The 230,686-nt window shown below is 42.6% G+C and carries 230 protein-coding genes, 1 other RNA gene, 4 pseudogenes, 2 riboswitches and 1 other annotated feature (1 of these 238 cut by a window edge); of the genes and pseudogenes, 198 read left to right on the top strand and 37 right to left on the bottom strand.

Annotation, left to right across the window (positions count from 1 at the left end):
* Window positions 1-530: polyadenylate binding domain-containing protein (locus CUU64_RS21845; protein WP_219621858.1), on the top strand; the 530-nt coding region annotated here is incomplete at its 5' end.
* Window positions 511-1,500: an aminoglycoside phosphotransferase family protein gene (locus CUU64_RS03925; protein ID WP_101631981.1), complete on the top strand. Its 990-nt coding sequence runs from the start codon at window positions 511-513 to the stop codon at window positions 1,498-1,500. The genes CUU64_RS21845 and CUU64_RS03925, both read left to right, overlap by 20 nt.
* A gap of 490 nt (window positions 1,501-1,990) precedes the next feature.
* On the opposite strand, the gene CUU64_RS03930 is transcribed toward CUU64_RS03925, so the two are convergent.
* Window positions 1,991-2,200 (bottom strand): hypothetical protein, encoded by a 210-nt coding sequence (locus CUU64_RS03930; RefSeq protein WP_101631982.1) that lies wholly within the window; start codon window positions 2,198-2,200, stop codon window positions 1,991-1,993.
* A gap of 149 nt (window positions 2,201-2,349) precedes the next feature.
* On the opposite strand from CUU64_RS03930, the gene CUU64_RS03935 reads away from it, so the two are divergent.
* The 7 genes from CUU64_RS03935 (at window position 2,350) to yajC (ending at window position 7,402) form a co-directional block, all read left to right on the top strand.
* Entirely contained in the window at window positions 2,350-2,877 is a 528-nt protein-coding gene (locus tag CUU64_RS03935) for an intercompartmental signaling factor BofC (RefSeq protein ID WP_257985415.1), read from the top strand.
* Between the two features lie 155 nt (window positions 2,878-3,032).
* Complete coding sequence (gene ruvA, locus CUU64_RS03940) at window positions 3,033-3,644, top strand: Holliday junction branch migration protein RuvA (RefSeq protein ID WP_101631984.1); 612 nt, start codon at window positions 3,033-3,035, stop codon at window positions 3,642-3,644.
* Between the two features lie 10 nt (window positions 3,645-3,654).
* Complete coding sequence (gene ruvB, locus CUU64_RS03945) at window positions 3,655-4,656, top strand: Holliday junction branch migration DNA helicase RuvB (RefSeq protein WP_101631985.1); 1,002 nt, start codon at window positions 3,655-3,657, stop codon at window positions 4,654-4,656.
* A complete protein-coding gene (locus CUU64_RS03950; RefSeq protein ID WP_101631986.1) occupies window positions 4,653-4,859 on the top strand; it encodes a DUF2905 domain-containing protein in 207 nt (68 codons plus the stop codon). The genes ruvB and CUU64_RS03950 overlap by 4 nt, the downstream gene beginning before the upstream one ends.
* 26 nt (window positions 4,860-4,885) lie before the next feature.
* Window positions 4,886-5,914: a tRNA preQ1(34) S-adenosylmethionine ribosyltransferase-isomerase QueA gene (gene queA, locus CUU64_RS03955; RefSeq protein WP_101631987.1), complete on the top strand. Its 1,029-nt coding sequence runs from the start codon at window positions 4,886-4,888 to the stop codon at window positions 5,912-5,914.
* Window positions 5,915-5,956: 42 nt separating this feature from the next.
* A complete protein-coding gene (gene tgt / locus CUU64_RS03960; RefSeq protein ID WP_101631988.1) occupies window positions 5,957-7,096 on the top strand; it encodes a tRNA guanosine(34) transglycosylase Tgt in 1,140 nt (379 codons plus the stop codon).
* Window positions 7,097-7,123: 27 nt separating this feature from the next.
* Window positions 7,124-7,402 carry a preprotein translocase subunit YajC gene (yajC, locus tag CUU64_RS03965; RefSeq protein ID WP_101631989.1) on the top strand — a complete coding sequence of 93 codons (279 nt, stop codon included), beginning with the start codon at window positions 7,124-7,126 and terminating at the stop codon, window positions 7,400-7,402.
* Between the two features lie 62 nt (window positions 7,403-7,464).
* Here the strand turns inward: yajC and CUU64_RS03970 are convergent, their stop codons facing one another.
* Window positions 7,465-7,857, bottom strand: a complete 393-nt coding sequence (locus CUU64_RS03970) for a TIGR04086 family membrane protein (protein ID WP_308302329.1) — start codon at window positions 7,855-7,857, stop codon at window positions 7,465-7,467.
* Window positions 7,858-8,025: 168 nt separating this feature from the next.
* Here CUU64_RS03970 and CUU64_RS03975 point away from each other — a divergent pair, with 168 nt between their 5' ends.
* Entirely contained in the window at window positions 8,026-8,679 is a 654-nt protein-coding gene (locus tag CUU64_RS03975; RefSeq protein ID WP_257985416.1) for a DUF421 domain-containing protein, read from the top strand.
* Window positions 8,680-8,717: 38 nt separating this feature from the next.
* Here CUU64_RS03975 and spoVB read toward each other — a convergent pair whose 3' ends face one another.
* The gene (gene spoVB / locus CUU64_RS03980) at window positions 8,718-10,265 is read right to left on the bottom strand and encodes a stage V sporulation protein B (protein WP_101632909.1); all 1,548 of its coding nucleotides are present in this window, start codon (window positions 10,263-10,265) and stop codon (window positions 8,718-8,720) included.
* A 160-nt stretch (window positions 10,266-10,425) separates the two neighbouring features.
* Between spoVB and CUU64_RS03985 the strand changes: the two genes are divergently transcribed.
* From CUU64_RS03985 to dtd, 6 genes are all read left to right on the top strand, one after another.
* Entirely contained in the window at window positions 10,426-10,725 is a 300-nt protein-coding gene (locus CUU64_RS03985; protein WP_101631990.1) for a post-transcriptional regulator, read from the top strand.
* A gap of 190 nt (window positions 10,726-10,915) precedes the next feature.
* Window positions 10,916-13,171: a protein translocase subunit SecDF gene (gene secDF / locus CUU64_RS03990; RefSeq protein ID WP_101631991.1), complete on the top strand. Its 2,256-nt coding sequence runs from the start codon at window positions 10,916-10,918 to the stop codon at window positions 13,169-13,171.
* A gap of 107 nt (window positions 13,172-13,278) precedes the next feature.
* Window positions 13,279-15,648, top strand: a complete 2,370-nt coding sequence (gene recJ, locus CUU64_RS03995) for a single-stranded-DNA-specific exonuclease RecJ (RefSeq protein ID WP_101631992.1) — start codon at window positions 13,279-13,281, stop codon at window positions 15,646-15,648.
* Window positions 15,639-16,151, top strand: a complete 513-nt coding sequence (locus CUU64_RS04000) for an adenine phosphoribosyltransferase (RefSeq protein WP_101631993.1) — start codon at window positions 15,639-15,641, stop codon at window positions 16,149-16,151. Before recJ ends, CUU64_RS04000 begins: the two co-directional genes overlap by 10 nt.
* A 256-nt stretch (window positions 16,152-16,407) precedes the next feature.
* Complete coding sequence (locus CUU64_RS04005) at window positions 16,408-18,603, top strand: RelA/SpoT family protein (protein WP_101631994.1); 2,196 nt, start codon at window positions 16,408-16,410, stop codon at window positions 18,601-18,603.
* Window positions 18,604-18,614: 11 nt separating this feature from the next.
* Window positions 18,615-19,064 (top strand): D-aminoacyl-tRNA deacylase, encoded by a 450-nt coding sequence (dtd, locus tag CUU64_RS04010; RefSeq protein WP_101631995.1) that lies wholly within the window; start codon window positions 18,615-18,617, stop codon window positions 19,062-19,064.
* 66 nt (window positions 19,065-19,130) lie between these two features.
* On the opposite strand, the gene CUU64_RS04015 is transcribed toward dtd, so the two are convergent.
* On the bottom strand, window positions 19,131-20,501 hold the full coding sequence (locus CUU64_RS04015; protein ID WP_101631996.1) for an N-acetylmuramoyl-L-alanine amidase family protein: 1,371 nt from the start codon (window positions 20,499-20,501) through the stop codon (window positions 19,131-19,133).
* A gap of 175 nt (window positions 20,502-20,676) precedes the next feature.
* Here CUU64_RS04015 and CUU64_RS21850 point away from each other — a divergent pair, with 175 nt between their 5' ends.
* From CUU64_RS21850 to ssrS, 4 genes are all read left to right on the top strand, one after another.
* Window positions 20,677-20,853: a hypothetical protein gene (locus tag CUU64_RS21850; RefSeq protein WP_180954457.1), complete on the top strand. Its 177-nt coding sequence runs from the start codon at window positions 20,677-20,679 to the stop codon at window positions 20,851-20,853.
* 96 nt (window positions 20,854-20,949) lie between these two features.
* Window positions 20,950-21,187 (top strand) — a binding site (T-box leader).
* 167 nt (window positions 21,188-21,354) lie between these two features.
* Entirely contained in the window at window positions 21,355-22,626 is a 1,272-nt protein-coding gene (gene hisS / locus CUU64_RS04020) for a histidine--tRNA ligase (RefSeq protein ID WP_101631997.1), read from the top strand.
* Between the two features lie 12 nt (window positions 22,627-22,638).
* On the top strand, window positions 22,639-24,435 hold the full coding sequence (aspS, locus tag CUU64_RS04025; protein ID WP_101631998.1) for an aspartate--tRNA ligase: 1,797 nt from the start codon (window positions 22,639-22,641) through the stop codon (window positions 24,433-24,435).
* Window positions 24,436-24,517: 82 nt separating this feature from the next.
* Window positions 24,518-24,702: non-coding RNA, 6S RNA (gene ssrS / locus CUU64_RS04030), on the top strand.
* 117 nt (window positions 24,703-24,819) lie between these two features.
* Here the strand turns inward: ssrS and CUU64_RS04035 are convergent.
* Together CUU64_RS04035 and CUU64_RS04040 are read right to left on the bottom strand one after the other, a co-directional pair.
* Window positions 24,820-26,142, bottom strand: coding sequence for a M14 family zinc carboxypeptidase (locus CUU64_RS04035; protein WP_101631999.1), 1,323 nt, complete (start codon window positions 26,140-26,142; stop codon window positions 24,820-24,822).
* A gap of 63 nt (window positions 26,143-26,205) precedes the next feature.
* The gene (locus CUU64_RS04040; protein ID WP_374702705.1) at window positions 26,206-27,216 is read right to left on the bottom strand and encodes a M14 family zinc carboxypeptidase; all 1,011 of its coding nucleotides are present in this window, start codon (window positions 27,214-27,216) and stop codon (window positions 26,206-26,208) included.
* Between the two features lie 298 nt (window positions 27,217-27,514).
* Here CUU64_RS04040 and CUU64_RS04045 point away from each other — a divergent pair, with 298 nt between their 5' ends.
* The 6 genes from CUU64_RS04045 (at window position 27,515) to CUU64_RS04070 (ending at window position 33,275) form a co-directional block, all read left to right on the top strand.
* Window positions 27,515-28,282 carry a tRNA threonylcarbamoyladenosine dehydratase gene (locus CUU64_RS04045; protein WP_101632000.1) on the top strand — a complete coding sequence of 256 codons (768 nt, stop codon included), beginning with the start codon at window positions 27,515-27,517 and terminating at the stop codon, window positions 28,280-28,282.
* Window positions 28,283-28,626: 344 nt separating this feature from the next.
* Complete coding sequence (locus CUU64_RS04050) at window positions 28,627-29,811, top strand: ABC transporter substrate-binding protein (RefSeq protein ID WP_101632001.1); 1,185 nt, start codon at window positions 28,627-28,629, stop codon at window positions 29,809-29,811.
* A 136-nt stretch (window positions 29,812-29,947) separates the two neighbouring features.
* Window positions 29,948-30,826, top strand: a complete 879-nt coding sequence (locus CUU64_RS04055; protein WP_101632002.1) for a branched-chain amino acid ABC transporter permease — start codon at window positions 29,948-29,950, stop codon at window positions 30,824-30,826.
* A gap of 13 nt (window positions 30,827-30,839) precedes the next feature.
* Complete coding sequence (locus CUU64_RS04060) at window positions 30,840-31,814, top strand: branched-chain amino acid ABC transporter permease (protein ID WP_101632003.1); 975 nt, start codon at window positions 30,840-30,842, stop codon at window positions 31,812-31,814.
* Window positions 31,789-32,568, top strand: coding sequence for an ABC transporter ATP-binding protein (locus CUU64_RS04065; protein WP_101632004.1), 780 nt, complete (start codon window positions 31,789-31,791; stop codon window positions 32,566-32,568). Before CUU64_RS04060 ends, CUU64_RS04065 begins: the two co-directional genes overlap by 26 nt.
* Window positions 32,568-33,275: an ABC transporter ATP-binding protein gene (locus tag CUU64_RS04070; RefSeq protein WP_101632005.1), complete on the top strand. Its 708-nt coding sequence runs from the start codon at window positions 32,568-32,570 to the stop codon at window positions 33,273-33,275. Before CUU64_RS04065 ends, CUU64_RS04070 begins: the two co-directional genes overlap by 1 nt.
* A 42-nt stretch (window positions 33,276-33,317) precedes the next feature.
* Here the strand turns inward: CUU64_RS04070 and CUU64_RS04075 are convergent, their stop codons facing one another.
* On the bottom strand, window positions 33,318-34,508 hold the full coding sequence (locus CUU64_RS04075; protein WP_101632006.1) for an MFS transporter: 1,191 nt from the start codon (window positions 34,506-34,508) through the stop codon (window positions 33,318-33,320).
* A gap of 187 nt (window positions 34,509-34,695) precedes the next feature.
* On the opposite strand from CUU64_RS04075, the gene CUU64_RS04080 reads away from it, so the two are divergent.
* Entirely contained in the window at window positions 34,696-36,213 is a 1,518-nt protein-coding gene (locus tag CUU64_RS04080) for a LysM peptidoglycan-binding domain-containing protein (RefSeq protein WP_257985418.1), read from the top strand.
* Between the two features lie 1,201 nt (window positions 36,214-37,414).
* On the opposite strand, the gene CUU64_RS04090 is transcribed toward CUU64_RS04080, so the two are convergent.
* Window positions 37,415-38,698: a replication-associated recombination protein A gene (locus CUU64_RS04090; RefSeq protein WP_180954502.1), complete on the bottom strand. Its 1,284-nt coding sequence runs from the start codon at window positions 38,696-38,698 to the stop codon at window positions 37,415-37,417.
* Window positions 38,699-38,889: 191 nt separating this feature from the next.
* On the opposite strand from CUU64_RS04090, the gene cymR reads away from it, so the two are divergent.
* The 20 genes from cymR (at window position 38,890) to CUU64_RS04190 (ending at window position 60,267) form a co-directional block, all read left to right on the top strand.
* A complete protein-coding gene (cymR, locus tag CUU64_RS04095) occupies window positions 38,890-39,309 on the top strand; it encodes a cysteine metabolism transcriptional regulator CymR (protein ID WP_101632009.1) in 420 nt (139 codons plus the stop codon).
* A gap of 320 nt (window positions 39,310-39,629) precedes the next feature.
* Window positions 39,630-40,775 (top strand): cysteine desulfurase family protein, encoded by a 1,146-nt coding sequence (locus CUU64_RS04100; protein WP_101632010.1) that lies wholly within the window; start codon window positions 39,630-39,632, stop codon window positions 40,773-40,775.
* A 43-nt stretch (window positions 40,776-40,818) separates the two neighbouring features.
* Window positions 40,819-41,934, top strand: coding sequence for a tRNA 2-thiouridine(34) synthase MnmA (gene mnmA / locus CUU64_RS04105; RefSeq protein WP_101632011.1), 1,116 nt, complete (start codon window positions 40,819-40,821; stop codon window positions 41,932-41,934).
* A gap of 104 nt (window positions 41,935-42,038) precedes the next feature.
* A complete protein-coding gene (locus CUU64_RS04110) occupies window positions 42,039-42,704 on the top strand; it encodes a tetratricopeptide repeat protein (RefSeq protein ID WP_101632012.1) in 666 nt (221 codons plus the stop codon).
* A 167-nt stretch (window positions 42,705-42,871) separates the two neighbouring features.
* Window positions 42,872-45,280, top strand: coding sequence for an SF1B family DNA helicase RecD2 (gene recD2, locus CUU64_RS04115; RefSeq protein ID WP_101632013.1), 2,409 nt, complete (start codon window positions 42,872-42,874; stop codon window positions 45,278-45,280).
* 170 nt (window positions 45,281-45,450) lie between these two features.
* Window positions 45,451-45,927, top strand: a complete 477-nt coding sequence (locus tag CUU64_RS04120; protein ID WP_180954458.1) for a PRC-barrel domain-containing protein — start codon at window positions 45,451-45,453, stop codon at window positions 45,925-45,927.
* Between the two features lie 18 nt (window positions 45,928-45,945).
* Window positions 45,946-46,134, top strand: a complete 189-nt coding sequence (locus CUU64_RS04125; RefSeq protein WP_101632912.1) for a hypothetical protein — start codon at window positions 45,946-45,948, stop codon at window positions 46,132-46,134.
* A gap of 127 nt (window positions 46,135-46,261) precedes the next feature.
* On the top strand, window positions 46,262-47,338 hold the full coding sequence (locus tag CUU64_RS04130) for an AI-2E family transporter (RefSeq protein WP_101632015.1): 1,077 nt from the start codon (window positions 46,262-46,264) through the stop codon (window positions 47,336-47,338).
* Window positions 47,339-47,681: 343 nt separating this feature from the next.
* Window positions 47,682-50,318 (top strand): alanine--tRNA ligase, encoded by a 2,637-nt coding sequence (alaS, locus tag CUU64_RS04135; RefSeq protein WP_101632016.1) that lies wholly within the window; start codon window positions 47,682-47,684, stop codon window positions 50,316-50,318.
* A gap of 151 nt (window positions 50,319-50,469) precedes the next feature.
* The gene (locus tag CUU64_RS04140) at window positions 50,470-50,739 is read left to right on the top strand and encodes an IreB family regulatory phosphoprotein (RefSeq protein WP_101632017.1); all 270 of its coding nucleotides are present in this window, start codon (window positions 50,470-50,472) and stop codon (window positions 50,737-50,739) included.
* The gene (ruvX, locus tag CUU64_RS04145; protein ID WP_180954459.1) at window positions 50,739-51,161 is read left to right on the top strand and encodes a Holliday junction resolvase RuvX; all 423 of its coding nucleotides are present in this window, start codon (window positions 50,739-50,741) and stop codon (window positions 51,159-51,161) included. The genes CUU64_RS04140 and ruvX overlap by 1 nt, the downstream gene beginning before the upstream one ends.
* 13 nt (window positions 51,162-51,174) lie before the next feature.
* Window positions 51,175-51,462: a DUF1292 domain-containing protein gene (locus tag CUU64_RS04150; protein WP_101632018.1), complete on the top strand. Its 288-nt coding sequence runs from the start codon at window positions 51,175-51,177 to the stop codon at window positions 51,460-51,462.
* Window positions 51,463-51,726: 264 nt separating this feature from the next.
* Window positions 51,727-52,815, top strand: coding sequence for an endolytic transglycosylase MltG (mltG, locus tag CUU64_RS04155; protein WP_257985452.1), 1,089 nt, complete (start codon window positions 51,727-51,729; stop codon window positions 52,813-52,815).
* 161 nt (window positions 52,816-52,976) lie between these two features.
* Window positions 52,977-53,630, top strand: coding sequence for an O-methyltransferase (locus tag CUU64_RS04160; protein ID WP_374702700.1), 654 nt, complete (start codon window positions 52,977-52,979; stop codon window positions 53,628-53,630).
* Complete coding sequence (locus tag CUU64_RS04165; RefSeq protein WP_101632020.1) at window positions 53,627-54,556, top strand: peptidase U32 family protein; 930 nt, start codon at window positions 53,627-53,629, stop codon at window positions 54,554-54,556. Before CUU64_RS04160 ends, CUU64_RS04165 begins: the two co-directional genes overlap by 4 nt.
* A 200-nt stretch (window positions 54,557-54,756) precedes the next feature.
* Window positions 54,757-56,025 (top strand): peptidase U32 family protein, encoded by a 1,269-nt coding sequence (locus tag CUU64_RS04170; RefSeq protein ID WP_101632021.1) that lies wholly within the window; start codon window positions 54,757-54,759, stop codon window positions 56,023-56,025.
* A gap of 3 nt (window positions 56,026-56,028) precedes the next feature.
* Window positions 56,029-56,664: a uridine kinase gene (gene udk / locus CUU64_RS04175; protein ID WP_101632022.1), complete on the top strand. Its 636-nt coding sequence runs from the start codon at window positions 56,029-56,031 to the stop codon at window positions 56,662-56,664.
* Window positions 56,665-57,144: 480 nt separating this feature from the next.
* Window positions 57,145-57,621 carry a transcription elongation factor GreA gene (greA, locus tag CUU64_RS04180; RefSeq protein WP_101632023.1) on the top strand — a complete coding sequence of 159 codons (477 nt, stop codon included), beginning with the start codon at window positions 57,145-57,147 and terminating at the stop codon, window positions 57,619-57,621.
* A 159-nt stretch (window positions 57,622-57,780) separates the two neighbouring features.
* Entirely contained in the window at window positions 57,781-59,547 is a 1,767-nt protein-coding gene (locus CUU64_RS04185) for a peptidoglycan D,D-transpeptidase FtsI family protein (protein WP_308302330.1), read from the top strand.
* Window positions 59,548-59,649: 102 nt separating this feature from the next.
* The gene (locus tag CUU64_RS04190; RefSeq protein WP_101632025.1) at window positions 59,650-60,267 is read left to right on the top strand and encodes a YrrS family protein; all 618 of its coding nucleotides are present in this window, start codon (window positions 59,650-59,652) and stop codon (window positions 60,265-60,267) included.
* Window positions 60,268-60,318: 51 nt separating this feature from the next.
* Here the strand turns inward: CUU64_RS04190 and CUU64_RS04195 are convergent, their stop codons facing one another.
* Window positions 60,319-60,522 carry a DUF2536 family protein gene (locus CUU64_RS04195; protein WP_101632026.1) on the bottom strand — a complete coding sequence of 68 codons (204 nt, stop codon included), beginning with the start codon at window positions 60,520-60,522 and terminating at the stop codon, window positions 60,319-60,321.
* 201 nt (window positions 60,523-60,723) lie between these two features.
* On the opposite strand from CUU64_RS04195, the gene mtnN reads away from it, so the two are divergent.
* The 5 genes from mtnN to sigK all read left to right on the top strand — a co-directional run bounded on the left by mtnN (window position 60,724) and on the right by sigK (window position 63,781).
* On the top strand, window positions 60,724-61,419 hold the full coding sequence (gene mtnN / locus CUU64_RS04200; RefSeq protein ID WP_101632027.1) for a 5'-methylthioadenosine/S-adenosylhomocysteine nucleosidase: 696 nt from the start codon (window positions 60,724-60,726) through the stop codon (window positions 61,417-61,419).
* A gap of 139 nt (window positions 61,420-61,558) precedes the next feature.
* Window positions 61,559-61,810, top strand: a complete 252-nt coding sequence (locus CUU64_RS04205) for a YrhC family protein (RefSeq protein WP_257985420.1) — start codon at window positions 61,559-61,561, stop codon at window positions 61,808-61,810.
* Between the two features lie 455 nt (window positions 61,811-62,265).
* On the top strand, window positions 62,266-62,403 hold the full coding sequence (locus CUU64_RS04210) for a YrzI family small protein (protein WP_101632028.1): 138 nt from the start codon (window positions 62,266-62,268) through the stop codon (window positions 62,401-62,403).
* Window positions 62,404-62,422: 19 nt separating this feature from the next.
* Window positions 62,423-62,560 (top strand): YrzI family small protein, encoded by a 138-nt coding sequence (locus CUU64_RS04215; protein WP_101632029.1) that lies wholly within the window; start codon window positions 62,423-62,425, stop codon window positions 62,558-62,560.
* Between the two features lie 507 nt (window positions 62,561-63,067).
* A complete protein-coding gene (gene sigK, locus CUU64_RS04220) occupies window positions 63,068-63,781 on the top strand; it encodes an RNA polymerase sporulation sigma factor SigK (RefSeq protein WP_101632030.1) in 714 nt (237 codons plus the stop codon).
* A gap of 334 nt (window positions 63,782-64,115) precedes the next feature.
* Here the strand turns inward: sigK and pssA are convergent, their stop codons facing one another.
* Window positions 64,116-64,652 (bottom strand): CDP-diacylglycerol--serine O-phosphatidyltransferase, encoded by a 537-nt coding sequence (gene pssA, locus CUU64_RS04225; protein WP_101632916.1) that lies wholly within the window; start codon window positions 64,650-64,652, stop codon window positions 64,116-64,118.
* Window positions 64,653-64,786: 134 nt separating this feature from the next.
* Here pssA and CUU64_RS04230 point away from each other — a divergent pair, with 134 nt between their 5' ends.
* Window positions 64,787-65,572: a phosphatidylserine decarboxylase gene (locus CUU64_RS04230; RefSeq protein WP_101632031.1), complete on the top strand. Its 786-nt coding sequence runs from the start codon at window positions 64,787-64,789 to the stop codon at window positions 65,570-65,572.
* A gap of 40 nt (window positions 65,573-65,612) precedes the next feature.
* Here the strand turns inward: CUU64_RS04230 and CUU64_RS04235 are convergent, their stop codons facing one another.
* On the bottom strand, window positions 65,613-65,753 hold the full coding sequence (locus tag CUU64_RS04235; protein WP_101632032.1) for a sporulation histidine kinase inhibitor Sda: 141 nt from the start codon (window positions 65,751-65,753) through the stop codon (window positions 65,613-65,615).
* A 404-nt stretch (window positions 65,754-66,157) separates the two neighbouring features.
* Here CUU64_RS04235 and CUU64_RS04245 point away from each other — a divergent pair, with 404 nt between their 5' ends.
* The 8 genes and pseudogenes from CUU64_RS04245 to CUU64_RS04280 all read left to right on the top strand — a co-directional run bounded on the left by CUU64_RS04245 (window position 66,158) and on the right by CUU64_RS04280 (window position 71,171).
* Window positions 66,158-66,682, top strand: coding sequence for a YqeG family HAD IIIA-type phosphatase (locus CUU64_RS04245; RefSeq protein ID WP_101632034.1), 525 nt, complete (start codon window positions 66,158-66,160; stop codon window positions 66,680-66,682).
* Window positions 66,679-67,785 (top strand): ribosome biogenesis GTPase YqeH, encoded by a 1,107-nt coding sequence (gene yqeH, locus CUU64_RS04250; protein ID WP_101632035.1) that lies wholly within the window; start codon window positions 66,679-66,681, stop codon window positions 67,783-67,785. Before CUU64_RS04245 ends, yqeH begins: the two co-directional genes overlap by 4 nt.
* 15 nt (window positions 67,786-67,800) lie before the next feature.
* Window positions 67,801-68,643: a shikimate dehydrogenase gene (gene aroE / locus CUU64_RS04255; RefSeq protein WP_101632036.1), complete on the top strand. Its 843-nt coding sequence runs from the start codon at window positions 67,801-67,803 to the stop codon at window positions 68,641-68,643.
* Window positions 68,637-68,927 carry a ribosome assembly RNA-binding protein YhbY gene (yhbY, locus tag CUU64_RS04260; RefSeq protein WP_101632037.1) on the top strand — a complete coding sequence of 97 codons (291 nt, stop codon included), beginning with the start codon at window positions 68,637-68,639 and terminating at the stop codon, window positions 68,925-68,927. Before aroE ends, yhbY begins: the two co-directional genes overlap by 7 nt.
* Before the next feature lie 13 nt (window positions 68,928-68,940).
* On the top strand, window positions 68,941-69,510 hold the full coding sequence (locus CUU64_RS04265) for a nicotinate-nucleotide adenylyltransferase (RefSeq protein ID WP_101632038.1): 570 nt from the start codon (window positions 68,941-68,943) through the stop codon (window positions 69,508-69,510).
* Window positions 69,500-70,072, top strand: a pseudogene (gene yqeK, locus CUU64_RS04270) (bis(5'-nucleosyl)-tetraphosphatase (symmetrical) YqeK). The gene CUU64_RS04265 and the pseudogene yqeK overlap by 11 nt, the downstream one beginning before the upstream one ends.
* Window positions 70,072-70,428: a ribosome silencing factor gene (gene rsfS / locus CUU64_RS04275; protein ID WP_101632040.1), complete on the top strand. Its 357-nt coding sequence runs from the start codon at window positions 70,072-70,074 to the stop codon at window positions 70,426-70,428. Before yqeK ends, rsfS begins: the two are co-directional and overlap by 1 nt.
* Window positions 70,425-71,171 (top strand): class I SAM-dependent DNA methyltransferase, encoded by a 747-nt coding sequence (locus CUU64_RS04280; protein WP_101632041.1) that lies wholly within the window; start codon window positions 70,425-70,427, stop codon window positions 71,169-71,171. The genes rsfS and CUU64_RS04280 overlap by 4 nt, the downstream gene beginning before the upstream one ends.
* A gap of 122 nt (window positions 71,172-71,293) precedes the next feature.
* Here CUU64_RS04280 and comER read toward each other — a convergent pair whose 3' ends face one another.
* Window positions 71,294-72,142, bottom strand: a complete 849-nt coding sequence (comER, locus tag CUU64_RS04285; RefSeq protein WP_101632042.1) for a late competence protein ComER — start codon at window positions 72,140-72,142, stop codon at window positions 71,294-71,296.
* Between the two features lie 103 nt (window positions 72,143-72,245).
* Between comER and CUU64_RS04290 the strand changes: the two genes are divergently transcribed.
* From CUU64_RS04290 to CUU64_RS04300, 3 genes are all read left to right on the top strand, one after another.
* Window positions 72,246-72,902 carry a helix-hairpin-helix domain-containing protein gene (locus CUU64_RS04290; protein ID WP_101632043.1) on the top strand — a complete coding sequence of 219 codons (657 nt, stop codon included), beginning with the start codon at window positions 72,246-72,248 and terminating at the stop codon, window positions 72,900-72,902.
* An 85-nt stretch (window positions 72,903-72,987) separates the two neighbouring features.
* Window positions 72,988-73,560, top strand: a complete 573-nt coding sequence (locus tag CUU64_RS04295) for a ComE operon protein 2 (protein ID WP_101632044.1) — start codon at window positions 72,988-72,990, stop codon at window positions 73,558-73,560.
* Between the two features lie 12 nt (window positions 73,561-73,572).
* Window positions 73,573-75,870 carry a DNA internalization-related competence protein ComEC/Rec2 gene (locus tag CUU64_RS04300; protein WP_101632045.1) on the top strand — a complete coding sequence of 766 codons (2,298 nt, stop codon included), beginning with the start codon at window positions 73,573-73,575 and terminating at the stop codon, window positions 75,868-75,870.
* 243 nt (window positions 75,871-76,113) lie between these two features.
* On the opposite strand, the gene CUU64_RS04305 is transcribed toward CUU64_RS04300, so the two are convergent.
* Window positions 76,114-76,248: a YqzM family protein gene (locus tag CUU64_RS04305; protein ID WP_101632046.1), complete on the bottom strand. Its 135-nt coding sequence runs from the start codon at window positions 76,246-76,248 to the stop codon at window positions 76,114-76,116.
* Between the two features lie 690 nt (window positions 76,249-76,938).
* Between CUU64_RS04305 and holA the strand changes: the two genes are divergently transcribed.
* The gene (gene holA, locus CUU64_RS04310) at window positions 76,939-77,952 is read left to right on the top strand and encodes a DNA polymerase III subunit delta (RefSeq protein WP_101632047.1); all 1,014 of its coding nucleotides are present in this window, start codon (window positions 76,939-76,941) and stop codon (window positions 77,950-77,952) included.
* Window positions 77,953-78,040: 88 nt separating this feature from the next.
* Here holA and rpsT read toward each other — a convergent pair whose 3' ends face one another.
* Window positions 78,041-78,307, bottom strand: a complete 267-nt coding sequence (rpsT, locus tag CUU64_RS04315; RefSeq protein WP_101632048.1) for a 30S ribosomal protein S20 — start codon at window positions 78,305-78,307, stop codon at window positions 78,041-78,043.
* 279 nt (window positions 78,308-78,586) lie between these two features.
* Between rpsT and gpr the strand changes: the two genes are divergently transcribed.
* The 13 genes from gpr (at window position 78,587) to deoC (ending at window position 93,904) form a co-directional block, all read left to right on the top strand.
* Complete coding sequence (gene gpr, locus CUU64_RS04320; RefSeq protein WP_101632049.1) at window positions 78,587-79,705, top strand: GPR endopeptidase; 1,119 nt, start codon at window positions 78,587-78,589, stop codon at window positions 79,703-79,705.
* 96 nt (window positions 79,706-79,801) lie between these two features.
* Complete coding sequence (spoIIP, locus tag CUU64_RS04325) at window positions 79,802-81,001, top strand: stage II sporulation protein P (protein ID WP_101632050.1); 1,200 nt, start codon at window positions 79,802-79,804, stop codon at window positions 80,999-81,001.
* Window positions 81,002-81,025: 24 nt separating this feature from the next.
* Window positions 81,026-81,352, top strand: coding sequence for a YqxA family protein (locus CUU64_RS04330; RefSeq protein WP_101632051.1), 327 nt, complete (start codon window positions 81,026-81,028; stop codon window positions 81,350-81,352).
* 138 nt (window positions 81,353-81,490) lie between these two features.
* Window positions 81,491-83,326, top strand: coding sequence for a translation elongation factor 4 (gene lepA / locus CUU64_RS04335; RefSeq protein ID WP_101632052.1), 1,836 nt, complete (start codon window positions 81,491-81,493; stop codon window positions 83,324-83,326).
* 83 nt (window positions 83,327-83,409) lie between these two features.
* Window positions 83,410-84,549: a radical SAM family heme chaperone HemW gene (gene hemW / locus CUU64_RS04340; protein WP_101632053.1), complete on the top strand. Its 1,140-nt coding sequence runs from the start codon at window positions 83,410-83,412 to the stop codon at window positions 84,547-84,549.
* A gap of 85 nt (window positions 84,550-84,634) precedes the next feature.
* Entirely contained in the window at window positions 84,635-85,666 is a 1,032-nt protein-coding gene (hrcA, locus tag CUU64_RS04345) for a heat-inducible transcriptional repressor HrcA (RefSeq protein WP_101632054.1), read from the top strand.
* 281 nt (window positions 85,667-85,947) lie between these two features.
* Window positions 85,948-86,541 (top strand): nucleotide exchange factor GrpE, encoded by a 594-nt coding sequence (gene grpE / locus CUU64_RS04350; RefSeq protein WP_101632055.1) that lies wholly within the window; start codon window positions 85,948-85,950, stop codon window positions 86,539-86,541.
* A 33-nt stretch (window positions 86,542-86,574) separates the two neighbouring features.
* Complete coding sequence (gene dnaK, locus CUU64_RS04355; protein ID WP_101632056.1) at window positions 86,575-88,404, top strand: molecular chaperone DnaK; 1,830 nt, start codon at window positions 86,575-86,577, stop codon at window positions 88,402-88,404.
* A gap of 372 nt (window positions 88,405-88,776) precedes the next feature.
* A complete protein-coding gene (dnaJ, locus tag CUU64_RS04360) occupies window positions 88,777-89,895 on the top strand; it encodes a molecular chaperone DnaJ (RefSeq protein ID WP_101632057.1) in 1,119 nt (372 codons plus the stop codon).
* Window positions 89,896-89,915: 20 nt separating this feature from the next.
* Window positions 89,916-90,857 carry a 50S ribosomal protein L11 methyltransferase gene (gene prmA, locus CUU64_RS04365; protein WP_101632058.1) on the top strand — a complete coding sequence of 314 codons (942 nt, stop codon included), beginning with the start codon at window positions 89,916-89,918 and terminating at the stop codon, window positions 90,855-90,857.
* Between the two features lie 78 nt (window positions 90,858-90,935).
* Window positions 90,936-91,688: a 16S rRNA (uracil(1498)-N(3))-methyltransferase gene (locus tag CUU64_RS04370; protein WP_101632059.1), complete on the top strand. Its 753-nt coding sequence runs from the start codon at window positions 90,936-90,938 to the stop codon at window positions 91,686-91,688.
* A 6-nt stretch (window positions 91,689-91,694) separates the two neighbouring features.
* The gene (mtaB, locus tag CUU64_RS04375) at window positions 91,695-93,050 is read left to right on the top strand and encodes a tRNA (N(6)-L-threonylcarbamoyladenosine(37)-C(2))-methylthiotransferase MtaB (RefSeq protein WP_101632060.1); all 1,356 of its coding nucleotides are present in this window, start codon (window positions 91,695-91,697) and stop codon (window positions 93,048-93,050) included.
* A gap of 182 nt (window positions 93,051-93,232) precedes the next feature.
* Window positions 93,233-93,904, top strand: coding sequence for a deoxyribose-phosphate aldolase (gene deoC / locus CUU64_RS04380; RefSeq protein WP_101632061.1), 672 nt, complete (start codon window positions 93,233-93,235; stop codon window positions 93,902-93,904).
* A 3-nt stretch (window positions 93,905-93,907) separates the two neighbouring features.
* Here the strand turns inward: deoC and CUU64_RS04385 are convergent, their stop codons facing one another.
* Complete coding sequence (locus CUU64_RS04385) at window positions 93,908-94,846, bottom strand: Na/Pi symporter (protein ID WP_101632062.1); 939 nt, start codon at window positions 94,844-94,846, stop codon at window positions 93,908-93,910.
* Window positions 94,847-95,038: 192 nt separating this feature from the next.
* Between CUU64_RS04385 and rpsU the strand changes: the two genes are divergently transcribed.
* From rpsU to CUU64_RS04525, 26 genes are all read left to right on the top strand, one after another.
* Window positions 95,039-95,212 carry a 30S ribosomal protein S21 gene (rpsU, locus tag CUU64_RS04390; RefSeq protein WP_101632063.1) on the top strand — a complete coding sequence of 58 codons (174 nt, stop codon included), beginning with the start codon at window positions 95,039-95,041 and terminating at the stop codon, window positions 95,210-95,212.
* 14 nt (window positions 95,213-95,226) lie between these two features.
* Window positions 95,227-95,673: a GatB/YqeY domain-containing protein gene (locus CUU64_RS04395; protein WP_101632064.1), complete on the top strand. Its 447-nt coding sequence runs from the start codon at window positions 95,227-95,229 to the stop codon at window positions 95,671-95,673.
* A gap of 168 nt (window positions 95,674-95,841) precedes the next feature.
* Window positions 95,842-97,149: an NfeD family protein gene (locus CUU64_RS04400; protein ID WP_101632917.1), complete on the top strand. Its 1,308-nt coding sequence runs from the start codon at window positions 95,842-95,844 to the stop codon at window positions 97,147-97,149.
* Window positions 97,150-97,151: 2 nt separating this feature from the next.
* Window positions 97,152-98,144 (top strand): flotillin-like protein FloA, encoded by a 993-nt coding sequence (gene floA, locus CUU64_RS04405; protein WP_101632065.1) that lies wholly within the window; start codon window positions 97,152-97,154, stop codon window positions 98,142-98,144.
* Window positions 98,145-98,178: 34 nt separating this feature from the next.
* On the top strand, window positions 98,179-98,646 hold the full coding sequence (locus CUU64_RS04410; protein WP_101632066.1) for a hypothetical protein: 468 nt from the start codon (window positions 98,179-98,181) through the stop codon (window positions 98,644-98,646).
* An 83-nt stretch (window positions 98,647-98,729) separates the two neighbouring features.
* The gene (gene yqfC / locus CUU64_RS04415; protein ID WP_101632067.1) at window positions 98,730-99,014 is read left to right on the top strand and encodes a sporulation protein YqfC; all 285 of its coding nucleotides are present in this window, start codon (window positions 98,730-98,732) and stop codon (window positions 99,012-99,014) included.
* A gap of 16 nt (window positions 99,015-99,030) precedes the next feature.
* Window positions 99,031-100,218 carry a sporulation protein YqfD gene (yqfD, locus tag CUU64_RS04420; RefSeq protein WP_101632068.1) on the top strand — a complete coding sequence of 396 codons (1,188 nt, stop codon included), beginning with the start codon at window positions 99,031-99,033 and terminating at the stop codon, window positions 100,216-100,218.
* Window positions 100,219-100,221: 3 nt separating this feature from the next.
* On the top strand, window positions 100,222-101,184 hold the full coding sequence (locus CUU64_RS04425) for a PhoH family protein (RefSeq protein ID WP_101632069.1): 963 nt from the start codon (window positions 100,222-100,224) through the stop codon (window positions 101,182-101,184).
* 558 nt (window positions 101,185-101,742) lie between these two features.
* Window positions 101,743-103,917: an HD family phosphohydrolase gene (locus tag CUU64_RS04430; protein WP_101632918.1), complete on the top strand. Its 2,175-nt coding sequence runs from the start codon at window positions 101,743-101,745 to the stop codon at window positions 103,915-103,917.
* On the top strand, window positions 103,914-104,390 hold the full coding sequence (gene ybeY, locus CUU64_RS04435) for an rRNA maturation RNase YbeY (RefSeq protein ID WP_101632070.1): 477 nt from the start codon (window positions 103,914-103,916) through the stop codon (window positions 104,388-104,390). Before CUU64_RS04430 ends, ybeY begins: the two co-directional genes overlap by 4 nt.
* Window positions 104,362-104,742, top strand: a complete 381-nt coding sequence (locus CUU64_RS04440) for a diacylglycerol kinase family protein (RefSeq protein WP_101632071.1) — start codon at window positions 104,362-104,364, stop codon at window positions 104,740-104,742. The genes ybeY and CUU64_RS04440 overlap by 29 nt, the downstream gene beginning before the upstream one ends.
* Window positions 104,743-105,061: 319 nt before the next feature.
* Window positions 105,062-105,460: a cytidine deaminase gene (locus tag CUU64_RS04450; RefSeq protein WP_101632073.1), complete on the top strand. Its 399-nt coding sequence runs from the start codon at window positions 105,062-105,064 to the stop codon at window positions 105,458-105,460.
* Window positions 105,453-106,382, top strand: coding sequence for a GTPase Era (gene era, locus CUU64_RS04455; protein WP_101632074.1), 930 nt, complete (start codon window positions 105,453-105,455; stop codon window positions 106,380-106,382). Before CUU64_RS04450 ends, era begins: the two co-directional genes overlap by 8 nt.
* Window positions 106,383-106,692: 310 nt before the next feature.
* Window positions 106,693-106,836 (top strand): YqzL family protein, encoded by a 144-nt coding sequence (locus CUU64_RS04460; protein ID WP_101632075.1) that lies wholly within the window; start codon window positions 106,693-106,695, stop codon window positions 106,834-106,836.
* Window positions 106,837-106,874: 38 nt separating this feature from the next.
* A complete protein-coding gene (gene recO / locus CUU64_RS04465) occupies window positions 106,875-107,627 on the top strand; it encodes a DNA repair protein RecO (protein ID WP_101632076.1) in 753 nt (250 codons plus the stop codon).
* Window positions 107,628-107,983: 356 nt separating this feature from the next.
* Window positions 107,984-108,880, top strand: coding sequence for a glycine--tRNA ligase subunit alpha (gene glyQ, locus CUU64_RS04475; protein ID WP_101632078.1), 897 nt, complete (start codon window positions 107,984-107,986; stop codon window positions 108,878-108,880).
* Complete coding sequence (gene glyS, locus CUU64_RS04480; RefSeq protein ID WP_101632079.1) at window positions 108,867-110,939, top strand: glycine--tRNA ligase subunit beta; 2,073 nt, start codon at window positions 108,867-108,869, stop codon at window positions 110,937-110,939. The genes glyQ and glyS overlap by 14 nt, the downstream gene beginning before the upstream one ends.
* A gap of 193 nt (window positions 110,940-111,132) precedes the next feature.
* Complete coding sequence (gene ccpN / locus CUU64_RS04485) at window positions 111,133-111,771, top strand: transcriptional regulator CcpN (RefSeq protein ID WP_101632080.1); 639 nt, start codon at window positions 111,133-111,135, stop codon at window positions 111,769-111,771.
* 28 nt (window positions 111,772-111,799) lie between these two features.
* On the top strand, window positions 111,800-112,609 hold the full coding sequence (locus CUU64_RS04490; protein ID WP_180954461.1) for a pyruvate, water dikinase regulatory protein: 810 nt from the start codon (window positions 111,800-111,802) through the stop codon (window positions 112,607-112,609).
* Between the two features lie 368 nt (window positions 112,610-112,977).
* Complete coding sequence (locus tag CUU64_RS04495) at window positions 112,978-113,478, top strand: YaiI/YqxD family protein (protein WP_101632082.1); 501 nt, start codon at window positions 112,978-112,980, stop codon at window positions 113,476-113,478.
* 30 nt (window positions 113,479-113,508) lie between these two features.
* Window positions 113,509-115,314: a DNA primase gene (gene dnaG / locus CUU64_RS04500; protein WP_101632083.1), complete on the top strand. Its 1,806-nt coding sequence runs from the start codon at window positions 113,509-113,511 to the stop codon at window positions 115,312-115,314.
* Between the two features lie 38 nt (window positions 115,315-115,352).
* Window positions 115,353-116,483 carry an RNA polymerase sigma factor RpoD gene (gene rpoD, locus CUU64_RS04505; protein ID WP_101632084.1) on the top strand — a complete coding sequence of 377 codons (1,131 nt, stop codon included), beginning with the start codon at window positions 115,353-115,355 and terminating at the stop codon, window positions 116,481-116,483.
* Between the two features lie 126 nt (window positions 116,484-116,609).
* Window positions 116,610-117,152, top strand: a complete 543-nt coding sequence (locus CUU64_RS04510) for a hypothetical protein (RefSeq protein ID WP_101632085.1) — start codon at window positions 116,610-116,612, stop codon at window positions 117,150-117,152.
* Between the two features lie 174 nt (window positions 117,153-117,326).
* The gene (gene cccA, locus CUU64_RS04515) at window positions 117,327-117,695 is read left to right on the top strand and encodes a cytochrome c550 (RefSeq protein WP_101632086.1); all 369 of its coding nucleotides are present in this window, start codon (window positions 117,327-117,329) and stop codon (window positions 117,693-117,695) included.
* A 184-nt stretch (window positions 117,696-117,879) separates the two neighbouring features.
* On the top strand, window positions 117,880-118,590 hold the full coding sequence (locus tag CUU64_RS04520) for a tRNA (adenine(22)-N(1))-methyltransferase (protein WP_101632087.1): 711 nt from the start codon (window positions 117,880-117,882) through the stop codon (window positions 118,588-118,590).
* The gene (locus CUU64_RS04525) at window positions 118,587-119,705 is read left to right on the top strand and encodes a Nif3-like dinuclear metal center hexameric protein (protein WP_101632088.1); all 1,119 of its coding nucleotides are present in this window, start codon (window positions 118,587-118,589) and stop codon (window positions 119,703-119,705) included. The genes CUU64_RS04520 and CUU64_RS04525 overlap by 4 nt, the downstream gene beginning before the upstream one ends.
* Before the next feature lie 273 nt (window positions 119,706-119,978).
* Here CUU64_RS04525 and CUU64_RS04530 read toward each other — a convergent pair whose 3' ends face one another.
* Window positions 119,979-120,923 (bottom strand): 4-hydroxy-3-methylbut-2-enyl diphosphate reductase, encoded by a 945-nt coding sequence (locus CUU64_RS04530; RefSeq protein ID WP_101632089.1) that lies wholly within the window; start codon window positions 120,921-120,923, stop codon window positions 119,979-119,981.
* 179 nt (window positions 120,924-121,102) lie between these two features.
* The gene (vrrA, locus tag CUU64_RS04535) at window positions 121,103-121,609 is read right to left on the bottom strand and encodes a VrrA/YqfQ family protein (protein ID WP_180954462.1); all 507 of its coding nucleotides are present in this window, start codon (window positions 121,607-121,609) and stop codon (window positions 121,103-121,105) included.
* Window positions 121,610-121,957: 348 nt separating this feature from the next.
* Between vrrA and CUU64_RS04540 the strand changes: the two genes are divergently transcribed.
* Together CUU64_RS04540 and CUU64_RS04545 are read left to right on the top strand one after the other, a co-directional pair.
* The gene (locus tag CUU64_RS04540) at window positions 121,958-123,271 is read left to right on the top strand and encodes a DEAD/DEAH box helicase (protein WP_101632091.1); all 1,314 of its coding nucleotides are present in this window, start codon (window positions 121,958-121,960) and stop codon (window positions 123,269-123,271) included.
* A 27-nt stretch (window positions 123,272-123,298) separates the two neighbouring features.
* Window positions 123,299-124,192, top strand: a complete 894-nt coding sequence (locus CUU64_RS04545) for a deoxyribonuclease IV (RefSeq protein WP_101632092.1) — start codon at window positions 123,299-123,301, stop codon at window positions 124,190-124,192.
* Window positions 124,193-124,273: 81 nt separating this feature from the next.
* Here CUU64_RS04545 and CUU64_RS04550 read toward each other — a convergent pair whose 3' ends face one another.
* Entirely contained in the window at window positions 124,274-124,534 is a 261-nt protein-coding gene (locus tag CUU64_RS04550) for a DUF2624 domain-containing protein (protein WP_101632093.1), read from the bottom strand.
* 184 nt (window positions 124,535-124,718) lie between these two features.
* Between CUU64_RS04550 and CUU64_RS04555 the strand changes: the two genes are divergently transcribed.
* From CUU64_RS04555 to CUU64_RS04565, 3 genes are read left to right on the top strand one after another with little or no spacing between them, the layout of a single operon-like run.
* Window positions 124,719-125,486 carry a metal ABC transporter ATP-binding protein gene (locus CUU64_RS04555; RefSeq protein WP_101632094.1) on the top strand — a complete coding sequence of 256 codons (768 nt, stop codon included), beginning with the start codon at window positions 124,719-124,721 and terminating at the stop codon, window positions 125,484-125,486.
* An 18-nt stretch (window positions 125,487-125,504) separates the two neighbouring features.
* Window positions 125,505-126,347: a metal ABC transporter permease gene (locus tag CUU64_RS04560; protein ID WP_101632095.1), complete on the top strand. Its 843-nt coding sequence runs from the start codon at window positions 125,505-125,507 to the stop codon at window positions 126,345-126,347.
* A gap of 5 nt (window positions 126,348-126,352) precedes the next feature.
* A complete protein-coding gene (locus tag CUU64_RS04565; protein WP_101632096.1) occupies window positions 126,353-126,766 on the top strand; it encodes a Fur family transcriptional regulator in 414 nt (137 codons plus the stop codon).
* A gap of 69 nt (window positions 126,767-126,835) precedes the next feature.
* Here CUU64_RS04565 and CUU64_RS04570 read toward each other — a convergent pair whose 3' ends face one another.
* On the bottom strand, window positions 126,836-127,402 hold the full coding sequence (locus CUU64_RS04570) for a 5' nucleotidase, NT5C type (RefSeq protein ID WP_101632097.1): 567 nt from the start codon (window positions 127,400-127,402) through the stop codon (window positions 126,836-126,838).
* A 134-nt stretch (window positions 127,403-127,536) separates the two neighbouring features.
* On the opposite strand from CUU64_RS04570, the gene CUU64_RS22465 reads away from it, so the two are divergent.
* Window positions 127,537-127,935 (top strand): DUF4190 domain-containing protein, encoded by a 399-nt coding sequence (locus tag CUU64_RS22465; protein ID WP_257985427.1) that lies wholly within the window; start codon window positions 127,537-127,539, stop codon window positions 127,933-127,935.
* 61 nt (window positions 127,936-127,996) lie between these two features.
* On the opposite strand, the gene ispG is transcribed toward CUU64_RS22465, so the two are convergent.
* Both ispG and CUU64_RS04585 read right to left on the bottom strand, forming a co-directional pair.
* A complete protein-coding gene (gene ispG, locus CUU64_RS04580; RefSeq protein ID WP_101632098.1) occupies window positions 127,997-129,109 on the bottom strand; it encodes a flavodoxin-dependent (E)-4-hydroxy-3-methylbut-2-enyl-diphosphate synthase in 1,113 nt (370 codons plus the stop codon).
* Between the two features lie 131 nt (window positions 129,110-129,240).
* Complete coding sequence (locus CUU64_RS04585) at window positions 129,241-129,567, bottom strand: LysM peptidoglycan-binding domain-containing protein (protein ID WP_101632099.1); 327 nt, start codon at window positions 129,565-129,567, stop codon at window positions 129,241-129,243.
* Between the two features lie 228 nt (window positions 129,568-129,795).
* On the opposite strand from CUU64_RS04585, the gene CUU64_RS04590 reads away from it, so the two are divergent.
* On the top strand, window positions 129,796-130,512 hold the full coding sequence (locus CUU64_RS04590) for a methyl-accepting chemotaxis protein (RefSeq protein WP_142383594.1): 717 nt from the start codon (window positions 129,796-129,798) through the stop codon (window positions 130,510-130,512).
* Window positions 130,476-130,793 (top strand): hypothetical protein, encoded by a 318-nt coding sequence (locus tag CUU64_RS04595; RefSeq protein WP_101632101.1) that lies wholly within the window; start codon window positions 130,476-130,478, stop codon window positions 130,791-130,793. The genes CUU64_RS04590 and CUU64_RS04595 overlap by 37 nt, the downstream gene beginning before the upstream one ends.
* A gap of 66 nt (window positions 130,794-130,859) precedes the next feature.
* Here CUU64_RS04595 and CUU64_RS04600 read toward each other — a convergent pair whose 3' ends face one another.
* On the bottom strand, window positions 130,860-131,633 hold the full coding sequence (locus CUU64_RS04600) for a DUF1189 domain-containing protein (protein WP_101632102.1): 774 nt from the start codon (window positions 131,631-131,633) through the stop codon (window positions 130,860-130,862).
* 202 nt (window positions 131,634-131,835) lie between these two features.
* Between CUU64_RS04600 and CUU64_RS04605 the strand changes: the two genes are divergently transcribed.
* From CUU64_RS04605 to phoU, 9 genes are all read left to right on the top strand, one after another.
* Window positions 131,836-132,321 (top strand): DUF456 domain-containing protein, encoded by a 486-nt coding sequence (locus CUU64_RS04605; protein ID WP_101632103.1) that lies wholly within the window; start codon window positions 131,836-131,838, stop codon window positions 132,319-132,321.
* 142 nt (window positions 132,322-132,463) lie between these two features.
* Entirely contained in the window at window positions 132,464-133,072 is a 609-nt protein-coding gene (locus CUU64_RS04610) for a superoxide dismutase (protein WP_101632104.1), read from the top strand.
* A 236-nt stretch (window positions 133,073-133,308) separates the two neighbouring features.
* Entirely contained in the window at window positions 133,309-134,532 is a 1,224-nt protein-coding gene (locus CUU64_RS04615; protein ID WP_101632105.1) for an MFS transporter, read from the top strand.
* A 123-nt stretch (window positions 134,533-134,655) separates the two neighbouring features.
* Window positions 134,656-136,827, top strand: coding sequence for a peptidoglycan D,D-transpeptidase FtsI family protein (locus CUU64_RS04620; protein WP_101632106.1), 2,172 nt, complete (start codon window positions 134,656-134,658; stop codon window positions 136,825-136,827).
* A 220-nt stretch (window positions 136,828-137,047) separates the two neighbouring features.
* The gene (locus tag CUU64_RS04625; RefSeq protein ID WP_101632107.1) at window positions 137,048-138,019 is read left to right on the top strand and encodes a PstS family phosphate ABC transporter substrate-binding protein; all 972 of its coding nucleotides are present in this window, start codon (window positions 137,048-137,050) and stop codon (window positions 138,017-138,019) included.
* 133 nt (window positions 138,020-138,152) lie between these two features.
* On the top strand, window positions 138,153-139,061 hold the full coding sequence (gene pstC / locus CUU64_RS04630) for a phosphate ABC transporter permease subunit PstC (protein ID WP_101632919.1): 909 nt from the start codon (window positions 138,153-138,155) through the stop codon (window positions 139,059-139,061).
* Window positions 139,061-139,939, top strand: a complete 879-nt coding sequence (gene pstA / locus CUU64_RS04635) for a phosphate ABC transporter permease PstA (protein ID WP_101632108.1) — start codon at window positions 139,061-139,063, stop codon at window positions 139,937-139,939. The genes pstC and pstA overlap by 1 nt, the downstream gene beginning before the upstream one ends.
* A gap of 188 nt (window positions 139,940-140,127) precedes the next feature.
* Entirely contained in the window at window positions 140,128-140,907 is a 780-nt protein-coding gene (gene pstB, locus CUU64_RS04640) for a phosphate ABC transporter ATP-binding protein PstB (protein WP_308302340.1), read from the top strand.
* A gap of 27 nt (window positions 140,908-140,934) precedes the next feature.
* Complete coding sequence (gene phoU, locus CUU64_RS04645) at window positions 140,935-141,585, top strand: phosphate signaling complex protein PhoU (protein ID WP_101632110.1); 651 nt, start codon at window positions 140,935-140,937, stop codon at window positions 141,583-141,585.
* Between the two features lie 137 nt (window positions 141,586-141,722).
* Here the strand turns inward: phoU and CUU64_RS04650 are convergent, their stop codons facing one another.
* Window positions 141,723-142,244: an endolytic transglycosylase MltG gene (locus CUU64_RS04650; RefSeq protein ID WP_101632111.1), complete on the bottom strand. Its 522-nt coding sequence runs from the start codon at window positions 142,242-142,244 to the stop codon at window positions 141,723-141,725.
* Window positions 142,237-142,632: a hypothetical protein gene (locus CUU64_RS04655; RefSeq protein WP_101632112.1), complete on the bottom strand. Its 396-nt coding sequence runs from the start codon at window positions 142,630-142,632 to the stop codon at window positions 142,237-142,239. Before CUU64_RS04655 ends, CUU64_RS04650 begins: the two co-directional genes overlap by 8 nt.
* Before the next feature lie 389 nt (window positions 142,633-143,021).
* Between CUU64_RS04655 and CUU64_RS04660 the strand changes: the two genes are divergently transcribed.
* The 6 genes from CUU64_RS04660 (at window position 143,022) to CUU64_RS04685 (ending at window position 147,247) form a co-directional block, all read left to right on the top strand.
* Window positions 143,022-143,627, top strand: a complete 606-nt coding sequence (locus CUU64_RS04660; protein WP_101632113.1) for a hypothetical protein — start codon at window positions 143,022-143,024, stop codon at window positions 143,625-143,627.
* Between the two features lie 118 nt (window positions 143,628-143,745).
* Entirely contained in the window at window positions 143,746-143,895 is a 150-nt protein-coding gene (gene rpmG, locus CUU64_RS04665) for a 50S ribosomal protein L33 (protein ID WP_016204868.1), read from the top strand.
* A 60-nt stretch (window positions 143,896-143,955) separates the two neighbouring features.
* Window positions 143,956-144,531, top strand: a complete 576-nt coding sequence (locus tag CUU64_RS04670; protein ID WP_101632114.1) for a 5-formyltetrahydrofolate cyclo-ligase — start codon at window positions 143,956-143,958, stop codon at window positions 144,529-144,531.
* Window positions 144,521-145,309: a DUF92 domain-containing protein gene (locus CUU64_RS04675; RefSeq protein ID WP_101632115.1), complete on the top strand. Its 789-nt coding sequence runs from the start codon at window positions 144,521-144,523 to the stop codon at window positions 145,307-145,309. Before CUU64_RS04670 ends, CUU64_RS04675 begins: the two co-directional genes overlap by 11 nt.
* A gap of 78 nt (window positions 145,310-145,387) precedes the next feature.
* Complete coding sequence (locus tag CUU64_RS04680) at window positions 145,388-145,570, top strand: hypothetical protein (protein ID WP_101632116.1); 183 nt, start codon at window positions 145,388-145,390, stop codon at window positions 145,568-145,570.
* A gap of 129 nt (window positions 145,571-145,699) precedes the next feature.
* On the top strand, window positions 145,700-147,247 hold the full coding sequence (locus CUU64_RS04685; RefSeq protein WP_142383595.1) for a rhomboid family intramembrane serine protease: 1,548 nt from the start codon (window positions 145,700-145,702) through the stop codon (window positions 147,245-147,247).
* Here CUU64_RS04685 and CUU64_RS04690 read toward each other — a convergent pair.
* A complete protein-coding gene (locus CUU64_RS04690; RefSeq protein ID WP_101632118.1) occupies window positions 147,223-148,095 on the bottom strand; it encodes a hypothetical protein in 873 nt (290 codons plus the stop codon). The genes CUU64_RS04685 and CUU64_RS04690 overlap by 25 nt on opposite strands.
* A 166-nt stretch (window positions 148,096-148,261) precedes the next feature.
* Here CUU64_RS04690 and CUU64_RS04695 point away from each other — a divergent pair, with 166 nt between their 5' ends.
* From CUU64_RS04695 to CUU64_RS04720, 6 genes are all read left to right on the top strand, one after another.
* Window positions 148,262-148,471, top strand: a complete 210-nt coding sequence (locus tag CUU64_RS04695; protein WP_101632119.1) for a YqgQ family protein — start codon at window positions 148,262-148,264, stop codon at window positions 148,469-148,471.
* A 15-nt stretch (window positions 148,472-148,486) separates the two neighbouring features.
* The gene (locus tag CUU64_RS04700) at window positions 148,487-149,455 is read left to right on the top strand and encodes an ROK family glucokinase (RefSeq protein ID WP_101632120.1); all 969 of its coding nucleotides are present in this window, start codon (window positions 148,487-148,489) and stop codon (window positions 149,453-149,455) included.
* 200 nt (window positions 149,456-149,655) lie between these two features.
* A complete protein-coding gene (locus tag CUU64_RS04705; protein ID WP_101632121.1) occupies window positions 149,656-151,524 on the top strand; it encodes an LTA synthase family protein in 1,869 nt (622 codons plus the stop codon).
* Between the two features lie 126 nt (window positions 151,525-151,650).
* The gene (locus CUU64_RS04710; protein WP_101632122.1) at window positions 151,651-152,826 is read left to right on the top strand and encodes a M14 family metallopeptidase; all 1,176 of its coding nucleotides are present in this window, start codon (window positions 151,651-151,653) and stop codon (window positions 152,824-152,826) included.
* 140 nt (window positions 152,827-152,966) lie between these two features.
* Window positions 152,967-154,097 (top strand): YqgU-like beta propeller domain-containing protein, encoded by a 1,131-nt coding sequence (locus tag CUU64_RS04715; protein ID WP_101632123.1) that lies wholly within the window; start codon window positions 152,967-152,969, stop codon window positions 154,095-154,097.
* 1 nt (window position 154,098) lies between these two features.
* Window positions 154,099-154,410 carry an MTH1187 family thiamine-binding protein gene (locus CUU64_RS04720; protein WP_101632124.1) on the top strand — a complete coding sequence of 104 codons (312 nt, stop codon included), beginning with the start codon at window positions 154,099-154,101 and terminating at the stop codon, window positions 154,408-154,410.
* A 102-nt stretch (window positions 154,411-154,512) separates the two neighbouring features.
* Here the strand turns inward: CUU64_RS04720 and CUU64_RS04725 are convergent, their stop codons facing one another.
* A complete protein-coding gene (locus CUU64_RS04725) occupies window positions 154,513-154,686 on the bottom strand; it encodes a DUF2759 domain-containing protein (RefSeq protein WP_101632125.1) in 174 nt (57 codons plus the stop codon).
* Between the two features lie 310 nt (window positions 154,687-154,996).
* Between CUU64_RS04725 and CUU64_RS04730 the strand changes: the two genes are divergently transcribed.
* Window positions 154,997-155,629, top strand: a complete 633-nt coding sequence (locus tag CUU64_RS04730) for an MBL fold metallo-hydrolase (protein WP_101632126.1) — start codon at window positions 154,997-154,999, stop codon at window positions 155,627-155,629.
* A 35-nt stretch (window positions 155,630-155,664) separates the two neighbouring features.
* Complete coding sequence (locus tag CUU64_RS04735) at window positions 155,665-156,768, top strand: class I SAM-dependent methyltransferase (RefSeq protein ID WP_101632127.1); 1,104 nt, start codon at window positions 155,665-155,667, stop codon at window positions 156,766-156,768.
* Between the two features lie 116 nt (window positions 156,769-156,884).
* On the opposite strand, the gene CUU64_RS04740 is transcribed toward CUU64_RS04735, so the two are convergent.
* Complete coding sequence (locus tag CUU64_RS04740; protein WP_101632128.1) at window positions 156,885-157,133, bottom strand: DUF2626 domain-containing protein; 249 nt, start codon at window positions 157,131-157,133, stop codon at window positions 156,885-156,887.
* A gap of 85 nt (window positions 157,134-157,218) precedes the next feature.
* Window positions 157,219-157,920 carry a helix-turn-helix transcriptional regulator gene (locus CUU64_RS04745; RefSeq protein ID WP_101632129.1) on the bottom strand — a complete coding sequence of 234 codons (702 nt, stop codon included), beginning with the start codon at window positions 157,918-157,920 and terminating at the stop codon, window positions 157,219-157,221.
* A 280-nt stretch (window positions 157,921-158,200) separates the two neighbouring features.
* Between CUU64_RS04745 and comGA the strand changes: the two genes are divergently transcribed.
* Genes comGA through CUU64_RS04790 form a run of 9 tightly spaced genes read left to right on the top strand, consistent with a single transcriptional unit; the run spans window position 158,201 to window position 162,920 of the window.
* The gene (gene comGA, locus CUU64_RS04750) at window positions 158,201-159,274 is read left to right on the top strand and encodes a competence type IV pilus ATPase ComGA (RefSeq protein ID WP_101632130.1); all 1,074 of its coding nucleotides are present in this window, start codon (window positions 158,201-158,203) and stop codon (window positions 159,272-159,274) included.
* On the top strand, window positions 159,261-160,289 hold the full coding sequence (gene comGB / locus CUU64_RS04755; RefSeq protein WP_180954463.1) for a competence type IV pilus assembly protein ComGB: 1,029 nt from the start codon (window positions 159,261-159,263) through the stop codon (window positions 160,287-160,289). Before comGA ends, comGB begins: the two co-directional genes overlap by 14 nt.
* 11 nt (window positions 160,290-160,300) lie before the next feature.
* Entirely contained in the window at window positions 160,301-160,606 is a 306-nt protein-coding gene (gene comGC / locus CUU64_RS04760) for a competence type IV pilus major pilin ComGC (protein ID WP_101632132.1), read from the top strand.
* Window positions 160,590-161,072, top strand: a complete 483-nt coding sequence (gene comGD, locus CUU64_RS04765) for a competence type IV pilus minor pilin ComGD (protein WP_101632133.1) — start codon at window positions 160,590-160,592, stop codon at window positions 161,070-161,072. Before comGC ends, comGD begins: the two co-directional genes overlap by 17 nt.
* Window positions 161,059-161,394: a competence type IV pilus minor pilin ComGE gene (gene comGE, locus CUU64_RS04770; RefSeq protein ID WP_101632134.1), complete on the top strand. Its 336-nt coding sequence runs from the start codon at window positions 161,059-161,061 to the stop codon at window positions 161,392-161,394. Before comGD ends, comGE begins: the two co-directional genes overlap by 14 nt.
* Window positions 161,363-161,824: a competence type IV pilus minor pilin ComGF gene (gene comGF / locus CUU64_RS04775; RefSeq protein WP_101632920.1), complete on the top strand. Its 462-nt coding sequence runs from the start codon at window positions 161,363-161,365 to the stop codon at window positions 161,822-161,824. The genes comGE and comGF overlap by 32 nt, the downstream gene beginning before the upstream one ends.
* A complete protein-coding gene (comGG, locus tag CUU64_RS04780) occupies window positions 161,817-162,197 on the top strand; it encodes a competence type IV pilus minor pilin ComGG (protein ID WP_101632135.1) in 381 nt (126 codons plus the stop codon). Before comGF ends, comGG begins: the two co-directional genes overlap by 8 nt.
* Before the next feature lie 15 nt (window positions 162,198-162,212).
* Window positions 162,213-162,731 carry a shikimate kinase gene (locus CUU64_RS04785; protein ID WP_101632136.1) on the top strand — a complete coding sequence of 173 codons (519 nt, stop codon included), beginning with the start codon at window positions 162,213-162,215 and terminating at the stop codon, window positions 162,729-162,731.
* A 12-nt stretch (window positions 162,732-162,743) separates the two neighbouring features.
* Window positions 162,744-162,920: a YqzE family protein gene (locus CUU64_RS04790; RefSeq protein WP_101632137.1), complete on the top strand. Its 177-nt coding sequence runs from the start codon at window positions 162,744-162,746 to the stop codon at window positions 162,918-162,920.
* A gap of 67 nt (window positions 162,921-162,987) precedes the next feature.
* Here the strand turns inward: CUU64_RS04790 and CUU64_RS04795 are convergent, their stop codons facing one another.
* Both CUU64_RS04795 and CUU64_RS04800 read right to left on the bottom strand, forming a co-directional pair.
* Window positions 162,988-163,785: a YqhG family protein gene (locus CUU64_RS04795; RefSeq protein ID WP_101632138.1), complete on the bottom strand. Its 798-nt coding sequence runs from the start codon at window positions 163,783-163,785 to the stop codon at window positions 162,988-162,990.
* The gene (locus tag CUU64_RS04800) at window positions 163,763-165,451 is read right to left on the bottom strand and encodes a DEAD/DEAH box helicase (protein WP_101632139.1); all 1,689 of its coding nucleotides are present in this window, start codon (window positions 165,449-165,451) and stop codon (window positions 163,763-163,765) included. The genes CUU64_RS04795 and CUU64_RS04800 overlap by 23 nt, the downstream gene beginning before the upstream one ends.
* A gap of 347 nt (window positions 165,452-165,798) precedes the next feature.
* A riboswitch (glycine riboswitch) is annotated at window positions 165,799-165,889 on the top strand.
* A 3-nt stretch (window positions 165,890-165,892) separates the two neighbouring features.
* Window positions 165,893-165,971: riboswitch (glycine riboswitch) on the top strand.
* Window positions 165,972-166,058: 87 nt separating this feature from the next.
* On the opposite strand from CUU64_RS04800, the gene gcvT reads away from it, so the two are divergent.
* The 3 genes from gcvT to gcvPB are packed head-to-tail and all read left to right on the top strand — an operon-like array spanning window position 166,059 to window position 169,980.
* Entirely contained in the window at window positions 166,059-167,165 is a 1,107-nt protein-coding gene (gene gcvT / locus CUU64_RS04805) for a glycine cleavage system aminomethyltransferase GcvT (protein WP_101632921.1), read from the top strand.
* 18 nt (window positions 167,166-167,183) lie between these two features.
* Complete coding sequence (gcvPA, locus tag CUU64_RS04810; RefSeq protein WP_101632140.1) at window positions 167,184-168,530, top strand: aminomethyl-transferring glycine dehydrogenase subunit GcvPA; 1,347 nt, start codon at window positions 167,184-167,186, stop codon at window positions 168,528-168,530.
* On the top strand, window positions 168,523-169,980 hold the full coding sequence (gene gcvPB / locus CUU64_RS04815; RefSeq protein ID WP_101632141.1) for an aminomethyl-transferring glycine dehydrogenase subunit GcvPB: 1,458 nt from the start codon (window positions 168,523-168,525) through the stop codon (window positions 169,978-169,980). Before gcvPA ends, gcvPB begins: the two co-directional genes overlap by 8 nt.
* A 114-nt stretch (window positions 169,981-170,094) precedes the next feature.
* Here the strand turns inward: gcvPB and CUU64_RS04820 are convergent, their stop codons facing one another.
* Window positions 170,095-170,478 carry a rhodanese-like domain-containing protein gene (locus tag CUU64_RS04820; RefSeq protein WP_101632142.1) on the bottom strand — a complete coding sequence of 128 codons (384 nt, stop codon included), beginning with the start codon at window positions 170,476-170,478 and terminating at the stop codon, window positions 170,095-170,097.
* Window positions 170,479-170,660: 182 nt separating this feature from the next.
* Between CUU64_RS04820 and CUU64_RS04825 the strand changes: the two genes are divergently transcribed.
* The 4 genes and pseudogenes from CUU64_RS04825 to CUU64_RS04840 all read left to right on the top strand — a co-directional run bounded on the left by CUU64_RS04825 (window position 170,661) and on the right by CUU64_RS04840 (window position 176,416).
* Complete coding sequence (locus CUU64_RS04825; protein WP_101632922.1) at window positions 170,661-171,497, top strand: lipoate--protein ligase family protein; 837 nt, start codon at window positions 170,661-170,663, stop codon at window positions 171,495-171,497.
* Window positions 171,498-171,911: 414 nt separating this feature from the next.
* A pseudogene (locus CUU64_RS04830) lies at window positions 171,912-173,351 on the top strand (vitamin B12-dependent ribonucleotide reductase); the annotation flags it as partial.
* 534 nt (window positions 173,352-173,885) lie between these two features.
* Window positions 173,886-175,004 (top strand): annotated as a pseudogene (locus tag CUU64_RS04835) (vitamin B12-dependent ribonucleotide reductase); the annotation flags it as partial.
* Between the two features lie 164 nt (window positions 175,005-175,168).
* Complete coding sequence (locus CUU64_RS04840) at window positions 175,169-176,416, top strand: MFS transporter (RefSeq protein ID WP_101632145.1); 1,248 nt, start codon at window positions 175,169-175,171, stop codon at window positions 176,414-176,416.
* Between the two features lie 56 nt (window positions 176,417-176,472).
* Here CUU64_RS04840 and CUU64_RS04845 read toward each other — a convergent pair whose 3' ends face one another.
* Window positions 176,473-176,661 carry a hypothetical protein gene (locus tag CUU64_RS04845; protein ID WP_101632146.1) on the bottom strand — a complete coding sequence of 63 codons (189 nt, stop codon included), beginning with the start codon at window positions 176,659-176,661 and terminating at the stop codon, window positions 176,473-176,475.
* A gap of 155 nt (window positions 176,662-176,816) precedes the next feature.
* Between CUU64_RS04845 and splB the strand changes: the two genes are divergently transcribed.
* On the top strand, window positions 176,817-177,842 hold the full coding sequence (gene splB / locus CUU64_RS04850) for a spore photoproduct lyase (RefSeq protein WP_101632147.1): 1,026 nt from the start codon (window positions 176,817-176,819) through the stop codon (window positions 177,840-177,842).
* An 87-nt stretch (window positions 177,843-177,929) separates the two neighbouring features.
* Entirely contained in the window at window positions 177,930-178,820 is an 891-nt protein-coding gene (locus CUU64_RS04855) for a patatin-like phospholipase family protein (RefSeq protein WP_101632148.1), read from the top strand.
* A 135-nt stretch (window positions 178,821-178,955) separates the two neighbouring features.
* Here the strand turns inward: CUU64_RS04855 and CUU64_RS22895 are convergent, their stop codons facing one another.
* On the bottom strand, window positions 178,956-179,330 hold the full coding sequence (locus CUU64_RS22895) for an SA1362 family protein (protein WP_101632149.1): 375 nt from the start codon (window positions 179,328-179,330) through the stop codon (window positions 178,956-178,958).
* A gap of 104 nt (window positions 179,331-179,434) precedes the next feature.
* Window positions 179,435-180,382, bottom strand: coding sequence for a DUF1385 domain-containing protein (locus CUU64_RS04865; RefSeq protein WP_101632150.1), 948 nt, complete (start codon window positions 180,380-180,382; stop codon window positions 179,435-179,437).
* Window positions 180,383-180,539: 157 nt separating this feature from the next.
* On the opposite strand from CUU64_RS04865, the gene CUU64_RS04870 reads away from it, so the two are divergent.
* From CUU64_RS04870 to spo0A, 27 genes are all read left to right on the top strand, one after another.
* Window positions 180,540-181,049 carry a YqhR family membrane protein gene (locus tag CUU64_RS04870; RefSeq protein ID WP_180954464.1) on the top strand — a complete coding sequence of 170 codons (510 nt, stop codon included), beginning with the start codon at window positions 180,540-180,542 and terminating at the stop codon, window positions 181,047-181,049.
* A gap of 198 nt (window positions 181,050-181,247) precedes the next feature.
* Entirely contained in the window at window positions 181,248-181,694 is a 447-nt protein-coding gene (gene aroQ / locus CUU64_RS04875) for a type II 3-dehydroquinate dehydratase (RefSeq protein WP_101632152.1), read from the top strand.
* The gene (locus CUU64_RS04880) at window positions 181,695-182,756 is read left to right on the top strand and encodes a M24 family metallopeptidase (protein WP_101632153.1); all 1,062 of its coding nucleotides are present in this window, start codon (window positions 181,695-181,697) and stop codon (window positions 182,754-182,756) included.
* An 11-nt stretch (window positions 182,757-182,767) separates the two neighbouring features.
* Window positions 182,768-183,325 (top strand): elongation factor P, encoded by a 558-nt coding sequence (efp, locus tag CUU64_RS04885; RefSeq protein WP_101632154.1) that lies wholly within the window; start codon window positions 182,768-182,770, stop codon window positions 183,323-183,325.
* Between the two features lie 142 nt (window positions 183,326-183,467).
* Window positions 183,468-184,391, top strand: a complete 924-nt coding sequence (gene spoIIIAA, locus CUU64_RS04890) for a stage III sporulation protein AA (protein ID WP_101632155.1) — start codon at window positions 183,468-183,470, stop codon at window positions 184,389-184,391.
* Window positions 184,392-184,907, top strand: coding sequence for a stage III sporulation protein SpoIIIAB (gene spoIIIAB / locus CUU64_RS04895; protein ID WP_101632156.1), 516 nt, complete (start codon window positions 184,392-184,394; stop codon window positions 184,905-184,907).
* 21 nt (window positions 184,908-184,928) lie between these two features.
* Window positions 184,929-185,132, top strand: a complete 204-nt coding sequence (gene spoIIIAC, locus CUU64_RS04900) for a stage III sporulation protein AC (protein WP_101632157.1) — start codon at window positions 184,929-184,931, stop codon at window positions 185,130-185,132.
* 13 nt (window positions 185,133-185,145) lie between these two features.
* Complete coding sequence (gene spoIIIAD, locus CUU64_RS04905) at window positions 185,146-185,535, top strand: stage III sporulation protein AD (protein WP_101632923.1); 390 nt, start codon at window positions 185,146-185,148, stop codon at window positions 185,533-185,535.
* Between the two features lie 42 nt (window positions 185,536-185,577).
* Complete coding sequence (gene spoIIIAE / locus CUU64_RS04910) at window positions 185,578-186,771, top strand: stage III sporulation protein AE (protein WP_101632158.1); 1,194 nt, start codon at window positions 185,578-185,580, stop codon at window positions 186,769-186,771.
* Window positions 186,772-186,789: 18 nt separating this feature from the next.
* Entirely contained in the window at window positions 186,790-187,410 is a 621-nt protein-coding gene (gene spoIIIAF, locus CUU64_RS04915; protein ID WP_101632159.1) for a stage III sporulation protein AF, read from the top strand.
* Window positions 187,410-188,078 (top strand): stage III sporulation protein AG, encoded by a 669-nt coding sequence (gene spoIIIAG, locus CUU64_RS04920; RefSeq protein ID WP_101632160.1) that lies wholly within the window; start codon window positions 187,410-187,412, stop codon window positions 188,076-188,078. The genes spoIIIAF and spoIIIAG overlap by 1 nt, the downstream gene beginning before the upstream one ends.
* Before the next feature lie 14 nt (window positions 188,079-188,092).
* On the top strand, window positions 188,093-188,674 hold the full coding sequence (locus CUU64_RS04925; RefSeq protein WP_101632161.1) for a SpoIIIAH-like family protein: 582 nt from the start codon (window positions 188,093-188,095) through the stop codon (window positions 188,672-188,674).
* Between the two features lie 354 nt (window positions 188,675-189,028).
* Window positions 189,029-189,532, top strand: a complete 504-nt coding sequence (accB, locus tag CUU64_RS04930; RefSeq protein WP_101632162.1) for an acetyl-CoA carboxylase biotin carboxyl carrier protein — start codon at window positions 189,029-189,031, stop codon at window positions 189,530-189,532.
* Between the two features lie 13 nt (window positions 189,533-189,545).
* A complete protein-coding gene (gene accC / locus CUU64_RS04935; RefSeq protein WP_101632163.1) occupies window positions 189,546-190,898 on the top strand; it encodes an acetyl-CoA carboxylase biotin carboxylase subunit in 1,353 nt (450 codons plus the stop codon).
* Window positions 190,899-190,932: 34 nt separating this feature from the next.
* The gene (locus CUU64_RS04940) at window positions 190,933-191,337 is read left to right on the top strand and encodes an Asp23/Gls24 family envelope stress response protein (RefSeq protein WP_101632924.1); all 405 of its coding nucleotides are present in this window, start codon (window positions 190,933-190,935) and stop codon (window positions 191,335-191,337) included.
* Between the two features lie 321 nt (window positions 191,338-191,658).
* Entirely contained in the window at window positions 191,659-192,051 is a 393-nt protein-coding gene (gene nusB / locus CUU64_RS04945) for a transcription antitermination factor NusB (protein WP_101632164.1), read from the top strand.
* 51 nt (window positions 192,052-192,102) lie between these two features.
* Complete coding sequence (folD, locus tag CUU64_RS04950) at window positions 192,103-192,978, top strand: bifunctional methylenetetrahydrofolate dehydrogenase/methenyltetrahydrofolate cyclohydrolase FolD (protein ID WP_101632165.1); 876 nt, start codon at window positions 192,103-192,105, stop codon at window positions 192,976-192,978.
* A gap of 87 nt (window positions 192,979-193,065) precedes the next feature.
* Complete coding sequence (gene xseA / locus CUU64_RS04955; protein WP_101632166.1) at window positions 193,066-194,421, top strand: exodeoxyribonuclease VII large subunit; 1,356 nt, start codon at window positions 193,066-193,068, stop codon at window positions 194,419-194,421.
* Window positions 194,408-194,641: an exodeoxyribonuclease VII small subunit gene (locus CUU64_RS04960; protein ID WP_374702701.1), complete on the top strand. Its 234-nt coding sequence runs from the start codon at window positions 194,408-194,410 to the stop codon at window positions 194,639-194,641. Before xseA ends, CUU64_RS04960 begins: the two co-directional genes overlap by 14 nt.
* Before the next feature lies 1 nt (window position 194,642).
* The gene (locus CUU64_RS04965; protein WP_101632168.1) at window positions 194,643-195,539 is read left to right on the top strand and encodes a polyprenyl synthetase family protein; all 897 of its coding nucleotides are present in this window, start codon (window positions 194,643-194,645) and stop codon (window positions 195,537-195,539) included.
* A 42-nt stretch (window positions 195,540-195,581) separates the two neighbouring features.
* Window positions 195,582-195,809, top strand: coding sequence for a hypothetical protein (locus CUU64_RS04970; protein ID WP_101632169.1), 228 nt, complete (start codon window positions 195,582-195,584; stop codon window positions 195,807-195,809).
* Entirely contained in the window at window positions 195,791-197,683 is a 1,893-nt protein-coding gene (gene dxs, locus CUU64_RS04975; protein WP_101632170.1) for a 1-deoxy-D-xylulose-5-phosphate synthase, read from the top strand. The genes CUU64_RS04970 and dxs overlap by 19 nt, the downstream gene beginning before the upstream one ends.
* Window positions 197,684-197,690: 7 nt before the next feature.
* Complete coding sequence (locus CUU64_RS04980; RefSeq protein WP_101632171.1) at window positions 197,691-198,545, top strand: TlyA family RNA methyltransferase; 855 nt, start codon at window positions 197,691-197,693, stop codon at window positions 198,543-198,545.
* Window positions 198,546-198,756: 211 nt separating this feature from the next.
* Window positions 198,757-199,206 (top strand): transcriptional regulator AhrC/ArgR, encoded by a 450-nt coding sequence (ahrC, locus tag CUU64_RS04985; protein ID WP_101632172.1) that lies wholly within the window; start codon window positions 198,757-198,759, stop codon window positions 199,204-199,206.
* Window positions 199,207-199,227: 21 nt separating this feature from the next.
* Entirely contained in the window at window positions 199,228-200,943 is a 1,716-nt protein-coding gene (gene recN / locus CUU64_RS04990) for a DNA repair protein RecN (protein ID WP_101632173.1), read from the top strand.
* 185 nt (window positions 200,944-201,128) lie between these two features.
* Window positions 201,129-202,421, top strand: coding sequence for a SpoIVB peptidase (gene spoIVB / locus CUU64_RS04995; protein WP_101632174.1), 1,293 nt, complete (start codon window positions 201,129-201,131; stop codon window positions 202,419-202,421).
* A 344-nt stretch (window positions 202,422-202,765) separates the two neighbouring features.
* Complete coding sequence (spo0A, locus tag CUU64_RS05000) at window positions 202,766-203,560, top strand: sporulation transcription factor Spo0A (RefSeq protein WP_101632175.1); 795 nt, start codon at window positions 202,766-202,768, stop codon at window positions 203,558-203,560.
* 362 nt (window positions 203,561-203,922) lie between these two features.
* On the opposite strand, the gene CUU64_RS05005 is transcribed toward spo0A, so the two are convergent.
* Complete coding sequence (locus CUU64_RS05005) at window positions 203,923-204,153, bottom strand: DUF2627 domain-containing protein (RefSeq protein WP_101632176.1); 231 nt, start codon at window positions 204,151-204,153, stop codon at window positions 203,923-203,925.
* A gap of 168 nt (window positions 204,154-204,321) precedes the next feature.
* Here CUU64_RS05005 and CUU64_RS05010 point away from each other — a divergent pair, with 168 nt between their 5' ends.
* The 12 genes and pseudogenes from CUU64_RS05010 to CUU64_RS05065 all read left to right on the top strand — a co-directional run bounded on the left by CUU64_RS05010 (window position 204,322) and on the right by CUU64_RS05065 (window position 220,938).
* Complete coding sequence (locus tag CUU64_RS05010) at window positions 204,322-206,394, top strand: sigma-54 interaction domain-containing protein (protein WP_101632177.1); 2,073 nt, start codon at window positions 204,322-204,324, stop codon at window positions 206,392-206,394.
* 689 nt (window positions 206,395-207,083) lie between these two features.
* Entirely contained in the window at window positions 207,084-208,184 is a 1,101-nt protein-coding gene (bcd, locus tag CUU64_RS05015) for a branched-chain amino acid dehydrogenase (RefSeq protein ID WP_101632178.1), read from the top strand.
* Window positions 208,185-208,240: 56 nt separating this feature from the next.
* A complete protein-coding gene (gene lpdA / locus CUU64_RS05020; RefSeq protein ID WP_101632179.1) occupies window positions 208,241-209,662 on the top strand; it encodes a dihydrolipoyl dehydrogenase in 1,422 nt (473 codons plus the stop codon).
* Window positions 209,663-209,726: 64 nt separating this feature from the next.
* Window positions 209,727-210,722: a thiamine pyrophosphate-dependent dehydrogenase E1 component subunit alpha gene (locus tag CUU64_RS05025; RefSeq protein ID WP_101632180.1), complete on the top strand. Its 996-nt coding sequence runs from the start codon at window positions 209,727-209,729 to the stop codon at window positions 210,720-210,722.
* Between the two features lie 12 nt (window positions 210,723-210,734).
* Window positions 210,735-211,718 (top strand): alpha-ketoacid dehydrogenase subunit beta, encoded by a 984-nt coding sequence (locus tag CUU64_RS05030; RefSeq protein ID WP_101632181.1) that lies wholly within the window; start codon window positions 210,735-210,737, stop codon window positions 211,716-211,718.
* Window positions 211,719-211,812: 94 nt separating this feature from the next.
* Window positions 211,813-213,102 (top strand): dihydrolipoamide acetyltransferase family protein, encoded by a 1,290-nt coding sequence (locus CUU64_RS05035; RefSeq protein ID WP_101632182.1) that lies wholly within the window; start codon window positions 211,813-211,815, stop codon window positions 213,100-213,102.
* A gap of 203 nt (window positions 213,103-213,305) precedes the next feature.
* Window positions 213,306-215,183, top strand: a complete 1,878-nt coding sequence (locus tag CUU64_RS05040) for an acyl-CoA mutase large subunit family protein (RefSeq protein ID WP_180954465.1) — start codon at window positions 213,306-213,308, stop codon at window positions 215,181-215,183.
* Window position 215,184: 1 nt separating this feature from the next.
* Window positions 215,185-217,377, top strand: a complete 2,193-nt coding sequence (gene scpA / locus CUU64_RS05045) for a methylmalonyl-CoA mutase (RefSeq protein WP_101632184.1) — start codon at window positions 215,185-215,187, stop codon at window positions 217,375-217,377.
* On the top strand, window positions 217,377-218,531 hold the full coding sequence (gene meaB / locus CUU64_RS05050) for a methylmalonyl Co-A mutase-associated GTPase MeaB (RefSeq protein ID WP_101632185.1): 1,155 nt from the start codon (window positions 217,377-217,379) through the stop codon (window positions 218,529-218,531). The genes scpA and meaB overlap by 1 nt, the downstream gene beginning before the upstream one ends.
* Before the next feature lie 311 nt (window positions 218,532-218,842).
* Window positions 218,843-219,280, top strand: a complete 438-nt coding sequence (locus tag CUU64_RS05055) for a BrxA/BrxB family bacilliredoxin (RefSeq protein WP_101632186.1) — start codon at window positions 218,843-218,845, stop codon at window positions 219,278-219,280.
* Window positions 219,281-219,420: 140 nt separating this feature from the next.
* Window positions 219,421-220,410, top strand: coding sequence for an aromatic acid exporter family protein (locus CUU64_RS05060; protein ID WP_101632925.1), 990 nt, complete (start codon window positions 219,421-219,423; stop codon window positions 220,408-220,410).
* A 27-nt stretch (window positions 220,411-220,437) separates the two neighbouring features.
* A pseudogene (locus tag CUU64_RS05065) lies at window positions 220,438-220,938 on the top strand (L,D-transpeptidase).
* A gap of 59 nt (window positions 220,939-220,997) precedes the next feature.
* On the opposite strand, the gene prli42 reads toward CUU64_RS05065, so the two are convergent.
* Window positions 220,998-221,093, bottom strand: a complete 96-nt coding sequence (prli42, locus tag CUU64_RS21855) for a stressosome-associated protein Prli42 (protein ID WP_180954466.1) — start codon at window positions 221,091-221,093, stop codon at window positions 220,998-221,000.
* A gap of 171 nt (window positions 221,094-221,264) precedes the next feature.
* On the opposite strand from prli42, the gene mce reads away from it, so the two are divergent.
* From mce to gndA, 5 genes are all read left to right on the top strand, one after another.
* A complete protein-coding gene (gene mce, locus CUU64_RS05070; RefSeq protein WP_101632187.1) occupies window positions 221,265-221,687 on the top strand; it encodes a methylmalonyl-CoA epimerase in 423 nt (140 codons plus the stop codon).
* Window positions 221,684-223,234, top strand: coding sequence for an acyl-CoA carboxylase subunit beta (locus CUU64_RS05075; protein ID WP_101632188.1), 1,551 nt, complete (start codon window positions 221,684-221,686; stop codon window positions 223,232-223,234). Before mce ends, CUU64_RS05075 begins: the two co-directional genes overlap by 4 nt.
* A gap of 98 nt (window positions 223,235-223,332) precedes the next feature.
* Window positions 223,333-224,454 (top strand): M20/M25/M40 family metallo-hydrolase, encoded by a 1,122-nt coding sequence (locus CUU64_RS05080; protein WP_101632189.1) that lies wholly within the window; start codon window positions 223,333-223,335, stop codon window positions 224,452-224,454.
* Window positions 224,455-224,581: 127 nt separating this feature from the next.
* The gene (locus tag CUU64_RS05085; RefSeq protein ID WP_101632190.1) at window positions 224,582-225,883 is read left to right on the top strand and encodes a DNA polymerase IV; all 1,302 of its coding nucleotides are present in this window, start codon (window positions 224,582-224,584) and stop codon (window positions 225,881-225,883) included.
* A gap of 111 nt (window positions 225,884-225,994) precedes the next feature.
* A complete protein-coding gene (gene gndA, locus CUU64_RS05090) occupies window positions 225,995-227,407 on the top strand; it encodes an NADP-dependent phosphogluconate dehydrogenase (protein ID WP_101632191.1) in 1,413 nt (470 codons plus the stop codon).
* A gap of 389 nt (window positions 227,408-227,796) precedes the next feature.
* On the opposite strand, the gene zwf is transcribed toward gndA, so the two are convergent.
* Window positions 227,797-229,266, bottom strand: a complete 1,470-nt coding sequence (gene zwf, locus CUU64_RS05095) for a glucose-6-phosphate dehydrogenase (protein ID WP_219621864.1) — start codon at window positions 229,264-229,266, stop codon at window positions 227,797-227,799.
* 491 nt (window positions 229,267-229,757) lie between these two features.
* On the opposite strand from zwf, the gene rnz reads away from it, so the two are divergent.
* Window positions 229,758-230,686: the 5' portion of a ribonuclease Z gene (gene rnz / locus CUU64_RS05105; protein ID WP_101632194.1), read on the top strand. 10 nt of this gene lie beyond the right edge of the window; 929 of the gene's 939 nt are visible here — the first part of the coding sequence; its start codon is at window positions 229,758-229,760; the stop codon falls past the right edge of the window.

Consider the following 230,686-nt stretch of genomic DNA (forward strand, 5'->3'; position numbering starts at 1 on the left):
TTGAGTCCTTGCCCGAACAACAGCCATATAGTCCAGGGAGCCAGCCAATGCCAGGAAAGCAGCAGTTCAATCCAGGGTTTCCGCCGATGCACGGCGACCAATCATTTGGTCCGAGATTTGAGTCCTTGCCCGCGCAACAGCCATTTAGTCCAGGAAGCCAGCCAATGCCAGGCCAGCAGCAGTTCAATCCAGGGTTTCCGCCGATGCCGAGACAACATCAATGGACACCAGACTGGCAAAGAGTCCAGCAACTTAATCATGAATACGGGAAATCATTAAATCAGCAGCCGTTTATCGAACCGTTCAATCAGCCATTTACAGCAGAGGATCACCAGAAAAGGTATGGAGGCAACTTCGATCAGCGGGAAATTCCGTCTCAATACAATACCCCATTTGGTGAGCAAATCCATAATTTCCCTCAAGGCGGGCAACCTTTGTTCTTTTCCGGTGCACCATCGCCATACCAGGCAAACCACATCCAGCAGCCATTCGATATTCCAGAATATGCCGATGAAAGCAGTGACATATAAATACAAAGGGGACAGCGATTTTTTCGATTGTCTCCTCTCTTATTTAAAAAGCCACCATTTAAATGTAAAAAATATAGATAGAATCCATAAACAGGTTTTGTTGCTTCATCTCAATAGCGGCCAAAAATTGATTGTAAAAAATTTTTCCTCCCTGAAGAAATGGCTCTTCCAGAAAAAACTCACTTCTCTTTTAAAGCAGTCAGGTTTTTCGTCAACCTATGAATTTTGTGATGGAATACCTCCGTTTGAATATGATGGATCTTTCTATCCCTTGATTGAGTATATAAAACCACACCCTCAAAAATTTAATTTTCACAGTTATGAAAATCGAAAACAAGGGCTTCGGCTGCTATCCAAATTTCATCAGGCTACAAAAGGGATCGTTCACGATCCTTCCTTAGAAGTTCCAATTTTCAACCAACTAAAAAAGTGGGAAGAAAGATTACTGGTATTCAAGAGTTTTGTACCACAAATCAGTGTGATTGTTTCCGAGGATCTTTTAAGGGAGTGGATTTCTTGGGCTTCATGGTCCTTAAATGGAATGGGGAAATTTGAACATTTGCTGCAGGAGAAAGATATCGCAATTATTCATGGTGATGTCGCCCATCATAATTTCCTCCGACGAAATGACGGAGAGCTATGCCTGCTCGATTTTGACTTGGCCGCATTAGCTCCAGCAGCCATAGACTATTTACAATATTCCAATAGAATTTTGCCTTCGATTAACTACAACTTAGACGGATTGAGGGAATATGATGAATTGAAGCCATTCTTGAAAAATTTAGCTTTTTTATATGCTCTTGCATTTCCAACTGATATTTTCAGGGAATGGAACCGGCTCTTTAGAGAAAACAGAACCGGGAGCCACCCAAATTTCCATACTGTATGGAAAATGACGGTTGAAAGCTTTCCTGAACGGATGGCTTTTAATCGTTCGTTAGCCTGGTTGGTGACCAAGTATACCGGATAAATTCGACCATATCTTACAGGTGATGCTGCCTCGGGATTGATTGCCTTTCCCTCGCTCCCCGTGAAAATCGAATCTGGTAAGGATGGACGAACACCATTGTTGGATCGAGGACGTGAAAGATTTGTCCGTCACTTGTCGTGCTTGGAGAAACTCCTGTGTGCTTGTTGAAGCAGTAAGTTTATTATAAAAAAACACCTGCCGCTGCTGAACTATACCCCGAATAATGGATACTTTAAAAAAAGTCCCTTATTCGGGGTTTTTCTATGTCTATATAGTAGAATCCCGTTTATAATCAATGCAGAGAATTTGAGCGGAGGAAGTCAACAATTCTAGACATATCAATGGAGCCAAAATAAAATGACTCCGGAACAACAATACCGGAGCCATCTATTAGTAGCCTAACACAAAAGGTCTTTTTTTTGACTGTCCATTTTATAGGGCACAATTCATGGTTCAACGGCAGGTGTTTTTATTAGGAGAGTATTGTTATTTATTGGTTCTGGTTGTTGCCCATCATGTTTTTGGCCCCTTTTGTAGCACGGTCAACTACATTTGCCGTTGTGTCAACCGCAGTCATAGCTACGTCCTCGGTCGCTTTTAGCGCGTTTTGGGCAGCGTCAAATGCCACGTCTGCACCACTTTTAATTGTGTTTGCCACATTTTTTGCTGCACTCTTCTGATTGTTATTTTGATTTTGCATATCATTCACCTCCTCTTTAAAGCTTGTGTAAACGAAAAGGATTTATCCTGAATTTCTATCTATGTAATTTGCTAATCTGAATATGGTTAAAATCCCAAATAACGTCCAAACTATAGAAAAGTATCCTTCTTGAGTAAGAGGTGATGGGAATGAAAGGCCGGATAGCTGTTATTGCAATATTTATGAGTTTGGCTTTGTTAGGGATTTTCTGCACATCTATAGCCGAAGCTGGAAAAAGTGAAAATCCAGGGCAGATTGCCGGACCACTGGAACGAAAGGTCATTCTCCAGAGGTTGTACATGGACGGCGAGATGAGTGAAGAAACGGTTACGGTGAAAATAGTGTCAATGGAGGATTTTTGGGCAAGCTATCAAGACTGGCAGCTAATTGACCAAAATGAGGAGCGAATCATCTTTCAAAAGAAGGAACATGACATTTCTCCCCTTCTTAAAGCAAATGGTTTTTTTGGAATAACGGAAGACGGAACACTGTCCATTTTCAATGGGAAGCCAGAGCATTCACAAATCATTCAATCATTCTTCCAGATAGATGTCGGAAAGCTAGAGACATATAAACAGAAGGAATTACTGAAGGGTATTCCGATCCTAAACAAAAGCAGATATGAACAAGTCATAGAGGCGTATAAACCTTACTCACTTCCGGAAAGTGAAAAATAGCAACGGGACACTATGCTGTTCCGTTTTTTATATTCCTTTTTATTCCTCTACACGAGAAATAGGATAATTACGCCTCTGAACCAATGTTTTCATTCTACTATCGTCGTTTTGTATGCTACAATGAGTGGTACAGCAAAATCAGGGAGCGAAGAAACTTGTTTGATTATATAAAAGGGGCCATTGAATACGTGGGGCCTGAATACATAGTTATTGAAAATAGTGGAATCGGGTACCAGGTGATGACGCCCAATCCGTTTATTTATTCTGCAAAGCTTAAGAGCGAGGTTCAAATTTTTACCTATCACCATGTACGTGAAGATATTTTTGCCTTATATGGCTTTGGAACCCGGGAAGAAAAGGCGTTATTTACAAAGCTGCTTAATGTAACAGGAATTGGACCAAAAGGGGCACTTGCCATCCTAGCTTCCGGCAAGGTCGACCAGGTGGTGCAGGCGATTGAAAATGAGGATGAGTCATTCTTGGTTAAATTCCCCGGTGTGGGCAAAAAGACGGCTCGACAAATGATCCTTGATTTGAAAGGAAAACTTGAGAATATCGTTCCTGACTACTTCCCTAACCTATTCAACGACGGCCAAGCCCAATCAGGTACGGGCAGTTATCCAGAAGGATTGGATGAAGCCATTCAGGCATTGAAGGCACTCGGATATTCTGATAAAGAGGTCCAGAAAATGGCCAAGACACTGCAAAATGAGGAGCTTACGACAGAACAATATATTAAAAAAGCTTTACAATTGATGTTAAGATAGGGGTGGCAAGATGGAGGAGAGAATTTTCAACCAGGAAGCCGACCTGACCGAACTATCGTTTGAGCAAAGCCTAAGACCGCAATACCTGGACCAATATATTGGCCAGGAGCAAGTAAAGACAAACTTAAAAGTATTTATTGAAGCCGCTAAAATGCGCGAAGAAACACTTGATCATGTACTGTTATATGGCCCTCCAGGTCTGGGGAAAACTACACTTGCGGTCATCATAGCAAATGAAATGGGTGTCAATGTGCGTACTACTTCGGGGCCTGCCATTGAACGTCCGGGCGACCTTGCTGCAATACTTAGCGCATTGGAGCCAGGCGATGTCCTTTTTATAGATGAAATCCACAGGCTGCCCCGAACGGTTGAGGAAGTACTGTATCCTGCTATGGAAGATTTCTGCCTTGATATCGTAATTGGCAAAGGGCCTTCCGCGCGCTCAGTGAGAATCGACTTGCCCCCATTTACACTTGTCGGAGCTACGACGAGGGCAGGTGCCTTGTCCGCACCGCTCAGGGACCGATTTGGCGTGCTTAGCCGTCTTGAATATTATGCTGAAGATGAATTAAAGCAGATCGTAATCCGTACTGCGGAAATCATGGCCACCGAAATGGACGCCCGGGCGGCTGGGGAGATTGCGAGAAGATCCAGGGGTACACCCCGAATTGCCAACCGCCTGCTGCGAAGGGTCAGAGATTTCGCCCAGGTACGGGGAGATGGCACGATTACATTGGAGCTCGCAGACTATGCATTGGAATTAATGCAGGTTGACCGTTTAGGACTTGACCATATTGACCATAAATTACTTAGGGGCATTATTGAAAAATTCCGCGGCGGCCCGGTTGGGTTGGAAACTATAGCAGCAACTATCGGCGAGGAAGCACATACGATTGAGGATGTATACGAGCCGTATTTGCTTCAAATTGGCTTTTTACAGCGTACACCCAGGGGTAGAACCGTAACGGACCAGGTTTACCGCCATTTCAATTTGGAGGTGCCTAAACCATGACAGGTATGCCAAAACTGTTAATGACAATTGGAATTATCATTTTTCTAATCGGATTTGCGATGAAATTTATAAATTTGGGCAGGCTGCCAGGAGATATTTTTATAAAAAAAGGGAATGCGACTTTTTATTTCCCAATCGTCACATCCATTATCATTAGTATCGTTTTATCGGCCGTTCTTTATTTCATCAGCCGATTTCGTTAATACAGCAAGTTAGGAAGTGGAAGATCATGAAGGTGGACTTGTTTGATTTCCATCTGCCTGAGGAATTGATTGCCCAGGTACCATTGGAAAATAGAGAAGAAAGCAGGCTGATGGTTCTTGATAAGGAAACCGGAGCCATTCAGCATGAAATCTTTAAAAATATCACCAATTATTTAAATCCCGGAGATTGTCTGGTGCTGAACGATACAAGGGTGCTTCCAGCGCGACTTTACGGCAGCAAGGAGGATACCGGAGCGAATGTGGAAGTTCTTCTCCTGAAGCAGGAAGAAGGAGATAAGTGGGAGACCCTAGTGAAACCTGCCAAAAGAATTAAAGAAGGCACCAAAATTTTGTTTGGTGACGGACAATTGTCGGCAGTGTGCACAGGTGTCCTGGATCATGGTGGCAGAATCCTTGAATTCTCGTATGAAGGCATCTTTTATGAGGTATTGGAAGAACTGGGCAGCATGCCGCTTCCGCCTTATATAAAAGAACAGCTGGAGGACAAAAATCGTTATCAAACGGTATATGCCAGAGAGCGCGGGTCGGCGGCAGCTCCCACAGCCGGGCTTCATTTTACAGAGCCATTGCTGGAAGCTATCAGGGAAATGGGTGTCCACATTGCTTTTATTACATTGCATGTCGGCTTGGGAACCTTTCGTCCGGTGAGTGCAGAAGATGTGGATGAGCATGAAATGCACTCGGAATTTTACCAAATGACAGAAGGAACAGCCAGGTTATTAAATGAAGTAAAAGCAAACGGCGGCAGAATCATAACCGTTGGAACAACTTCAACAAGGACGCTTGAAACAATAGCGTCCAAACATGATGGCGTTTTTCAGGAAGAAAGTGGCTGGACAGATATTTTTATTTTCCCTGGCTATGAGTTTAAAGGAATAAATGCCATGATCACCAATTTCCATCTTCCAAAATCGACTCTGATCATGCTTGTCAGCGCGTTAGCTGGACGGGAAAACGTGCTCCATGCTTATGAAACGGCTGTAAAGGAACAATACCGTTTTTTCAGTTTTGGAGATGCGATGCTTATTAAATAAAACCCTATTACAACGGGCTCTCTCTTGAAAGGAGTTACAACTTTGACAGCAATCCGTTATGAACATATTAAAACTTGCAAACAGACAGGAGCGAGGCTCGGTATTGTACATACACCGCATGGTTCATTTGAAACGCCTGCGTTTATGCCGGTCGGAACGCTTGCCACTGTGAAAACCATGTCCCCGGAAGAGCTTACATCCATGGGAGCCGGGATTATTTTAAGTAACACATACCACCTTTGGTTGAGACCGGGGCATGACATTATAAGGGAAGCAGGCGGCCTCCATAAATTTATGAACTGGGATGGTGCCATTTTAACAGATTCTGGTGGGTTCCAGGTTTTCTCATTAAGCGAATTCAGAAAAATCGAGGAAGAGGGAGTTCATTTCAGGAACCATCTAAATGGAGATAAGTTATTTTTATCGCCGGAGAAGGCAATGGAAATCCAAAATGCCCTTGGGTCTGATATCATGATGGCTTTCGATGAATGCCCGCCGTTTCCGGCCACATTCGAATACATGAAAAAATCTGTTGAACGGACATCCCGCTGGGCTGAAAGATGTTTAACCGCCCATGCGCGCCCTGAAGACCAGGGTCTTTTTGGGATTGTCCAGGGTGGTGAATTTGAGGAACTAAGAAAGCAAAGTGCAAAAGACCTTGTCTCCCTTGATTTTCCTGGATATGCAGTAGGAGGCTTATCAGTAGGGGAACCTAAAGACGTGATGAACAGGGTCCTGGAATTTACTACACCGCTGCTGCCTTCTGACAAACCCCGTTATTTGATGGGCGTCGGTTCACCAGATTCATTGATTGATGGAGCGATGCGCGGGATTGATATGTTTGACTGCGTTCTTCCTACCAGAATTGCCCGAAATGGTACATTGATGACGTCAAACGGCCGGTTAGTGGTGAAAAATGCGAAGTACGCCAGGGATTTCGGACCATTGGATGAAAATTGCAGCTGCCATGTTTGCCAAAATTACAGCCGGGCGTATATTCGCCATTTAATCCGCGCTGAAGAAACTTTTGGAATTAGACTTACGACTTACCATAACCTGCATTTTCTGTTAAACTTAATGGAGCAAGTCAGACAAGCTATCCGCGAGGACCGGCTTGGTGACTTTAGAGAAGAATTCTTTGAGCAATATGGCTTCAACAAGCCGGATGCAAAGAACTTCTAATTGACAATAAAGAAAGGAGAGATATAGATGGGTGGTAACTACGGTGGTATTATTTCGCTGGTATTGATGTTCGTGTTGTTTTATTTCCTATTGATCCGTCCTCAGCAAAAGCGCCAAAAGCAAGTCCAGGCGATGCAGGGTGGATTGAAGAAAGGGGATAAAATCGTAACGATCGGAGGCCTTCATGGAACGATTGATTCACTGGATGAATCCAAAATCGTCATCCGCTGCGGTGACGGAAGCAGGCTTACATTCGATAAGTCAGCAATCCGTGAAGTAACGGAAAGCGTTCCTGAACAAGCGTAAAACTAAGAAAAAAACGGTATTCCGACAGGATACCGTTTTTTTTCTTAGTTTTAATTGGAATTTCACGTATCTCGTGACCCGGAACTCAGGTTGACCCCAAGGACCCCTCCCATCATTGCTGTGATAACAAAGCAGCCTTGGTAAATCCATTCCCTTAATGAAAATAAAGAATCGTTCCCGAGATATTGATAGGATAGAACAATCAACATATAAAGAAGTCCCGTTCCGCCCCCCAGCATCCAGCCTTGTTTTTTTCCTTTCCCGCCTGAAATGAAGCCTCCAATAAACATCGTGATGAAGGATCCTGCCATAATAACATATGCAAGCGATGATTCGGTGATGTTCGTAAACCGCAGCAATGTCGCGAAAATTAAACTGGTGATAATAAACAGAATAAATATGGTACTTACTCCATATAAAATAGCCGTACCCATTTTTTTTGATTCGATGGCCACTCTCTCCCTTCCTTGGCTTCCTGGCAGGAATAGATTTTTATCTTTGTACAAGCATATTCGGCCATTGAGCTTTTAGACCATCGAACCACTAATTTTTTCGGATGTTGGCAAGGATAAGAAGATGGACTGTCGTTATAACATTATTTCTCCGAAAAGGGAGGGTATCTAGTGAATGATTATGTGGTTATCATTTTCCGTGCTTTTATTTTATACTTTGCACTTTTGCTGATCTTTAGGTTCATGGGGAAACGGGAAATTGGTCAGTTAAGCATCTTGGACTTGGTCGTTGTGTTCATGATAGGGGATATGGCGGTAATGGCCATTGATAGCCCGGATAAACCGCTTCTTTTTTCCCTTTACCCGATTCTTGTGTTGGCTATTATTCAAATCGTTCTTGCGTATTTTTCTATGAAAAGCCAAAGATTTAGGGAGGTGATGGATGGAAGAGCAGCTATTATCATCTCACAGGGAAAAATCGATGAAAAAGAGATGAAAAGGCAGCGGTATAATTTTGATGACCTGCTAATTCAGCTTAGGGAAAAGAACATTGTTAATATAGAGAATGTTGAATACGCCATTTTAGAGCCTACAGGAAAGCTCTCTGTAATTGAAAAAAAGAATGTGAAAAACCCAAAAGATAATACGCCGTTCCCTTTGGTTATAGATGGCGTTATCCAGGAGGAAAGTTTGGCATCAATCAATAAAAGTGATACTTGGCTTCGCGCACAGTTGCAAAAAAGAGGTTATCCAGATATAAAATGGATTTCCATTTGTACGTATGATGACGGCACTTTTTATATTGATGAAAGGAACCAGCCTTAGTTCCCAAGTTCCCGCGGCTAGTGGTCCGGATAATCAAGTTATGGAAACAACCAGCCGATTATCCGGAAACGCTTCAGCTCTTCCCTTCTGATTATTCCTGTTAGGATCGATAAAAAAGTAAAGGAAGCTAGTATAAATAAAATGGAAAGCGATAGGCGTACAATCAGGACCTGTCCAGTAAGAACACTAAAAAAGGAAAAATGTCCCAAGAAACCTGACATAATGGCGATAACTATCGGCAAAAGGTATGTCTTAATTTTAAAAGTAAAAGGCACGATTTTTAAAATGGTCGTAAAATGAAGAAAGGTAACTAGGATTGTCCCGGCGGCTATTCCGATAGCTGCCCCCATGATTCCAAAGCTCTCTTTAGTAGCTAGTAGCCAGATAATGGCTATTTTAATGACAGCGCCGATAAAACTGTTAACCATTGCCGCCCTTGCCAGGTTAAGTGCCTGAAGAACCGATTGCAGTGGCATCTGGCAGTAAAATAAAATGAAAAATGGGGCAAGGAACTTAATGAATATAGCTGCATTGGCAGAACCATACATAATTTGTAATACAGGCTCGGCAAATAAAAATAATATAACCATCGCAAGAGAGCCCGTTATAATTGTAATTCGTAATGTCTGCTCCAGCCTATGCTGTATCAGTCTGTAATTTCCTAAAGATTTTGCCTCACTTATGGCCGGGACCAGAGAAGTGGAGAGTGATGTTGTTACAAAAGAAGGCAGCATAAGCAGCGGGAGTGCATACCCCGTTAACTCTCCGTATTGCTTTGTAGCTACAGTAGCTGATACACCTGCAATGGCCAAGCTTTGGGCGACCACGATTGGTTCCAGGAACCAGGATAGATTCCCGATCAGTCTGCTTCCGGTTGTCGGCACTGCTATTTTCATGAGTTCCTGCAACGTTCCTTTTCCTTGTCTCGCCATTTTAAAGAAGTTTTTCCTTAGCTTGAAGTGCTTTTTTAGCTTAAAAGAAGCCACCAAATACGTGAGAGAAACTAGTTCACCAATAATGGAGGCAAACATCGCTCCTGCAGCCGCGTATTCAATGCCATATGGCAAAAATGCTTTAGTCAGCACCGCGATGAAGGTAATTCTAGCTATTTGCTCGATGACCTGCGAGAGTGCGAACGGCTTCATATTTTGCTTGCCTTGAAAATACCCCCTCAATACGGAAGATATAGCCACAATAGGCACAATAGGGGCGATGGCCATCAATGGCCACACAGTTCGGGAATCAGTAAACAATAATTCAGAAAGCATTGGAGCGAAGATTAGCAATGCAGGTGTAAAGATAAGAGACAATCCAAACGTACAACTGAGCGCAACGACAAGAATCCGCTTTACTTTCTTCTCATCCCCCAAAGCATCCGCCTCAGCGACAGATTTTGAAATAGCAACAGGCAGCCCTAGTTGTGTAATGGTAATGACGAGAAACAGGGTAGGCAAAGCCATCATATATAACCCTACGCCTTCTTCTCCGATAAAGCGGGCGATAACAATTCGATTTATAAATCCTAAAATCCGTGTGATTAAACTTGCAATTAAAAGAATGAAAGTTCCTTTCAAAAATTTGGACATCCCCGTCAATCCCTGCCTTCTCAAAAGTGCTCAAATCATATACAATTATCTATATGCACTGAGTTGGACAAAGCATGACAGGCATTTGAAAAGAGCTATCCAGACTGGAAAAACTTTTGGCAAAAGGTTCGTTATTTTCAAATAATATGGGGGAGTTTCTATGGTTGAACATCCTTATGAAAATTATCACCTGAAAGTGCAGCCTGCTTTGTTAAGCAAGGCGGAGGAATTAAGTCTGCTTGGGCTGGGGGCTGTGACAGAAGATGATATATGGAATTATCTAGTACAGAAGAAATGGAAGCGTATTAAACCTGAAATGCACCTGCATCAATTGGTGAGCGATATCTTATCGATTAGTGGCAGCCAGTTTATGACATTTGTGACTGTCGAGGCTTTTAAGGGTCCGAATTTGCTTGGCAAAATATCGGAGGAGGAAATGAAAGAACTATTAAATAGCTGATGCCCTTCTTTTAAGTAATATATGGTTTTGCAGGTTTGAATTCAAAGAAATCTTAAATTGACAGCCATATATGTTTCACTCATAATAGTGATGTTGCTTTTGCCTTACGACAAAATACGTATATTTTCTGCGTATAGATACAATGAACAACAAGACAAGGCGTGTCAGGAAGAAAGGGGCCTATTGCATAATGGTAAAAAGAAGCAGGATCGTTGCGTTCTTTATCATCTTAATTGCCATATTCGCAACGATTGGCACAACCTCAAAGGGCATACTGGGAAATATCAAGCTTGGGCTTGATTTACAGGGCGGCTTTGAAGTTTTGTATGAAGTGAAGCCGGAAGATGGCGGAAAAGTTACACAGAAGATGTTAAACAGCACTGCTCAGGCGCTCACCAAGCGGATTGACGTTCTTGGTGTCAGCGAGCCGAATATCCAAATTGAAGGAAATGACAGAATCCGCGTCCAGCTTGCAGGCGTTACGGATCAAAATGAGGCCCGGAAGATCCTTTCCACCCAGGCGAAACTGAGTTTCCATGATTTTAATGACAAAGAAATGATGACTGGTGCAGACCTGAAAGAAGGCGGTGCACAGCAAACCTTTGACGAAAACAACAGTCCTGTTGTCGAAGTAACCTTGAAGGATCCGCAAAAGTTCAAGAAAATAACCGAACAGATTTCAGCCATGCCACAACCAACAAACGTGCTTGCGATCTGGCTTGACTTTGAAAAGGGAAAAGACAGTATTAAAAAATCGGAAACCCAAGATAACATGATTTCCAGCCCGACGGTGAGCCAGGTATTCGATACAGATAAAGTATTGATAACCGGCCAATTTACGATAGAAGAAGCAAAAGAGCTTGCTAATTTATTAAATGCCGGTGCACTTCCGGTACAGCTGGATGAAATTTATTCCACATCTGTGGGTGCAAAATTTGGGGAACAGGCTTTGAATGAAACCATTTATGCAGGAATCATCGGAATTGGACTAGTTTTTGCATTCATGATTTTCTACTACCGATTCCCTGGACTCATCGCAGTGATTACTCTGTCCATTTATATTTATCTCACTTTATTAGTGTTTGACTGGATGAATGCGGTATTGACACTGCCTGGTGTAGCCGCCTTAATACTTGGTGTCGGCATGGCCGTTGACGCGAATATCATCACTTATGAACGGATAAAAGATGAGCTGAAGCTTGGCCGTTCTGTTCCATCCGCTTATGCTGCGGGAAATAAGAACTCACTGGCAACGATTACCGATGCCAACTTAACAACGCTTCTGGCAGCCTCGGTATTATTCTTTTACGGAACAAGTTCTGTCAAAGGCTTTGCTACAACATTAATCATTAGTATTCTAATGAGTTTTATCACAGCTGTTTACGGAACCCGTTTATTCATGAGCCTATGGATTAACAGCAGATTCTTTAATAAACGGCCGTCATGGCTTGGCGTCAACAAAAAGGATATACATGAACTTTCTGAAAATCGGGATGTTACCGAGCTCCCGACACGTTTTGATAAATTGGATTTCGTTAAGAATAGGAAAATATTCTACGGCATTTCAACAGCGATCACCATCATTGGGATCATTGTCCTGTTTATCTTCAAGATGAATCTTGGAATCGATTTTACTAGCGGAACAAGAATTGAATTTACATCCGACCAGCCGTTGACTCAACATAAAGTAAATGAGCACCTGGCTAATTTGGACCTGAAGAGTGAGGACATCGTGATTTCAGGGGATAATAATCAAAACGGTGTTGTCCGTTTTAAAGGTGTCCTAAACAAGGATGAAATAGCTAAAGTGAAGGATTATTTCAATACCGAAGTAGGGGACGGGACCAATATCAGTACGGTTTCTCCTACAATCGGAAAAGAGCTGGCTAAGAATGCCCTCATTGCTGTCTTGATTTCATCTCTAGGCATCATCTTGTATGCGACGATCCGCTTTGAATGGAGAATGGCGCTGCCTGCTGTTATATCTTTGTTGCATGATGCCTTCTTCATTATTACAATCTTTAGCGTGCTAAGGCTTGAAGTGGATTTGACTTTTATCGCCGCGATTTTGACAATTATCGGTTATTCCATTAACGATACGATCGTTACCTTTGACCGAATCCGTGAAAATATGCGCAAGAAACGGAAAATTAAGCAGTTAAAAGAACTAGAAGAAATTGTGAATATAAGTATCAGGCAGACATTGACTCGTTCAATCAATACCGTTTTGATGGTAATTATTACCGTTGCAGCTTTGATGATCTTTGGAAGCCCATCGATCGGAAACTTCTCCATCGCGTTATTGATCGGCCTTGTTGTCGGTGTGTACTCTTCCCTTTATATTGCCTCCCAGTTGTGGCTTGACCTCAAGGGCCGGGAATTAAAGAAAAAGGGTGTACTTATCACATACAAAGAGAAAAAGCCGAGCCAGGAAGCTCAGGTGTAATTGGACCAAGACCAATCCGCTATTGTGGATTGGTCTTTTACTTAAGTAAAATTAAATTGAAACCCTTTCTCTCCTTTTGTATAATTAGTGAGTTAAGGGGTGAAATCATGTTAAAGTCAAAGACCCGGTGGATCATAGACTCTGCCGATGAAAAACTCGTGCAAGAATTTGTAAATGTACTTCAAATAACACCTCTGGTAGCACGTCTTTTAGTTAATCGCGGGATAAAAACAACCGAAGAGGCACGGTCCTTTATATATATAAATGAACAAAGCTTTCATGATCCATTTTTATTGAAGGATATGGATAAAGCTGTAGCAAGAATCAGGCAAGCTGTTGATGCAGGTGAGAAAATCAGGATTTTTGGTGACTACGATGCTGATGGAGTCAGCAGCACGACAGTCATGATGACAATATTAGAGAAAATGGGAGCCAATGTGGACTTCTATATTCCCAATCGTTTTACGGAAGGCTATGGCCCGAACGAGACAGCATTCCGGCTTGCCGCCGATGCAGGTGTCAAGCTGTTGATTACCGTCGATACAGGGATCTCTGCCATTAATGAGGCTAACCTCGCTAGCGAGCTGGGCATGGACTATATAATTACTGACCATCACGAGCCTGGCCCCGAATTACCTGAGGCGCTTGCGATCATTCATCCTAAGCTGGCGGATAATACATACCCATTTAAAGAACTTGCCGGGGTCGGAGTGGCCTTTAAAGTCGCACATGCATTGCTAGGTGAATTGCCGGAGGATTTGCTGGAAATTACGGCAATAGGTACAATTGCAGACCTTGTGCCTTTGTTTGGGGAAAATCGCTTAATAGCAGCAAGGGGAATAGAAAAGCTTCGCCATACGTCCCGCCCAGGCCTCCTTTCATTGATTCAAAAAGCGGGTATCCAAAAAGAAACCTTAAATGAAGAGTCTATTGGATTTGGACTGGCGCCTAGAATCAATGCAGCAGGTAGGCTTGGATCGGCAAACCCTGCTGTGGCCCTGTTAATGGAAGGGGATGCAGTCGTAGCCGAAGAGCTAGCTTCTGAAATTGACTTAATGAATAAGGAACGACAGGCTCTTGTGGCTGAAATTACAGAAGAAGCAATTCGTGAAGTCGAGGAAAATTTCCCTCCGCAACAAAACGGTGTCCTTGTTGTCGGCAAAGAGGGGTGGAATTCAGGCATAATCGGAATTGTTGCCTCAAAACTTGTCGATCGTTTTTACAGGCCGGCGATTGTTTTAAGTTTTGACATGGAAAAGGGCCTTGCCAAGGGATCAGCCCGCAGCATTGAAGGATACGACCTTTTTAAGAATCTTTCAGAGTGCAGGGATATTTTGCCTCATTTTGGAGGGCATCCTATGGCTGCAGGCATGACATTGAAAATTGAGGATGTCGATGAACTTCGAAGTCGGTTGAACAGGCTGGCAACCGAACAGCTCTCAGAAGAAGACTTCCAGCCTGTCACGAGGCTGGATGGGGTAACGGACCTTGAGGATGTCACGCTTCAGTCTATCGAGGAAATGGGATTACTTGCTCCATTTGGAATGAATAACCCGAAGCCGAAAATCCTGATTCAATCCATGCCGATTTCTGAAATAAGGAAAATAGGTGCAAACCAAAATCACTTGAAGCTTCAGCTTGGTAAGGAAGGCAATTATCTTGATGGTGTTGGCTTTGGGCTTGGATATTTGTTTGCCGACATTTCTCCTCTTTCAAACCTCTCGGTGATCGGAGAATTGGCGGTCAATGAATGGAACAATAACAGAAAGCCACAAATTTTCCTGCAGGATATCTCAATAGAAAGCTGGCAGCTGTTTGATTTCCGCGGCATGAACCGGGTCGAAAAGTGGCTTGCGGATATCCCGAAGGAAAACCGTCAAGTGATTGTTTTTTCGGAAGAAACGATGAAACAATTTCCTTTCCTTGGACAAAATGAAAAAATAGCGCATATTAATAATGAAGAGAATGCAAGAAACGTAAACTTGTCCGGTAGCAATGTGATTTTGCTCGACATGCCCCCATCGAAACAACTATTGGAATATACGTTGAGAAATAAAGGGCCATCCCGTGTGTACGTGCACTTCCACCAGCACCAGGACCATTTTTTCTCCACGATGCCAACGCGGGAACACTTTAAATGGTTTTATGCCTACCTTTCAAAAAAAGGGCCGCTCGATGTGAAGAGATATGGAGAACAATTGGCAAAATATCGTGGATGGTCTCGTGATACTATCGATTTTATCTCGCAGGTGTTTTTTGAATTGGAATTTGTTACAATAGAAAACGGATTAATTACGCTCAACAAAAATGCTAATAAAAGGGATCTGAGCGATGCGCCATCATATAAGAAAAAGAAAGAGCAAATAGAGCTAGAACATGAGCTCCTTTATTCCTCTTATCAGCAATTATTTGATTGGTTTGATACATTAGTACAAGAGGCAGAACGCCTCGAGGAGGAAACAAAGCAATGGATTTAAAGCAGTTTATCACAATTGTGCCTGATTGGCCGAAACCCGGCATCAAATTTAAAGATATATCTCCGCTTATGAATGACGGAAAGGCATACCGTTATGCCACCGATCAAATCGTGGCATTTGCTCGCGAAAAACAAATTGATCTTATCGTGGGACCGGAAGCCCGTGGGTTTATTATCGGCTGTCCTGTCGCATACTCTTTGGGCGTCGGCTTTGCTCCTGTAAGGAAAGAAGGAAAGCTTCCGCGTGAAACGATCAAAGTGGGTTACGGCCTAGAATATGGAAAAGACGTACTAACCATCCATAAGGACGCTATCAAGCCTGGACAGCGGGTCCTAATCACGGACGATCTTTTGGCTACAGGCGGCACTATTGAAGCGACCATCAAGCTTGTGGAAGAGCTTGGTGGAGTGGTTGCCGGAATTGCTTTCCTAGTTGAGCTTTCGTATTTGGATGGCAAGGATAAGCTTGACGGATATGATGTTTTAACATTACTGACATATTGATAAGTAAAAGGTTCCAGGAGCACTCTTTTAAGGGGTGCTCTTTTTGCGAGCATATAGCAGATAGACCTTTACTTTTACAAAAAAACATATATCCAATTTTTGGTAAAATCAGATAAATAATCCATGGAAACAACAAATGAACCCTTAACTCTTTACATCTCTTACTTTTTTCTCGATAATAGAAACAATAATGTTTTTTGAGACGTTCAACCTATAGACAGAAATAATAGGTAAATGGGGATAAAAAGGTGATTGCATGGCTAATGAGCAAATATTGACTGCCGACCAGGTCGTCGAAAGGACAAGGAAATACCTTCAGCAGGAAGATGCTGATTTTATATATCAAGCGTATAAGTTTGCAGAGAATGCCCATCGGGAGCAGTTCCGAAAATCTGGCGAACCATATATCATCCACCCAATCCAGGTGGCGGGGATTCTCGCAGACCTTGAAATGGACCCTTCCACTGTGGCTGCAGGCTTCCTCCATGATGTGGTAGAGGATACAGAGGTGACCCTGGCAGATATTGATGAACATTTTGGCCCAGAAGTTGCCATGCTTGTAGATGGCGTAACAAAGCTCGGGAAAATCAAATACAAATCACAGGAAGAACAGCAGGCTGAAAATCACCGGAAAATGTTTGTCGCGATGGCGCAAGATATCCGGGTGATTTTGATAAAGCTTGCTGACAGGCTTCATAACATGAGGACCCTGAAGCATCTGCCCCACGAGAAGCAGAGAAGAATCTCCAATGAAACGTTGGAAATCTTCGCTCCGCTTGCACACCGCCTAGGTATTAGCAAAATTAAGTGGGAGCTTGAGGACACTGCTCTTCGCTATTTGAACCCGCAGCAGTATTACCGTATTGTAAACCTCATGAAGAAAAAGCGTGCCGAGCGTGAGGAATACCTTGATGGGGTTATTGAATCGGTGAAGAAGAGTGTAGCGGACGTGAACATCAAAGCGGAAATCTCCGGACGGCCAAAGCACATCTATAGCATTTACCGTAAAATGGCTCTCCAGAACAAACAATTCAGCGAAATTTATGATTTGCTGGCAGTGCGGATTGTCGTAAACAGCATTAAGGATTGCTACGCTGTTTTAGGAATCATTCATACATGCTGGAAGCCGATGCCCGGCCGTTTCAAGGACTACATTGCCATGCCGAAGCCGAATATGTATCAATCACTCCATACTACGGTTATTGGACCAAAAGGAGACCCCCTTGAAGTCCAAATTCGGACCACAGAAATGCACCGGATTGCAGAATTCGGGATTGCCGCGCATTGGGCATACAAAGAAGGAACAGAGGTCAATCAAAATTCCTCTTTAGAAGATAAGTTAACATGGTTTAGGGAGATCCTTGAATTCCAGGATGATGCTACAAATGCGGAAGAATTTATGGAATCTCTTAAAATTGATTTATTTTCTGACATGGTGTTCATCTTTACCCCGAAGGGTGATGTCATAGAACTTCCGTCAGGTTCAAACCCAATCGATTTTGCCTACCGGATCCACTCCGAAATTGGTAACAAGACAATTGGTGCCAAGGTTAATGGGAAAATGGTACCGCTCGATTATAAGCTGAAAACAGGCGATATCATCGAAATCATGACGTCAAAGCATTCCTACGGCCCAAGTCCTGACTGGCTAAAGATGACCCAGACATCGCAGGCCAAAAATAAAATACGCCAGTTCTTCAAGAAACAGAGGCGTGAGGAAAATGTAGAAAAAGGCAAGGAACTAGTTGAAAAAGAGATTAAAAATATGGATTTCGACTTGAAAGAAATCCTGACTGTTGAAAATCTGAAACGAGTGAGCGAGAAATTCAATTTTTCGAATGAAGAGGATATGTATGCAGCTGTGGGCTATAATGGCATCACTGCTGCCCAAATCGCCAATCGTTTGACCGAAAAACAGCGAAAACAGAAAGAACTGGAGCAGGAACCGGATATTAAAGGTGCTGTTTCCGAACTCAAATCTTTCCACTCTATGAAGAAAAGGGAATCCGGAGTTCGTGTTCAAGGGATTGATAACTTGTTGATCCGTTTATCTAGATGCTGTAACCCTGTGCCTGGAGATGAAATCGTCGGTTTCATCACGAAAGGCAGGGGGGTTTCCGTCCACCGTACGGATTGTCCAAATGTAGAAGGGGATGAAACGGAAAACCGGTTGATTCCTGTTGAATGGGAAAGCAGCCTGAATGATCGCAAGGAATATAACGTGGATATTGAAATTAACGGTTACGACCGCAGAGGATTACTAAACGAGGTCTTGCAGGCCGTCAATGAAACAAAGACAAATATATCCGCCGTGTCAGGCAAATCAGATCGGAATAAAATGGCGACTATCAATATGTCCATATCCATCCATAATATTAGCCATCTACAAAAGGTCGTGGATAGGATCAAGCAAATCCCGGACATCTATTCAGTAAGACGGATTATGAACTAAGGAGCGTAACCATGCGGGTCGTAGTACAACGTTCAAAAGAAGCTAGGGTACTTGTAAACCAGGAAACGGTCGGGGAAATCGAACACGGATTAGTGCTGCTCGTTGGCATTACCCATGGGGATAATGCCGCTGATGCTGCCTACTTGGCCGACAAGATTGCCAACCTTCGCATCTTTGAGGATGGCGAAGGAAAGATGAATTTATCTCTGCTTGATAAAGGCGGGCAAATCCTGTCGATTTCCCAGTTTACTTTATATGGAGATACCCGGAAAGGGAGAAGGCCCAACTTCATGGAAGCGGCCAGGCCAGAAGAGGCGAACCCTATTTATGAGCTACTGAATGAAGAATTCCGAAAAAAAGGCATTATTGTAGAAACCGGAATCTTCGGTGCCATGATGGACGTACAACTCACTAATGATGGCCCTGTGACCCTCATTGTCGAAAGCAAAGAAAAGAAATGAATTGATAATCCTTGCCTACTCATTTTAAGGCAGGGATTTTTTGTTGCTACGGTTTAATCCAAAACTCTATTTAAAATAATCCAGAAGCCCCTCATATATGGTTGTCGATACATTTATAAGATACTGTCTTGATTTAAGTTTTGATTCTTCCGCTTCGTTGCTCAAATATCCCAATTCCAGTAACACCGCTGCCTTTTCATTTTCCCTGACAACATGGTAATCCCCATATCGGTATCCGCGGTTTATTACCTGCAGCGAAGAACCGAGTGACCTGCTGATACTCGCAGCCAATGATTTTTGATAGTCATGATAGTAATAGGTTGTAACGCCGCTGACCATATGATTTTTTGCATGATCATAGTGGAGGCTAATGAAAGCATCTGCGTTATGAAAGTGGGAAACCTTCACGCGGGCAGGCAGGGATACATAGTAATCGGAACTGCGGGTAAGAACCACAGCAGCACCCGCTGCTTCCAACTTGTCCTTTAGCAACAAAGCCGTCTTTAATGTAAGGTTCTTTTCTTGAGTCCCCTGCACGCCTTTAGTTCCCTGGTCCTTGCCGCCATGCCCAGGATCGATGACGATCATTTTATCAGAAAGATACTGTTTAGCACCTTCCCTTTTCACACGCGGGACATTCCCGGAAACCGAAACCACCCAGCTGGCCACATATCCTGTAGCGCCGCTTTCGAGCCGGATTTTATACCAATTATTTTCGGAACCAATAATCTGGAATCTGTCCCCGATAAAGGTCCTGGTCACAATCAGTGCGCGGACGTCGGGTCTCGTTCGTATATTGGTACCATTTTGTTTAATCACGGCTTCGCCCTTCACAGGTAATTGGTTAACGGCACTCCGGGGAGACAGGTCCTCGTCGATCGAATTTTCCTTCCCAGCAGCAATGGGCTTCTTGTTTGAAGATTTTCTTTGAGGTGGCTCGCTTACTTCTTCATTCCCGTTTTTTGATTTAATGGGGCTTCCGGATAAAGTAATGTAATCTTTATGGATCCACCCATATGCAGTATGGTAGATAATTTTAGCCCAATTGCCTTCAGAAGCAACAATCTTTACTTTGCTTCCTTTTGTAATCTTTCCTAGCACATTCCCTTGAAGTGAAGCATGAGTACGTACATTAATTGTTGCCGTTACAATGGCTTCAGCGGTTGTTAGCCACTTTGCTACCCACCCTTCGTTTCCAGCGGCAGTTCGTATTTTCACCCATTCCTTTTTTTGATCCACAATAATAAATTCCATTTCCAAAGGCAATGTATCTATAACCGCGTAACTGATATCGGGACCTTCGCGGACATTTATGTAATTCTGGTTGACTGCCCCTTCGCCATTTCCCGCCGATTCCGCTTGCCCTATAGGATAAAGCACGGTGGTGGCAAGCAGCAAAGAATAGAGAGGCGCTTTTCCTTTTTGAAAAATTGCCATTACGATCTCCCCCCGAGCGTAAACAATAAGTCGGTGAGAGATACGAATTCTATTTTTCTTAAAAAAACCCTTCCACAGAATGAAAAAAATTCAGCTGTCAGGAAAGAATAGGAATTATGATTCATGTTTACGCTAATTACTGACAAAAATATTTTTTTAATGTGGGGGTGCTAATGTGAAATTTAGTGAAAAGGGGCAGACATGCCTGAATGGGGAAAACCAGGTTTTTGGAGTGGATTTTCACGATTTTATTCAAAAACAGCAAGGATCCGATTTAATGGAATTAGCTTCAGAATTCGGTCTTACAATGCGGGATGCCAGGAATCTAAAGAGGAAGCTCGGCAGATCATAGAAACCGGGAAAACATGGACGGTGCAATTTGCTCTGATTATCTTGACATTTGTTGTATCCGTTATTATCATTAAATAAATAAAAATACATAATTTATTTACAACCAATGATGGAGAAAAGTAATTAAGATACACATGAAAAGAGAGGAAATGCCCCGGGCTGAAAGCATTTCCGCATGATGGCTTAAGGAAAGAACACTCCGAAGGCTTCGCTCTGAAAAAGGCATTCTTTAGTAGGAGATGAACGTACACAGGCGTTAACTGTTTTTGAGCGGAAGCATGCATGAGCGTGCTTCAATAAGGGTGGCACCACGGGAATCAACTCTCGTCCCTTGTAACGGAGTAGTTACAGGGGTCGAGGGTTTTTTGTTTTGTTGAGAATTTACTAAAACAAATGGCTCTTCGCTCAATTACCGGGAACGCGATCAAGCTATTTTTCGTTAATCATCGTGTTCGTGCTATTCAGACGAACTATTTTCAGATAGCAAGAGGGAGGAAACACAATGTCAATACAAATGCCCCGCGGGACTCAGGATATCCTTCCTGGTCAATCGGAAATCTGGCAGTACATTGAAAATGCTGCCCGAGATTTATGCAGAAGATATCAATATAAGGAAATCCGTACGCCAATCTTCGAGCATACAGAATTATTCCTTCGCAGTGTCGGTGATACAACCGATATCGTTCAAAAGGAAATGTATTCCTTCGAGGATCGAGGCGGCCGGGATATCACTCTTCGCCCTGAAGGAACAGCCGCAGTAGTCAGGTCGTACATTGAGCATAAAATGTTCGGCTTGGCAAACCAGCCGGTAAAGCTGTACTATATCGGGCCGATGTTCCGTTATGAACGCCCGCAGGCAGGCCGATTCCGCCAATTTGTACAATTTGGAATTGAAGCAATTGGCAGTGCGGATCCAGCCATTGATGCGGAAGTCCTATCACTGGCCATGAGCTTATACCGGGAGCTTGGCCTAAAAAAGCTAAGGCTTGTGATTAACAGCCTTGGAGATAAGGTAAGCAGGACAAATCATAGGAACGCCCTGGTTGATCACTTTGAACCAAGAATCGGAGAGTTCTGCAGCGACTGCCAAAACCGGTTGCAGACAAACCCGCTTCGGATCCTTGATTGTAAAAAAGACCGCGATCATGAGCTAATGAAAACTGCTCCATCCATTCTTGATTACCTAAATGATGAATCAAAAGTTTACTTTGAAAAAGTGCAAAAACATTTATCAAATTTGGGCATCGAGTTTGTAGTAGACCCGACCCTTGTCCGAGGGCTGGATTATTATAACCACACTGCTTTTGAGATCATGAGTGAGGCGGAAGGCTTTGGAGCGATCACAACCCTTTGCGGTGGAGGCCGCTACAATGGGCTTGCCGAGGAAATAGGCGGACCTGAGTCTCCGGGAATCGGATTTGCGTTAAGCATTGAAAGGCTCATTGCTGCACTGGAAGCAGAAAATGTGGATCTCCCAATTGATCCGGGTATCGACTGTTACCTCGTGTCGTTAGGAGATGCCGCAAATGAGTATACGGTTAAGCTTGCATATGAGTTAAGAAATGCAGGATTTACAGTGGAAAAAGACTATTTGGACAGAAAAGCGAAAGCCCAGTTTAAATCAGCGGATAGGCTTCAAGCAAAATATGTGGCTGTTCTAGGTGATGATGAGCTTTCAAGTAATAAAATCAATCTAAAAGATATGGAGACAGGCATCCAGACAGAAATGGATCTTGCTTCCTTTGTCGAAGAATTTAAAAAGTTAAAGGGTTAAGGAGGAAAAAGAATGTTTGGCAGATCATACTTCTGTGGCGAAATTACAGAATCAGCTATCGGGGAAAAGGTGACATTAAAAGGATGGGTCCAAAAACGCAGGGACCTTGGTGGTTTGATTTTCATAGACTTGCGGGACAGGACAGGAATTGTTCAGGTTGTTTTCAACCCGGATGTTTCAAAGGAAGCCCTCGAAATAGCGGATAAAATCCGGTCCGAATATGTGATCGATATCCAGGGAACGGTTATTGCCCGTGATGAAGCAACTGTGAACAAGAATATCAGCACTGGGAAAATTGAAGTTCAAGCTGAATCAGTTAAAATTGTGAATGAAGCAAAAACACCTCCATTTGCCATTGCGGACAAAACTGAGGTTTCAGAAGACATCCGTTTGAAGTATCGTTATTTAGATTTACGGCGCCCTGTTATGTTCAACTCGTTAAAAATGCGTCATCAAACGACAAAATCAGTGCGCGAATTCCTCGACGGAGAAGGCTTCTTGGATATTGAAACGCCGATCCTGACAAAAAGCACACCGGAAGGCGCCCGCGACTATTTGGTGCCTAGCCGTGTCCATGAAGGTGAATTTTATGCTCTGCCTCAATCGCCGCAAATATTTAAGCAGCTGTTGATGGTGTCGGGGGTAGAACGTTATTACCAGATCGCCCGTTGCTTCCGGGATGAAGATTTGCGTGCAGACAGACAGCCGGAATTCACTCAAATCGATATTGAAACAAGCTTTATGAGCCAGGATGACATCATTTCAATGGCGGAAAGAATGATGGCTAAAGTCATGAGAGAAGTGAAAGGTCTAGATATCAGCCTTCCTTTTCCAAGAATGACATACGATGATGCGATGAGCCGTTTCGGTTCGGATAAGCCGGATACACGCTTCGGCATGGAGCTAATCAATGTTTCTGAACTCGTCGCAGATAGCGGCTTCAAGGTCTTCTCAGGTGCCGTTGCAAATGGCGGGGAAGTAAAGTCTCTGAACGTGAAAAACGGAGCTGCAGATTACTCCAGAAAAGATATTGATGCATTAGGTGAATTTGCTGCTGTTTATGGAGCAAAGGGCTTGGCTTGGTTAAAAGTTGAGGCGGACGGCTTAAAAGGACCGATTGCTAAATTCTTTAACGAAGAACACCAGAAACAGCTAGTGCAAGCCACTGAAGCTTCAGAGGGGGATTTGCTCCTGTTTGTTGCTGATAAGAAAGCTGTTGTGGCGGATTCCCTTGGCGCACTTCGCTTAAAGCTTGGAAAAGAACGGGGACTTATCGATCAAAGCGTATTCAACTTTTTGTGGGTCGTGGACTGGCCATTATTGGAATATGATGAAGAGGCCGGCCGTTATTTCGCCGCCCACCACCCATTTACGATGCCTGAGAGAGAAGACCTCGAAAAGCTTGATGCGGACCCTGCAAGTGTTCGTGCCCAGGCCTACGATCTTGTCTTAAACGGATATGAGCTTGGCGGCGGATCCCTGCGTATTTTTGAACGGGATATCCAGGAAAAAATGTTTAAGGTGCTTGGCTTTACTCCGGAAGAAGCGAATGAACAGTTTGGCTTCTTGATGGAAGCGTTCGAATACGGAACCCCTCCACACGGTGGAATTGCGCTTGGATTGGACCGTCTCGTGATGCTTCTTGCTGGACGCACGAACCTTCGGGATACCATTGCCTTCCCGAAAACAGCCAGTGCGAGCGACTTGCTAACCGATGCACCGGGAACAGTCAGTGAAGCACAGCTTGAAGAGCTTCATCTGAGACTTGCTGTAAAGCCTGAGAAGGTGCCATCCGGGGAAGCAAAATAAACAATGAAAATGTGAAAAAATTCCTATTTCTGTTCGCTTGAAACGAAAACAACAAGTATGATATGATACCTTCAAGTTAGTAAGAGTCCTGATGTGTACGTTCTTTAACCTATAAGTTTTGACCGAACACTTATAGTTACGGGAGCCCCAAGTTTCCGGGCTGCGTAAAAGCCTCCTCTGAGAGGACTTACAAAAGCGCGGAACCGAGCACCCACCTGCGGAGAGCGGGTTCAAAACAAAGGCATAAACGGCACGATTGGGACTCTTACACCCTTAAAAAACCCAAATGTAAATTACTTTACACAAAGTGAATTACATTTGGGTTTTTATAGCTAATGGAAAAAAGGCATTCATTCTGATCGAATGGATGCCTTTTCAACTTCATTAAAAATCATTATCCTCACGGGTAGTAGGGTCGCTGATTCGATTTGCCGCTTCCGGAATATCATCATAAATTTTTGTATCAACACTATGAATGGAGCCGTCTGCCAAGCCTTTAAATACTTCATAAAGAGGCGCTTTGACTGTCTCCTTCAACATACCGCTTTGTTTCTGTCCAAGGGTTTGACTTTGCCCTTTTATTTCGATCAACATAATTGCTGCATCATTTAACGCGAAAGCACCTAGTGCGGTACCCGGCAGGTTAACATCCGGATACTTTTGGATGGCTCCATAGTGGGAATTGCCCCTTTGCAGGGTAAGATAGGAAAGGGCGTTTACCTGTTTTCCAAGTTTTAAGGCGTCTGAATCTACTTCAAACGTTTTCCCGCTGAAAGGATCGGTATACGAGTCAGTGGCTACCACTGCTGCAAGCTGTACCGGTACTGAACGGTTATCTTCATCGGATACTGTGTTGAACCCTCGGTGGTGGACATCAACAAAAACATCAGGCTGGAACTCTTTAAACACACTTGTAACGGTTCTTGATTCAGCTGTGACGTAAAACCCGCCATAGTTGCTATTGTTTGTTGCTTGATTGTTCAGGAATACTGCTACATCAGCGGGAATTTGGTTTTCAATTCGGAAGTCCAGATTAGGGTTGTAATCACGGTTCTGGTCATAACCAGGTATGCCATACACGACACGTCCGTTCTTATTTTGTCCACGCTCACTTCCGTCAGCGTTGTAGTACCACGGATTGGCAGTGCCTGCTGGCAGGCCGATTTTAACCGGTTCCCAGGTTTGATGGGTATATCTGGTCGGGTACCATTTTCCTTCATATTGATTGTCCGATCCCTCCGGATTAATGCGCGGCATAATCCAAATGGAAACTTTATTCAGAATTTCATCTACTTCCTGTCCCCCGGAAGAAAGTTTTTGGATGATATCAATTGCCGCTTCAGTACCGATTTGCTCATTTCCATGTATTTGGGTTGTGATGAGAATCCGTTTTTTATTAGGGTCAGCATCCCCGAACTTTGCCACATACAGGGGATGGCCCATATCTGTTTCTGTAGCGTATCCATCAGGTGACAGGTTCGAATAACCTGCAATATCCAACTTCATTTTTCCTTTTGAAGAGGCTTCTAATTTGTTAAGAATGTCATACAGCTCTTCATTGCTTTTATAGCTTGCAAGGGACACGTTCTGTTCGTTTTCGATGTAAGGCCCGTTTGGTCGTGACTGCGGGTCTGCAAATGCTGTAGATGATGCTGTGGCAGATAGTGCCAATACAGCCGGAATGATGAGCTTGGACATTTTCTTCATAGAGTTGTTCCTCCGATTAATGTTTAATTTGTTTGGCAATCTTAAAACGCAGCGGTCTTAAATTTATTCTGTTTCCTCAGCTGAACGTGTAGTTTGCTCCGCCAATGTATCCCAGAAACTGATATCCGCTTTTTCAATCGAACCGTCAGCAATGGCTCTCACAGTAGAATCAAGCGTTAGGATGGTTTGTTTGATCAAATAGCCATTGCTTTTTTGGCCAAGAACGTAAGGCTCATAAAAATGATCAGACATTCCCCGCATTTCAAATAAAAGAGTGGAGATGCCATATTGGACTGCAGCGCCGTTTCGGCCGATTCTTTCCTCGCTTCCGCCTACATATTTCCCGAGGTGGCCCCAGCCAGTCGCATCAACAGCATTAAACACAACTGCCCCAAGTTTTTTCGACCTTTCCAGCACGGCGGGATCTACATTGGCATTAGTAGGGTAAAGAATTGAACCTGATACCAGCTCCCCGTCCCTTTCACTTTGCGTACCTTGATGATGAAGGTCGATCATGTAGTCAATGTTATACTTTTGGAAAACATTGTTGTGCAATGCTTGTGTTTCAGGCTGGGCTTTGGCTACATGGTCACGGTTCAAGTCGGTTTGATTGGCATTATACCGTGTCAAATGCCTGCCTCCGTCAGCTGCATAATCCTCAAGTGAGAAATTCACATCTCCCATAGCTCCATCTGCATTAAGCATGGGAACTACAAGGATATTCACATTTTCGAGCACGCCTTTCATCTTTTGGCTTCCTAAATGCTTAATAAAATCAAGGGCTCCTTCAGTTGTTAACTGTTCATTTCCATGCTGCTGGGTTAAGAAAAGGATGGTAGGGTTTTTAGGGTTAGTGATATATTTTGCAAGATACATATCGCGTCCCTTAACGGTTTGGCCGATGACCTCCAATTTTAGATGCTCCTGCTTGGCTTCCTGTGTTTTTAGGAAATCTACCATTTCCGTATATGTATGCAGGACCGAAGTTTGCGTAGATTCGTTTCCGCCATAGTTTGGACCTTCACCTACAGCACTGGCAGGCAAAGCAACAGACGTTAAAGCTCCCATTGACATTAAACCAGTTAAAGACCACACCATTAGTTTTTTCTTTTTCAAATAATCACTTCCTCATTTTTGTTTAGAATATTCAACAAAAACCCTTGCAACAAAAATCCTACACAGAAAAGGGGAGAGCGTATATAGACTATTTCTACCAATATTACCTAAAAAAGGAATGAAGAGGCAGGACAAATAACCTAATTATCCATCATCGTTCCTGATATGGGGTACTGCTTGTTTTTATTGATGTTTATGTTATATTTTTGAATGGGAACGATATTGGTAAAGAGATTTCATTTGGAGTTGATTATAAATGCTGCACCAATTTTCGCGGAATGAGTTAGCGATTGGCAAAGAAGGAATTGAAAATTTAAAAAATACAACGGTAGCAATCCTGGGTGTAGGAGGTGTAGGATCATTTGCTGTGGAAGCCCTGGCACGTTCTGGAGTTGGACGCCTTATACTAGTGGATAAAGATGACATTGATATTACGAATATAAACAGGCAGCTTCCTGCCTTGTTATCCACTGTCGGGCAGCCGAAAGCCGATTTAATGAAGGAACGGATAAAAGACATCAATCCTGATTGTGAAGTAATATCTCTAAAGATGTTTTATACAGAAGAAACATATGAAGAGTTCTTTAGCTACGGGCTTGATTATGTGGTGGACGCATCCGATACCATCATATATAAAATCCACTTAATGAAAGAATGTCTGATGCGGAATATTCCGATGATTTCCAGCATGGGGGCGGCCAACAAAATGGATCCTACGCGATTCCAGATTGCCGATATTTCCAAAACGCATACTGATCCGCTTGCGAAGGTGATACGCACGAAGCTTCGAAAAGAAGGCATTAAGAAAGGGATTCCGGTGATTTTCTCGGATGAAAGCCCGATCGTTATAAGGGAAGAGGTCCGCAAAGAGGTTGGAAATGATGAGGCAAAAATTAGAAAAGCACAAATGCCGCCGTCCTCCAATGCATTTGTTCCATCTGTCGCCGGTTTGATTGCCGCTAGCTGGGTTGTCCGCGATATCCTCAAAGAGATCCGGATTGAGCGGGTAAGTGACGAAAAATAATTGAATAATGATTAAAGTTTAACCCAGGCAAAAGAAAGGCTTGGGTTTTTTAAATTTCAATAATAATCACTATTCGTAAATACTATATAAAAATAATTAATTTGCAACCGCTTTATTGTATTAAAGAGGAAAAATTGATTTTACTATAATAAAAGAGGTTTTGTCGAAATAATAATTTTTAAAAAATTATATGGACGAATGACCTAGAATAGAGTAAAATATTTTCAGAATATTAAGCTTATTCGTAAGGTTAATTATTTTTAGGTTTTGCATAATTCAGCTCGCAGAATTAAACCCTCTAGAGAATATGCAAATCAAAAACTAGGAAAATGGGGGAGAATTGAATGAGAAAAAGAAAGATTGGCGGTTTAATGTTATCACTATCATTAAGTGCCACACTTCTTCTGGCGGGCTGCGGAGGCGCTGAAAAGAGCGGCGGGTCTAGCGGAAGTGGTGGTGGAGACACAATTAAGATTGGTGCTAACATGGAACTATCCGGAGGCGTTGCTTCTTACGGCCAATCCGGAGTACAGGGCTTAGAGCTTGCATTTGAAGAAATCAACAAAGAAGGTATCGACGGCAAGAAACTGGAATTAGTCAAAGTCGACAATAAATCAGACGCAGCCGAGTCTACCAATGGGGCCTTAAAGCTTGCAACCCAGGATAAAGTTGTTGCAATCGTAGGTTCTGCTACGAGTACAAACACTTTGGCCCAGGTTCAAATTGCAACAGACAATAAGATCCCTTTAATCACTCCAACAGGAACAAACCCTGATATAACAAACAAGGGCGGAAAGGTTAATGATTGGGTGTTCAGGACTTGCTTTATCGATCCGTTCCAGGGAACAGTTGCTGCTAACTATGCGACAGACAAATTCCAATCAAAAAATGCAGCTATATTTATTGATACCGCAAGTGATTATTCGAAAGGGCTGGCAAAAGCCTTTAAGGAATCATATACAAAAAATGGCGGCAAAATCGTAGCGGAAGAAGCATATGTTGCCAAGGATACAGATTTCCGCGCAACGCTTACACGAATTAAATCCGCTAAGCCGGACTTCATCTTTCTGCCTGGCTATTATGAAGAAGTAGGCTTGATTGTGAAACAAGCTCGTGAAGCTGGAATAGATGTTCCAATCATGGGTGGTGACGGCTGGGATTCTCCAAAGCTTATTGAAATTGCAGGTGGAGACGCATTGAACAATACGTTTATCACAAACCATTATTCTGCTGCCGACAAAGACCCGAAGGTTCAGGCGTTTGTTAAAGCATACGAAGCTAAATACAACCAAACGCCGGATGGATTTGCAGCACTAGGTTACGATACTGCCTATTTACTGGCGGATGCCATCAAGCGTGCAGGTGATGCAAGCCCAGAAAAAATTAAAGATGCAATAGCAGAAACAAAGGACCTGGCATTGGTTTCAGGTTCAGTGACGTTAAATGAGAACCATGATCCGATTAAACCCGCATCTATTCTTAAATATGTAGATGGAAAGCAAACATTTGATTCAAAGGTTAATCCTTAATATGGAATTTCGGCTCCCTGGAAAGGCAGGAGTCCCGAGTTTTCAATAGGCAGGACAGGATTCTGAAAAACAGGGGCCTGTCCCCCTATTATTTTAAGAAGTTTAAAAAAAGCGTTTTATCCAAGGAGAGACGAAAATGGAATTAATACAACAGCTTATTAACGGAATATCTCTCGGCAGCATATATGCCCTTATCGCTCTCGGTTACACGATGGTATATGGAATTGTTAAGCTGATTAACTTTGCGCACGGCGATGTCTTTATGGTAGGGGCTTTTGTTGGCTTTTATTCTATAACAATTCTAGATTTATCTTTTTTTCCAGCGTTGCTGTTAACAATGGCTGTGACCGCCCTCTTCGGTGTAATTATTGAGCGGATTGCGTACAAGCCATTGCGTAACGCCACCAGGATTGCCGCTTTGATCACGGCAATCGGGGTATCATTGCTTATCGAATATGGATTTATTTATTTTCGCGGTGCACAACCAGAGGCTTATCCGGCAGATGTGCTTCCAACTGAAAAAATTTCGATCCTTGGCGTATCCATCAACAGCCAGTCCATCTTTATCCTGCTTATATCCGTCGTTTTAATGATCATTTTACAATTCGTCGTGCATAAAACGAAAATTGGAAAAGCGATGCGTGCGGTTTCCTACGATGCGGAAGCAGCCAAGCTGATGGGCATTAACGTGAATAATACAATCTCTGCTACCTTCGCCATTGGTTCAGCGCTGGCAGGGGCTGCTGGTGTAATTTTTGGAATCTACTACAGCAAGATCGAGCCTTTGATGGGCATTATCCCGGGATTAAAAGCGTTCGTTGCCGCGGTGCTAGGCGGTATTGGCATTATTCCTGGGGCAATGGTTGGAGGATTGTTATTGGGGGTAGTGGAATCGCTCGTAAGTGCCGCCGGTTACTCTTTATGGCGGGACGCAGTTGCATTTATTGTACTAATTTTAATCCTTATCTTCCTTCCATCAGGATTGTTCGGAAAGAATAGAAAAGAAAAAGTATAGGGGAGACAAAGCGATGACTATTATAAAACACGCAAAAGGTTTTTGGCTCTCAATCTCATTGTCTATTATCCTGTTTGCAGTCATACAATTTTTGATTAATGGTGCATTTTTAAATGGTTTTTACGTTAATACGATCTTTTTTATGGGAATCAACATTATCCTTGCGGTCAGCCTTCATTTAATCATTGGGATAACTGGCCAGTTTTCTATCGGACATGCGGGATTCCTTGCTGTAGGGGCGTATGCCTCCGCAATCATGACAATGAAAATGGAACAGCCATTCATTGTTTCTCTAATTGTTGGGGGGATTGTGGCCGCAATCGCCGGGCTTATTATCGGTATTCCAAGTTTAAGGCTTAAGGGAGACTATTTAGCGATTGCGACACTTGGTTTCGGTGAAATTGTCCGCATAACGCTTTTAAACATTGATTATGTAGGTGGAGCAAGCGGTTTGCAGGTGACGCATTTAACTACATGGCCCTGGGTGTTTGGCTGTGTTTTGGTCACAATATTGGTTATTAGGAATTTCACGAACTCAACGCATGGACGGGCCTGTATCTCTATCCGTGAAGATGAAACAGCAGCGGACGCAATGGGCATCAATACTACCTACTATAAAGTTATTGCCTTTGTGATCGGTTCCTTCTTTGCGGGCGTTGCAGGTGTACTGTATGCTCACAACTTCTATATAATCCAGCCTTCGAATTTTGGATTCTTGAAGTCATTTGATATTTTAATCTATGTTGTATTGGGCGGCCTGGGCAGTATGTCAGGTGCTGTGGTTGCAGCGGTATTGCTGACTATTATTTCAACATTCCTTCAGGACTACCCTGAAACGAGGATGGTCATCTATAGTATCATATTGATCGTAATGATGATTTACCGTCCGCAAGGCTTGATGGGTACGAGGGAATTTACTTCATTCTTCAAGAAAAAGAAAGACATCGGAGGAGGTCCTGGGGATGGCAAACAACACACCATTGCTTAAGGTAGACAATGTCGGCATTCAGTTTGGAGGTTTAAAGGCTGTATCCGGCGTCAACGCAGAATTGTTCCCAGGGGAACTTGTCGGCCTTATCGGACCGAACGGCGCAGGTAAAACAACTTTCTTCAACTTGCTTACAGGTGTTTATGTACCAACAGAAGGAAGCATCTCACTTAATGGGGAAAGATTGAACAAGCTGCCTCCCTTCAAGATTACTAGAAAGGGAATCAGCCGGACCTTCCAGAATATTCGTTTGTTTAGTGAGCTTTCGGTTATCGATAACGTAAAAGTAGCCTATCACTCCCTGGCAAAGCATTCGATTGCAAGTTCTATTTTACGTATACCGGGACATTTCCAGGGTGAGCAGGAAATGCATGAACAAGCGGTTGAGTTTTTAAAAATTTTCAATCTGGAACGTTTTAAGGATGAAAAGGCAAAGAACCTTCCGTATGGGCAACAGCGCCGCCTAGAAATTGCACGGGCGTTGGCGGCAAATCCAAAGCTATTGCTTCTGGATGAACCGGCCGCCGGGATGAACCCTCAAGAAACTCAGGAACTGATGAAGCTAATCGGGTTCATTAGGGAGAAGTTTAATTTGACCGTTTTATTAATAGAACATGATATGCCGCTTGTTATGGGTGTTTGTGAAAGAATTTATGTGTTGGACCATGGCCAGCTGATCGCACAGGGTACGCCTGCAGAAATCAGAAATAATCCAAAAGTTATCGAAGCGTATCTCGGCGAGGAGGTTTCCTAATGTTAAAGGTAGAAGGAATCGATGTATTTTATGGTAACATCCAGGCGATAAGAGGTGTAACGCTGGAAATAAATGAAGGGGAAATCGTAACGCTAATTGGGGCAAATGGTGCTGGTAAAAGTACATTGCTAAAAACGATTTCAGGCCTTTTAAAGCCAAAGCATGGGCAAATCCTGTATGAAGGCAAATCGATCGCAGGAAAGGCTGCCCAGACTATAGTGAAGCAAGGCATTTCCCATGTTCCGGAAGGCAGACGAATATTTGCGAACATGACAGTGGAAGAGAATCTTCAGTTAGGTGCTTTCCTAAGAAGTGATAAAGAAGGAATAAAGCAGGATCTGGAAAAGGTGTACGAACTGTTTCCACGATTGCTGGAACGATTGAAGCAGCAGGCAGGAACGCTTTCAGGTGGAGAACAGCAAATGCTTGCGATGGGTCGCGCGCTAATGGCTAGACCTCGTCTTTTGCTGCTAGACGAACCATCCATGGGACTTGCTCCTTTGCTTGTAAAAACAATTTTTCGAATCATTGAAGAAATAAACCAAGCGGGCACGACGATTTTGTTGGTGGAACAAAATGCAAACCTCGCTCTTTCCATTGCCGACAGGGCTTATGTAGTGGAAACAGGACGAATCGTTCTGTCCGGAGATGCGGAAGATTTAACAGCAAGCGAACAGATTAAAAGTGCCTATTTGGGTGGACATTAAAGAAAAGCGGCATCTCTTTTCAGGGATGCTGCTTTTGCACGTTTATGCTTGTTTAAGAGAGTTTTTCCTCAGCAAAAATAAATATAGAATGATTGATAACAGCACTGATATCGCAGCTGAGATATATATACTTCCATAACCGAACATATGGCCGATCTGGCCAAATGCCATGGCCCCGATACCAACTCCAAGGTCGAAGAATGAAAAGAAGGTGGCATTTGCCATGCCTTTGCGATGTATGGGTGCTTTTTCAACGGACCATGCCTGCAATGCAGGTTGAATTGATCCAAATCCAAAACCGTAAAGCACTGCTGCTGTAAAAAGAATGCCGCTATTTGGCAGCCAGGCTAAAAGGAGCATTGCTACTAAAATGAAAGCAGCCCCAGGGAGGAACACGGCACGATGGCCCTTCATATCGTATAGCCTTCCTGCGAAGGTTCGGGATAGCATCAATGCAAGGGCAAAGTAAAGAAAATACCATTGGATGCCTGATACATCCTTTTGGGCGGCATACAACGGAAGAAAAGACGCTATACCCCCAAAAGTAACAGTGATGAAGAATAGTAGAATAGAAGGCTGTAAGGCGCTTTTTTCGTAAAGGTCCCAACCGGCTTTAACTGTTTCGGGAGCCTTATCTTCTACTTTTTTATATGTAATCCTTGAAGACATTAAAAGGGACGCCACGCCCATGGCTGCGCAAATAAGGAATAATTGGATGAAACTAATTTCTTTGGCCAATGTCAAACCAAGCGAGGGCCCAAAAGCAAGTGCAATATTTGCCGATAATCCATAATACCCCATGCCTTCCCCGCGCCTCCTAGGCGGGATAATGTCTGTCGCGATCGTACCCGAAGCAGTAGTGGAAAATCCCCATCCAATCCCCTGGATAATCCGAAGTGCAAACAGAAATAGGATACCGGGAGCCAGCCCGAAAGATCCTACGGAAAGGACAAAAATCACAAGGCCTGCCAAATATACAAATTTTCTCCCTTTTGTTTCTAATAACCGGCCCGCAAACGGTCTTATGAGCAGGGCGGAAAAAGTAAAAATCCCAACCACAAACCCAATTAATTGATCATTCCCCCCTAGATGCTCAACGAATAAGGGAATGGTTGGCAATGTCATCTGAAAGCCAAGAAAAATAAAAAAATTGGCCAAACAGACCAAGATAAAATCTCGCGTCCATATCTTATCCGATGAGTCTAGAATCCCTTTAGCTACTGGCTCACTCATGCAAGGCCTCCCCAAAAAGTTATTTACTTCCATTTTACAGGAAAATATTTCGGGAAGCTATTATATGGCTTGATAACTAGTATTCTCTTTCTGTTATTACGTTACCACAAAGTACCTCTATTCATATATGTTTAATCAGTAGTAAACTAGGAAGTTGAAATTATATTTTGAGGAGCGTTTAAGCGGAATGAATAAGGTGTTTTGTAGTTTTTTAATGTTATTCTTGCTCTTCATCAGCTTTTTGCCGGTGAAGGCAGGTGCTGCAGGTGACACCCTTTCCATAGGATCGATTAAGAATGAGAAGGCAATTGTTTATTCATTGCCAAAACAAAGCTCTTCCGTTATATCGGTCTTGAAAAAGGGAGAACAATATCCGATAATTTCCACCATAGCCGGGGACTCTGCTTCTCCAATTATTCATACGGTTGTATCAAGCAATACATTATGGAGCATTGCTAACCAGTATGGAGTTACGGTTGGTGAGCTTCAGAAAGCCAATCATTTAACAACTACAAGAATAAAGATTGGACAAAAATTAAAAATTCCTCAACCATATAAAGTCCATATGGTGGTTGCAGGTGATTCTTTACACAAACTATCAGCGAAGTATGGTGTTATAGTAAGTGATCTAACCAAACTAAACAACTTAAAAACAACCAAGCTTACTATTGGGAAAAATATAAAGATTCCGGATTATTTTTGCCAAATTCAGATGTTAGGCGGTAAGACGGGCTGGATCAAAAAATCCCTCCTTCAAGAATCTACTCAGAAGCGCATTGTGATGGGGTGGAAATATAATGGGGATTCCGACACCTACATAATTCAAATGAAACAACCGAATTTGAATGTTGTGTCTCCTCGATGGTATTCATTAACGGATACTGACAAATTGTTATCAGCGTCAGTTGATTCTAAATATGTTCAAGCTGCCCATTCGCAAGGGAAACAAGTTTGGCCGCTTATTGGCAATCAATTTGATCCTCTACTAACTGACTCAGTACTTGGCGACCCGCAAAAACGTAAAAAACTGGTTTCAGCTCTTCGTAATTCTCTTGTTCAAACAGATAGTGACGGGATAAATGTGGACTTTGAAAACATTGATATCAAAAATAAGCAAGATTTTGTGCGTTTCATTGGCGAGCTTAAAAAAGCATTAGGACCACATGGTATATTAGTATCTGTCGATGTTACCCGGGAAAATGGGGACCCGTTCTGGTCAGGAAGTTTGGACAGAAAGGAGTTAGGTAAAATTGCCGATTATATCATAATGATGGGCTATGACGAACATTGGGGAGGAAGCCCGGTAGTAGGTTCTGTTGCCTCCTTGCCATGGATTGAAAAAGGAATAAAGCTTTTGATGAATGATGTACCATCCCATAAGATTATTCTGGCTGTACCCTTCTACACAAGAGAATGGGTAACGGATTTATCCACAAATAAGGTGAAAAGCTATGACAGGACGATGCAAGAGGTTGAGAAGATCATTTTCTCGAAAGGCCTCAAAAAGCTCTGGGATGAAAAAAACCAACAAAACTATGTAGAATACACAGCGAATGGGGAAAAACATCAAATTTGGGTGGAAGACAAAAAATCCATTGAGCTTCGCCTTGGTATAGTAAGGAAAAATTATTTAGGGGGAGCAGCTGCATGGTATATTGGCTCTGAAACACAGGATATTTGGAAAATTTATCACTTCAATAAATAAACCAATTTTTAGGGTGCCAGACCATCTTTTTAATATGATGGAAAAATGGCACCTTTTGTTTTGTAGATAGAATTTGTATTTAAGTAATTTTATTTCTCCATATGACATAATACCAGCACAACGTTTGAACAAACTAAGATTAACAGTAGGTAGATAATTATTGTTGCCTATAATGCTTTTCCCTCACTTAATAGGGTTTCTACAACGAACCGTAAGGATTTATGGGGAGCTTTTTTTTACCTTCAATTATAAAGGATATAAAGGGGGGCGGGGACTTGAGGAACCTTTCCCTATCTAAGTTGTTAAGGAGATTCACAAAGGATTGGGGATTATATTAAGAACCAGCGACTCGTTTCCTGTGCAAATATACGGCTCGTTAATTTAAACCACAAGACACGCAAACTTTATCACCATACATGTAATTTTCTGTGCACAATGTTGACAAATTTTTTCACGAAAAAAAGTTAGCTTGTTAGTAAAAAAGGGAAATGTAAATACTGTGGGATTATCATTAATAAAATACATCAACCCGCTGCCTGCTTCCAAAATAATCTTTTTATACGTATCAGCGTGCTTATTTTTTATGACTACAATTAGCATTTAAATAAAATCAATCATAACAACGCATTTCCTGCAGAAACAAAATTGAATAATAGGCAGCGAGTGGGATATAAAAGCATTCTGTAGCTGAGCAAATTTAAGTACTGCTTACTATATTACGAGCTTTTTCTTAATTGAGAGCGATAGCTTATTGCCTGTAAGATAAACAATTTTTCTTGTTTAGATAGCATTCTCCAGCTTCCGGCAGTAATCCTCATATTAACCACTCCTTTGAATGATATAGTTTTTATATCAATAGGCTATTGGCATTAAATCTATTCCAAATCAATGGTTATTTCATATATAGTTATACCGCGATTCTGTGTGAATGAAACAATAAACCGTTCAACAAATTCTGCTTCATGGATTTTGCTATTTCGACAGAAAGGAAGCTGTCCAGCCATAAAAGGGTTGCGCTATTTTCGTATTCTTTGTTTTCCTTTTAGGCACTATTTCCAAATAACAGCTATTTATTTTGTTCGGGTATCCTCGTTTGTCTGTTGATCGCCTTTTTTGCCGGCCCTTGTAAAATTTTTTGGGTTTTTTACAATATAGAAAATTAAATTCGTTTCTTCCTAGATAAAAGATGAAAGCCCACAGCCTATTTCCCCCGCGATCTTGGCTCTGGGCTTTCAATTTTTTCATATACGGCGGCCAATGCCTGTTCGAATTTGCCGGTCTTTTTTGGCTGGTAGTATTTTTTATTCTTCAGCTTATCTGGGAGGTACTGCTGTCTTACCCATCCATTTTCATAGTCATGAGGGTAGAGGTAATTAATGCCGCGGCCAAGCTCTTTTGCTCCTTTGTAATGGGCATCCTTGAGGTGATCAGGGATATCGCCGCTTTTGCCTGTACGGATATCTTCAATCGCTTCATCGAGCGCCTTATAAGCGGAGTTTGATTTTGGCGACAGGCACAGTTCTACAACTACGCTTGCGAGCGGGATTCTTGCTTCAGGAAAACCAAGCCGTTCAGCGGCTTCCACAGCGGCAAGTGCACGAGGACCCGCCTGTGGGTTTGCAAGCCCGATATCTTCGTAAGCAATTACAATGAGCCTTCGTCCGATGCTAACGAGATCGCCAGCTTCAATCAATCTGCCGAGATAGTGGAGCGCGGCATTCACGTCACTTCCGCGGATTGATTTCTGAAAAGCTGACAGTACATCATAATGAGCGTCGCCGTCTTTATCATGTGAAAAACTCTTTTTTTGGATGCATTCTTCTGCAGTGGCCAAATCTATTTTAATCATGCCTTCTTCGTCTGCTTCCGTAGAAACTACGGCGAGCTCAAGGGCGTTTAAGGAACTTCTCACATCTCCGTTTGCAGCTGTTGCTAAATGCTTCAGCGCCTCCTGTGAAACAGTTGTGTGATATTTCCCCAGGCCACGATCTTCATCATGAAGAGCCCTTTCGAGTGCCTTAACCATATCTTCAGGCTCTAAAGGCTTCAATTCAAATATTTGGCATCGGCTTCGGATCGCCGGATTGATCGCATGGTATGGATTGCTGGTGGTTGCACCAATTAACGTGATCATTCCGTTTTCAAGGTAAGGCAGCAGGAAATCCTGTTTTGCCTTATCGAGCCGGTGCACCTCATCCAGAAGCAGGATCACCTTCCCAGACATCTTTGCTTCCTGTGCAACAATTTCCATATCTTTTTTATTGTTTGTCACAGCGTTCAGCGTCCGGAATGCGAATCGAGTGCTCCCTGCGATTGCGCTGGCAATGGAGGTTTTACCGATGCCCGGAGGCCCGTATAAAATCATCGACGAAAGCTGCTTTGCTTTTACCATGCGGTTAATAATTTTTCCTTCTCCGACAAGATGCTCCTGCCCGATAATTTCTTCAATTGTACGGGGCCGCATTCGGAAGGCCAGCGGTTTTATGGACATAAACATCTCTCCAAAGTGTGTTATTCTATATTAAAAGTAAACTATTTTTCCGGAAAAAGCGAGGAAACAATACGGTATTTGGGAAGACGGCTAATGCATTGAACGAGAGTATATGCTATAATTTAAAAGTTTATAATAACATAGTTAATTTATAGGTGAAGCTGGAAAATTCGAGGTGTATGAAAATGAAAATTTCGACCAAAGGACGTTACGGTTTAACGATTATGATCGAGCTTGCCAAAAAGCATGGTGAAGGGCCTACCTCCTTGAAAACAATTGCCCAGACCCACGATTTATCCGAGCATTATTTGGAGCAATTGATTGCCCCGCTCCGGAACGCAGGACTAGTAAAGAGCATTCGCGGTGCATATGGAGGATATATTCTCGCAAAGGAACCAGAAAAAATTACATCCGGAGATATTATCCGGGTTTTGGAGGGGCCTATTTCTCCCGTCGAAGGGATAGAAGATGAAGAGCCTGTAAAACGCCAGCTGTGGATCAGGATACGTGATGCAGTTAAAGACGTACTTGATAATACAACGCTAGAAGACTTGGCTAACTATAAAGATACAGGCGTTACAGAAGACTATATGTACTATATTTAATTGGAATGTTTTTAGGGAATATTATAGAAGACTCAATATTTAGCTCCCATAGCAGGGTAGCATGAGCATATTATATAAGTAACAAGAAGTTTTAAAAAAAATTAAAAAACAACAATTTTTCAACATGTTTTAATGTCTAGCTCCAGCGCCCAGCCCCGACGCCCAGGAACTAACCGCAAAATTCAAAGATATTTTTGGTTGCGAAGTGATTCTTGGAAGAATTCCTTATGCTGACGTCTACCTTTGCCACAGGACGTGGCAGAAGTTAGTCGACGTTCGTTCAGGAGGGCGCTTGCGCTTTTCTTATTGGAGGCGAAATTGTGGAACGTATTTATTTAGACCATGCTGCGACATCACCGATGCATCCCGAAGTGATCGAAAAGATGATGAATGTGATGCAGCAGAATTTCGGAAATCCGTCGAGCATCCATTCATTCGGCCGGGAGGCAAGGCATATCCTTGATGAATCCCGTTTGTTAATAGCAAAAAGCATCAATGCGCAGCGTAACGAAATCATCTTCACAAGCGGCGGAACAGAAGCGGATAACACTGCCCTTATTGGCATTACCCATGCTTATAAGGATCGGGGAAAACATATTATCACTACTAACATTGAACATCATGCGATCCTTCATACTTGCCATTTTCTCGAGAAGTCAGGCTTTGAGGTGACTTATTTACCCGTGGATGAACAGGGGATGGTTTCCATCGAGGAATTGAAGTCTGCACTTAGGGAAGATACGATCCTGGTTTCGATCATGTATGGCAATAATGAGGTCGGCACAATTCAGCCAATCCGGGAAATCGGGGAAATGCTAAAGGACCATCAGGCTTTTTTCCATACTGATGCGGTTCAGGCATACGGTTTGGTCAAAATTGATGTAAAAGAACTTGCCATCGATCTTTTATCCGTATCAGCGCATAAAATCAATGGGCCAAAAGGAATCGGTTTTTTATTTATTAAAGAAGGAATTAAGCATCAACCCCATCTTCATGGGGGAGAGCAGGAACGTAAACGCAGGGCAGGTACGGAAAGTGTTCCAGCAATCGCCGGATTTGCCGAAGCTGTAAAACTTGCACAAAACTCCATGGAAGAAAAAGTGGAGCAATACCGCAGCTTTAAACGAATCCTGCTATCTGTTTTTAAAGAGGCAGGAATCGCATTCGAAGTAAATGGGTCTCTTGATGCTTCGCTTCCCCATGTCATCAACGTTAGTTTTCCTGGTACGAATGTAGAACAGATGCTTGTTAATTTAGATTTAGCTGGGATAAATGTGTCAAGCGGCTCGGCATGCACGGCTGGTTCCATTGATCCGTCCCACGTGCTGGTGGCGATGTTTGGCAAGGATTCACACCGTACGAAAAATTCCATCCGTTTTAGCTTTGGACTAAATAACAATGAGCAGGAAATAAGACAAGCAGGGGAAGAAACGGTTAAAATCGTAAACAGACTTGTAAAATCATAGTCAAAAAAAAAGACTTAAATAAATAGATTGAAGGGGTTTAACGATGAATAAAGCACCCAAAGATACCCGTGTCGTAGTCGGCATGTCCGGTGGCGTGGATTCTTCTGTTGCAGCCCTGCTACTGAAAAAACAGGGATATGACGTAGTAGGAATTTTCATGAAAAACTGGGATGATACCGATGAAAATGGAGTTTGTACCGCGACGGAAGATTACAATGATGTAATCGCGGTTTGCAACCAAATTGGAATTCCTTATTATGCCGTTAATTTTGAAAAACAATATTGGGACAAGGTATTCACCTACTTTTTGGATGAATACAAAGCTGGCAGAACGCCAAATCCTGATGTAATGTGTAATAAGGAAATTAAGTTTAAAGCGTTCCTGGAACACGCGCTAAGCCTAGGTGCGGATTATCTTGCCACAGGGCATTATGCCCAAGTTGAATACCGCGACGGTGATTATAAAATGCTTCGGGGGATCGATGAAAACAAGGATCAAACCTATTTCCTAAACCAGCTTAACCAAAGTCAGCTTGAAAAAGTCATGTTCCCGCTTGGAGGCATCGACAAAAAAGAGGTTCGTGAAATCGCTAGAGAAGCAGGACTTACTACGGCGGCCAAGAAAGATTCAACAGGTATCTGTTTTATCGGAGAACGAAACTTTAAAGAGTTTTTGAGCAATTACCTGCCTGCACAGCCGGGGGAAATGCAAACGCTGGACGGCGAAGTAATGGGCAAGCACGATGGATTGATGTACTATACGATCGGACAGCGCCATGGTCTAGGAATCGGAGGCAGCGGCGACCCGTGGTTTGTAGTGGGTAAGGATTTAGAAAAAAATATCCTATATGTCGGACAAGGATTCGAAAACGAAAAGCTTTATTCAACATCGATTAATGCCGTGAATATTAGTTGGGTTGCGGACCATGCCCCATCTGAAGAATTCACCTGCACGGCCAAATTCCGTTATCGCCAGGCCGATAATAAAGTAACGGTTCGGGTGAAAGATGGCGGAAATGCAGAAGTGATTTTTGACGAACCAATCCGCGCGGTGACTCCGGGACAGGCAGTCGTTTTTTATGATGGGGAAGTATGCCTTGGAGGCGGTACGATCGATGATATTTTCTACAATGGCAATAAGCTGACGTATGTAGGGTAAATGATATCCCCAGCTGCAATGGTTGGGGATTTTCCTTTGCGTAAATTTTATCGCAGGAAAACATATGTTATACTTTTCTATAGAAATCATGGAGCGTGAGTTTAATGGATAAAAACCAACAAGGAATCCAATATATGCAAGAAGGAAAATACGAAGAAGCAGTGAAAGTATTTTCCGAGGCAATTGAAGAAAATCCAATGGAACCGGTAGCATATATTAATTTTGGAAATGTGTTAACAGCTGTCGGAGAGCTCGATCGGGCAGTGAACTTTTTTAAAAAAGCGATAGAACTGGATGACAAAGCCGCCGCCGCCTATTATTCGCTCGGCAACCTTTACTTTGATGCAGAAAAATTGATCGAAGCTAAGGATATGTTTGAAAAAGCGGTGCGGTATGGCCTTGATAATAGTGATGCGTATTTCATGCTGGGAATGACGTTGATGCAGCTCGACCAAGCCAAATTTGCGATGCCCTATCTGCAAAGGAGTGTCGAATTAAATCCTGACGATGTGGATGCAAGGTTTCAATATGCCCTTTGCCTCGCGAATGCGGAGCTGTATGATGAACTGATCAATGAATTAATGATTGTGGTACAAAAGGATCCAGGCCATTCGGATGCTTATTATAATCTTGGAGTTGCTTATGCGGGCCATCGTGAAGACCCTCAGACTGCCCTTGAATTTTTTGAAAAAGCCCTCCAGGCACAGCCAGACCATATGCTTGCAGCAAACGGCAAAAGGTTGATGGAGGATATGTTAGCGCAGGAATAGAGTTATTATAACAAGCGGTTAAATTCTCAAGAAATCAGGATCGGGCGAATAAATAAAGGAATAAGCGAAAAAGTTGATAATTAAGTGACAAATTTATTATTAAGCGAAAAAATGATAATCAAGCGAAACCAGTTTTGACCAAGAAAATTCGAAAGGAGGGGAGAGTTTTGGTACAGCAGGATTCCATGGATTTGTTTTCGGAAGAGAAATTATATATGAAAGGCAGACATTTGGTCACTATTTTTCATAATGAGCAAAATATGTACTCGGTCGTAAGGATCCGACTTGATGAAACCAATGTGGAATATCATGAAAATGAAGCGGTTGTAACAGGCTACTTCCCTCGAATTCATGAACATGAGACCTATGTCTTTTTTGGTCAGATGAAGGATCACCCTCGTTTTGGGCTTCAATTCCATGTAGAACATTTTCGTAGGGACATGCCTCAGTCAAAGGACGGTATTGCGAGCTACTTATCGAGCGACCTTTTTAAAGGAATCGGTAAGAAAACCGCTGAGGTAATTGTTGAGACGCTTGGCGAAAATGCCATTTCAAAAATTCTTGAACAGCCCTCACTTTTGGACAATATTCCAAAACTGTCTTCCGAGAAAGCAAAAATGTTATACGATACGCTCGTTGAACATCAGGGCCTTGAGCAGGTTATGATTGCACTGAATCAATATGGCTTTGGACCTCAGCTATCCATGAAGATTTATCAGGTATACAAACAAGATACTATTTCCGTCATCCAGTCAAATCCATATAAACTGGTTGAGGATATTGAAGGTATTGGGTTCGGCCGGGCTGATGAACTTGGTTACCAGCTCGGAATAAGTGGAAGCCATCCAGACCGGATAAAGGCCGCATGCCTGTATACCCTCGAAACGCAATCGCTTCAAGAAGGAAACGTATACATGGAGGCAGACCAGCTGCTTGAAAGCGTGAAGAAGCTTCTTGAGGAAAATAAACGGGACGACATAGAATACGGGGAAATTTCGGAAGAAGTGATTAAGCTAGGCGAAGAAGGTAAGGTGATAGTGGAAGAAAGAAGGGTGTATCTTCCGTCACTTTATTTTTCCGAAAAAGGAATTGTCACAAATATTAATCGGATTCTTTCTCAGACCGAATATGAAAATCAATTCCCTGAATCGGAATTTCTGCTTGCTCTAGGTGAACTCGAAGAGCGGCTTGGTGTAGAATATGCACCGGCACAAAAAGAGGCGATCCAAACTGCGCTCCAGAGTCCAATGCTAATCCTTACTGGAGGACCCGGGACTGGCAAAACGACCGTCATTAAAGGAATCGTAGAGCTTTTTAGTGAATTGCATGGTGTTTCGATGGATATCAATGATTATAAAAATGAGGACGATCCTTTCCCATTTATTTTGGCTGCCCCTACGGGCCGAGCTGCAAAACGAATGGCTGAATCCACCGGGCTCCCTGCTGTTACGATCCATAGGCTTCTAGGGTGGAATGGCAGTGAAGGGTTTTCGCATGATGAAGACAATCCAATTAACGGAAAAATCGTTATAATCGATGAGATGTCAATGGTTGATACATGGCTTGCCCACCAATTGTTTAAGGCGCTTCCGGAACATATCCAGGTCATCCTTGTCGGTGATGAGGACCAGCTTCCATCCGTTGGGCCGGGACAGGTATTGAAGGACTTGCTGGCTTCCGGGTGTGTACCGACTGTTGCTTTAGAGCATATTTATCGGCAGGCGGACGGATCATCGATTATTGAACTGGCTCATGAAATCAAGCGTGGCAGCCTGCCCGCTGACGTTGAAAAACAACAGGCTGACCGTTCCTTTATTCGCTGCAGTACCGCTCAAATCTCACAGGTCGTCGAAAAGGTTGTCCAAAATGCCCGAAAGAAAGGCTATACGGCGAAGGACATCCAGGTGCTTGCCCCGATGTATAAGGGTCCTGCGGGAATTGATAATTTAAACAGAATGCTGCAGGAAGTATTCAACGGCAATCATGATGAAAAAAGGCGCGAACTTAAATTTGGAGACATTAATTATCGAACGGGCGATAAGGTGCTTCAGCTGGTGAACCAGCCTGAAAGCAACGTTTATAACGGAGACATCGGTGAAGTGGTCTCGATCCTGTTTGCTAAGGAAAACACGGATAATGTCGACAAACTGATCGTTTCCTTTGAGGGAATCGAAGTTACTTATACACGGCAGGAGTTGACTCAGATTACCCATGCTTATTGCTGCTCGATACACAAATCGCAGGGAAGTGAGTTCCCTATTGTGATCTTGCCAGTTGTTAAAAGCTACTACAGGATGTTACGCAGAAACCTGCTTTACACAGCTATCACCCGAAGCAAGGAATTTTTAATTTTGTGTGGAGAAGAAGAAGCACTCCGCATGGGTGTCGAGAGAAATAATGAACAAAGGCGGAAGACCACTCTGCTACAAAAGCTGAGCGACACAATGGACGGTGTAAGTGTCCAAGCAGAAATTGTGAAGGATGACGAGGTTACGGATTACCTTGGCCAATTGCTTAAAGCTGACCCAATGATTGGGATGGAAAATGTTACGCCTTATGATTATATGGAGAAATAAAGACGGCAGCAATTTTTTATGGCTGCCGTCTGTTTTATGTACACTAATCTTGCTATGGCAATAACTTTCGTCACTGTTGAAGTGTCATATTTTCCATAATGGAAATCGTTACTCAACATGAATATATACTTTTTCACTTATACTATAAATGTTCGGAAAGGGGGATCGCTTTGCGGACATTTTCCATGTTAAAAGGGTTGCCAGTGTATACCAATCGGGGAGAATGCATAGGGACGGTCAATGATATTTGCCTTTCCGACATAGGGAAGATTGAAGGAATAATGGTTCATCGGAAGGCAATTGTCAAGAAACGTCGATTTGTTTCTTTGAATGATGTCCACTCATTCGGCCCAGAGGGAATTGTTCTGAAGCAGTGGGAGGATTCTCAACACGGATACAAGCCAAAGGTACACTACCATTTATTCCATGCCGACTGTTTGTTTGGGAAAATGCTATTCTCAAGGGCCGGTGAAGAGCTAGGGATGCTCCAGGATGTATATTTTTTGGAAAATTTGGGCACAATCGTAGCATATGAAACAACGGATGGATTTTTCTCGGAACTAACCGAGGGCACACGCCTGATCAAATCAAAGCAGCCACCAGTGCTTGGGAAAGATGCCATCCTGATTTCTGTCTATGATCAGTGAGGTGTCCGTTAAATGGATATGAAATGCCCGAATTGCAACAGTAAAGATATCGGGAAGATCGGTGTGAATCAATACTATTGTTGGAATTGCTTTATTGAAATGTCTCTTAACAACGGTGTGATATATACCCATCAGGTTGAAGAGGATGGAACCTTAAGTTCCCTTGATGATTTGTTCGACGAGAACGAACGCCGATATAGCGTATAAAAACATTTCGGATTTTGACTCTGCCATGTAGGCAGGGTTTTTTAGGACGTTTATGTTTCTGGTGAATCTGAACCGTTTCTGCATGAAAACGTCTCCCGCCACGAAAAATAGGAAGGGAGGCGATAGAATGGAAATCCGAATGAAGTGGTTTTACATGCTCGGTTTACTGCTGTTATTATTTATTCTTATCTTTATATTTCTGAAATTAAAGCCGGTATGGCAACCCTTTATCCATGTTTTTTTTACTGTTTTGCTCCCTTTTTTCATTGCGGCGTTTATCAGTTATTTGCTTCATCCAATTATAGAGACCCTGCATGAAAAAGGGATGAACCGGGGTCTTGCAATCCTCATCATTTACATCCTATTCTTTGGGGGAGTCGGGTTTGGGATTTACAAGGGGATACCTGCTGTAATCGAACAAATCAGGGAGTTGTCAGAGAGCGCTCCAAAAGTGGCTGAACAATACAGACATTGGGTTACTATATTTGAAAAAAAGACGTCAAACTGGCCGTTTGGAGTACATGAACGTCTGGAGGATGCCATAACCCAAATGGAGGGTAAGCTAGAAAATCTTATGGGTAGTGTTATGCAATACATAGCGAATATTTTAGATTTCATTCTTTTGTTTGCTTTAATCCCTTTTATAGCATTCTATATGTTAAAAGACTTTCATCTAATAAAGAAAATGGTTTGGTATTTAACGCCTAAAACATGGCGGAAGCAGGGAATTGCTTTTTTCGGTGATATCAATGAATCCCTGGGAGGTTACATTCGCGGCCAAATCATTGTATGTGCCGTGATCGGTTCCGTTTCTGCTTTCCTGTTTTGGATTGTTGGTATGGATTATCCTTTGGTTCTCGGAATGATTATTGGCGTAACGAATATCATCCCGTACTTTGGGCCGATCATTGGTGCCACTCCCGCAGTTATTATTGCTGTGACAATTTCGTTTAAATTGGTTATAATCACTTTAGTAATTGTGTTCGTGCTGCAATTTTTGGAGAGCAACATTTTATCGCCGTTGATTGTCGGTAAAACCCTGCATTTGCATCCTTTGTTTATCATTCTGGCGTTGTTGGCTGGTGGAGAAGTCGGCGGGGTTATCGGCTTGATCCTTGCTGTTCCAATATTGGCCGTGATCAAGGTTTGCTTGATCCATTCCAGAAATCATTTTGCAAAAAAAAAGAGCATGGTTGCTGAATAGGCCAGTTGTTGACAAATTTTTTGCTTGTGAATATAATCCATTACATAAGAGTGAATCATATATTGCAAAATCGTAGAAGGATCCAGTATGCTGAAGCCCATTTAGTGCATAGCACGCCAGAGAGGAATTTCCTTGGCTGTAAGAAATTCCAGATGAAGAACAGCAGAATGCTAATCTGGAGTGTAGCTAATTCCTATCGTTTGCCGCGTTAAGGCTTGATGAAGGTGATGGGTACGGTTGTTGCGTGCTCATAATCAGGGTGGTACCGCGAGCTAACTCTCGTCCCTGTATGGGGATGGGAGTTTTTTTGTTGCCTAAAAATCATTACATAGGAGGAAAAAATATGAAGAAGTTGACTGGCGCACAAATTCGCCAAATGTATTTAGATTTCTTTAAAGAAAAAGGACACAGCATAGAGCCGAGTGCATCATTGGTACCTCACGATGATCCATCGCTTCTTTGGATTAATTCGGGGGTAGCGACCTTAAAGAAATACTTTGATGGCCGTGTAATCCCGGAAAATCCACGTATAACAAACGCACAAAAGTCCATTCGTACCAATGATATCGAAAATGTCGGAAAAACGGCGCGACATCATACATTCTTTGAAATGCTCGGCAATTTTTCAATCGGTGATTATTTCAAAGAAGAAGCAATAACTTGGGCTTGGGAGTTTTTGACCGATGAAAAGTGGATTGGTTTTGAACCAGAAAAGTTATCAGTGACGATTCACCCTGAAGATGAAGAAGCCTTTGAGTTATGGAACAAAAAGGTGGGCATTCCGGCTGATCGGATCATCCGCCTAGAGGAAAATTTCTGGGATATCGGGGAAGGCCCAAGCGGACCGAATACTGAAATCTTTTATGACCGTGGTCCGGAATATGGCGATGACCCGAACGATCCGGAACTATTCCCTGGCGGTGAAAACGAACGCTATTTAGAGGTTTGGAATTTAGTGTTTTCCCAATTCAATCATAATCCGGATGGTTCTTATACACCACTTCCGAAGAAAAATATAGATACAGGCATGGGTCTTGAACGTATGGCTTCTGTGGTTCAAGAGGTTCCTACTAACTTTGATACAGATTTGTTTATGCCAATCATCCTCGCAACAGAAGAAATCGCAGGCGTTAAATACCGCACAGATAAAGAGAAGGATGTTGCCTTTAAAGTGATTGCCGACCATATCCGTACTGTCACTTTCGCAGTAGGAGATGGTGCGCTCCCTTCAAATGAAGGCCGTGGTTATGTATTGCGCCGTCTACTTCGCCGCGCTGTTCGTTATGCGAAGCAAATTAACATCAACCGCCCGTTCATGTTTGAATTGGTTCCGGTTGTCGGTGAGATCATGAATGATTTTTATCCTGAGGTCCAAAAGAAAGCAGAATTCATAGCGAAGGTCGTCAAAAATGAAGAAGAACGCTTCCACGAAACACTGCACGACGGTCTAGCGATTCTTTTTGAAGTAATTAAGAAGGAAAAAGAAAAAGGCAGTACTGTGATTCAGGGCTCAGATGTATTTCGTTTGTACGATACGTACGGTTTCCCTGTTGAATTAACAGAGGAATATGCGGAAGAAGAAAATATGGGTGTTGATCATGAAGGCTTTGAGCGCGAAATGGAGGCCCAGCGTGAGCGTGCAAGGTCAGCTCGCCAGGATGTAGATTCCATGCAAATCCAGGGTGGTGTACTTGGAGATATTAAAGTTGAAAGCAGCTTCACCGGTTATGATAGATTGGAAGGACAGGGTACGGTTGCTGCAATCGTGAAGAATGGCGAGCTTGCCGACGAAGCGCATGAGGGTGAAGAAGTGCAGGTCATCCTGAGTGAAACACCGTTTTATGCAGAGAGCGGCGGCCAAATTGCCGATAAAGGTTATATTGTCAGCGAAGATGTAAAAGCCGCGGTTTTAGATGTCCAAAAGGCCCCAAATGGACAAAATCTGCATCGGGTTATGATTAAATCAGGAACGCTTAAGAGGGATGCTTCAGTTGTTTCTGAAGTAAATGCCGAAAACCGCAGCAGGATTATTAAAAATCACACCGCCACACATCTCTTGCACCAGGCGCTAAAGGATGTACTAGGAGGGCATGTAAACCAGGCAGGCTCCCTGGTTGAGCCGGACCGCCTGCGTTTTGACTTTTCTCATTTCGGCCAGATTCAGCCGGAAGAATTGGAAAGAATCGAGCAAATCGTCAATGAAAAAATTTGGCTGAGCCTTGAGGTAAATATTAATTATAAAGATATTGAAGAAGCAAAAGCTATGGGTGCAATGGCTTTGTTTGGCGAAAAATATGGGAAAATTGTGCGTGTCGTGCAGGTCGGCGATTACAGCCTGGAGCTTTGTGGAGGATGCCATGTACCGAATACTGCGGTCATCGGGTTATTTAAAATCGTTTCAGAGAGCGGTATAGGAGCCGGGACGCGCCGTATTGAAGCTGTAACGGGAGCTGGGGCCTACCAGGCGATGGCTGATCAAATCACTGTCCTGAAAGAAGCTGCTGGGAAATTAAAAGCGAATCCGAAGGACTTGCCTTCTAGAATTGAAGGGGTACTAGCAGAAATGAAAGAGCTTCAAAAAGAAAATGAAAGCCTTTCTGCAAAGCTTGGCAATATTGAAGCTTCTAATCTCGTTTCCAGAGTGAAAGAGGTTAATGGAGTGAACGTGCTGGCAGCGAAAGTGCAGGCAGCCGACATGAATAATCTTAGGACAATGGCAGATGACTTGAAACAAAAGCTTGGTTCTGCCATTATAGTACTGGGTTCTGCCCAGGATGACAAAGTGAACCTTATCGCAGGCGTAACGAAAGATTATATCGCCCAAGGCTACCACGCCGGTAAACTAGTCAAGGAAGTAGCTTCACGCTGCGGCGGCAGCGGTGGCGGACGCCCGGATATGGCTCAGGCAGGCGGAAAAGATCCGCAGAAATTGGATTCAGCGCTTAATTTTGTTGAAGAATGGGTAAAATCCATTTCATAATCACTTTGAAGTGTTGTACAATAAAGAAAATTGTCTATCAGCGGTACGCTTCGCGATCCGCTGATGTAAACTTTAGGGAATGAGTGCGGAGGAAAGGCAGCGGTAACAGCGTAATTGTTTCCCCTTCGAAACGCGAAAAGAGGTGCAATAAATGAGTTCCTTTGATAAGACAATGCAATTCAATTTTCCGGAAGAACCATTTGAAAGAGATGTAAAAGATGTACTTTTTCAAGTTTACGAAGCTCTTCAGGAAAAGGGCTACAACCCGATCAACCAGATCGTCGGGTACCTGCTTTCCGGTGATCCTGCGTATATTCCACGCCATCAGGATGCGAGAAATATTATCCGGCGACTTGAGCGGGATGAAATCATTGAGGAATTGGTCAAAGCATATTTAAAGCACCAACGAGAGGGATATTAATGCGTACAATGGGATTAGACCTTGGAACTAAGACCCTTGGTGTAGCAGTTAGCGATGCTTTGGGATGGACGGCACAAGGTTTGGAAACAATTAAAATTAATGAGGAAAAAAAAGAATTTGGTTTGGCGCGTCTTAGTGAAATCATTAAAGAGCATGAAGTATCCAAAATCGTGCTCGGCTTGCCGAAAAATATGAATGCTACCATAGGGCCAAGAGGCGAAGCTAGCCAGGCGTTTGCCAAAGTACTTGAAGAAAGGTTCGGCCTCCCGGTGCATTTATGGGATGAGCGATTGACAACGATGGCAGCTGAGCGAGTGTTGCTGGAAGCGGATGTCAGCAGGGCCAAGCGCAAGAAGGTTATTGATAAAATGGCAGCTGTCATGATCTTGCAAGGATATCTGGACAGCCAATCAAAATTTTAATGAGGTGACAGAAATGGAACATGGAGAAAACCATATTACAATCGTAGATGAAAATGGCAACGAGCAGCTGTGTGAGGTATTGTTCACATTTGATTCCGATAAATTCAATAAATCCTATGTCCTCTACTATCCAATATCGTCAGATAATGAAGATGAGGAAATTGAAATTCACGCATCCTCCTTCACGCCAAGTGAAGATAACCAGGATGGCGAGCTTCAGCCTATCGAAACAGAAGAAGAATGGGACATGATCGAAGAAATGCTCAACACATACCTTGACGAAGAAGAGGACGAACAATAATTTGTTCGATGCCCCCGGTGATTAACCGGGGGTTTTTACGTTCTATTTGGCCCGGCAACTTGTTCTTTTCTGGCATAAAATCCAAGGGTGGCAGTTGATCTGATGAAATGAATGAAAAAAATCAAATATTCTAGTATAATAAGCGAAGATTATATTAATGTGTTTGATCCCATGTGAGTGCTGTTGCCTTACATGAAGGAGGTTTTAATTTTGGCTGAAAAAGGCACAAAAGTAGAAGGAAAAAAGGATTACATAAGGAATGCCATGCTTGAAAGACAGGGGGAAGCGAGAATAGTAAGGAAAGTCATTCTTGTAACTTCCCTGACCATCCTACTGCTCGCAGCAGTGACCGGGTTGGGAGGGTATCTTTATATTAAATCCGCACTGAAGCCACTGAATCCCGAGAATAAGTCGCTTAAAAACATTGAAATCCCGATCGGGTCCTCTGTAAGCGACATTTCGTCAATTCTTGAGGATCAAGGAATTATTAAGGATGCCAGGGTTTTCAAGTATTACATTAAATTCAAGAATGAGGCGGGCTTTCAAGCAGGGGAATATAAACTTGCCGCGTCCATGCCGCTTCAGGAAATTGTCGAGAGCTTAAAACAAGGGAAAGTCATGCAGAAGGCTGCTTTGACGATCAGGGTTCCTGAAGGAAAACAGCTTGTCCAAATCGCCGACATCATTGCCGAACATACTGATGAAAAACCTGAGGACGTACTGGCAGAATTAAACGACAAAGAATTCGTCAGGAAAATGCAGAACAACTATCCTCAATTGCTGACAAATGAAATCTTCAATAAAAATGTAATCTATCCACTTGAAGGTTATTTATATCCGGCAACCTATGAATTTTCCGAGAAAAAACCAGAGTTGGAAAAGATCGTTTCTGAGATGTTGAAGAAAACGGAATCTAGCCTTTCCGCGTATCGGGATGTTATGGCCGAGAAGAAATATTCCGCGCACAGGCTATTGACCATTTCTTCCTTAATTGAAGAAGAGGCTGCGGAAAAGGTTGACCGTACCAAGATTGCATCCGTTTTTTATAACCGCCTAAAGGCTGGCATGCCGCTTCAAACCGACCCGACTGTCCTTTATGCAAAGGGAAAGCACCAAAAGAGGGTGTACTACAAAGATCTGGAAGTGGTATCGCCATATAATACTTACAAAAACAAAGGACTACCACCTGGGCCGATTGCCAATTCCGGAAAATCATCCATAGAAGCCGCGTTAAACCCGGCAAACACCAACTTCCTCTACTTCCTGGCCACACCTGCTGGCGAGGTATTGTATTCTGTATCACTGAATGAGCATAACAAGAAAAAAGCGGAGCACATAACAAGTAAAAATTGACTGTGTTTTCAAGGGGGGAAGATATTCACTTTCCCCTGTTAGTTGTGCTAAAATATTCAAAGTGAATTTTAATGCAGGTTTTACTGATTTTCTCTCGGCATGTGCCGAGTTTTTTCATGACGTTAGAGACTTATAGGTTGATCCTTTTGGAGGAAATAAACGTGAAACAGGAATTAGAAATATATCTTCAATCACTGATCCCTGAACGTGAGGGAGTATTCACAGAAATGGAACGGTATGCAAAGGAGCATAACGTGCCGATCATGGAGCCGGAAGGAATGGAGGCTCTTTTACAAATATTACGCTTAAGCCAACCGTCAGCGATACTTGAGGTAGGGACGGCTATTGGTTACTCGGCTTTGCGAATGGCAGACGCCATGCCAGGCACAAAAATTGTGACATTGGAAAGAGATGAAGCTCGGATTGTAAAGGCAAAAGAATTTATTCAAAAAGCGGGAAAAGAAGGGCAGATCATCCTGCTTGAAGGTGATGCGTTGGAGGCTGGTCCACTTGTGAAGGAACATGGCCCGTTCAATGCGATTTTTATCGATGCAGCGAAAGGACAGTATCGCCGCTTTTTTGAACAGTTTGAGGAAGTTCTGGAACCTGGCGGAATCATCGTTACTGATAATGTTTTGTTTAAGGGCTTGGTTGCCGAAGCAGACGAAGCAATAGAACCCAAACGAATCCGGAACCTTGTCAGGAAGATAAGGGATTTCAATGCCTGGCTCATGGGCCATACTGCTTATACTACTGTTATTCTCCCAATTGGCGATGGTGTCGCCATTAGTAAACATCGAGGTGAAAATAAATGAAAAAGCCAGAGCTGCTCGTGACGCCGACTAGTGTTGGCGATATTCCGCGACTAATAGAAGCTGGCGCCGATGCGTTTGTAGTTGGCGAGCAAAAATTCGGACTTCGGCTGGCCGGTGAATTCACAAGAGAAGATGTACAAAGAACTATACAGGTTGCGCACAAAGCTAATAAAAAGGTCTATGTTGCCATGAACGCAATTTTTCATAATGATAAAGTAGACGAGCTTGAAGACTATGTCTCCTTTCTTAACGAAGCGGGGGCCGATGCCATTATTTTCGGAGACCCAGCTGTTTTGATGGCAGTACGGGCTGTAGCCCCGGACATGCCTCTGCACTGGAATACAGAAACAACGGTAACAAACTGGTACACAGCGAACTATTGGGGCCGGCGAGGTTCGGTCCGTGCGGTTGCTGCCCGTGAACTGAGCATGGATGAGCTGATTGAAATGAAGGAAAACGCCGAGGTTGAGATTGAGGTCCAGGTACAGGGTATGACCTGTATGTTCCAGTCCAAACGTACGCTCCTTGGTAACTACTTCGAATACCAGGGGAAGGCTCTTGAAATTGAAAACAGGAAACAGCAAAAGAACATGTTTCTCCATGATAAGGATCGTAATAATAAATATCCGATCTTTGAAGATGAAAATGGGACACATATCATGAGCCCGAACGATATCTGTATTATCGATGAGCTTCAGGAGATGGTCGAAGCAGGCATCGATTCCTTTAAAATTGATGGGGTTCTTAAGACGCCTGAATATATGGTAGAAGCCACAAAGCTTTACCGTAAAGCAATCGATCTTTGCGTGGAAGATACGGAAAAATATGAAGACGAAAAAGACGAGCTTTTGGCAAGCATTGAAGCAATCCAGCCTAAGGACAGGAAAGTGGACACAGGATTCTTCTTTAAGGAGACAGTTTATTAAGTTTTACCATATATAGATTTCTAGCAGCAGCGCCTAGCCCCGACGGACAAAACCTCACCACAAAAATCAGATTTTTGTGGCTGCGAAGTATTTCGGAGAAGCATTCCTTATGCTGGCGTCGACATTTGCCACAGGACGTGGCAGCAGTTAGTCGATGGTCCATTGTTAGGCGCTTGGCGCATTTCAAAGGAGGAATAGCCTTGGAAGCTATTGCTGATAAAATTTCACAAATCGTGGATGGAAAACGAGTGATTGTTAAAAAACCAGAGTTGTTGGCTCCTGCAGGCAATCTTGAAAAATTAAAGATTGCTGTGCATTATGGTGCGGATGCTGTGTATATTGGGGGACAGGAATTTGGCCTCCGTTCAAATGCAGGTAATTTCACGCTTGAAGAAATGAAGGAAGGCGTAGATTTTGCAAAAAGATATGGCTCTAAAATTTATGTAACAACGAATATTTATGCCCACAATGAAAATATGGCCGGGCTAGAAGAATATCTATTGGGACTGCAGGATGCAGGCATTACAGGAATCATCGTGGCAGATCCACTCATTATTGAAACCTGCCGTCGTGTGGCTCCAAAGGTCGAGGTTCATTTAAGCACTCAGCAGTCGCTATCCAACTGGAAAGCGGTTCAATACTGGAAAGATGAAGGCCTCGACAGGGTGGTACTCTCACGTGAGACCGGAGCTGAAGAAATCCGTGAAATAAAGGAAAAGGTCGACATTGAAATTGAAACGTTTGTCCATGGAGCGATGTGCATTGCTTATTCCGGGCGTTGTACATTGTCCAACCATATGACAGCAAGGGATTCAAATCGCGGCGGATGCTGCCAGTCATGCCGTTGGGATTATGATTTATATGAATTGGGCAAAGAAGGGGAAAACGCCCTGTTCTCTGAAGCGGATGAACCTTTTGCGATGAGTCCGAAAGATTTGAAATTAATTGAATCAATTCCAAGAATGATTGAACTTGGAATTGATAGCTTGAAAATTGAAGGAAGAATGAAGTCTATCCATTACGTAGCCACTGTTGTCAGCGTATACCGCAAAGTAATTGATGCGTACTGTACTGATCCTGAAAACTTTGAGATTAAGCAGGAATGGTTAGATGAGCTTGAAAAATGCGCGAATCGTGAAGCTGCACCAGCATTCTTTGAAGGCACTCCCGGGTATAAGGAGCAAATGTTTGGGAACCATAGCAAACAAACTAAATACGACTTTGCCGGATTGGTCCTTCATTATGACGAAGAGACAGGAATGGTTACGATGCAGCAGCGAAACTTCTTTAAACCAGGGGATGAGGTAGAGTTCTTTGGCCCTGATATTGATAACTTCACGCAAATCGTCGATAAAATTTGGGATGAAAAAGGAAATGAACTGGATGCTGCCCGCCATCCGTTGCAAATCATCCGCTTTAAGACGGACAAGCCTGTATTTGCAAACAACATGATGCGAAGGGAGAACTAGTAAATGGATAAGAAGCCTGTAGTCATCGGTGTAGCCGGCGGTTCCGGATCGGGGAAAACGAGTGTTACGAGATCTATTTTCGAGAGTTTTAAAGGCCATTCCATCCTAATGCTGGAGCAGGATTATTATTATAAGGATCAAAGCAGCCTCCCGTTTGAGGAACGGTTAAAAACAAATTACGATCACCCGCTTGCATTCGATAATGATTTATTGATTGAACATATCCACGCACTTTTGGACTATAAACCGATTAAGAAACCTGTCTATGATTATTCCATACACACACGTTCTGAAGAAGTTATCCATGTCGACCCTAAGGACGTAATCATTCTTGAGGGCATTTTGGTGCTGGAAGATGAGCGCTTACGTGAATTGATGGATATTAAATTATTTGTAGATACGGATGCAGACCTTAGGATTATCAGAAGATTGCTGCGTGATATTAAGGAGCGCGGCCGTTCCATAGATTCCGTGATTGACCAGTATGTGAATGTCGTCCGCCCAATGCATAACCAATTCATTGAGCCGACAAAGCGTTATGCGGATATCATTATCCCAGAAGGTGGTCACAACCATGTCGCCATCGATCTGATGGTCACAAAAGTTCAAACAATTCTTGAACAAAAGTCATTTTTATAATAATATGTCATAAAGTGACTAGTATCACTCGGGAATTTTCCTTGCTGGTAGTCGGAGTTTACAGGATGTAAGTTACACACATTGCCACAGACTGTGGCTTTCTTAGTCTGTGAACATTCAATGGTTTTTACGGGCAAGTATCCCCCCTTAGGCATGATTAAGTGGTGTCGCAGTGTCCGTTAAAACGGGATAAATAAAGGATAAGGCAGACCTTTTGCAATTCTGAAATTTTCCAGGCAATTTATCAGGAAAGTCTGGACAAAAGAGGAAAAAGGTCATACTCTATCTAAAGGTATATATCATAAGCAAAGTTTTCCTTAAGTAAGATGCGCGCCCTAATCCAGGACGCGCACTTATGTATGACCTCTTTGGCAAGCAACAGAGTTAGTGTGTGTTGGCTACTACAAAGTAAGCGAATACACTGCATTATACTTAAAGCAGGCACCAGTCCCGCTGTAAAGAATAGAAGGAGTGAAGGGTTTGGCTATAGAAAAAGTATTCCCAATGACAAAAGAGGGAAAAGAAAAACTAGAACAAGAACTTGAACAGTTAAAAACGGTAAAAAGAAAAGAAGTTGTAGAAAGAATTAAAATCGCGCGCAGCTTCGGGGACTTATCTGAGAACTCTGAATATGATTCTGCCAAAGAAGAGCAGGCATTTGTGGAAGGTCGGATCACGACCCTTGAGAATATGATCCGTAATGCTAAAATCATCGAAGATGACCAAGTGGATACTGACATGGTTTCTCTTGGGAAATCTGTGACATTTGTTGAGCTTCCTAATGGAGATGAAGAAACATATACAATTGTGGGAAGTGCGGAAGCTGATCCGTTTGAAGGGAAAATCTCAAACGACTCCCCAATCGCTAAAAGCCTGCTGGGGAAAAAAGTCGGCGACGAGGTAACGGTCCAGACTCCAGGCGGGGAAATGGCGGTAAGAATCGTAACAATTAAATAATCACGATATTTAGCCAGCGGTCCATACAATAGGACCGCTGCTTTTTAATTTGTCAAGATAATTTTTAAAACGTAGCAGAGTAAATTTTACTTGCTTAACATCCTTTGTTGTTTTAAAACACCACCCTGCGTCAAGACTGTGTATGAGGTGGGAAACATGATGAGAAAAAGGATGATGGGGATGGCCTATTTTCTGCTCTTGTTATTGACGGTTTTGGTGGGTAGGCTGGCTCAAATACAACTGGTTGAAACAGAATCCTTCACAAAACATCATATTAATTTAATCGAAGCGAGCGTCAATCAGCGGTCACAGGTACTGAAGTTAGATGATGGCAGAGGGAAATTTTACGACTACAAGGGCATTCCGTTAGTCCATGAAGATATTACGGCCCTCGTCCTTTTTCCTTTCCTAAAAAAAATGGTGTGGCCAGCGGGAAAAGTGGCGGGGATAATCGGGATACCAGAGCAGGAGCTCTTAGCCACAGTGAATTCGGCTGACAAACCGTTTGCATTTGGTGGTAAAGAGCCCTTGGATTTAACAGATACACAAACAGATGCCATAAATAAACTACAAATCCCCGGCGTGTTTGCAGTTAAACAAAAAATATATGATACTGACTTACCGGCCTCACAATTAATCGGTACTACAACGAAATCGGAGCCTGTAAAAAAACGGCTTTATCCTGATAGGGAGTTATCCCCTGAAGTACGCGTCGGCAGTTATGGCCTTCAGAGAACATTTGATGATTTCCTGCTTTCTGAGGGGGATTCGAAACTCGTTTTTCACGTTGATGGCACAGGCGGCCCTCTATTTGGTGTTGACGTAAAGTATGTAGAGCCGGCTAATCCAATGTATCCAGTAAAGATTTACACAACATTGGATAAAAATATACAGGAAGCTGCAGAAAAAATAGTAGATCAGCATCAAATCAAAAAAGGCGGTATTGTGTTAATCGACATCGAAACCAATGAAGTAAGAGCGCTTGTATCGAGGCCGAAAACAAATAGGAATAATCCGAAAGATATCGGCAATAAAAATTTAATGTTGATAAGGGATACACCCGGTTCAATTTTTAAAACGGTCATTGCTGCTGCAGCTATCGACGCAAAAATTGTAAACCGGTCGAGAATGTTCAATTGTAATCTAAAAATAGATGGAAAATCGGATACAGAGCATAATTTTGGTTTTCTGAGTTTCGAGGAAAGTTTTTCAAGAAGCTGTAACCGCACCTTCTCTGAGCTGGCGCAGGAACTATCTACAACCAACCCTGAAATCCTAAATAATTATGCAGCTAAATTAGGGATCAAAGATACATCAGGATGGAGCGGCCAGGTATACCATATTAATCCAATGAACCAATTTGACAGTGAAGAACCCGGAATCGTTTGGCATCCCGAGCATAATTTTAAACATGATAAAAAAATGATTGCTAAAACAGCGATTGGACAGCAGGATGTACAAGTAACACCGTTGGCGGTTGCCAATATGATGGCTACGATCGCACGAGGTGGAGAAAAGAAAATGGTGAAGGCTGTGAGCAGGGTTGAGTTTAATAACGGCACCACTGTCTACGACTTTCCCGATAAAAAACTGCCTGGAGATACGATTTCCCCCTTCACCGCCATGAAGCTTCAGCAGCTATTGCGTGGTGTTGTTGCAATGCCGGGAGGAACCGGGGCCTATTTAAGTAATTTGCCTTATGAAGTAGCTGGGAAATCCGGTACTGCTCAGACTGATACTGACAAAAATCAGTTGAACAAATGGTTTGCAGGTTATTTTCCATACAAGGCTCCGAAGTATGCACTTGTCGCCGTCAGTTTAGATACCGATGACTCCACGCCTGGAATGACTCGGATTTTTGCCGAAATGGTAAAAGAGGTATATGAGATGGAGAAACCTGACACCCAGTATAGGAATATAGAATGAGTTTTATGGACCACTGACAATAGGAGGGATATCGCTTCTATCATCTGATATAACATGGTAGAATGGAAGCTGAAAAGCTATTGATAGGGGGAGAACATATCCATGGCAGCTTCGCGTCTAAACAGAAAAGATAAACAAAGAAAAGTAAATAAATTTTATAATTTTTCCATTGCCGTAGTCTCGCTGCTGATTGTCATTGTCGCGGTGACGATCTTCTTTGGCAACAATAAAGCTCCTAAGTCGGAAACAGCAGCTTCAAACAGCGGATCGGAAAAACAACAAACAGAGCAATCCGGCCAAGAGGAAGCACAAGGCGAAGAAGGCGTACAAGAAGCTTCTAATACTGAAGATGATCAGTCGGTTTCAGCACAGGATGCCGAAGAGGAAGAAAATGTGGGACAGGAGGCCGCCGATTCAGAAGAGGCTGAAGAAGAGGAAGGACCTGCTGAACCGAAGGTTGGAGAGCCTGTTGGCACCACACAAACCGGAGAGCATGTCGCTTCTTTTGAAAAAGGTTCGGCTGATTGGAATGAAATGACACAGGCCATGGCGGCCGGAACTGGACTTGATCCTGCCAATATGACAATTTGGTGGCTGGGGAATGGCGGGGCGCCAAATAAGGCAGTGGGCACGGTCTCGGCAAAAAATGACCCAAAGAAATACAAGGTTTACATGGAATGGGTTGATGGAGAAGGCTGGAAGCCAGTGAGTGTTGAATAAACCGTAGAAGCGAAAAGAGCAAGCCCCTTTTTCAGGCGCTTGCTCTTTCTATCATTTAGCCTTAAAGTGCACCATAGCACTGTAAAACCGTCTCCCTTCTTCTGTCACGTGCATTTGATGGGAAACATGATAGACTTCTAGTAGAATTGCTTTATTTACCTCTATTTGCGACTGGATTTTATCTTCAAGTGCTTTAATGGAATCAGCTTCAAAAAATTCCACTTTATCCTGTATTAGATCTAATTGAAAATTCATCGGTATTCCTCCCAGATAGGTGATACATCTATTTTAGCTTACGTTCCCATGTGTGCAACACAGGATCAGTTATTTCCTGAATGTATACCATCAATTATTTTCGGCATATATGGAAAGTTTGTAAAAACTGGTGGTAAAATAATGTAGCAATAACGGTGCATGCATGTAAGCATAGAAAATATACGAAGAGGTGTATTTGGAATGAAATTAGCGATAATTGGAGCCATGGAAGAAGAAGTGGCCATTCTACGGGGTAAGATAGAAAACATGGGGCAGAGTACGATTGCAGGATGTGAATTCAACACCGGGCGGTTGAACGGAGTGGACGTTATCCTGTTAAAATCAGGAATCGGGAAAGTCAATGCTGCGATGTCTACCACGATTCTTTTGGAAAAATTTAAACCAGATGCGGTCATTAACACAGGTTCAGCCGGCGGTTATCTTCCTTCCTTAAATGTCGGGGATGTCGTGATCTCAACTGAAGTTCGCCATCATGATGTGGATGTTACGGCATTTGGATACGAGTATGGGCAAGTTCCGCAAATGCCGCCAGCATTTTTATCGGATGAGAAACTTCTTAGTGAGGCGCTTAAAGCTGCCAAGGAAATTAATGATATTCAAGTGGTGAAAGGTTTGATTGTTACCGGTGATTCATTCATGAATGATCCCGACAGAGTCGAATTCGTACGAGGGAAGTTCAAGGATTTATACGCGGTAGAGATGGAGGCCGCTGCGATTGCTCAGGTTGCCTATCAATTCAATGTGCCGTTTGTAATTATCCGATCGCTGTCCGATATTGCTGGAAAAGAATCGAATATATCCTTTGATAAATTCCTTGAAACAGCAGCGGAAAATTCCTCTCTGCTCATTTTAAAATTGGTAGAACGTTTAAAATAATTTTTCATGGGTCAGTTTTTCGTCTTTAATGTGCATTAGGGATGGGAAACTGCCCCTTTCCCATTATTTTCAGAGCCTATTCTACAGTCTTCCATGTTAAAATAGTTTGGAAGTTTAGTAGAGGGAGCAGGTGGTTTTTGTGAAGAATGAACAGGCAAGTACGTCACAAATCCATGGTAAAATGGTGGATTTTCAACGCTTTGCAGTGACCCTGCTTTGTGTCAGCGTTTTTTTCTATCTAGGCACTGTCATACCTTCTGAAGGAAAAACTGTGTTTACCACTTATATAATGATGGGAGTTACGGTTCTTTTTTTGGTTGGATCAATCACCTTCTTTATGTTGTCTAGAAAATATAAAAAGATTCTCTTAGATCAAGATGAAGCCCTATAAATATAATTCAGAGCCTGATACCGATTGGTATACAGGCTCTTTTTTGTTCGTTGAATTAATTTCAGATTAGTGAATTCTTGGGAACACTATATGTATTGTAAAATAGGTAAAATAAGGGTTTACAAACTTATTGGCATTGGATATACTTACCAATGTAAGATGAAACTGCAAATGGAGGTCGAGGAAAATGTTGAACACGCTAGTTAAATGTAAACCCGCCTGTAAGAGTGACACAACATTATATCCTTTTCAACACAAATTCGACCTGAACGGTGCAGATTTCATTTGATTGTTTTTTTATTTTAAATGATTATGCAAACCATACTGGCCGCAGGAAGAAATGTGTTCCTGCGGCCTTTTGTGCCCATAGCTGCAGGGGAGCTTTTCTCTTCTGCGGCTTTTTTCTATCCATGAAATGGCTCAAGGTTTGCTTCATTTATTAGGAGGTGAGAAAAATGACTCTAAACTTGCTTTTTTTTACGATTACGTTTAAAAAATTGAAAATGACAGCCGAAGAGTGCATCCATCAGGAGACAATCCAAAAGCTACATGACGAGTATATTGACCGACGACTAGAGCACCGCAATTTCTAAATCGGAATGGGGTGATAAAATGACTTTTAATATGCTATTTTTCACAATCACAATCAAAAAAAGAACCGTGACTGCCGAGGAATATCTGCATCAGGAAAGAATGGAAAAGATTCGTGACGAATATATCGACAAAAGCATGATGTACCGAAATTTCTAATTTATTAGAATGGGGAAAATAACCGAAAGGATGGAGATGTATATGTTAATTTTAATAAAAGGATCAAAGGGCTGCTTATGGGACCAAAAGGATACCGGCTAACTATAGGGTTCTATTGTCAAGCCAGGCTGTGTGAAGTAGCTAATATCCAATGAAAAGTTCACATGTTTGTCAGAGTTTATTAAAGGAATGTTCAAATACTATTCTGATTGAATCACCGAAAACATGATAGATTTAAGCTATAGAAGCGAAAAGGAGTGTTTTCGATGTTTTCGATCGTTATGGTGCTCATTGTCACTACTGTTATCGGTGTTGTTATTGCTACAGAGGTAACAGTTGAAGCGGAATAACTTGAGTATAAATTAGCATGAACCAAACATAGCTTATGCCTGTAAAAAGGTATAGGCTTTTTTCTTACTATTTCCTTATAGTACAGACACAGACATGCCCACGTCCGCATAGGTTGTAAATAGGCAAACGTTCAGAGAAAATAGCGGAGGTGGAGTCATGCCGGACTTATTGACAGCGATCGGATATTTGGCAAAGGAGTTCTACCTATTAGTATCGTTCGTAAAGAATAATGCGTTTCCCCAACCATTGTCCGCAAAAGAAGAACGGAAATACTTACAGCTCATGGCCCAGGGGGATAGCGATGCAAGGAATATGCTGATCGAGCATAACCTGAGGCTGGTCGCCCATATTGTTAAAAAATTCGAAAATACTGGAGAAGACACGGAAGATTTAATATCAATCGGGACGATCGGTTTGATTAAGGCGATCGAAAGCTACTCCGAAGGAAAGGGAACAAAATTGGCCACATACGCAGCACGCTGTATCGAGAATGAAATTCTCATGCATCTCCGCGCTACCAAAAAAACAAAAAAAGATGTTTCCCTCCATGATCCGATCGGACAGGATAAGGAAGGAAATGAAATCTCTTTGATCGATGTGCTTAAATCTGAATCGGAGGACGTTGTTGATACCATTCAATTAAACATGGAAATTGAAAAAGTTAAGGAATTTATCGATATCCTTGATGAAAGGGAAAAGGAAGTAATTATTGGGCGGTTCGGCCTTGATTTAAAAAAGGAAAAAACACAACGTGAGATTGCGAAGCAGCTTGGAATTTCGCGGAGCTATGTATCAAGAATTGAAAAGCGGGCCCTGATGAAGATGTTCCATGAATTCTACCGCGCTGAAAAAGAAAAAAGAAGAGGATAATCGTCAAGCAGCAGCTTTCTATCTAAGGAAGGCTGTTTTTTTTAGGGTAAATAGAATTATAATGATAAAGGGATTATAATGAACCTATTTAACAGGAAAGATCCTAAAACAGTTTACTAAATTCAGTACATAGCTTGAACAGTTTACTAAAAAAGGCTTTTTCCTAAGGACAAAAATCCAGCGCCTATCACTATATTGCTAAATATATATGTGCGTGGTAAAGGATATAGAGGAGTTATTTACATACTGATTTATTAATACAGTCTGCCTAAATATAGAAATGCCCTCTGCAAAAGAAGAGGGCATTTCAGGTGATAAAAGACTAGATTAAAAATTAAACTTTTTTTAGTTTAAATGGACTCACCATTAGGAATGATAATATAATCATGAATGATAAGAAAAAGACTGGGTGCCAATATTCAATTGCCAAAAAGCTTAATGTTGCAAGGCAGCCGGCTACAGTTATTGGCAATCCGGTAAAGTATCCATTATTCTCTGAAATATTGAATTTCGCCAAGCGGAAAGCGCCGCATCCAATATAGAATACAGTGAAGAAGGTTCCTGGTGCTCCGAATTCGTGAAGTATTCCCTGGTAGATTAATAGAGCTGGAGCTACGCCAAATGAAATAATATCACACATGGAATCGAGCTGTTTCCCAAGTTCAGATTCACAGTTAAACTTGCGGGCAACCATGCCGTCAAAACGGTCGGCAAGGGCAGCCAAAAAAATAAGTAATAAGCTCAAATTTAATTCGCTGTTAATGCCGGCGATTATCGCAAATCCCCCAAGGGATAGATTCGAAAGCGTTATAATATTGGCTGTTTGGGATTTCAGCTTTTTTATGGTATGATCCAGCACGTCTAAAAACATCATACTATTTTACCCTCCTCTCGCAGGCTGGATAGCACTGACGGAAGTATTGCTTTATTATATAATAATATTTTATTCGATACATCATATGCAAGGGCTTTAGGAATTATTTTATTTATGGTGGTGAAATGTGTTTGCTTCAGACTTTTTATCGACTCCTTATTGAATTAACGAATGGGCGGATTTCGTCGGCTGCCTTGAAGAAGCTTACCCGCTCTAAGTGGAGCAGGCGTTTAATATCAGGTTATGCAAAAGTGTATAAAATTGATAAAGAAGAAATGGCGGATGACATTCAAAGCTTTAAAACACTCCATGATTTATTTACGCGCAGGCTTAAATCTGGTGCCAGGATGATACATGATGATGAATCAGCGGTTGTAAGCCCGGTAGATGGAGTCCTTGAGGATTATGGTGATATTACTGCTGAAAAAAATATTATTGTAAAAGGGAAGGAATACTCCATTGCAGAAATGTTGGGTGGGGACCATTGTGTAGAGAGGTATACCCTAGGAAAATACTTGGTCTTGTATCTAAGCCCGAGCCATTATCATCGCATCCATGCCCCAGTTACAGGGAAAGTCATCTCCCGCCGGGTGTTGGGGAACAAGTCTTATCCTGTTAATAGGTTGGGCATGAAATATGGCCGCTCCACGCTGTCTAAAAATTACCGGAATATCACGGAGGTCGAGCATGGAGGCATTCATTTGGCGATTGTAAAAGTAGGTGCAATGTTTGTAAATTCCATTATTATTACGGACGAATCGGATGTTCTTTCAAAGGGCCAAGAATTTGCGTACTTCAGTTTTGGTTCCACCGTTGTCCTTTTATTCGAAAAGAGTTCTTTCCAACTTGCCGAGAACAAGCCGATCCCTCATGAGGTGCGTGTCGGTGAAAAAATTGGATATGTAAGAAAAAAATAAAGAAAAGGAGGCTGGCATATGCCAGCCCCACATATAAGCACTAAACGAAGACTTTGATTTTATGAGTCAGGGAACGACGGTGTATTTCAGTCTCTATGAGGCGAATAAAATCGCTGCTTAAATTTAATTTGCATGCTTTAAAATATGACTCAATTAATAGATCATCAGATAATTTATTCAAAACCGCCTCCACCTCCATTTTTTTTACAAAGGGAATACTTGCAAAACTCCGGCATATTTTATGTAAGTTACCTATGATGTAGTACCCTTACTTTACCAAATAAAAACACCTAGAACAATCGTTCTGATATCCACAAGGATTGGTGGATAACTTGTGGTTAACCTGTTTATAACAGGTAGGTATATATATAAATCAGCCTGCATATTGTGCATAAACTTATCCACAAAAAGAAATGTAACTGAATTTGTCGAAAAATTTATTTTTTCTGCCACGCCGGTTTGTACGGTAATATATACAAATAATCTTGTAATTGATATACTTTTTATCTTCCTTTCTTTGAAACAAGACCAAAAGTTCGGTATGATGTAAACGGAATAATGTATGGAAAATATTGAGGTGTAGACATGCTTAAAAAATTCTTGCCGAGCGAACATGTAAAAAGCATTTTTGACATAACGCCGGAGAACCTGAAGAAAAAAGGAATCAAGGGTATTATAACCGATCTTGATAATACACTAGTCGAGTGGGACCGCCCAAATGCAACGCCCCAGCTGATCAAGTGGTTTGATAATATGCGTGATCATGGGATTTTAGTGACGATCGTGTCCAATAATAATGAACAAAGGGTTACAATCTTTTCCGATCCATTGAAAATTCCTTTTATATTCCAGGCGCGTAAGCCTATGGGGAAAGCTTTTAGAAAAGCTATAAGAAACATGGGATTAAAAAGGGAAGAAACTGTCGTCATTGGGGACCAGCTTCTGACTGATGTATTTGGAGGGAACCGAAACGGTTTTCATACCATTTTAGTTGTACCGGTAGCCCGTACAGATGGCTTCATAACCAAGTTCAACAGAATGGTTGAAAGAAGGATTTTAACTTTTTTTAAACAAAAAGGGATGCTTGAATGGGAGGACCCGAATAAATGAGCAGTGAAGAAATCGTATGTGTCGGTTGCGGTGTAAAGGTGCAAACGGAAAATCCCGCCCAATTAGGTTATGCGCCTCCATCAGCGATTGAAAAGGATAGCATCATTTGCCAGCGCTGTTTTAAATTAAAGCATTATAATGAAGTGCAGGATGTATCGCTGACAGATGATGACTTTTTGAAGATATTAAATGAAGTAGGCCAGACCGATTCCCTTATTGTAAAGATCGTCGATATCTTTGATTTTAATGGGAGTTGGCTTCCGGGTCTTCACCGGTTTGTAGGCAACAATGACGTACTTCTAATTGGCAATAAGGCTGATCTGTTACCGAAATCCGTGAAACACCATAAAGTAATTAATTGGATGAAAGAAGCTTCGAGAGAATTAGGGCTCAACCCGATTGACGTTCATTTGGTCAGTGCAGGTAAAGGATATCATGTCCGTGAAGTTGCCGAAGCAATTGATGAATACCGCCAAGGAAAGGATGTCTATGTGGTTGGTTGTACAAATGTTGGAAAATCCACCTTTATCAATCGTCTGATCAAGGAGGTAACGGGAGAGGGAGACATTATTACCACCTCCCATTTTCCGGGAACCACTTTGGACACGATTGAAGTCCCGCTCGATGACGGAAAAGCTTTAATCGATACGCCTGGAATCATCAATCATCACCAGATGGCACACTTTGTGGATAAGCGAGATTTAAAAGTCATCACTCCTAAAAAGGAAATAAAGCCAAAAATTTACCAATTAAATGAACAGCAGACATTGTTTTTTGGTGGACTTGCCAGGTTTGACTATCTTTCAGGTGGAAGAAGATCTTTCACTTGCTATATTTCAAATGAGTTGAATATCCATCGAACGAAGCTTGAGAATGCGGATGAACTATACCAAAACCACGTTGGTGAAATGCTGACGCCGCCGCGGATGGAGCAGCTAGATGAGTTTCCTGAACTGGTTAAACGGGAATTTACAATAAAAGAAGCGAAAACTGACATTGTCTTCTCGGGTCTTGGCTGGGTTACAGTCAATGAAGCAGGGGCTAAGATTGCAGCCCATGTTCCAAAAGGCGTAAATGTCATGATTAGAAAATCGTTAATTTAATGGCAGGGTGAGGAAATGAAAAAGATATACGGGGTAATGGGGGATCCAATAGAACACTCAATGTCACCTGAGATTCATAATGATGCGTTTATCAATCACAACATAAATGCTTGTTATCACCACTTTCATGTGCGGCAAGCTGAGCTGGCTGATGCTGTCAGGGGAATGAAAGCAATCGGAGTGTCAGGTTTCAACGTCACGATCCCCCATAAAGAGGCTATCATCCCACTGCTCGATGAAGTGGATGAGCTTGCGCTAGCAATAGGGGCCGTAAATACAGTTGTGAAAAGAGATGGGAAACTGATTGGATATAATACCGATGGGAATGGTTTTTTACAAGCCTTGAGAGAGCAATATACAGTTTCTATGGCCGGTAAAAAAATCCTCATTGTCGGGGCGGGAGGCGCAGCTAGAGGAATTTATTTTACCCTTGTAAAAGAAGGCGCTGATTCGGTTGATATAGCGAACCGGACCCTGGAAAAAGCAGAAAAGCTGGTAGCTGAATGCCCTTATCCTACAAATTCAAGGACACTTTCCATAACAGAAGCTGAAGAAGGCCTAGGAGATTATGATGTCATCATTCAAACAACAGCGGCTGGTATGAGCCCTCATATCGACGCATCTCCGATAGAAATTACAAACATAAAAAAAGGGGCTTTTGTAAGCGACATTATTTATAACCCGCTGCAAACGAAGTTATTAAAGGAAGCGGAGCGGCACGGTGCTGGCATTCAAAACGGCCTGGGGATGTTTGCCTATCAGGCTGCACTGGCTTTTGAAATTTGGACAGGGATTTTCCCTGATACGAACAGAATGAAAGAGATCGTGCTGAGCAAACTAGGAGGTAACACATGTTAACTGGAAAACAGAAAAGATTTTTACGTTCAAAAGCACACCATCTGAACCCGATCTTTCAGGTCGGCAAAGGTGGGGTCAATGACAACTTGATAAAACAGGTTAACGATGCGCTTGAGGCACGAGAATTGTTAAAGGTAAGCGTCCTGCAGAATTGTGATGAAGACCGGGATACGGTTGCCGATTCACTTTCGAAAGGGGCCAGGGCAGAGTTGGTCCAAATTATTGGAAATACAATTGTTTTATATAAAGAGTCAAGGGAAAATAAACAAATACAGCTCCCATAAGGGGGAAAACACGATGAAACGAATAGGGATTGTCGGAGGTACCTTTGACCCTCCTCATATTGGCCATCTAATTGTGGCCAATGAGGTGCTCGATGCCCTGGAATTAGATGAAATCAGGTTTATGCCAAACCATGTTCCTCCTCACAAGGAAAAAACACTTAATGTTACTGATGAGGATAGGGTCGCAATGCTGTCTTATGCATTAGAGGGGAACGACTTCTTTTTGATTGAAAAGATCGAGATTGAACGGCAGGGAACCTCATATACGTATGAAACGATACAGCTCCTGAGGCAAAGGGAGCCGGAAAATGATTTCCATTTTATTATTGGCGCCGATATGATCGAGTATTTGCCCAGGTGGCATAAAATAGATGAATTAATGAAACTGGTTAAGTTTATCGGAGTGAAAAGGCCAACATATAACGAAAAAACGAATTATCCGATTATGATGGTTGATATTCCGGAGATGTTCATATCATCGTCAGCAATCAGAGATAGAATAAAAAAGGGAAAGACGGTCAAATACCTCCTTCCTGAAAAAGTTATCCAGTATATTGAGGAGAATGATCTATATGCGCCGTGAGGAAGCCCTGCTGTTGGTAAAACAGCAGATAACCGAGCATCGCTACCAGCATACGTTGGGTGTGATGGAAACATCTATCATCCTTGCTGAAAGATTCGGAGCTGATACGGCAAAAGCTGAGTTGGCTGGCATTTTTCACGATTACGCGAAATTTAGGCCAAAGGATGAAATGAAGGAAATCATTATTACACAAAATATGAATCAAGATTTGTTGGGCTATAATTCTGAATTATGGCACGCCCCTGTAGGAGCCTATCTTGTGGAAAAGGAGGTCGGCCTAACTGACCCTGAAGTTTTGGACGCCATCAAGTACCATACTTCTGGCAGGATTGATATGACACTGGTTGATAAATGTGTTTTTTTGGCTGATTATATCGAACCGGGTAGAGCGTTCCCTGGAGTCGAAGAGGTTAGGGAAATAGCTAAAAACGACCTGGATTTGGCAGTTATCTACGCCTTGCGGAACACAATCTTTTTTTAAATGAAAAAAAGCCAGGCAGTATATCCTGATACGTTCCATACTTATAATGACCTGATTTTAAAAAATAAGGAGAAGATGTAATGGATGAAAGAAATTTATTGATTACCGCAGTAAAGGCGGCGGATGATAAAAGAGCGGAAGATATCATTGTATTAAATATGAAAGGTATTTCACTTGTAGCTGATTATTTTTTGATTTGCCACGGAAATTCCGATAAACAGGTACAGGCGATTGCGCGGGAAATGAAGGAAAAAGCAGGAGAACAAGGATATGATATTAAGCGAATGGAAGGCTTTAACGAAGCTAAATGGGTACTGGTTGACCTTGGTAATGTTGTAGCCCATATTTTCCATCGCGATGAAAGAAGCTACTATAACCTCGAACGTTTGTGGGGGGATGCCCCTATTGAAGATGTACAGAGTGAGCTAAGTCAATGACCTATGAGCGTTTTGCCGATGTCTATGATTTTTTAATGAAAGAAGCTCCATATGAGAAATGGGTATACATGCTGCTGTCGAGAATGGACCGGTACCAATCAGAAGGCAGGAAAGGCCTGGATTTGGCCTGTGGTACCGGGGAATTCACTATTGAACTGGCTAAACACGGATTTTCCGTGTCTGGTGTGGATTTATCAGAGGAAATGCTCGCCGTTGCCAGTGCGAAGGCCGTAAAACAAGGGCTCTCCATCCCTTTCTTTAAGCAAAACATGGCGGAGCTAGAGGGTCTTGGTGAAAATGATTTCGTAACCATTTTTTGTGATTCCCTTAATTATATTCGGGAAGAAAAGGACATTCCCCGTACCTTTACCAGAGTTCACGCTCACTTAAAACCGAATGGCCTGTTTATGTTTGATGTCCACTCCATTTATAAGATCGAGCAGATATTTCAACATCACACTTTCGCAGTGAATGATATGGAAGTCAGTTATATCTGGGATTGCTTCCCTGGAGAAGAATCACATAGCGTAGAGCATGATTTAAGCTTTTTTGTACTTGATAAGGAAACCGGGACGTACGACAGATTTGATGAATTGCATTATCAGCGTACATATTCGATTGACCAATATAAAAAGTGGCTGGCGGATTCGGGCTTTGAGATATTGGAAATCCTTTCAGACTTGGAAGAACAGCCTGTACATGAAAAGACTGAAAGAATTTTATTTGTAGCACGTAAAATATAGAAGAACCGTTTTTGGTGATTATGCTCCTGTCTGTCCCGATCGTAAAGGGTAACTCAGCAACAGGTGCATACACACAAAACGGTTCTTTTTTTGTATGAAATTTTCGGGATTAAAGAAGGGATTTACCTGCTGCTTGGCGAATAATAGTATGGAGTTCCATATTGCTCCTCAATTTTTTCCAGCTCATGATGGAATTTTCCATGTGTCGCAAGGAAAAGCTTTTCAAACATATCCCTCACTTCGGCTTCCAACACTTTGATTCCTTCCCCGGTAATCCCTCCTTTCACACATACCTTTTCCTGAAGCGTAGGCAAGGTGTAAACCTCTTTTTTCAAGAGCTCACCGAGACCTATAAGCATTTTTTCCGTTAATAGTATTGCCGTTTGTTCTTCGATATTTGTTGTTTTGCATGCTCCCTCGATAAATACCCGGGCTAAATAGCTGAAGAATGCCGGCCCACAGCTTACAATGTCAGAGGCTACCCTGGTAATATCATTCTCAACTTTTACTGGTATAGAAATCTGCGCTGCCAAGTTAGTTAGAATCGAAACCCATTCAGGCGAACATCTTTCCCCGAAAGTGAGCAAAGAAACCCCCGCCAATGCCCGGTTTGTAATGCTTGGAATCAAACGGGCACAGCTGCATGCAAGCATAGACTCGAGCTGCCTTACTGATATCGGGCTTGTTATGGAAATGACGCATTTAGATATGTTTGTATATGGCTCTATGTCCATAATGATCTTGTGGAAGTCTAAAGGTTTCACACAAACGAAAATAGCCTCGGATTCTTTTGCTACCTTCTCGCCAGAATCCACCACTGATATCTCAGGGTATTTATCTTTAAGAGCGAGTGCTTTCGGAAGCGTCCGATTTGTTATCGTCAAATCGGATGGGTGAAGTGCATCAGCTTCAACCAAAGCCTCAATAAGAATCGTCCCCATATTCCCTGTTCCAATTACACCGACTTTCATAATTCTCCCCCTCTCTAAGCCGGAACTTCTCATAACACAGTATGTCACCGAAGCAAATCTTATGACAGTACGAAAAGTAAAAAACCCAGAGGTGTTATAAATTATGAATACGCCAAGAAAGAAGAAAATAGTAATTCTCAGCTTAGTATGTTTAATCTCGATAGCAGGTTATTTTTTTTATCAGCAATCCCTTCAAGGCATGGACAACGAACCGTTAACTGAAGAGGGAGAAACGGTTTTCACAGCAGGACAAAACGAGCTGGATAAAAGAAGTCATTTTACAGGAACCCCTTCTAAAGAAAAAGAACCAATAGTAATAAAAGTGGATGTAAAAGGGGCTGTCCAAACTCCTGGCGTTTTTGTTGCAGAAGAGGGTGACCGGGTCATAGATGTAGTAGCGAAGGCAGGAAACTTCACCAGCAACGCAGATAAAGATCAGGTAAACCTCGCACAGCTTATAGAGGATGAAATGGTGATATATGTCCCGGAAATTGGTGAAATGTCTGATTCTAAGGTGGTCCCCACACGATTGGAACCATCGGGATCTGCAGCAAATAACGGTACCCAAAATATAAATATCAATACGGCACAAGCATCGGACTTGGAGACCCTGCCAGGGATCGGCCCATCCAAGTCCGCGGCGATTATTGAATACAGAGAGACAAATGGGCCATTTCGAGAGGTGGAGGATTTGAAGAATATAACCGGCATTGGGGACAAGACATTTGAAAAATTAATGGGTTCGATATCCGTTAAATGATGAGGATACAGCTGATGCTACACAAATATATGGGAACAGGGTAGAATGAAAGAGAAATCGGAAGAAATATAAAGGGGATCAGCTTATGGAACGCATCAGTTGGAATCAGTATTTTATGGCCCAGAGCCATTTGCTCGCGCTCAGAAGCACATGCACCCGATTGACTGTAGGGGCAACAATAGTGAGGGATAAAAGGATCATTGCAGGAGGATACAATGGCTCGATAGCAGGTGGGGACCATTGCATTGATAATGGCTGTTATGTGATTGATAATCATTGCGTTAGAACGATCCATGCAGAGATGAATGCCATTTTACAGTGCGCCAAATTTGGGGTGCCTACAGCCGGCGCTGAAATATATGTGACGCACTTCCCTTGTCTTCAATGTTGCAAGTCTATCATTCAGGCAGGGATTAAAAAGGTTTATTACGCAGAAGATTATAAAAATCATCCCTATGCGATCGAGCTTTTCGCCCAAGCTGGTGTTATCACTGAACAAGTGCAGGCTGAGCCTTTGATCATAGATGTAAATGGAAAAGAAAAATATGATTTTGTTCATTCATTGCTCTCACAATTGAAGGAAAGAGGTGCCAGGCAAAATGATTTAGACATTCTCCAGAAACGGGCTGAAGCTTTATTCAGTATGAGAAGCAATTAGACAGGAGGATGTATGGCCGCTCTGCTTTTTATGGCCGTTTCAGCAACCCTTGGTGTAACGGCTTTTTCTTTTTTCGGATGGGAAGTTTTGGTTTGTACCATGCTTTTCTTCTTATTTGTTTTCTATAAAAGCAATATGCGCGGTGTAGTCCTACAGGCGGTGACATTGCTAATCTTCTTAACTGCCGCATTTATTTCAGAACAACTTCGATCTACCTCCTTCATTGGGAACGAAACATCCTTTAATATAATTTTTTCTGATATGCCAGATATAGATGGCAACATGCTAAGAGGAGCGGTACGGTCTGAATCCGGAGAAAAGCTCCAACTTAGGTATACCATACAAAGAGAAGAGGAAAAATTGCTGCTGCAACGGAAAATAGTGCCCGGGCTGTCCTGCGATGTTGAGGGATTTCTTGAAAAACCGGCAAGCAGGAGAAATGAAAATAGCTTTGATTATCACGAATACCTGAAACAGCAGAAAACGTTTTGGATATTAACCACTGAACGCTTCTCGATCTCCGATTGTACCTTTGGTAAGGGGGATATCGTACAGGCCATAAAGAAACTGCGGCAAGTGGGTATAGCTTATGTGGAAAGGAATTTTCCGGAGGATTCCCGGGGGTATGTAGCTGCGCTTCTGTTTGGCGATCAAAGGGATATTGATGAGGAGGAACTTATCGTTTTTCAAAAGTTGGGTCTTGTACATTTGCTCGCGATTTCTGGTCTGCATGTCAGTTTCCTGTCAGGGCTTATCTTCTACTTAGGAATCAGGTTAGGGATCACACGAGAGCGAATCAACGTGTTGATGCTTATCCTGCTGCCCATTTATGTTATTATTTCCGGTGCAAGCCCATCTGTTTGGCGAGCATGCCTTATGGCTATGACATTTTTTGCTCTTGCATACTTTAAAAAAACTGTGTCGACCTTTAAATCGATCATCCTGGTGTATTTGCTGCTCCTTTTCTTTCAGACAAATCTTCTTTTTAATATAGGATTTCAGCTATCTTTTGCTGCAGCATTTTCAATGGTTATGTCTAGCGAGATTATTAGACGGTACAACAGCAAAATCCTGCAACTTTTGTCAGTAAGTCTAATCTGCCAGATGGCCACGCTTCCTATCCTTCTCTATCATTTCTTTGAGGCTACGGTGCTTGGAATACTCATTAATGTTTTGTTTGTTCCTCTTTATGCCTTCCTGCTCCCCTTCTCATTGGTTACCTTTGCCGTACACATTTGTTTTCCATCAGCAGGACAAATACTCCTATCTATCCTTAATATGATTCTTTTATGCAGTAATAAGGTCGCAAGCTTTGCAGGCAGCCTGCCATTAGCTTCATTAGGATTTGGAAAGCCAGCTTTTATCATGATGATACTGATTGCAACAGCGATCATATTAGGGTTTGTATTTTGGGATCTTTCAATCCCGAAAAAAACTGGTTATTGTGTGGCATGGGTTGCGCTGCTGCTTTTTTTACAGTTGAATATCGAAAAGCTCGACTCTACAGGCGAGGTTTCCTTTATCGACGTAGGGCAAGGTGATTCAATATTTATACGACTGCCATTCGATAAAGGAAACTATTTAATCGACACCGGAGGACGTGTCAAGTTTGAACAGGAAGCCTGGGAAAGAAGGAGGGGAAGCTTTAACACAGGAACAGATATTATCTTGCCCTTGCTTAAGAGTAAAAGTATAAGCAGGCTTGATAAATTAATCCTAACCCATCCGGACGCGGATCATATCGGTAGTGTGAAAGAAGTGGCCAGGGGAATTAAGATAAAGGAAATAATTATTGGTAAAGGAACAGAGCAGGAATATATTAAGAATAAATTAGCGGAATATATAAAGGCTTCCAATATACGGGTAAAGATCGTTCAAAGAGGAGATCAATGGAAGGAAGCAGGGTCAACTTTTTATATCTTGAACCCATATGAGGCTGAAGAAGATAAGAATGAAGCTTCAATTGTGGTTTATACACAATTAGGTGGAAAGCGATGGCTATTTACTGGTGACTTAGGGGCCAAAGGGGAAGAAGCAATTATCCAGAGATATCCCGACATTAGAGCAGATATCTTAAAAGTAGGGCATCATGGGAGCAAAACCTCCACTTCAGATCTGCTTTTAGACGTCTTAAAGCCCAAGGCTGCAATCATATCAGCGGGGAAGAATAACCGATACGGTCATCCCCATTCTGAGGTCACCAACTCATTGGAAATGAGGAAAATTGTGATTTACCGAACAGATGAAAAAGGCGGGATTATATACCAATTTAAGGGTAAGCGCGGAACCTTTTCAACTGTATTGCCATAGAATGAAGTATTAGAAAACTCACCGGCGAGCTTTCGTAAAAGCGAAGACAGAGCAGTAGCTGCACTTATGCAGGAGTTCGATTTATCCATTCTTCCTGCCAACTAAAAAGAGACTACTTAATGCAGTCTCAACCGGTATACTTATATGTGGCCATATAAAATATCCTTCATTGTTATGTTACCTTAAACCTTACCTGATGCGTAGTTTTCGGGTATGCCAGTACCTTATGTACCCGGGGTTTGATTAGGAACCGATGTAGTGAATTACGGTAGCAATAATGAACATAGTTGCAAAAAATCCAAAAGAAACAATAAATCCCCATGCAGAATCAATAGCATCGTTACCCTTATATTGTACATTCTTTTCAAAATCGTTCATGTCTACCCCTCCCATTTCACTAATAGTATAAGCGATTACAAAAAAAAAATCTACAGCCCGGTTTTTGAAAAAGTTAAATTATCTGAACATTTCATGCAGAAAAGAAAACGTTTCCTAACATTCCTGAAAGTTGTTCTGGCTACATTGAATTGGGATATCACCGTTATAGACATCTCGACGTCCTAAAGCCGCTATTCACAGGATAAGGGTGGTGACGTTAGCGTTAGTCATAAAACTTGACGGTTTAGCTACGGTCCTTTATTGGCTCTCCTATGTCATTGTCTGGTCCGGTTATACTTATGCAGGATGTACTAGCAGCGAATTATCACAGGACCTGACAAAGGCAATCGATGTTCGTAAAAGTTGCGTCCGCTTTCTTATTTCCTATACTGACAAGAGTTGTCACAAATAGTTTACAATTTGAAAGGCGAAAATAAAGGTACAAAGCAGTACAAATGTTTCAAGGTTCATTTCCAAACTTCCATCCTTTATATGTTAGCTCTCCTACATTGGAGCGGTTGTTAAAAGACATAATAACCGCTGGCAAAGGAAGTATCCCGGGACTTTCTTCTCCAGCGTTCATATAGATCGGGAATTGGCCTCTAAGAAAGGCCGATTCCCATTTATCTTGTCAAAATTAGAAACCACCTATACCATAAGAAGAAGAATACATAAAAAAGAGGCGGTAACGTGGTACTGGAAGTTTGGAAAGACTTGAAACGAAAAAAATTTGCCCCCGTGTACTTGATTTATGGAACGGAAACATTTTTAATCAATGAAACAAAGCAATTATTATTGCAAAATGCTTTGACGGAAGAGGAACTAGATTTTAATTTTTCACAGTTCGACCTGGAGGAAACACCCGTCGAAACTGCACTCGAGGACGTTGAAACCCTGCCATTTATGGGGGAAAGGCGTCTAGTTTTCATGCAAAATCCCTTCTTTTTAACGTCGGAGAAACCAAGGCAAAAGGTTGAGCATGACGTGAAGAAACTGGAGCATTATATCTCAGATCCTGCTCCATATTCTATTCTTGTGCTCACGGCGCCGTATGATAAGCTTGATGAGCGAAAAAAAATCACCAAGGAATTAAAGAGAAAAGCAGTAACGATCGAAGCAAAAAAACTTGGTGAACATGAACTCAAAATATGGATTAGAGAGCGGGCTGCCGCATCAGCTGTCCAAATTGACGAAAATGCAATAGACCTTCTGCTGGACCTTGCTGGGACAAATTTAATGATATTAACTAATGAAATAGATAAGATGGCGCTTTATGTGGATGAAGAAAAGCGTATTGATGCTTACACCGTGGAAACATTAGTAGCAAAGTCGCTAGAGCAAAACGTGTTTACCCTTGTGGAGCATGTACTGCAAAAAAATGTACAAGCGGCTGTCAGTATTTTTCATGAGCTGTTGAGGCAAAATGAGGAGCCAATTAAGATTCTTGGCGTCATAGCGAGTCAGGTAAGGCTTATGTATCAAGTGAAAGAAATGGCAAAACAAGGATACAGCCAGCAAAAAATCGCCACTACCCTGCGTATTCATCCTTACAGGGTAAAGCTGGCTCTTGAAAAAACCGGCAGGTTCCATGAGAGAGAATTGTTAAGAATTATCAACGATCTCGCCGATGCAGATTATAAAATCAAAACTGGTCAGGCAGATAAGGCATTGGCCTTGGAGTTATTAATGCTAAAAATTAACTAAAGGCGAGGGGATATCCCCTCGCTTCCCTGTGTTTTTTTCTGTTAGAAAGAAAAAAACGACCCTATACCGGATCGTTCATTGCCATTCATTAAGCGTTTAATGAATTAAGTTTTTTTGCTAAACGAGATTTTTTACGGGCTGCCGCATTTTTATGGATTAATCCTTTAGATGCAGCCTTGTCTAACTTTTTAGTAGCTGTTAAAAGAGCTTCTGTCGCAGTGTTAACGTCGTTGTTGGCTAATGCAGCTTCAACGTTCCTCACTGAACTACGCATTGTAGACTTTACAGTTGCGTTATGAGCGCGGCTCTCTTCGCTTGTTTTTACGCGTTTGATCGCAGATTTAATGTTTGGCATTCCGTTCACCTCCTACACAAGAAATCGAGACTATATGAACTCGACCTTTCAAATCCTTACTCAAATAGCACAAATGATATTGTATCAGACAGTCCGCTGTAATGCAATACCGGAATAAGATTCTAAAAAGGAAATACTGTTCCCGCACAATGCTTTATCTCGTTACAAGTTATTGTACCAAAAAAGTGACGGTTAAAAAAGAGATATAAGAGAATGTCACAAGAAACTATGGAAAATACTAGATGTATCTTTTAAATTTATGATCCATAGGAGGAAGTCATGAACAAACATCTTGACTTAAGCAAATATGCAGTAAGGACTGATCTCGCTGTTGAGGCCACAGAAATGGCCCTTGCCCAAAAAGGTATTGCCGGGGAAAAAAATATCTCGCAAATTAAGGGAGTTGTTATAAAAGAAAAAGAAGTCGACGGTTTAACCATTTCCCTTGTTGAAATCACTTCAGAAGGGGAAAAGGAGCTAGGAAAAAAACAAGGGAGTTATTTAACGATTGAGGTGCAGGGAATCCGCCAGCAAGATACTGAATTGCAAAATAAAGTGGAAAAGGTATTTGCCGGTGAAATGGCACAGTTTTTAAAAAGGCTCAATATTCCAAAGGATGCAAGCTGCCTTGTCGTCGGCCTTGGAAATTGGAATGTTACGCCTGATGCTTTAGGGCCCGCCGTTGTGGAAAATTTGGTGATTACAAGGCATTTGTTTCAATTGCAGCCGGACTCGGTTGCAGAAGGATTTCGTCCAGTCAGCGGTATTGCACCTGGGGTTATGGGCATCACCGGCATAGAAACAAGTGATATTATCCATGGCGTTATCGAAAAAAGCAAACCGGACTTTGTAATCGCGATCGATGCGCTCGCCGCCAGGTCGATTGAAAGAGTTAACTCGACGATCCAAATATCTGATTCAGGTATTCATCCGGGATCAGGGGTAGGGAATAAACGCAAGGAGCTAAGCAAAGAGACGCTTGGAATTCCTGTGATTGCAGTGGGTATTCCCACCGTTGTAGATGCGGTTTCCATTACAAGCGATACAATTGATTTTATCCTCAAGCATTTTGGCAGTGAAATGCGGGAAGGGGGGCGTCCTTCACATTCGCTGGTGCCGGCCGGATTCAACTTTGGCCGGAAGAAAAAGCTGAAAGACGAAGACATGCCTGGTGTAGAACACCGAAAGACCTTCCTTGGGATAGTCGGCACGCTGCCTGAAGAGGAAAAGCGGCAGCTGATTAACGAGGTCCTATCACCAATCGGCCATAATCTGATGGTAACGCCTAAGGAAGTTGACGTGTTTATCGAAGACATGGCCAACCTGATTGCGGGAGGATTAAACGCAGCCCTTCACTATTCAATAGACCAGGAGAATACAGGTTACTATACCCGGTAAGCCACTATTGGATTTCATCAATCCTTGCACCTTTTCGGTTCTACTCTTTCTATTAAACCCATATGTATTAATAGACGCATATGAAAGGGTGGAAGGATGAAAAGGAACCGGCACGCCGGAATATTTGCAGTAGTTAACGGATCCATGATCATAACAGGTTTTCTATCAATTCTCGCACTGCTTCTCTTAATATTCTCCATTAGCGGGATTCTTACATCTTTAAGGCCCGAATACAGGATCTCCTCTGATTCGGTCCATTCGGTAACAAACCATTTTTCCGGGAAGATGCTTTTTTCTTTAATGGCAAGTGAGAATCACAATTTTTTTCAAGCTATGCCAGAAGGAAAACCTGAAACTGGAATTACGACGCAAATCTTAAAAATGTCGGCGAATATTTCATTGGATGACCCGAGAAGCCTGCTAGGCCGTGAACTTCCTGGATTCTCGATTTTCGACAGTGAGATCTTGTTGGCGGGTGAAGGTACAAATTATACAAACATGCCTATTGAATCATCACCTCCGGAAGAATTAATAACAAAAGGTACAGAGGCGTCGCTCAAAAATGTGGATGGTCTGGAGAATAATGAAAGGCAAGAACCAAAAGCCCCTGCAGTGACTACCAATGGCAGGAAGGTTGTGCAAATCTACCATACTCATAATAGGGAATCATTTTTACCTTATTTGAAAGGCGTTACGAATCCCGATTTAGCGATGCATTCAAAAATAAATATCACCCGGCTTGGAGAAAGGCTTGTCGAGGACTTTCAGGAAAGGGGTATCGGTGCTTCCGTAGACAAGACTGATATAACGGGCAATCTTAAGAAGAGAGGGCTCAGTTACAGTAAATCTTACAAGGAGTCCAGAGCCGTTATCGAAACTGTGATGGCTTCAAATAAGGATGTTGAATATATTATTGATATCCATCGCGATGCTCAGCGCAAAAAAGTAACGACCACACAAATTAATGGAAAAAGCTATGCGAAAATCGTATTCGTAATAGGCGGAAAAAATCCAAATGCTGAAAAAAATTATTCACTAGCAAGCAAGCTCCATAAGGAAATCCAGAAAAAATATCCCGGGCTCTCCAGGGGGATCATTAAATATAATAGTGCACGGAATAACAGCGTCTATAACCAGGATTTAACAGGGAATGCGCTTTTGCTGGAAGTGGGTGGCGTCGATAATACGTTTGAAGAGATGTATTTGAGCGTGGACGCCTTTGCAGATGTGTTCAGCGAATACTATTTTGATGCTAAGGAAGTTGGGAATACTTCTGGTAACGCAGAACCGCAATAGAGCCTTAAAAAGGAGTGACCATTCATGATTCGGTTTTCACTTAAATGCTTCGGTATGATACTTTTGTTGTTTCTTGGGGTTTTGATAGGCATGCAACACGCCAATCAAGGAATCAAGAAAATGAAAGGATATGATGATCCGGCGTTGCACAGTGCTTTTACCGTGAAGGAATCGAATCAAGGAGAAATGGAAGCAGCCATTTTGGGAAAAAAGGTGACAAGCCATGACTTGGAACAGAAGAAACAAAAGTTGGAGGAAATGAAAGCCTTCAATTTCTTCTCAACAATTGGAAAAAAGCTTGCAGAAGCTATTTCCGCCATAGTTAATACGCTAATACAAAAACTAATTTAGCGGGGTCAGTCCCCCGGTGCGTTAATGCTATAAAGCACCGGGGGACTGACCCCGTTTTGATTGTTATTGAATGTTGCTTTGGGTACTGCTATAATGAAAAATAGTGTATTTGTGCTCAGAAGAGTAGGAGTGAACGTTTTGAATAGAGAAGAAAAACTAAAGAGACAGTCAAGAATCCGTAACTTTTCCATTATCGCACACATCGACCACGGGAAATCTACTCTGGCTGACCGTATTTTAGAGAAGACGAACGCCCTGGCCCAGCGCGAGATGAAAAGCCAGCTCTTGGATTCTATGGATCTGGAGCGGGAACGCGGGATTACAATTAAATTAAATGCCGTTCAATTGAAATACAATGCCAAGGACGGAGAAGAATATATATTCCATTTGATAGATACACCGGGACATGTCGACTTTACCTATGAAGTTTCCCGATCATTGGCAGCTTGTGAAGGTGCAATTCTGGTGGTTGATGCTGCTCAAGGAATCGAAGCCCAAACGCTTGCGAATGTGTATCTGGCATTAGATAATAACCTGGAAATATTACCGATCATAAATAAGATCGATTTACCAAGCGCAGATCCTGAACGGGTGCGAAATGAAATAGAAGAAGTTATTGGCCTGGATGCATCGGAAGCCGTACTGGCCTCCGCAAAGGCGGGAATCGGGATTGAAGATATTCTGGAGCAGGTCGTAGAACTTGTACCACCACCGCAAGGAGACCCTGAGGCCCCGCTAAAAGCTCTTATTTTCGACTCCTTCTATGATGCCTATCGCGGAGTTGTAGCCTATATTCGTGTTGTTGAAGGTTCTGTAAAGCCTGGCGACAAAATCAGGATGATGGCTACTGGCAAGGAATTCGAGGTTACGGAAGTCGGCGTGCACACACCAAAAGAACAACAGCGTGATGAACTCACCGTCGGGGATGTAGGTTTTTTAACCGCATCTATTAAAAATGTCGGCGATACACGTGTGGGTGACACGATTACAAATGCAAAAAACGGTGCCACAGAAGCGCTGCCAGGTTATCGCAGACTGAACCCGATGGTTTACTGCGGATTATATCCGATTGATTCAGCCAAGTTCAACGATTTGCGGGAGGCGCTGGAGAAACTAGAGCTCAACGATTCTGCCCTCCAGTTTGAACCGGAAACATCACAGGCTTTAGGCTTTGGCTTCCGATGCGGTTTCCTCGGCCTGTTGCATATGGAAATCATCCAGGAGCGGATCGAGCGTGAATTTAAGATTGATTTAATTACGACAGCGCCGAGTGTAATCTATGACGTTGTTATGACCGACGGAGCAACCATAAAGGTGGATAACCCATCGAACATGCCCGACCCGCAAAAAATTGAACGTGTAGAAGAACCATATGTCAAGGCGACAATGATGGCACCAAATGATTATGTTGGTGCAATTATGGAGCTTTGCCAGGAAAAACGCGGCATATTTATTGACATGCAATATATGGATGAAACACGAGTTAGCATCGTATATGAAATACCGCTTTCTGAAATCGTTTATGACTTCTTTGACCAATTGAAGTCTAATACAAAAGGATATGCTTCCTTCGACTATGAACTGATTGGCTATAAGACATCAAAGTTGGTCAAAATGGACATTCTGCTTAACGGAGAAACAGTCGATGCATTAAGCTTCATTGTCCACCGCGACTTTGCCTATGACCGTGGGAAAGTGATTGTTGAAAAGCTGAAAACCTTGATACCTAGGCAACAATTCGAGGTTCCAATCCAGGCGGCTATTGGCACGAAAATCATCGCGCGGTCTACAATCAGCGCTATGCGAAAAAATGTACTTGCCAAGTGTTACGGCGGGGACATCTCACGTAAGCGAAAGTTACTCGAAAAGCAAAAAGAGGGCAAAAAGCGCATGAAGCAAGTAGGTTCTGTAGAGGTGCCGCAAGAAGCGTTCATGGCTGTGTTGAAAATGGACGATACAACACCGAAAAATTAAAAAGCATATAAGGGAGGTTAGATTTATCGTTCAACCGATATCTAACCTCTTTTTATATCGTCCCCAAGGAGGTTGTTTTAGAAATGATTAAAAGTGCCTATATCCACATCCCATTTTGTGAGCATATTTGTCATTATTGTGATTTTAATAAAGTGTTTTTACAAGGACAACCTGTAGATCGCTATTTAAATGTGCTGAAAAGAGAAATGCAGCTTTCCCTTGAAAAATATCCCCAGGATCATTTGGAAACAATTTTTGTTGGAGGCGGGACACCGACTTCCTTAAATGAAAAACAGCTGGAATTTCTTTGTCATTCGATCAAAGAAACCTTGCCGTTTGGCAAGAATATTGAATACACATTTGAGGCTAACCCTGGAGACCTTTCTGAAGAAAAGCTATCCATTTTATATAATGCGGGTGTAAACCGGCTAAGTTTCGGAGTTCAAAGCTTTAATGACGAGCTATTAAAAAAAATCGGAAGAACTCATCGCACACGTGACGTATATGAAACGATAGAAAAAGCACAAAAGATCGGATTTTCAAATATAAGTATTGATTTGATTTACGGTCTGCCTGGCCAGACAATGGAGGATTTTACAGATACGATGGAAAAAGCGCTGGCGCTAGATTTACCACATTACTCTGGATACTCCTTGATCGTTGAGCCGAAAACAGTGTTTTATAATTTAATGCAAAAGGGAAAATTGCAATTGCCTCCCCAGGAACTCGAAGCAAGCATGTATGAACGGTTAATGGATAGGATGGAAAAGCAAGGGCTTAACCAATATGAGATTAGTAACTTTGCAAAACCCGGGTTTGAAAGCCGCCACAACCTTACCTATTGGAACAACGAGGAGTATTTCGGTTTCGGTGCGGGTGCGCATGGTTACGTTTCGGGCAAAAGAGTTGCAAACTATGGGCCTTTAAAAAAATATATGACTCCTCTCGAGGAAGGGAAATTGCCGCTCATAGAGGAACATCTTGTGCCCGTTGCAGAACAAATGGAAGAGGAAATGTTCCTTGGATTAAGAAAAAATGAGGGTGTCTCGCTTGAACTATTCAGGAAGAAGTTTTCTGTTGAGATGTCAAAGGTATTCGGAGAACCGCTTGAAGAACAGCGCAAGCTCGGATTGATTGAAATGAATACTGATTGTGTGCGCCTTACGCGCAAAGGAAAGCTGCTTGGCAATGAAGTGTTCCAATCTTTTTTGGGCATAATCTAAACCGTTGACATCACTAACGTCATTTGATAATTTATTAATAGTATTAGCACTCAAGCACATAGAGTGCTAACAGGGGTGAACAATGATGCTGACTGAAAGACAATTACTAATACTTCAGGTCATTATCGATGAATTCATTCGAAGCGCACAGCCCATTGGATCGAGAAGCCTGTCGAAAAAGGATGAAATAAACTTTAGCTCAGCTACGATCCGTAATGAAATGGCAGACCTTGAAGAACTAGGGTTTATTGAAAAAACCCATACCTCTTCTGGTCGAGTTCCTTCAGAAAAAGGGTATAGATATTATGTAGACCACTTAATGCCGCCACAGGCATTGAAATTAGCTGATATGCAAAAGATTAAGTCTGTCTTTGCAGAGCGCATCTATGAAATGGAAAAGATTGTGCAGAAATCGGCGCAAATTTTATCCGAGTTAACAAACTATACAGCTATAGCTCTAGGTCCTAAGGTCAAGGAAAATAAACTTAGGAAAATCCAAATTGTCCCCTTGAATAAAGAAACGGCGATTGCGATCATTGTTACTGATACAGGCCATGTGGAAAATAAAATGTTTTCATTACCGCCTTCTTTTGACGTAAATGAAATCGAAAAGATGGCTAACATCCTTAATGACCGGCTCACTGGAGTTCCGCTTATGGAATTGAAAGATAAGATTTATAAGGAAATAGTCGTGTTGTTAAGGCAGCATCTTCACAACTATGACGAGATTCTAGGGACGCTAGCGGATACATTGGACGTTTCCAAGCCTAGAAAGCTTTTCTTCGGCGGGAAAACAAATATGTTAAGCCAGCCGGAATTCCATGATATCGACAGGGTTAAATCGCTTTTATCAATGATTGAACAGGAAAAGGGAATCTATGAACTGATGAAACAAAACCCTGCAGGTATCCATGTGAAAATTGGCCGGGAAAATAATAACTCGGTGCTAGAAGATTGTAGCTTTATAACGGCCACGTACTCCATGGGGCATGAAGAAGTAGGAACCATAGCGATTCTTGGGCCGACAAGGATGGAATACTCCAGGGTCATCAGCCTGCTTCATTTTTTTACTGCTGATTTAACGGCCCTATTGACAAAGTTGTATCAAAAGCAATAGCAAAGGCAATATTGTTAGGGTGCGGGGGCTTCCTGCTCCCCGTTCCTTTGTTGTGCTTTCATGTATGTATTACAATAATATTAAATTGCTTTTTTAAACTAGGTATAAATTCAATGAAGTGATATCCAGCTACTACGTACATGGAGGTACTAGTGCCGACGTTGCCACAGGACGTGGTGTTCTTAGTTGGCCAGCGCTCAGTCTGAAGCACAGGACGTACCAAAAAGTCGACGTTCCTTGTGTTTGGGTGCTTCCGCATTTATTATAGGGAGGTGAAAGTAATGACAGAAGAAAAGAAGAATGAAAACATTGGTGAAACTGAAACAGTTCAAGAAACCGAGGCAGAAGCGATCTTTGCTGAGGCGGATAAAATAGAAGAGGGAACTTCAGAGGAAGCTCATGAAGCTAATAAACAGGATCCGGCACAGGTGAAAATTGCTGAACTTGAAGCGAAGGTTGAAGAAATGGAAAACCGTTATCTAAGGCTGCAAGCAGATTTTGATAATGCCAGACGCCGGGCTAGATTAGACCTGGAAGCTGCCAGGAAATACAGGGCCCAGGACTTAGCGTCCGACTTGCTGCCAGCTATAGATAACTTTGAGAGGGCCACTAAAGTCGAAGCTGATAACGAGCAGACAAAATCCTTGCTTCAAGGTATGGATATGGTTTATAAAAGCTTGCTCGAGGCCTTGAAAAAAGAAGGCATCGAACCAATCGAGGCTGTGGGGAAAGAATTCGACCCACATTTACACCAGGCTGTGATGCAGGTCCAGGATGAGGATTTTGGATCCAATGTTGTGGTAGAGGAATTTCAAAAAGGATACATGCTTAAAGACCGTGTCCTTCGCCCTGCAATGGTAAAAGTGAACGAATGAGCCCTACATAAATAAATTGGAGGTAAGAAATCAATGAGCAAGATTATTGGTATTGACTTAGGTACAACAAACTCATGTGTTGCTGTATTAGAAGGCGGAGAGCCAAAAGTAATTCCGAATCCGGAAGGGGGCCGTACCACTCCATCTGTTGTTGCGTTCAAGAGTGGTGAGCGGCAAGTTGGTGAGGTTGCGAAGCGTCAGGCGATTACCAACCCTAACACAATCATTTCTATTAAACGCCATATGGGTACGGATTATAAGGTAAAAGTTGAAGATAAGGACTACTCACCTCAGGAAGTTTCAGCAATTATCCTGCAATATTTAAAATCCTATGCCGAGGAATACCTAGGAGAGAAAGTTACGAAAGCAGTTATCACTGTTCCTGCTTATTTCAACGACGCAGAACGCCAGGCAACTAAGGATGCAGGGCAAATTGCAGGGCTTGAAGTAGAGCGTATTATCAACGAACCGACAGCAGCGGCGTTGGCTTATGGATTGGACAAAACGGAAGAAGATCAGACGATCCTAGTATTCGACCTGGGAGGCGGTACTTTCGACGTTTCCATCATGGAACTTGGCGATGGCGTCTTTGAAGTAAAAGCTACAGCTGGGGACAACAGGCTAGGAGGAGATGATTTTGACCAAGTCATTATCGATTATCTCGTTGCTGAGTTCAAAAAGGATAATGGTATCGATCTTTCAAAAGACAAAATGGCTCTTCAACGCTTGAAAGATGCTGCTGAAAAAGCAAAGAAAGATCTTTCTGGCGTAACGTCTACACAAGTTTCATTGCCTTTTATCACTGCTGGTGAAGCCGGTCCGTTACACTTGGAAGTGAACTTGACAAGGGCTAAATTCGACGAACTCTCTGCAGGGCTTGTTGAACGGACAATGGGGCCGACACGTCAAGCGTTAAGAGATGCGGGCCTTTCCCCATCCGAGATCGACAAAGTCATTCTTGTTGGGGGTTCAACACGAATTCCTGCTGTTCAGGAAGCAATTCGCAAGGAAATCGGCAAAGAACCTCATAAAGGAGTTAACCCCGATGAAGTAGTAGCCATGGGTGCTGCAATTCAGGGCGGTGTGTTGACAGGGGATGTAAAAGACGTAGTACTACTTGACGTAACACCTCTTTCTTTGGGAATTGAAACCATGGGTGGAGTATTCACCAAGTTGATTGACCGCAATACGACTATACCAACAAGTAAATCTCAGGTATTCTCGACTGCAGCCGACAACCAATCAGCTGTTGATATTCATGTGCTGCAAGGGGAGCGCCCAATGGCTGCGGATAACAAAACGCTCGGCCGTTTCCAATTAAGCGACATCCCACCGGCTCCACGTGGTGTTCCACAAATCGAAGTAACCTTTGATATTGATAAGAATGGTATTGTTAATGTACGTGCCAAGGATCTTGGAACTAATAAGGAACAAGCTATTACAATTAAGTCTTCATCAGGTCTTTCAGATGATGAAATTGAACGCATGGTACGAGAAGCGGAAGAAAATGCTGAAGCAGACAAGGCGCGCAAGGAAGAAGTGGAACTTCGCAACGAGGCTGACCAGCTTGTATTTACAGTCGACAAGACTTTAAAGGATCTTGAAGGCAAAGTGGATGAAGCTGAAGTAGCAAAAGCGAACGACGCGAAAGATGCGCTTAAAGCAGCTATTGAGAAAAACGACATCAATGAAATCCGTGAAAAAAAAGATGCCCTAAACGAAATCGTCCAGAACCTGACAGTAAAGCTTTATGAAGAAGCTGCCAAAGCGCAGCAAGCTGGTGCTGATGCTGGCGAGAATAAAAACGATGATAATATCGTTGACGCCGATTTCACCGAAGTAAATGATGATGATAAAAAGTAATAGAAATCTATAAACCTTTTTGCAGCAAAAGTCAAAGTCAGGTTATCTTGGCTTTGGCTTTTTTCATTTAAGTATAAATTGGCAGCAACGATGTTGAGGTGGCGTAGTGGTTAAGTTTAAGAATAAAGTGGAACACAGGCAAGAACACTACGTCCTGTGACAACGCCTGTGTGACCCGCGTTCTGTGCGGCTAACTCCCCTCTGTCTTCGCCTTTTAAGGCTCTCCAATCGGTGAGTTTTCTCCATCTGTAAATCAAAGAGGAAAGGGAATACCCTTGCGGAACAGTTACAAGTGCTCTTTTCTTATTGCAACAGTAGCTTTAAAAATGATAAAATTATCGTTATGTGAAACGATTCGGGAGTGGATTAACAATGAGTAAACGCGATTACTATGAAGTGCTAGGGATATCCAAAAGCGCTTCTAAAGATGAGATAAAAAAGGCATATCGTAAGCTCTCCAAAAAATATCACCCTGATATAAACAAGGAAGCTGATGCAGCAGATAAATTCAAGGAAATAACGGAAGCGTATGAAGTGTTAAGCGATGACCAAAAGAAAGCCCATTATGACCAATTCGGCCATACAGATCCAAACCAGGGGTTTGGCGGCGCGGATTTTGGCGGCTTTGGCGGTTTCGAGGATATTTTTAGCACCTTCTTTGGCGGAGGTGGCCGAAGAAGGGATCCTAATGCCCCGCGCCAGGGTGCTGACCTTCAATACACCATGACTCTTTCTTTTGAGGAAGCAGTATTTGGGAAAGAAACTGAAATCGAGATTCCGCGTGAAGAAGAGTGTGAAACATGTAAAGGTACCGGGGCTAAGCCAGGAACAAAAGTAAACACATGCTCCCACTGTCAAGGAACCGGTCAAATAAGTGTTGAACAAAATACCCCGCTCGGACGGATTGTGAATAGAAGAACCTGCCATCACTGCCAGGGAACAGGGAAGATCATTCCTGAGAAATGCTCCACTTGCGGCGGCTCAGGTAAGGTAAGGAAACGGAAAAAAATCCAGGTTAAGGTTCCGGCTGGAATCGATGACGGCCAGCAGTTGCGGGTATCTGGACAGGGTGAACCTGGAATCAACGGCGGGCCTGCAGGAGATTTATATGTTGTATTCCATGTCCGCTCCCATGAATTCTTTGAGCGCGATGGGGATGACGTTTATTGCGAAATGCCGATCACGTTTGCCCAGGCAGCTCTTGGTGATGAGATAGAAGTGCCAACACTGCATGGCAAAGTAAAATTGAAAGTGCCTACCGGAACACAGACAGGAACGCGGTTCCGTTTAAGGGGTAAAGGTATACCAAATGTCAGGGGCTATGGCCAAGGAGACCAACACGTAGTAATCCTCGTAGTAACACCAAGAAAATTAACGGAAAAACAAAAGCAGCTGCTTAAGGAATTTGCGGATATCAGCGGACAAGTTTCCCCTGATGAACAAGAGGAAAGCTTTTTTGCTAAAGTTAAGCGGGCTTTTAAAGGTGATTAATAGAAACAGGAGTGGTAGAGATGAAGTGGTCTGAAATTGCAATCCATACAACAAACGAAGCGGTGGAGCCCGTCTCCAACATTTTGCACGAGGCGGGTGCGAGTGGAGTTGTCATTGAAGACCCCCATGATCTCTATAAAGAGCGTGAAAATGTGTTTGGGGAAATCTATCAGTTAAATCCTGCCGACTATCCGGATGAAGGTGTAATAGTAAAAGCCTATTTGCCTGTTAACAGCTTTCTTGGAGAAACGGTCGATGCAATAAAGGAAGCCATTAACAATCTGCTTTTATTTGATATTGATCTTGGCCGAAATGCGGTTTCAATAAGTGAAGTAAACGAAGAAGAATGGGCGACTGCTTGGAAAAAGTATTATAATCCGGTTAAAATTTCAGAGCGTTTCACAATCGTACCAACCTGGGAAGATTACGCGCCGGTTTCAAGCGATGAGCTTATCATCGAATTGGATCCCGGAATGGCTTTCGGTACAGGTACCCATCCTACAACGGTAATGTGTATTCAGGCTCTGGAAAGAACGGTTAAACCTGGTGATATGGTGGTTGACGTCGGAACCGGCTCAGGAGTACTAAGCATAGCTGCTGCCTTATTACAAGCCAGGGGCGTTACCGCCCTTGACCTTGATGAGGTTGCGGTTGCTTCCGCCAAAATCAATGTCAAGCTAAATAAAGTACATGATGTTGTTTCGGTGTCACAAAACAATTTGTTGGATGGGGTTGAAGGTTCTGCGGATGTTGTTGTGGCCAATATACTTGCCGAAGTTATTGTCCGCTTTACCGATGATGTGGCAAAGGTCGTAAAGCCATCCGGGTACTTCATTGCTTCTGGCATCATTGGGCAGAAGAAACAGGAAGTGAAGGATGCGATGATTGCTTCTGGTTTTTCGATTGAAGAAACAATCCTTATGGAAGATTGGGTTGCTATTATAGCGAAGAGAAATCACTAAACAACAAGGCGCTCATTACCTCAGGATAATGATGCGCCATTTTTCCCTCATTAATATCTGGAAAAGCAGGTGCATAAAGTGCAGCGATATTTTTTGCATGAAGATGATTTTCAAGGGAATACCTTCAGGATCTCAGGTGAGGATTACCATCATATTACCAGGGTAATGAGGATGGAGTCGGGTGACCGATTGATTTGTGTCAAACAGGAAGGCCAGGCTGCATTGTGCGAAATTACAGAAATTGCTAATGATACAGTAGCAGGAACAGTTATAGAATGGAAGAATGAAAATAATGAGCTGCCAGTAAAGGTAGCTATAGCGAGCGGGCTGCCTAAAGGGGATAAATTGGAGTATATCGTTCAGAAAGGGACGGAGCTTGGGGCCCATGAATTTATCCCTTTTATTGCTGCCCGTTCTATTGTGAAATGGGACCCTAAAAAGGCAATTAAGAAAACGGAACGCCTGGAGAAAATTGCAAAGGAAGCAGCTGAGCAATCCCATAGAACAATTATTCCGGAAGTATTCCATCCTAAAACATTAGCAGATTTGGTTTCTTGCGGGCAGGAATTTGACTTTAAGCTGATCGCATTTGAAGAAGAAGCAAAAAGAGGGGAAACAGGTGCCCTTGCATCCGTACTCCGTGAAATAAAACCCGGACAGTCGCTTCTCTTTGTTTTCGGGCCTGAAGGCGGGCTTGACCAAAGTGAAATAGATAAGCTGATAGAAGCTGGCTTTTTGGCCTGCGGGCTTGGGCCTAGAATATTACGGACAGAAACAGCACCGCTTTATGCATTAAGTGCTGTTTCCTATCAATTAGAATTATTGAGGTGATTAAACATGGCAACTGTTGCCTTTCATACATTAGGATGTAAAGTGAACCATTATGAAACAGAAGCAATATGGCAGCTATTTAAATCAGAGGGATATGAGCGCACGGATTTTGAATCTTCAGCTGATGTCTATGTTATTAATACTTGCACCGTTACAAACACAGGGGACAAAAAGAGCCGTCAGGTCATCCGCCGCGCGATCCGCAAAAATCCTGATGCTGTTATTGCGGTTACCGGGTGTTACGCTCAAACATCACCGGCAGAAATCATGGCTATTCCAGGTGTTGATATTGTTGTGGGAACTCAGGACCGTACAAAAATGCTTGGATATATCGAACAATACAAGCGAGAACGCCAACCGATTAATGGTGTAGGCAATATCATGAAGACTCGTGTTTATGAAGAGCTTGACGTACCGGCATTTACTGACCGCACACGCGCTTCGCTAAAAATCCAGGAAGGCTGCAATAACTTTTGTACCTTCTGTATTATCCCTTGGGCTCGTGGCTTAATGAGGTCCCGTGATCCGAAGGAAGTAATTCGCCAGGCGCAGCAGCTTGTCGATGCAGGGTATAAAGAAATCGTCCTGACCGGTATCCACACCGGCGGTTACGGGGAGGATATGAAGGATTATAACCTTGCCATGCTCCTCCGCGACTTGGAAAATCAAGTCCAAGGATTAAAGCGGCTCCGGATTTCTTCGATTGAAGCGAGCCAGATTACGGATGACGTCATCGAAGTGCTGGCCAATTCAGAAAAGGTTGTACGCCATCTGCATATTCCAATTCAATCAGGGTCGGATACTGTTTTGAAGAGGATGAGAAGAAAGTATACGATGGCCTTTTTTGCTGACCGTTTAAACAAGCTTAAAAAGGCGCTTCCTGGCCTTGCAATCACTTCCGATGTGATTGTGGGCTTCCCTGGGGAAACGGAAGAGGAATTCATGGATACCTACAATTTTATTAAAGAGCACAAATTTTCTGAGCTTCACGTGTTCCCTTATTCGAAACGTACAGGTACGCCTGCTGCCAGAATGGAAGACCAAATCGATGAAGAAGTGAAAAACGAGCGGGTTCACCGTCTAATTTTCCTATCAGATCAGCTTGCAAAAGAATATGCTTCTGAATTCGAGGGAGAAGTATTGGAAGTTATACCTGAAGAACGCTTTGAAGAAAAACCGGAAAGCGGATTATATGTAGGGTATACCGATAACTATTTGAAGGTCGTATTCCCCGCCAATGAACAAATGGTCGGTGAGATTGTTAAGGTGAAAATAACAAAGGCTGGTTATCCATATAACGAAGGGCAATTCGTCACTATTGTAAAAGATGGCCCTGCATTGAAGGAAGCAGTTAATGGGTAACACTGTATGTAATAGGGGCAGCGGCATATAAGCCGCTGCCTTTATCATGCTTAGGACATATTTCTATACTTATAAGCAGATAACTAGAATATCATGAGCTCGAGCTCGAAAACGTTTGTTAAACGTGATAGGATGTACAAGTATGTACAACTTTATTTCCGTTTGGAAGGAGATCATAAAATATGGTACACAATGTGGCAGGACTCATTGACCATACCTTGCTAAAAGCAGATGCAACAAAACAGCAAATTAAAACCCTTTGTGAGGAGGCACGGGAATATAAATTTGCCTCTGTCTGCGTCAACCCTACATGGGTAAGTTATGCGGCTGATTTATTGAAAGGCTCAGGTGTTAAGGTTTGTACTGTTATTGGTTTCCCGTTAGGGGCCAATACGCCTGAAACGAAAGCATTTGAAACACGAAATGCGATCGAAAACGGGGCAGATGAAGTAGATATGGTAATCAATATCGGCGCTATTAAGGACAAGGATGATGAACTTGTCGAAAGGGACATACGTGCTGTTGCAGAAGCAGCAAAAGGAAAAGCGCTAACAAAGGTTATCATTGAAACCTCTCTTTTAACTGAAGAAGAAAAGGTCCGAGCCTGTAAACTATCTGTAAAGGCTGGTTCTGACTACGTAAAAACATCTACCGGTTTCTCTACAGGCGGGGCAACTGCTGAAGACGTAGTGCTTATGAGAAAAACCGTAGGCCCCCATATTGGAGTAAAGGCCTCCGGCGGAGTTCGAAACACAGAAGATGCCCAGAGAGTAATCGAAGCAGGCGCAACAAGAATCGGCGCGAGTGCGGGAGTCTCCATTGTAAAAGGTTTAACAGCAGAGTCCGACTATTGATACTTAACGGCTTCCAGTAGAGGACGGCCCATGAAGCAACAGGATGAATTTCGAAAACGAACCGGAAAAAGGAAGAACTGCCATCGATGTAATGACATTGAACAAAACCCCGGCGTGGGCCAGTTGAACCGCTTTATTGGAGGTGAAAAAGGCTGCTGCATCTTCCAGCGGGCCAATTAAAGGAATGAATGCAAGCACACCGAGAACATTCAGCCAAATATGGGCGTAGGCAGTAAAACGTGCTTGATCTCCGGATCCGAGGCTAGCCATATATCCTGTAATGCATGTACCAATATTGGAACCCAGCATAATGGCGATTCCTGTAAATACAGTTAATTCCCCTCCAGCTAAAAAGCTCATCGCGATCCCTATGGTTGCTGAACTGGAATGAATCAAAGCTGTAAAGGCCATTCCTATCAAAATCGCAATAAATAAGTTGTTCTCCATACTTTGTATCAAAGTATCCGTTATTGAAAACGAGGAAATAGGTCCTGCAAGGTTCTTAAACCCATTCATTGCAGTGAAAATGGAGGCTAGACCAATCATCGCGGTTCCTATACTTTTACAAACAGTCTTTGGGATCAGCCATAGGAGTGCCCCTGCGGCGGCTCCAGGAAGAATATATGTTTCTAAGGAGATCGTCATAAATTCTGCCGTTAAAGTGGAACCGATGTTGGAACCGAGAATAATCCCAATCGTTTGAGAAAAACTCAGGCTGCCTGCTGAAACTAGTCCAACGGTCATTACCATGACTGCAGAGCTGCTTTGCAGAAGCCCGGTTATAAAAGTGCCGGTGATAAATCCCTTCAAAGGTGTGCCTGTGACCTTAGAAAGCACAGCTTTTAACGATTGACCTGAAAGATTGAATAAACCGATTCGCAGCAAGGCCATTCCAGTTAAAAAAACTAATATATAGATAATGAAAAGAAGAAGCTCACGCATAATATCCCTCCATGTTTCATCTTATGGAAAGCAAGAGGGGAACATGTCTAATTAACATTGGCCAAACTTAATAAAAGTAAATTGATTAATTTGGTTGACCCGCAATAATCCATATATTATAATATTTAAGTACATGTTTAAACATGTTGCCAACTTTGAGTTAGTGTGTTGTTTTCGGAGGGAGGGAAAGAGATGTCTAAAACCGTCGTTCGTAAAAACGAATCGCTTGAAGATGCTCTTCGTCGTTTCAAACGTACTGTATCTAAAGCAGGATCGCTTCAGGAAGCAAGAAAGCGTGAATTCTATGAAAAGCCAAGCGTTAAACGTAAGAAGAAGTCTGAAGCTGCTAGAAAACGTAAATACTAATAGAGGGTGGAATAATGAGTCTACTCGAGCGTTTAAATAATGATATGAAACAAGCGATGAAGAACAAGGAAAAGGACAGACTCTCTGTTATCCGTATGCTTAAAGCTTCTCTTCAAAATGAAGGGATTAAAGCCGGCAAACAGGAATTGACAGAAGAGGAAGAATTGACAGTACTTTCTCGCGAATTAAAACAACGCAAAGACTCCCTCCAAGAGTTTGAAAATGCTGGTAGAACAGACCTTGTGGAAAAAATACGTACCGAACTTGGCTACGTTGAGGTATATTTACCGGAGCAGCTCTCAGAAGAGGAAATCGATTCGATCATTAAAGAAACTATCGAAGAAGTGAATGCTACTTCGAAGGCCGATATGGGGAGAGTTATGGCTGCCTTGATGCCAAAGGTAAAAGGCAAGGCAGACGGCTCCATGGTCAATAAATTAGTACAACAACATCTATCCTAAACTCGAAACCTAAACCGCAGGCATTCATATTGCTTGCGGTTTTTTACATTATGCATTTTTACTCAAGTTTTATGAAACTTTCTGTCTATAACAGCGTAATTAGAAGTAGAAGGGCAAAATCGCCGAAAGGAGGAAGCTTGCTTGGGACTTTGGCGCTCAGCCTTTTTCATGATCATTAGTATGCTTGCTTTTTTACTGTTTTTTCAATCTGCTTCAGTTGCAAAAAGTGAAAAAGTTTATATTGTACCGGTTCAGAATACTGTAGAAAATGGGTTATATGCATTCCTGGAAAGAGCATTTCAAACCGCTGAGAGTAATAAAGCCGACCTGGTCATATTAGAAATTAATACACCTGGTGGTGCCATTGATGCTGCTGGGAAGATAGGGAAGCTAATCAGTGACACACCAATAAAAACGGCAGCCTTTGTGAACAACAGGGCACTTTCCTCTGGTGCTTATATTTCATTAAATGCCGATGAGATCTATATGGTTCCGAATGCTACTATCGGTTCAGCCGCCGTGATTGATTCATCTGGTAATATGGCTGGCAAAAAAGCTCAATCCTATTGGGTAGCAGCGATGGAAACGGCAGCTGAACAAAACGGTCGTGATGCGAAGTATGCAAGGGCGATGGCAGAGGAAGGGATTATCCTTCCAGAAATAGATAAGAAAAAAGGGAGCCTTCTTACCTTGACAGCTGAAGAAGCTCAAAGGGTGGGTTATAGTAACGGCACGGTTTCGGGAAGTGCCGCTCTGCTAGAGGAACTTGGCCTTGAAGATGCTGCCATTCGGCATGTAAACGAAACGTTTTCCGAAAAGCTGTCCCGTTTTTTAACGAGCCCTTTCGTTGTGCCGTTTCTCTTGACAATTGCTGCTGTAGGACTTGTGTTTGAGTTGTTTTCCCCTGGCTTTGGCATTCCCGGTTTGACTGGTATAACTGCATTGATTCTATTTTTCTATGGCCATCTTGTTGCGGGACTTGCAGGATATGAAACAATTGCTTTGTTTATAATCGGAATCATCTTGATTGTGCTTGAGTTGTTCCTCCCTGGCGGCATTATTGGGATTTTTGGGTTTGCAGCTGTAATAGCAAGCTTATTTATGGCATCAGGTGATGTGATAAACATGGCCTTTTCCCTTGTAATTGCTCTTACAGCATCTATTTTGGTTTCTATCCTATTCGTAAAGGTGTTTGGTAGGAAAATGAATTTTTTTAAGAAAATGATTTTAACAGATTCAACAAAAACAGAAAAAGGCTATGTGTCCAATCAAAACCGTCTGGATCTAATTAGGAAACAGGGCCGTGCCCTGACTGATTTAAGGCCATCTGGAACTGCCATCATCCAAGAAGAACGGGTGGATGTAGTAACAGAAGGCAGCTTTATTGGCAAGGGCACCTTGGTTAAGGTAATTAAGGCAGAAGGGTCGCGTATTGTCGTCAGGGAAGTAGATGAAACTATCGCAATGGAGGATTGAATATGGAATTAACTTCAGGCACTATATTATTAATTTTGGCGATTATTGCGGGAATTGTTGTACTCTCAGTTTTCTTAACGTTTGTACCGGTGATGCTCTGGATCTCCGCACTTGCAGCGGGTGTAAGGGTATCTATCTTTACCCTTATCGGTATGAGGTTAAGGCGTGTCATTCCAAACCGTGTCGTTAATCCGCTCATTAAAGCTCATAAGGCAGGTTTGGATGTGACTACAAACCAGCTGGAAAGCCATTACCTTGCTGGAGGGAATGTCGACCGGGTAGTTAATGCATTAATTGCAGCGCAGCGTGCCAATATCGAGCTGTCCTTTGAAAGAAGTGCAGCAATTGATCTTGCAGGAAGAGATGTTTTGCAGGCCGTGCAAATGAGTGTAAATCCCAAAGTGATTGAGACACCTTTCATTGCAGGGGTGGCTATGGATGGCATTGAGGTAAAAGCGAAGGCGAGAATCACTGTGCGGGCGAATATTGACCGTTTAGTCGGTGGGGCCGGAGAAGAAACAGTCATTGCCCGTGTTGGTGAAGGAATTGTTTCGACAATCGGTTCATCTGAAAACCATAAAAAGGTTTTGGAAAATCCCGATATGATTTCGAGAACCGTTTTATCCAAGGGACTCGATGCTGGCACTGCATTTGAAATTCTTTCGATTGATATTGCGGATGTGGACATTGGCAAGAATATTGGGGCCATTCTACAGACTGATCAAGCAGAAGCTGATAAAAAGATAGCCCAAGCAAAAGCCGAAGAGCGACGGGCGATGGCTGTAGCGCAGGAGCAGGAAATGATGGCGCGCGTCCAGGAAATGAGGGCGAAGGTTGTGCAGGCTGAAGCCGAAGTTCCGTTAGCCATGGCGGAGGCCCTAAAAGAAGGGAATATCGGAGTAATGGATTATATGAATATTCAAAATATCTCCGCTGATACAGAAATGCGTGATTCCATTGGCAGGGTTTCCAAAGATCCAAAGGATAAAAAGTAATGGATAAACCGGATCTCGCATCAGGAGGGATTGGATGGAATTCTTATTTGAATTATTGTTAAACAACCTCCCCTTTATCATTATTGTTGTGGGAGTCATTTATTCTTTTATCGGTAAACGGAGATCGTCTGCCCAACAGGAGCAAAAAAAGAGAAAGACAGTTCCAGAGATCTTTAAAGAGGCTTGGGATGAACAAAATAATGAAGCACGAACTCTACCAAGGCAACAAAAGACCATACAGCCTGATACCGAAAATCACCCTGTAGCTCCTGATATAGCAGCCAGTCAGTTAGAAGGCAAGCTGAATCAAGCAAGGAAAGACTTGGCATTAGTACTTTCCGCGGATGGTAAGGAAACTCGTGCTCCCGGTGAGAGGATTGCAGAGCATAATGAATACGAGGCACATAGGCCTGATCTGCATTTTGACAGGCAAAAACTTATAGATGGTATTATTATGGCTGAGGTTCTGGGTCCGCCCAAATCAAGACAAAAAAGAAGATAGCATGAAGCTTTGCTTTGCGTGAAAAAAATGTGCTAGAACCCTCTTTCATTTCATACATTTGAGATGAAAGGGGGTTCTTTTTTATGGCACCTAAATGGGGGCAAAACATTAAAAAGCTACTTGTCAAAACCATGGACCTTCCGCAAGATGTCATGATGGACCTGCCGCGAATTACATTGATAGGACAATTACATATTTATATTGAAAACCATAGAGGGCTCCTTACCTTTACAGATACAGAAGTCCGGCTGATGTTAAAAAAAGGCCAGCTTCTGATAAAAGGGAATGAATTTGTCATCAAAACGATCTTGCCTGAAGAAATCATGCTACAAGGAAAGATCGACCAGGTATATTTTATAAAAGAGTAATACCAGGAGGAAACTGATGAAGAATCAATGGACAAACTTTTATACCGGATATGTAATTGTCAAGGCAAACGGCAAGGGAACAGAGAGACTCATGAATGCCCTGGTAAGAAAAGGCATTCATGTTTGGGACGTAAAGCGTGCAGGAACAGAATCCCTTGTATTTTGCATTGACCTGAAAGAAGTACCGAAGCTTCGGGAGACGGTAAGGGGCACTGATTGCAAGGTAACTTTCGTAAGAGGGAAAGGAGGCCCGTTCCTGCTGAAGAGATTGCTGAAAAACAGCGGCTTTTTGGCAGGCAGCATTGCATTTTTTATCTGTATTTTCGTCCTCTCGAATATGGTATGGGGCATAAAGGTGCATAACGCAAATCCGGAAACGGAATATGCCATCAGGAAAGAATTGGACAAAATGGGCATAAAAATTGGAAAAGTGCAGTTTATGCTCGATGATGTCGATACAATTCAACGGAAGCTTTCCGATAATGTGAGTGCCTTGACCTGGATCGGTGTCGAATTAAAAGGGACAACCTATCATTTTCAGGTGGTTGAGAAAAAGCAGCCAAAGGAAGAAAAACAGCTGTCACCACAAAATCTGGTCGCCAAGAAAAAAGCAACTATTGTTGATATGTTCGTTGAAAAGGGACAACCTATGATTAAAGTAAACGATAATGTTTATAAAGGACAGCTTCTTGTATCGGGTTTGATTGGCAAAGAAGACAATCTGAAAGCTGTAGCGGCAAAAGGTGTAATATTGGGCGAAACGTGGTATAACTCTATTGTTGAGGTACCGTTAAAATCAAATTTCTCTGTTTTTACCGGTGATGAAAAGACAAAACATTTTATTTCCTTTGGAAATATATCTATACCGGTGTGGGGTTTTAAAGATCCCGGATATAAGAAATTTGAAAATGACAAAACGGTAAGACCGTTTCATTTCCTTAAATGGGAGCTTCCGATAGCCTATACAACAGAGACTATACGAAGCAAACAGGATATCGTAAGGGAATATTCACCTGCACAAGCCCATAAGGAAGCATCCAAAATGGCAAGGGGCAATCTTGAAAAACAGTTACCGGCTGATGCGAAAATTAACAAAGAAAAAATTTTACACACAACCAATGAGAATGGTAAAGTTAAATTAATCATTCTCTACCAGGTTATTGAAAATATTGCGGCCGAACAACCGATCATCCAAGGAGACTAACGAATGCCAGAAGACCTAAAAGTCATTAACTTAGAGCTTGAATCACCAAATGAAGCACTTGCTTTATTAGGAAATGCCGATTCTAACGTAAAGGTGCTTGAAGAAGAACTAAATGTGTCAATCATTACGCGGGGAGGCGGGATTTCCGTAGCAGGTGACCTGGAAAATGCGGCTCACGCGGAAAATATCCTTAAGGAATTGTTGACTGTTATCCGTAAAGGGATCAACATCAGTTCCCGGGATGTAGTATATGCAATTGAGCTTTCCAAAAAAGGCACCTTAGAATACTTCCATGAACTTTACGAAGAAGAAATTGCAAAAACGGCAAAAGGAAAATCCATACGTGTCAAGACCCTCGGTCAGCGCCATTATATTTCGGCAATCAGGAAGAACGATCTTGTTTTTGGAATTGGTCCAGCAGGGACAGGAAAAACGTATCTAGCAGTTGTTATGGCCATAAATGCTTTAAAAAACGGCCAGGTTAAGCGGATTATTTTGACGAGGCCTGCCGTGGAAGCCGGTGAAAGTCTCGGTTTCCTTCCCGGTGACTTAAAGGAGAAGGTGGATCCATATTTACGTCCCCTATATGATGCGCTTCATGATTTATTAGGCATGGAACATACCCAAAGGATGATTGAAAGGGGAACGATTGAAATCGCACCCTTGGCGTATATGAGGGGGAGGACCCTTGATGATGCTTTTGTGATTCTCGATGAGGCACAAAATACCACTCAAGCACAGATGAAGATGTTTCTGACGCGGCTTGGGTTTGGCTCAAAAATGGTCATTACAGGGGACAGATCCCAAATCGATTTGCCAAAAGGCGTAAAATCGGGGCTGATTGCCGCAGCTGATATACTCGGCGGAGTACCCGGACTTTCCTTTATTTATCTAGAACAAAGCGATGTGGTCAGACATCCTCTTGTTGCAAAAATTATTTCGGCTTATGAACAAGCACATGAATAAATGAATATATTGTTCAAAATCCGCTCATTCGGGCGGATTTTTCTTCTGTCTTCATAATCAGGATGAAAGTTTTAAAAAAAACTGTTATGATTTTAATAAAATGAATATTTCTAGTTCTCCTGAGGAGATTTCTAAAATTCAAACGTTATATTGATAAAGTGCCTAGTCCCAGACATGGCCTGACCCAAAAAAAGCGTTTGTTGTCAATAAACTCCTGACGTAATGTTCCTTATGTTAGTACCGACTTTAGTATTAGATGTAACGAAGTGGTCCGCCTCTCTATTTTTCCGGGGCTTTCAGTCCCTTGAGGATTCGTTAGTTTTACATCCCAGGAAGGGAAGCTAACCTACTCAAGTGTGGTGAAAATCAGCGTTTCCTTATAGGAAGTGATAGTTTGTAACTTACGTCGCTTCACCGGTTCTTCCTGCGAGACCTGTCTTTTGCTGTTCGGAGTTTTATAGGATGTACTGGCGGGATCCGTTTGCCACAGAACCTTGGTGGAGTCTCCCTGCTGGGGGAATTTGGCGCTTCCGCCTTTTCAATAAGGAGGGTGAATTCTTGAGCTTTTTACAGGCTAACCTAGCGAGGCTGAAAGATTTGTTGGGTAACCGTTTTTTTCAAATATTGCTGTTTGTCGTTCTGGGTGCCTACACATATTTGATGATGTATCCAAATGTAAAACCGGAAAAAGTAAATATAGAACTGCTAAAGCCTGCTGAACAAACAATCAGGGCAACAAAAACAGTCGAAGATACATACAAAACCGAGCAAGCGAAAAAAGAGATTCTTGAACAAGTCCCTGACGTGAACACTCTAAAAAAAGAATATGCAGAAAATAAAGTCGACCTAGTGGCATCCATTTATGATTCCGCCATGGAAGTAAAAAGAGAGAACAAAAAGGACACTGAAACTGAGAATGGGGATCTTGGAGGAGACAGTAAAACGGCTGTAAAAACACCTGCCGAGCAAGTAGCAATGCTTAGGGAAAAGCTAACGGATGAAGTAAATAAAGACATTCCTGAATCTGTTTTTCTTGCGTTAGTACAAGCAGACGAATCTGAATTAAAAATTTCCAAAGACTTGACTATTACCGCTGTGAATAATGTAATGAATGAGCGAATTGTATCCGGCCAGGTGGAAAATGCCAAAAAGCGGGCGGAAGAAGAATTGAAGTATGCCAGCATTGGGAATGAATTGAAAAATGCATCAATCGCCATTGCGCGCAATTCCATCATACAGAATGTTTTCTTTGATAAGGAAAAAACGGAGGAACAACGAAGAAAGGCAGTAGAATCAGTTGATCCAGTGAAGATTCTGCAAGGGCAGATTATTGTTGAGGAAGGTCAGCTGATTGACCGAGAGATTTTCCGCCAGCTAGAGTTAGCTGGATTCATGGATAATGATAAAACAATCTTTCCTTATCTCGGCCTGCTACTCTTCATCATTCTAATCTTTGCGGCTCTATACTATTATTTCTATTTGGGTAATCATCCGGAGGAAAGAAAAGTAACCCAGATGCTGGTATTCAGCATTGTTCTTGTTCTATCCATTTCACTTATGAAAATTTTTAGTATCATCTCATCCTTGGGATACAATCAACTTGGCTTTTATTTTCCGGCAGCCCTTGCTGCAATGTTATTAAAGAATTTGTTAAACGAGCGGTTTGCTGCTGCCATTACAGCTGTCCTTAGCGGTTTTGGGACAATCATCTTCAACGGGGATACCCCAGGAAACCTGGACCCGTCCATAGGCTTATACATTATGTTCAGCGGACTTGCGGGAATTATTATTCTTTCCAGGGAAAATTTCAAGACGAAAATTCTCCAGGCTGGGTTTATGTTGTCGTTAACAAACATAGCTCTTTTATTTGCAGTCTTGTTTATCATGGATGGAAATTACTCGAAAATGGAATTTTTATATTACGTTATCGGGGCAATTGTTTCTGGTATTTCGTCTTCTGTATTGACAATCGGGCTGCTGCCGTTTTTTGAGGCTGGGTTTGGTATTCTTTCATCGATAAAGCTTTTGGAGCTTTCAAACCCAAACCATCCGCTACTTCGGAAAATCCTCACCGAGGCTCCGGGAACTTATCATCATAGCATCATGGTTGCAAATCTTGCGGATTCCGCCTGCGAGGCCATCGGGGCAAACGGTCTTCTAGCGAGGGTGGGCTGTTATTATCACGACATAGGGAAGACTAAACGTCCACAGCTATTTATTGAAAATCAGATGAATATTGAGAATCCCCATGACAGGCTTCCCCCAGCCACGAGCAAGGATATTATCATTGCCCATGCGACAGATGGGGCCGAAATGCTGTTAAAATACAAGTTTCCACAGGAGATTATCGATATCGCACAGCAGCATCATGGAACAACACTGCTTAAATTTTTTTATCATAAAGCTTTAAAGCTGGGAGAAGATGTTAAAGAGGAAGAGTACCGCTATCCGGGGCCTAAAGCTAAGACGAAGGAAGTTGCTGTTGTCGGCATCGCTGATAGCGTAGAAGCGGCAGTAAGGTCAATGGTGCAGCCGACTTCAGAAAAAATAGAAGATCTGGTAGAAAAAATCATCAATGATCGAATAAACGATCACCAATTTGATGATTGTGATATAACCTTAAAAGAATTGCAGATAGTGAAGCGATCCCTCTGTGAAACATTAAACGGCATTTTCCATTCGCGGATTGAGTATCCCGAACTCCCCAAACTAGAACAGAAGGTGGAAACATGATATTAACTATTGATTTTATTGACGAAACAGAAAAAATTAGTGAAGAGGCAAGGGCCCTCGTTGAGGGTGTGCTGCAATTTGCGGCACAGTTTGAACAGATAGAGCAAGGTAGTGAGCTTTCAGTCACATTTGTCGACAACAATAGAATTAGGGAAATAAATAGAGAATACCGAGGCAAAGATGCTCCTACCGATGTGATTTCATTTGCAATGGAAGAAATGGGAGAAGATGAAGTAGCCATTGTAGGAGCTGACATACCTAGAATGCTAGGCGATCTTATTATTAGCTTAGATAAGGCAAAGGAACAGGCCGGGGAATACGGCCATTCTTTTGAGCGGGAATTGGGTTTTCTTGCCCTTCATGGATTTCTGCACTTATTGGGATATGACCACATGAATGAGACAGATGAGAAAGTAATGTTCGGCAAACAGAAGGAAATTTTAGATGAATATGGGCTTACAAGAGAAGCGTAAACAACGGCACTCCGTTTTTAAGAGCTTTGTATTTGCATGGCATGGAATTTCAGGGGCGGTCAAATCCGAGAGGAATATGAGAATCCACCTTGCTGCCGGCACGGCGGCAGTTTTCTTAGGCTGTTACTTCTCCCTATCCAGTGTGGAATGGTTATTTTTGCTTACAGCCATTTTCGGCACGATTGCACTTGAACTGTTGAATTCAGCCATTGAAAGAACTGTAGATTTAATTACAGGGCAGATTCACCCGCTGGCCAGGCAAGCGAAGGATTTGGCTGCCGCAGCTGTGTTTGTTTATGCGATATTTTCCGCGCTTGTAGGGCTGATTATCTTTATCCCGAAGATTTTTTAGCAAGGGATAAAGTCGCTTTTTTTTACAAAAAAGAAAAGAAAGTATTAACTTTTCAACTGTCGATGTTTAGCTTCGACGTACATGGAGGTACTAGTGCCGATGTTGCCACAGAACGTGGCGCTCTTAATCGGCCAGCGCCCAGCCCCGACGCCCAGGACGTGGCGGTTTTTAGCTGACGGTCCTTTCTTGGCTCTCCTACGAGGTGCGCCTTATGCTTGTCGGGGCGCTTCCGCTTTTCTAATAAGATTGGTATTCAAGACAAGTGAGGATGCGTTACAATGAGAAGTATCCCTTTTGGGCGAAAGGATGATGATTATATATGGAACCTGGAAAACTCATTGAAGAAGCAAAAAAAACCAGGGAAAGAGCCTACGTACCTTATTCTAGGTTCGCAGTAGGGGCGGCGTTGCTCACAGAGGATGGTAGGGTATACACTGGATGCAATATTGAAAATGCGGCTTATAGCATGACGAATTGTGCTGAACGCACTGCGCTCTTTAAAGCCGTTTCAGAAGGAGATACTAAATTCAAGCTGCTTGCTGTCGTGGCAGATACGAAAAGGCCGGTTCCGCCATGCGGTGCCTGCCGGCAGGTCATCTCGGAGTTATGCGATAGAAGCATGAAAATAATTTTAACTAATTTAAATGGGGATATTAAAGAACTAACAGTAGAAGAGCTTCTGCCAGGAGCATTTTCACCGGAGGATTTGCATGAATAAATTATTTGATGATACAGCGTCGAAGGAACATAAATCGGGTTTTATTTCAATAATCGGAAGGCCGAATGTCGGGAAGAGTACATTCTTAAACCGGGTGATCGGCCAAAAAATCGCAATCATGAGCGACAAACCCCAGACCACTCGAAATAAAGTTCAGGGCGTTCTTACCCAGAGTGATGCCCAAATGATTTTTATTGATACACCGGGAATCCATAAACCAAAGCACAAACTTGGCGATTTCATGATGAAGGTTGCTACAAATACACTCAAAGAAGTAGATTTGATTCTATTTATGATCAATGCTGAAGAGGGTCTAGGACGTGGAGATGAATTCATTATTGAGAAACTGAAGGGTGTTAAGACACCGGTTTTTCTGGTTGTCAATAAAATTGACCAGGTGCATCCTGATGAGTTGCTCCCGCTTATTGAACAGTACCAGCATTTATATCCGTTTGCTTCTATTGTGCCTATTTCTGCATTAGAGGGAAACAATGTTGAAACCTTGCTTGGGCAAATAAAGAAACATCTTCCAGAAGGACCACAGTATTATCCGGCGGACCAAGTGACCGACCATCCGGAGCGTTTTATTATTTCAGAGTTGATCCGTGAAAAAGTACTGCATCTGACTCGTGAGGAAATCCCTCATTCTATCGCCGTTGTGATCGATTCCATAAAGAAGATGGAGAATAGTGAAACAATCAATGTCATGGCAACCATCATTGTCGAGAGAGATTCACAAAAGGGTATCGTAATAGGGAAACAGGGAAAGATGCTCAAGGAAGTAGGACAGCGCGCTAGGGTAGATATTGAAAACCTGCTTGGTTCTAAAGTATTTCTTGAGCTTTGGGTCAAGGTACAAAAGGATTGGCGCAACAAGATGTCCCAGCTTCGGGATTTTGGCTTTAATGAGGATGAATATTAAATTTTATTCTCAATATGCTAGGTTAAGTTTCTTTTTTAGTGGTGTTTAGCACAGCGCCCAGCACGACTCACAGGAGTTGACGGTTTTTTGTTGACGGTCCTTCCAAGTCCCTACGAGGGTGTGCCTATTCTTGTGGGACTTGCACAGGACGTGGCAGTTCTTTAGCCGACATTCCTCTACCAGGGTGCTTCCGCTTTTTCGAAATTTATCCCTAACATATTTTGTTTTTCATGATTTAGAGAGAGTACGGTCAAGATAATCATAAGGTTGGAATTTATATATGCTAGTCACATGAAAGGTGGGCTTTTTTATGTTGGATTTTACATGGAAAGTGTTCAGCCAGACAGGGAATGTCGACACCTACCTTCTTTTTAAAGAATTGGAGGGGGAACGACAGGAAAGACCCGATAGTACAAGTGAAGAACTAGCAGAGATTGATTTTCCTATCACTTAGATTGTTCTTGCGCCTGGAGGATTGGTAGGTGGCATTGCTTGCTGGAAAAATGTGAAGGCATCGTCATCCGACGGACAGACTATGGAGAAAACAACAAAATCATTACGCTATACACCCGTGAACGGGGAAAAATCGGTGCAATGGCCAGGGGTGCAAATAAACCAAACAGCCGCCTCTCGGCCGTCACTCAGCTTTTTTATTACGGATATTTTCTAGTTCAGGCATCCAGCGGGCTTGGCAGCCTGCAACAGGGTGAGACGGTGAACTCAATGCGGTCTATTCGCGAGGACATCTTTGCCACTGCCTATGCCTCTTATATTGTAGAACTACTTGATAAAAGCGTGGAAGATAGAAAGTCGAACCCTTTTCTCTTTGAGCTGCTATACCAAACATTACATTACATAAATGAAGGGTATGACGCAGAGGTCCTCAAATTTATTTTTGAAATGAAAATGCTTCAGGTAAATGGTTTGGCTCCGACGCTTAATCACTGTGCGGTGTGCGGGGAAACGGAAGGGCAGTTTTCTTTTTCTTTACGGGAAGGCGGATTTATTTGCCATAGATGTATTCATAAAGACCCTTATCATTTTAAATTGTCCCCAGCAGCGGTTAAGCTTTTACGGCTTTTTTATTATTTTGATTTAGCCAGGCTTGGAAATATTTCTGTGAAGCCGGAAACGAAGAAAGAGCTTCAGCATGTAATTGATGCTTATTATGATGAATATTCCGGAGTACAATTAAAATCCAAGAAGTTTTTAAAGCAGCTGGACAAAATGAAAGATATGCTTTGACTTTGTATTGGAGCCGCCATTGATTCTAAAAGGTTGGTTTTCTTGACATTTTTCTAGTGGTTGGTTAAAATTTATTCATAATAATTGTTGCAATGATGGAGAGGAGTACCTGGCGTCCTCCATACAAGCGAACCCGGGATGGTGCGAGCCGGGATATGGATAACCAGGGAAGGCGCTCCGGAGCGAACTGGACTGCTAAGATGGCAGATTAAAGTGGCCGATTCTTCGGCAAATAGGGTGGAACCGCGGGTAAACTCTCGTCCCTATGCTTTTAGGCATAGTGGCGGGAGTTTTTTTGCGTTTTTACACTCCCAGCACACTAAGCCATTCAGTACAAAACTTTTTGGAGGTGCTCTATGAATATTCAAAACATGATTTTAACCCTGCAAAAGCATTGGTCCGACCATGGTTGTATCCTTATGAACGCCTATGATGTGGAAAAAGGGGCCGGAACGATGAGCCCCTATACATTCCTTCGGGCAATCGGGCCTGAGCCATGGAATGTTGCTTATGTAGAACCATCTAGACGGCCAGCAGATGGCAGGTACGGTGAGAATCCGAATCGCTTATACCAGCATCATCAGTTCCAGGTGATTATGAAGCCTTCTCCGGATAACATCCAAGAAATTTACCTAGATTCCCTACGTGCTCTTGGAATTGAGCCCCTGGAGCATGATATTCGATTTGTAGAGGACAATTGGGAAAATCCTTCACTTGGGTGTGCGGGGCTTGGATGGGAAGTCTGGCTCGATGGGATGGAAATCACGCAATTTACTTACTTTCAGCAGGTCGGCGGGCTCGACTGCAAGCCTGTGTCTGTAGAAATCACATATGGAATTGAACGGCTAGCTTCCTATATTCAAGAAAAAGAAAATGTTTTTGACTTAGAATGGACAGAAGGGTTCACAGTCAGGGATATATTCCTTCAGCCGGAATATGAGCATTCAAAATACACATTTGAAACGTCCGATTTAGACATGCTGTTCCAGCTTTTCAATATGTATGAAAAAGAAGCTCATCGCCAGATGGAAGAAGGCCTTGTCCACCCAGCCTATGATTATGTGCTGAAATGCTCACATACTTTTAACCTTTTAGACGCCAAGGGGGCAATCTCCGTTACCGAGCGGACCGGATATATCGCCCGCTGCCGGAATCTTGCCAGAAAAGTGGCGAAGACATTCTATGAAGAAAGAGAAAAGATGGGATTCCCAATCCTAAAGCAGAAAGAGGAGAAGATGAATGAGCAAGCGTGATTTATTACTGGAAATCGGGCTTGAAGAAATGCCCGCGCGTTATGTTACCTCTTCGATGGAGCAGTTGGCTGAGAAGATTGAAAAGTGGCTTACTGACAAATCAATCGACTTTGGCGAAGTACAAATGTTCTCTACTCCCCGGCGGCTTGCTGTTCTAGTGAAAGATGCCGCTGAAGCCCAGAAGGATATCCATGAAGAAGCCAAGGGGCCGGCGCGTAAGATTGCCCAGGATGAAAACGGCAATTGGTCAAAGGCTGCTCTTGGGTTCACGAGGGGGCAGGGAGTTTCGGTAGATGACATTTACTTCAAAGAAGTAGGCGGCGTTGAATATGTTTTTGTAAACAAATTTATCGAAGGACAACCGACATTAAGCTTACTCCCTGAATTAAAGGATATCGTTACTGGCATCTCGTTCCCGAAAAATATGCGTTGGGCCGATCAAGACTTGCGTTATATTCGCCCAATCAAATGGATCATCGCACTGTTCGGCTCTGAAATCGTTCCTTTTGGTATTACGCATGTTTCTTCAGGGAACGAAACAAGGGGACACCGATTCCTTGGAAACGATGCCGCTATTACAAATCCAGTACAGTATGAATATATATTGCAAGAGCAGTTTGTTATTGCAGACCCCGAGAAAAGAAGGAAGATGGTCCTTTCAGGCATTGAAAAACTTGAAAAAGAACAAGGCTGGGTTATCCCTGTGGATCCAGACTTGCTTGAAGAAGTTAACAATCTAGTGGAGTACCCTACCGTATTGTTTGGCCGCTTTGAAGAGGAATTCCTGGAGTTGCCTCAAGAAGTATTGATTACTTCCATGAAAGAACATCAGCGTTATTTTCCTGTAAAGGACAAAAATGGGAACCTTCTTCCATTCTTTGTCACAGTTAGGAATGGTGACGACCGCCATCTTGAAACGGTATCCAAAGGAAATGAAAAAGTATTAAGGGCTAGATTGTCGGATGCTTCCTTTTTCTATAAAGAAGATCAAAAACGGGATATCGCGGCAGCGCTGAAAAAACTTGAGACGATTGTTTACCATGAAGAAATCGGGACTCTTGCTGAAAAAACAGAGAGAGTACAAAAACTGTCCGCCCAGCTTTCCTCGGCACTTAAGTTAAATGAAGATGAAACAAAATTCACTGCCCGTGCAGCTGAAATTGCTAAATTCGATTTAGTTACCCACATGGTATATGAGTTTCCTGAATTGCAAGGGTATATGGGCGAAAAATATGCTTTGCTGATGGGTGAACCAAAAGAGGTGGCTGCTGCCATCAATCAACATTATATGCCAAGGCATGCAGATGACAGTATACCTGCATCGCTGCCAGGTGCGATTCTTAGTGTGGCAGAGAAGATGGATACAATTGCTTCTTTCTTCTCGATCGGGGTCATTCCCACAGGTTCTCAGGATCCATACGCATTAAGACGGCAAGCGAGTGGGATCGTACAGGTTCTAGCTGAAAAGAAGTGGGATATTGCGATAGAGGAAATCATAGCTGCTTCCATCCGTGAACTGGAAGCCAGGGGAATTCTTAAGAGGGACCTGACCGATGTAACAGCGGATCTCGTTCAGTTCTTCAAAGCCCGTGTAAAACATCTACTGAATGAAAAGGGAATCAGGTATGATCTGATCGATGCTTTATTAGAAAATCAGATTGGCAATGTTGCTTCCCTTGTAGAGCGAGCTATTGTCTTAGATGCGAAGAAAGAAGTCAATGGGTTTAAAGAGAGTTTAGAGGCATTAAGCCGGGTAATGAACATTGCTGTAAAAAGCGAAAATAATGCAGATGTTTCTCCAACATTATTTGAAAATGAATATGAAGTTACTTTGTATGATAAATACCAGTCTGTCTTATCGGATTATCGTAACGCTGCCAATGAGACTGAAAAATTTGAGCTGTTAGTTTCAATGAAAAAAGAGATTGAAAACTACTTTGAACATACCATGGTAATGGCTGAAGATGAAAAACTGCGCAGCAACCGGCTGGCTTTAATGAAGGAAATCAGCGGTTTGGTAAGCGGATTTGCCGCAATGAATAAAATCCTTGTCTCCTGATTAGTAGCTGCCTGACAAAGAGTGAATCCCTTTGCCAGGCCGTTTTCTCTTTTTGTGCATATACCCGCCCTTTTATTAATGCATGGGTAGTTCACGCAAAAGCCCTAAAAAACATATCCCCCTAGCGGATAAATAGTATATAATATTAAAATATAGTATAGCATATTACTTTTCTCTGCGGGTGCGCAGTAGGGTGGTGTTTAAGATCGAATTAAATAAACGTCAGGAACAGATCTTACAGATTGTAAAAGACAGTGGGCCGATCACTGGAGAACAAATTGCGGACCAGCTGAACTTGACTAGGGCGACATTAAGGCCGGATTTGGCAATATTGACAATGGCTGGATTTCTGGATGCAAGGCCTCGGGTCGGTTACTTCTATACCGGGAAATCAGGGAGCCAGCTGTTGACAGATAATTTAAAGAAACTGTATGTAAAAGACTATCAGTCTATCCCTGTGGTCGTAAGTGAAGGTATTTCTGTATATGATGCGATCGTGACGATGTTTCTTGAAGACGTAGGGACTTTGTTTGTCGTAGATAAAAAATCATTGCTTGTAGGGGTCTTGTCGCGTAAAGATTTGCTGCGCGCAAGCATTGGAAAACAGGAGCTGTCTGCAATTCCGGTTACCATCATCATGACGAGGATGCCGAATATCACAATGTGTATGAAGGAAGATCTATTGATCGATGTAGCGAATAAGCTAATTGAGAAGCAAATTGATGCATTGCCTGTCGTCAAGGAGACAGAACAAGGGTTTGAAGTGACCGGGAGAATTACCAAGACCAATATTACGAAAGCTTTCCTGGCGCTTGCCAACGAAAGCATATAGGTTAGTTATGGCATGGGGGATGGAGAAAATGAATAATACAATTATCTATGTTGTATCCGATTCGGTGGGAGAGACCGCTGAGTTAGTCACAAAAGCGGCTGCCAGCCAATTTGCCGGCCCGCTATTTTCGATCAAGAGAATACCATACGTTGAAGATGAGCTTAACGTGGATGAAGTAATTTCTCTTGCAAAACTGAACAATGCAATTATCGCCTACACATTGGTTAAACCGAATATTAGGAATTATATGAAGGAGCAGGCGGGAGCCCAAGGGATTCTTGCCTACGACATTATTGGACCGTTAATCGATATTCTCCAGCAAAGGGGAGAGGCCGCGCCGTTGAATGAACCCGGTATGGTCAGAAAGCTGGATGACGAATACTTTAAGCGCGTAGAAGCGATAGAATTTGCCGTAAAGTATGATGACGGTAGGGATCCGCGGGGCATCCTGAGGGCTGATATTGTGCTTGTGGGCGTATCAAGAACATCGAAAACTCCTCTTTCTCAATATCTGGCTCATAAGAGATTTAAAGTGGCCAATGTCCCGTTGGTTCCAGAAGTGGAGCCGCCTGAAGAATTATTTCTGGTGCCACCGGAGAAGTGCTTCGGGTTGAAGATTAGTCCGGAGAAACTCAACCATATACGTAAGGAACGGTTAAAATCGCTGGGACTGAATGACCATGCCATTTACGCGAATATGGAAAGAATCAAGGAAGAGCTCAAATATTTCGAAAAGGTTGTTTCTAAATTGAATTGTCCAATTATTGATGTTACTAACAAGGCAGTGGAAGAGACTGCGAACACAATCATCCATATCATTCAAAACCGCAATATATAGGGACCGGCATATTGGTGGACAGGTTGCGGGGCAAAGCTTATAGTAAATATATGTGAAAAAAATCATTCTACTGAAGGATTTATCTACATATGTTTACCTTTGGAAGGGTTTTGCCCTGTATGGCCCGACACTTTAGTGTCGGCTCTTTTCTTTGTGAAAAAAATTTCAATAATGATAGGTTTTAATTATGGCATAGTTGCCTAAAATGTACTATAATAAAAAATTGTGAGAAAAATGAATTCTTGAGGTTTAGACCGGTATAATACGGAATAAACTATTACGGATGCAAAGTCAAGATATTGGGTAGAATGAATTTCGACAAATCCGTTTTTTTATCTCCATAAACATAAAAGGAGAAAAAAAGGAAAATGCAGAAAGATGTAGAATTACATCATAGTGACCATACACGAACTATTTATGTCGATGCGGATGCCTGTCCTGTAAAGGCTGAAATTCTTCAATGTGCAAAAATGCATGACGTGCTGGTTTTGTTCGTTGCATCTTATAGAAACATGATGAACGAACCGGAGGGGAACTGGGTATACGTAGACCCGGACAAAGAGGCAGCCGATCTTTATATCGCGAATTCTGTAAGAACGGGTGATATAGTTGTAACGGCGGATATCGGTTTAGCGGCTACACTGCTTTCTAAAAGCGTTTATGCCATTTCGCCCGGGGGAAAGGAATACAGGAATGATAATATCGCTGCCCTTCTGGATATGCGGTATCTTTCTTCTAAATTGAGGAGACAGGGAAAACATACAAAAGGCCCAAAAGCTTTTACGAAGCAGGATCGAGTAAATTTTATCTCAACCCTGTCAAAAATGTTGTCGAACTTTGCAGGAAATATTGATTCCGTATCGAATTAAAAATTATCACCGGAATTCGAAGGTGAAAACATGTCTAATGCCCGAATTGAAGATGAAAAAATAAATCAGATTCGAGAAGCCGTAGATATCGTCGATTTAATTGGCGAATATGTTCAGCTGAAAAAACAAGGGCGAAATTATTTCGGCCTTTGTCCTTTTCATGGTGAAAACAGCCCATCGTTTTCCGTATCACCTGATAAACAAATTTTTCATTGTTTTGGCTGTGGTGCAGGTGGAAATATCTTCACCTTCTTAATGGATATAGAAGGCTACAGCTTTGTGGAAGCTGCAGGAGTTCTTGCAGACAAAGCAAATATTCCGCTCGAAATTGACATGCAGCAGGGCGCGCCAAAGTCAAACATTCCGGAAGCTTCAAGACAGATGATGGAGGCCCATGACCTTCTAAAGAAATTTTACCACCATTTACTGGTAAATACAAAAGAGGGACAGGAGGCTCTTGAATATTTGCTTGGCAGGGGATTTACGGAAGAAACGATCGAGAAACACCAAATTGGCTACGCCCTTGATTCATGGGATTTTGTTTATAAATTTTTAACCAAAAGAGGGTTTGCTGAGGGCATTCTTGAAAAAGCGGGCTTGATTATTTATAGGGAGCGGGATGGAAAATATTTTGACCGTTTCAGAAACAGGGTTATGTTTCCGATCAGGGATCACCAGGGAAATACAATTGCGTTTTCCGGACGAGCGCTGGGGGACGATGAACCCAAATACCTTAATAGTCCTGAAACGCCGATTTTTAATAAAAGCAAGGTGCTTTATAATTTCCACAATGCGAGGCCCCATATCCGAAAAAAAGAACAGGTTGTGCTGTTTGAAGGTTTTGCGGATTGTATTTCAGCTGTGCGTGCAGGTGTGGAAAACGCCGTCGCCACGATGGGAACTTCGCTAACCGACCTGCACCTAGGGTTGATCAAAAGAAATACCGATAATGTCCTCATATGTTATGACTCCGATTCTGCGGGGCTGGCTGCTGCAAACCGGGCGGCAAATATGCTTGTTGAGGCCGGTTTTCAAGTAAAAGCTTCCATTATGCCGGATGGGCTGGATCCCGATGACTACATCAAGAAATACGGAGAAAAAAGTTTTGTTTCGGATGTAATAGGGTCCAGTCTAACATACATGGCTTTTAAAATGCAGTATTTACGCAAGGGGAAAAACCTGAATAATGAAGGAGAACGTATTCAATATATTGAAGAGGTGTTAAGGGAAATCTCGCATCTGCCAAATGCGGTCGAAAGGGATCATTACCTGAGGCAGTTGTCCTCCGAATTCTCTTTGTCGCTGGATGCTTTGGAACAACAGCAAAGAAAGATTTTTTTCGCCGAAAAGAAGAAAGGGAATTTTTCGCAGCCTCTTGCGGGCAACATCACCTTGCAGTATGAGAATAAACTTAAGCCGGCCTATCATAATGCCGAGACCAAATTGATAGCCCATATGCTCAAGAACAAAGAAACAGCCTTTAAGATCCAGCAGATGATGAATGGGCTCCTGTTTAACCTTGATGATCACCAGGCAATCATAACTTATTTATATGCATTTTATGAGGAAGGCCACGAGCCGGATACGAGCTTATTCCTGTCGTATCTACCGGACCAAAATTTGAGAAGGATCGTATCTGAAGTTGAAATGATGTCAGTGAATGACGAAGTTTCGGATAAAGAGCTGACAGATTATATAAAACAAGTGTTGAAATATGAAAAAATGTTAAAGATAAAAGAAAAAGAGGCAGAAAGAAAAGAAGCGGAACGGCGCAGCGACCATTTAGGGGCGGCGCGGATTGCGATGGAAATTATTCAATTACAAAAACTATTATAGCGGTCATTTTTAGTGGAAGTTTTGAAGGAGGGGAACATATGGCTGAGAAACCAGCACGTTCCAAAGAGGTTGAGAATGAACTAAGCCTTGATCAGGTAAAAGAACAATTGCTTGAACTAGGCAAAAAGCGCGGATCCCTTACGCTTGAGAAAATTGCAGAACGTATCGGAAGTTTTGAATTGGATTCAGACCAAATGGATGAATTTTATGAGTACCTAAGTGATCATGGTGTTGAGGTCCTGACCGATGGTGAGGAAGACGATGATGAGGATCCAAATATTCAAGAACTTCATAAAGAAGAGGAGTTTGACCTCAATGATCTAAGTGTCCCTCCAGGTGTCAAGATCAATGACCCTGTACGAATGTACTTAAAGGAAATCGGACGGGTAGACCTGTTATCTGCGGAAGAAGAAATCTCCCTCGCGGAACGGATTGAACAGGGCGATGAAGAAGCAAAGCGGCGCCTTGCAGAGGCTAACCTGCGTTTGGTAGTTAGTATTGCCAAGCGTTATGTTGGCCGAGGGATGCTATTTCTCGATTTAATCCAGGAAGGCAATATGGGCCTAATTAAGGCGGTTGAAAAGTTCGACTATCGAAAAGGGTTCAAATTCAGTACGTATGCTACTTGGTGGATCCGCCAGGCGATTACCCGTGCAATTGCTGACCAGGCAAGAACGATACGTATACCGGTGCATATGGTTGAAACAATCAATAAATTGATTCGTGTGCAAAGACAGTTACTGCAGGACCTCGGTCGTGAACCTACTCCGGAAGAAATCGCTGAAGATATGGACTTGACACCCGATAAGGTTCGTGAAATCCTGAAAATTGCACAGGAGCCTGTATCTCTTGAAACACCTATTGGTGAAGAAGACGACTCCCATCTTGGCGATTTTATTGAAGACCAGGATGCAACCTCTCCATCCGAGCATGCTGCCTATGAGCTGTTAAAGGAACAGCTTGAGGACGTGCTGGATACGTTGACGGATCGTGAAGAAAATGTCCTAAGGCTCCGTTTTGGGCTGGATGACGGACGTACACGCACCCTCGAAGAAGTAGGTAAGGTTTTTGGTGTAACACGGGAACGTATCAGGCAAATAGAAGCAAAAGCATTACGTAAGTTAAGGCATCCAAGCCGAAGCAAAAGGCTGAAAGACTTTTTGGAATAAAAGACGATCTATCAGGAATCAACCTTTGGTTGGTTCCTTTTCCATTTGTAACGAAAACGCTATCACGTTAAAAAACAAAGCTTTTTACCGATATAAAAAAAAATATGTGTTATGGATGTGCGGTTCATGAACGAAATGCGTAAAAAAATTATTATACAAGAAATTCTTTATTGGAAAAAAAGCCGAATGCTGCCTGAACAGTATTGTGACTATTTGCTTGCCCTGTATAGTGAAGGAGAAGAAATAGACCGGAAAGTTGCCGAGCCTGGCAAAACGAAAGTAGCCCTTCCGTATCTGTTCATTGGAGCAATTATTTCAATAACGCTGGTTTTGAATTATTTTACTCAATTGCCATACGGATTGCAAATAGGTTCATCAATCTTATCAATTATAGTCCTATTGGGTTTGGCAGCGTACTTTTCTAAAAGATTATGGCAATACCATATTCCACTGATTGGTGCCGCGTTGCTGTTTTTACTGGCAACCGTGCGGGCGGTTGAACATTTTGCACCTGGGCGAATCGGGATGTTATATTTCTTTTTGCTATGCCATTCGGCCTTATGGATTTATTTTGGCAAACGGTTGGGGATGGCTTACTTAACCGTGGCGGGCTATTTGGGTACAGCGGTCATCGTTTACTTTTTAGCTAAATTGTATGTGGGATTCTGAGATTTTAAGTGCGATTAAAAGTTAAAGATAATTGAAAAAAATTTGTCTAATTAGAAAATTCGTCCAATTCTTTTTAGTTTATGCTTTTCCTTGAAACGGTTTTCAAGTAAAATAAAACTTGTTTATATGGTATTTTTTAGCGCAGTTCAGGTCATACATAGGGGAGGTAGATCAATGAATCGCAATCCAATAATGCCGTTTGTACTAATCATGGTTTTGGGAATTGGACTTATGTTTATGCTTTCTTTCAAGGGCTTGGGTGATGCCAAGGACCTTGCAAAGGAACAAAAGGATGGCGGAGAAAACAAAACTGAGCAGACAGCCTCTGCAAAACCAGAGGACATCTATCAGCAAACCTGCATAAGCTGCCATGGTGATCAATACCAGGGGGGAGTAGGACCGGCATTGAAAGGTGTAGGGGGCAAATTGTCTGAAGATGAAATAAAAAATGTCCTTCAAAATGGTAGAGGGGCAATGCCGGCTGGCCTTGTACCCGAAGAAAATGTAGATGCGATGGCTAAATTTGTCCACGGTTTAAAATAATTAAAATGCAAATGGCTGAGAGTCCCTGAGGGATTTCGGCCTTTTTTCTGTTTGGAAAAACAGCTCAGATGAACATGAATTATTTTTTGTTTGGTATAATTCACTCGTCAACAATTGAATAATATTTAGATAACAACTACAATGCTAATTGTGAGCATACATAAACAATAAGCGAGATGATTAAATGAACCACGAAAAACTATCAATGCGCCTTGAAAGTGTGGCGAATTATATACCAAAAAATAGTATATTGGCTGATATAGGTTCTGACCACGCCTATCTACCTTGCTACGCCATTCTAAAAGGGCTGGCATCAAAAGCTATCGCGGGTGAGGTAGCAGAAGGACCATTTCAATCTGCCCGACAGCAGGTAAAACAAACTGAGCTTGAACAATTGGTGGAAGTAAGGAAAGGGGACGGGCTGGAAGTCCTTTCGCCAAATGAAGCTACTTGTATAACGATTGCCGGTATGGGGGGAAGCCTTATTTCAAACATCCTAGAGAGCGGAAAGGAAAAACTGGATGGTGTAAAACGGCTTATCCTTCAACCGAATGTGGGAGCGTCCAACATACGTTACTGGCTCATTGAAAATGGCTGGGAGCTAATCGATGAAGAGATTTTGGAGGAAGATGAAAAGATTTATGAAATTTTAATTGCTGAAAAGGGGGATCCGCTACGCGCTTATAGAAGTGATCGGGATTCTGGAATTTTTCTCGGCCCCTTTCTTAAAGAAAATCGAAATGGAACATTCCTGAAAAAATGGTCCCTTGAAAAGGCCCATTGGAAGAAAATCCTTAAGCAGTTAGAAGAAAAGGGACAAAGCCCTGAAATTGCCCAAAAGCGTAGAGAGCTAGAGAAAAAGATAAAAATGGTTGAGGAGGCGATCAAGGAATGAAAATACCAAATGGAGCGGAGATCATAAGTTTATTCGAAAGCTTTTCACCTAAAAGCTATGCCATGGAAGGTGATCCGGTCGGGCTTCAGATTGGGAAGCTGAGTTCACCGGTTTCAAAGGTAATGGTCGCGTTGGATGTTTTAGAAGATGTTGTGGACGAAGCCATCGAGAAAGGTGTCCAGCTTATCATTGCACATCATCCCCTTGTATACCGTCCATTAAAGAAAATCATGACCGATGTACCTGCTGGCAGGATCATTGAAAAGCTGATCAAAAATGATATTGCGGTTTACGCGGCCCATACAAACCTTGATGTGGCAAAAAACGGCGTGAATGATTTGCTTGCGGACGCGTTGGGGCTTGAAAACACAGAGGTGCTTGTCCCCACCTATCAGCCAGCATATAAAAAGCTAGCGGTATACGTACCTAAGGATGCGGAACAACTTGTCAGAAATGAGCTTGGTAACGCTGGCGCGGGCAATATCGGCGAATATAGCCATTGTTCTTTTTCTACAGAGGGTATCGGCAGGTTTCTGCCAGGTGATTACGCAAACCCGGTGATTGGTACTAGGGGTAAGCCCGAAGCAGTAGAGGAAGTAAGGATTGAAACAATTTTTCCCGAAGAGATTGAGAAGAAAGTAATGTCCGCTATGATAAAAGCACATCCTTATGAAGAACCTGCTTATGACATTTATCCTCTCGAAAATAAGCCAAAGCCGCTTGGATTGGGCAGAATCGGAACATTGCGGGAGGAGATGTCGCTCGAACAGTTTGCCGGCCATGTGAAAGCCGCACTCGATGTTAGCACAGTTAGGGCTGTGGGTGACCTAAACGCCAGAATCAAAAAGGTAGCTGTCCTTGGCGGCGATGGAAACAAATTCATTAACCAGGCCAAATTTCAGGGCGCGGATGTATATGTAACAGGGGATATGTATTATCATACGGCCCACGATGCCATGATGCTCGGACTTAATATTGTCGACCCCGGGCATAATGTTGAAAAGGTAATGAAAAAAGGTGTCGCTTCTGTTTTAAACGCTCTTAGTAAAGAAAAAAAGTTTGAGGTGGAATTTATTCCTTCTGAGTTCAATACCGACCCGTTCAAGTTTATTTAAAACAGGCATTGTAAATGCCTACAGTCTTTTTTGTTTTAATATATAAATACAACAAATGCTTGAGGTAATGAACATGTTTCCATGAATTTGAAGAAGATGGCCAACTGGACTTGGAAAGGCCCGGAAAAAGCCTAATAAATGAAACGAAGAGAGGTCCAGTTCACCCTTGAGATAAAACATATAGAAGAAATGCCCAAAAAGGGGTTCGGAATGAAACCATTCCGAACCCCTTTTGTCGACAATCTGAAACAGGCATTGTAAATGCCTGTTTTTTTATGCTTTAGCTTTTACTTTAGGCAATATTTTTGTCAAGGGAATCTTTTTTTCCCGAACCCAGGTTGTTTCATCTTCTGGATTGAATTGTTCCAAAAATGCAATGACCTCTTTTGTAATCGGTGTGGGGGTAGATGCACCGGCTGTAACTGCAACTGTTGTTGCATTATTTAGCCATTCAAGTTCGAGTTCGCTAATATCGGCAACCCGATATGCCCTTGTTCCAGCAATTTCTTGCGAAACTTGCGCTAAGCGGTTTGAGTTATTACTCTTCGGGTCTCCCACGACGATGAGTACATCCGCCTCACTTGCCTGCTCGGCCACTGCTTCCTGGCGGACCTGGGTCGCCAGGCAAATTTCCTTATGGACTTCCGCATGAGGGTATTTTTCTTTTACCTTATCCATAATATCCATGACATCCCATTGGCTCATTGTCGTCTGATTTGTGACAATTATCCGCTCGTTATTTACCGTAAGCGCTTCTACATCCTCTACGGTTTCGACAAGATGGACATTGTCAGGTGCGACTCCAACAGCACCTTCAGGCTCTGGGTGGCCTTTTTTGCCAATATATATAATTTGATAGCCCAAGTCACTTTTTTCCTGGATTAAGTTATGTGTGGCAGTTACGTCCGGACAGGTTGCATCAATTGTCACGAGACCTTTTTGCTCTGCTATCTTTCTTACTTCCGGGGACACTCCGTGTGCAGTGAAAATGACAGTTCCGCCATTTACCTTTTCCAGGATTTCTTTTCGGTTTTTCCCGTCCAGTGTAATGATACCTTCTTCTTCAAAAGCATCGGTAACATGTTTATTATGGACAATCATCCCTAGAATGTATATGGGGCGGGGCAGTGTTTTATCTAGAGCGGCATTGCGGGCGATTACCATTGCATCGACAACTCCGTAGCAATATCCGCGAGGCGATATTTTAAGAACCTTCATCATATTCCTCCTCTAAGCAAACGGAAAACTCCATACTTGCTATTCTATATTATATAAGACGGAGCCTTATTATACAAAGTAAATAGCGGGTAAGACAGACTGGCCCCTGCCGGGGGCAAAGAAAAGAATGCAGTTGTGGATGCTGCATTCAGGTATAAGCCTACTATATCAGACAGATTCTAAATATATAGCTTTGGAGAGGGATCGTCCGTTTCCTTGCGCGTTTCCTTGTTTTTTTTGCCATCATCAATTTTCAGCCGCTTTCGGGATCTTTCCTGATCTTGTTTTTTTACTTTCTTAGATTTCGGCTTGGTAGTCTTTTTCTTTTCCTTAACTTCAATTTCTTCCTCTTCAGGTTCATCAGAATCATCGGAATCGCTCATGCTGCGATAGATTTTCCACATTTCCGGCAGATTTTTTATAAGAGGACCATATTGCTGTACCATGGCCCCGATTTGTTCTGCAGCAGAGAGAACTTTTTGGGTATTTGCGATCATTGAGTTAAGTTTGGCGGGGTCTTTTAATGCCTGGAGAATATCACTTCCAGCTTCGGAGCTTGATGGGCTGCTGAATAAGGAAGCATTGGAGGGGTGTGTCGATTTAGACTTTCCTAGCAATTTAGAGATTAATCCGCCATTTGATTGTTGCTGTATTGTCTTTGGTGCGGTGGGATTTCCGATTGCCATTAGAGGCCTGCTTTGCCTACTGCTAGAACCTTTTCTGAGTTTTCCTTTCTTGTTTTTGACACCTTTAAAGGATGGGCTCCTCCCTCCGTCTAATCTATACACATTATTTCTTACCGGGGGCATATCATAGCTCCTTCCATAAATATCTATTTCATTCATAATAGATTATGCTGTGACATTAAAAATGTTTGAGTCATTTAAAGAGCTTGGCCTCAAAAAACGTGCTCGTTTATCCAGGAAGATCACAAAAGTAAGTAACGGTAGTTTTTTTTGCTTGGATTTATTATAATAACAGGACATGTCAAAGGTTCGGACTTTATTCCAAGCCTTTCTATAAAGGAGTTTTAAATGATGCAGAATAAATTTGAAGGATTCCAGCTACATAGCTATCTAATAGAAGCGGTGGAAGCGTTAGGCTTTGATAAGCCGACAGAAATCCAGGAACGGGTAATTCCTTCCGCCCTTAAGGGTACCAGTCTGATCGGGCAATCTCAAACAGGGACAGGAAAAACACATTCCTATCTCCTTCCGGTAATGAACAACCTGGACGCCGCCAAAGAAGAAGTGCAGGCTATCATTTCCGCACCCACGAGAGAGCTTGCGAATCAAATCTATCAGGAAGCTCTAAAAATCGCAGAGCATTTTCCTTCCAATGAGCCGGTGCAGGTACGGTTGCTTGTGGGAGGTACGGACAAGCAGCGAACAATTGAAAAGCTGAAAGTACAGCCGCATCTTGTAATAGGGACACCGGGAAGAATTAAAGACATGGTTGATGAGCAGGCGCTTCAAGTGTACTCCGCAACCACGCTTGTGGTCGATGAAGCGGACCTCATGCTTGATATGGGCTTTATTGAGGATGTCGACAAGTTCGCATCCCGGATGGCCCAAGATATCCAAATGCTTGTTTTTTCCGCAACCATTCCGGAAAAGCTGAAACCATTTCTAAAGAAATACATGGAAAACCCTAAGCATATCCATGTCGATCCGAAAAAGACTGTAGCCGAAAAAATCGAACATATTTTAGTGCCGCTCCGCCACAGGGATAAGCGTCAACTTCTACACGATATCCTTGTAAAATACAATCCATACCTTGCCATTGTGTTTACAAACACGAAGAAAATGGCAGACGAGGTCGCGGATGCATTGATAGAAAGAGGGCTCCGTGTTGGCCGTATCCATGGGGACCTTAGTCCGCGTGAACGCAAAAAAATGATGAAGCAAATCGGCAGCCTTGAGTACCAGTATATTGTTGCTACTGATTTAGCCTCCAGGGGTATCGACATTGAAGGCGTAAGCCATGTTATCAATTTTGAATTGCCCGCAGACCTTGATTTTTATGTGCATCGCACTGGAAGAACCGCCCGCGCTGGATATTCCGGCATTGCTGCAACCATATATGAAACCTCTGATGAGGATTCGCTGGCCCGGCTTGAAAAAATGGGGATTCAGTTTAGAAATGTCGATCTCCAAAATGATGAATGGGTAGATATGGAAGAGCGAAATAAGCGCAAAAACCGCAAAAAGCAGGAAACAGATATCGATGTAAAAGCGAAAACTGTAGTCAAAAAACCGGCCAAGGTTAAGCCAGGATATAAAAAGAAGATCCAGAGGGAAGTAGAAAGCTTCAAAAAACGCCAGCGCCGTATCCAGAAAAAGAAATAGATTATACAAATTGGGGGAATAAATGATATGTTAAAGATTGGATCCCATGTATCCATGAGCGGAAAGGATATGCTCTTAGCGGCCAGCAAGGAGGCTGTATCCTACGGTGCAAATACATTCATGATTTATACCGGGGCTCCTCAAAATACAAGAAGGAAAAAGATAGAAGACCTTAACATTGAAGCTGGCAGAATGCATATGGAGCAAAACGGGATTGATGAAATCGTGGTACACGCACCGTATATCATAAACATTGGAAATTCCGTAAACCCGGACACCTTCGAGCTTGGTGTTAATTTCTTAAGAAGCGAGATTGAGCGCACAGAGGCCATTGGGGCAAAACAGATCGTCCTTCATCCGGGGGCCCATGTTGGCGAGGGTACAGAAAAAGGTATAAAGAAGATTATAGAAGGGTTAAATGAAGCCCTTACGCGAGAACAGAAGGTACAGATTGCGCTTGAGACAATGGCAGGAAAGGGCTCTGAATGCGGTAAAACTTTCGAAGAGCTAGCCATGATTATGGACGGGGTAAATCTCAGCGACAAGTTGTCCGTATGTTTTGATACCTGCCATACCCATGATGCCGGATACAATATCGTAGAAGACTTTGACGGGGTACTTAATGAGTTTGATAAAATCGTTGGCATTGAAAAACTCAAGGTTCTTCATATCAATGACAGCAAAAATGCGAGGGGAATGCGCAAGGACCGCCATGAAAATATTGGGATTGGCCAGATTGGTTTTGAAGCCATAAACTATATCGTCCACCATCCACAGCTCTTGGACATTCCAAAAATTTTAGAAACACCTTTTGTAGGGGAAGATAAAAAAAATAAAAAAGCTCCTTATTTACATGAGATTGAAATGCTTAGAAAAATGGAATTCGACGAAAATCTTCTAGATAACATCATGAGAGGATAATTCTGCACTCTCTTTGGTCTCGGCTCATTCATAAATAAAATTATTGAATGAGCCGAAACCTTCTCTGTGAACCAAGCATTGTCACATGTTCGCGGTCAGCTGCTTGAAAATTTCTTCAAGCTCGTTTGCTGTTGCGAGCCCTGTTTTCGCTTCAATCTCCTTTAGAGCCTTCATTCTTTCAGCCTTATTAAATACATTGATATTTTTTCCCGCAACAATCCCAGCTACCGTCTTCGCGTGTTTTGCTGTCAAATTTACTTTGTATTGCTTTGCCAGTCGGAGAAGTTCATCAGTTGTTATGGTGTTTACCTTATGGTTGATCATCATTTCAAATAACTTCATACAATCACCCCTGCAACTAACATATGAAGGTAATGTATTCAAGTGACCAAAGACAATCCTATAAATTAATTGTAATTATGAAATACACCATACCGGTAAGTCCTGCTTCTTTACAATTAGCCCCCATTTCCTTTATACTACTTTGTGTAAATCGTAATGATTCTGAAAAAAGGGTGAGACTCCTATGGAGATTAGTCAAAAAAAGACAATCATTGAAGTAAAAGATATTTCATATAAATATGCGTCCGATCTTGTGCTAGAACATGTTTCCTTTAATGTTCCAGATGGAGCTTTTTTGGCACTTGTAGGGCCGAACGGATCCGGTAAATCGACATTGCTTAAATTAATCCTTGGGTTGTTAAAACTGCAGTCAGGCACGATCAGCTTGTTTGGAAAAGACATCCGCATGTTCAAAGACTGGGACCAGGTAGGATTTGTTTCTCAAAAAGCTAACTCGTTTAACTCGGGCTTTCCTGCTTCGGTGTTTGAAGTGGTCCAAAGCGGCTTGGCAAAAAAAATCGGATTATTTTCCTTACCAAAAAAGGAACATCGAGACAAGGTATTGGATGCATTGAGGTCTGTTGGCATGCTTGGTTTCAAAGACAGGAATATCGGCGAATTATCCGGAGGCCAGCAGCAAAGGGTATTTATTGCCCGAGCCTTGGTAAGTGAGCCAAAGCTTTTAATTCTCGACGAACCCACTGTTGGTGTGGATTCCAAGCATGTTCATGAATTTTATGAATTGCTTGGGGAGCTTAACAAAAAATCAGGGATCACCTTAGTCCTTGTCACCCATGATGTAGGGACGGTAACAGATAAAGTCAGCCATGTCGCCTGTTTAAACAAAAGATTACATTTTCATGGCGGCGCAGAGGAGTATCAGTCAATGGATGAAAAGCAGCTTTCATTGATGTATGGCACAGGCATCCAGTTGCTTAGCCATAATCATTAATTTGTGGAGGAAAAACCGATGATTTCGGGGATATTTCAATTTGAGTTTTTACAAAATGCGTTTCTTACAGGAATAATAATCGGAGCGCTTGCACCTCTTGTAGGTGTGTTCGTTGTCGTACGCCGGATGTCCCTTATTGCAGATGCGTTAAGCCATGTAACACTTGCGGGCATTGCATTTAGTTTGCTGCTCGAAAAAAAATTTACTGCTTTTGCGGGACTCAATCCATTATACTTAGGGATGGCATTCTCGGTGGCAGGATCGATGTTTATTGAGCGGTTAAGAAATGTATACAGACATTATCAGGAATTGGCGATCCCGATCATACTTTCAGGAGGGATTGGATTAAGCGTCGTCTTTATCTCCCTCGCTGATGGCTTTAATACAGATTTGTATGGTTACTTATTCGGGAGTGTGAGTGCGGTCAGCCGAACCGATTTGTGGATGGTGTTAGCCGTTTTCTGTGTTGTCGCCCTTACGATCATCCTTTTATTTAAGGAATTGTTCCTTTTGTCTTTCGATGAGGAGCACGCACGTGCATCGGGAATCCCATCTAAATCGATACATTTTATTTTTATAATTATGGTGGCGTTGGTTATATCGGTATCGATGAGAATTGTCGGCATATTGCTGGTGTCGGCACTTATGACACTTCCTGTAGCTGCAAGCCTCCGTATTGCCAAAGGATTTAAACAAACCATTTTCTTTTCTATTTTATTCGGGGAAATATCAGTCATTATAGGGTTATTTTTATCTTATTATGTGGATCTTGCGCCGGGCGGGACTATTGTGATGATTAGTGTAGCTTTGTTGGTTGCCGTAATCCTCATCGGCAAAGAAAAGCTAGTAAAGGCGGGGTGAAGGGTATGAATGTGACCACAGCCATGGAGTTGTTAAAGGAGAAAGGGTTTAAGCATACAGGGAAACGGGAGGAGATGCTGCAGCTCTTCTCGGACAGCAATAAATATTTAACGGCGAAGGATGTCTTGGAGGCCATGAAAGAGGATTATCCGGGTTTAAGCTTTGATACCATATATCGAAATCTTTCGCTATTTGTCGAGCTTGGTATTTTAGAAATGACTGAATTAGCAGGAGAAAAGCATTTCAGATTTTCCTGCGGCAAAGAAAATCATCATCACCACTTTATATGTATGGACTGTGGAAGAACGAAGGAAATTGAAGCGTGCCCAATGAGTGGATTGGAGTCCAGCTTGCGGGAATACGATATTTCTGGCCATAAGTTTGAAATATATGGGCGATGCCCTCAGTGCATTAATTAACAAAAACCCTGTGACTTATTTTTCCACAGGGTTTTTGAAATAGCTGATGGATAGATACATGTTTTATTCTTAGCCCTTCAACCAGTTTTCAACCCACTTTTCTGCCTCTGCCCAATCATTCACCCTGATAACCTGTTCGGGAACAGGTTTCCGATTGTACGGTGTATCAAACAAAATGACCGGAATGCCGCATTCGGTGGCAATGGCAACCGCGTTATCATGTTTATCCTCGAAAAAAATATCTACACCAAATCGCTTAGCGGCATCAATTTTATCATGTGAGCCAATCAGTTCAATATGGTGGTAACACAATTCGTGTCTATTAAACCATGTTTCCGTAATTTCCATGAGATCATTGCGGCGCGCACTGATAAAGTATAACTCGGCAAGGGTTGCCCATTTTGCTAGTGCTTGTTTTGCTCCATCTGCCATCTTAGAACCGGAATAAATCGCGGGTTCATTTTTCACAAACCATTCAGCGAACACTTCACTCGAAATATTCACAAACGGAGTCAGTTCATACTCCGTTATATCTTCATATGCCAAATTTAATTGAAATGCTTTATTTAAGAATGGCACCATCGAGTCTGGCCGGGTAACGGTCCCATCTATATCGATTCCAAAACATTTTTTCATCATTACCATCTCCTGTATACCGCTAGTTAACCCATGAAATACTATCCATGGGATGAAACCTTTTTCAAGTGGAATTTGATAAAAATCACATACACTAAGTAATGCTCCTACCAACAAAAAGTGAGGGATGCATGATGGACAAGACCCGTAACGATTATTCCAGTCTCGATGATAAATCGAATACCAATCCACACGCAGGTAGAAATTTCGCTGCGAATACAGAATCTAGAGAACAGGAACAATACCGGGAAGAAACGGCAGCAGAAATTGCAGGGCCCCGGCCAATCACAACTTCCACAGGCGAGGGTGGAGACCAGGCCCAGGGACAAAGAGCTGCTGGTTCTGCCATCGGCTATGGAGCTCTAGCCTTATCTATTCTATCTCTTTTTATGATGCCATTCTTATTTGGAGCTGCAGGGATCATACTTGGCTTCTTGGCACGAAGAAGAGGGGCTGATACTCTGGGTGCATGGGCAATCGGCATTGGAGCTGTGTCAATCATTGTAGGTGTTTTCATTCTCCCTTTTTTTTAACTAGGGCACATAAAAATGCTTGGATTCGAATGAATCCAAGCATTCCTTTTATAAAAACCACTTACAAGATTGGTTCAATTTGTTCATTTCTCTGCTTTTCGTAATATTCTTCAGCAATCTTGTCAATCTCTTTCTTAAGTTCCTCTACCATTGTTTCTTCCGGTACTTTTCGGACAATTTTTCCTTTGCGGAACAGCAAGCCTTCTCCCCTGGCACCGGCAATGCCAATATCGGCTTCCCTCGCCTCTCCTGGTCCGTTAACGGCACAGCCGAGGACAGAAACCTTAATTGGTGCTTTAATGGTTTGGATATATTCTTCCACTTCATTTGCAATGCTAATTAAGTCGATTTCAATCCTTCCGCATGTCGGACATGATATTAACGTCGCCATATTAGAAGCCAGGCCGAAGGATTTAAGTAATTCCCTTGCCACCTTAACCTCTTCAACAGGATCGGCACTCAAAGAAACACGTAACGTATTCCCAATACCTTTACTTAATATTGCACCTAATCCGGCCGCACTTTTAACGGTTCCCGAAAATAAGGTCCCTGATTCTGTGATCCCAAGGTGAAGCGGATAATCAAACGCTTTAGCCGCCTTTTCATAGGCTTCGATCGCTAAATTGACATCTGAGGCCTTCATTGAAACGATGATATCATGGAAATCCAGGTCTTCCAGGATTTTAATATGGTGCAAAGCACTTTCTACCATTCCGTCCGCCGTTGGATAGCCATACTTTTCAATGATACGTTTCTCCAATGAACCGGCGTTTACGCCAATTCGGATCGGGATTCCTTTTTCCTTGGCTGCTTTTACCACGGCTTCTACTTTTTCCCGGCGGCCGATATTTCCTGGGTTAATACGGATTTTATCCGCTCCCCCTTCAATTGCCTTTAATGCAAGCTTATAGTCAAAATGAATATCAACAACAAGCGGGATATTAATCCGTTTTTTAATCTCGGCAATCGCGTTTGCGGCCCTTTCATCCGGGCATGCAACACGTACAATTTGGCAACCGGCTTCTTCAAGCCGCTTGATCTCGGCGACAGTGGCTTCCACGTCATGGGTCTTGGTGGTAGTCATACTTTGAACGATGACCTCGTTATTGCCCCCTATCGTCAAATTGCCAACTTTTATTGGGCGTGTTTTTGTTCGATGTATAATTTCACTCAAAGTGAATTCTCTCCTTTAGGAAAAAATCATAATAAAGATTGTTTGTTCCTTAAATATTGTATCAATGTTGGGCGGAGCTTGACAAGGATTAGAATTCGGCTGTTGGCCCGAAGAAGATGTGAACAATCCTGTCAATGATACAAAGGTATTTTATACTTTTCCCCAATCAGCATATCCTCCGGCTTCAGTCCGTTATTCAGTTTTTGGAAATCCGCAATGACATTTTCTATTGAGACCTCTAAAGAGCCTTCTTCCCTTTCGACAATGGAAAGTAACGTGTCACCAGGCTCTATGGTTATTTCTTTATATGGCATGAACGTTTTTGCGGAGTGTTGTGGGTAATCTATTGTTTTTTCTACAGTTAAAATTGCTGTCGACGGGAGTGTACCAGTCGTTAAATCAAAGTAAACGATGAATCCCAAAAAACTTGTGGCTAGAAAAATCAGCAGACGTTTCATTCATCCCTCTCCCCCTGCTAATCTTATTAAATATATATGGTGAAAATTCCTCTATATGCCCAAAATCGGGCACAATTATAAAAAATACCATTCCTTAACAATTTCTTCATGCTTATTATGGATAATTATACCTAGAAGGAGGGGGTGACATGGATATAAAGCGATACATTAGTCTGAATTTAATAACGGGAATGTGGAGCAAAAAGGATTTAAAAGCACGACTCTTGATTGGGCAGACTTCGAGAAACAATGAAACAGGCAAGGGAAGGGGGCTGGAGTGTCAGCATTGAATCAGGGAATTCTTCCCCGGAGATCGTGTCTCTGATAAAAAGCTTTCATTCATTAATGGAGTCACTCCACCTACTTGTGAAAAACATTCGGTCTACAACGGGCAATCTGCACGAATCTGGCTCACTTCTCCAAGTCTCCTCTGAAAATGTCAACCGAACAAATGATGACTTAATGGAAGGGATGAAGATTGTAAAATTGGCTGCTGAAGAGACGGCAACAAGTGCTGAAAATAGCATCTTCGCTTTCCAAAACATGAAGCAAGACATATACCGGGTCATGGAGCGAATGGAAACAATTTTTTCGCGAAGTGAAGAGATGAAAGAATCCTCAGAGTCCGGGACAGATAACATGAAACAGCTTGCAGACAGTCTTGGATCGTTTGAGTTTGAGTTTAGGAACGCTATTATAACTATCAATAGTTTAAAAACGCATTCCATTTCTGTCACATCGATTCTTTCGTTAATTCAACCGATCACTGAGCAGAGCACGCGCCGGGGAAGCCGGAAAGGGATCTTCAGTATTGCCAATGAAGTGAGAAAGTATGCGGTGAAATCCTCGAATGCAGCGGAACAAATTGGATACACAATTGCAGCCAAGTGGGGAGTATCTCCAATCAATTGGCTGCAGAATTCGGAAAAATTGCATTCAGTCTAAAAACCAATATCTATACGGCTGCCTTAAGCAAAAAAACGATTGATGTATGGGGCAGTAATGTCTCGGAAGTAACCGTACTGCTGCACGAAATAGAGGGTATACTCAAAGACCTGCATAATTCCATTCCTGAAATGGAGGAGGCTGCAGAAAACTATGTATCGCTTTCTCAGCAAACAAGTGCCAGTGCTGAAAATATGTTGGCTAGTTCATATGAACAGGCCCGCAAATTAAATGATACATATGAGATAGGGGCAACCCTCCATGAATTATCGGGAATATAGTCTAAACAAATCGAAGAAGATCTTAACGCATAACAAATAAGAGGCGCCAAGGGAGGACGCCTCTTGTTATTTAGCCTCGTTTTCAGGGATTTCCTTAATTGATAAATAGAGCATTACAAGGGAAACAAACCAGCTAATGAGAATCCCAAAAGGGACGATGGCCTTGAAAGCATCCATAATCACAAAGAAAATGGTCGGCAGTGTAATCGCATAAGCTGTTAATCTCCATGACTCGCTGTAAGCGAGATTCTTTCGCAATGCATTTTTAAAGATCATTCCAAATACCGCAAGGAACGAAATTTTAATGAAATTCAGTGCTGCCGTAAAAATGTACATAATGACGATAATGACAGGTAAAACAATGAAGAGTGCCGAATCAGCTGTACCAAGAAATTGTTCAAGCTCTTCACTTGTAATGGAGAAACCTTCTATAATCGAATAAGGGTTGGACTGCATCTGTCCTGCAGTTACAAATACCAGCTCGTTCTTAAGTATTCCTATTCCGTTTTCTATTTGAGCTGCAATATCGCTGCCTTTCAATTCCCCGGTATCGTCCAGGACAATCCGGAATCCATTTTTATTAATCGTAATCGGTTCGTCTGCTTCCGAGGCCAAAGTTCCATTTTTAATTTCGAAGGAGGGCAATTCTTCTTGAATCGTTTCCCTAAAAGCCTGAATCCCGTTCTTTACCGCGGTACTGAAGTGATACGCAGGTGGTATGATCGAGAAAATCGTAAGTAAAAATACAAAAGCAATCGTTTTCCCGATTCCTTGCCTTCGAAACGCTGCAATGTCTCTCGGAGAATATAAGCTAACAAATAACTGTTTCAACATATTCATGATTCAGCACCTTTTACATAGAAATCATACAGTCTATTTTAGCTTAGCATAGTTGTCCAAAACAACCCTTTATCATTATGACGGCGTAAAATCCGGCAACATTGAACAAAAAACTGAAACTATTGGTTGTTTGTTACGTATGTTTATATAAATGGTTATGAAATGAAACAACGGGGAATAACTGAAAAAGGGAGATGATGCTGTGGAGACGATTTATTGGATTTTGATCGCAGCCGCGTTCATTATCGGTTTTATCGGGCTTGTGTTTCCGGTCATTCCAAGCGTGCTGTTCATTTTTGGCGGGATTCTGCTGTATGGGTTTCTGTTCTCCTTCGAGCCATTTAATTGGGTGTTCTGGGTGATACAGGTATTGCTTGTCGTTCTCTTGTTTGTAGCAGACTATGTCGCAAACATGATCGGCGTGAAAAAATATGGGGGATCAAGGGCTGCCATTTGGGGAAGCACGATCGGGTTACTGATAGGACCTTTTGTCATCCCTGGATTTGGTCTATTGATTGGTCCTTTTGTTGGTGCCATACTAGCTGAGATCGTTGTTCATAGGACAGATTTAGGGACAGCCACGAAAATTGGCATGGGATCTCTGATCGGGTTTATCAGCAGTGTCTTTGCTAAAGCAGTCATACAACTATTTATGATAGGTTATTTTTTACTGGCTGTTTTGCGGTGATAAAATGAAAGCATAACGTTTGAAACAGCTTCCAATCTTTGATACTCTATTTCTAACGAGCTTTAGGAAATTAAGGAAGTTGTTTTGGCTTCTTGCGTTTTCTTTTGCCTGTAAACTATTTTTACATAGGGAGGAATTTATTATGGCATTTGAACTTCCACAATTACCTTACGCGTATGATGCTTTGGAGCCAAATATCGACAAAGAAACAATGAACATCCACCACACTAAGCATCACAACACTTACGTAACAAACCTGAACGCAGCCCTGGAAGGCAATGAAGAGCTTCTTGGCAAAAGCGTTGAGGAAGTAATTTCTAATCTTGATGCAGTTCCTGAATCAGCACGTACGGCTGTACGTAACAACGGTGGCGGACATGCGAACCACACTTTATTCTGGCAGATCCTGTCTCCGAATGGCGGTGGACAGCCTACAGGTGAATTGGCTGATGCAATCAGCAGTAAATTCGGTAGTTTTGACAGCTTTAAAGAAGAATTTGCAAAAGCAGCTACTACACGCTTTGGTTCTGGCTGGGCATGGCTTGCAGTTAACAATGGCGAATTGGAAGTAACAAGCACGCCTAATCAGGATTCTCCGTTAATGGAAGGTAAAACGCCAATCCTAGGATTAGACGTTTGGGAGCACGCTTATTATTTGAAATTCCAAAACCGTCGTCCGGAATATATCAACACGTTCTGGAACGTTGTAAACTGGGACGAAGTTTCAAAACGCTACAGTGCAGCTAAGTAATTGTTTTTAAATAAAAAGCGGGAATCCATTTTAATTTGGATCCCGCTTTTTTGCATTTAGCGAATACATTCAAGTTAACAACAAAAACAGTATCCAGCACCATACCCTCGTAAATGGACGACAATAATTATTCATGCGAGACACCATTGCACGTCGGGCTAATTTGAGTATTTTGCTAACATAAATGCCTTTAATTCTTCAAACACTATTGAAGAACTAAAAGGAGAGGACAAACAATGGGTATTTTAAAAAAATGGTTTGGAGCTGGTGCCGTAAATAAAGATATGTACATGCTGCTCTTAATTGGCGGATTATACAGTCTTAGCACAGCTTTGTCGAACACGTTCGTCAATGTATATCTATGGAAGCAATCAGGTGATTTTCTTGATATTGGCATTTATAACTTATCCATCGTCTTTTTTCAGCCTTTCACATTCATCCTGGCTGGACGCCTTGCCAAAAAAATCGACCGGGTTTTTGTATTGAGGCTTGGGGTGATTTTCCTGTCCAGTTTTTTTCTATGTGTACTGCTGGTGGGAGGTAGAGCGACAGAATTTTTGGTTTTGCTAGGAGGACTGCTTGGAGTTGGCTATGGGTTTTACTGGCTTGCGTTCAATGTGTTGACATTTGAAATAACTGAGCCGGAAACAAGAGACTTTTTCAACGGCTTTTTGGGTATCCTTTCATCTTTCGGCGGGATGGTTGGCCCGGTCCTTGCCGGTTACATCATATCGAATCTTACCAAAAATACAGGCTATACAATTATATTTGGCATATCTTTATCTTTGTTTACAATTTCAGTGATTTTAAGCTTCTTTTTTGTTAGAAGGCCTGCTGATGGAAGTTATTCGTTTAAAAAAATATGGAAGGAAAGAAAAAATAATTTATCCTGGCGAATGATCACAAACGCTAATTTTTTTCAGGGGATAAGAGAAGGGACGTTCATGTTTGTTATTTCGGTTTTTGTTTTCATTCAAACAGGAAGCGAAATGGCGATCGGGAACTTTGGATTGATCAATTCAGCCATATCTTCTGTTGCTTATTTCCTTGCCTCACGCTACATAAAAGGGCCAATGAGAAAAAAAGCAATCCTGGCAGGAGGGGTAATGCTATACGCGGCAGTTTTTTTGATCGCATATGATGTAAGCTACGCTAAGCTGTTAATATATGCTGCAGTAATAGCCGTGGCTTATCCTGTCTTGCTTGTCCCTTATGTATCAATGACATACGATGTCATAGGCACTGCCTGGAATGCGGCAGAAATGAGGATAGAATATATAGTCGTCAGGGAAGTATTTATCCATCTTGGCCGATTCGTCTCCATTTTAGGATTCATTGCCTCTGTAACACTCTTCCGGCTGGAAGAGAGCCTCCCTATTTTTTTATTAATGATCGGAGCGGGCCATCTGTTTATTTACTTTTTTGTGAGAAAGGCACATATCGCACGCGAGGCGCTGTAGGGGGAAAGGAACCCCCTGCTTTTTCATTTTCAAAATCCAGAAATAAATTCTAGAAATAAACAGCATCTTTATATAAAATAAAAAAAGAATAATAGGAATTAAAAAAGGATGTGTGGCTTGTAAGTGAATAAGGAAAAGAAGAAAAAGACGCATGTTCCTTTTCGTTTAAATCTGCTTTTCTTATTGGTGTTCATTTTATTTTCTGTCTTGATCCTTCGGCTTGGCGTCGTCCAGATCGTATACGGCGATGATTATAAGCGGGAATTGGACAAAAAGGAAGAGGTGCCCGTAAACAGTCCTGTCCCTCGAGGCAAAATGTTTGACCGTAACCTCAAAGTCCTGGTAGACAATGTGCCGCTTGATGCGATCACTTATACAAGATATCAGGGCACGAAACCGCAGGAAATGCTTGAAACGGCTGAGAAATTAGCAGAATATATTGAACTGGATCCAGGCAAAATCACCGAGCGTGATCGAAAAGATTTCTGGATTTTAAAGAATCCTGAACAGGCGGAAGCGAAAATCACCAACAAAGATCGAAAATTGGTGGAAGAAAAACAGAAACCTGAGAAGTATTTGTACGAGGTGCAGCTAGAGCGGATAACAGAAAAAGAAATCAATTCATTTACGAAGCAAGAGCTCGAGGTGCTTGCGATCTTCCGTGAGTTTAACGGAGGAATGGAGCTGGTTCCCCAAATCGTTAAGAATAAAGCTGTGACGAAAGAGGAATTTGCAAGAGTAAGCGAAAACCTTGATTCCCTGCCAGGAGTGGATATTACTACAGACTGGGACCGCGCTTACCCATATGATAAAACTTTAAAAACGGTACTTGGGAATGTTTCATCCTCTGAAGAAGGCCTCCCAAGAGAAAAGGTTGATTATTTCCTTGCAAGAGATTACAGCCGGAATGACCGGGTAGGAACGAGTTATCTAGAAATGGCCTATGAAGATGTGCTCCATGGCCAGAAAGCAAAGGTTAAAAATATTAAAGATAAATCAGGGAATGTAGTGGAAACCCAGGAAGTTTCCAAAGGGGAGCGCGGCAAGGACCTGGTTTTAACCATCGACACAGATCTGCAGATTGCTGCGGAACAAATCCTCGAAAAAGAGCTTAGAAAAGCAAAAGCAAGAGGGAATACGAGTCTCTTGGACCGGGCTTTCATTGTAATGATGGACCCTAATACGGGTGAAATCCTCTCAATGGCTGGAAAGCAAATTAAGAAGGACAAGCAAACAGGCAAGCAGAAGATTGAAGATTTTGCATTAGGAAATATTTCAACCTCCTATACAATGGGGTCTTCCGTAAAGGGAGCCACTGTACTGGCAGGTTTCCATACGGGGGCCATCAGTCCGGGTACAGTGTTTAATGACGTGAAACTCAGAATTAAGGGTACACCGCCAAAAGGATCTGTCCATGATTATGGGCTGCTGAATGATGTCGATGCATTAAAGAAGTCTTCGAATGTGTATATGTTCCGGACAGCTATAAATATTGGCGAAGGGAACTATGTACCCAACAAATCGTTAAAAACGAAGCCGGAAGCTTTCGATACCATGCGTGATATTTATGCGCAATTTGGGTTAGGTGTACGAACAGGTATTGACCTTCCAAATGAGATGGCGGGATTTAAAGGAATGGAAAAAGCTTCAGGTAAACTTCTTGACCTTTCCATTGGACAATATGATACGTATACGCCAATGCAAATGGTGCAGTATGTATCTGCGATTGCCAATGGCGGTAACCGTATGAAGCCGCATATCGTTAAAGAAATCCGACACCCTCTTGATGACCATGATAAACTTGGGCCAGTTATGCAAAAAGTGGAGCCAACCGTCTTGAACAGGCTGCCAATGTCGGAAAGCGAAATTGCCCGTGTACAAGAAGGGTTCAGGCGCGTTATGCAGGAAAAGGGTGGTACCGCTGAAGCATTTTTCGGCAATAAATCATATAAGCCGGCAGGCAAAACAGGGACTGCAGAGGCTTTTTATGACGGGCCAGACAGGAAGAAGTTTAAGGAGCCTGTTCCAACTACCAATCTTACCCTGGTGGGATATGCTCCTTACGATAATCCGGAAGTTGCTTTTGCCTGCGTTGTCCCTTGGGCTTATCAGTCAAAGCCCGGCCACGCCATGAACAAGGAAGTGGCTATGCAGGTAATGGACAAATACTTTGAACTCAAAAAGGAACGCGCACAAAAGGCCGCCCAAACGACTACCTCAGAAGAAATCGATAACACCAAGATAGCGCCGGCGACAGAGTCGGAAGCCAGTGAAGGCCAGCAGAATCAAAACTAATAATAAGTGCATAAATTAGACGCCTCTTTTAAAAGGAGGCGTTGTTTTTTTTGCCTGAATTTATATATTTCCCAGATTAAACCTAAATTTTATCCATATTTACATTTTTCTAAACACGATTTACATAACCTTTACAAACTGTTAAAACCGAGTTAATAGAAAAGCTTTACTATGAATTTGTAGGACAAAACAACTAATATCTCGTAGGAGGATTCGAGAAATGAAAAGCTTTAAGTTTATGGCACTAACAGCTATGATGAGCGGGGTAATGGCTTTTACAGCTGCTTGCGGTTCAGATGGCGGTTCTGAGAAAAGCGGTGGAGCTGGATCATCATCATCAGGGGAACAGCTTACAGGTAATGTCGCAGTCGATGGATCTTCGACAGTATTCCCAATCATGGAAGCTATCTCTGAAGAATACATGGCTGAACAGCCTGAAGTTAAAGTATCTGTTGGGGTAAAGGGTACTGGCGGCGGATTTGAGAAATTTATAGCCGGCGAAACGGATATGAGTAACGCATCCCGCCCAATCAAAGATGAGGAAAAAGCAGGACTTGAAAAAGCAGGAATTGAGTACACAGAACTTAAATTAGCATTTGACGGCTTGTCAGTCGTTGTGAATAAAGAAAATGATTTCATCGACTCCTTGACAGTAGATGAACTGAAAAAATTATGGGTTGACACAGGCAAACCAAAAAAATGGTCTGATATCCGCCCTGAATGGCCAAAAGAAGAAATTAAATTCTACTCTCCTGGAACTGATTCAGGAACTTATGATTACTTCAATGAAGTAATCTTAGAGGAACAGCCAATTGTATCCAACGCTACGCTTTCTGAAGATGACAACCAGCTCGTAAAAGGTATTGAAGGCGATAAAAATGCAATTGGTTACTTTGGATTTGCGTACTATGCAGCTAACAAAGATAAATTGAAGGTAGTAAAAGTCGATGGCGGTAACGGCGCTATTGAGCCGACACACGAAACAATTAAAAACGGGGAATATACACCTTTATCAAGGCCATTGTTCACTTACGTGAAAAATAAGGCGGTTGCCGATAAAGAACAAGTTTCTGACTTCGCAGAATTCGTCATTGAAAATGCAGGTGATATGTCAGAAGAAGTTGGTTATGTAAAGCTTCCTGAAGAAGAGTACAAAAAAGATCTTGATAAATTAAAAGAATTGCAGAAATAAGGGGTTCGCTTATTAGGAATTAACATAATGAGCCGGGAGGGAAGCAAATTTGCTTCTCGCCTTGCCGTGTCTTGGATGGAAAGGGGTTTTCATTTTGGCATTTGACAACACAGAAAAAAATTCAGTCCAGCGTATGATCATGGAAAAGAAGCAACAGCGCAGCAATCGCTTGAGTTTTGAGAAGATCGTTCCTGGCTTGCTTCTTTTAACAGCTATTATCTCTGTATTGACGACAATTGGTATTGTTTTTACATTGATATTTGAGACAGTCACCTTCTTTACGGAAATTCCTCTTAAGGAGTTTTTTACGGCGGATAAGTGGTATCCGTTCTCAAAAACCGATGCTTCCTACGGGATTCTTCCATTAGTATCGGGAACGCTTAAGGTTACGGCGATTGCGGCGCTTGTTGCTGTACCGATTGGCCTGGCGTCAGCCATTTATTTGAGTGAGTATGCATCTGATAAAACGAGAAGGGTCATTAAACCAATTTTAGAAGTATTGGCAGGGATTCCGACAATTGTATATGGATTCTTTGCTTTGACATTTGTCACTCCGGTTTTACAGAAAATTATTCCTTCACTTGAGATTTTTAACGCCCTGAGCCCGGGGATCGTAATCGGGATAATGATTACGCCAATGATTGCGTCGTTATCGGAGGATGCAATGTCCTCAGTACCGAACTCGATCAGGGAAGGAGCTTTTGCCCTTGGGGCAACCAAGTTTGAAACAGCGATTAAAGTCATTCTTCCTGCAGCGCTTTCAGGAATCCTGGCATCTATTGTATTGGCTTTATCAAGGGCGATAGGAGAAACGATGATTGTGTCCGTGGCCGGTGGTTCAACGCCTAACATGAGCATGGATGTAACAACTTCTATTCAAACAATGACTGCCTATATTGTACAGGTCTCTACAGGGGACGCGGGATATGGAACGACAATTTACTACAGCATTTATGCAGTAGGTATGACACTTTTCGTATTCACGCTTGCAATGAACCTATTGGCGCAATTTATCTCTCGCAGGTTTAGGGAGGAATACTGATGAAACTGATCAACGAAGAAACTATTGCAAAAAGGATGCCTAGCCGTTTGGCCACCAACAGCATTTTAAAAGGTGTGTTTTTCCTGGCGACCATGTTTGGGCTGCTGGTGCTCGGAGTTTTGCTTTATCGGATATTCACTCAAGGATATGGCAACCTCGATTTAAACTTTTTCCAGAACTTTGCCTCACGAAAGCCTGAACAGGCCGGTGTGAAGGCGGCATTTATCGGAACCATCTGGCTGATGGCTACGGTTGCTCCAATTTCTCTGATTCTAGGGGTCGGAACGGCAATTTACCTGGAAGAATATGCTCCAAAAAACCGTTTTACGTCTTTTATCCAAGTGAACATTTCAAATCTGGCAGGTGTGCCCTCCATTGTATTCGGATTGCTTGGATTAACGATATTTGTCCGGGCATTGGCGCTTGATCGTTCTGTGTTGGCAGCTGCTCTTACTATGAGCTTGCTTATTTTGCCGGTTATCATTGTTGCTTCCCAGGAAGCGATCCGCTCCGTGCCAAAGGAATTGCGGGAAGCTTCATATGGTTTGGGTGCAACAAAGTGGCAGACGATCCTTAAGGTTGTCCTGCCAGCGGCAATTCCAGGAATCCTTACTGGTGGAATTCTTGCGCTTTCAAGGGCTATCGGGGAAACAGCCCCGCTTGTTGTTCTTGGGATTCCGATGTTTATCGCTTTCTTGCCAAGAACAGTATTCGATACATTTACTGTGCTTCCAATGCAGATTTATAACTGGACTTCAAGGCCTCAGGAGGAGTTCCAGCATGTTGCGGCAGCTGGAATCATTGTACTCCTAGTATTATTGATTATTATGAATTCCATTGCTGTATTTATTCGAAATAAGTTTCAAAAACGATATTAGTTTTGAATTTTGATGTATTCATATGTTGGCGTATATTGCGCCATGGGGTTAACACGAATAACCGGAGTTGTTAGTCGATGTTCGTTTATAAAAGGGTGCACAGCGCTCTTCTTACAAGGATGAAGGAGGATTTCAATATGACTGCTACTATATTAACGCCAGAGGTAAACAAAAAGAATAGCGGCCAAATGAATCAAGTGGATAATTTCGAGAAGGAATTTGTTTACGAATCGAAGGATCTAAATCTTTGGTATGGAGAAAACCATGCCCTGAAAAATATCAATCTCGATATTTCACAAAACGAAGTGGCTGCGATTATCGGCCCATCCGGGTGTGGAAAGTCAACTTACATTAAAACATTGAACCGCATGATTGAATTGGTGCCGGGTGTAAAGACTTCCGGAGAAATTAAATATCGCGGACGCAATATTCTTGATAAATCTTACAAGGTGGAAGAATTACGGACACACGTAGGAATGGTTTTCCAGAAGCCTAATCCATTCCCTAAATCGATCTATGAAAACGTAGCATATGGCCCGAAAATCCACGGAATCAAAAATAAAAAAGTCCTAGACGAAATCGTTGAAAAAAGTCTTCGCGGTGCTGCAATCTGGGATGAAGTGAAGGACCGCCTTAACCAAAATGCTTACGGCCTTTCGGGCGGACAGCAGCAGCGTCTGTGTATTGCCAGATGTCTTGCGATTGAACCGGATGTCATTTTGATGGACGAACCAACTTCTGCACTTGATCCAATTTCAACATTGAAGGTTGAAGAGTTAGTCCAGGAACTAAAGAAAGAGTTCAGCATTATCATCGTAACTCACAATATGCAGCAAGCTGCGAGAATTTCAGATAAAACCGCATTTTTCTTAAATGGGGAAGTGATTGAGTATAAAGATACCAATACAATCTTCTCAAATCCGGCAGATAAAAGAACGGAAGATTATATTACAGGACGTTTTGGATAAAGCTTGAGACAGGGGTTGAGTGGACACATGGTGGTACGTGAAAAGTTTGAACAAGAATTGGCTGAACTTAATAGGAAAATAATCGAGTTGACACATCTCGCGGCTGAATCGATTTCCCGGTCATTTACAGCTCTAGAGAATCAGGATCTCGATTTGGCCCTGGAAATCATTGAAGATGATACAAAAGCAGATATGTTAGAAGAAGAAATTAATGAATATGCAATCTTGCTGATTGCAAAGCAACAGCCGGTTGCAATCGATCTAAGACGGATCATTGCGGCTATAAAAATTGCTTCGGATATCGAGAGAATGGCTGACTTTGGCGTCAATATAGCGAAGTCAACCATTAGGATCGGACAGGAGCCCTTGATTGAGTCTCTTTCACATTTAAGACAAATGAAGGAAATAACCATGGAGATGATTCGGCTTTCGATTGAAGCTTTTGAGAAAGATGATATCGTTATGGCAAGGAAGATCGCGGAGATGGATGATGAAGTAGACAGTTTATACGGGGAGAGCATCAAGAGCTTGCTTCAGCTATCTAATGAAAACCTGCAGCAAGTCACTCAGCTTTCTTTGGTTGCAAGGTATCTCGAGAGGACTGCAGACCATACAACAAATGTTGCGGAAAGCATTTATTACCTTGTAAGAGGGCGCCACTTTGATTTAAATGAATAGTTAGACACCACAAGTGTGGAACACAGGCGTTGCCAGAGGATATGGCAACGCCTGTGTTCCGAAGTAAAAGGCAAGAAAATTATATTACATTCTTGCCTTTGCTTTTGGCTTTATTAGTTTACATACCTGTGGGTGATTTACTTTGATATCGTTTTAGCAACCTGCTGGAATGTCATATTATTTGTAAGTACGTATTCACCAATTTGGATATGCTTCGATAGATCATTTTGTTCCATGTACTGCTGAAATAGGGACGCATCTTTCAAAATGCCTTCCTTTACTAGCAATTCAGCAATTTCCCGTGATGTCATGCCCGGTTGGATCGTCAATGTGTAAGTTGCCGCAGGTTCTTTATCCGAATTGGGGGAATCTTGTATTCCTGCATTTTTATCCATATTTTTTTCTGTTTTCACTGTGTCGTCTACATTGGCCTGTTCTTTTTTTACAGATTCCGGATCTACTTGTTTATCCGGATCTTCAGACTTCTCTGCTGAGGTTTCCTTTGTAACCTGGAATCCTTCTTGCTCAAGCATGTTTTTTGCTTGGCTGAGATCCATGGTTACTTTATCCTTCGGTTGATACAAATAGTAGTATCCCGCAATAACAGCAGTCGAAACGATGATTCCTCCAGCAAATGCTCGTATTGCCCCTTTACTCATCGTGAAGCCCCCTTGTGTGGCTCTCTTCAATTACACTGCGGACGGCTTCCATAGACAACGTGGATTGCTTTGTTATTTGCTCCAGAGATAGGCCTTGCTGGTACAGCGATAACACTTGGGCTTTAAGTATCTCATTTATCGGCTGTTGCCTCATTGGAGATTCCTTGCCAGCAATCAACGGCTTCAGTCGTCCCGCCGTATCTTCCTGGATAAGCAGTTCCTCCTCCAAAATCTTGATTTTTCTCTTTAATTGATAGATGTCCTGCATATGCGTAAGAGTTAATTCCTCCAAATCTTCCTGAATCTTTTTTACATTGTCCCTTTTAAAGAAGGAATAAATAAGAAGTAAAATAGCTCCTGCCAGTAATATGATAAAAATTGTTTCCATATTATACACCTCACCCACGACTGTTATTAGTCCAAATTCTATCATACACAATTTTTTGTGAACTTGGACTTCATTTAGCATACGTTTTTGAAAAAAGTAGGTTTTTGTCAAAAAATTTGATGAGGGTATGTCGAAAAATATCATACTTCTTTTTTTTTCGGGTTTTTTAAAAAATATTGTGATTTATTTCCACTCATACAAAGGAGCGGGCGAACTCGACAAAATGCGTTCATTGTCTGTCTTTTATTTCAATGCTACCATAAAGATATAGAATTTTTCGAAAAATTAAACAAGACGTAAGTGCCAAGGGATTATAAATAAAAAGATTTATGGGACAGGCCATCGAGAATAGGCCAATCCTGCATCATTCAAATGTAAGGGGGAAAACAATGATTAGTTTATCAGCATACCAACCGAATTATAAGCAAACAGTTTCCCTGAAGAACCTTAAAGCCGGAATATGGCTTGATGGAACCTTTGACTGGGTAACCGATGAATCAGCAACCTATTCGAATGGAGAAGTTAGAACACTGGTACAGACCCATACTAAGAATCCGGTTACCTTTTTCAAGTTTACGATCAAAAACTGCTCTAAGGATAAGGTTCTTCCAAAAATCATGTTCCAGTATGAGAATTTATTAGAACGGCAGGCAGTAGCATTCTATAGCCCGAGCGAAAAAGCGATTTTGCATATGGGCCAGGCGTCTGTCACTTTAATTGGTGGAGCCATGAACGGCAAAAGCATGTCACAATACTGCATCCAGGGAAAAAAACATCTTTACCATAACGGCTGTTTTAAGTCCATTAAAGAAGGGATCCTCTCTTTTTCCCCACTCGCAAAGGGAGAAGTAAGTACCATGTTTTCCTTTGAAACTACAATCATGCCGCAGGATTCTGCAGAAGCGATTGCCTGGGTCATTTCCGCTGGAACACAGGAAGAGGCCAAGTTTATGAACGATGAGCTGTTGGCTTGTGGCGCTTCTTTGAATATATAATCAAATCCCTGTAAAAACTACATTCCCCTTAAAAAAACAGACTAGCATTTCATACGAAAAAGTGCTATTATAGAAAAGTCCTATGTGAAATAGCATTTATGTTTGGAGGGAAAGACACATGCGCGTGAATATTACGTTAGCTTGCACTGAGTGTGGAGACCGTAACTATATTTCTAAAAAAAATAAACGTAACAATCCAGATCGTCTTGAGCTTAAAAAATACTGCTCAAGAGAAAAACGCACCACAGTACACCGTGAAACAAAGTAAGCAACAGGATTTTTCCTGTTGTTTTTTTATTTAGCAAAGCAAAAGGAGGCTTCTACATATATGAACCAAGAGAAGAAGGATATCCGAATGCAATTGAAGTCGGTACTGCAGAAAATCAGTGAGGCGGATTACCGCTCCCTTTCCCTTATGATTGCCGAACGGCTATTTAAGCTCACTGAATGGGAACAGGCAAAAATGGTTGGCATAACAATTTCCAATGTTCCGGAGGTAGATACCCGGGAAATTATTAAGAAAGCATGGAAACAGGGCAAGGAAGTGGCAGTGCCAAAATGTTTTCCTCAAGATAAATCCATTCAGTTCAGAAAAATTACTTCCTTTGAACAGCTTGAAACAGTTTATTTTGGCCTGCAGGAACCTATTTTGGGGGAAACAATGGATGCGCCGCCAGAAGAAATCGACATGCTTATCGTTCCCGGAATTGCATATACCAAAACGGGATATCGCATTGGTTTTGGTGGAGGATACTACGACCGTTTTCTTCCTTATTATAATGGGCCGACAGTTTCATTGGCATTCAACGAACAGGTAGTACCGGCTTTGCCAATTGAAAAGCATGATATACCTGTTGGGAAGCTCGTTACTCCGGAAAGGGTATTTCTTTGTAATGCTGGATAACTTTTTCTATTTCTGTATTATTGTCATTACCGCTTATGCCGGCTGGAAGGTGAAATCCCTTTCCCGATCAGGTGCCATCGCTACTGTTTTTGTTGGAACTTCAGTTGCGATCGGTTTTCAGCTGCCCGGCTTGTTACTTTTAGGACTTTTTTTTGCAACCTCCAGCTTTTGGTCCAAGTACAAGTCTGCGAGCAAAAGGAGCATTGAAGAAAAGCTTGAAAAAGGGGACGCAAGAGACTGGCAGCAAGTCCTTGCCAATGGGGGAAACGCAGCTTTGGCCTCATGTGTCCATTTCCTATATCCAAGTGAGATGTCGCTCGTGGCATTCATTGTTTCAATAGCTGCTGCAAACTCCGATACATGGGCTTCAGAAATTGGTGTTTTAAGCAAGCGCCGCCCCTTTTATATTCTGACGTTAAAGCCGGCTGAACCAGGCACCTCAGGAGCAGTTTCACTGTTAGGTTCAATAGCGGGTTTTTTAGGTGCAGGGTTTATAGCGGTTTCCGCAATTTATCTATTTAAATTATCTTGGACTCCTCTGCTTGCTTTTGTCACTGTTTTTGGATTTCTCGGTAATTTGATTGACACGCTGTTCGGGGCAGTAGTCCAAGCACGATTCCGGTGTGAAGCATGCGGCCTGGAGACTGAAAAAAATTATCATTGCGGTAAAGAGACTCTGCTTGTAAAGGGCAGACGTTCCATTAATAATGATGTCATTAACTTGTCGTCAATCACAATTGCCTGTTTGATCGCTCTTTTGATGATTCCGTTATTTTAGAATAGGCGTTTTTATGGAAATAAAAAAAAGACTAAGAATCACTCCTGGTGGAGCAAAATATGATCAGGAGGGATTTCTATGCGTTTAATTTTAAGAATGGCGATGATGGGTGGAGCTGCTTATTTAGGATTCCGTTATCGGTACAGGCTTTTAAATACGGCTCTTTCCAATAGTTTTTTAAGAAAACTTTTTGTCAAAGGTTCTTTGAATATGCCCGGGGTCCGGGAAAAAATGGTGCAGGGTATGTTTAGACCGGAATGAAGGTTTGCGTCAAAATTAAAAAGTTTATATGAGCAGGCCAATATGGTCTGTTTTTTTTACATTTGGTGCTTTTTCGTCTATAGTTTATTTTAGAGAATTAGAAATGCATGCCAGAAAGTAGGGACGGCATTGGGCTTAAAAGAGGATTATATATTTTGGTCCATGGTCAAGGAGCTTACGGCACGTTATGGGTATCGCATGATTACGATTTCTGACAACCATGATGAAATTTGGCTTGAAAATGGAAGAAACCAGCGATTTCCTGTGATTAGGCTGATGCGTGTTAACCTGGATTGGGCGAACTGGCTAAAGCGGGATATCGAAAGGACGGCCCTGAATGGGGAACAAATCAGAAGGAAACTAATTAGAAAGCCGCTTAACGTGTTTAACATTTATGTTACATCTTTTGCCCCGGTTGATGACTATGAATACTTGATATCGTCACCGTCAATCAGCAATAAGACAACCATTCATACATTTATACTGGATACATCCAGATTTGAGAATAAATTCATGGAACTTCAGGGGAAGCTGGAAAAGCAATTCCATTTCAAGTTCTCAGAAGGCGAAGGAATAGAAGAAGCGGAAATCGTTTATTTAAAGCAAACGGCCCTTTCCGCATCCGTACAAAAAGCCAAGGAGGAACAACAGCTTTTTTCAGCAGGGAAGCCGTTTTTTACCTATCTATTCATCGTATTGCAGGTAGCTGTGTTTCTGCTTATGGAACTCAATGGCGGTAGTACAAATTCGTCGACACTGATTGAATTTGGGGCTAAATACAACCCGCTCATCCTCCAGGGAGAGTGGTGGAGGTTTTTTACGCCTATCATTGTGCATATTGGGTTTCTTCATCTATTGATGAATACAATGTCGCTATACTTTCTCGGTGGTGAGGTTGAAAGGATCTATGGCAGGCTGCGTTTTTTTTTCATATACCTATTTGCCGGCTTTGCCGGGGTGCTGGCGAGCTTTTTAACAAATGCAAACATTTCTGCGGGGGCCAGTGGAGCCATTTTTGGCTGTTTTGGTGCTCTCCTCTATTTCGGGATAGCCCATCCGAAGCTTTTTTTCAGGACTATGGGGATGAATGTCATCATTTTAATTCTATTTAACCTCGGATATGGTTTTTCAGTGGAAGGGATCGATAATGCGGGTCATATTGGCGGATTGATTGGCGGATTCTTGGCTGCGGGGATTGTCCATCTGCCAAAAAGCAAACAGCCGGTCCGTCAAATTGCCTTTGCACTTGCAGCTGTCTTCGTGACATATTGGCTGTTACAGATGGGTTTTTCTTCCGTTGCATTAGACGGAAATGACAGACAAACAGCACATATCGCCCAAAAGTATCTTGATGAGGATCAGGTAGACAAGGCTCAAGAATTACTAGAAAAATTCACTGAAAAACATCAAAATGCTCCTTATTCTTATTTTGTGCTTGGAAATTTAGAGTCCCACCGGGGTAATTTCGAAGCTGCTGAAAAGCATTATTTACAATCGATAAAATACAATCCGGATTTTTCTGCATCCCACTATAATTTGGCGCTTGTTTATATGGATGCGGGCCAACCGAAGCGGGCTGAGGTCCACGCAAAAAAAGCCGCAGAGATAAGCCCTGATGAAGAAAGATACCAAAAGCTGCTCGAACAGTTACGTCAGCGGGGAGAGGGCAGTCTTTGACGCAGCAACACAGGCGCGCCGTCTGAGGCGGTGAACACCACCAACAGTTCTTTTTTATCCAGTGCAACAAGTAAAAGGGGTACCGTGCTTCCGAGCGGGCTCAACTCACTTCCGTTATCGTGTCGGATACCTAATACATAATTGCGGTAAAGGCCCTCCCAAAGTTTGCCGATAATTTCGTCTTGTTTTGATTCCGTGTAACCGGAAAGGAGGTTTCCCTGCTTTGCTCTCAAATCTGTCAGGGGAGCCACTCGGTAACGGTTCCTATCGATTCCAAAGGCAGAGGCAGCTTGATTGAGGCTTTCCATAATTATCGATCTTGCCGTTTGCTCCAGGACTTCCTTCCATTCATGTTGTTCGGTTGAAATCGGCTGTAAAAAAGACTGAAAGGCGGAATATGGCGAGCGGATCACATAAAGCTTGTCCTCCGTCAACCTTTGAGCGCTAAATATTTTTGATTCAGGTGTATGAACTTCAGCGTAATGGAACGTAACAGTTTGGAACAAGGAGCTTTCTTCAACTGGAAAGCTTTCAGCTTGTTGGATCAATTTCGCATCCTGCTTCCAATCTTTCAATACACTCGCCAGTTTTCCGTTTTTATAAAGCAAGGAAATATCCTGCCGCAAGTACGCTTCCATGTTTAACACTGATTCTTCTGACCAGCTAATAGAATAGGAGCCGTTCCCCTGATTGGCTCTAAGTGCAGTAGAAGCTTCGTCAAACTGTATGGAAGGATCAAGGGGGAAAAAAATAATCGTTTCCCTGACAGGTTTAACATATAAGAAATAAACTACTGCCGTAATGATAATTAGTACAGCGAACAATCCATATTTAGTCTGAATCTTCATACAAGACATCCTCCATAGTCACGTTAATCTACTATATGTACGGCTATGGACAAGTATGATGGAGGGGGAAAGAATTCTGTTTTACACGATCGGGCAGGAGGCACTTGTACGATAATTCCCATTGCTTTATACTTTTTATAGAAAAAAATATCTTTAGAGGGAAAGTATGAACACAATATACGATATTCAACAATTTTTAAAACGGTTTGGTACGATCATTTATACAGGAGACCGAATTGCGGACCTTGAGTTGATGGAGGCGGAGATTAAGGAATTATACCGCTCCCAATTAATTGAAACCAAGGAGCTACAGACAGCACTGCTGTTGTTAAGACAGCAAATCCAAATTCAAAAAGACAAACAACGAAATAACTAACAAAAGGTGAGTACAATGGAAAAATGGATTATTGGTGTGGACTTAGGGGGAACGACGACAAAGATCGCTTTTATAAGCTTATACGGTGAAATCCTTCATAAATGGGAAATTCCCACTGACATCTCAGAAAAAGGGAAAAATATTACAGTTAACATTGCCAAGGCGATCGATGCCAAGCTCGAAGAGCTTGGAGAGCCAAAAAACAGGATCCTTGGCATTGGAATGGGAGCGCCAGGACCTGTGAATTTTATAAATGGGTCAATTTATGAAGCCGTCAATCTTGGCTGGAAGGATTATCCGTTAAAAGACTTACTTGAGGTGGAAACCTCCCTTCCAGCTTTCATTGACAACGATGCGAACATAGCGGCCCTTGGAGAAATGTGGAAAGGTGCTGGAAATGGAGCAAAGGATTTGGTCTGTGTAACTCTTGGAACAGGTGTTGGCGGCGGTATTATTGCCAATGGAGAACTGGTGCACGGAATTAGCGGAGCAGCTGGTGAAATTGGCCACATTACTGTGGTACCGGAAGATGGAGCTCGTTGTAACTGCGGAAAAGAAGGATGCCTAGAAACCGTTGCTTCTGCGACAGGCATTGTTCGATTGGCTGAGGAAGCATTGGCGGATTTCAAAGGCATAAGCATGCTACACGGTGTGAAGAATAACAATGGAAAATTGTCTTCCAAAGATATTTTTGATTCTGCACAACAAGGCGACCAATTGGCAGTTGAAATCATTCAAAAGGTTAGCCGGTACTTAGGTCTTGGGCTTGCCAACATAGCAAACGCACTTAATCCTGAAAAAATAATCATTGGCGGCGGTGTTTCCAAAGCAGGTGGTAAATTGCTGAAGCCGGTCCAAGATTGGTTCAGGCAATACGCCTTTCCACGGGTGGGAGAATCAACAGAAATCGATATAGCTACCCTCGGAAATGATGCAGGTGTCATTGGGGCGGCCTGGCTCGTGAAGAATTACCTTGTCGAATAGATAAGAATAAAAAAGTGAATGCTACTGAGAGAAGTTTTCTGTGTAAGGAAGACTTCTTTCTCTTTGCTTTTTGCTTGGTTACTTAAAAGATTGAATAAAGCTTGCTTGGTAAAGTTTTATTATTCTTTTAGCGGGTATGTATTATAACTGAGATTAATACATATACAGGTAGATTGGGTCTAACACAAAGGGGGAGTATAATGAAGAGGACTACTGCCTCACCAGGGATCTCTTTCATGGCCCTGGCCGTGTCTTTTTTATGGATAAAGACTTATATTGCTTATAAGGTCAATTTTAACATTGATATAGAAAATTGGAGACAGGAACTCATTCTTTTTATAAATCCTCTTAGTTTTTTATTATTGATCTTTAATGTAAGCCTTTTCTTAAAGGAAAAATGGAAAAATGTGTATGTTCTTCTAATGAGCTCGTTCCTCACAACTGTTCTCTTTGCCAATATTATATTCTATCGGTTCTTCAATGATTTTTTAACGATCCCAGTGCTTTTTCAGACGAGCAATATGAGTGATTTGGGAAGCAGTGTCACCGAGCTTGTTAATCCTGCCGACTTTTTGTATTTTGTAGATTTGTTACTATTAGTTGTAATCAAATATATAAAGCCTGCCTTTTTGGCATCGCCTGAATATACGGGTAATAAAAAGGTATTTCTGCTTGCAACATCCGGACTGTTCTGTTTTAATTTTGGCTTGGCAGAAGCCGAGCGCCCGGAATTATTCACTAGAACATTTGACAGGGAGATTCTTGTAAAGAATATCGGGACCTATAATTACCATTTGTATGATATGGTCCTGCAATCAAAATCCTCTGCGCAAAGAGCAGTTGCCGATGGGAGCAAACTTGCTGAAATCGAAAATTATGTACGTGCTAATCGAGAAGTACCAAATGAAGAGCTATATGGGATTGCAAAAGGGAAAAATCTCATCATGGTGAGCATGGAATCGACACAGAGCTTTGTGATAAATGAGAACGTAAACGGCAAGGAAATCACTCCTTTTTTAAACCGTTTCTTGAAGGAAAGCTATTATTTTAATAATTTCTACCACCAAACCGGACAGGGCAAAACCTCGGATTCTGAGTTCATTGTTGAAAACTCACTTTATCCTTTAGGCCGCGGTGCGGTATTTTTTACGCATTCCCAAAATGAATACAGGGGAATGCCTGAGATTTTAAATGAAAAAGGATATTTTACAGCATCTTTACATGCGAATAACGGGAGCTTCTGGAATAGGAATCTTATGTATAAATCCTTGGGCTTTAAACGGTTTTACGACATAAACGATTATCAGGTCCATGCTGGTAATTCAGTTAATTGGGGCTTGAAGGACAAGGAGTTCTTTAGCCAGTCTATCGCTCACCTAAAGGAAATGCCCCAGCCCTTTTACGCAAAATTTATTACGCTGACTAATCATTTTCCGTTTCTTCTGGATGAAAGGGACCGATCCATTGATGAATATCATTCAGATTCTAAGACATTGAATAAATATTTTCCAACCGTACGGTATACGGATGAGGCGCTCCGCCAATTTATTGCTGATTTAAAAGCTTCCGGTCTTTATGAAGACTCAGTGATTGTCATTTACGGGGATCATTATGGCATTTCGGAAAACCATAACCAGGCTATGGGCCAATTTCTTGGAAAAGAGATTACCCCGTTTGAGTCTGTTCAGTTACAACGGGTACCGTTAATCATCCATATACCCGGACAAGAGGGCAAAACCATTTCCAAAGTATCAGGACAAATAGACTTAAGGCCGACGCTTCTTCATTTGCTGGGAATTAAAACCAGCGGTACTATTGAGTTTGGATCTGATTTATTCTCCAGAGGCAATTTAGAATTAACTGTTCTTCGCGACAGCAGCTTTATAACAAAGCAGTTTGTTTATACAAGGGACACTTGTTATGATAAGCGCACAGGTCAACTTACGGAAAAAACTTATTGTGAACCATTTATAGAGAATGCAAAACAAGAGCTGGATTACTCAGATAAGATTATTTATGGAGATCTTCTTCGTTTTTATGGAGAACGGAACCAGAAAATATCAAAATAAACAACCCTGTTCATTGGCAGCCCGTAAAAAATATGAGGCTGTCTTTTTCTGGTTATTTTGGCTGCATTACATTTTTCTTTTATATCCCTCATACAGTTTAACAGAAGATGCGGGGAGGGAAACCGATTGAGGATAGTTGGCAGAGATGGAGACTCATTCGTATATTACAGCATGCTTTTTCATGTTCCGCTTCAATTGATTAGGGATTCCAATCCTAATGTCATTAATGAGGGCTTGCTAAAAGGATCAATAATCCATATACCTGGATTTAAAAAACAAAAAATCTCTTCGTCTATGAGGATAACGCTTCCGGAAATAGCAGAGAATTTTCGTGTTTCTGCCGACGCATTATGGGTGTTAAACGGGGATTTTGAGCCAAGCCAGGAGGTAAAGATTCCTGTAAGCATCAACAGGCCGGCCATCAAAACGAAAAAACGCTACGATTATTCATCTTTAACGAAGGATTTAATCCGGCTGAAGAAGCTATACCCATTTCTTGAAATACAAACGATCGGCAAAAGTGTCCTTGGTAAAGACATTTTGGAAGTGAGTTTAGGGAAGGGCAGAGAAATCGTTCACTATAATGGCTCTTTTCATGCTAATGAATGGATAACATCGGCCATTCTGATGAGATGGCTAAATGATTTGCTAATATCACTCTCTACTGGGCTGCCTCTCTATGGGCTATACACGCTGCCAATTTATGAAACAAAGAGGATCTCAATGGTACCAATGGTCAACCCTGATGGTGTGGATCTCGTCCTCCATGGTACCAGGGCGGCGGAAGGAAAGTTCGATGTAGAAGCAATGAATGGAGGTTCTGATGAGTTTTATGCCTGGAAAGCCAATATCCGAGGAGTAGATCTTAATAACCAGTATCCAGCCAGGTGGGAAATCGAGAAAAGGAGAAAAATACCTCAAGCCCCTGCGCCGCGAGATTTTCCGGGTGAAGCACCATTGACCGAGCCTGAGGCTGTGGCGATGTGGGAGCTCGCTCAAAAGCGTGACTTTGAAAAAGTGATGGCCCTCCATACTCAGGGACGAGAATTCTATTGGGGTTACGAAGGCAAAGAACCTTCCAACGCTGGCTGGATTGCCGAAGAATTTGAAAAGAAAAGCGGATATAAGGCTGTGCGATATGTTGACAGTCATGCGGGTTATAAAGATTGGTTCATTCAAGAATATCAGCGTCCCGGTTTTACCCTTGAGCTTGGAAAAGGCATTAATCCGCTGCCCTTATCGCAGATGGATACCATCTACTGCGAAACATTGGGGATGTTAATGGCAGCATTGTATAGGTAACCATTATAGGAATTAATTCTCGGCATTCGCTACTAGTTGTTTTATAATAAAAATTATCAGCCTAAATCTATGAGGGAGGTGGGGAAAAAATCGCTTTTCTTCGGTATTTCGTTGGCATGCCATGGCGAAGGTTTCGTTTTATGACTAGAAAAATATATTTGATTAAGTTTTTACTTATACTCTTACTATTGCTTCTTTTATCAGCCTGCCAGCCCGTAACCGAACGTACTGTCGATAAAGGGGAAGACATTGATAATAAATCAATGTACCAGATCAAAATACCGAAAACGATCATCGAGGAAGAAATGAAGGTTGAAACGGTTATCGATTGGATGGATTCCGATTTGATTTTGTATTTGGCAAGACCAATTGGTAATGAGCCCCAACAATTAATGGTACTAAACATGAAAAGCGGCCAACAGGAAATCTTTTACCAGCCTGTTGCACCTATTGTGAATGTGTCGATCAGCCCTTCAAAAAATTTTGTGCTGGTACATACTTCATCTTCGGCAAAAGAAGCCACCATCCATCTATTGAGAAACGATGGCACTGAACAGTTTGCGGCTGCCATCCCCTCAGAGGAGCTTGACTTTTCCTGGAATCCTTATGAGAATGGCGTCCTATTTGTAACTAGCTTTTTTGAAGACTGGAGCTTCACCAACTACAAGATTGATACGAAACAAAAGAAGATAACCCACTTGGATTTCCCGCAGCCTTTCGCACAATGGGAAGCTAAAGACCGGTTGATGTATCTGGACTGGGACAAAAATGATCTAGATGCCACAGCTCCTCTTATCTCGATGGATATGAAGAGCCGGAAAAAGAAAGCAGTTATGCTGGATGTCCTCCAATTTCATAAATGGAGGGAAGGATTCATGGCGATACAAGTTACGACTGAAAAACCGGATAAAGCAGTTTATAAATTTTTTGATGGGAGCAATAAACAAATATTTTCTTTCATGGTGCCTCGAACCACTTCTTATGCTCACTCGGAGGTGCCCAATTTCACCTTCAACGAAGCACAGGATTCTTTTTATACCTTCGTTCCTGACAAGCATCCAAAAGAAGGAAAGATCGGGGAGCAATATAAGCTCATCCAGGTTAATTACCGTACTGGGGATATAATAACCATACTAAAAAGTGCGGAAAATGCCCCGATAACTTGTTCACCTGAAGGCAACTGGTGTTTATATGGCCATCAGCACGAGAAACTGATTAACACGTACGAAAAGAAGGTGTTTTCACTAGTGGAAACTAGAAAGGATGAGTAGATTGGCAATAGCAGATATAGCCGTAATTCCCATTGGTACGAAAGGCCCAAGTGTCAGCAGCTATGTGGCTGACATTCAAAACATTCTAAAGGAATATGAAGAAAAAGGTAACCTTCGTTACCAGCTTACGCCCATGAATACAATTATTGAGGGCGAACTTTCTATTATTTTTCAGGTCATTCAGGAAATCCATGAATCTCCTTTTGCAAAGGGAATAGATCGGGTTGCGACATCCATTAGAATAGATGATCGCCGAGACAAAGAGTCCACAATGGAAAGGAAAATGCAGAGCGTGAGTAACCATTTGAAATAAAAAACGAGGCTAAAAAATAGCCTCGTTTTTGCTTGCACTGTGCTCTTACACTTTCTCGATAGGAAGTGTAATGGGTTGCTTCTTTAAGAATGCGCTTTCGTATTAGTGCGCAACAGGGAAGCCATGGTGAATGATTGTCATGACCGTAAACCAGCCGATTACAGCTGTTGTTCCCGCAGCGAAAATGAATCCCAGAAAATTCTTGTTTTTAAAAGAGCTGATAACCGCAAATAAAGCCAGGAGTGTAACAAGACTGAAGATAATCATTAAGCCCATATTTTTAACCCCCTTACTTAAAGATGAGTAGTGCTTACCAGACAGTATTTGGCCACAAGATGCTTGTACCTGTGTAATAAATATGTAAATAATTGCATTCGTTTATAGTTTAATGGTTTTTTTTCCATTTGTCGAGATTTAAAAAATGACACTTTTATGTTGTATGGCTTGCAGTGGCATAATCCATAATTTCTCTTTCTTAAAAATCTTTCCCATTTAGTGTAAAATGTAAGGAGTAAAGGAAAATCTTAAATTTCGAAACCGTTTTGCTTGGATTTTCAGACAAACAGAAAAAATGGAGATGGAAAACATGAAATGGAATCAGCTCCCCTTGGGACCCTTACAAACAAATTGCTACATTCTTTCTAATGATGCTCAGGAATGCATCATCGTTGATCCTGGAGAAGAATCAGCTAAGCTCATCCAATATATCCAGACCAAAAAGCTAAAACCTCTTGCAGTGCTATTGACTCACGCCCACTTTGACCACATCGGGGCGTTGGACCAAATTCGTGAATTTTTCGAAATTCCGGCCTATATACATGAAAAAGAAGCGAAATGGCTGCTTGACCCAGCTCTGAACGGTTCACAGCGATTCCCTGGTCCACCTATCCGCTTAAAACCTGCAGAACATATTCTGGCAGCTGAAACGGACTTGCAGATTGGCAGCTTTTCATTTAAGTTATTTGAAACGCCGGGACATTCGCCTGGAAGTATATCCTACTTTTTAGAGGAAAAAGGCCTGCTTTTTTCTGGGGATGTTTTATTTAAGGGAAGCATAGGACGTACTGATCTGCCAGGCGGAGATTACGCCCAGCTTATGAAAAGCATTCACAACAAGCTTTTGTCCCTTCCTGAGGACACGATCGTGTTATCCGGCCATGGCCCTGTCACTACACTTGCGGATGAAATGGAAAGCAATCCTTTCCTAAATGGTTTTTAAGCAGTAAAGACCACCTAATAAAAGAGGGGAAACAAATGGGTAAATGGATACAAGAAGCTATCGATCAAAGTCCGGATGGAAGAATCAGCTACAGCGACTTTATCAATCTTGCGCTATACTCGCCCCAAACCGGTTATTATATGAACAATAGAGAGAAAATTGGAAGACTAGGTGATTTTTACACAACGAGCAATTTAGCGGATGCATTTGGCCGCACTCTGGCAAGGTGGTTTGTTCACTGTGTCAAGGAATACAGCCTGCCGCCGGTTTTTTGTGAAATCGGCGGGGGCACTGGCCGCCTTGCCCATTCAATCTTAAGCTACATAAGACAAAAAGAACCGGCGATGGAGAAGGATCTAAAATATTTTATCAATGATGTCAGCCCGTTTCATCGCCAACAACAAAGAGAAGCCCTAACGGAATTTAAATACGTAAAAATTATAGAGAGCATTGAAAAACTGCCAGTGATCGAGGGAATCATCTTCTCCAATGAACTGTATGACGCGATGCCGGTTCACGTGATCGAAAAGAAGCAGGGCCAATTATATGAAGTATGTATTTCCCTGGATGAAGGGAAGCTTATAGAAGAATTACAGCCATTGCAGAATGCTAATATTTTTGCGTTTTTGGAGGATCAAAGTCTATCACTCACGGAAGGGCAGCGGTTTGAAGTGCCGCTGGCCATGGTGTCTTATATAAAAACAATTGCTGAGCATTTGCAAAAAGGCTTGATAGTTACAATTGATTATGGTTATACGAATGAGGAATGGGGAGAACCTGCCCATAAAAAGGGAAGCCTAAGGGGTTACCAAAATCATCGAATGTTTGAAAATGTATTAGAAAATCCAGGAAAAATGGATCTGACTACGCATATACATTTTGATGCACTGGCTCATTACGGTACGCAATTTGGCCTAAAGAACGAACAGCTATTGGGTCAGCAGGAATTTCTATTGAAGGCCGGGATCCTGGAGGAGCTATGTGATCATGATGGTTCCAATCCTTTTTCAGAGATTGCAAAAAGGAATAGGGCTATTAGAAATCTGGTCGTTCACGGAGGAATAAGCTCTTATTTTCGAGTAATGATGCAAACCAAAGGGATAATAGAAAGTATGGAATCATTTCCATTATTCGGTTAACAGAGTGCGAATTTACATGCTTGGAAACAGTTGGACATTACTTAAGCAGGTAGATAAGTAAAGATGCACAAAACGAAAACCCATGAAGCTAGGTCCATGGGTTCTATGTATGCGCTTTAATGACCGCCGGCGGCTCCCGGGACCATCATGAAAGTAGTCCAATAGGTGAATCCGGCAAAGAAAACGGTTAAATAAGCGCCGAATACGTAGATATACATACGTTCAGATAATTTTAAATAACTTAAAAGAACAAAGAACCCGGTTTGACCGAAGAAAAGCAACGATGTGGTATACATATCGCCCAAGTAAAACATTACAGCCATAACGCCTGTCCAAAACCCCATAACTCTGTACATGCGCTCCATGTTTGTATCCCTCCTTTATCCCCGTCATGTTCATACAAAATAATTATAAAGTAATTGGTAAGAATATGTAAAGAACTCTTTGTAGCTACTTTGTGACGATAGCGTGGTATGAGCAGGTGGCACATCCTTCCAACATATTTTCCTTTTCCACAAATTCTACTGATTCAAACAAAGCTTCAAACATGCCGCTTAAGAAGGCGTTATGCATTGTGCAAACCGCCTCCGGCTCCTTTGCGGCCACTTCCTTAAAGGGACAATTAAAGATTTGAAAAAATAGTTTTGTCTGATCCCCATTTATATGTAATTCCGGATAAAACCCTGCCATGGTTGCCGCATTCTTCAGGATTGATACCCTTTGCTCAAAAGACAAATTGCCTATTGGCTGGTTGATACTGGATGCTAGCTTTACGGCCAATTCATTCCCGAATTGTTTACCTGTGTGATACAAAGCTTTTTTTCCTGCTTCACCAAGTGAAAGCATTGTTTGAATGGCCACTTTCGATAAAAGCTGATAGTCACGGAAAGGGAAATGTAGCTGGATCACCTCATCCGATAAGCGATAGAGCCTGCTTGGCCGTCCTCCCTTCCCTGTTTTTTTCGTTTCAGAAATCAGCATATTCACATCTTCCAGCTTTGAAAGATGAAGTCTGGCAACGTTAGGATGGATCTCAAATGAATCTGCTATATCTTGTACGGTAACATCTTGATGGTTTTTTGTTATGTACTGGTAAATATGGTAGCGGGTCGGGTCAGATAACACATTTGTTATTTTTAAAGTTTGATCCATCCTCTTCACCTCATAGAGATCGATTTTTATTCATTATAATACAGTGGTTATTCCGAAAACATGTATATTTCCACTGTTTAGAAAATGTTCACATTTGATAGGGTAGTTAATGTATTTCTTCCAACAATAACGGTCTTAAGAGGTTTATTTATCCTAAGTTCAGCAAATTTACGTGTATGGCAGATTATCTAAAAAAATTTTAATTTTTTGACGAAAAGAGGAGGAAAATACAAATCGGCGTCGAAAGGTAAATACAAATAGATTTGGAGGTGAAAAATATTTGGAATCAATTGAAAAAAAAGCAGAAAGGATTCTCACGCATGCCGTCCGCCTGTCAGCCTCGGACATTCACATCCTTCCAAGAAAAGAAGGGCCTCTCATCCAGTTCCGCATTGATAACAAGCTATTCCCGCAAGTCATGCTAACCATCGAAGAATCAGATAGACTGATATCCCATTTGAAATTCCTTGCGTCGATGGATATTGGTGAGAAAAGGCGTCCCCAAAGCGGGTCGATTACGATGGTCATTGATAAGAAAACGATTGGCCTGCGTTTATCAACCCTTCCTTCCTCTTTTTCAGAATCCCTGGTAATCCGCTTAATCCCACAGCAAACTATTCTGCCGATCGAACAGCTTTCCCTTTTTAGTAATACTGCGAATAAGTTAATGGCGCTTTTAAAACATTCTCACGGAATGATCATATTCACCGGACCAACAGGTTCAGGAAAAACGACCACCCTGTATTCCTTGCTTCATCACGCAAAAGAAATTATCAACCGCAATGTGATTACGCTCGAAGATCCGATTGAAAATGAGTCGGAGCAAATGCTCCAGGTGCAGATTAATGAAAAGGCGGGCATTTCTTATTCTGTCGGGCTGAAGGCAGCACTAAGACATGACCCGGATATCATAATGGTGGGGGAAATCCGTGATTCGGAAACGGCCAAGATCGCAGTTAGAGCGGCGTTAACTGGGCACTTAATTTTGACCACGATGCACACTCGTGACGCAAAAGGGGCAATATACCGGTTGCTCGAATTTGGTGTGAGCTGGGTTGAGATTGAGCAGACATTAATAGCAGTAACCGCACAAAGGCTGTTGGAATTAAAATGCCCGTACTGTAAAGGAAGCGACTGTACATCGGCATGTCTTACAGGGAAGAAATACAAGCGGGCAAGTGTCTATGAATTATTGTATGGCAAAGGACTAGCACAGGTATTAAAGAGGGCGAAGGGCGAACAAGCCCATTGCCGTTACCGCGAACTGAAGGATGAGATTGCCAAAGCCGTGGCCATGGGGTATGTCACGCCGCTTGAATATGATCGCTGGGTGCATAAACATGAAACGAAGTAAATGGAAAGGCGTGGAACAGGCTCAATTTTTGATCAAGCTCGGTGAACTTCTCGAGAACGGCTATCCTCTCTCTCATGCCATCCAATTCCTTTTGCTACAGGAATCAGGAAAGAAAGCAGCAGACTTGGATGAAGCACTTTTGAACCTGAGACAGGGCCACCGGCTTCATTCCGTTCTCGCCTCCATGTGCTTTCATCCCCAATTAGTGAGCTATATATATTATGGCGAGAGTTATGGGCATATTGAGAAGGCGCTTAAGGAAGGAGGGGGTTATTGGAAGAAAAGGACCGAAGATTTTGAAAGAATAAAAAAGCTGCTTATTTATCCTTTTTTTCTCTTTTTCTTTGTTGTGAATATTTTTTATGTTCTTCAAGAAACGCTCTTGCCCAAGTTTCAGGTACTATTCCAGTCAATGGAAGTCAAAGAGAATATATTTTTGAACGCAGTCCTGGCTGTTTCTAAAATTCTTCCTATCATTCCCTTAATTCTTGTTGTTTCACTGGTATTGATCTTTTTCGGTAGAAAGTACTGGTTCTTAAGGATATGCCCACTCAGGCGGCGTAAGATTCTTCATCAGATCCCTTTCATTGGAAGATTCCTCAAACTGTATGACACGCAGTTTTTCTCTAGCCAATTAAGCGGATTGCTTTCAGGAGGTTTGTCGATAAATGAAAGCATCTGTCTTTTCTCCGAGTCAAGCCAGCCATTCTATCAAAAGCTATGCTCCCTAATTAAACAGGAATTGACGGAAGGCAAATCTCTTGAAGATATTTTTCAAGATGTCCCTTATTTCGAAAAGCATTTAAGCGTAATCATGGCACATGGTCAAAAATATGGGACGCTGGATTCTGAGCTGTTCCATTATAGCAGATACGTCCTTTCTGCAATTGAGGAAAGAACGGCTGCAGCCATCCGCATCATTCAGCCTTTGTTGTTTTCCATTGTCGGATTACTGATCATTTCTATCTATCTCGCAGTGTTAATGCCAATGTTTTCACTGCTGGGAGGATTATAAGGAGGAAAAAAATGAATGAAAAAGGGTTTACTTTAATCGAAATGTTAATCGTTTTGCTCGTTATTTCCATATTGCTGATCATCACAGTGCCTAACATCACAAAAAATCAGTCTACTATCCAGGAGAAAGGGTGCGAAGCTTTCTTGAAAATGGTTCGGGCGCAGGTCCAGGCCTATGAAATAGATCAAAATAAGCTGCCGGCAAACATTGCTGAGCTTCAAAGCTCTGGATATTTGCAGCAAACTTCATGTCCGAATGGGGACGGAGTAAAGATAGACGACAAAGGGGATGTATCGGTAGTTGTGGAGACTACATAAAATCCGTATCAATAACAAGGATTTAGAGAACCAGGGTTTTACTTTGTCGGAGATATTGATTGTATTAGCAATCTTTATCTTACTTTTTTCTCTTGCGTCGGGCTTGTTTCCGTACTTTATGAAGAAACAAAACAATGAGCTTTTTCTGCGCCTTTTAAGTGATGATATCCATTATGCACAAAACTATGCCATAAGCCACCAGCAATATGTAGAAGTATATATCATCGTTCCTCCGAAAGGGACAGGAGGAACATACTATATTCGCAATGTTTCAAAAGGGATACTGCTCGAACGTGAAATTCCTGAAACTATAAAATTTGTTCCGGGCACGATGGATCTACGAATTTTCTTTTCATCCAACGGCAATATCACAAGCTCAGGGGTATGGAGAGTTAAAACTTCCAGCGGGGATTATAAAATGACGTTTAACATTGGAAAGGGAAGGTTCCGGATTGAGAAACTCTAACGGGTATATTTATATCGAGCTGCTGGCGGCCTTTTTTATCTTTTGCTTCATCACCTTTTCGATTCTGCCGATTTACGAGAAAATTATGGTGGATAGGGCTGATGTAAGGATCCGGATGGAGGCTTTCCATTTATTATACGAGAAATTGCAAGCTTATATGGAGAGGGAGATTGAAGCAGTGGATAAAACGATTAGCGTAAATGGCAGGGCATATCAGCTGACATGGGAGCCCAACTCAGATTTTCCAATGATGAGAGGCTGTATCTATTATAAAAATTTTGGAGGAAAGAATGTTTCAGTTTGTGATTTTACGAAAAGATAATGGCTTTACTCTCATTGAAATGCTTGTCTCCCTTTCTATTTTTGTTTTAGTTTCTTCGTTTACGGCGGGTATGTTTACTTTCTTTAAAACAGGCATCGTAGAAAAAAGCAGTATCAATCAAAAAGAATGGGAGGTGTTTATTAGCCAGTTAAAACAGGATGTCTGGATGTCAACAAGCCGGCAAGTGTCAGGCGATAGGCTTTACCTAATGGGAGACGGGGATGTCATATTGATTGAGCAGTATCAGGATAAGGTAAGGAGACGGCTGAACGGTACGGGCCATGAGTTGATGCTCCAAAATATTTCGCGGCTGGAGGTAGAGACCAATGGCAGTCTGATCACAGTTACCATTCGTGATAAACAGGGGAAATTATTCACAAGGAAATTGCGGCCGTTTGTTCCAGAACAGAGGGTGCCCGAAAATGGATAATGAAAAAGGGGCCATCTATCCAATAGTAGCCATGATTGCAGCCTTCTTTTTAACCTTCACCCTTTTTGCGATAGAAGGCTATGTTTCCGATAAGAAGTTTTATAAAGAAACTGAGGAGAAATTGGTTTTGGAACAGTTAATCCGTTTGGCTTCTGCTGATTTGATAGCGGAGCTTGAATTAAACGGGAACTTGTCTGACAAGAACGGCATCCTATTTTATCCCAAGGGCGATGTTTATTTTGAAGCAAGTACAGTGGATGAACAGGTAATTAAAGTATTGATGTATGGCTCTACCAAAGGCGAACGAAAGATGCAATCGCTATTTCTCTATGACAATTTGCAAAAAAAAGTGGTAAAATGGGTAGAAAAGTAGTCCGGAGTGAATAGGATGAGGAGCATTTATTTAACAGGGTTCATGGGAGCGGGAAAGACCACGGCAGGAATGGCTCTTGGTAAAGTGATGAGCATGCGCGTTTTTGATACAGATCAGGAGATTGAAAGACAAGAGCAGAGGACCATCACAGATATTTTTGCTGAACAGGGAGAACATGCGTTTAGGCAGATGGAAAGCTTAATGCTGCGGTCTTTGCCTATAGACAATTGTATTATCACTACAGGTGGCGGTATGATCCTTAAAGAAGAAAACCGGAAGTGGATGGTAGACCACGGCTATTGGGTTTATTTGCATTGCGAACCGGATGAAATTGCCAGGAGAGTAGAAAGTGATGATTCACGTCCTCTTTTAAGCGGGGAACGCAAACAAAACCTGAAGAATCTGTTTCTTGAGCGGCTGCCGTTGTATTTAGAGGCACCTATCGTCGTCGACACAACAGGAAAAAGCATCGAGGAGATTGTTAATAACATCCGAACACGAATAAACGAAGCGCAAATGGAGCATACTGTCTAATGGGTGGTATGTATGAAAACAAATGATTATATTAAATTTCTGACACAACAGTTTGTAAAATATATGGCTGTACCTAAGGCTGAAAGGAAACAACAGCGGGAAGATAAGAAGAAAGCCAAAGAACCCTATGTCAGCAATTGGTTCGGGGTCATTCCGTTTGCTTTTATGATGCTGTTGAAAAGAAAATAAACTTGAATGGCCCAATCCAAACTGATTGGGCCATTCTTCATTCCTTCCTGCTACTTATAGCATGCATTTATATTGCTTTTTGTGTAAGATAAAAAAGTCCGCCATTCACTACGGAAATTTCAATCTTGGGCTCATATTGCGAGCGCAGGGCTTCTTTTTCTGTAAAATACGTTTCATTCTTTTCTTCCATTTCCTCATAAAAATGCTCAAGGAGCTGTAAGTCATTATCCCATCTTGTTACCGCTGCTTCAGCCCATGAATGGTCATCACCCTCGAAAGTCTGGCGTATATATGTGTCCAGACGAGTTAATCCGCTTTTTGGCATGATCAGCGGCGAGAGGGTGTAGGAGAAATCCGGTATTTTTGGAGTAACGTCCAGACTGAGAATGCGGTTATGGAAGTTCTCCAATATTTCTCCCGTTATCAAGTTAAGCCCCACAGAAATAAACACATCTTTCTTCCTGTCACACCTATAGGATACTTTTACGTTTTGGCAAAGCCACGGAAACAATGGATACTGCCCTCCGGAAAAAGGTTGTTTAATATTTTCGAAAAGCCGAATGAAGCTTGCTAGCCGTTTTGTTGACTCGAATATTTGATGAAGCCGGGGTGATCCGAAATGAATGTTCTCCCCCTTTAAATCTTCAGGCGCTAGCATTTGGTCCGTTATCATCGTAACCTTCATTGGGTTTGGCTCCCCGCCTGTTTTTTCAAGATAGTGCCAATAAAATGGTCTGTTCATTAACTCTTTATCCATTTCGATCGTCAATTGTACGACAAAATAACCTGGTTTGTTTTCGACGATTTCACAATTGTTCGATTGAAAGTATTTGAGGAGAAAATCATGGATTTCCTGTTGCTGCATTGGCATTTCCCTCCTTCATTTCCTGGGCGAATTGGATGAGAGAAGACAGGTTATCCATTTTGATTTTCATTTCTCCTTCACTTCTAGAATCCCCGACAACATCGATTAGGTATTCTTCGATGTTGCCGATATCCAGTTTGGTCAGAATTTCATCCAGCTCCCCAATTACCTTTTCAAACAGATTAATCTTTTCATATAATAGTTTCAATATGTGTTCTTCAACGGTGTTCTTCGTCGCAAAGTTATAAATCCTTACATCTTCCTCTTGTCCAAGGCGGTGCACACGGCCGATCCGCTGTTCAAGCCTCATTGGGTTCCATGGCAGGTCAAAATTAATTAAATGGTGGCAAAACTGTAGGTTGATTCCTTCCCCGCCGGCTTCGGTCGCGATAAGGACCTGGGCGTGCTTTTGAAATAAGTCTTTCATCCAGTCTTTCTTTCCCCTTTTGAAGCCGCCGCGGAATGGAACGGAAGAGATTCCGTGCTGTTTTAAATACCATTGCAAATACAGCTGGGTGGCCCGGTATTCCGTAAAAATGATGACCTTATCATTTATTTTTTTAATCAGTTCTACAGCCTTTTCAGCCTTCGAGTTTTGTTCGACTTCATTTACCTTGGCATATAGGTTATCGAGCTTGTCCAGAAATTCCTCGGAAGGGTTTTCGTTTTTCTTTTCCATGTTCCTAAGGGTATAAAATACAGCTTCCCGGCTGCTGCATGCTTCCCTTTGAAGAGTCAATGCCGAGAACGTGCTCCCAATCCCCTCGGCACTTTCAGGTCTAAATTCGGTTACGGCGTCATAAAGGGCCTGTTCGCTTGGGGTAAATTCGACAATGACCGTTTCAACAATTCTCTTCGTCCATTCAACTCCGGTGTCTACCCTTCTGTTTCGGATCATCACTGTATTGACAAGTTCTTTCAAATGCTGGTTATCATTAATTGTCCGGCCTTTGCCCTTGTATTTTTCGGAAAACATCGAAGCGTTTCCAAGATGCCCGGGTTTGAGTAAGGAAACAAGGTGGAAAATTTCTTCAATTTTATTTTGGATTGGTGTAGCTGTAAGCAAAAGACAGAATTTCTTTTTTAGGCTTTGCACAAATTCATAATTTTTCGTTTTATTGTTTTTAAGTTTATGAGCTTCATCAATGATGATCATATCGTATTCCTGGTTGAAGATAATCTCCCTGTGTGGCTCTCTTTTTGCTGTATCAATGGAAGATACGATCACGTCACAGGAATCCCAGACATAGCTTTTATGCTGAACAACAGCTGGGATATGGAATTTTGTGTTCATTTCAAAGGCCCATTGGGAAACAAGCGACGCAGGGACCAATATTAGTACTTTTTTCACCAGGCCGCGAATCATATATTCTTTTAAAATCAGTCCTGCTTCAATTGTTTTTCCAAGTCCTACTTCATCAGCCAGGATTGCCTTTCCATTCATGTTTTCAACAACCTGTTTTGCAGCCTCCAATTGATGGGGAAGAGGTTTCAGCTGAGGAAGATGTTTGGGAGCCTGCAGGCCTTCGAAGTCTGGTATGGCCAGATGCTCTTCTATTTGGACTGCCATCTTAAACAGCTCCCAGCTTCCCCAGGGGCCGTCTTCATTGATTCTTTGCAGCAATTCATCACCCCATGCCGTATCGGAAGTAATGTTGATCTTCATGAAGCCACCTCCTAGTGTTCAGGAAAAATGAAAAAATACGTAGAGAAATAACTGTGATACCGTGTGAATCTATTAAATGACGAACATTAAAGACGTTTAAGGCCACTAAACATCAGTTTTTTTCAGTTTTGTTGATAAAAAAGATTGCAGATAAATTGTCCTTAATGGTAGGATAGAGTAGATTTCAAATGATTAAGATAAGTTTTAGTTTTTGAAAAATTGTAACAGAAAGTGTTTTTGTTTTTTCTGCATGAAAAACATCTGGGTGTTCATCCACCTGATGTAGCCACGCCAAATGGGATAAGTTTTCTATTTAGTATAGTCAATCAAAAAAATTTTATAAGCGGATGAAGGCAAGGGGAGAGACTACACCTGCGTAGCGCCGAAGGAGCAAGCTTTTTAAGTGAATCTCTCAGGCAAAAGTACTCTTGCCGGACGCGGCTCTGGAGAGTGTCCATTTCAGGTGGGCCACCAAAGGGGAAAACCTTTTTCAGGTAAACTTTCAGGTACCGGGACAGAGAACTGCTCAACTTTTTTGAGGAGTTTCTCTGTCCTTTTTTCTGTTGTTTACAAATTACCAAAGCCAATGATTCAGGGAGGGAATGAAATGTCTGAGTTAAAAAGGACGCCGCTGTATGAGGTTTATAAGGAAAGCGGCGGGAAGACGATTGATTTTGGAGGCTGGGAACTTCCGGTTCAGTTCTCCGGCATTAAGGAAGAACATGAAACAGTCAGAACTAAAGTAGGGTTATTTGATGTATCTCATATGGGAGAAATCGAAGTAAAGGGCCCAGAAAGTATCGCTTTTCTGCAGAGACTGCTGACCAATGACATTTTGAAGCTTTCATCCGGGGGAGCACAGTATACCGTCATGTGCTATGAAAACGGTGGAACCGTGGATGACCTGCTTGTTTATAAAAAGAGCGATGGAGATTATCTGCTTGTTGTAAACGCAGCCAACATCGACAAGGATTTTAATTGGCTTCAGGCAAACAAAGTGGAAGACGTGGAACTAAACAATGTTTCATCAGACATCGCCCAACTGGCGCTGCAAGGGCCGTTAGCGGAAAAAGTGCTGCAAAAGCTATCTAAAAATACTGATTTGAGCGAAATTGATTTTTTTAAATTTAAGGATCATGTTGATTTGAAGGGTATAGATACATTGGTTTCAAGAACAGGATACACCGGGGAAGATGGATTTGAGATTTATTGTAGGAGCGAGGATGCTATTGCGCTTTGGAGACAGCTGCTTGAAGCTGGGAAGGAAGATGGAATCCAGCCAATCGGACTTGGAGCGCGGGATACACTACGCTTTGAAGCCAAACTTCCGCTGTATGGCCAAGAGCTCGGCGCTGATATCACGCCGATCGAAGCCGGTATCGGCTTTGCAGTTAAAATAGATAAAAATGCAGACTTCCTTGGAAAGGCAGTGCTTACGGAGCAAAAGGAAAAGGGCGCCCCTCGAAAGCTTGTAGGAATCGAAATGATTGACAGGGGAATACCTCGCCACGGGTATCCGATTTATGTCGCTTCCGAGGTTATAGGTGAAGTAACCACGGGAACTCAATCGCCTACATTGAAGAAAAATGTCGGTTTGGCTCTTTTGAAGAACGAGTATACGGATATTGGGACTGAAGTTGAAGTGGAAATCCGTTCAAAAAGACTGAAGGCGAAAGTGGTTGCCACACCTTTTTATAAACGACCAAAAAAATAGAGGGGAAGGGTTATTCCTATGAAACATCGCTATTTACCGATGACGGAGCAAGACAAACAAGAGATGCTCGATGCGATTGGTGTCGCATCAGCGGATGAGCTGTTCAAGGATATACCGGAAAGTGTGAGATTTAAGGGAGAATACAATATTAAACGAGCAAAATCGGAATCTTCCTTAGTAAAAGAGCTCTCCCAAATGGCGGCGAAGAATGCCAATACAAAGAGCTACGCATCATTTCTTGGTGCCGGTGTTTACGACCATTACACACCTATTATTGTGGATCATGTGATATCCCGTTCTGAATTTTATACCGCTTATACACCCTACCAGCCTGAAATTTCCCAGGGGGAGCTTCAGGCGATCTTTGAATTCCAGACGATGATCTGCGAATTAACCGGCATGGATGTAGCCAATTCATCCATGTATGACGGGGGCACTGCACTGGCCGAGGCTGCCATGCTAAGTACTGGGCAGACACGACGGAAAAAAATCCTTGTATCAGCTGCAGTCCATCCGGAATCCAGGGACGTTATCAAGACCTACGCCAAGGGGCAGTATGTCGAGGTTATTGAAATCCCACATACGGATGGCGTAACAGATATTGATGCACTTAAGAAATTGATAAGTGATGATATTGCAGGTGTTATTGTCCAATACCCAAACTTTTTCGGACGGATCGAACCGCTCAAGGAATTTGAAGAAATTGTTCATTCCCAAAAAGCGATGTTTATTGTTTCAAGTAACCCTCTTGCACTAGGGGCGCTGACACCGCCGGGCAAGCTTGGTGCCGATATCGTAGCAGGCGATGCCCAGCCTTTTGGCATCCCTGCCGCCTTTGGGGGGCCGCACTGTGGATATTTTGCAGTAACTAATAAATTGATGAGGAAGGTACCTGGCAGACTTGTTGGCCAGACAGTCGATGAGAACGGCCAACGCGGATTCGTTTTGACACTGCAAGCACGGGAACAGCATATCCGACGTGATAAAGCCACTTCAAACATTTGTTCAAACCAGGCGCTTAATGCGCTGGCTGCTTCGGTAGCGATGACCGCTCTCGGGAAAACAGGTGTCAGGGAAATGGCAGTACAAAATATTCAAAAAGCACATTATGCCAAACAAGCTTTAAAGGCAAAAGATCTGGAGGTCGTTTTTGACGGCCCTTCATTCAACGAGTTTGTTGTAAAGCTTCCAGTTCCATATAAGGAAGTGAATGAGCGGCTGTTCCAGAAGGGAATAATCGGGGGTTTCCATTTAGGAACTGTCTATCCGGAACTTAAGGACCACATGCTTGTAGCGGTAACCGAGCTGCGTTCAAAAGACGAAATTGATACATTAGTGGAAGAATTGGGGGATGGCCATGAATAACCAGGATCAACCATTAATTTTTGAAATAAGTACACCGGGACGGATCGGCTTTAGCCTTCCAGAAATGGATGTCAAAGCTGTTGCCATCGAAGATATTCTTCCCTCAGAATATATCCGCGAAGATGCGGCGGAACTACCTGAGGTATCGGAACTAGACATTATGCGGCATTATACGGCCCTTTCCCGCCGTAACCATGGAGTTGACTCCGGTTTTTATCCGCTTGGTTCTTGTACGATGAAATACAATCCTAAAATCAATGAAAATATAGCCAGGCTGAATGGCTTCGCCCATATAAATCCGCATCAGGATGAAAAAACTGTTCAGGGTGCATTGGAACTGATGTATGACCTTCAGGAACACTTAATTGAAATTACCGGGATGGACCAGGTTACTCTCCAGCCGGCGGCCGGTGCCCATGGAGAATGGACTGGTTTGATGATGATCCGCGCTTATCATGAAGGGAACGGAGACTCAAAACGTACAAAGGTAATTGTTCCCGATTCTGCTCATGGAACCAATCCGGCTTCCGCCACGGTTGCTGGTTTTGAAACAGTTACGGTGAAATCGGATGAGAATGGACTTGTAGATTTAGAGGATCTGAAGCGCGTTGTCGGGGCTGATACTGCTGCTCTAATGCTTACAAACCCGAACACACTTGGTTTATTCGAAGAAAATATTTTAGAAATGGCGGAAATCGTTCATAACGCCGGCGGCAAGCTTTACTATGATGGAGCCAACCTAAATGCCGTTTTATCAAAGGCGCGACCGGGGGACATGGGCTTTGATGTGGTCCATTTAAACCTTCACAAAACATTTACTGGCCCGCACGGAGGGGGCGGGCCGGGATCCGGTCCAGTAGGAGTAAAAAACGATTTAATCCCTTTCCTGCCAAAACCGCTGGTGGCTAAAAAGGAAGGCCAATATTTCCTTGATTATGAACGGCCACAATCCATTGGCCGAGTAAAGCCTTATTATGGCAATTTCGGCATTAATGTTCGGGCGTATACGTACATCCGATCAATGGGGCCGGATGGCCTTAAGGCAGTGACGGAAAATGCGGTAATCAATGCGAATTATATGATGAGGAGACTCGCGCCTTATTTCGACCTTCCTTTCGATAGACATTGCAAGCATGAATTTGTTTTAAGCGGAAAACGCCAAAAGAAATTGGGAGTCCGTACCCTTGATATTGCCAAAAGGCTGCTGGACTTTGGATATCACCCGCCAACTATCTATTTCCCGCTTAATGTCGAGGAATGCATAATGATTGAGCCAACGGAAACAGAATCGAAGGAAACATTGGATGCCTTCATTGAGGCCATGATTCAGATAGCGAAAGAAACAGAGGAAACGCCGGAAGTTGTCCAGGAAGCGCCGCATACCACGGTAATCAAACGCTTGGACGAAACACTAGCTGCCAGAAAACCGGTTCTTCGTTATCAAGCGTAAAAAGGAAGAAGCCCTTGCTGTCCTGGCAAGGGCTTTTCTATCGGTTGTAGGGGTCATCCTCAGTGCGTTAAAAAGTTAGTGCACCGGGGGACTGACCCCCTACCTTCTTATTTATTAGTTTTTCTTTCTTATTTTTCCGCCCCACTGTTTAAAGCCGCCTTTTAGGTGATAAAGTTCCTTATATCCTTTTTTGTGGAGCATTTGTGCAGCCCTGCCGCTTCTGAGGCCGCTTTGGCAGTATAAATAGACGGGCTTGTCCGGGCGGAGTTCCGTTAAGCGTGTTTTAAGCTGTGACATTGGAATATTTCTTGCGCCTAAGATGTGTCCGCCTTCATATTCGCTCGGTTCACGTACATCTATCAATTGCGCTTTGCGGTATCCTTCAACGAATTCTTCCTGGTTTAATGTTTTGACAACCCGGCGCTGATGAAACCAGTTATAAACCGAATAGGCAATGATGGCAACTAGGATGGCCAATAAAACATATAACGAAGTCAATGTAATATACCCCTTTCTGTTCAAAAACAATACAAACTTATTTTATTATAGTATTGAACAGGTATTTAATCAAAACCTTTTTCTACGCCAAAAGGTTGTTTTCAAGGAGTCCGTTTGCTTTTTATTAACTCGGAAGTTTGGTAAACTACTATGGTAATTATGACAGCAAAGAAGGTATGGAAATGAAAAAAGAGGTTTGGGCTTTCATTGATTCGGGGGATTGCTCACCGGCCTTTAATATGGCTATGGACGAAGCTTTATTAAATTGGCACAGCAAGGGCGAGATGCCACCGGTTGTCCGCTTCTATGGCTGGAATCCACCGACCCTGTCGATTGGGTATTTTCAAAAAGCCGAAAAAGAAATCAATCTTGAAGAAGTAAAAAAGCTAGGAGTAGGCTTCGTCAGAAGGGCCACTGGAGGCCGGGCGGTTTTACATGAGCATGAACTTACATATAGCGTCATTGTGTCGGAGGAATACCCCGATATGCCAAAAAATGTGACCGAAGCTTATCGCGTCATATCCGAAGGGATTCTAAGAGGTTTTCAGAACCTTGGACTGGACGCTTATTTCGCCGTCCCGAAAAGTGATAGTGAAAAGGCTGCCCTCCGTGAACCACGATCCTCTGTCTGCTTTGATGCACCAAGCTGGTATGAACTGGTAGTTGAAGGAAGAAAAGTAGCAGGAAGTGCACAAACCCGGCAAAAAGGGGTTATATTGCAGCACGGATCCATCCTGCTCGATCTGGACGATGAAAAATTGTTCAGCATGTTCAATTTCCCAAATGCCAGGGTGAAAGAAAGGATGATGAATAGCTTCAAAAGCAAAGCAGTTGCCATTCATGATCTTACTGAACGGAGAATTGGAATCCCTGAGGCTAAAGAAGCCTTCAGGAAAGGTTTTGCAGAGGGGCTTGAAATTGAATTGCAGCCTTATGCCCTTACCGATAAGCAGCTGGAAGAAGTTCGTCAGCTGGCTAAAACCAAATACGAGAGTGATGAATGGAATTTTATGAGATAACTGTTCATTTTTCAACTGAGAAAAGCGGCCACCACGTCGCTTTTTTATTTTTTGCTAGAAAACTTTTTCCTTTACTTGATTATGAATTCACGTTTTTTCAGTAATAACGAGAATTCATCATGAACTGGAAAAATACAAGTGCTAAAAAAGTCGAAAATTGATGAATTAATCGGTCTCACCGTTTATTTTCTACTTCATCCTTTATTATTTGTGCTTTTTATAGTTTGACAAAAATATAGCTTATTGACCTTTTATACAATATATAGTATGGTTCAAGATATTTTGTATACTATATATTGATTTTTAAGGTTTTAATATGATAGATTTAGGGAAACGATTTCTAAGTCATCTCTATCATGTTTACATATAGAATCGACATCCTAGAAAGAAATAGGAAATAAAGGAGAGGAAGCCATGTCCGTAGTTCTGAGGCAACCAATGAAGATTGATATTGAAAGATTGAATAAGGATATATCCTTATTTCCGCAGGTTCACAAAATCACACCTGACATGTTCCGTACGCATAAGGGCGTTTCAAGATTGGTAATGATTGACCGATATTCATTCAAGGACACTGAAAAAGTCACTTTGTCAAATGGCGATTTTGTGGTTTTGACAATCAAAGAAGATCCTAAATTCCCAGCCAGGGGGACAGGCTTTATCATTAGTATCGATTGGCAAAATAAGACCGCGGAAGTACTGGTCGATGAAGAATATCGCGGTGCGCTAGATAAGCCAGAGGTAATTGAAACAGGGGTAATCAAACGCTCTCTTGATGTAATCGAAAAACCTCTTGAAATTTACTATGAACAAATCGCAAAACGAAACGCTACTGGCTTGGCCGCAGTGGAGACGACGGAAGAAAAGCGAAAAGAATGGTTTGGGAAGTTTTATCAAGAGCTGGCTGATTTAAACTTTGTTCCAGCAGGCCGTGTATTATATGGTGCTGGGTCTGAGACTGAAGTGACATTTTTCAACTGCTACGTAATGCCTTTTGTACAGGACTCCCGGGAAGGCATCTCCGAACACCGCAAGCAGGTTATGGAGATTATGAGCCGAGGCGGAGGAGTAGGGACAAACGGTTCTACACTTCGTCCAAGAAACACGCTGGCAAAAGGAGTAAATGGAAAATCATCTGGCTCGGTATCCTGGCTTGATGATATTGCAAAATTAACGCACCTGGTCGAGCAAGGAGGCAGTCGCAGGGGCGCCCAAATGATCATGCTTTCGGACTGGCATCCGGATATCATTGAATTCATCATTTCAAAAATGCAAAATCCAAGAATTCTTCGATACCTGATCGAAAATACAAGCGATGAAACTATCAAGAAATATGCAAATGAAAAATTAAAATTTACACCTCATACAGAGCAGGAAGAAGCTATGTACCAGGGAATCGTCAATTATAAGAATATCCCGGGTCAGGGTGGCTTCAACGATAAAATCATCAATGAGGCTGAAAATAAATTGGCAGCCGGGGGAACTTATAGTGTCCACAACCCAGAATTCCTGACAGGAGCTAACATTTCTGTGTGCCTGACCAAAGAATTCATGGATGCAGTCGAAAATGACTCCATTTATGAACTTCGCTTCCCTGATGTAGAAAGCTATGATGCAGAGGAAATGAAAATTTACAATGAAGAATGGCATAACATCGGGGACGTGCGCGAATGGGAAAAACAGGGTCATAAAGTCCGTGTGTACCGTAAGATTAAGGCCAAAGAACTTTGGAACCTTATCAATATTTGCGCGACGTACTCTGCAGAACCAGGCATTTTCTTTATCGATAATGCTAATGACATGACGAATGCCAAGGCGTATGGCCAGCAGGTAGTGGCGACTAATCCGTGTGGTAGAGCAGCTTAGTTTGCCTCACGAAAAAAATTGCGGAATAAAGCGGGAAGGCTGAGATGCTAATCCGAACCGAAGGCTGGAAGTAAAGATCCAGTCAGGGGCAACGCATAGATCGTGAACCTGCATTGCAGAATATAATCGATCCACGAGGCCGCAACATTACTGCATTTCACGATGGAAATGGCAAAATCGGGGTGAATGGAATGAATAGAGGATATGCAGGTTTTTATAGAGGTATCTTACGAAGCTCTTACGAATATGCATGCTAAGTCCTTGATTTCGCCGGGATGAAATGGAAATTTGAAGTTCAAATCTATGATCTTGAATACAACATTTATAAGCCTGATTTTTTTATATATGATGATTTTGGCAATTTGATAAAGATTGTCGAATTAATCAAGATCGAGGAAGAAAAGAACTTCATCAGTACATGAAAGACATTGTGAATAATTTGTAATGAAAAGATATGCTGACCTTACACTAAAAAGGAAGTGTAAGAAGTAAAGGATAAAAAACCTTTACGATAACAAACAGGAACAACCGCTAGCTCCATATTCAGTCTGCAACCTTGCTGCAGTAAACTTAGCTAAAATGGCAGACAAAGAAACAAAAACCGTGAACTTTGATAAATTGAAAAAGACCGTAGAAATTGGCATTAGAATGCAGGATAACGTCATTAACGCAACCCCTTATTTCCTTGAGGAAAATAAAAAGCAGGCCCTAGGTGAACGCCGTGTCGGCCTAGGGGTAATGGGACTTCATGATCTATTGATTTATTGCGAGACAGAATATGGTTCAGAGGAAGGCAATGTCTTGATTGACCAAGTTTTTGAAACGATCGCTGCGACTGCGTACCGTGCTTCTATTGAACTTGCTAAAGAAAAAGGAAGCTTCCCATTCCTTGAAGGGGAAACACAGCAAGAAACAAACCGATTAAGAAGCGCCTTCATTGAAACGGGGTTCATGAAGAAAATGCCGGATGATATTAAAAAGGGCATCCTTGAAAATGGTATCCGGAACTCACATTTGTTAACTGTTGCTCCAACTGGAAGCACGGGTACAATGGTCGGCGTTTCAACCGGCTTGGAGCCTTACTTCTCATTCACCTATTTCCGAAGCGGACGCCTTGGAAAATTCATTGAAGTGAAGGCCGATATCGTGCAGGAATACCTGGATCGACATCCGGAAGTTGACCCTGATAACCTGCCGAACTGGTTTGTTTCAGCAATGGATCTTGCACCTGAAGCACATGCGGATGTACAATGTATCATCCAGCGCTGGATTGACAGTTCGATTAGTAAGACAGTCAATGCGCCAAAAGGGTACACAGTTGACCAGGTTGAAAAGGTTTATGAACGTCTGTATAAAGGTGGTGCAAAGGGCGGAACGGTCTATGTTGACGGAAGCCGTGATGCTCAAGTGCTAACATTAAAAGCAGAAGAGAACAATCTTGATGAGTTTGAACTAGAGTTTGAAGAGGATAAGAAAAAAGTGGTCCTTGTAGACACCATTAATGAATTACGATCTACTGACGTAACGATTGGTTCAGAGGTTGGCAACACCTGCCCGGTTTGCCGTAAGGGTGAAGTAAAAGAAATCGGTGGCTGCAATACTTGTACAAATTGCGGAGCCCAATTAAAATGCGGGCTTTAAATAAATAAGATTACCATTTTTAAAAACTGGCAGGACATGTATCCTGCCAGTTTTTAAATATCTATACCACTATATCTGTATCCATCTATTTCCTTATTTTGTCCGAAATCATTTTACTTGGTTAGGACAATATACAAGTAACAAATGTTTGATGAGGTGTAGGGATGGAAAAGCAGAAACTAGAAAACGAAGTGAGTGTCTGGTGTATTATAAGCATGGCATCGATTCCCCTTGTGATGACGCTTGGAAATTCGATGCTTATCCCTGTTCTGCCAATTTTTGAGGATAAAGTGGGGATCACCTCATTTCAATCGAGCATGATTATCACCAGCTATTCACTGGCATCCATATTTTTAATCCCAGTTGCAGGTTATTTATCCGATAAGTTTGGCAGAAAAAAAGTACTCCTTCCATCGTTGATCATCACATTGATTGGAGGATTGATCGCCGGGTTCGCTTCCTGGAAAAGTGACGCCCCCTTCACTTGGATTATTATAGGGCGTGTATTGCAGGGAATTGGGGCAGCCGGCGCTTTTCCTATCATTTTGCCATTAGTAGGGGATCTCTATAAAGATGACGATGAGAAGACAAGCTCATGCTTGGGTGTCATTGAAACCAGCAATACATTCGGAAAAGTGCTAAGTCCGATCATTGGATCCTTATTTGCTGCTATTTTATGGTTTTTGCCGTTTTTCTCCATTGCTTTTTTTAGCCTAATTTCCATTGGGCTCGTCTTTTTTTTTATAAAAGTACCAAAAGAGAAAGAAGAGCCAAAAGAGTTGAAGGAATTTCTTCACGCCACCAAAAAGATCTTTAAACGGGAAGGCAAATGGCTGTTTACCGTTTTTCTTCTGGGTGCCTTTTTGATGCTAATTTTATTTGGGATCCTTTTTTTCCTGTCAGACAGCCTGGAGAAAGCTCATGAATTAAAAGGCATAAAAAAAGGGCTTATAATGGCGATTCCCTTACTGATTCTCTGTATAGCTTCTTACATTAGCGGAAAGAAAATAAAGGGAAGCCTGCCTTTAATGAAAAAACTCATTATGGCCTGTTTGATTGTTATGTCTGTTAGCGTAGTATTTGTGGGATATGCGAAGGAACGGCTGTTCATGCTTTTAGTGGTTATCAGCCTGGTTGGGATTGCGATAGGCGCACTGCTGCCCACCTTGGATGCCATGATTACTGAAAATATTGAGAAGGAAGAAAGGGGAACGATTTCTTCGTTTTATAGTTCTGCGCGGTTTATCGGCGTTGCGTTTGGGCCGCCCATCATGTCCATTTTAATGAATGACTACTTAAACGTAACTTATATTGTTTCTGGAATCATAGGTATACTCATTTTATTGATTGTGTGGAAATGTATTCACAGCGAAAAAAAGAAAACAAATAAACCGCAGTCTTTGAAAAGGTAAGCCCGGATACAATCAATGTAACCGGGCTTTATATTGGGTAAATACACGAGACTTAGCTATAAATTCTCGTTTTGCTGTCCAATTTCATCCCCCGCCAAAATACCGTTTGCGGTTTTGAGAAACATGTATTCATCCACAGAATCGCCAGGGATGTTTTTGGCATTTGGGTAGGTCTGGTCTGTCTCTATGGCAAGCTTTGGGTTCTTTGGGGCGTATGTTTCATAATGTTTTTCACTTTTATACATTTGATTTGCCTCCTTTGCTCTAATGTTCTTTTTCCATAATAAATCGCTCATGAGAAAGAAAGGATACTGAAAAACTATCCTTAGGATTAGCATCTCATTTTTTTGAAACTGCATGACTAACAAACATACCCTTTGATAAAGGAGAAACAAGGAACATGAAACCATTTATGCCACAGCTTGTTTATATAGAACCCAGGGCGCTGGAATATCCGCTCGGCCGGGAGTTGAAACAGAAATTCGAGGACTTGAACATAGAAATCAGGGAAACGACATCCCATAATCAAATCAGGGGGCTGCCTGGAGATACAGATTTGCAGAAGTACCGGATTGCAAAGTCGACGCTCGTAGTCGGAGTGCGGAAAACACTGAAATTCGATACTTCAAAACCCTCTGCTGAATATGCGATTCCCTTGGCAACCGGGTGCATGGGCCACTGCCACTATTGCTACCTGCAGACGACCCTTGGCAGCAAACCCTATATCCGGACATATGTAAACCTTGATGAAATTTTTGACGCTGCACAGAAATATATGGATGAGAGAATGCCGGAATTTACCCGCTTTGAAGCCGCTTGTACGTCCGACATTGTCGGAATCGATCACTTGACGCATTCTTTAAAGAGGGCGATCGAGTTCTTTGGGGAAAAAGACCACGGACTTCTAAGGTTTGTCACGAAATTTCATCATGTGGATCATTTACTTAACGCGAAACACAACGGCAGGACTAGGTTTCGTTTTAGTATCAATTCACGTTATGTTATTAAAAATTTTGAACCGGGTACATCTTCGTTTGAAGAACGGATAGAAGCTGCACGCAAGGTTGCTGACGCTGGTTATCCGCTTGGTTTTATTGTGGCCCCGATTTACATTCATGAGGATTGGAAAATAGGCTATCAGGAATTATTCGAACGGCTAAGCCATTCATTACAGGGGGTCGATTTATCAAACTTGACCTTTGAATTGATCCAGCATCGCTTTACTGCTCCAGCAAAAAGAGTCATTGAAAAAAATTACCCAAAAACAAAGCTGGAGCTTGATGAAACGAAGCGGAAGTATAAATGGGGAAGATACGGAATCGGCAAATATGTGTACCAGACAGAAGAAGCGGCAGATTTGGAGTCGACAATAAGAGGATATATCGGAGAATTTTTTCCACAAAGTGAAGTCCAGTATTTCACGTGAAATTATGTACCCCGTATGAAAATCATAGTAACAGATAACTTATCCCCTGCTTACAGTATAAAAAAGCCTATAACAGGGGTGGGCCATTTGTTGATAGACGGGGTATTTTCCGGCGGCGGAATTAAAGGATTTGCCCTCGTCGGGGCTATTCAGGTGCTTGAGCAAAAAGGGTTTACATTCTGCCGCACTGCCGGGACGAGTGCGGGAGCGATCATTGCTTCATTCATATCGGCTGGTTATACGGGAAATGAAATGATGGACATTTTAAATGAAATGGATACAAAAGATCTGCTCGATCATAGAAGGCGCAATCTGCCGATTCCCTTTGCAAAGTGGCTCATCATTTATTGGAAGCTAGGTTTGTATAAGGGTGATGCCCTTGAAAAATGGATATCAGAAAAACTTGCTGCAAAAGGGGTTTATACATTTTCTAACCTTCCTTTTCAAGGTTTAAGGATCATTGTGTCTGATATAACCAACGGGAGATTAGTCGTAATTCCTGATGACCTTCCTAAGTATGGAATTGATCCGGGGAGTTTTCCGGTTGCCAAAGCCGTACGAATGAGTTGCAGCATTCCTTATTTCTTCGAACCTGTTCAGTTGAAGCTGAATAAAGAAAACCGGGGCCATGTGTTTGTTGACGGAGGGGTTTTGAGCAACTTTCCCATGTGGCTGTTTGATTCAGAGCATGTGAAAAAAGTTCGCCCTGTACTTGGTATAAAATTGAGTCCAGGTGAAGAGTGTAAAAAGCCCCATGAAATTGATAATGCAATCGAAATGTTCAACGCCCTATTTAAAACCATGAAGGATGCCCATGATTCACGCTATATATCGAGAAAGCATGTTAAAAACATTATATTTATCCCAATGAAGGGCGTATCGGCGACCGAGTTTGAATTAACGGATGAAAGTAAGGCATTGCTCATAAATGAAGGCAGAACGTCCACTGAAAAGTTCCTGAGGAAATGGACATACTAGACGCCATTGCAACACATGACGTATAGATAGCCTTGAGAGAGAAAGAGGAGGCGAAAAGACCTTTACAACAAAATTTCGTGAAGTTTGAATGTCGCTTGATTTATTCTCCTCTACCAACAAAAAATCGGGCTGTTTTTAAAATAACGCCCGATTTTTCTTTTTATTTTTTTTGCCTTCAATGACCGTTAATTGTACATCCGACTTTTTTCTTGGTTTGATCTTTTGGGAAGATTTCGCTAAAGAAAAGCTTGCGACATTATCACGCTGTTTTGACTTTAGCTTTTGCCGTTTTTTTGATTGGCGGGCTGCCTTGGCAAATGCCCGTTGCTCTTTGTTTACAGGTTTATCCTTTGTCAATCGTTTATATATGAAATAAACAATTCCCGTCACCACAGTAATCATCAACATACTTCTGAACAGCCCGCCGGGGTTATAGGTCAATTGGGTTGCCAAGCCGATAATGGCAAGTGCAATAAGACAATAGACAATGTATGGTCTGGAATGATTCAACAAAGACACCTCCTTAAGAGCATCATGAGCAAATTTTATGGTTTTTAAACTTATTTTTTAAATATATCTCCAAACTATTTACTTATTTTTCCTACTAAGTATTTTTACACAATATCTTCTGTCTTTAAACCTTGATTTGACTCGTTTTCCAATCTCAGAAGCTCCTTGAATGATGCGAGGGCCACTTCGACTTGGCTGTCATCTGGTTCCTTTGTGGTTAAAAGCTGTAGCCATAAACCAGGATAGCCGAAATAGCGCAGGAAGGGGATATCTCTCCATTTGTTAGTCAATTGGAGCACTTCAAAAGAAATCCCAAGAACTACAGGAATGAGTAAAATCCGGTTCACGATCCTGAGCCAAAGAGGATCGGTTGGGAAAAACATATAAACAAAAACCCCGACAAAGACGGTGAATAGGATGAAACTACTGCCGCAACGATAGTGCAGCCTTGACGAAGCCTGGACATTTTCTACTGTAAGTTCTTTTCCGCTTTCAAAACAATTGATTACTTTGTGCTCTGCTCCGTGGTACTGGAAAACCCTCTTAATAATCGGAGTTAAGGAGACAAAATAGATATAGAAAAACAAAAGCAATAGCTTAAAAAAGCCTTCGACAAGAATTTGGGACGTTTTGCTTTCGAAAATAGGTTCTGTCAAATCTGCTAAAAAAACTGGGATCAAAGTAAAGAGGAGTTTTCCAAAAATGAATGAGAGCACACCGATTGCCGCCACACCAAGCCACATAGTTAGTTTGGATTCAGAGGCTTCTTCTTTTATCTTGTCATCATCTGCAGGGTCAACATCGAAGCGTTCGGAAGAAAAGGTTAGATGCTTTGAACCGTTAGCACTTGAATTTATGATCGCTACAATACCCCTTAAGAACGGAATTTTCTTCATTTTTTGCAGGGAAGACTTATTCTCGCGCGGTACATGATAATACTCTATGGATGAATCCTTTCGCCGCACCGCGGTAACCGTGTGGTATTTGCCGCCAAACATGACGCCCTCCACAACCGCCTGACCGCCATACACCGGTTTTTGGGTTTCGGACATTTCTACACCAACCTATGCTGTTATTTTTACCTTATGCATTCCGTGTCTATCAGTGGGAAGCTATATTTGGTACTACTATCATACAAGATAACATCGAATTTTTGTACTATTATCGTTTACCTCATTTATGGGCATACTGCATACGGAGGTGAAACGAATGAATGCACAAAATAGTAATAAGGCAGAAAATCGCGACGGATCCCTTATAACAGATACAATTATCATCGGATTTACAGGGGGTGTTTTGTTGTGCTTAGCCCTGCAGTTCGCTGTTTACTTTAACTTAATCGACTTTAGCCCGAGGTTTATCTTAACTTCATGGACCGATCTAGCCTGGGTGGATGGCTGGCTTGGGATCGTCTTTTCTGCGTTGTTCTTCGGAATTTTGTCTATAATTGCAGCACTTCTATATTATGCGTTATTTAAAAAAACCAAACATTTTTATGCCGGACTTTTATGCGGTGTAGTGCTATGGCTTTTGCTGGTTTTCATGTTTAGGCCAATGTTTCCCGATTTCCCTTCTTTTTCAAAAATGAATGCCAAAACGATTATTACGGGAATTTGTATTTTTGTTTTATATGGCGTATTCGTGGGCTACTCAATATCCTATGAATATGGAGAAATTCAAAGGCTTAACAAAGTAAAGAAGGAAAATGACATGGCATAAGGCTTTTAAGCTTAAACATTCTCATGTTTACCCAGCTTATTTGATACATTCATTTCTAGTGCTAGGAAATTTAGAAATATGGTAGAATGTTCATGTTGAACATTCTTTTTCTATATAAAACAACGAATGAACAAATATTAAGCCTGGAGCGATTTCAAGTGGACAACAGAAATAGTCTTCAGAAAAAGCGGGTGGAACATGGATAGAATCTTAATAATAAACGGGCCCAATCTTAACAGGCTGGGAAAAAGAGAGCCAGATCAGTATGGGGTGGCAACACTTGCAGACTTGGAAAGCTCGCTTGGCAAGAGCGCTGGGGCGCTTGGCATTGATGTAAGCTTCTTTCAGTCGAATCATGAAGGAGAGATTATCGATAAACTGCATTGGGCTGAAGATAACAGCATCAGTGGCGTGATTATCAATCCGGGGGCATTTACACATTACAGTTATGCAATTAGGGATGCAATTGCGAGCATAAAGGTTCCTGTAATGGAAGTACATATTTCTAATATTCATGCCCGTGAAGAATTCAGGCATCAGTCCGTTACAGCTGCCGTGACAGCCGGCCAAATCGTCGGTCTGGGACTACATGGGTATGAACTAGCGCTGAGAGCGTTGCTGAATATCTTAAAGGAGAGAAACTAAATGGAGAAATTGGAGCGTTTCCGGTCAGAGCTCGAGAAAGCACAGGTTGACGGCTTTCTAATTACAAGTGCATATAACCGGCGTTATATGACTAATTTTACAGGCTCGGCAGGCGTAGCGTTGATTTCACAAAACGAGGCAAAATTCATTACCGACTTCCGCTATGTTGAGCAGGCCGGGAAACAGGCAGCTGGATTTGAAATTGTCCAGCATACCAGGCTGATTACAGAAGAAGTGGCAAACCAGTCGAAAGCAATGGGTATCAAGAGGTTAGGTTTTGAACAGGATCACATCACCTTCGCCGGATACAAAGTTTATGAATCGGCATTCGATGGCGAACTGGTTCCGCTTTCCGGTGTGATCGAAAAATTACGCTTGATAAAGACTGCATCTGAGATTAAGATATTAAAGGAAGCTGCAGAGATTGCCGATGCAGCATTTACGCATATTGCCGAATTTATCAGGCCTGGTTTGACAGAATTGGAAGTCTCCAATGAGCTTGAATTCTTTATGAGAAAGCAGGGTGCTTCATCTTCATCATTTGATACAATCGTTGCATCCGGTCTAAGGGGGGCACTTCCACACGGAGTTGCATCCAGCAAGATCATTGAAAAGGGTGATCTAGTCACACTCGATTATGGGGCATATTACAACGGATACGTGTCAGATATTACCCGTACCCTGGCAGTCGGCAAACCGAGCGCTGAGTTAAAGGATATTTATGATATCGTCCTGGAAGCGCAAGTGAGGGGAATGGCAGGCATCAAACCTGGCATGACCGGAAAAGAAGCGGACGCGCTTACACGTGATTATATTGCTGACAAAGGATATGCAGAATACTTCGGCCATTCCACAGGCCACGGCATCGGGCTGGAGGTGCATGAAGGGCCTGCGCTTTCTATAAGGTCTGATACAGTACTGGAACCAGGCATGGCTGTTACTGTAGAACCGGGGATATACATACCTGGTGTTGGTGGTGTCCGTATAGAGGATGATACAATTATAACATCTGATGGCAATGAATCACTTACACACTCAACAAAAGAACTAATAATCCTGTAGGAGGACAATGAATGATTTCTGTTAATGATTTTCGTACCGGCTTAACTATTGAAGTAGACAATGGAATTTGGCAGGTGATCGAATTCCAGCACGTAAAACCGGGGAAAGGCGCCGCTTTTGTACGTTCCAAGCTACGCAATCTTCGCACTGGGGCCATCCAGGAAAAAACCTTCCGTGCCGGTGAAAAGGTAAGCCGGGCGCATATCGAAAACCGCAAAATGCAATATTTATACGCAAGCGGCGACAGCCATGTCTTCATGGATAATGAAACATATGAACAAATCGAACTCCCAGCTTCAAGCATTGAACGCGAACTGAAATTCTTAAAAGAAAACATGGAAGTGTACATCATGACCTTCCAAAGCGAAACACTTGGTGTGGAGCTTCCAAACACAGTTGAATTGGAAGTAGTAGAAACTGAGCCTGGTATTAAAGGAGACACTGCTTCAGGCGGAACAAAGCCGGCAACGCTTGAAACAGGGCTTACCGTGCAGGTTCCTTTCTTTGTAAACCAGGGGGACCGTTTAATTATCAATACTACTGAAGGAACATATGTATCACGTGCATAAGGACACAAAAAAATCGGGGACAGATTCCCCGTTTTTTTTGTGTCCTTTTTTATTTTTATACCCATGAAGGATGCTTGTCATAACATGTCCGAGTAAGGCATACATTTCTACTAATGAAATTCCAAACATAGGAGGGGTGGCTTTGGAAGAAGTCCTGACTCTTTTACCTAAGAAAATATATGAACAACTCCTGCGCATACCGGAAGCTTCGGTAGAAAGTATCGAAGAACTTCGGATCCGCATCGGAAGGCCCCTTGAAATCGTCATGGAAGGCCAGCCTATGTTTATGCCATATGTGGTGGATGAAAGTGATGCCCAAAGCTTACTTGGCCGCTTAAGCCATTTTTCCTTATACACGCTCGAGGAAGAATTAAAAAGGGGTTATATCACTGTTTCAGGAGGACACAGGGTTGGGCTGGCAGGAAAGGTGATCCTTGAAGGCGGAAATGTAAAAGCAATCCGGGATGTTTCCTCTTTCAACATACGGATTGCCAGGCAAAAGATTGGAATCGCGGAAAACCTTATCCCCCATTTATATACAGGCGAATGGAATCATACATTAATTATCGGGGCTCCGCAAACTGGGAAGACCACGTTGCTCCGCGATATTGCGAGAGTAATTTCAAACGGGTTTGACAGAGGCGGCATCGCGCCCAAAAAGGTGGGTATCGTGGATGAGCGGTCTGAGATTGCAGGTTGTGTACACGGTGTGCCGCAGCTCGAATTCGGTCCAAGGGTAGATGTGCTGGACGGTTGCCCGAAGGCGGAAGGCATGATGATGATGATCCGGTCAATGTCTCCTGATGTATTGGTTGTCGATGAAATTGGACGAGCCGAAGACACGATGGCTGTTCTTGAGGCCGTTAACGCCGGCATTAAATTGATCATTACCATTCATGGGAAAACGCTTGCGGAAGTAAAGAAGCGGCCTAATATTGCCTATATCCTTAAACAAGAAATATTTCAGAGGTTTATTGAAATGGCAAGGGAGGAAACGGGCAAGAGGCTTTGGACTGTTCTCGATGCCAAAGGCCAGCTCATAACAAGAAGGGCGGGGGTGACATGAATGCTCAAGCTGTTTGGAGCGGCCGTTATTATTTTGGCCACGACCTGGGCGGGGTTTGAGGCATCGAGGCACTTAAGTCAGAGGCCAAGGCAATTGCGCCAGCTAAAGATGGCTCTGCAATCCCTTGAGGCCGAAATTATGTACGGTCACACTCCGCTAGCTGATGCGGCATTAAGGCTCTCGAAACAAATTCCTAAACCGCTTTCATGGTTTTTCGAATCGTTTTCCTTAAGGCTATCATCTGGAGAAACAACAGTAAAGATTGCCTGGGATGAATCATTGAAAGAAATATGGAAGTGGCTAGCGTTAAAACAGGGGGAATTCGAAATCCTTTCCCAATTTGGCGAAACACTCGGAAGGCATGATCGTTACCATCAGCAAAAACAAATTATGCTTACCATGGCGCATTTGGAAAGGGAAGAAAACGACGCGATCGACCGGCAGGGGAAATATGAAAAAATGTTCAAAAGCCTTGGTTTTTTATCAGGGCTGCTATTAATAATTATGCTGATGTAGGCAGATCCGGGAGGAATCAAGATGGGCATTGAAGTAGACATCATTTTTAAAATTGCCGGTGTCGGAATTGTGGTGGCGTTCCTGCATACGATTTTGGATCAGGTTGGGAAGAAGGAATATGCCCAATGGGTAACTCTTTTCGGCTTTATTTATATTCTATTCATGGTGGCATCCATTGTGGAAAACTTATTCCAAAAAATCAAATCCGTATTCTTGTTCCAGTAGGGAGGTTACAGCTATCGAAATTATCAAAATCGCAGGCATCGCACTTGTAGCTACCTTCTTAGCCTTAATCATAAAAGAACAAAAGCCCAATTTCGCATTCTTGTTGGTTGTGTTCACCGGCTGTACCATTTTTCTTTATTTGGCAGATAAAATATATGAAATTATCCAGATGCTCGAGAAAATTGCCGTGAATGCCAATGTAAATATGGTATATCTAGAAACCATATTAAAAATAATCGGAATTGCCTATATAGCAGAATTTGCTGCCCAAATAACGAAGGATGCCGGCCAAGGTTCAATTGCCTCGAAAATTGAACTGGGTGGAAAAATATTAATTTTGGCAATGGCGATTCCTATACTGACTGTAATCATTGAAACGATCATTAAACTGATACCAAGCTGACCCCACACTATACAGTCAACTGGTATCAGGTGAGGTGAATATATGAAGCAACGTATACACTATTTTTCAGTCTTATTCTTGATTCTCTTTTTATTTTATACAAGCCCGGTCAACGCAGAAAATACCGCTAAAGAAGAGCCAATCATGCAGTCGGAGCTTGTACAGTCCCAGATCGACAAGCTTGGGGTGGACGAGCTAAAGCAATATTGGGACGATGTAGTGAATGAATATGGAGGCTTTCTCCCTGAAAGCCAAAAGGGAAGTTTCATGGATTTTGTAAGCGGAGAGAAGCAATTTTCATTCAAGGACTGGTTTAAAGGAATGGGAAAATTCATTTTCCATGAGCTCCTGGTAAACGGAAAGCTGCTTGGTTCGTTAATCTTGCTCACTATATTCAGCATGTTCCTCCAATCGCTGCAGAATGCCTTTGAAACTAGCACCGTATCAAAGGTTGCGTATGCGATTGTTTATATGGTGCTGATCATCCTTGCACTGAACAGCTTCCATGTTGCAATCACCTATACAAAGGAAACGATTGACCTTATGATTTCCTTCCTAATGGCCTTAATTCCGTTACTACTGGCACTTATCGCAGCATCAGGGGGTATTATCTCGGCTGGCTTTTTTCATCCAGTACTCATTTTTTTGATGAACACAAGCGGCATTTTGGTGCAATACGTTGTGCTGCCCCTTTTGTTTCTTGCGGCCATCCTCAGCATTGTAAGTACATTAACAGATCAGTACAGAGTCACGCAGTTGGCCCAATTGTTGAGAAATTGGGGAATCGGTATACTCGGGGCATTTATGACCGTTTTTTTAGGCGTGATTTCCGTTCAAGGCGCGTCTACAGCTGTCGCTGATGGGGTAACCCTGAGAACAGCAAAGTTTATAACAGGCAACTTCATACCGGTAATTGGCCGGATGTTCACAGATGCTACGGATACAGTAATAAACGCTTCGGTCCTGTTGAAAAACACAGTGGGTATGGCTGGCGTCGCGATTTTGCTATTAATCACAGCCTTTCCAGCAATCAAAATACTTGCAGTTTCTTTTATTTATAAATTGGCAGCAGGGCTTCTGCAGCCGCTTGGCGGCGGCCCAGTTATCAGCTGCCTGGATATTATTAGCAAAAGCATGATTTATATATTTGCGGCCCTTGCTATTGTTTCACTTATGTTTTTTCTAAGCATCACCGTTATCATTGCAGCAGGAAATATAACACTTATGGTGCGTTAATAGAAAGGAGCAGCGTCATTGAATTTTTTAACAGAATGGATTACTAACATCATCATTTTTGTGCTTTTGGCCACTGTCATTGATATGCTGCTTCCAAGCTCGGCCATGCAAAAATATGCAAAGATGGTCATTGGCCTATTATTGATCGCCATCATCATCGCTCCTGTTCTTTCATTATTTAACACAGATTTTGACAAGCTGCTGGCAAAAGCAACGGTCTCTGAAATCGGGGACGAAGAGAATCTTAGGGTTGGAAATTTAACAGAAATAAAGAAAAAAGAAATACAAGCCTCCCAGCATGCATATATTTTAGAACAAATGGCATTCGACCTAAAGGCGGGAGTAGAAGAGGAGTTGATAAACAAGTACGAAATGGAAATCAAAACGATCGATTTGCAGGTCAATAATCTGGAACAACCAAAATTTCCAGAGGATTTGCAAAAAATCGTGCTCATATTGGACAAGGCAAAAAAAGAGTCAGGCATAGTAAAGGTTGTCGAGAAAGTAGAAATCAATGCCGGGGAAACTCCTAATACCCGGGCAGCCAACCTGGATGAAGTGAAAAGTTTCCTTGCAGCAAAATGGTCCATAGACAAAGGGCTGATTGAAATAGCCGGGGAAGGAGAGCGTGGTGAATAGTGAAAAATGAAAAAGGTCCGTTAACCTGGCTGACCAAAATATTTACCAAAGATTCTGAGCCAAAGGAGAAAAAACCTTCTCTATACGTATACGCCTTGGTGGTAGTGATTATTGGAATCGGGATTATGATGGCCGGAAACGTACTGAAGGCTGGGGAGGAAAGCAAAACGGCTTCAGAAGCAAGCAGTGTAATTCCAGCTTTTAATGAGAAAAACTCGGAAGAAGAAGTCCCGGCCTTCGGGAATAAACAACCTGAAGAAATAAAATCGATTAAAGATTATGAAAAGTACCTTCAAACAGAGATGAAGGAGGCGTTAGAGGCGATTGCTGGTGTAAGTAATGTCAAGGTAGTCGTAAATGTCGACGCATCTGAGCAAAAAATCTTTGAGAAAAATAAAGTCACCCAAAAGCAGGTTACCGAGGAAACCGATCAGGAAGGCGGAAAGCGGACAGTGGAGGATACGAATATTGATGAACAGCTAGTCATCGTAAAAAGTGGTGAAAAAGAAGGCCCTATTGTTCTCGAGACCAAAAAACCAAAAATTCGAGGTGTCCTTGTGGTGGCAAAGGGTGCCGATCATATAGAAATCAAAAAATGGATCATTGAAGCTGTTACCAGGTCACTAGATGTGCCAAGCCATCGGGTTGCTGTAATGCCTAAAAAATAAAAGGGGGAAAAATCATGTTATTAAAAAAGCAAACAGTCTGGTTGTTAACTATGTTAAGTCTTGTTGTCGTATTATCTGTTTATTATTTGACAACGCCAGAAAAACAGCCTACAAATATGGTCGGTACTGAGGAAAAAGAGGAAAAACAACAACAGACAGCCGAAGTAAATAAGGAAGAAGCTAAACAGCCGGTCGCTAAAAAAGAAACGAAGGATGGCGCTACCGTAGTGACTAGGGAGGCTGGAGACGATGCCTTTGAAGCCCTCCGGATGGAACTGTCCGATCTCCGTTCCAAGCAGAAGGAAGAATTAACAGCGATTGTAGCCAATACGAAACTGTCAGCCGAGGAAATTAGCGATGCAAAACAAAAAATTGAGGAATTAAATCAAGTCGAAGAAAAAGAAACCATCATTGAAAAATTGGTCATGGCGATGGATTATGACGCGGCGCTCGTAAGAGTTAACGGCAAGGATGTGGACATTACTGTCAAATCAGGTAAACTAAGTCCTTCCGCAGCTAACTCCATTATCCAGCTTGTCAATAAAGAGTTTGACAGCACGCATGACGTTGTAGTCAACTTCCAACCTGAGAAATAATAAAGAATAAGGCCTCCTTCCTAGCAAGGGGGTCTTTCATTGTAGTTTACAGAAACTTTCCGCATGAGGTTGTTTTTCTAAATTAAGTTCAGCATTTTCAATATTTCCAATAATTCCACTTAAACAACGTCTTTTGAACTAGGTAAACACTAAAGATCGTCATCTTCAACTCTATCTTTTATCCTGTATTATATTTTTAGTAACGGCTTCCATAGTCCTTTTTAGTTGTATTTTAAGGGAAATCCATTAGCTGTTGTGTTTGAACAACAAAGCTATGTATTGAATTTTGGCAAGGTATTATCGTATCATGTTACTATCTAGTCATAAATAAAAAAGTAGACAAGGGGTGCCAAGATGTTAAAGGTACAGGAAATTAGGGAACTAATAAAACTGGTTGACCAATCAAGTATTAATGAATTTATGTATGAGCAGGACGGCACGAAGATCAAAATGAAGAAGACAGGGCCGGAACAGCCTGTGTCCGTTGTGTACCAAACACCAGTTGAACCCGTAGAAGCCCAGCATGTTCAGCTTGAGAAGCCAGCACCGGCTCCGGAAAAAAGTGTAGCAGTTGAAACAAGCGCTGAGGTACATAAAGAAGAGGCAAAACAGGAAAATTTACATCAAATCACTTCGCCGATGGTCGGCACCTTCTATCAATCTTCTTCGCCAGACACAGATGCATATGTTAAGACGGGGTCAAAGGTTACCAAGGATTCCATTGTATGTATTGTGGAAGCGATGAAGCTGTTCAATGAAATTGAGGCAGAAGTAGACGGAGAAATTGTTGAAATATTAGTAAAAGACGGCCAGTTAGTCGAATATGGCCAGCCGTTGTTTTTAGTTAAGCCTGAATAAGGAGCTGTTTTGAATGATAAAGAAGCTATTAATCGCAAACCGGGGGGAAATAGCCGTCCGCATTATCCGGGCCTGTAAGGAATTAGGGATTGAAACGGTGGCAGTCTTTTCGGAAGCTGACAGGGAGGCTCTGCATGTTCAGCTGGCAGATGAGGCATATTGTATTGGACCGACAGCATCAAAGGATAGTTACCTTAATTTTACAAACATTATCAGTGCCGCGAAGCTGACTGGTTCAGATGCAATCCATCCAGGATATGGGTTCCTAGCTGAAAATGCCGATTTTGCCGAATTATGCCGTGAGGTCAGCATCATTTTTGTGGGCCCTTCGCCTGAAGCCATTTCTAAAATGGGAACGAAAGATGTTGCTAGGGAAACGATGCGTGAAGCAGGAGTTCCAATCGTTCCTGGATCCAAGGGTATTATCAAGGACAACGAAGACGCTTTAGCACTTGCTGAAAAAATCGGATATCCCGTCATTATCAAAGCAACTGCGGGAGGCGGCGGAAAAGGGATCCGAATAGCAAGGAACGAACAGGATTTAATAAAAGGGATTCAGATTACCCAGCAGGAAGCAATGACTGCATTTGGCAACCCAGGGGTATATATTGAAAAATACATAGAAGATTTCCGGCATGTGGAAATCCAGGTCATGGCAGATTTACATGGGAACGCGATCCACCTGGGTGAAAGGGATTGTTCTATCCAAAGAAGATTGCAGAAATTAGTTGAGGAAACCCCGTCACCGGCGTTAGATAGTGAAATTCGGCAGGAAATGGGTGAAGCAGCCGTTAAAGCAGCGCTGGCTGTTGATTATTCAGGAGCTGGGACTGTTGAATTCATTTATGATTATAAAAACCGTAAATTCTATTTCATGGAAATGAACACCCGAATACAGGTTGAGCACCCTGTGACGGAAATGGTGACAGGCGTCGATCTAATCAAGGAACAAATTCAAGTAGCATCAGGACAGCAGCTAAGCTTAAAGCAAGAGGATGTTACATTCAATGGGTGGGCGATTGAATGCCGGATAAACGCCGAAAATCCGGAAAAGAATTTTATGCCGTCAGCGGGTAAAATCCAAATGTACCTCCCACCGGGCGGTTTCGGTGTGAGGGTCGATTCGGCAGCATATCCTGGATACACCATTCCTCCATACTATGATTCAATGATCGCGAAATTGATCGTTCATGGGGCGACAAGGGAAGAAGCGATCGAAAAAATGAAACGGGCGCTAAGCGAGTTTGCCATTGAGGGAATCCATACAACGATTCCTTTCCATTTGAAGCTGCTTGGACACGAACAATTCGTATCTGGAGAATTTAATACAAAATTCCTGGAATTATATGATGTAATGAATTCATAACCAAATGAATCAGGAGGTGCTCTGGATGAGTGAAATGGAAAGTACAATGCTGGAAATGAATGAAAGCAATAATGGTCTGGGGAAAGTTGAGATCGCTCCGGAGGTTATTGAAGTCATCGCTGGCATTGCTGCCAGTGAAGTCGACGGCGTTGCATACATGCGAGGAGGTTTTGCTTCCGGGGTAGTTGAACGCCTTGGAAAGAAAAACCACGGCAAAGGGGTTAAGGTAGATCTCACTGGTGAAGGAATTAAGGTTGACTTATACTGTGTCATGAAATTTGGAATTTCAATTCCGAACGTTGCCCAAAAGGTGCAGGACAATATCCGTGAAGCATTACTAAATATGACTGCTTTGGAAGCCGATGAAGTGAATGTTCATGTTGTAGGTGTTCAATTTGAAAACGGAAAGAATGAACAAGAAATTGATCAAGAAATGTAAGCTTTTATGGTGAGATACCCTATAAAGTGATGGGCCCGGCGTTTGCCGGGTCTTTTCATGTAGGAATGTTTATTTTGTTTAAATTGGTATGTTATGAGGCATACAAAATGTGTCAAGGCTATAATGTATGGTAAAAATAATGGTTTCTCTAAGACATTTTTTCTGTTAGAGTGGAAAATATGTGGTTTCCTAAAGGGGAAGAGACAGTACACCGGGGGCAAAGATTAAGTGAAAATCTTAATGTTTTTTATTTTTTCTTAATTAATGTTCGTTTTTTATGTGATTTTCATTTATAATAGAGGATGCAAAAGGAGTAAAATTATGAAAAGAAGAACAGCACGTGAAAAAGCGCTGCAGGCACTTTACACAATTGAAATTGGCAAATCGGAACCAAACGAGGCCATCGAAAGTGTATTGAACGGTAAGGAATCTGACGAATATTTTGAGGCACTGGTAAAAGGGACAATTGAAAAGAAGGCAGAAATCGACAGCTTGATTAAAAATAATCTTGAAAGCTGGACTCTGGACAGGCTTGCTAATATCGACCGTAATCTGCTAAGGATCGCTGTATATGAAATGCTGTACAGCGAAGATGTTCCAGTGAGTGTTGCAATGGATGAAAGCATTGAAATTGCAAAAAAATTTGGGGACGACGGATCTAGCCGATTTGTAAATGCCGTATTGTCGAAAGTAAAAGATTCCCTGGGTCAATAAAGTTCCTGCAGCATTTTTTTCACCATTTATTGTTAGGAGGAAATTTTGCCGATGACAGCTAAATTAATCGATGGGAAAGAAATTGCACAGGCAATCCGAAAAGAAATCGCTCTGGAAGTAAAACTACTTCTTAAAGAGAAAATCGTACCAGGTCTGGCAGTTGTTTTAGTAGGTGACAATCAAGCCTCCCGTACTTACGTATCAAACAAGCAAAAGACTTGCCAGGAGCTTGGAATGCATTCGGTTTTAGTCGAACTTCCGGAATCAGTGTCCCAAAAAGAGCTGGTTGAAAAAATTGAGGAATTGAATGCGGATAAAGCCATCCATGGGATCCTTGTCCAATTGCCGCTCCCTGGGCATATCGATGAAAAAGAGATTATTGAAAGTATTTCGCCGGAGAAAGATGTGGATGGCTTTCATCCTATCAATATCGGAAGGATGATGACAGGCCAGGATGCTTTCCTTCCCTGCACCCCATACGGTATTCTTGAAATGCTTAAATTCATTGGGTACAGTCTAGAAGGAAAGCATGCGGTTGTTGTCGGCCGGAGTAACATAGTAGGAAAACCGGTTGGGCAGCTACTGTTGAATGAAAATGCCACGGTGACTTACTGCCACTCACGCACTAACAATTTAGCAGAGCATACGAAGCAAGCTGATGTCCTCATCGTAGCGGTAGGCAAAAGGGACACAATTAGACTTGAGCATGTTAAAGAGGGTGCAGTAGTCATTGATGTCGGCATGAACCGAAATGACGAAGGCAAGCTTTGCGGCGACGTATCATTTGATGAAGTGCTTACGGCGGCTTCCTATATTACTCCAGTACCTGGAGGCGTTGGACCGATGACCATTACAATGCTAATGAAAAATACGGTGAAATCAGCAAAAAAAGCCAACCTGATCAAACTGGAAACATTAAATTCATAAAAATAGGCATTAATGCTTAAAAGAAGCTGTACTCTTGTTTATAATGGCAGAGACAGCTTTTTTCTATCCTTTTAAGGAGTATTACAAATGGAAAACCAACGATATTTAAGCATAACAGCTTTAACGAAATATATTAAACGAAAATTCGATGCCGATCCTCATTTGCAGGATATGTACATACGGGGTGAAATATCAAATTTTAAACAGCATTCAAGCGGGCATATGTATTTTACGTTAAAAGATGAAAAAGCAAGATTGTTGGCCGTTATGTTTGCTGCGAATAACAATGGTCTTAAATTTATGCCCGAAAATGGGATGAAGGTATTGGTGAGGGGCGACATCAGCGTCTATGAGCAAAGTGGGCAATACCAGCTGTATGTGAAGGCGATGTCGCCCGACGGCATCGGTGATTTGTATCTGGCATATGAGCAGCTCAAAAAAAAGCTGGAGGCTAAAGGGCTTTTTTCCCCTCAACATAAAAAACCAATCCCCCGTTACCCAAAAATCGTCGGGATTATTACCTCTCCGACAGGTGCGGCGTTAAGGGATATCTTAATTACGATCAAAAGAAGATACCCGATCGCAAGAGTGATTATATATCCCGCTTTAGTTCAGGGAGCAAATGCCGCCAAGTCAATTGCAAAGGCAATAGCGGAGGCAAATGCCAGGAAAGAGGCCGATGTATTGATAGCCGGGCGCGGAGGAGGCTCCATCGAAGAGCTTTGGGCTTTTAATGAAGAAATAGTTGCGGAGTCTATTTTTGATTCTGATATCCCGATCATTTCCGCGGTTGGACATGAAACAGATTTTACAATCGCTGATTTCGTTGCAGATTTAAGGGCCCCGACCCCAACCGGTGCTGCAGAGCAGGCAGTTCCTCATTTAAACGAGGTCATGGAACGGCTTATTAATAGACAGAACCGCTTAACAAGATCTGTACAGGAACTCGTAAATCTTGAAAAAACGAAACTTGGACGCTTAGAAAAATCATATGCCTTCAGATACCCCAAAAAGATGTATGAACAAAAGATGGAGCAGCTTGATAAGACCGTTGAAAGGCTAAAGCGGGAAAGCGGCAGATACTTTGTGAAAAAGAATGAGGCACTCCAACTCCTTCATGCTAGTCTTAGGAAGCAGCATCCTTTCCAAACCGTTTCCCATGCAAAAGACAGGCTTGCTGGACAGAAGAAAATATTGAATAGATTAATGGAAGGTGCGGTCAAGGAAAACACCCGGCAATTCGTGCATGTTACAGCCACATTGTCAGCTCTAAGTCCCTTGAAAATTATGGAGCGTGGCTACGGGCTTATTTTTGCGGAGGATGAAACCCTTGTAAAAAGCAAGGAACAGGTAGCAAGAGGAGATAAAATAACCGTACAAATAAAAGATGGCACGCTTAAATGTGAAGTGCAGGACATAAAGGAGAGAAATGATGATGAGTGAGGACTTAACATTCGAACAGGCGATGGACAAGCTCGAAGAAATTGTTGAAAAGCTGGAAGAAGGAGATGTGCCGTTGGAAGAAGCTATATCCATCTACAAAAAAGGCATGGATTTATCCAGGCTTTGCCACCAAAAACTCAAAGCGGTTGAAGACCAACTAACACAAATCCTGCGTGAAGATGGGGAGCTGGAAGGATTTACGGTCGGAGAGGAGGAGTAAGATGGAAACAGGGGAAACCTTAGAGTCGTTTGTAAAAGAGCATAAACGGCTTATGGAAACAGAGCTTGTAAACTATGTGAAAATAATTCAAGCACCGGATATTTTGAAAAATGCTATGATCTATTCCCTTGAGGCCGGTGGGAAAAGAATTCGCCCATTATTGGTATTTGCGGTGCTATCAGCATTTCGAAAAGACACACGTATTGGTATCCCGGTAGCTTGTGCAATCGAAATGATTCATACGTATTCCTTAATCCATGATGATTTGCCAAGCATGGATGATGATGATTTACGTAGAGGAAAGCCTACCAATCATAAGGTGTTTGGGGAAGCAAACGCCATCCTCGCAGGCGATGCTTTGTTGACGTTTAGTTTCCAAGTCATCGCGCAGGCAGCAAGCTCCCAGGTACCGGTTGAAACGTGTCTGGAATTAATTAAGGAGATTTCAAAAGCAGCAGGTCCTGAAGGGATGGTCGGCGGCCAGGCTGCAGATATTGAAGGCGAGAATAAGGGCCTTTCCCTTAACGAGCTTGAATATATCCATGAACATAAAACAGGCAAATTACTCACTGCAAGTGTATTGGCGGGGGCCATATTGGCGGATGCTAGCGACGATCAGCGCCACCATCTTCTTCAATTTTCCCGAGACCTTGGTCTTGCCTTTCAAATTCGAGATGATATTCTCGATATTGAGGGTACAGAAGAATTGATCGGAAAACCGGTAGGAAGCGATGCAGGAAACGACAAAAGTACGTATCCTGCGCTGCTGAGCCTGGAAGGAGCGAAACAAAAACTGGAACAGCATATTACCCAAGCGTTGGGCCATTTGGAAAATACAAATGTTGATACCCGGCTTTTAAAAGAAATCACCAATCTGATTGCACAAAGGAATTATTAATCCCTGTTCTATTTGTTAAGAAAACGTGAATGTGATATACTCATGTTAAAAATTTTCCTGCTATTTTTCGGGCTTCGTAGAAGAAGCCCTTCGGTATGCCGAAATGACAGTGATATGACTTTGAAATACATAGCCGCCGATATCACTTTGGTGCCGGCGGCTCTTTTGCCTGCAAGGAAAGCAGAAGCACTACTCAATTCCACAAACCTGGGTGCCGATAGCAGAAATAAAATGAAAGTGAGTGATCCGGTATGGATCTATTATCAATAAAAGACCCATCGTTTCTAAAAAATATGAATAATGAACAACTGGAGCAGCTTTCAAATGAAATCCGCAAGTTTCTAATCCAGAAATTATCCGTAAGCGGAGGACATATTGGACCGAACCTCGGCGTTGTGGAACTGACGATTGCACTGCATAAGGAGTTCAATAGCCCGCAGGATAAAATAATCTGGGACGTAGGGCACCAATCCTATGTCCATAAAATTCTGACAGGCAGAGCTGGCGAGTTTGATACATTAAGAAAATACAAAGGTCTTTGTGGGTTTCCCAAGCGCAATGAAAGCGAGCATGATGTGTGGGAAACCGGCCACAGCTCAACCTCTTTGTCCGCGGCGATGGGGATGGCAATTGCACGTGATTTAAAAAAAGAGAAAAGCTTCATTCTTCCTGTTATAGGCGACGGTGCACTTACAGGAGGCATGGCGCTTGAAGCATTGAATCATATCGGCCATGAGAAGAAGGATATGATCGTCATCCTTAATGACAATGAAATGTCAATCGCGCCTAATGTCGGTGCTCTTCATAGTGTATTGGGCCGACTGCGAACGGCAGGGAAATATAATTGGGTAAAAGACGAGCTGGAATATCTTTTGAAGAAAATACCGGCAGTCGGAGGTAAACTGGCTTCAACGGCTGAAAGGTTAAAAGATAGCCTCAAGTATTTGCTGGTGTCCGGAATATTTTTCGAAGAACTAGGTTTTACCTATCTAGGACCTGTAGATGGCCACAATTATGAAGAGCTGTTTGACAACTTCCGCTATGCCAAGAAAACACAAGGACCTGTCCTCCTGCATGTTATTACAAAAAAAGGGAAAGGCTATAATCCTGCGGAAACCGACAAAGTTGGGACATGGCATGGAACCGGTCCATACAAAATAGAAACAGGTGCTTTTGTGAAGCCCTTGAATGAACCGCCTGCTTGGAGCAAGCTCGTCAGTGAAACAGTCCGCGGACTGGCAAGAGAAGACGAACGCATTGTCGCCATTACGCCAGCGATGCCTGTAGGCTCAAAGCTTGAAGGATTTCAAAGCGAGTTTCCAGACCGGATGTATGATGTCGGAATTGCCGAGCAGCATGCAACCACGGTTGCGGCAGGTCTTGCTACTCAGGGAATGAAGCCGTTTTTAGCCATATACTCTACATTCCTTCAGCGTGCATACGACCAAATGCTTCATGATGTTTGCCGCATGAACTTGAACGTTTTCATAGGGATTGATAGAGCCGGGCTTGTTGGGGCAGATGGTGAAACACATCAGGGAGTATTCGATATAGCATTTTTAAGGCATATGCCTAACTTAGTATTAATGATGCCGAAAGATGAAAACGAAGGGCAGCATATGGTTAATACCGCTATCAAATATGATGAAGGCCCGATTGCAATGAGATTCCCGCGGGGCAACGGGCTAGGCGTCCCATTGGATGAAGAGCTCAAAGAAATACCAATTGGCTCATGGGAAGTGTTGAAAGAAGGTACAAATGCTGTCATTTTAACCTTTGGCACAACCATTCCGATGGCTTTGAAAGCTGCGTCACTGCTTGAAAAACAAGATTATTCTGTCAAAGTAGTCAACGCCCGCTTCATCAAGCCATTGGACGAGAAAATGCTTAGCAGCATCCTGGATTCGAAGCTGCCCATTTTAACGATTGAGGAAGCAGTTTTACAAGGCGGGTTCGGAAGCGCTGTTCTTGAGTTTGCGCATGATTATGGCGGACCGGCAGCCACGATTGACCGGATGGGAGTCCCTGACGAATTTATTGAACATGGGAGTGTCAATACCCTCCTGGAAGAAATTGGACTCACTGTTGATGGGGTCGTGCAGCGAGTCATTAATATCACACCAAAAAAGCAAAAAAGGGCATAGATGACACATGAATGGAAAAAAAGAAAGACTGGATGTATTGTTAGTAGAAAAAGGGCTGGCTGAAACAAGGGAAAAGGCGAAGCGGTTGATTATGGCCGGCCTTGTATTCGGTAATGAAGAACGTTTGGACAAGCCCGGTGAAAAGGTTCCTGCCGACATGGAACTCGTAATCAAAGGGAAAGTGATGCCTTATGTTTCGCGGGGTGGCCTGAAGCTTGAAAAAGCCTTGCAGGTTTTTGACCTGGACGTAAAGGGCAAGGTCTTAATGGATATTGGGGCCTCTACAGGGGGGTTCACCGACTGTGCGCTGCAAAACGGTGCGAAAATGTCCTATGCCCTTGATGTTGGTTATAATCAGCTTGCCTGGAAACTCAGACAGGATGATCGTGTACAAGTAATGGAAAGAACCAATTTCCGATATGTAACTCCAGGTGACCTGGAAGGGGAGATGCCGAATTTCGCCAGTATTGATGTATCATTCATCTCCTTAACCTTGATCCTTCCGGTGTTAAAAACTTTACTAGTTCAGCATAGCGATGTGGTGGCACTCGTTAAGCCCCAATTTGAAGCAGGGAAGGAACAGGTCGGCAAAAAGGGGATCGTACGCGATCCAAAAATCCATGCGGAGGTCCTTGATAAGATTATTGCATTTGCTTTGCAGCAAGGGTATGAAGTAAAAGATGCCTCATTCTCTCCAATAACCGGAGGAGACGGCAATATTGAATTCCTGCTTCACCTGTACTGGGACGGCAGTAAGGAACAAGGGGAAAATAAGCTTCGACAATCCGTTGAAGACATTGTGGCCCAAGCTCACCAGGAATTGAAAAAAACAAAAACACCGGATGAAACTGAAGGCTCCTGAGGCGAATAAAGCGCCTCCATGGAGCTTTTTCTTTTGCTTAAAACCAATTGTATGGAATAAACCGTCCCTGCGAGGAAATTCTACACGGTAAGACAAATAATGAGATAAAAAGAAAGAAAATAAATGTACAATTTGCACTAAATCCGCTAACATTACTTGTATAAAGCGTAATAACAAGTGCCGACTATTTCTCGAGAGGTGCATTTTTTAAATGAATAAAGGACAGCGACACATAAAGATTAGAGAGATTATCGCTAACAATGACATAGAGACCCAGGACGACCTGGTTGATGAGCTTAAGAATGCAGGATTTAATGTTACTCAAGCAACCGTATCAAGGGATATAAAGGAACTGCATCTTGTAAAGGTGCCGTTGATGGATGGGCGTTATAAATACAGTCTGCCTGCCGATCAAAGGTTCAACCCTCTGCAAAAGCTAAAAAGGATGCTGATCGATGCCTTTGTTCGCATTGAAGCAGCAAGTAATTTGCTGGTCATGAAAACACTGCCAGGGAATGCTCAGGCAATAGGGGCACTCATAGACAATCTCGACTGGGACGAAATCCTTGGAACGATTTGTGGTGACGACACCTGTTTAATTATTTGCCGGACGCCGGAGGACGCAGAAGCGATAACCAATAAATTTTTGGACATGCTCTAGTTTGGGAGAGGTGAATTGAGCTTGTTAGTGGAACTTTCTATCAAAAATTTTGCGATCATCGAAGCCCTTTCGATTTCACTTGAAAAGGGTTTAACTGTTTTGACAGGGGAAACGGGAGCTGGTAAATCTATTATCATTGACGCAGTACATTTGCTTGTCGGCGGACGGGGATCTTCCGAATTCGTTAGGCACGGAGAATCGAAGGCGGAAATCGAGGGTTTGTTTCAACTGGATGACGATATACACCCGGTTTTTTTAAAGGCCGAGGAATTTGGTATAGATGTTAGTGATGGAATGATAGTACTGCGCCGTGAAATGTCAGCATCAGGCAAGAGTGTTTGCCGGGTTAATGGCAAGCTTGTAACAATTGCAGTCTTACGGGAAATCGGCCGTTCCCTTATCGATATCCATGGACAGCACGAACACCAGGAATTAATGGATGAGCGACTTCATATGCAGTTATTGGATCAGTTTGGAGGAAAAAAACTAGCTGAAGCCGCCTCGGAATATGAAACATTGTATAAGAAATATGATACGGTTGCCAAGCAGCTTAAAAAGCTGAGCCAGAACGAGCAGCAAATGGTTCACCGTCTTGATTTGATTCACTTCCAGCATGAAGAAATCCAAAAGGCGGACCTAAAGTTTCAGGAAGATGAAAAGTTGTCAGAGGAAAGAAAGAAAATCAATAACTTTGAAAAGATACATGAAGCCCTCCAAACTGCATATCAGGCGCTTCGTGAAGAACAACGGGGGCTTGATTGGTTATCTGTAGCGATGAACAATATGGAGGAAGCGGCCGGAATTGATGAATCGATCCAGCAGCTTTCAGAAACGGTGGCGAACAGTTATTATAATCTGGAGGATGCCGCAGCAGGTATAAGAAACCAGCTTGATGTACTGGAATTTGATCCTGAGCGGCTTGACTTCATTGAAAACAGGCTGAACGAAATCAATCAGCTAAAAAGAAAATATGGTAAAACCATCGAAGAAATCCTGGAATACGGCGCTGCCATTGAGGAAGAAATCGAAACGATTCTTAATCGTGAAACCCATATTGCCAAACTCGAAGGCGAAATGAAATCGATTAGAGCAGATCTCTTGGTGGAAGCAAAAAATCTTTCCGACCTTCGGATGAAGTACGCTAAGCATTTAACGAAAAACATCCACCAAGAACTTAAAGAGCTGTATATGGAGAAAACGGTTTTTGAAGTTCATTTCCATAAAACAGCCTTTACCTACGATTCATCACAGGAAGGGGGCATACTCCCTGGAGGGCTGGATGAACTTGAGTTTTATATTTCGACCAACCCGGGAGAGCCTTTAAAACCTCTTTCTAAAATTGCCTCAGGCGGTGAACTGTCAAGGATCATGCTAGCGTTAAAAAGCATCTTCTCTAAACACCAAGGAGTCACTTCCATTATATTTGATGAAGTCGATACGGGTGTCAGCGGCAGGGTTGCCCAGGCGATAGCCGAAAAAATCTATAGAGTCGCTGTTGGCTCCCAGGTGCTTTGCATTTCACACCTGCCCCAGGTAGCTGCGATGGCAGACACCCATTTATTTATTTCTAAAAACATTAAAAGCGGTAGAACCAAAACCTCTGTTCTTCCTCTTGGAAATGATGAAAAGATTAAAGAAATCGGGAGAATGATTTCAGGGGTAGAGATAACGGACCTCACAAAGAAACATGCAAAGGAGCTTATAGAACAGGCTGAACAGTTAAAGGAAGCAAAATAGTTCCGCTTACTCGTATCACTCTGGAAAACAGAATGAAAATTATGTAAATGTTGATTCGTTGAAAAGCTATCCGTTTTTGGATGGCTTTTATTTTGCAGTAAAGTTATAAATGCAAGCTAGGAGGGCTACATTAAAAGTGTAGCCTAAAGCAGGGGTAATTAGATAGAAGCGAGGAGAGTGAACAGATGAAGCTATGGATAAACAGAATAATCGGTGGAATCCTCCTTGTTTCGCTAATAGCATTAGGGTTATACCAGCCATTTAGTGACTATATTTCAATCCCGAAGAAAGTGGTCCTGTTTGAAGGGGAAAATTACCGCTTGCCATCTGCATTACCAGTAACGGCAAGGGTGATTACCGCTGAGTCTGGGGCCACCGTGGATAAATCAGGCAATGCGGTTACGGTTAAGGCAGAAAAACCTGGTACGAATGAACTTCTCTTGGAGTTTGCCGGATTACCGGCGAAAAAGGTCGATGTGGAAATTATTAAGGATTTTAAGGTAGTCCCAGGGGGGCAATCGATTGGCGTCAAGCTTAATACATTAGGGGTTCTTGTTGTAGGCCATCATTTGGTGGATACACCAAATGGCAAAAAATCACCGGGTGAAATCGCAAAGATACAAGTCGGCGATATTATTACAAAAATTAACAACCAAACAATTACAAAAATGTCAGACGTAACTCCATTTGTACAAGCCGCTGGCAAAAGTGGGCAACCATTGCAACTTGTGATAAACCGTGAAAAACAAACAATGAAAGCAACACTTAAACCTCTAAAGGATAAGAACGAAGGGATGTACAAGCTAGGCCTTTACATTCGTGATTCAGCAGCAGGCATTGGCACGATGACTTTTTTTCATCCAGAAACAAAGAAATATGGGGCTTTGGGCCATGTCATTTCTGATATGGACACAAAAAAGCCCATTGTCGTGAAGGATGGACATATTGTACGGTCGACAGTAACATCTATTGAAAAAGGAAGCAACGGTGACCCGGGTGAAAAACTGGCTCGATTCTCGTCAAATAGGCAAGTGATCGGCAATATTAAGATGAACAGCCCATTCGGTATATTTGGGAAACTAAATCAGAGTGTAAATAACGGAATCGCGGATAAGCCAATTCCCATAACTCTATCCAATGAAGTAAAGGAAGGACCAGCCAAAATCTTTACCGTTGTGAATGGGTCTGAGGTAGAGGAATTTGATATCGAGATTGTCAGTACGATTCCTCAAAAATTTCCTGCCACAAAAGGAATGGTGTTAAAAGTGACTGATAAGGAGCTGCTCGCTAAAACAGGCGGCATCGTGCAGGGAATGAGCGGTAGTCCGATCATCCAAAATGGAAAATTAATTGGAGCAGTTACCCACGTTTTTGTCAATGATCCCACTAGCGGTTATGGAGTTCACATCGAATGGATGTTAAACGAGGCAGGGATCAATATATATGAAAAAACAAACACATCTCCCAAGGCAAGTTAAATAAAAAAACGCTTAACTGACAGGGGACACGCCCGACGAACTTTTTCTAGGATCTAGATGAAATTTCGTGGGTATGTTCCCTGTGTTTTTTGCCATACAAAAACAACATTCTCCATTTTTTACTTGCCTTTTTTGTGGTAGACTAAAGTCAGGGATTTTCGACATACATGATTAACATTATATCGAATATAGTCGAAAATAAGAGTTAAATCGAGAAAAAAGGCGATTCTGTATTATTTTTCTAAATTTAAAGGGATTTTCATTCCCATTGTCGAAAAGTTCAATTACAATAGAATTTAGAAAATTAGAAAAAACACCTATTGTAATTGAGGAGGAAATCAAGGGTGAAAAAAATAAAAGTATGCGTTGTAGATGATAATAGAGAGCTCGTCTCATTGCTGGAGGAGTACATCTCCAGCCAAGAAGATATGGAAGTCATCGGCGTTGCCCATAATGGCCAGGATTGTTTAAATTTGTTGGACACCACAAACCCAGACGTTTTAATTCTGGACATTATCATGCCTCACCTAGACGGCCTCGCAGTGCTGCAAAAAATAAGGGAAACCAATCTTGGGAAGGTTCCGAATGTCATCATGCTTACTGCATTCGGCCAGGAGGATGTAACAAAGAAAGCAGTAGATTTAGGTGCTTCTTATTTTATCCTAAAGCCTTTTGATATGGAGAACCTGGCTGGCCATATACGCCAGGTAAGCGGCAAAACAAGTAATATTTTAAAAAAGCAGCCGCAATACAGTTACCGACCGAGCCAGGCGGATTCAAAGCCAAAGAATCTAAGTGCCAGCATCACAAGCATCATCCATGAAATCGGTGTCCCTGCACATATTAAAGGATATCTGTATTTACGCGAAGCTATCTCCATGGTCTATAACGATATTGAGCTGCTTGGCTCAATTACGAAGGTCCTTTACCCCGATATCGCTAAAAAATATAATACTACAGCCAGCCGTGTTGAGCGTGCGATCCGGCATGCGATTGAAGTAGCTTGGAGCCGCGGCAATATTGAATCGATCTCATCCTTATTCGGATACACCGTCAGTATGTCCAAGGCAAAGCCTACAAATTCCGAATTCATTGCAATGGTCGCAGATAAGTTAAGGCTGGAACATAAGGCTTCTTGAAAGGGTTAGAAGTATTGGATAAAGGAACTTCCCGCAGACCTCAGGAAAAATGGGGTCTTTTTTAATTTTCTGAGAAAATGTAATCGTTTTATTTTTCTTTTAAAATCTTTATCGTTTGTTTTATTAATTTATAGGACATCATTAATGGACTTGCTTCAAGCTAAAGGAGAGGGGAAAGTTTCCATCGGATTATGGCTTTTCCTGATACTACCCTCTAAATAAAAACGATGGAGAAAAAAGCTGGACAAAACCACAAAAAGCACCTTTTTTGCTGAATATAATCATATTTATTATGAACGCTAATGTTGGTTACGTTTAGAAAAGAAATAACAAAAGGCCCGTGAATGAATCGCGGGTCTTTGTTATTTGAATCTATTTTGTACTTTATTTTCCTTTCGGTCACGATAAAGAACAAACCCAGCGATAAAACCAATACCTCCCACACAAAGGACAAGGCCTGCCAGGAACTGCATCCACAGCGCCGGATAGGGAAACTGTAGAATGCCGAAAAGCATATCTCTCATGATCTTAATTCCATATGCCGCAAGTGCCCCAGGTATAAAAAGGACTAGAAAAGCCAATAACCGTTTCATGCAGGTGTTTTCCCCTCTAAAAAAGATTCACACAAAAATCATAGTTGATTTATAAGATTTGTCAAGCCTGTACAACTTCTTTAAAATGAAGACAAAATAAGAAAATTTTTTCATATAGATCAAGAGAACTCTGAATTTCTTTGCAATTGTCGCTGGGAGGGCATTGCCATGCAAAAGGTAATGATAGTAGGGGCAGGAACCGGTGGGACTGCCATATTGAATATCCTGATGGAAAGTCAAACTCTTTTTATTCAATGTATGGTAGACATTAATTTGGAAGCCCGGGGAGTCCAGCTTGCTAGAGAGCTTGGAATCCGGACAGGGACCAACTGGAAGGAGTATCTGGATGATTCTCTTGATATCGTTATTGAAGCGACGGGAGATGAACGGGTATTTGAAGAAATACGACAAATTGGACGCGGAAGGTTTGTGCTCATCCCGGGCAGTGTTGCTTACATCATCGCAAAGCTCTTTGATGAGAAGAGGGATTTGATTGATAAGCTGAAAAAAGAAAAAAATAAACATGACTTAATTTTTAATACTACCAATGACGGCATGATCGTTGTTGACCAGAGAGAGGAAATCATTCTTTTCAACCGTAGTGCGGAACGCATGGTGGAAGCAAAGCATGAGAAAGTCCTTGGTAAACCAATTACCGAAGTAATACCGGGAAGCCGTCTCCCTGACATCCTCAAAACGAAACGGATGGAAGTCAATCAGGCGCAGGAACTGAATAATGGCAGGAAAATCATCACTACCCGTATTCCACTTACTGATGAGAATGAAAAAGTGGTCGGGGCTTTTGCTGTTTTCAAGGATATTACAGAAGTAGTGGCCCTCGCTGAAGAAATTACGAACCTGAAAGAAGTTCAGACAATGCTTGAGGCAATAATCCAGTCGAGTGATGACGCCATATCCGTAGTCGATGAACAGGGGCATGGAATCCTCATTAATCCGGCTTATACAAGAATTACCGGGTTGAGTAAGGAAGAGGTAATCGGAAAACCTGCTACAACTGATATTTACGAAGGGGAAAGCATGCATATGCAGGTGTTAAAGACGAGAAGGCCAGTTAGGGGTGTAAATCTTCGGGTTGGCCCGCTGAAAAAAGATGTCATTGTCAATGTAGCGCCAATCATTGTTGACAACCGGCTGAAAGGCAGCGTAGGCGTCATCCATGATGTATCCGAAATCCGCCGGCTGACAAAGGAGCTAGACCGTGCACGGCAAATAATCCGGACTCTTGAGGCAAAGTATTCGTTTGCTGACATCATCGGGGAATCAGAAGAGATGAAGCTGGCGGTCGAACAGGCAAAGCTGAGCGCGAAAACGCCTGCTACCGTCCTGCTCAGGGGAGAGTCAGGAACCGGCAAAGAGCTGTTTGCTCATGCGATTCATAATGCGAGTGAAAAGAAATTCAATACATTTGTGCGCGTCAACTGTGCAGCCCTTTCTGAATCATTGCTTGAGAGCGAGCTGTTCGGCTACGAGGAAGGTGCATTTTCAGGGGCAAAGCGCGGCGGTAAACGCGGGTTATTTGAGGAGGCGAACAACGGCAGTATTTTTCTTGACGAAATTGGGGAATTATCACCGAACATCCAGGCAAAACTGCTAAGGGTCCTACAGGAAAATGAAATTGTCAGGGTTGGAGGCACAAAACCGGTGCCGATTCATGTAAGGGTAATCGCCGCCACTAACTTAAATCTTGAGAAAGCAATTACGATTGGGAGCTTCAGGGAGGATTTATACTTTCGGTTGAACCGGATACCCATTATAATCCCTCCGCTGAGAAAAAGAAAAGATGATATAAAGGCGCTTACCACGCATTTAATCCAAAAAATCAATCAGGAATATGGCCGGAATGTTGAAGGAATTTCCCTCCCTGCGATTGAAAAATTGAAGCAATATCATTGGCCTGGGAATGTGAGGGAGCTGGAAAACATCCTAGGAAGAGCTATCATTTTTATGGGGATAAATGAAACCGCGATGGAAGCTGGACATATTCCTGACCTCATCGAAGGTGTAGAGAGAAGCGTTAATGTGTCCAAACCCCCTCTTGAAGTCGTGAAACAAAAACCATTATCTGAAACGATGGATAGGTATGAACGAGAAGTTATTAAACAAGCATTGATTAACCATAAAGGGAACAAAACAGCCACCGCAAAATCACTGGGAATTTCTGTTAGAAGTCTTTATTACAAAATGGAAAAATTCCATCTTGCACATTACAGCACGCAATAATTTGCATGGTATGCAAATTATTGCGTGAAGAATAACAGGAAAACGTCAGCGGATATTGTTTTTATACATATAAATAAAATTGGCACAATACTTGCGAATAATGATAGGTGGGGACAATTCGCTCCTCTCCTGTTTTTTTGCTTCCTCCTTTTTGATATTTTAACGAATTAAACAGCATGAATGGGTTGGGTACAAAGATAAAATAAAAACGCTGCTTGAATAAGCAATCCTGCGGGCAGAATGGATTGTAGCTGTATCAGCTGCCGAAGATGAAGAAGGGAATAACTGAAGGCGCTATGAAAGACCTAGCTTTTCTTTGATCTTATTAAGCAATAAACAGAGAGAAACCGGCGCATGGTTGAAGATTATCCAGAAGAATATCTTGGAACATTATTATTGAATACAGAGTACTAATATCTATAGCAACGGAAAAAGCAGTAGAAGCCGTGAAAACTGCCCAGGGATTTCCTGTTTGCCATTAATGAATGCAAGAGGCCAAATTTCCGGTTGTAACCAGATGGCTTGCATGGATTTAATAATGCGGTTTCTTTTGAGAGGCACCGGGAGCGTGCGCCCCTATTTTAGTAACATTCAGGGCTCGTTCTGAGGATAGTAAATGATATCCTTGCGCGGCTCTTGCGATTTGCTCTGCATCTAACAATCTATCCTACATCAGGGGAGGAATTTTCATGGAAATCTTTCAATATCTTGAGAAATATGATTATGAGCAAATTGTCTTTTGCCAGGATAAACAATCCGGACTAAAAGCAATCATTGCGATACATGACACGACTCTAGGCCCTGCACTTGGCGGTACCCGCATGTGGACATATGAATCAGAAGATGCCGCTATTGAGGATGCCCTGCGCCTGGCTCGCGGCATGACTTACAAAAATGCTGCGGCAGGCTTGAATCTCGGGGGCGGCAAAACTGTGATCATAGGTGACCCTCGTAAGGATAAGAATGAAGAAATGTTCCGGGCTTTCGGACGTTATATACAAGGATTGAACGGGCGCTACATTACTGCAGAAGATGTTGGAACCACGGTTGCCGATATGGATATTATCCACGAGGAAACAGACTATGTAACAGGTATCTCGCCGGCATTTGGTTCTTCAGGCAATCCTTCGCCTGTTACAGCATATGGTGTATACCGCGGAATGAAAGCGGCCGCGAAAGAAGCGTTTGGAACAGACTCTCTTGAAGGAAAGGTTATTGCCGTTCAGGGCGTTGGAAACGTAGCTTTCAATTTGTGCCGCCACCTTCATGAAGAAGGTGCAGAGTTAATTGTAACGGATATAAACAAGGAGTCCGTAAAGCGTGTGATAAACGAATTTGGAGCGAAAGCGGTCGAACCAAGGGAAATTTATGGGGTGAATTGTGATATTTACGCTCCTTGCGCTCTTGGGGCGGTGATCAATGACCAGACAATCCCTCAGTTAAAGGCAAAGGTTATTGCGGGAGCAGCGAATAATCAATTGAAGGATCCTGTGCATGGAGATCAAATCCATGATATGGGTATTGTTTATGCACCTGATTACGTCATTAATGCAGGAGGCGTCATCAATGTTGCCGATGAGTTAATCGGTTATAACCGGGAGCGCGCAATGAAAAAGGTGGAAATGGTCTATAACAATATTGAAAGAGTGATCGAAATTGCCAAACGGGATGGAATTCCTACCTATATGGCTGCCGATAGGATGGCAGAGGAACGAATTGAAAGAATGAGAAATTCCCGCAGCCAATTCCTGAGGAATGAAAAGAATATACTAAACCGGCGCAGATTATAAGATATTTGAGTTTACATTAGGCAGTGTCAAGAAGTGGAATGATAGGAGGCATTGTAATGGCACAAGAATACGATCTTGTCATTTTGGGTGGCGGGACGGGCGGGTATGTTGCCGCAATCCGTGCAGCCCAGTTAGGCTTGAAAACGGCGGTCGTTGAAAAAGGAAAGCTTGGAGGCACTTGCCTGCATAAGGGATGCATTCCTTCCAAAGCCTTGCTCCGAAGTGCGGAGATATTCAGTACAGCTAAAAATAGTGAAGAATTTGGGGTAATAACAGGCGAAGTAAAACTTGATTTTATAAAAGTACAAGAAAGAAAAAGCAGGATTGTAGACCAGCTTTACAGAGGGGTCCAGTATTTAATGAAACAAGGTAAAATACACGTTTATGAAGGTACTGGCCGGATCCTTGGACCATCCATTTTTTCACCAATCCCCGGAACTGTTTCTGTCGAGATGAATAATGGTTCAGACAATGAGATGCTTATCCCGAAAAATGTCATCATCGCGACAGGTTCAAGGCCAAGAACCCTTCCAGGATTGGAAATAGACGGAAGCCTTGTTATGACATCGGATGAAGCGCTTCTAATGAAAACCCTGCCGGCCTCTATAATAATCGTTGGCGGTGGTGTAATCGGGATAGAATGGGCTTCCATGCTGCAGGATTTTGGTGTTGAGGTCACCGTCATTGAATATGCTGATCGGATCATTCCCACGGAGGATAAAGACATTTCCAAGGAAATGCATAGGCTTATGAAAAAAAAGGGCATCAAAATAGTGACTACCGCCAAGATACTTCCCGAAACATTGAAAAAAGGAGATACTGTATCCATTTCAGCCGAGGTAGGCGCGGAAAAGCAAGAATTCAAGGCTGATAGGATGTTGGTCTCTGTAGGTAGGCAGGCGAATATAGAAGGAATTGGAATAGAAAATACCGAAATCGTGATTGATAAAGGATATATAGAAGTGAATGATGTATACCAGACCAAGGAATCGCATATATACGGAATCGGAGATTGCATTGGTGGTCTGCAGTTAGCCCATGTCGCTTCACATGAAGGGATCGTGGCAGTGGAGCATATTGCTGGAGAAATCCCAAACAAAATCGATTATTCCTTAATTTCAAAGTGTATTTACTCAAAACCAGAAGTTGCAAGTATTGGTTACACAGAGGAAGAGGCTAGTATAAAGGGACATGAATTGAAAATTGGTAAATTCCCGTTTAAAGCAATTGGTAAAGCATTGATAAATGGCGAGTCTGACGGTTTTGTCAAAATCATTGCCGATAAGAGGACGGATGACATTCTCGGTGTACATATGATTGGGCCCCACGTGACAGATATGATATCTGAAGCAGGACTTGCAAAAGTCCTCGATGCTACCCCGTGGGAGGTTGCTTATACAATTCATCCGCATCCGACATTGTCGGAAGCGATTGGTGAGGCAGCCCTCGCAGTGGATGGACTTGCGATACATTTATAGATTGGGTTTTTAAGACATTCATTTTTACGGGATGCTTGCTTATTTCTAATAAGGAGGGAAATTGATGGTTGAGAATCGCCATAAAGAGTTAGGCCTTAGCGACGAAAGGGTTTTGGAAATATATGAAACAATGCTTCTTGCACGAAGAATTGATGAACGGATGTGGCTTTTGAACCGATCAGGGAAGATCCCGTTTGTCATTTCTTGCCAAGGCCAGGAAGCGGCACAGGTAGGAGCAGCATTTGCGCTTGATCGGGATAAGGATTATGTCCTTCCTTATTACAGGGATATGGGCGTTGTCCTTACTTTTGGGATGACAGCCAAAGACCTTATGCTGTCCGGGTTTGCAAAAGCAGAAGACCCAAGTTCCGGCGGGCGCCAAATGCCGGGGCATTTCGGCCAAAAGAAAAATAGGATCGTTACCGGATCTTCACCGGTAACCACCCAGGTTCCCCATGCAGTCGGCATTGCTCTAGCAGGGAAAATGGAAGGTAAGGATCTCGTTTCATTTGTAACGTTCGGCGAAGGTTCTTCCAATCAGGGTGATTTCCACGAAGGTGCCAATTTTGCAGGCGTCCATAAGCTTCCTGTGATTTTTATGTGTGAAAATAATAAGTATGCGATTTCTGTGCCGATTACAAAACAATTGGCTTGTGAAAAGGTGTCAGATCGTGCAATCGGCTACGGCATGCCAGGAGTCACAGTGGATGGAAATGACCCTCTTGAGGTCTATAAAGCCGTAAAAGAAGCAGCAGATAGAGCACGGCGGGGCGAGGGGCCGAGTCTGATTGAAACGGTGTCATATCGGCTTACAGCCCATTCGAGCGACGATGATGACCGCACATACCGGGCTCCTGATGAAGTGGCAGAGGCGAAGGCAAAAGATCCGATCATTACTTTTGGAACCTATTTAAAAGAAACCGGCGTCTTAAATGATACGAACCAGAACGAAATAAATGATCGGATCATGAAGAATGTAAACGAGGCAACGGATTATGCGGAAAATGCACCATATGCCAATCCGGAAGAAGCTTTAAAATATGTATATGGAGAGAGATAAGGGGGAGTATAAATGCCGGTAATTTCCTATATAGATGCGGTAACTCTGGCTATTCGCGAAGAAATGGAAAGAGATCCGCGTGTGTTTGTCCTCGGAGAAGATGTTGGCAGAAAAGGCGGAGTATTCAAGGCGACAAACGGACTATATGAGACTTTCGGGGAAGACCGGGTAATAGATGCGCCGTTAGCTGAATCTGCCATCGCAGGGGTAGGCGTTGGCGCGGCTATGTATGGTATGCGCCCAATTGCGGAAATGCAGTTCGCCGATTTCATCATGCCTGCAGTCAACCAAATCATTTCCGAAGCCGCCCGGATCCGATATCGTTCGAATAACGACTGGAACTGTCCGGTTGTTATCCGTGCCCCTTATGGGGGAGGTGTCCACGGGGCACTTTACCACTCGCAATCAGTGGAATCTGTTTTCGCGAACCAGCCTGGATTGAAAATTGTCATGCCTTCAACTCCTTATGATGTAAAAGGGTTGTTGAAAGCAGCAATTCGCGATGATGATCCTGTTCTGTTTTTTGAGCATAAACGGGCTTATCGTTTGATTAAAGGGGAAGTCCCTAAAGAGGACTACGTGCTTCCGATCGGAAAGGCAGACGTTAAGCGGGAAGGGGAAGATATAACCATCATTACATATGGCCTGTGTGTGCACTTTGCGCTTCAGGCAGCGGAAAAATTGGCCAGTGATGGGATATCAGCACACATCTTGGATTTGCGAACCGTATACCCACTAGATAAAGAAGCAATCATTGAAGCTGCATCGAAAACAGGAAAGGTGCTCCTTATAACCGAGGATAATAAGGAAGGAAGCATTATTGGCGAGGTTTCAGCGATAATCGCCGAAAATTGCCTGTTTGACCTAGATGCCCCGATTATGAGGCTGGCCGGACCGGATATTCCCGCTATGCCGTATGCACCGACAATGGAAAAGTTCTTCATGGTCAATCCCGACAAGGTTGAAAAGGCGATGAGGGAATTGGCTGAGTACTAACATGCACGTGGGGCCGTGTGTACTATCATGTTGCTGACGGGAAAAATCCCATTAACCATACTGCTTTAAAATAAAAAATGGGAGGAATGACAAATTGGCAATCGAACAAATGAAAATGCCGCAGCTCGGCGAAAGTGTCACAGAGGGTACCATCAGCAAATGGCTAGTAAAGGCAGGAGACCATGTCAATAAATATGATCCTATCGCTGAGGTCATGACCGATAAGGTAAATGCGGAAGTTCCATCCTCATTTTCAGGAGTAATAAAAGAGCTGATGGCCAAAGAGGATCAAACCCTCGCTGTTGGTGAAATCATCTGTTCCATCGAGGTAGATGCGACAAATATGGTAGAAACGGGGAGCAAGGAAACACTCCATGCCGAAGAAAACATAGCATCTCCGGTTCTGTCAGCTGCTGGTGAAGGCCGAAATAAAGCAAGGTATTCTCCTGCTGTCCTGAAAATCTCCCAGGAACACGGTATTGATTTAAACCAGGTTACAGGTACCGGCAGGGAAGGACGGATAACAAGAAAAGATTTGTTGAAGCTGATTGAATCAGGCAGCATACCACGAGCACGTGCTGCCAACCAAGAGCCAATAATTGAAGGCAAGGGAAAAATTCCGGTTTCTTCTGATGTACTGCCTGCTTCTCCAACACAAGTAGTGTCTGGTCTACCTGTTGCGGCAGGAGATGTGGAAATCCCGGTAACGGGAGTCAGAAAAACAATTGCAGCCAATATGCTTCGCAGCAAACATGAAATTCCGCATGCGTGGACCATGGTGGAAGTCGATGCCACCAGCCTTGTAACGTATCGTGATTCTCTGAAAAATGAATTCAAACAAAAAGAGGGCTTTAACCTGACTTACTTTGCATTTTTTGTCAAAGCAGCCGCACAAGCTCTGAAGGAATTTCCACAGATCAATTCCATGTGGGCCGGTGATAAAATTATCCAAAGAAAGGATATAAACATCTCAATAGCCGTTGCAACAGAAGAGGCACTGTTTGTACCGGTTATAAAAAATGCAGATGAGAAATCTATAAAAGGCATCGCAAGGGAGATCCATGAGCTGGCGGATAAAGTGCGAGGCGGCAAGTTAAAACCGGATGAAATGCAGGGTGGTACATTTACCGTTAACAATACTGGTTCCTTTGGTTCCGTGCAATCCATGGGGATTATCAATTATCCCCAGGCAGCAATCCTTCAAGTTGAATCCATCGTAAAACGTCCGGTCATCATCAATGATATGATCGCTGTCCGGGATATGGTGAATTTATGCATGTCCCTTGACCATCGAGTACTGGACGGCCTTGTTTGCGGACGATTCCTTGCACGGGTAAAAGAAATTATTGAAAACATGTCCAGGACAACCACGCCGATTTATTAAAAAAATGCCGGTTCCTGCCGGCATTTTTTTTGTCCAAAATAATTCTTTATAGGAGAAAGGTAGCGATTGCAGGATTAAGCCCGATTTTCTAGAATATTACTATGTTAGAATGTTATAATTATTTTAATAATTTGGAGGGAGGGGAGCTTTCTTTTCATACTGAGCGAGCGTTCAATATCTACCTGAAAAGAAAGCGATTACAAATGAAACTGGACGAAATAAAGCGTTTATCATTTCCTGAAGCTTCCCTTGAAGATTGGAAGAAAGCCGTTGAAAGCGGTTTAAAGGGAAAGTCAATAGACAAGTTGAAAACGGATACATATGAAGGTGTTGAGCTAAAGCCGCTTTATACCGCAGAAGGCCTTCTTGAAGCAAGTACAAACCAGGAATTCCCTGGCTTCTTCCCATATACCAGGGGAATCCATGTGACAGGCTACCGGCAAAATCCGTGGTTAATGTGCCAGCCTGTTTCTGGTGCTTCTGCTGAAGATGCAAATAAGAGAATGCAAGCGGCACTAGAACGAGGGCAAAATGTAATTTGTTTTCCGGCAGCCCAGCTAATGGATTATCCTGAAAAACTTTTAAACAACCTGCCTCTACATGATATTCCTATTTTTATTGATTTTGAGGGCAATGGGGAAACGATCTTGCCATCAATTATCGAATTGATTAATAGACTTGAATTTGACAGCCAATTAGTTAAAGGAGTCCTGGCTGAAGACCCGATTGCAGAATTGGCCGCCTCAGGAATCATTCCAACACACATTGAAGAATACTTTAAAGTTTGGTTTTCGGGTATTCGAAGGGCGAAAGAAGCTTGTCCGGAGGTAAAAACGATTCTTATTAAGGCATCCGTTTACCATAACGGAGGGGCCAATGCGGTACAAGAGCTTGTCTATGGACTGGCCGAGGCGGTTTTTTATCTGGAAGAAGGGCAAAAAAATGGGCTTCGCCTTGAGGACCTCGCCAATAAAATTGTATTTTCATTTGGAATCGATTCCAATTACTTTATGAACATTGCAAAACTTCGTGCAGCTCGTCGCTTATGGGCCTTGCTCTCGGAAGCATACGGTGTTTCTTCCGATTATTTCAAAATGCATATTCATGCGGTAACCTCAGGTGTAACAGAAACGCTTTATGATAAACATGTGAATATTCTTCGTACGGCAAACCAAGCATTTGCAGCAAGTGTAGGCGGCGTTCAGTATTTGCAAGTCCACCCATTTGACCGGCTGAACGGAAGCGCGACCGAATTTTCTGAACGGCTAGCCAGGAACACCCAATTGATCTTGAAGGAAGAGTCGCATATTCCGGCCGTTACGGATCCTGCCGGCGGATCGTTCTATGTCGAGAAGCTGACGGATGACATTACGGAGGCGGTTTGGGAAAAATTCTTAAGGATCATGGAAAAAGGAGACATTATTCGCGCACTGAAGGAAGGTACCATTCAGTCAGACATTGCGGATAATTTCAAACAAAAACAGAAAAACGCGTCGATCCGGAAAGAGAGTATTATCGGAACGAATGTTTATCCGAATCCAGCGGAAAAATTGAAAATTCTTAATAACGGAACGGAAAATGTCCATAAAAGAACAGGTGTCGCTCAAATTGCTGTCATCCCAAACCGCCGGATAGCTGAAGAATTTGAGAGCATCCGTCTACGGGCTGAAGAAGCTGCCAGTAAAGGGGAAGCTCCTAAGCTAGGACTGGTCAATATGGGTGAACTCAAGGCCTATAAGCCGAGAGCCGATTTCATAAAGGGGATTGTGACTGCGGGAGGCATAGAAGCAGTTGAAAGTGAAGGCTGCAGGACGGAAGCGGATGTGCGGGCTTTTATCGAGGAAACCAACCTGAAAACCTACTGCATTTGCGGAAGCGACAATGACTATCGGGAAATGGCCAAGCTGTTTGTAATCGCAGGAAAGGAAAGTCTGCCCGGGGTACATATATATCTGGCAGGAAAACAAGATGAAGAATTAGAGGCTTCTTTAACACAAGCAGGGGTCAAAGGTTTTGTTCATGTGAAAACGAACGTAATTGAATTTCTTACACAATTGCTGACTGAGCTGGAGGTGAACTGAATTGAAAAAACCTGATTTTACTAAAGTCAATCCATTGAAAGGGCAGGCAGCTGGATCCGTTGAAGACTGGAAAAAGCAAGCAGAAGCCATGATAAGTGGATCTATTGAAGACCTTTTATATGAAACAAACGAGCAAATCCAAATAAGTGCGCTTTATGGTAATCACAATTTGAATGATTTTGAGCACATGAAGGGGGTCCCGGGTATTGCTCCCTACACAAGGGGGCCATATCCGACAATGTATGTAAACCGGCCGTGGACAGTCCGCCAGTATGCAGGATTTTCCACAGCCGAGGAATCGAATGCCTTTTACCGCAGAAATCTGGCAATGGGCCAAAAAGGGTTATCAGTTGCCTTTGATTTAGCTACGCACAGGGGGTATGATTCCGATCACCCACGCGTTGTAGGGGATGTGGGAAAAGCTGGTGTTGCCATTGATTCGGTTCTTGACATGAAACGGTTGTTTGAGGGAATTCCGCTTGATCAAATGTCTGTGTCGATGACGATGAACGGTGCAGTCCTGCCGATCATGGCCTTCTATATCGTAACAGCCGAGGAGCAGGGAGTGACCCAGGAGAAGCTTTCCGGGACCATCCAGAACGATATTTTAAAAGAATACATGGTACGTAACACATATATTTATCCGCCGGAAATGTCCATGAAGATTATTGCGGATATCTTTGAATACACGTCTAAATTCATGCCGAAGTTTAACAGCATTAGCATATCGGGTTATCACATGCAGGAAGCCGGAGCACCAGCAGACATAGAGCTTGCCTATACGCTCGCAGACGGACTGGAATATGTCCGCACTGGACTTGATGCGGGGATTTCTATCGACTCATTTGCCCCTCGCCTTTCATTTTTCTGGGCAATCGGGATGAACTATTTTATGGAAGTGGCAAAAATGAGGGCTGCCCGCTTTATTTGGGCTAAGCTGATGAAGCAATTTAATCCGGACAATACCAAGTCTATGGCATTAAGGACACACTCACAGACATCAGGATGGAGCTTGTCGGAACAGGATCCTTTTAACAATGTTGTCCGTACGTTATTGGAGGCCCATGCTGCTGCACTCGGGCATACCCAATCACTCCATACGAATGCACTTGATGAAGCTATTGCCTTGCCAACCGACTTTTCTGCTCGGATTGCAAGGAATACACAGCTATATCTTCAAGAGGAGACGGGAATTACAAAGGTCATCGACCCATGGGCAGGATCCTATTATGTAGAATCGCTGACGAATGAGCTCATCAACCGGGCCTGGATGCATATCGAGGAAATTGAAGAGCTTGGAGGGATGGCAAAGGCCATTGAGACGGGGCTTCCGAAGATGAGAATCGAGGAAGCGGCGGCAAAACGCCAGGCACAAATCGATTCTGGCAAGGAAACAATAGTAGGCGTGAATAAATATCGCCTTGAAAAACAAGATCCAATTGAAATTCTAGAAATTGACAATTCGGCAGTACGTGAAAGTCAAATTCAAAAACTGGGACAATTAAAAGAAGCTAGAAATCAGGAACAGGTTAAGGATGCGTTGGCTGCACTTGAAAATGCAGCAATGACTGGTGAAGGCAACTTGCTTGAACTGGCCGTCCGCGCAGCTAGGGCTAGAGCCACACTGGGTGAAATTTCGGATGCTATCGAAAAGGCCTCAGGGCGGCATAAAGCTACGATCCGTTCGATCAGCGGCGTCTATAGTTCTTCCTATTCAAATGATGATGAAATTGAAGAAGTAAAGAGGATGACGCAGGAATTTTTTGAAAATGAAGGAAGGCGACCTCGTCTGTTGATGGCTAAAATGGGGCAGGACGGCCATGACAGGGGTGCAAAAGTCGTTTCGACTGCTTTTGCGGACCTGGGCTTTGATGTCGATATTGGACCTCTTTTTCAGACACCGGAAGAAACGGCGCTGCAGGCAGTGGAAAATGATGTACATGTCATTGGCATGAGCTCCCTTGCCGGAGGACACAAAACCCTTCTTCCACAGCTTGTTAATGAATTGAAAAAATTAGGAAGGGAAGACATTATTGTTATTGCAGGTGGAGTCATTCCCGCACAGGACTATGAATTCCTTAGGGAAAATGGAGCGGCAGCCATCTTTGGTCCTGGCACGGTAATTCCTCAATCCGCTAAAGTAGTTTTGGAAGAAATATACCGCCGTCTTGGCTATGAGGAAGTGTCCCAGTGATGGATGACGGCAAGAAGCCTGAATGGGCAGAAGGTATGGATAGTGCAGGCTTTGCCTCAGTGGTGAAGAAAGGGGTTGACGGCAATCCTATAACCGAACCGAAAAGAACGAGCCGTTTCATCAAACCGTCCAAGCGTACGATTAACCTGAACGAGATAAAGAAAGGTCTTTTGCAAGGAGACAGGCCAATGCTTGCTAAGGCCATCACTTTAATTGAAAGCAATGCGCCCCATCATTTCGATGATGCCCAGCAGCTTTTGCAGACCATACTTCCGTATTCCGGGCATTCCGTCAGAATTGGGATTTCTGGTGTCCCTGGTGCGGGAAAAAGTACTTTTATAGAATCGTTCGGCACTTTTTTATGCAGTCTGGGACATAACGTTGCTGTTCTCGCCGTTGATCCAAGCTCATCGGTAGGCGGCGGAAGCATTCTGGGAGATAAAACGAGGATGGAAGGACTCGCGAGAAACCCAAAAGCGTTTATCAGGCCCTCCCCTTCTGGAGGAACGCTTGGCGGTGTGCACCGAAAAACAAGGGAAACGATTGTGGTTTGTGAAGCTGCCGGATTTGATATTATCCTGATTGAAACAGTCGGCGTAGGGCAAAGCGAGTCGATGGTTCGAAGCATGTCAGATTTCTTTATGCTGCTTGCCCTAACCGGAGCCGGTGATGAACTGCAAGGAATGAAAAAAGGCATTATGGAACTCGTGGATGCGGTTATCGTAAATAAAGCAGATGGGCAAAACCGGCCGCTTGCCCTAAAGACAAAAGCAGAATACAGCCGGATTTTACATTTTTTGCAGCCTGCCACGAAGGGATGGCCCGCAAAGGCCTATGCTTGTTCATCCCTAACCGGCGACGGTATTAGTGAACTTTGGGATGCTATAGGCGATTTTGTGAGAGTGACAAAAGAATCAGGAGCGTTTGACGAGAGAAGGCGAACACAATCCAAGGAATGGATGTATTCATTGATACATGACAGCCTGCATAATATGTTTTTTAAAAACGGGAAAATAAAAGATATTCTGCCGGTTTTGGAGAATCAGGTGGCATCGGGGAACAAAACTGTAGCCAAGGCTGTACAGGAGTGCTTTGAAGTATTTCATGAAGCGATTCAAAATGGCGGTCTTACGGATAAAAAAGAAAAGGGATAGCAGCAAAGCTGCTATCCAATTTAGGGAGTCAGGGGTATGGATCTAGTTGTACCGATATCTTTCCCGGTCTATTAGAATCTTAAACCTATTTCCTTCAAGTTCCACAATTACCTTTAGAAACTCACCCACCTCAGCGACTAAAGGTGAGGGCAGAGGATGTATCTGCGCTTATGCAGGTCCTTTCACCTGCTAAAAGGCACGAAAATAGCAAGACGTCCTTTGCTAGTACATTCTGTGCGTTGGAATTGAATTGTAATCCTCACATTGATATTATGAGAATGTAGAAATAATTATTGGAGGGGGCATCACCCATGAGTATGGATTTTAACTTTTTAATGAACGATGTAGTTCGCCAAGCCCGTCAGGAAATCACTGGCGCTGGGTATACAGAACTAAAAACGCCTGAGGAAGTGGATGAAGCATTTGCAAAGAAAGGGACTACACTTGTAATGGTCAATTCTGTGTGTGGTTGTGCCGGCGGCATTGCAAGACCTGCTGCTTCACATGCCATTCATTATGATAAACGCCCTGACCAGCTAGTAACCGTGTTCGCCGGCCAGGACAAAGAGGCAACTGAAAAAGCGCGTCAGTATTTTGAAGGCTACCCGCCTTCATCTCCATCATTTGCTATTTTAAAGGACGGAAAGTTCCTTACAATGGTTGAAAGGCATGAAATTGAAGGACATGATCCAATGTCAGTAATCAATAAACTTCAAAGCTACTTTGACCAATATTGCGAAGAAGTGTAAGACTCGAGATTTTCTCGGGTCTTTTTTTCTGTTATTATGGTCTTTAGACAAAAATACAACCCATTGGGGGGTTAGCCCCTTGAATGGGTTAAATGATTAAATTACTTTGGGCCGGACCCATGTTAGGATGGTTAAATATGATGTTTAAAATCGGATATAGGACAATCAAAACAGCGCTGGGTACAACGCTTTCGATTATCCTCGCCCAGCTGGCTGGCCTAGATAATTTTGCATCGGCGGGCATTTTAACCATACTGTGCATTCAGGTTACAAAGAAGAAATCATTAAAGGCTGCATGGTCAAGATTCTTTGCATGCGTTTTGGCGATGGCTTTCTCTTCCATCCTGTTTGAAATGATCGCCTATCATCCTATTGTTATTGGGTTGATGCTCTTGATATTTATCCCAACAACTGTGGCACTTAAAGTAAATGAGGGGATAGTTACGAGCAGTGTTATCATCCTTCACTTTTACAATGCCGGGAACCTCTCTCTGGATCTAATTCTAAATGAAACAGCTTTGATCACCATTGGGATAGGGGTTGCTCTACTGATGAACCTCTACATGCCAAGCCTGGAAAATAGACTTGTGGATTACCAGAGAAGAATTGAACATAATTTCCGATCGATTTTAAAGGAAATTGTGAACTACCTTCGCACTACCGACAGCACATGGGAAGGGAAAGAAATAACTGAAACGAGCCGTCTTCTGGCTGAAGCCAAATCGCTCGCGTTCCGCGATGTGGAAAATCATTTTTTACGGGAAAGTGATGCTTACTATCATTACTTCAAGATGAGGGAAAAGCAATTTGAAATCATCGAACGTATTTTGCCGCTTGTTGCAAATATACGGACAAATGTAAAGCCCTCTGAAATGCTTGCGGATTTTATTGAAACCTTAAGTAATCATGTCCATCCGCAGAATACAGCCATAATATATCTAAGACAGCTTGAAGAGATGGAACGCGAATTCAAGGAAATGGAGCTACCGGCAACCCGGGAAGAGTTCGAATCGAGGGCAGCTTTATTTCAACTGATGAAGGAAATGGAACGTTATCTCCAACTTAAACTTTCTTTCAAAGGTCTGCCAAAACGAGCAAACAGCCGCATGGAAAAAACCTCTCCTGCTTAAAACAAGGAAAGGGGAAGGAGGTTTGTCATGAGGTTAGTGTTATCCATGTTGCTTGTGCTCATGGTTTCCCCTGTATTTCCTGATGCTCCAGCTGTTAAGCCGGGAGACCCGTTTATAATTGTTAACAAAGCCAGTAATAAACACGCCTTTATCAAGGATAATAAAGTTCAAGAGGTTTTGCCTGCCGGCACGGGAAGAAGCGATGAGTTGACTCCTGAGGGATTGTTCACCTGAAAGTGAAAGCTATAAATCCTTATTACCGAAAAAACAACATTCCTCGGGGTGACCCGAGGTTAGGGACCCGCTGGGTTGGCTTCGATGCCAAGGGCACGGACGGTAGGATATACGGTGTGCACGGTGCGAATCAGCCATGGACGGTAGGGAAGTATATTTCCCAGGGATGCATCCGCCTGAAAAATGCAGATGTGGAACGGCTCTATAAAAAGCCCAATCGGCACGAAAATCCTAGTGGCAAAATCTCGGAAGGATTTTCATTTGCTCGCGAAAGAATATGGGGCGATAAAATAATGAAAATTATCAAAAAGGGTCTTGGCAGCATGTTTTTTTCCTTGCCAAGACCCTTTTTTTTACATTAAAAATGCCAGTCCTGACATAAGTGAAGTTAACAGCATGGAAATGAGCATTAAATACACGACTATTTTTCTGATTCTTTTATTTCTCATTTCAAAATCTCCTCTGTAGGAATTTGATTATTCTTATTTTAACGCGGCTGGGTTCATGCAGACAAGCCCTAATAACAAAGACAATTTTACAAGGCACAGAAGGAGGACTTTCCCGTTTTTTGTTGAATATTGTTATAGCCGGATAATTGTCTTTATGATGGGGGATTTTTTATGATAAAAAGTATTGATCACATCGGGATCGCTGTTGCTTCTTTGGAAGAGGCTCTTCCACTCTATACGCAAGTTTTTCAATTAAAGCTTGAGGGTATTGAAACTGTGGAAAGCCAAGGGGTAAGGGTAGCTTTTGTGTCTGCGGGAAATACAATGCTGGAATTATTGGAAGCGTTGTCACCTGAAAGCCCTATTGCGAAATTTATAGAGAAGAAGGGACAGGGAATCCACCATATTGCTTTAGGTGTTGAAAGCATTGGGGAGAGGATTGAATCCATACGTTCCAATGGAATCAAAATGATTAATGAAACGCCGCGGCTTGGCGCCCATAATGCCAAAGTAGCGTTTATGCACCCAAAATCGACAGCGGGGATCCTGTTTGAGTTATGTGAACGGGATTGGGCAGAGGAGGATCATGTATGACTGACATTTACGAAAAAATCAATGAACTGTACGACCGTCGCAGAGAAATTGAACTGGGCGGCGGGGACGAGCGTATTGACAAACAGCATGAAAAAGGAAAACTGACTGCCAGGGAACGGATTGACCTTTTGGTTGACCCGGGTACATTTGTTGAATTAAATCCTTTCATCGAGCACCGCAGCCGCGATTTTGGGCTGGATGGCATGAAGGGCCCCGGGGATGGTGTGGTAACCGGGTTTGGGAAAGTAAATGGCAGGCCCATTTATTTATTTTCGCAGGACTTCACTGTATTCGGCGGGGCGCTTGGAGAGATGCATGCAAAGAAAATCGCGAATGTGATGGATCTGGCGGCAAAGAATGGAGCTCCTTTTGTAGGTTTAAACGATTCGGGCGGGGCGAGAATACAGGAAGGTGTAGTTTCCCTGGATGGCTATGGGCATATTTTTTACCGGAATTCCATTTATTCAGGAGTTATTCCGCAAATTTCAGTAATCATGGGCCCATGTGCAGGAGGAGCGGTGTATTCGCCAGCCATTACCGACTTTGTGTTTATGGTTGAAAAAACGAGCCAAATGTTCATTACAGGGCCAAAGGTTATTGAAACAGTGACCGGGGAAAAGATTAGCTCCGAGGATCTAGGTGGGGCGAATGTGCATAATTCCATCAGCGGAAACGCGCACTTCAAGGGTGAAACGGAAGAGGAAGTGCTTGAAATGGTACGAGCCCTAATTGGCTACCTTCCCCAAAATAATGAAGAAAAGCCGCCGCGCTGGGAAGTCGAAGAAGAAACTGATTACCGTCCGGATTTGACTGATACAATCCCGTTTGACCCGCTTCGCCCCTACGATGTTCGAGCCGTAATCGGACAGGTTGCAGATAAAGGCACGTTCATGGAAGTCCAAAAAGATTTTGCGAAAAATATCGTAGTCGGTTTGGCAAGGATTAAAGGCGATGTAGTCGGGTTAGTTTGTAACCAGCCAAAATTCATGGCCGGGGGGCTTGATATTGATTCATCCGATAAAGCGGCCCGTTTCATACGCTTTTGTGATTCTTTCAATATACCAATCATCACTTTTGAAGATGTCTCCGGCTTTTTTCCAGGTGTAAAACAAGAGCATGGGGGTATCATTAGGCACGGTGCAAAAATTCTCTACGCCTATTCGGAAGCTACTGTTCCAAAGCTTACAGTCATCCTTCGAAAGGCATACGGCGGGGCCTATGTGGCACTCAACAGCAAATCAATTGGAGCCGATCTGGTCTTTGCGTGGCCTAATGCTGAAATTGCCGTCATGGGTCCACAAGGAGCGGCCAATATCATCTTTGCAAAAGAAATCCAAAATAGCGATGACCCTGAACAAACCCGTGCCCAGAAGATTGAGGAGTATAGGGAGAAGTTTGCAAACCCCTATGTAGCTGCAAGCCAAGGTATGGTGGATGACGTAATCGACCCGCGCGATACGAGGATCAAGCTTATCCAGGCGCTTGATATGCTCCGTAACAAAAAGGAATCCAGGCCATACAAAAAGCATGGAAACATTCCTTTATAACCACGGTATAGGGTATGTAGCGACGCATATCGGAAATTTGCCGGACGTCCTTCTCGGGAGTATACTGATACAGTACATAACTTTTGGAGGTATGAACATTGATTAATGAACAGCGTTTGGTCCGGGAATTTATGGAGTTGGTCCAAGTTGATTCCGAAACAAAGTTTGAATCGGAAATAGCGCAAGTGTTGAAAGCGAAGTTTTCCGAGCTCGGGGTTGAGGTTTTTGAAGATGACACAACCGGTGTAACAGGACATGGGGCAGGCAATCTGGTTTGTACCCTAAAAGGTTCAAAAGAAGATGTAGACACCATTTATTTTACTTCCCACATGGACACAGTCGTTCCAGGGAAAGGGATAAAACCTTCCATTAAGGATGGATATATTGTGTCCGATGGCAGGACGATCCTTGGAGCGGATGATAAAGCAGGCCTTGCGGTTATGCTCGAAACGATAAAAGTTCTGAAGGAACAAAATATTGAACATGGAACAATCGAATTCATTATTACCGCAGGCGAGGAATCGGGATTAGTAGGCGCAAAAGCACTTGACCGTTCCTTAGTGACGGCCAAATTCGGTTATGCCCTTGATAGTGACGGGAAAGTCGGAAATATAGTGGTGGCAGCACCGACACAGGCCAAAGTTAATGCCAGGCTCTATGGCAAAACCGCCCATGCCGGTGTCGCTCCTGAGAAAGGGGTTTCGGCAATAACCATCGCAGCAAAGGCAATTGCAAGAATGCCGCTGGGCAGAATCGATTCAGAAACCACAGCAAACATTGGCCGTTTCGAGGGTGGCACGCAGACAAATATTGTGTGCGACTATGTGGAAATCCTGGCAGAGGCACGGTCATTGATTCCTGAAAAGATGGAACAACAGGCCGCGAGGATGAAGGAAGCGTTCGAAACCGCTGCTGTTGAAATGGGCGGCCGCGCTGAGGTTGATATCATTGTCATGTATCCAGGATTTAAATTCGGTGCAGGGGACCATGTTGTGGAGGTCGCAAGAAAAGCAGCTGAAAAAATTGGCCGCCCTTGTGAACTGCAGCAAAGTGGAGGCGGCAGTGATGCGAATGTGATTGCCGGCTTCGGTATTCCGACTGTCAATCTGGCTGTTGGTTATGAAGAGATTCATACAACGAATGAAAAGATACCTGTTGAAGAATTGGTTAAGCTTGGCGAAATGGTGATTGCCATCGTCCAGGAAGTAGCGGGGGAGTAATTTTTATTAGTAGCAAGGCGCCGGAAGTATCGGCGCCTTTTTCCCGTCTTAAGGGGAAGTATGTGTACCAGCCCTCACGTTTTGCTACAATAATTGTAATAACATAACAGATAAGGAAGTGACCGATGTGAACAATATGTATCCGAAGAATGGAAGGGTCATCCTCCACGTTGATATGAATAGCTTTTACGCATCGGTCGAAGTGGCTTATGACGCTTCCTTGAAAGGTAAACCGCTTGCAATTGCGGGCAATCCAGAAGAACGGCGCGGTATTATTGTCACATGCAGCTACGAGGCAAGAAAGTTTGGCGTGAAGACTACGATGCCATTGTGGGAAGCAAGAAAGCTGTGTCCGCAGCTTGTGGTGATGAAACCCGATTTTGAGAAATACCGTAAAGCGTCCATGGCGATATTTGAACTGTTAAGACAGTATACAGAATGGGTAGAGCCTGTATCCATTGATGAAGGTTATCTTGATATTACAAAGTGTGGTCATATAGGCTCCCCTGTTGAAATTGCAGAAAGCATCCAAAAACGGATTCTTGAAACGATGGATCTGCCGTGCAGCATTGGTATCGCGCCTAACAAGTTTCTTGCAAAAACAGCTTCCGATATGAAAAAGCCATTAGGGGTCACGATTTTAAGAAAAAGGGATGTTCCTGTAAAGCTATGGCCGCTCCCGGTCGGGGACATGCACGGAATAGGCAGGAAGACAGCCGAAAAGCTGGGGAATATCGGCATCCAAACAATCGGTGACCTGGCAAAGGCAAATGATATCCAGCTCAAGAGATTATTAGGAATCAACGGTGTACGTTTGAAGGAACGTGCGAACGGTAATGACAGCAGGGAGGTTGACCCTGATTCCATCTCCCAGCATAAAACTGTTGGGAATTCGACCACTTTGCCGCATGACTCTTCCAATCAAAAAGATTTGATAGATATTTTAAAAAAGCTGTCAGGTAAAGTTGCGATCCGGCTAAAAAATAAAGGGCTGGTCGGCCAGAAAGTCGGAGTCACAATCCGCTATAAAGACAGGAATACTATTACCCGCAGCCGAATCGTCGACAACCCTTTTTCGGAAAGAGATGAAATACATGATTTGGCTGTAGAACTTTTCAAGAAGCATTGGAACGGGGAAGCTGTCCGGCTATTGGGCGTAACTGCCTTTGATGTGACGGAAAAAGACTCAGCCTTTAAGCAACTCGATTTATTTTCCTATCAAACGGATGCTGAAAAAGAACCTTTGTTTGAAGCGGTGGAGAAGCTGCAGGACAAGTATGGAAAAAGTATCATAAGCAAGGGCCTGCCTGCTGCAAAAAGCAGCACTCCTTCATCCGTTGTCACTGAAACAAGCTTTAGCAAGGATTTTTTCGACAATTTCAGGCTAAAGGATAAACCGCTCCCTTCGTTCCAAAAAGAAGATGACTAATCATTTTTTTCGGGTAAAATAGGAAAGAATAAGCAAAATGGTTTGAACATAATCAGAATACTTGCTAGAGTAAAGTAGTTCGATTAGTTTTAAAGAAGGGAAGATCTATCCATGTCAAAACAACAAATTGGTGTAATCGGTCTTGCTGTAATGGGCAAGAACCTGGCGTTCAATATCGAAAGCAGAGGGTATTCTGTATCGGTATATAACCGCTCAAGGGAAAAAACGGACGAAATGATGAAAGAAGCACAAGGGAAAAATGTTGTACCTACATACAGTATGGAAGAGTTTGTCTCATCACTGGAAAGCCCAAGAAAAATCTTGTTAATGGTAAAAGCAGGAGGAGCAACGGATGCTACAATTGAGCAGCTTAAGCCTCTGCTTGATAAAGGGGACATCGTGATTGATGGCGGTAACACGTTCTTCAAGGATACTCAGCGCCGCAATGAAGAGTTGAGCGAGCTTGGGATCCATTTCATTGGTACAGGTGTATCAGGCGGGGAAGAAGGGGCATTGACAGGACCTTCGATCATGCCTGGCGGCCAAAAAGAAGCTTATGAGCTGGTTGCCCCAATTTTAAAAGATATTTCTGCAAAAGTTAATGGTGACGCTTGCTGCACCTATATCGGTCCGGATGGCGCTGGACATTATGTCAAAATGGTGCACAACGGTATTGAGTATGGTGATATGCAGCTGATTTCAGAATCTTATTTCTTATTGAAAAATATTCTTGGTTTATCAGCAGAAGAGCTTCACAGCGTGTTCGCAGAATGGAATAAAGGTGAGCTGGACAGCTATCTAATTGAAATTACTGCAGATATCTTCAAAAAATATGATGAGGAAACAGGCAAGCCAATGGTTGATGTGATCCTTGATAAAGCTGGCCAAAAAGGAACCGGTAAATGGACAAGCCAAAGTGCCCTTGATCTGGGTGTTCCTCTTCCGATCATCACGGAATCAGTTTTTGCCCGTTTCATCTCTGCTCTTAAGGACGAGCGTGTCGCTGCAAGCAAAGTATTGAGCGGCCCTGAAGCAAAACCTTTTGACGGCGATAAGGAAGCGTTCATCGAAAGCATCCGTAAAGCGCTATATATGAGTAAAATTTGCTCTTATGCGCAAGGCTTTGCCCAAATGAAGGCAGCTTCTGAAGAGTATGGATGGGATTTAAGTTATGGTGAAATAGCTATGATTTTCCGCGGCGGCTGCATTATCCGCGCGCAATTCCTACAAAAGATCAAGGATGCATACGATCGTGAAGCCAACCTGAACAACCTGCTTCTTGATCCTTATTTCAAGGAGATCGTGGAAAGCTACCAGGGAGCACTACGTGAAGTTATCGTAACGGCAACATTGAATGGTATTCCAGTCCCTAGCTTCTCAGCTGCATTGTCTTATTATGACAGCTACCGCACGGAAACCCTTCCGGCCAACCTAATTCAGGCCCAGCGCGATTACTTTGGGGCGCATACATATCAACGTGTTGATAAAGAAGGCACTTTCCATACAGAGTGGATGGAGAAATAAAATAGCAGCAGTCTAAACGGATTAAGCCCAGTGGGTTTAGTCCGTTTTTCTTTTACAAAACAAGCAATACAATGGGTTATCTCTAAAAGCCCTAGTAAAAAGCAGCAGCTAAAGTTATATTGGTTGATCTTTATACGTATAATTCAGCAGTCCGTAAGCCGATGGAGGGAGGATAACAGGCTGTGTTTTGGATTGTTGTAGGTATATTTGTTTTTTTAGTAGTCGCTGAAACAAGTATTTCTTTTTGGTTGAACAGAGGGGCAACTAAACAACCAATAATAAGAAACTATAGATTCGTCAAACTTATCAAAAATAAATTATCAAAAAACAAAGCAAGATAAAAGCAACAGAGGATGTCCGATTCAGGACATCCTCTGCAAGTATGGATATTAACAATTTTCCTCAAGGTCAAGGTTTTCTACAGGCCACCAGGAATGGCCGTCCTTTTCCAATAGCTCGTCAGCACATGTCGGTCCTGTCGTGCCAGCTGGATAGTTAGGGAATGAGGTTTCTTTTGTGTTCTCCCAGAAATTTGAAATGCTATCAACAAACTTCCAGGACAACGCCACTTCATCCCAGTGGGTAAAGTTCGTTGCATCTCCGCGCATGCTGTCATATAAAAGCCTTTCATAGGCTTCAGGTGTATTGATGCGGTCGGTGCCTTTATTAGAGAAGGATAATTGCACCGGAGTCGATTTCATGTTTGTCCCTGTTTTTCTGGCGTTAAGAAGGAGCGTAATTCCTTCATCAGGCTGGATATGAATGACCAGGAGGTTAGGGTGGAGGGTTTCCTCCGTTTTATAATATAAGTTCATAGGAATATCCTTGAATTGAACAACGATTTTCGTTGATTTTATATCCATCCGTTTACCCGTACGAATATAAAAAGGTACACCCGCCCAACGGAAATTGGCGATCATGAGTTTACCCGCAACAAATGTTTCGGTGTTGGAATCTGGGTCGACCATCGGTTCTTGCCGATAACCGGGAACTTGCTCTCCATTCAAGGAGCCGGCTGCGTACTGGCCGCGAACAAAATATTGACTCACTTCTTCTTTTTTCATAGGGCGAAGCGAACGAAGAGCGCGGACTTTTTCGCTGCGTATTTCCTCGGTGGTCAGCCGGATTGGCGGCTCCATGGCTAGGAGTGCGACCATTTGAAGCATGTGGTTTTGAACCATGTCGCGCAATGCACCGCTTTTTTCATAATAACGTCCCCGTTCCTCTACTCCAAGTGTTTCACTCGAGGTAACCTGGATATTGGAAATGTATCTGCTGTTCCAAAGCGGTTCAAAAATGGCATTTGCGAAACGGATTACTTCGATGTTTTGAACCATTTCTTTACCAAGATAATGGTCAATCCGGTAGATTTCATCCTCGCTAAACGCTGTACGGATTTGTTCGTTCAGCTCTTGGGCACTTTCAAAGCTGTGGCCGAAAGGCTTTTCAATTACAAGGCGCTTGTATCCGTTTGTTTCTGTCAATCCTTGTTCTTTCACCTGTTCTGCAATCGTACCGAAGAATTCCGGTGCCATCGCTAAGTAAAATATCCGGTTTCCTTCCAGCTTATAATGGCTGTCCAGTTGATCGGCGATTTCCTTTAGCTGTATGTATGATTCTGAGCTGGTTACATCATGCGAATGGTAATAGAAATGCGAAGCAAATTCATCGACGTTTTCGCTTTCCCCGGCAAAAGTTAAAATCGATTCTTTGACGTTGGCCTGAAATTCATCATTCGACAACTGTCTCCTGGCTACACCCACGACAGCGAATTTATTTATTTGCTCTTTCTGGAATAATCGATAAATGGAAGGGAACAGTTTTCGCTTCGCCAGGTCCCCGGTTGCGCCGAAAATCATGATTAATGCGGTCGGTTTGTTTTCTTCAATCAATGTTAAAACCTCTTTTCTCAAGTTTCACAACTATTCTGTCTTTCCTGACAAAACAATCTATTCCAATATATAATTTGTTGGCTTTTTACGCAAATGTTGAGCATACCCTTATTGTTTTGCAAACCTTCACAATATATTCCCTCTATGTAATTCGATAAAATCCTGAGTTTTCAGTGGTTTAAAAGAGTAGGATAAAGGTGCGCAAGTTATGGAAACATTCCATGAAACCCATGATTTTTGATCCCGCATGCTGCTTACTATCTCCCTGCAAAAATGCGCGAACTGAATTTCAGGAACCAAAAAACGGCTTCTCAGTTAATTGGTAAGCTGGGTGCCGAGGGTCTGGTTGGAAATGCAGCAGGTGGTACGAAAGGATTGAATATACAATGGCTCTTAAAACGCCATGCTTTTTATGCTATATTGAGAGAATACATAATCGCAGGTGGAGGTTAATTATAGTGGATTTAGTATTTTTAGGCACTGGTGCAGCGGTGCCGGCCAAGGCCAGGAATGTATCTTCCATTGCGCTGCAACTCCTTGAAGAAAGGGGGGCAGTATGGCTGTTTGACTGCGGTGAAGCTACACAGCACCAAATCTTGAAAACTCCAGTCAAACCGCGAAAGATTGAGAAAATATTCATTACCCACCTTCACGGGGATCATATTTTCGGGCTGCCCGGCTTGCTTGGCAGCCGGTCGTTTCAGGGTGGAGTAGACGAGCTCACGATCTATGGCCCACCGGGGGTAGAAGAGTTCGTAAAAACAAGCATAAGGGTAAGCGGTACCCACTTGAAATACTCTCTTAAAGTTATTGAGATAGAAGGAGGCACTTTGTTTGAAGATGAACAATTTACCGTGTCGGCGCTCCCGCTTGCTCATGGGATGTTTTGTCTGGGGTATCGGATTGTAGAACATGACCGTCCTGGAAGCTTACTGATCGATAAGCTTAGGGCTGAGGGTGTAAAACCTGGCCCTGCCTTCAAAGCCCTTAAGAATGGGGAAAATGTGAATCTAGAGGATGGAAGGATATTGAATGCGGCTGATTACGTTGGTGCTCCGCAAAGGGGGCGCATCATTACGATTTTGGGAGATACTCGGCCGTGTGACAATGCTGTAGTCCTTGCGAAGGATGCTGATTATTTGATACACGAAGCGACATTTGCTCAAGACGAGCACGAAATGGCACACGACTATTTTCACTCGACAACAGCACAGGCCGCCACGATGGCAAAACGTGCAAACGCAAAACATTTACTATTAACCCATATCAGCTCGAGGTACACTGCGGAGGATTCAGATAGGCTTAGAACTGAAAGCATGGAAATATTTCCGAGATCTATTATTGCCGAGGATCTTCTCAGCATAAAAATCCCCCTTTATCCGGACCA

The sequence above is a fragment of the Bacillus sp. V5-8f genome (genome assembly GCF_002863565.1).
Taxonomy (GTDB): domain Bacteria; phylum Bacillota; class Bacilli; order Bacillales; family DSM-1321; genus Peribacillus.

Coding starts and splice junctions, on each gene's coding strand:
- CUU64_RS03925 (WP_101631981.1), top strand. CDS start 511: ATGAAAGCAGTGACATATAAATACAAAGGGGACAGCGATTTTTTCGAT.
- CUU64_RS03930 (WP_101631982.1), bottom strand. CDS start 2,200: ATGCAAAATCAAAATAACAATCAGAAGAGTGCAGCAAAAAATGTGGCA.
- CUU64_RS03935 (WP_257985415.1), top strand. CDS start 2,350: ATGAAAGGCCGGATAGCTGTTATTGCAATATTTATGAGTTTGGCTTTG.
- ruvB (WP_101631985.1), top strand. CDS start 3,655: ATGGAGGAGAGAATTTTCAACCAGGAAGCCGACCTGACCGAACTATCG.
- CUU64_RS03950 (WP_101631986.1), top strand. CDS start 4,653: ATGACAGGTATGCCAAAACTGTTAATGACAATTGGAATTATCATTTTT.
- queA (WP_101631987.1), top strand. CDS start 4,886: ATGAAGGTGGACTTGTTTGATTTCCATCTGCCTGAGGAATTGATTGCC.
- yajC (WP_101631989.1), top strand. CDS start 7,124: ATGGGTGGTAACTACGGTGGTATTATTTCGCTGGTATTGATGTTCGTG.
- spoVB (WP_101632909.1), bottom strand. CDS start 10,265: ATGTCCAAATTTTTGAAAGGAACTTTCATTCTTTTAATTGCAAGTTTA.
- CUU64_RS03985 (WP_101631990.1), top strand. CDS start 10,426: ATGGTTGAACATCCTTATGAAAATTATCACCTGAAAGTGCAGCCTGCT.
- secDF (WP_101631991.1), top strand. CDS start 10,916: ATGGTAAAAAGAAGCAGGATCGTTGCGTTCTTTATCATCTTAATTGCC.
- recJ (WP_101631992.1), top strand. CDS start 13,279: ATGTTAAAGTCAAAGACCCGGTGGATCATAGACTCTGCCGATGAAAAA.
- CUU64_RS04000 (WP_101631993.1), top strand. CDS start 15,639: ATGGATTTAAAGCAGTTTATCACAATTGTGCCTGATTGGCCGAAACCC.
- CUU64_RS04005 (WP_101631994.1), top strand. CDS start 16,408: ATGGCTAATGAGCAAATATTGACTGCCGACCAGGTCGTCGAAAGGACA.
- dtd (WP_101631995.1), top strand. CDS start 18,615: ATGCGGGTCGTAGTACAACGTTCAAAAGAAGCTAGGGTACTTGTAAAC.
- CUU64_RS04015 (WP_101631996.1), bottom strand. CDS start 20,501: ATGGCAATTTTTCAAAAAGGAAAAGCGCCTCTCTATTCTTTGCTGCTT.
- hisS (WP_101631997.1), top strand. CDS start 21,355: ATGTCAATACAAATGCCCCGCGGGACTCAGGATATCCTTCCTGGTCAA.
- aspS (WP_101631998.1), top strand. CDS start 22,639: ATGTTTGGCAGATCATACTTCTGTGGCGAAATTACAGAATCAGCTATC.
- CUU64_RS04035 (WP_101631999.1), bottom strand. CDS start 26,142: ATGAAGAAAATGTCCAAGCTCATCATTCCGGCTGTATTGGCACTATCT.
- CUU64_RS04040 (WP_374702705.1), bottom strand. CDS start 27,216: ATGTCAATGGGAGCTTTAACGTCTGTTGCTTTGCCTGCCAGTGCTGTA.
- CUU64_RS04045 (WP_101632000.1), top strand. CDS start 27,515: ATGCTGCACCAATTTTCGCGGAATGAGTTAGCGATTGGCAAAGAAGGA.
- CUU64_RS04050 (WP_101632001.1), top strand. CDS start 28,627: ATGAGAAAAAGAAAGATTGGCGGTTTAATGTTATCACTATCATTAAGT.
- CUU64_RS04055 (WP_101632002.1), top strand. CDS start 29,948: ATGGAATTAATACAACAGCTTATTAACGGAATATCTCTCGGCAGCATA.
- CUU64_RS04060 (WP_101632003.1), top strand. CDS start 30,840: ATGACTATTATAAAACACGCAAAAGGTTTTTGGCTCTCAATCTCATTG.
- CUU64_RS04065 (WP_101632004.1), top strand. CDS start 31,789: ATGGCAAACAACACACCATTGCTTAAGGTAGACAATGTCGGCATTCAG.
- CUU64_RS04070 (WP_101632005.1), top strand. CDS start 32,568: ATGTTAAAGGTAGAAGGAATCGATGTATTTTATGGTAACATCCAGGCG.
- CUU64_RS04075 (WP_101632006.1), bottom strand. CDS start 34,508: ATGAGTGAGCCAGTAGCTAAAGGGATTCTAGACTCATCGGATAAGATA.
- CUU64_RS04080 (WP_257985418.1), top strand. CDS start 34,696: ATGAATAAGGTGTTTTGTAGTTTTTTAATGTTATTCTTGCTCTTCATC.
- cymR (WP_101632009.1), top strand. CDS start 38,890: ATGAAAATTTCGACCAAAGGACGTTACGGTTTAACGATTATGATCGAG.
- mnmA (WP_101632011.1), top strand. CDS start 40,819: ATGAATAAAGCACCCAAAGATACCCGTGTCGTAGTCGGCATGTCCGGT.
- CUU64_RS04110 (WP_101632012.1), top strand. CDS start 42,039: ATGGATAAAAACCAACAAGGAATCCAATATATGCAAGAAGGAAAATAC.
- CUU64_RS04125 (WP_101632912.1), top strand. CDS start 45,946: ATGAAATGCCCGAATTGCAACAGTAAAGATATCGGGAAGATCGGTGTG.
- CUU64_RS04130 (WP_101632015.1), top strand. CDS start 46,262: ATGGAAATCCGAATGAAGTGGTTTTACATGCTCGGTTTACTGCTGTTA.
- alaS (WP_101632016.1), top strand. CDS start 47,682: ATGAAGAAGTTGACTGGCGCACAAATTCGCCAAATGTATTTAGATTTC.
- CUU64_RS04140 (WP_101632017.1), top strand. CDS start 50,470: ATGAGTTCCTTTGATAAGACAATGCAATTCAATTTTCCGGAAGAACCA.
- ruvX (WP_180954459.1), top strand. CDS start 50,739: ATGCGTACAATGGGATTAGACCTTGGAACTAAGACCCTTGGTGTAGCA.
- CUU64_RS04150 (WP_101632018.1), top strand. CDS start 51,175: ATGGAACATGGAGAAAACCATATTACAATCGTAGATGAAAATGGCAAC.
- mltG (WP_257985452.1), top strand. CDS start 51,727: ATGCTTGAAAGACAGGGGGAAGCGAGAATAGTAAGGAAAGTCATTCTT.
- CUU64_RS04165 (WP_101632020.1), top strand. CDS start 53,627: ATGAAAAAGCCAGAGCTGCTCGTGACGCCGACTAGTGTTGGCGATATT.
- udk (WP_101632022.1), top strand. CDS start 56,029: ATGGATAAGAAGCCTGTAGTCATCGGTGTAGCCGGCGGTTCCGGATCG.
- CUU64_RS04185 (WP_308302330.1), top strand. CDS start 57,781: ATGAGAAAAAGGATGATGGGGATGGCCTATTTTCTGCTCTTGTTATTG.
- CUU64_RS04190 (WP_101632025.1), top strand. CDS start 59,650: ATGGCAGCTTCGCGTCTAAACAGAAAAGATAAACAAAGAAAAGTAAAT.
- CUU64_RS04195 (WP_101632026.1), bottom strand. CDS start 60,522: ATGAATTTTCAATTAGATCTAATACAGGATAAAGTGGAATTTTTTGAA.
- mtnN (WP_101632027.1), top strand. CDS start 60,724: ATGAAATTAGCGATAATTGGAGCCATGGAAGAAGAAGTGGCCATTCTA.
- CUU64_RS04210 (WP_101632028.1), top strand. CDS start 62,266: ATGACTCTAAACTTGCTTTTTTTTACGATTACGTTTAAAAAATTGAAA.
- CUU64_RS04215 (WP_101632029.1), top strand. CDS start 62,423: ATGACTTTTAATATGCTATTTTTCACAATCACAATCAAAAAAAGAACC.
- sigK (WP_101632030.1), top strand. CDS start 63,068: ATGCCGGACTTATTGACAGCGATCGGATATTTGGCAAAGGAGTTCTAC.
- pssA (WP_101632916.1), bottom strand. CDS start 64,652: ATGTTTTTAGACGTGCTGGATCATACCATAAAAAAGCTGAAATCCCAA.
- CUU64_RS04245 (WP_101632034.1), top strand. CDS start 66,158: ATGCTTAAAAAATTCTTGCCGAGCGAACATGTAAAAAGCATTTTTGAC.
- yqeH (WP_101632035.1), top strand. CDS start 66,679: ATGAGCAGTGAAGAAATCGTATGTGTCGGTTGCGGTGTAAAGGTGCAA.
- aroE (WP_101632036.1), top strand. CDS start 67,801: ATGAAAAAGATATACGGGGTAATGGGGGATCCAATAGAACACTCAATG.
- yhbY (WP_101632037.1), top strand. CDS start 68,637: ATGTTAACTGGAAAACAGAAAAGATTTTTACGTTCAAAAGCACACCAT.
- CUU64_RS04265 (WP_101632038.1), top strand. CDS start 68,941: ATGAAACGAATAGGGATTGTCGGAGGTACCTTTGACCCTCCTCATATT.
- rsfS (WP_101632040.1), top strand. CDS start 70,072: ATGGATGAAAGAAATTTATTGATTACCGCAGTAAAGGCGGCGGATGAT.
- CUU64_RS04280 (WP_101632041.1), top strand. CDS start 70,425: ATGACCTATGAGCGTTTTGCCGATGTCTATGATTTTTTAATGAAAGAA.
- comER (WP_101632042.1), bottom strand. CDS start 72,142: ATGAAAGTCGGTGTAATTGGAACAGGGAATATGGGGACGATTCTTATT.
- CUU64_RS04290 (WP_101632043.1), top strand. CDS start 72,246: ATGAATACGCCAAGAAAGAAGAAAATAGTAATTCTCAGCTTAGTATGT.
- CUU64_RS04295 (WP_101632044.1), top strand. CDS start 72,988: ATGGAACGCATCAGTTGGAATCAGTATTTTATGGCCCAGAGCCATTTG.
- CUU64_RS04300 (WP_101632045.1), top strand. CDS start 73,573: ATGGCCGCTCTGCTTTTTATGGCCGTTTCAGCAACCCTTGGTGTAACG.
- CUU64_RS04305 (WP_101632046.1), bottom strand. CDS start 76,248: ATGAACGATTTTGAAAAGAATGTACAATATAAGGGTAACGATGCTATT.
- rpsT (WP_101632048.1), bottom strand. CDS start 78,307: ATGCCAAACATTAAATCTGCGATCAAACGCGTAAAAACAAGCGAAGAG.
- gpr (WP_101632049.1), top strand. CDS start 78,587: ATGAACAAACATCTTGACTTAAGCAAATATGCAGTAAGGACTGATCTC.
- spoIIP (WP_101632050.1), top strand. CDS start 79,802: ATGAAAAGGAACCGGCACGCCGGAATATTTGCAGTAGTTAACGGATCC.
- CUU64_RS04330 (WP_101632051.1), top strand. CDS start 81,026: ATGATTCGGTTTTCACTTAAATGCTTCGGTATGATACTTTTGTTGTTT.
- hemW (WP_101632053.1), top strand. CDS start 83,410: ATGATTAAAAGTGCCTATATCCACATCCCATTTTGTGAGCATATTTGT.
- hrcA (WP_101632054.1), top strand. CDS start 84,635: ATGCTGACTGAAAGACAATTACTAATACTTCAGGTCATTATCGATGAA.
- grpE (WP_101632055.1), top strand. CDS start 85,948: ATGACAGAAGAAAAGAAGAATGAAAACATTGGTGAAACTGAAACAGTT.
- dnaK (WP_101632056.1), top strand. CDS start 86,575: ATGAGCAAGATTATTGGTATTGACTTAGGTACAACAAACTCATGTGTT.
- dnaJ (WP_101632057.1), top strand. CDS start 88,777: ATGAGTAAACGCGATTACTATGAAGTGCTAGGGATATCCAAAAGCGCT.
- prmA (WP_101632058.1), top strand. CDS start 89,916: ATGAAGTGGTCTGAAATTGCAATCCATACAACAAACGAAGCGGTGGAG.
- mtaB (WP_101632060.1), top strand. CDS start 91,695: ATGGCAACTGTTGCCTTTCATACATTAGGATGTAAAGTGAACCATTAT.
- deoC (WP_101632061.1), top strand. CDS start 93,233: ATGGTACACAATGTGGCAGGACTCATTGACCATACCTTGCTAAAAGCA.
- CUU64_RS04385 (WP_101632062.1), bottom strand. CDS start 94,846: ATGCGTGAGCTTCTTCTTTTCATTATCTATATATTAGTTTTTTTAACT.
- rpsU (WP_101632063.1), top strand. CDS start 95,039: ATGTCTAAAACCGTCGTTCGTAAAAACGAATCGCTTGAAGATGCTCTT.
- CUU64_RS04395 (WP_101632064.1), top strand. CDS start 95,227: ATGAGTCTACTCGAGCGTTTAAATAATGATATGAAACAAGCGATGAAG.
- CUU64_RS04400 (WP_101632917.1), top strand. CDS start 95,842: ATGATCATTAGTATGCTTGCTTTTTTACTGTTTTTTCAATCTGCTTCA.
- floA (WP_101632065.1), top strand. CDS start 97,152: ATGGAATTAACTTCAGGCACTATATTATTAATTTTGGCGATTATTGCG.
- CUU64_RS04410 (WP_101632066.1), top strand. CDS start 98,179: ATGGAATTCTTATTTGAATTATTGTTAAACAACCTCCCCTTTATCATT.
- yqfC (WP_101632067.1), top strand. CDS start 98,730: ATGGCACCTAAATGGGGGCAAAACATTAAAAAGCTACTTGTCAAAACC.
- yqfD (WP_101632068.1), top strand. CDS start 99,031: ATGAAGAATCAATGGACAAACTTTTATACCGGATATGTAATTGTCAAG.
- CUU64_RS04425 (WP_101632069.1), top strand. CDS start 100,222: ATGCCAGAAGACCTAAAAGTCATTAACTTAGAGCTTGAATCACCAAAT.
- ybeY (WP_101632070.1), top strand. CDS start 103,914: ATGATATTAACTATTGATTTTATTGACGAAACAGAAAAAATTAGTGAA.
- CUU64_RS04440 (WP_101632071.1), top strand. CDS start 104,362: ATGAATATGGGCTTACAAGAGAAGCGTAAACAACGGCACTCCGTTTTT.
- CUU64_RS04450 (WP_101632073.1), top strand. CDS start 105,062: ATGGAACCTGGAAAACTCATTGAAGAAGCAAAAAAAACCAGGGAAAGA.
- era (WP_101632074.1), top strand. CDS start 105,453: ATGAATAAATTATTTGATGATACAGCGTCGAAGGAACATAAATCGGGT.
- CUU64_RS04460 (WP_101632075.1), top strand. CDS start 106,693: ATGTTGGATTTTACATGGAAAGTGTTCAGCCAGACAGGGAATGTCGAC.
- glyQ (WP_101632078.1), top strand. CDS start 107,984: ATGAATATTCAAAACATGATTTTAACCCTGCAAAAGCATTGGTCCGAC.
- glyS (WP_101632079.1), top strand. CDS start 108,867: ATGAGCAAGCGTGATTTATTACTGGAAATCGGGCTTGAAGAAATGCCC.
- CUU64_RS04490 (WP_180954461.1), top strand. CDS start 111,800: ATGAATAATACAATTATCTATGTTGTATCCGATTCGGTGGGAGAGACC.
- CUU64_RS04495 (WP_101632082.1), top strand. CDS start 112,978: ATGCAGAAAGATGTAGAATTACATCATAGTGACCATACACGAACTATT.
- dnaG (WP_101632083.1), top strand. CDS start 113,509: ATGTCTAATGCCCGAATTGAAGATGAAAAAATAAATCAGATTCGAGAA.
- rpoD (WP_101632084.1), top strand. CDS start 115,353: ATGGCTGAGAAACCAGCACGTTCCAAAGAGGTTGAGAATGAACTAAGC.
- CUU64_RS04510 (WP_101632085.1), top strand. CDS start 116,610: ATGAACGAAATGCGTAAAAAAATTATTATACAAGAAATTCTTTATTGG.
- cccA (WP_101632086.1), top strand. CDS start 117,327: ATGAATCGCAATCCAATAATGCCGTTTGTACTAATCATGGTTTTGGGA.
- CUU64_RS04520 (WP_101632087.1), top strand. CDS start 117,880: ATGAACCACGAAAAACTATCAATGCGCCTTGAAAGTGTGGCGAATTAT.
- CUU64_RS04525 (WP_101632088.1), top strand. CDS start 118,587: ATGAAAATACCAAATGGAGCGGAGATCATAAGTTTATTCGAAAGCTTT.
- CUU64_RS04530 (WP_101632089.1), bottom strand. CDS start 120,923: ATGAAGGTTCTTAAAATATCGCCTCGCGGATATTGCTACGGAGTTGTC.
- vrrA (WP_180954462.1), bottom strand. CDS start 121,609: ATGGCAATCGGAAATCCCACCGCACCAAAGACAATACAGCAACAATCA.
- CUU64_RS04540 (WP_101632091.1), top strand. CDS start 121,958: ATGATGCAGAATAAATTTGAAGGATTCCAGCTACATAGCTATCTAATA.
- CUU64_RS04545 (WP_101632092.1), top strand. CDS start 123,299: ATGTTAAAGATTGGATCCCATGTATCCATGAGCGGAAAGGATATGCTC.
- CUU64_RS04550 (WP_101632093.1), bottom strand. CDS start 124,534: ATGAAGTTATTTGAAATGATGATCAACCATAAGGTAAACACCATAACA.
- CUU64_RS04555 (WP_101632094.1), top strand. CDS start 124,719: ATGGAGATTAGTCAAAAAAAGACAATCATTGAAGTAAAAGATATTTCA.
- CUU64_RS04560 (WP_101632095.1), top strand. CDS start 125,505: ATGATTTCGGGGATATTTCAATTTGAGTTTTTACAAAATGCGTTTCTT.
- CUU64_RS04565 (WP_101632096.1), top strand. CDS start 126,353: ATGAATGTGACCACAGCCATGGAGTTGTTAAAGGAGAAAGGGTTTAAG.
- CUU64_RS04570 (WP_101632097.1), bottom strand. CDS start 127,402: ATGAAAAAATGTTTTGGAATCGATATAGATGGGACCGTTACCCGGCCA.
- CUU64_RS22465 (WP_257985427.1), top strand. CDS start 127,537: ATGGACAAGACCCGTAACGATTATTCCAGTCTCGATGATAAATCGAAT.
- CUU64_RS04585 (WP_101632099.1), bottom strand. CDS start 129,567: ATGAAACGTCTGCTGATTTTTCTAGCCACAAGTTTTTTGGGATTCATC.
- CUU64_RS04600 (WP_101632102.1), bottom strand. CDS start 131,633: ATGAATATGTTGAAACAGTTATTTGTTAGCTTATATTCTCCGAGAGAC.
- CUU64_RS04610 (WP_101632104.1), top strand. CDS start 132,464: ATGGCATTTGAACTTCCACAATTACCTTACGCGTATGATGCTTTGGAG.
- CUU64_RS04615 (WP_101632105.1), top strand. CDS start 133,309: ATGGGTATTTTAAAAAAATGGTTTGGAGCTGGTGCCGTAAATAAAGAT.
- CUU64_RS04625 (WP_101632107.1), top strand. CDS start 137,048: ATGAAAAGCTTTAAGTTTATGGCACTAACAGCTATGATGAGCGGGGTA.
- pstC (WP_101632919.1), top strand. CDS start 138,153: ATGATCATGGAAAAGAAGCAACAGCGCAGCAATCGCTTGAGTTTTGAG.
- pstA (WP_101632108.1), top strand. CDS start 139,061: ATGAAACTGATCAACGAAGAAACTATTGCAAAAAGGATGCCTAGCCGT.
- pstB (WP_308302340.1), top strand. CDS start 140,128: ATGAATCAAGTGGATAATTTCGAGAAGGAATTTGTTTACGAATCGAAG.
- phoU (WP_101632110.1), top strand. CDS start 140,935: ATGGTGGTACGTGAAAAGTTTGAACAAGAATTGGCTGAACTTAATAGG.
- CUU64_RS04650 (WP_101632111.1), bottom strand. CDS start 142,244: ATGAGTAAAGGGGCAATACGAGCATTTGCTGGAGGAATCATCGTTTCG.
- CUU64_RS04655 (WP_101632112.1), bottom strand. CDS start 142,632: ATGGAAACAATTTTTATCATATTACTGGCAGGAGCTATTTTACTTCTT.
- CUU64_RS04660 (WP_101632113.1), top strand. CDS start 143,022: ATGATTAGTTTATCAGCATACCAACCGAATTATAAGCAAACAGTTTCC.
- rpmG (WP_016204868.1), top strand. CDS start 143,746: ATGCGCGTGAATATTACGTTAGCTTGCACTGAGTGTGGAGACCGTAAC.
- CUU64_RS04670 (WP_101632114.1), top strand. CDS start 143,956: ATGAACCAAGAGAAGAAGGATATCCGAATGCAATTGAAGTCGGTACTG.
- CUU64_RS04675 (WP_101632115.1), top strand. CDS start 144,521: ATGCTGGATAACTTTTTCTATTTCTGTATTATTGTCATTACCGCTTAT.
- CUU64_RS04680 (WP_101632116.1), top strand. CDS start 145,388: ATGCGTTTAATTTTAAGAATGGCGATGATGGGTGGAGCTGCTTATTTA.
- CUU64_RS04690 (WP_101632118.1), bottom strand. CDS start 148,095: ATGAAGATTCAGACTAAATATGGATTGTTCGCTGTACTAATTATCATT.
- CUU64_RS04695 (WP_101632119.1), top strand. CDS start 148,262: ATGAACACAATATACGATATTCAACAATTTTTAAAACGGTTTGGTACG.
- CUU64_RS04700 (WP_101632120.1), top strand. CDS start 148,487: ATGGAAAAATGGATTATTGGTGTGGACTTAGGGGGAACGACGACAAAG.
- CUU64_RS04705 (WP_101632121.1), top strand. CDS start 149,656: ATGAAGAGGACTACTGCCTCACCAGGGATCTCTTTCATGGCCCTGGCC.
- CUU64_RS04715 (WP_101632123.1), top strand. CDS start 152,967: ATGACTAGAAAAATATATTTGATTAAGTTTTTACTTATACTCTTACTA.
- CUU64_RS04725 (WP_101632125.1), bottom strand. CDS start 154,686: ATGGGCTTAATGATTATCTTCAGTCTTGTTACACTCCTGGCTTTATTT.
- CUU64_RS04730 (WP_101632126.1), top strand. CDS start 154,997: ATGAAATGGAATCAGCTCCCCTTGGGACCCTTACAAACAAATTGCTAC.
- CUU64_RS04735 (WP_101632127.1), top strand. CDS start 155,665: ATGGGTAAATGGATACAAGAAGCTATCGATCAAAGTCCGGATGGAAGA.
- CUU64_RS04740 (WP_101632128.1), bottom strand. CDS start 157,133: ATGGAGCGCATGTACAGAGTTATGGGGTTTTGGACAGGCGTTATGGCT.
- CUU64_RS04745 (WP_101632129.1), bottom strand. CDS start 157,920: ATGGATCAAACTTTAAAAATAACAAATGTGTTATCTGACCCGACCCGC.
- comGB (WP_180954463.1), top strand. CDS start 159,261: ATGAAACGAAGTAAATGGAAAGGCGTGGAACAGGCTCAATTTTTGATC.
- comGC (WP_101632132.1), top strand. CDS start 160,301: ATGAATGAAAAAGGGTTTACTTTAATCGAAATGTTAATCGTTTTGCTC.
- comGF (WP_101632920.1), top strand. CDS start 161,363: ATGTTTCAGTTTGTGATTTTACGAAAAGATAATGGCTTTACTCTCATT.
- comGG (WP_101632135.1), top strand. CDS start 161,817: ATGGATAATGAAAAAGGGGCCATCTATCCAATAGTAGCCATGATTGCA.
- CUU64_RS04785 (WP_101632136.1), top strand. CDS start 162,213: ATGAGGAGCATTTATTTAACAGGGTTCATGGGAGCGGGAAAGACCACG.
- CUU64_RS04790 (WP_101632137.1), top strand. CDS start 162,744: ATGAAAACAAATGATTATATTAAATTTCTGACACAACAGTTTGTAAAA.
- CUU64_RS04795 (WP_101632138.1), bottom strand. CDS start 163,785: ATGCAGCAACAGGAAATCCATGATTTTCTCCTCAAATACTTTCAATCG.
- CUU64_RS04800 (WP_101632139.1), bottom strand. CDS start 165,451: ATGAAGATCAACATTACTTCCGATACGGCATGGGGTGATGAATTGCTG.
- gcvT (WP_101632921.1), top strand. CDS start 166,059: ATGTCTGAGTTAAAAAGGACGCCGCTGTATGAGGTTTATAAGGAAAGC.
- gcvPA (WP_101632140.1), top strand. CDS start 167,184: ATGAAACATCGCTATTTACCGATGACGGAGCAAGACAAACAAGAGATG.
- gcvPB (WP_101632141.1), top strand. CDS start 168,523: ATGAATAACCAGGATCAACCATTAATTTTTGAAATAAGTACACCGGGA.
- CUU64_RS04825 (WP_101632922.1), top strand. CDS start 170,661: ATGAAAAAAGAGGTTTGGGCTTTCATTGATTCGGGGGATTGCTCACCG.
- CUU64_RS04840 (WP_101632145.1), top strand. CDS start 175,169: ATGGAAAAGCAGAAACTAGAAAACGAAGTGAGTGTCTGGTGTATTATA.
- CUU64_RS04845 (WP_101632146.1), bottom strand. CDS start 176,661: ATGTATAAAAGTGAAAAACATTATGAAACATACGCCCCAAAGAACCCA.
- splB (WP_101632147.1), top strand. CDS start 176,817: ATGAAACCATTTATGCCACAGCTTGTTTATATAGAACCCAGGGCGCTG.
- CUU64_RS04865 (WP_101632150.1), bottom strand. CDS start 180,382: ATGTCCGAAACCCAAAAACCGGTGTATGGCGGTCAGGCGGTTGTGGAG.
- CUU64_RS04870 (WP_180954464.1), top strand. CDS start 180,540: ATGAATGCACAAAATAGTAATAAGGCAGAAAATCGCGACGGATCCCTT.
- aroQ (WP_101632152.1), top strand. CDS start 181,248: ATGGATAGAATCTTAATAATAAACGGGCCCAATCTTAACAGGCTGGGA.
- CUU64_RS04880 (WP_101632153.1), top strand. CDS start 181,695: ATGGAGAAATTGGAGCGTTTCCGGTCAGAGCTCGAGAAAGCACAGGTT.
- efp (WP_101632154.1), top strand. CDS start 182,768: ATGATTTCTGTTAATGATTTTCGTACCGGCTTAACTATTGAAGTAGAC.
- spoIIIAB (WP_101632156.1), top strand. CDS start 184,392: ATGCTCAAGCTGTTTGGAGCGGCCGTTATTATTTTGGCCACGACCTGG.
- spoIIIAC (WP_101632157.1), top strand. CDS start 184,929: ATGGGCATTGAAGTAGACATCATTTTTAAAATTGCCGGTGTCGGAATT.
- spoIIIAE (WP_101632158.1), top strand. CDS start 185,578: ATGAAGCAACGTATACACTATTTTTCAGTCTTATTCTTGATTCTCTTT.
- CUU64_RS04925 (WP_101632161.1), top strand. CDS start 188,093: ATGTTATTAAAAAAGCAAACAGTCTGGTTGTTAACTATGTTAAGTCTT.
- accB (WP_101632162.1), top strand. CDS start 189,029: ATGTTAAAGGTACAGGAAATTAGGGAACTAATAAAACTGGTTGACCAA.
- accC (WP_101632163.1), top strand. CDS start 189,546: ATGATAAAGAAGCTATTAATCGCAAACCGGGGGGAAATAGCCGTCCGC.
- CUU64_RS04940 (WP_101632924.1), top strand. CDS start 190,933: ATGGAAAGTACAATGCTGGAAATGAATGAAAGCAATAATGGTCTGGGG.
- nusB (WP_101632164.1), top strand. CDS start 191,659: ATGAAAAGAAGAACAGCACGTGAAAAAGCGCTGCAGGCACTTTACACA.
- folD (WP_101632165.1), top strand. CDS start 192,103: ATGACAGCTAAATTAATCGATGGGAAAGAAATTGCACAGGCAATCCGA.
- xseA (WP_101632166.1), top strand. CDS start 193,066: ATGGAAAACCAACGATATTTAAGCATAACAGCTTTAACGAAATATATT.
- CUU64_RS04960 (WP_374702701.1), top strand. CDS start 194,408: ATGATGATGAGTGAGGACTTAACATTCGAACAGGCGATGGACAAGCTC.
- CUU64_RS04965 (WP_101632168.1), top strand. CDS start 194,643: ATGGAAACAGGGGAAACCTTAGAGTCGTTTGTAAAAGAGCATAAACGG.
- CUU64_RS04970 (WP_101632169.1), top strand. CDS start 195,582: ATGTTAAAAATTTTCCTGCTATTTTTCGGGCTTCGTAGAAGAAGCCCT.
- dxs (WP_101632170.1), top strand. CDS start 195,791: ATGGATCTATTATCAATAAAAGACCCATCGTTTCTAAAAAATATGAAT.
- CUU64_RS04980 (WP_101632171.1), top strand. CDS start 197,691: ATGAATGGAAAAAAAGAAAGACTGGATGTATTGTTAGTAGAAAAAGGG.
- ahrC (WP_101632172.1), top strand. CDS start 198,757: ATGAATAAAGGACAGCGACACATAAAGATTAGAGAGATTATCGCTAAC.
- spoIVB (WP_101632174.1), top strand. CDS start 201,129: ATGAAGCTATGGATAAACAGAATAATCGGTGGAATCCTCCTTGTTTCG.
- CUU64_RS05005 (WP_101632176.1), bottom strand. CDS start 204,153: ATGAAACGGTTATTGGCTTTTCTAGTCCTTTTTATACCTGGGGCACTT.
- CUU64_RS05010 (WP_101632177.1), top strand. CDS start 204,322: ATGCAAAAGGTAATGATAGTAGGGGCAGGAACCGGTGGGACTGCCATA.
- bcd (WP_101632178.1), top strand. CDS start 207,084: ATGGAAATCTTTCAATATCTTGAGAAATATGATTATGAGCAAATTGTC.
- lpdA (WP_101632179.1), top strand. CDS start 208,241: ATGGCACAAGAATACGATCTTGTCATTTTGGGTGGCGGGACGGGCGGG.
- CUU64_RS05025 (WP_101632180.1), top strand. CDS start 209,727: ATGGTTGAGAATCGCCATAAAGAGTTAGGCCTTAGCGACGAAAGGGTT.
- CUU64_RS05030 (WP_101632181.1), top strand. CDS start 210,735: ATGCCGGTAATTTCCTATATAGATGCGGTAACTCTGGCTATTCGCGAA.
- CUU64_RS05040 (WP_180954465.1), top strand. CDS start 213,306: ATGAAACTGGACGAAATAAAGCGTTTATCATTTCCTGAAGCTTCCCTT.
- meaB (WP_101632185.1), top strand. CDS start 217,377: ATGGATGACGGCAAGAAGCCTGAATGGGCAGAAGGTATGGATAGTGCA.
- CUU64_RS05055 (WP_101632186.1), top strand. CDS start 218,843: ATGAGTATGGATTTTAACTTTTTAATGAACGATGTAGTTCGCCAAGCC.
- CUU64_RS05060 (WP_101632925.1), top strand. CDS start 219,421: ATGTTTAAAATCGGATATAGGACAATCAAAACAGCGCTGGGTACAACG.
- prli42 (WP_180954466.1), bottom strand. CDS start 221,093: ATGAGAAATAAAAGAATCAGAAAAATAGTCGTGTATTTAATGCTCATT.
- mce (WP_101632187.1), top strand. CDS start 221,265: ATGATAAAAAGTATTGATCACATCGGGATCGCTGTTGCTTCTTTGGAA.
- CUU64_RS05075 (WP_101632188.1), top strand. CDS start 221,684: ATGACTGACATTTACGAAAAAATCAATGAACTGTACGACCGTCGCAGA.
- gndA (WP_101632191.1), top strand. CDS start 225,995: ATGTCAAAACAACAAATTGGTGTAATCGGTCTTGCTGTAATGGGCAAG.
- zwf (WP_219621864.1), bottom strand. CDS start 229,266: ATGATTTTCGGCGCAACCGGGGACCTGGCGAAGCGAAAACTGTTCCCT.